At 42.3% G+C, this 230,686-nt stretch carries 194 protein-coding genes and 6 pseudogenes (2 of these 200 only partly in view); 109 read left to right on the forward strand and 91 right to left on the reverse strand.

Annotated elements, in window-relative coordinates; genetic code table 11:
* The 7 genes from B2746_RS00250 to B2746_RS00280 form a co-directional block, all read right to left on the reverse strand.
* Positions 1 to 187 carry the 5' end (the start) of a phytanoyl-CoA dioxygenase family protein gene (locus B2746_RS00250; RefSeq protein WP_290789531.1) on the reverse strand. It extends 629 nt beyond the left edge of the window, so the window shows 187 of its 816 coding nt (coding positions 1-187); the start codon lies at positions 185 to 187; the stop codon falls past the left edge of the window.
* Positions 188 to 230: 43 nt separating this feature from the next.
* Positions 231 to 1,901 carry a sodium/sugar symporter gene (locus B2746_RS00255; RefSeq protein ID WP_290789534.1) on the reverse strand — a complete coding sequence of 557 codons (1,671 nt, stop codon included), beginning with the start codon at positions 1,899 to 1,901 and terminating at the stop codon, positions 231 to 233.
* Positions 1,902 to 1,912: 11 nt separating this feature from the next.
* A complete protein-coding gene (locus B2746_RS00260; protein ID WP_290789537.1) occupies positions 1,913 to 3,049 on the reverse strand; it encodes an aldose epimerase family protein in 1,137 nt (378 codons plus the stop codon).
* A 10-nt stretch (positions 3,050 to 3,059) separates the two neighbouring features.
* Positions 3,060 to 4,121 carry a UDP-glucose--hexose-1-phosphate uridylyltransferase gene (locus tag B2746_RS00265; RefSeq protein ID WP_290789540.1) on the reverse strand — a complete coding sequence of 354 codons (1,062 nt, stop codon included), beginning with the start codon at positions 4,119 to 4,121 and terminating at the stop codon, positions 3,060 to 3,062.
* A gap of 12 nt (positions 4,122 to 4,133) precedes the next feature.
* On the reverse strand, positions 4,134 to 5,303 hold the full coding sequence (locus tag B2746_RS00270; RefSeq protein WP_290789542.1) for a galactokinase: 1,170 nt from the start codon (positions 5,301 to 5,303) through the stop codon (positions 4,134 to 4,136).
* Positions 5,304 to 5,378: 75 nt separating this feature from the next.
* Positions 5,379 to 6,482, reverse strand: a complete 1,104-nt coding sequence (locus B2746_RS00275) for a cellulase family glycosylhydrolase (protein WP_290789545.1) — start codon at positions 6,480 to 6,482, stop codon at positions 5,379 to 5,381.
* A gap of 23 nt (positions 6,483 to 6,505) precedes the next feature.
* Positions 6,506 to 6,709, reverse strand: coding sequence for a hypothetical protein (locus B2746_RS00280; protein ID WP_290789548.1), 204 nt, complete (start codon positions 6,707 to 6,709; stop codon positions 6,506 to 6,508).
* 40 nt (positions 6,710 to 6,749) lie between these two features.
* Here B2746_RS00280 and B2746_RS00285 point away from each other — a divergent pair, with 40 nt between their 5' ends.
* From B2746_RS00285 to B2746_RS00305, 5 genes are all read left to right on the forward strand, one after another.
* On the forward strand, positions 6,750 to 7,766 hold the full coding sequence (locus B2746_RS00285) for a cation diffusion facilitator family transporter (protein WP_290789551.1): 1,017 nt from the start codon (positions 6,750 to 6,752) through the stop codon (positions 7,764 to 7,766).
* Between the two features lie 23 nt (positions 7,767 to 7,789).
* Positions 7,790 to 9,157 (forward strand): dipeptidase, encoded by a 1,368-nt coding sequence (locus tag B2746_RS00290; RefSeq protein ID WP_290789554.1) that lies wholly within the window; start codon positions 7,790 to 7,792, stop codon positions 9,155 to 9,157.
* A 73-nt stretch (positions 9,158 to 9,230) separates the two neighbouring features.
* Positions 9,231 to 9,605 carry an RNA-binding S4 domain-containing protein gene (locus B2746_RS00295; protein WP_290789557.1) on the forward strand — a complete coding sequence of 125 codons (375 nt, stop codon included), beginning with the start codon at positions 9,231 to 9,233 and terminating at the stop codon, positions 9,603 to 9,605.
* A 101-nt stretch (positions 9,606 to 9,706) separates the two neighbouring features.
* A complete protein-coding gene (locus tag B2746_RS00300) occupies positions 9,707 to 10,129 on the forward strand; it encodes an Hsp20/alpha crystallin family protein (RefSeq protein WP_290789560.1) in 423 nt (140 codons plus the stop codon).
* A 19-nt stretch (positions 10,130 to 10,148) separates the two neighbouring features.
* Complete coding sequence (locus B2746_RS00305; RefSeq protein ID WP_290789563.1) at positions 10,149 to 10,571, forward strand: hypothetical protein; 423 nt, start codon at positions 10,149 to 10,151, stop codon at positions 10,569 to 10,571.
* Here B2746_RS00305 and B2746_RS00310 read toward each other — a convergent pair.
* Entirely contained in the window at positions 10,568 to 11,623 is a 1,056-nt protein-coding gene (locus tag B2746_RS00310; RefSeq protein WP_290789566.1) for a response regulator, read from the reverse strand. The two genes, B2746_RS00305 and B2746_RS00310, sit on opposite strands and share 4 nt — an antisense overlap.
* 127 nt (positions 11,624 to 11,750) lie before the next feature.
* Here B2746_RS00310 and B2746_RS00315 point away from each other — a divergent pair, with 127 nt between their 5' ends.
* The 8 genes from B2746_RS00315 (at position 11,751) to B2746_RS00350 (ending at position 20,761) form a co-directional block, all read left to right on the forward strand.
* Entirely contained in the window at positions 11,751 to 14,135 is a 2,385-nt protein-coding gene (locus B2746_RS00315) for a heavy metal translocating P-type ATPase (protein WP_290789569.1), read from the forward strand.
* Positions 14,136 to 14,214: 79 nt separating this feature from the next.
* Positions 14,215 to 14,379 carry a cbb3-type cytochrome oxidase assembly protein CcoS gene (gene ccoS / locus B2746_RS00320; protein WP_290789572.1) on the forward strand — a complete coding sequence of 55 codons (165 nt, stop codon included), beginning with the start codon at positions 14,215 to 14,217 and terminating at the stop codon, positions 14,377 to 14,379.
* A 20-nt stretch (positions 14,380 to 14,399) separates the two neighbouring features.
* Positions 14,400 to 16,505 carry a cytochrome-c oxidase, cbb3-type subunit I gene (gene ccoN / locus B2746_RS00325; protein WP_290789575.1) on the forward strand — a complete coding sequence of 702 codons (2,106 nt, stop codon included), beginning with the start codon at positions 14,400 to 14,402 and terminating at the stop codon, positions 16,503 to 16,505.
* A gap of 273 nt (positions 16,506 to 16,778) precedes the next feature.
* The gene (locus B2746_RS00330; RefSeq protein WP_290789578.1) at positions 16,779 to 16,946 is read left to right on the forward strand and encodes a CcoQ/FixQ family Cbb3-type cytochrome c oxidase assembly chaperone; all 168 of its coding nucleotides are present in this window, start codon (positions 16,779 to 16,781) and stop codon (positions 16,944 to 16,946) included.
* A 22-nt stretch (positions 16,947 to 16,968) separates the two neighbouring features.
* Positions 16,969 to 18,177, forward strand: a complete 1,209-nt coding sequence (locus B2746_RS00335) for a cbb3-type cytochrome c oxidase N-terminal domain-containing protein (protein WP_290789581.1) — start codon at positions 16,969 to 16,971, stop codon at positions 18,175 to 18,177.
* Between the two features lie 11 nt (positions 18,178 to 18,188).
* Positions 18,189 to 19,604 (forward strand): cytochrome c oxidase accessory protein CcoG, encoded by a 1,416-nt coding sequence (ccoG, locus tag B2746_RS00340; RefSeq protein ID WP_290789584.1) that lies wholly within the window; start codon positions 18,189 to 18,191, stop codon positions 19,602 to 19,604.
* Between the two features lie 3 nt (positions 19,605 to 19,607).
* Complete coding sequence (locus B2746_RS00345; RefSeq protein ID WP_290789587.1) at positions 19,608 to 20,054, forward strand: FixH family protein; 447 nt, start codon at positions 19,608 to 19,610, stop codon at positions 20,052 to 20,054.
* Positions 20,054 to 20,761 (forward strand): sulfite exporter TauE/SafE family protein, encoded by a 708-nt coding sequence (locus tag B2746_RS00350; RefSeq protein WP_290789590.1) that lies wholly within the window; start codon positions 20,054 to 20,056, stop codon positions 20,759 to 20,761. The genes B2746_RS00345 and B2746_RS00350 overlap by 1 nt, the downstream gene beginning before the upstream one ends.
* A gap of 36 nt (positions 20,762 to 20,797) precedes the next feature.
* Here B2746_RS00350 and B2746_RS00355 read toward each other — a convergent pair whose 3' ends face one another.
* Positions 20,798 to 22,348: a sensor histidine kinase gene (locus B2746_RS00355; RefSeq protein ID WP_290789593.1), complete on the reverse strand. Its 1,551-nt coding sequence runs from the start codon at positions 22,346 to 22,348 to the stop codon at positions 20,798 to 20,800.
* Between the two features lie 348 nt (positions 22,349 to 22,696).
* On the opposite strand from B2746_RS00355, the gene B2746_RS00360 reads away from it, so the two are divergent.
* Positions 22,697 to 23,956 (forward strand): hypothetical protein, encoded by a 1,260-nt coding sequence (locus tag B2746_RS00360; RefSeq protein WP_290789596.1) that lies wholly within the window; start codon positions 22,697 to 22,699, stop codon positions 23,954 to 23,956.
* Here the strand turns inward: B2746_RS00360 and B2746_RS00365 are convergent.
* On the reverse strand, positions 23,951 to 24,814 hold the full coding sequence (locus tag B2746_RS00365; RefSeq protein ID WP_290789599.1) for a TolB family protein: 864 nt from the start codon (positions 24,812 to 24,814) through the stop codon (positions 23,951 to 23,953). The two genes, B2746_RS00360 and B2746_RS00365, sit on opposite strands and share 6 nt — an antisense overlap.
* 47 nt (positions 24,815 to 24,861) lie before the next feature.
* Between B2746_RS00365 and B2746_RS00370 the strand changes: the two genes are divergently transcribed.
* The 5 genes from B2746_RS00370 (at position 24,862) to B2746_RS00390 (ending at position 29,349) form a co-directional block, all read left to right on the forward strand.
* The gene (locus tag B2746_RS00370) at positions 24,862 to 25,953 is read left to right on the forward strand and encodes an efflux RND transporter periplasmic adaptor subunit (RefSeq protein ID WP_290789602.1); all 1,092 of its coding nucleotides are present in this window, start codon (positions 24,862 to 24,864) and stop codon (positions 25,951 to 25,953) included.
* Positions 25,950 to 27,209, forward strand: a complete 1,260-nt coding sequence (locus B2746_RS00375) for an ABC transporter permease (protein ID WP_290789605.1) — start codon at positions 25,950 to 25,952, stop codon at positions 27,207 to 27,209. Before B2746_RS00370 ends, B2746_RS00375 begins: the two co-directional genes overlap by 4 nt.
* A gap of 1 nt (position 27,210) precedes the next feature.
* Positions 27,211 to 27,891: an ABC transporter ATP-binding protein gene (locus tag B2746_RS00380; RefSeq protein ID WP_290789608.1), complete on the forward strand. Its 681-nt coding sequence runs from the start codon at positions 27,211 to 27,213 to the stop codon at positions 27,889 to 27,891.
* Between the two features lie 80 nt (positions 27,892 to 27,971).
* A complete protein-coding gene (locus B2746_RS00385; protein WP_290789611.1) occupies positions 27,972 to 28,601 on the forward strand; it encodes an RNA polymerase sigma factor in 630 nt (209 codons plus the stop codon).
* Positions 28,591 to 29,349 (forward strand): hypothetical protein, encoded by a 759-nt coding sequence (locus B2746_RS00390; RefSeq protein ID WP_290789614.1) that lies wholly within the window; start codon positions 28,591 to 28,593, stop codon positions 29,347 to 29,349. The genes B2746_RS00385 and B2746_RS00390 overlap by 11 nt, the downstream gene beginning before the upstream one ends.
* Here the strand turns inward: B2746_RS00390 and B2746_RS00395 are convergent.
* The gene (locus tag B2746_RS00395; protein WP_290789618.1) at positions 29,313 to 32,072 is read right to left on the reverse strand and encodes a CHAT domain-containing tetratricopeptide repeat protein; all 2,760 of its coding nucleotides are present in this window, start codon (positions 32,070 to 32,072) and stop codon (positions 29,313 to 29,315) included. The two genes, B2746_RS00390 and B2746_RS00395, sit on opposite strands and share 37 nt — an antisense overlap.
* A gap of 34 nt (positions 32,073 to 32,106) precedes the next feature.
* Positions 32,107 to 33,033, reverse strand: a complete 927-nt coding sequence (locus B2746_RS00400) for a hypothetical protein (RefSeq protein WP_290789621.1) — start codon at positions 33,031 to 33,033, stop codon at positions 32,107 to 32,109.
* Between the two features lie 64 nt (positions 33,034 to 33,097).
* On the opposite strand from B2746_RS00400, the gene trmD reads away from it, so the two are divergent.
* The gene (trmD, locus tag B2746_RS00405) at positions 33,098 to 33,778 is read left to right on the forward strand and encodes a tRNA (guanosine(37)-N1)-methyltransferase TrmD (protein ID WP_290789624.1); all 681 of its coding nucleotides are present in this window, start codon (positions 33,098 to 33,100) and stop codon (positions 33,776 to 33,778) included.
* Here the strand turns inward: trmD and B2746_RS00410 are convergent, their stop codons facing one another.
* Genes B2746_RS00410 through B2746_RS00420 form a run of 3 tightly spaced genes read right to left on the reverse strand, consistent with a single transcriptional unit; the run spans position 33,779 to position 37,953 of the window.
* A complete protein-coding gene (locus tag B2746_RS00410; RefSeq protein WP_290789626.1) occupies positions 33,779 to 34,228 on the reverse strand; it encodes a GNAT family N-acetyltransferase in 450 nt (149 codons plus the stop codon).
* A gap of 5 nt (positions 34,229 to 34,233) precedes the next feature.
* Entirely contained in the window at positions 34,234 to 35,667 is a 1,434-nt protein-coding gene (locus B2746_RS00415; protein WP_290789629.1) for a glycoside hydrolase family 125 protein, read from the reverse strand.
* A 6-nt stretch (positions 35,668 to 35,673) separates the two neighbouring features.
* On the reverse strand, positions 35,674 to 37,953 hold the full coding sequence (locus B2746_RS00420; protein WP_290789632.1) for a GH92 family glycosyl hydrolase: 2,280 nt from the start codon (positions 37,951 to 37,953) through the stop codon (positions 35,674 to 35,676).
* Between the two features lie 90 nt (positions 37,954 to 38,043).
* On the opposite strand from B2746_RS00420, the gene ypfJ reads away from it, so the two are divergent.
* A complete protein-coding gene (gene ypfJ / locus B2746_RS00425; protein ID WP_290789635.1) occupies positions 38,044 to 38,886 on the forward strand; it encodes a KPN_02809 family neutral zinc metallopeptidase in 843 nt (280 codons plus the stop codon).
* Between the two features lie 22 nt (positions 38,887 to 38,908).
* Here the strand turns inward: ypfJ and B2746_RS00430 are convergent, their stop codons facing one another.
* The 7 genes from B2746_RS00430 to B2746_RS00460 form a co-directional block, all read right to left on the reverse strand.
* On the reverse strand, positions 38,909 to 39,328 hold the full coding sequence (locus tag B2746_RS00430) for a DsrE family protein (protein ID WP_290789638.1): 420 nt from the start codon (positions 39,326 to 39,328) through the stop codon (positions 38,909 to 38,911).
* 24 nt (positions 39,329 to 39,352) lie between these two features.
* Positions 39,353 to 39,559, reverse strand: coding sequence for a hypothetical protein (locus B2746_RS00435; RefSeq protein ID WP_290789641.1), 207 nt, complete (start codon positions 39,557 to 39,559; stop codon positions 39,353 to 39,355).
* Positions 39,560 to 39,616: 57 nt separating this feature from the next.
* Entirely contained in the window at positions 39,617 to 40,441 is an 825-nt protein-coding gene (locus B2746_RS00440; protein WP_290789644.1) for a ZIP family metal transporter, read from the reverse strand.
* A gap of 113 nt (positions 40,442 to 40,554) precedes the next feature.
* Positions 40,555 to 42,771 carry a penicillin acylase family protein gene (locus tag B2746_RS00445; protein WP_290789647.1) on the reverse strand — a complete coding sequence of 739 codons (2,217 nt, stop codon included), beginning with the start codon at positions 42,769 to 42,771 and terminating at the stop codon, positions 40,555 to 40,557.
* An 11-nt stretch (positions 42,772 to 42,782) separates the two neighbouring features.
* A complete protein-coding gene (locus B2746_RS00450; RefSeq protein ID WP_290789650.1) occupies positions 42,783 to 43,622 on the reverse strand; it encodes an ROK family protein in 840 nt (279 codons plus the stop codon).
* Positions 43,615 to 44,349 (reverse strand): glucosamine-6-phosphate deaminase, encoded by a 735-nt coding sequence (locus B2746_RS00455; RefSeq protein WP_290789653.1) that lies wholly within the window; start codon positions 44,347 to 44,349, stop codon positions 43,615 to 43,617. The genes B2746_RS00450 and B2746_RS00455 overlap by 8 nt, the downstream gene beginning before the upstream one ends.
* A gap of 367 nt (positions 44,350 to 44,716) precedes the next feature.
* Entirely contained in the window at positions 44,717 to 45,805 is a 1,089-nt protein-coding gene (locus tag B2746_RS00460; protein ID WP_290789657.1) for a Gfo/Idh/MocA family protein, read from the reverse strand.
* 105 nt (positions 45,806 to 45,910) lie between these two features.
* Between B2746_RS00460 and B2746_RS00465 the strand changes: the two genes are divergently transcribed.
* The 19 genes from B2746_RS00465 to leuB all read left to right on the forward strand — a co-directional run bounded on the left by B2746_RS00465 (position 45,911) and on the right by leuB (position 60,935).
* Complete coding sequence (locus B2746_RS00465) at positions 45,911 to 46,630, forward strand: hypothetical protein (RefSeq protein WP_290789660.1); 720 nt, start codon at positions 45,911 to 45,913, stop codon at positions 46,628 to 46,630.
* Positions 46,631 to 47,043: 413 nt separating this feature from the next.
* A complete protein-coding gene (locus B2746_RS00470) occupies positions 47,044 to 47,577 on the forward strand; it encodes a hypothetical protein (protein ID WP_290789663.1) in 534 nt (177 codons plus the stop codon).
* A 226-nt stretch (positions 47,578 to 47,803) separates the two neighbouring features.
* Positions 47,804 to 48,400: a hypothetical protein gene (locus tag B2746_RS00475; RefSeq protein ID WP_290789666.1), complete on the forward strand. Its 597-nt coding sequence runs from the start codon at positions 47,804 to 47,806 to the stop codon at positions 48,398 to 48,400.
* 38 nt (positions 48,401 to 48,438) lie between these two features.
* Entirely contained in the window at positions 48,439 to 48,861 is a 423-nt protein-coding gene (locus tag B2746_RS00480; protein ID WP_290789669.1) for a hypothetical protein, read from the forward strand.
* 157 nt (positions 48,862 to 49,018) lie between these two features.
* Entirely contained in the window at positions 49,019 to 49,864 is an 846-nt protein-coding gene (locus B2746_RS00485; RefSeq protein ID WP_290789672.1) for a helix-turn-helix domain-containing protein, read from the forward strand.
* A 69-nt stretch (positions 49,865 to 49,933) separates the two neighbouring features.
* Positions 49,934 to 50,434 (forward strand): DUF1772 domain-containing protein, encoded by a 501-nt coding sequence (locus B2746_RS00490; protein WP_290789675.1) that lies wholly within the window; start codon positions 49,934 to 49,936, stop codon positions 50,432 to 50,434.
* 112 nt (positions 50,435 to 50,546) lie between these two features.
* On the forward strand, positions 50,547 to 51,197 hold the full coding sequence (locus B2746_RS00495) for a DUF2306 domain-containing protein (RefSeq protein ID WP_290789679.1): 651 nt from the start codon (positions 50,547 to 50,549) through the stop codon (positions 51,195 to 51,197).
* Positions 51,198 to 51,329: 132 nt separating this feature from the next.
* Positions 51,330 to 51,884 carry a dihydrofolate reductase family protein gene (locus tag B2746_RS00500; protein ID WP_290789682.1) on the forward strand — a complete coding sequence of 185 codons (555 nt, stop codon included), beginning with the start codon at positions 51,330 to 51,332 and terminating at the stop codon, positions 51,882 to 51,884.
* A 32-nt stretch (positions 51,885 to 51,916) separates the two neighbouring features.
* Positions 51,917 to 52,453, forward strand: a complete 537-nt coding sequence (locus B2746_RS00505) for a hypothetical protein (protein WP_290789685.1) — start codon at positions 51,917 to 51,919, stop codon at positions 52,451 to 52,453.
* An 8-nt stretch (positions 52,454 to 52,461) separates the two neighbouring features.
* Positions 52,462 to 52,806 (forward strand): hypothetical protein, encoded by a 345-nt coding sequence (locus tag B2746_RS00510; RefSeq protein WP_290789688.1) that lies wholly within the window; start codon positions 52,462 to 52,464, stop codon positions 52,804 to 52,806.
* A 3-nt stretch (positions 52,807 to 52,809) separates the two neighbouring features.
* Positions 52,810 to 53,892 carry a DUF3500 domain-containing protein gene (locus tag B2746_RS00515; RefSeq protein WP_290789691.1) on the forward strand — a complete coding sequence of 361 codons (1,083 nt, stop codon included), beginning with the start codon at positions 52,810 to 52,812 and terminating at the stop codon, positions 53,890 to 53,892.
* 34 nt (positions 53,893 to 53,926) lie between these two features.
* Positions 53,927 to 54,373, forward strand: a complete 447-nt coding sequence (arr, locus tag B2746_RS00520; protein WP_290789694.1) for an NAD(+)--rifampin ADP-ribosyltransferase — start codon at positions 53,927 to 53,929, stop codon at positions 54,371 to 54,373.
* Positions 54,374 to 54,375: 2 nt separating this feature from the next.
* Positions 54,376 to 54,828 (forward strand): VOC family protein, encoded by a 453-nt coding sequence (locus tag B2746_RS00525; protein ID WP_290789697.1) that lies wholly within the window; start codon positions 54,376 to 54,378, stop codon positions 54,826 to 54,828.
* A 14-nt stretch (positions 54,829 to 54,842) separates the two neighbouring features.
* Positions 54,843 to 55,430 carry a hypothetical protein gene (locus tag B2746_RS00530; RefSeq protein ID WP_290789700.1) on the forward strand — a complete coding sequence of 196 codons (588 nt, stop codon included), beginning with the start codon at positions 54,843 to 54,845 and terminating at the stop codon, positions 55,428 to 55,430.
* 70 nt (positions 55,431 to 55,500) lie between these two features.
* Positions 55,501 to 56,034 (forward strand): dihydrofolate reductase family protein, encoded by a 534-nt coding sequence (locus B2746_RS00535; RefSeq protein WP_290789703.1) that lies wholly within the window; start codon positions 55,501 to 55,503, stop codon positions 56,032 to 56,034.
* Between the two features lie 170 nt (positions 56,035 to 56,204).
* The gene (gene leuC, locus B2746_RS00540) at positions 56,205 to 57,608 is read left to right on the forward strand and encodes a 3-isopropylmalate dehydratase large subunit (protein ID WP_290789706.1); all 1,404 of its coding nucleotides are present in this window, start codon (positions 56,205 to 56,207) and stop codon (positions 57,606 to 57,608) included.
* A 95-nt stretch (positions 57,609 to 57,703) separates the two neighbouring features.
* The gene (leuD, locus tag B2746_RS00545; protein WP_290789709.1) at positions 57,704 to 58,300 is read left to right on the forward strand and encodes a 3-isopropylmalate dehydratase small subunit; all 597 of its coding nucleotides are present in this window, start codon (positions 57,704 to 57,706) and stop codon (positions 58,298 to 58,300) included.
* Positions 58,301 to 58,321: 21 nt separating this feature from the next.
* Entirely contained in the window at positions 58,322 to 59,845 is a 1,524-nt protein-coding gene (locus B2746_RS00550; protein ID WP_290789712.1) for an alpha-isopropylmalate synthase regulatory domain-containing protein, read from the forward strand.
* 16 nt (positions 59,846 to 59,861) lie between these two features.
* Positions 59,862 to 60,935 (forward strand): 3-isopropylmalate dehydrogenase, encoded by a 1,074-nt coding sequence (gene leuB, locus B2746_RS00555; protein WP_290789715.1) that lies wholly within the window; start codon positions 59,862 to 59,864, stop codon positions 60,933 to 60,935.
* Positions 60,936 to 60,991: 56 nt separating this feature from the next.
* Here leuB and B2746_RS00560 read toward each other — a convergent pair whose 3' ends face one another.
* Both B2746_RS00560 and B2746_RS00565 read right to left on the reverse strand, forming a co-directional pair.
* The gene (locus B2746_RS00560) at positions 60,992 to 62,020 is read right to left on the reverse strand and encodes a 6-bladed beta-propeller (protein ID WP_290789718.1); all 1,029 of its coding nucleotides are present in this window, start codon (positions 62,018 to 62,020) and stop codon (positions 60,992 to 60,994) included.
* Positions 62,021 to 62,091: 71 nt separating this feature from the next.
* On the reverse strand, positions 62,092 to 62,631 hold the full coding sequence (locus tag B2746_RS00565; protein ID WP_290789721.1) for a dihydrofolate reductase family protein: 540 nt from the start codon (positions 62,629 to 62,631) through the stop codon (positions 62,092 to 62,094).
* Positions 62,632 to 62,730: 99 nt separating this feature from the next.
* On the opposite strand from B2746_RS00565, the gene B2746_RS00570 reads away from it, so the two are divergent.
* The 6 genes from B2746_RS00570 (at position 62,731) to B2746_RS00595 (ending at position 76,175) form a co-directional block, all read left to right on the forward strand.
* Positions 62,731 to 66,837 (forward strand): two-component regulator propeller domain-containing protein, encoded by a 4,107-nt coding sequence (locus B2746_RS00570; protein ID WP_290789725.1) that lies wholly within the window; start codon positions 62,731 to 62,733, stop codon positions 66,835 to 66,837.
* Positions 66,838 to 67,008: 171 nt separating this feature from the next.
* Positions 67,009 to 70,182, forward strand: a complete 3,174-nt coding sequence (locus B2746_RS00575) for a SusC/RagA family TonB-linked outer membrane protein (protein WP_290789728.1) — start codon at positions 67,009 to 67,011, stop codon at positions 70,180 to 70,182.
* A 10-nt stretch (positions 70,183 to 70,192) separates the two neighbouring features.
* On the forward strand, positions 70,193 to 71,860 hold the full coding sequence (locus B2746_RS00580; RefSeq protein WP_290789731.1) for a RagB/SusD family nutrient uptake outer membrane protein: 1,668 nt from the start codon (positions 70,193 to 70,195) through the stop codon (positions 71,858 to 71,860).
* 32 nt (positions 71,861 to 71,892) lie between these two features.
* The gene (locus B2746_RS00585) at positions 71,893 to 73,041 is read left to right on the forward strand and encodes a glycan-binding surface protein (protein ID WP_290789734.1); all 1,149 of its coding nucleotides are present in this window, start codon (positions 71,893 to 71,895) and stop codon (positions 73,039 to 73,041) included.
* Positions 73,042 to 73,052: 11 nt separating this feature from the next.
* Complete coding sequence (locus B2746_RS00590; RefSeq protein ID WP_290789737.1) at positions 73,053 to 74,336, forward strand: hypothetical protein; 1,284 nt, start codon at positions 73,053 to 73,055, stop codon at positions 74,334 to 74,336.
* Positions 74,337 to 74,426: 90 nt separating this feature from the next.
* Positions 74,427 to 76,175, forward strand: coding sequence for an alpha-L-arabinofuranosidase (locus B2746_RS00595; RefSeq protein ID WP_290789740.1), 1,749 nt, complete (start codon positions 74,427 to 74,429; stop codon positions 76,173 to 76,175).
* A 156-nt stretch (positions 76,176 to 76,331) separates the two neighbouring features.
* Here the strand turns inward: B2746_RS00595 and B2746_RS00600 are convergent, their stop codons facing one another.
* The 4 genes from B2746_RS00600 to B2746_RS00615 form a co-directional block, all read right to left on the reverse strand.
* Positions 76,332 to 78,989, reverse strand: a complete 2,658-nt coding sequence (locus B2746_RS00600) for a glycoside hydrolase family 3 N-terminal domain-containing protein (protein ID WP_290789743.1) — start codon at positions 78,987 to 78,989, stop codon at positions 76,332 to 76,334.
* Between the two features lie 63 nt (positions 78,990 to 79,052).
* Complete coding sequence (locus tag B2746_RS00605; RefSeq protein ID WP_290789746.1) at positions 79,053 to 81,230, reverse strand: TonB-dependent receptor family protein; 2,178 nt, start codon at positions 81,228 to 81,230, stop codon at positions 79,053 to 79,055.
* Between the two features lie 43 nt (positions 81,231 to 81,273).
* Positions 81,274 to 83,628, reverse strand: a complete 2,355-nt coding sequence (locus B2746_RS00610; RefSeq protein ID WP_290789749.1) for a glycoside hydrolase family 95 protein — start codon at positions 83,626 to 83,628, stop codon at positions 81,274 to 81,276.
* Positions 83,629 to 83,717: 89 nt separating this feature from the next.
* Positions 83,718 to 84,311 (reverse strand): porin family protein, encoded by a 594-nt coding sequence (locus B2746_RS00615; protein WP_290789752.1) that lies wholly within the window; start codon positions 84,309 to 84,311, stop codon positions 83,718 to 83,720.
* A gap of 131 nt (positions 84,312 to 84,442) precedes the next feature.
* Between B2746_RS00615 and B2746_RS00620 the strand changes: the two genes are divergently transcribed.
* Complete coding sequence (locus tag B2746_RS00620; RefSeq protein WP_290789755.1) at positions 84,443 to 85,213, forward strand: copper resistance protein NlpE N-terminal domain-containing protein; 771 nt, start codon at positions 84,443 to 84,445, stop codon at positions 85,211 to 85,213.
* Between the two features lies 1 nt (position 85,214).
* Here B2746_RS00620 and B2746_RS00625 read toward each other — a convergent pair whose 3' ends face one another.
* The 3 genes from B2746_RS00625 to B2746_RS00635 are packed head-to-tail and all read right to left on the reverse strand — an operon-like array spanning position 85,215 to position 89,271.
* Entirely contained in the window at positions 85,215 to 86,465 is a 1,251-nt protein-coding gene (locus B2746_RS00625; RefSeq protein WP_290789758.1) for a tetratricopeptide repeat protein, read from the reverse strand.
* A 1-nt stretch (position 86,466) separates the two neighbouring features.
* Positions 86,467 to 87,768 (reverse strand): AAA family ATPase, encoded by a 1,302-nt coding sequence (locus tag B2746_RS00630; protein WP_290789761.1) that lies wholly within the window; start codon positions 87,766 to 87,768, stop codon positions 86,467 to 86,469.
* Positions 87,769 to 87,819: 51 nt separating this feature from the next.
* Positions 87,820 to 89,271, reverse strand: coding sequence for an alpha-L-fucosidase (locus tag B2746_RS00635; protein ID WP_290789764.1), 1,452 nt, complete (start codon positions 89,269 to 89,271; stop codon positions 87,820 to 87,822).
* Between the two features lie 691 nt (positions 89,272 to 89,962).
* Between B2746_RS00635 and B2746_RS00640 the strand changes: the two genes are divergently transcribed.
* The 5 genes from B2746_RS00640 to B2746_RS00660 all read left to right on the forward strand — a co-directional run bounded on the left by B2746_RS00640 (position 89,963) and on the right by B2746_RS00660 (position 94,225).
* Positions 89,963 to 90,505 carry a hypothetical protein gene (locus B2746_RS00640; RefSeq protein WP_290789767.1) on the forward strand — a complete coding sequence of 181 codons (543 nt, stop codon included), beginning with the start codon at positions 89,963 to 89,965 and terminating at the stop codon, positions 90,503 to 90,505.
* 220 nt (positions 90,506 to 90,725) lie between these two features.
* Complete coding sequence (locus tag B2746_RS00645) at positions 90,726 to 91,889, forward strand: AAA family ATPase (RefSeq protein WP_290789770.1); 1,164 nt, start codon at positions 90,726 to 90,728, stop codon at positions 91,887 to 91,889.
* On the forward strand, positions 91,890 to 92,624 hold the full coding sequence (locus tag B2746_RS00650; RefSeq protein ID WP_290789773.1) for an HNH endonuclease: 735 nt from the start codon (positions 91,890 to 91,892) through the stop codon (positions 92,622 to 92,624).
* A 237-nt stretch (positions 92,625 to 92,861) separates the two neighbouring features.
* Positions 92,862 to 93,521, forward strand: coding sequence for a hypothetical protein (locus B2746_RS00655; RefSeq protein WP_290789776.1), 660 nt, complete (start codon positions 92,862 to 92,864; stop codon positions 93,519 to 93,521).
* A gap of 38 nt (positions 93,522 to 93,559) precedes the next feature.
* Positions 93,560 to 94,225, forward strand: a complete 666-nt coding sequence (locus B2746_RS00660; RefSeq protein WP_290789779.1) for a hypothetical protein — start codon at positions 93,560 to 93,562, stop codon at positions 94,223 to 94,225.
* A 287-nt stretch (positions 94,226 to 94,512) separates the two neighbouring features.
* Here B2746_RS00660 and B2746_RS00665 read toward each other — a convergent pair.
* The 3 genes and pseudogenes from B2746_RS00665 to B2746_RS00685 all read right to left on the reverse strand — a co-directional run.
* Positions 94,513 to 95,449 (reverse strand): annotated as a pseudogene (locus B2746_RS00665) (IS91 family transposase); the annotation flags it as partial.
* 175 nt (positions 95,450 to 95,624) lie between these two features.
* Positions 95,625 to 95,837, reverse strand: a pseudogene (locus B2746_RS22865) (tyrosine-type recombinase/integrase); the annotation flags it as partial.
* A 116-nt stretch (positions 95,838 to 95,953) separates the two neighbouring features.
* Positions 95,954 to 96,118, reverse strand: a complete 165-nt coding sequence (locus tag B2746_RS00685; protein ID WP_290789785.1) for a hypothetical protein — start codon at positions 96,116 to 96,118, stop codon at positions 95,954 to 95,956.
* 412 nt (positions 96,119 to 96,530) lie between these two features.
* Here B2746_RS00685 and B2746_RS00690 point away from each other — a divergent pair, with 412 nt between their 5' ends.
* A complete protein-coding gene (locus tag B2746_RS00690; protein ID WP_290789788.1) occupies positions 96,531 to 97,685 on the forward strand; it encodes a hypothetical protein in 1,155 nt (384 codons plus the stop codon).
* 8 nt (positions 97,686 to 97,693) lie between these two features.
* Here B2746_RS00690 and B2746_RS00695 read toward each other — a convergent pair.
* Positions 97,694 to 98,536 (reverse strand): annotated as a pseudogene (locus B2746_RS00695) (IS91 family transposase); the annotation flags it as partial.
* 139 nt (positions 98,537 to 98,675) lie between these two features.
* Here B2746_RS00695 and B2746_RS00705 point away from each other — a divergent pair.
* From B2746_RS00705 to B2746_RS00725, 5 genes are all read left to right on the forward strand, one after another.
* Complete coding sequence (locus B2746_RS00705; RefSeq protein ID WP_290789794.1) at positions 98,676 to 98,900, forward strand: immunity protein Imm33 domain-containing protein; 225 nt, start codon at positions 98,676 to 98,678, stop codon at positions 98,898 to 98,900.
* Positions 98,901 to 99,059: 159 nt separating this feature from the next.
* Entirely contained in the window at positions 99,060 to 100,019 is a 960-nt protein-coding gene (locus tag B2746_RS00710) for a hypothetical protein (RefSeq protein WP_290789796.1), read from the forward strand.
* 170 nt (positions 100,020 to 100,189) lie between these two features.
* Complete coding sequence (locus B2746_RS00715; protein WP_290789799.1) at positions 100,190 to 100,504, forward strand: hypothetical protein; 315 nt, start codon at positions 100,190 to 100,192, stop codon at positions 100,502 to 100,504.
* Positions 100,505 to 100,585: 81 nt separating this feature from the next.
* Positions 100,586 to 101,476 carry a sugar phosphate isomerase/epimerase family protein gene (locus B2746_RS00720; protein WP_290789802.1) on the forward strand — a complete coding sequence of 297 codons (891 nt, stop codon included), beginning with the start codon at positions 100,586 to 100,588 and terminating at the stop codon, positions 101,474 to 101,476.
* A 318-nt stretch (positions 101,477 to 101,794) separates the two neighbouring features.
* The gene (locus B2746_RS00725) at positions 101,795 to 102,886 is read left to right on the forward strand and encodes a ligand-binding sensor domain-containing protein (protein WP_290789805.1); all 1,092 of its coding nucleotides are present in this window, start codon (positions 101,795 to 101,797) and stop codon (positions 102,884 to 102,886) included.
* Positions 102,887 to 103,170: 284 nt separating this feature from the next.
* Here the strand turns inward: B2746_RS00725 and B2746_RS22870 are convergent.
* A pseudogene (locus B2746_RS22870) lies at positions 103,171 to 103,735 on the reverse strand (transposase); the annotation flags it as partial.
* A 176-nt stretch (positions 103,736 to 103,911) separates the two neighbouring features.
* On the opposite strand from B2746_RS22870, the gene B2746_RS00735 reads away from it, so the two are divergent.
* The 10 genes from B2746_RS00735 to B2746_RS00775 all read left to right on the forward strand — a co-directional run bounded on the left by B2746_RS00735 (position 103,912) and on the right by B2746_RS00775 (position 110,412).
* Positions 103,912 to 104,259, forward strand: a complete 348-nt coding sequence (locus B2746_RS00735) for a VOC family protein (protein WP_290789811.1) — start codon at positions 103,912 to 103,914, stop codon at positions 104,257 to 104,259.
* A gap of 264 nt (positions 104,260 to 104,523) precedes the next feature.
* Positions 104,524 to 104,991, forward strand: a complete 468-nt coding sequence (locus B2746_RS00740) for a hypothetical protein (protein ID WP_290789814.1) — start codon at positions 104,524 to 104,526, stop codon at positions 104,989 to 104,991.
* An 84-nt stretch (positions 104,992 to 105,075) separates the two neighbouring features.
* The gene (locus B2746_RS00745; RefSeq protein WP_290789817.1) at positions 105,076 to 105,828 is read left to right on the forward strand and encodes a metallophosphoesterase; all 753 of its coding nucleotides are present in this window, start codon (positions 105,076 to 105,078) and stop codon (positions 105,826 to 105,828) included.
* Between the two features lie 66 nt (positions 105,829 to 105,894).
* A complete protein-coding gene (locus B2746_RS00750) occupies positions 105,895 to 106,434 on the forward strand; it encodes a hypothetical protein (RefSeq protein WP_290789820.1) in 540 nt (179 codons plus the stop codon).
* Between the two features lie 53 nt (positions 106,435 to 106,487).
* Complete coding sequence (locus tag B2746_RS00755; protein ID WP_290789822.1) at positions 106,488 to 107,072, forward strand: hypothetical protein; 585 nt, start codon at positions 106,488 to 106,490, stop codon at positions 107,070 to 107,072.
* Positions 107,073 to 107,117: 45 nt separating this feature from the next.
* Entirely contained in the window at positions 107,118 to 107,573 is a 456-nt protein-coding gene (locus tag B2746_RS00760; RefSeq protein WP_290789824.1) for a hypothetical protein, read from the forward strand.
* A 104-nt stretch (positions 107,574 to 107,677) separates the two neighbouring features.
* Positions 107,678 to 108,718 (forward strand): sialidase family protein, encoded by a 1,041-nt coding sequence (locus B2746_RS00765; RefSeq protein WP_290789826.1) that lies wholly within the window; start codon positions 107,678 to 107,680, stop codon positions 108,716 to 108,718.
* 71 nt (positions 108,719 to 108,789) lie between these two features.
* Complete coding sequence (locus B2746_RS22785) at positions 108,790 to 108,888, forward strand: DUF6922 domain-containing protein (protein ID WP_414655273.1); 99 nt, start codon at positions 108,790 to 108,792, stop codon at positions 108,886 to 108,888.
* 186 nt (positions 108,889 to 109,074) lie between these two features.
* Positions 109,075 to 109,251, forward strand: a complete 177-nt coding sequence (locus tag B2746_RS00770; protein ID WP_290789827.1) for a hypothetical protein — start codon at positions 109,075 to 109,077, stop codon at positions 109,249 to 109,251.
* 144 nt (positions 109,252 to 109,395) lie between these two features.
* The gene (locus B2746_RS00775; RefSeq protein ID WP_290789829.1) at positions 109,396 to 110,412 is read left to right on the forward strand and encodes an SseB family protein; all 1,017 of its coding nucleotides are present in this window, start codon (positions 109,396 to 109,398) and stop codon (positions 110,410 to 110,412) included.
* A 30-nt stretch (positions 110,413 to 110,442) separates the two neighbouring features.
* Here B2746_RS00775 and B2746_RS00780 read toward each other — a convergent pair whose 3' ends face one another.
* The 3 genes from B2746_RS00780 to B2746_RS00790 are packed head-to-tail and all read right to left on the reverse strand — an operon-like array spanning position 110,443 to position 112,107.
* Positions 110,443 to 110,997, reverse strand: a complete 555-nt coding sequence (locus B2746_RS00780; RefSeq protein WP_290791040.1) for an NADP-dependent oxidoreductase — start codon at positions 110,995 to 110,997, stop codon at positions 110,443 to 110,445.
* A 45-nt stretch (positions 110,998 to 111,042) separates the two neighbouring features.
* Entirely contained in the window at positions 111,043 to 111,444 is a 402-nt protein-coding gene (locus B2746_RS00785; RefSeq protein ID WP_290789831.1) for an NADP-dependent oxidoreductase, read from the reverse strand.
* Between the two features lie 3 nt (positions 111,445 to 111,447).
* The gene (locus B2746_RS00790) at positions 111,448 to 112,107 is read right to left on the reverse strand and encodes an SDR family NAD(P)-dependent oxidoreductase (RefSeq protein WP_290789834.1); all 660 of its coding nucleotides are present in this window, start codon (positions 112,105 to 112,107) and stop codon (positions 111,448 to 111,450) included.
* Positions 112,108 to 112,121: 14 nt separating this feature from the next.
* Here B2746_RS00790 and B2746_RS00795 point away from each other — a divergent pair, with 14 nt between their 5' ends.
* Positions 112,122 to 112,439 (forward strand): winged helix-turn-helix transcriptional regulator, encoded by a 318-nt coding sequence (locus tag B2746_RS00795; RefSeq protein ID WP_290789836.1) that lies wholly within the window; start codon positions 112,122 to 112,124, stop codon positions 112,437 to 112,439.
* Positions 112,440 to 112,448: 9 nt separating this feature from the next.
* Here the strand turns inward: B2746_RS00795 and B2746_RS00800 are convergent, their stop codons facing one another.
* Positions 112,449 to 113,183 carry a hypothetical protein gene (locus B2746_RS00800; RefSeq protein WP_290789838.1) on the reverse strand — a complete coding sequence of 245 codons (735 nt, stop codon included), beginning with the start codon at positions 113,181 to 113,183 and terminating at the stop codon, positions 112,449 to 112,451.
* A gap of 80 nt (positions 113,184 to 113,263) precedes the next feature.
* Between B2746_RS00800 and B2746_RS00805 the strand changes: the two genes are divergently transcribed.
* The 5 genes from B2746_RS00805 (at position 113,264) to B2746_RS00825 (ending at position 116,275) form a co-directional block, all read left to right on the forward strand.
* Complete coding sequence (locus tag B2746_RS00805; protein WP_290789840.1) at positions 113,264 to 113,965, forward strand: 2'-5' RNA ligase family protein; 702 nt, start codon at positions 113,264 to 113,266, stop codon at positions 113,963 to 113,965.
* Positions 113,962 to 114,543: a TIGR00730 family Rossman fold protein gene (locus tag B2746_RS00810; protein WP_290789842.1), complete on the forward strand. Its 582-nt coding sequence runs from the start codon at positions 113,962 to 113,964 to the stop codon at positions 114,541 to 114,543. The genes B2746_RS00805 and B2746_RS00810 overlap by 4 nt, the downstream gene beginning before the upstream one ends.
* 3 nt (positions 114,544 to 114,546) lie before the next feature.
* A complete protein-coding gene (locus tag B2746_RS00815) occupies positions 114,547 to 115,191 on the forward strand; it encodes a carbonic anhydrase (RefSeq protein WP_290789844.1) in 645 nt (214 codons plus the stop codon).
* A gap of 142 nt (positions 115,192 to 115,333) precedes the next feature.
* The gene (locus tag B2746_RS00820; RefSeq protein WP_290789846.1) at positions 115,334 to 115,807 is read left to right on the forward strand and encodes a hypothetical protein; all 474 of its coding nucleotides are present in this window, start codon (positions 115,334 to 115,336) and stop codon (positions 115,805 to 115,807) included.
* Between the two features lie 81 nt (positions 115,808 to 115,888).
* Positions 115,889 to 116,275, forward strand: a complete 387-nt coding sequence (locus B2746_RS00825; RefSeq protein WP_290789848.1) for an iron chaperone — start codon at positions 115,889 to 115,891, stop codon at positions 116,273 to 116,275.
* A 146-nt stretch (positions 116,276 to 116,421) separates the two neighbouring features.
* Here B2746_RS00825 and B2746_RS00830 read toward each other — a convergent pair whose 3' ends face one another.
* Genes B2746_RS00830 through B2746_RS00840 form a run of 3 tightly spaced genes read right to left on the reverse strand, consistent with a single transcriptional unit; the run spans position 116,422 to position 118,373 of the window.
* Positions 116,422 to 116,802, reverse strand: a complete 381-nt coding sequence (locus tag B2746_RS00830) for a hypothetical protein (protein ID WP_290789850.1) — start codon at positions 116,800 to 116,802, stop codon at positions 116,422 to 116,424.
* A 28-nt stretch (positions 116,803 to 116,830) separates the two neighbouring features.
* Positions 116,831 to 117,982, reverse strand: a complete 1,152-nt coding sequence (locus B2746_RS00835; RefSeq protein WP_290789852.1) for a glycoside hydrolase family 130 protein — start codon at positions 117,980 to 117,982, stop codon at positions 116,831 to 116,833.
* Between the two features lie 25 nt (positions 117,983 to 118,007).
* The gene (locus tag B2746_RS00840) at positions 118,008 to 118,373 is read right to left on the reverse strand and encodes a helix-turn-helix domain-containing protein (RefSeq protein WP_290789854.1); all 366 of its coding nucleotides are present in this window, start codon (positions 118,371 to 118,373) and stop codon (positions 118,008 to 118,010) included.
* Between the two features lie 194 nt (positions 118,374 to 118,567).
* Between B2746_RS00840 and B2746_RS00845 the strand changes: the two genes are divergently transcribed.
* Positions 118,568 to 119,209, forward strand: coding sequence for a hypothetical protein (locus B2746_RS00845; protein WP_290789856.1), 642 nt, complete (start codon positions 118,568 to 118,570; stop codon positions 119,207 to 119,209).
* 59 nt (positions 119,210 to 119,268) lie between these two features.
* On the opposite strand, the gene B2746_RS00850 is transcribed toward B2746_RS00845, so the two are convergent.
* From B2746_RS00850 to B2746_RS00865, 4 genes are all read right to left on the reverse strand, one after another.
* Positions 119,269 to 122,394, reverse strand: a complete 3,126-nt coding sequence (locus tag B2746_RS00850; RefSeq protein ID WP_290789858.1) for a WD40/YVTN/BNR-like repeat-containing protein — start codon at positions 122,392 to 122,394, stop codon at positions 119,269 to 119,271.
* 71 nt (positions 122,395 to 122,465) lie between these two features.
* Positions 122,466 to 125,546: a VPS10 domain-containing protein gene (locus B2746_RS00855; protein WP_290789860.1), complete on the reverse strand. Its 3,081-nt coding sequence runs from the start codon at positions 125,544 to 125,546 to the stop codon at positions 122,466 to 122,468.
* 61 nt (positions 125,547 to 125,607) lie between these two features.
* Positions 125,608 to 126,330: a hypothetical protein gene (locus tag B2746_RS00860; RefSeq protein ID WP_290789862.1), complete on the reverse strand. Its 723-nt coding sequence runs from the start codon at positions 126,328 to 126,330 to the stop codon at positions 125,608 to 125,610.
* Between the two features lie 40 nt (positions 126,331 to 126,370).
* Complete coding sequence (locus tag B2746_RS00865; RefSeq protein ID WP_290789864.1) at positions 126,371 to 127,123, reverse strand: hypothetical protein; 753 nt, start codon at positions 127,121 to 127,123, stop codon at positions 126,371 to 126,373.
* A gap of 132 nt (positions 127,124 to 127,255) precedes the next feature.
* On the opposite strand from B2746_RS00865, the gene ade reads away from it, so the two are divergent.
* The 5 genes from ade (at position 127,256) to B2746_RS00890 (ending at position 131,925) form a co-directional block, all read left to right on the forward strand.
* The gene (ade, locus tag B2746_RS00870; protein ID WP_290789866.1) at positions 127,256 to 128,887 is read left to right on the forward strand and encodes an adenine deaminase; all 1,632 of its coding nucleotides are present in this window, start codon (positions 127,256 to 127,258) and stop codon (positions 128,885 to 128,887) included.
* A 159-nt stretch (positions 128,888 to 129,046) separates the two neighbouring features.
* Complete coding sequence (locus B2746_RS00875; RefSeq protein ID WP_290789869.1) at positions 129,047 to 129,796, forward strand: LiaF transmembrane domain-containing protein; 750 nt, start codon at positions 129,047 to 129,049, stop codon at positions 129,794 to 129,796.
* Positions 129,797 to 129,820: 24 nt separating this feature from the next.
* Complete coding sequence (locus B2746_RS00880; protein ID WP_290789871.1) at positions 129,821 to 130,177, forward strand: DUF4288 domain-containing protein; 357 nt, start codon at positions 129,821 to 129,823, stop codon at positions 130,175 to 130,177.
* Positions 130,158 to 131,216: a sensor histidine kinase gene (locus B2746_RS00885; RefSeq protein WP_290789873.1), complete on the forward strand. Its 1,059-nt coding sequence runs from the start codon at positions 130,158 to 130,160 to the stop codon at positions 131,214 to 131,216. The genes B2746_RS00880 and B2746_RS00885 overlap by 20 nt, the downstream gene beginning before the upstream one ends.
* On the forward strand, positions 131,194 to 131,925 hold the full coding sequence (locus B2746_RS00890; RefSeq protein WP_290789875.1) for a LytR/AlgR family response regulator transcription factor: 732 nt from the start codon (positions 131,194 to 131,196) through the stop codon (positions 131,923 to 131,925). Before B2746_RS00885 ends, B2746_RS00890 begins: the two co-directional genes overlap by 23 nt.
* Here the strand turns inward: B2746_RS00890 and B2746_RS00895 are convergent.
* On the reverse strand, positions 131,922 to 133,025 hold the full coding sequence (locus B2746_RS00895; protein WP_290789877.1) for an anhydro-N-acetylmuramic acid kinase: 1,104 nt from the start codon (positions 133,023 to 133,025) through the stop codon (positions 131,922 to 131,924). The genes B2746_RS00890 and B2746_RS00895 overlap by 4 nt on opposite strands.
* Positions 133,026 to 133,120: 95 nt before the next feature.
* On the opposite strand from B2746_RS00895, the gene upp reads away from it, so the two are divergent.
* Both upp and B2746_RS00905 read left to right on the forward strand, forming a co-directional pair.
* Positions 133,121 to 133,771 (forward strand): uracil phosphoribosyltransferase, encoded by a 651-nt coding sequence (gene upp, locus B2746_RS00900; protein ID WP_290789879.1) that lies wholly within the window; start codon positions 133,121 to 133,123, stop codon positions 133,769 to 133,771.
* 52 nt (positions 133,772 to 133,823) lie between these two features.
* Positions 133,824 to 134,834, forward strand: coding sequence for a PorP/SprF family type IX secretion system membrane protein (locus tag B2746_RS00905; RefSeq protein WP_290789881.1), 1,011 nt, complete (start codon positions 133,824 to 133,826; stop codon positions 134,832 to 134,834).
* A 6-nt stretch (positions 134,835 to 134,840) separates the two neighbouring features.
* On the opposite strand, the gene B2746_RS00910 is transcribed toward B2746_RS00905, so the two are convergent.
* On the reverse strand, positions 134,841 to 135,413 hold the full coding sequence (locus B2746_RS00910) for a DNA-3-methyladenine glycosylase (RefSeq protein WP_290789884.1): 573 nt from the start codon (positions 135,411 to 135,413) through the stop codon (positions 134,841 to 134,843).
* Positions 135,414 to 135,470: 57 nt separating this feature from the next.
* On the opposite strand from B2746_RS00910, the gene B2746_RS00915 reads away from it, so the two are divergent.
* Together B2746_RS00915 and B2746_RS00920 are read left to right on the forward strand one after the other, a co-directional pair.
* Positions 135,471 to 136,229 (forward strand): EI24 domain-containing protein, encoded by a 759-nt coding sequence (locus B2746_RS00915; protein WP_290789886.1) that lies wholly within the window; start codon positions 135,471 to 135,473, stop codon positions 136,227 to 136,229.
* Between the two features lie 2 nt (positions 136,230 to 136,231).
* The gene (locus tag B2746_RS00920) at positions 136,232 to 136,942 is read left to right on the forward strand and encodes an SAM-dependent methyltransferase (RefSeq protein WP_290789888.1); all 711 of its coding nucleotides are present in this window, start codon (positions 136,232 to 136,234) and stop codon (positions 136,940 to 136,942) included.
* A 1-nt stretch (position 136,943) separates the two neighbouring features.
* On the opposite strand, the gene B2746_RS00925 is transcribed toward B2746_RS00920, so the two are convergent.
* Both B2746_RS00925 and B2746_RS00930 read right to left on the reverse strand, forming a co-directional pair.
* On the reverse strand, positions 136,944 to 137,357 hold the full coding sequence (locus B2746_RS00925; protein ID WP_290789890.1) for a hypothetical protein: 414 nt from the start codon (positions 137,355 to 137,357) through the stop codon (positions 136,944 to 136,946).
* Positions 137,358 to 137,386: 29 nt separating this feature from the next.
* Positions 137,387 to 138,793, reverse strand: coding sequence for a M20/M25/M40 family metallo-hydrolase (locus B2746_RS00930; RefSeq protein WP_290789892.1), 1,407 nt, complete (start codon positions 138,791 to 138,793; stop codon positions 137,387 to 137,389).
* 66 nt (positions 138,794 to 138,859) lie between these two features.
* On the opposite strand from B2746_RS00930, the gene bshA reads away from it, so the two are divergent.
* A complete protein-coding gene (gene bshA / locus B2746_RS00935) occupies positions 138,860 to 139,996 on the forward strand; it encodes an N-acetyl-alpha-D-glucosaminyl L-malate synthase BshA (RefSeq protein ID WP_290789894.1) in 1,137 nt (378 codons plus the stop codon).
* A gap of 41 nt (positions 139,997 to 140,037) precedes the next feature.
* On the opposite strand, the gene B2746_RS00940 is transcribed toward bshA, so the two are convergent.
* From B2746_RS00940 to porU, 6 genes and pseudogenes are all read right to left on the reverse strand, one after another.
* On the reverse strand, positions 140,038 to 141,387 hold the full coding sequence (locus B2746_RS00940; protein WP_290789896.1) for a murein hydrolase activator EnvC family protein: 1,350 nt from the start codon (positions 141,385 to 141,387) through the stop codon (positions 140,038 to 140,040).
* A gap of 48 nt (positions 141,388 to 141,435) precedes the next feature.
* Positions 141,436 to 142,254: a DUF4292 domain-containing protein gene (locus B2746_RS00945; protein WP_290789898.1), complete on the reverse strand. Its 819-nt coding sequence runs from the start codon at positions 142,252 to 142,254 to the stop codon at positions 141,436 to 141,438.
* Positions 142,255 to 142,257: 3 nt separating this feature from the next.
* Positions 142,258 to 142,707: a dUTP diphosphatase gene (gene dut / locus B2746_RS22740; protein ID WP_414655274.1), complete on the reverse strand. Its 450-nt coding sequence runs from the start codon at positions 142,705 to 142,707 to the stop codon at positions 142,258 to 142,260.
* Positions 142,708 to 142,713: 6 nt separating this feature from the next.
* A pseudogene (gene ispF, locus B2746_RS22745) lies at positions 142,714 to 143,187 on the reverse strand (2-C-methyl-D-erythritol 2,4-cyclodiphosphate synthase); the annotation flags it as partial.
* A gap of 308 nt (positions 143,188 to 143,495) precedes the next feature.
* Positions 143,496 to 144,653, reverse strand: coding sequence for a type IX secretion system outer membrane channel protein PorV (gene porV, locus B2746_RS00955; RefSeq protein ID WP_290789903.1), 1,158 nt, complete (start codon positions 144,651 to 144,653; stop codon positions 143,496 to 143,498).
* A gap of 162 nt (positions 144,654 to 144,815) precedes the next feature.
* Positions 144,816 to 148,229, reverse strand: coding sequence for a type IX secretion system sortase PorU (gene porU, locus B2746_RS00960; protein WP_290789905.1), 3,414 nt, complete (start codon positions 148,227 to 148,229; stop codon positions 144,816 to 144,818).
* A gap of 148 nt (positions 148,230 to 148,377) precedes the next feature.
* Between porU and B2746_RS00965 the strand changes: the two genes are divergently transcribed.
* The 5 genes from B2746_RS00965 (at position 148,378) to B2746_RS00985 (ending at position 153,705) form a co-directional block, all read left to right on the forward strand.
* Positions 148,378 to 149,952, forward strand: coding sequence for an SUMF1/EgtB/PvdO family nonheme iron enzyme (locus B2746_RS00965; RefSeq protein ID WP_290789907.1), 1,575 nt, complete (start codon positions 148,378 to 148,380; stop codon positions 149,950 to 149,952).
* 58 nt (positions 149,953 to 150,010) lie between these two features.
* Positions 150,011 to 151,297, forward strand: a complete 1,287-nt coding sequence (locus B2746_RS00970) for a UDP-N-acetylmuramoyl-tripeptide--D-alanyl-D-alanine ligase (RefSeq protein ID WP_290789909.1) — start codon at positions 150,011 to 150,013, stop codon at positions 151,295 to 151,297.
* 70 nt (positions 151,298 to 151,367) lie between these two features.
* The gene (locus tag B2746_RS00975; protein ID WP_290789912.1) at positions 151,368 to 151,835 is read left to right on the forward strand and encodes a DUF983 domain-containing protein; all 468 of its coding nucleotides are present in this window, start codon (positions 151,368 to 151,370) and stop codon (positions 151,833 to 151,835) included.
* A 66-nt stretch (positions 151,836 to 151,901) separates the two neighbouring features.
* Positions 151,902 to 152,972 (forward strand): sensor histidine kinase, encoded by a 1,071-nt coding sequence (locus B2746_RS00980; RefSeq protein WP_290789914.1) that lies wholly within the window; start codon positions 151,902 to 151,904, stop codon positions 152,970 to 152,972.
* Entirely contained in the window at positions 152,953 to 153,705 is a 753-nt protein-coding gene (locus B2746_RS00985; protein WP_290789916.1) for a LytR/AlgR family response regulator transcription factor, read from the forward strand. Before B2746_RS00980 ends, B2746_RS00985 begins: the two co-directional genes overlap by 20 nt.
* Before the next feature lie 9 nt (positions 153,706 to 153,714).
* On the opposite strand, the gene B2746_RS00990 is transcribed toward B2746_RS00985, so the two are convergent.
* Together B2746_RS00990 and B2746_RS00995 are read right to left on the reverse strand one after the other, a co-directional pair.
* Entirely contained in the window at positions 153,715 to 154,431 is a 717-nt protein-coding gene (locus B2746_RS00990; protein WP_290789918.1) for a 3-ketoacyl-ACP reductase, read from the reverse strand.
* Between the two features lie 4 nt (positions 154,432 to 154,435).
* A complete protein-coding gene (locus B2746_RS00995) occupies positions 154,436 to 155,395 on the reverse strand; it encodes an ORF6N domain-containing protein (protein ID WP_290789920.1) in 960 nt (319 codons plus the stop codon).
* A 50-nt stretch (positions 155,396 to 155,445) separates the two neighbouring features.
* On the opposite strand from B2746_RS00995, the gene B2746_RS01000 reads away from it, so the two are divergent.
* Both B2746_RS01000 and B2746_RS01005 read left to right on the forward strand, forming a co-directional pair.
* Positions 155,446 to 156,495: an LLM class flavin-dependent oxidoreductase gene (locus B2746_RS01000; RefSeq protein ID WP_290789922.1), complete on the forward strand. Its 1,050-nt coding sequence runs from the start codon at positions 155,446 to 155,448 to the stop codon at positions 156,493 to 156,495.
* 70 nt (positions 156,496 to 156,565) lie between these two features.
* Complete coding sequence (locus B2746_RS01005; protein ID WP_290789925.1) at positions 156,566 to 157,438, forward strand: AraC family transcriptional regulator; 873 nt, start codon at positions 156,566 to 156,568, stop codon at positions 157,436 to 157,438.
* On the opposite strand, the gene B2746_RS01010 is transcribed toward B2746_RS01005, so the two are convergent.
* The 4 genes from B2746_RS01010 to B2746_RS01025 form a co-directional block, all read right to left on the reverse strand.
* Positions 157,407 to 158,507 (reverse strand): phytase, encoded by a 1,101-nt coding sequence (locus B2746_RS01010; protein ID WP_290789927.1) that lies wholly within the window; start codon positions 158,505 to 158,507, stop codon positions 157,407 to 157,409. The genes B2746_RS01005 and B2746_RS01010 overlap by 32 nt on opposite strands.
* 14 nt (positions 158,508 to 158,521) lie before the next feature.
* Positions 158,522 to 159,550: a hypothetical protein gene (locus B2746_RS01015; RefSeq protein ID WP_290789929.1), complete on the reverse strand. Its 1,029-nt coding sequence runs from the start codon at positions 159,548 to 159,550 to the stop codon at positions 158,522 to 158,524.
* Between the two features lie 18 nt (positions 159,551 to 159,568).
* Positions 159,569 to 162,298: a TonB-dependent receptor gene (locus B2746_RS01020; protein WP_290789930.1), complete on the reverse strand. Its 2,730-nt coding sequence runs from the start codon at positions 162,296 to 162,298 to the stop codon at positions 159,569 to 159,571.
* A 214-nt stretch (positions 162,299 to 162,512) separates the two neighbouring features.
* On the reverse strand, positions 162,513 to 164,102 hold the full coding sequence (locus tag B2746_RS01025; RefSeq protein WP_290789932.1) for a tetratricopeptide repeat protein: 1,590 nt from the start codon (positions 164,100 to 164,102) through the stop codon (positions 162,513 to 162,515).
* Between the two features lie 161 nt (positions 164,103 to 164,263).
* On the opposite strand from B2746_RS01025, the gene B2746_RS01030 reads away from it, so the two are divergent.
* Together B2746_RS01030 and B2746_RS01035 are read left to right on the forward strand one after the other, a co-directional pair.
* Positions 164,264 to 165,343 carry a sensor histidine kinase gene (locus tag B2746_RS01030; RefSeq protein WP_290789935.1) on the forward strand — a complete coding sequence of 360 codons (1,080 nt, stop codon included), beginning with the start codon at positions 164,264 to 164,266 and terminating at the stop codon, positions 165,341 to 165,343.
* Entirely contained in the window at positions 165,340 to 166,080 is a 741-nt protein-coding gene (locus B2746_RS01035; RefSeq protein ID WP_290789938.1) for a LytR/AlgR family response regulator transcription factor, read from the forward strand. The genes B2746_RS01030 and B2746_RS01035 overlap by 4 nt, the downstream gene beginning before the upstream one ends.
* Here the strand turns inward: B2746_RS01035 and B2746_RS01040 are convergent, their stop codons facing one another.
* On the reverse strand, positions 166,081 to 167,088 hold the full coding sequence (locus B2746_RS01040; RefSeq protein WP_290789941.1) for a Kelch repeat-containing protein: 1,008 nt from the start codon (positions 167,086 to 167,088) through the stop codon (positions 166,081 to 166,083). It abuts the gene before it with no gap.
* Between the two features lie 168 nt (positions 167,089 to 167,256).
* Between B2746_RS01040 and B2746_RS01045 the strand changes: the two genes are divergently transcribed.
* A complete protein-coding gene (locus tag B2746_RS01045) occupies positions 167,257 to 168,525 on the forward strand; it encodes a DUF4270 family protein (protein WP_290789944.1) in 1,269 nt (422 codons plus the stop codon).
* A 1-nt stretch (position 168,526) separates the two neighbouring features.
* On the forward strand, positions 168,527 to 169,756 hold the full coding sequence (locus B2746_RS01050; RefSeq protein ID WP_290789947.1) for a hypothetical protein: 1,230 nt from the start codon (positions 168,527 to 168,529) through the stop codon (positions 169,754 to 169,756).
* Here B2746_RS01050 and B2746_RS01055 read toward each other — a convergent pair.
* The 3 genes and pseudogenes from B2746_RS01055 to B2746_RS01065 form a co-directional block, all read right to left on the reverse strand.
* Entirely contained in the window at positions 169,753 to 170,778 is a 1,026-nt protein-coding gene (locus B2746_RS01055; protein WP_290789950.1) for a flavin reductase family protein, read from the reverse strand. The two genes, B2746_RS01050 and B2746_RS01055, sit on opposite strands and share 4 nt — an antisense overlap.
* Positions 170,779 to 170,838: 60 nt before the next feature.
* A pseudogene (locus B2746_RS01060) lies at positions 170,839 to 171,369 on the reverse strand (NmrA family NAD(P)-binding protein); the annotation flags it as partial.
* Between the two features lie 10 nt (positions 171,370 to 171,379).
* Positions 171,380 to 171,736 (reverse strand): NmrA family NAD(P)-binding protein, encoded by a 357-nt coding sequence (locus B2746_RS01065; protein ID WP_290789952.1) that lies wholly within the window; start codon positions 171,734 to 171,736, stop codon positions 171,380 to 171,382.
* Positions 171,737 to 172,015: 279 nt separating this feature from the next.
* On the opposite strand from B2746_RS01065, the gene B2746_RS01070 reads away from it, so the two are divergent.
* From B2746_RS01070 to B2746_RS01085, 4 genes are all read left to right on the forward strand, one after another.
* A complete protein-coding gene (locus B2746_RS01070; protein ID WP_290789954.1) occupies positions 172,016 to 172,477 on the forward strand; it encodes an SWIB/MDM2 domain-containing protein in 462 nt (153 codons plus the stop codon).
* A 74-nt stretch (positions 172,478 to 172,551) separates the two neighbouring features.
* Entirely contained in the window at positions 172,552 to 172,908 is a 357-nt protein-coding gene (locus tag B2746_RS01075; protein WP_290789956.1) for a hypothetical protein, read from the forward strand.
* Positions 172,909 to 172,977: 69 nt separating this feature from the next.
* Positions 172,978 to 173,478 carry a hypothetical protein gene (locus tag B2746_RS01080; RefSeq protein WP_290789958.1) on the forward strand — a complete coding sequence of 167 codons (501 nt, stop codon included), beginning with the start codon at positions 172,978 to 172,980 and terminating at the stop codon, positions 173,476 to 173,478.
* A gap of 12 nt (positions 173,479 to 173,490) precedes the next feature.
* A complete protein-coding gene (locus B2746_RS01085; protein ID WP_290789960.1) occupies positions 173,491 to 175,710 on the forward strand; it encodes a cation:proton antiporter in 2,220 nt (739 codons plus the stop codon).
* On the opposite strand, the gene B2746_RS01090 is transcribed toward B2746_RS01085, so the two are convergent.
* Positions 175,703 to 177,133 carry an arylsulfatase gene (locus tag B2746_RS01090; protein ID WP_290789962.1) on the reverse strand — a complete coding sequence of 477 codons (1,431 nt, stop codon included), beginning with the start codon at positions 177,131 to 177,133 and terminating at the stop codon, positions 175,703 to 175,705. The two genes, B2746_RS01085 and B2746_RS01090, sit on opposite strands and share 8 nt — an antisense overlap.
* Positions 177,134 to 177,236: 103 nt before the next feature.
* Here B2746_RS01090 and B2746_RS01095 point away from each other — a divergent pair, with 103 nt between their 5' ends.
* Positions 177,237 to 178,703, forward strand: a complete 1,467-nt coding sequence (locus tag B2746_RS01095; protein ID WP_290789963.1) for a sulfatase family protein — start codon at positions 177,237 to 177,239, stop codon at positions 178,701 to 178,703.
* 119 nt (positions 178,704 to 178,822) lie between these two features.
* On the opposite strand, the gene B2746_RS01100 is transcribed toward B2746_RS01095, so the two are convergent.
* From B2746_RS01100 to B2746_RS01115, 4 genes are all read right to left on the reverse strand, one after another.
* The gene (locus B2746_RS01100; protein WP_290789965.1) at positions 178,823 to 180,409 is read right to left on the reverse strand and encodes a RagB/SusD family nutrient uptake outer membrane protein; all 1,587 of its coding nucleotides are present in this window, start codon (positions 180,407 to 180,409) and stop codon (positions 178,823 to 178,825) included.
* A gap of 18 nt (positions 180,410 to 180,427) precedes the next feature.
* On the reverse strand, positions 180,428 to 183,700 hold the full coding sequence (locus B2746_RS01105) for a TonB-dependent receptor (RefSeq protein WP_290789968.1): 3,273 nt from the start codon (positions 183,698 to 183,700) through the stop codon (positions 180,428 to 180,430).
* A gap of 174 nt (positions 183,701 to 183,874) precedes the next feature.
* Complete coding sequence (locus B2746_RS01110) at positions 183,875 to 185,008, reverse strand: FecR family protein (protein ID WP_290789971.1); 1,134 nt, start codon at positions 185,006 to 185,008, stop codon at positions 183,875 to 183,877.
* Positions 185,009 to 185,072: 64 nt separating this feature from the next.
* Positions 185,073 to 185,663, reverse strand: coding sequence for an RNA polymerase sigma factor (locus B2746_RS01115; RefSeq protein WP_290789974.1), 591 nt, complete (start codon positions 185,661 to 185,663; stop codon positions 185,073 to 185,075).
* Positions 185,664 to 185,808: 145 nt separating this feature from the next.
* Between B2746_RS01115 and B2746_RS01120 the strand changes: the two genes are divergently transcribed.
* On the forward strand, positions 185,809 to 187,275 hold the full coding sequence (locus B2746_RS01120; protein WP_290789977.1) for an arylsulfatase: 1,467 nt from the start codon (positions 185,809 to 185,811) through the stop codon (positions 187,273 to 187,275).
* A 77-nt stretch (positions 187,276 to 187,352) separates the two neighbouring features.
* On the opposite strand, the gene B2746_RS01125 is transcribed toward B2746_RS01120, so the two are convergent.
* Positions 187,353 to 188,576, reverse strand: a complete 1,224-nt coding sequence (locus B2746_RS01125; RefSeq protein ID WP_290789980.1) for an NAD(P)/FAD-dependent oxidoreductase — start codon at positions 188,574 to 188,576, stop codon at positions 187,353 to 187,355.
* A 4-nt stretch (positions 188,577 to 188,580) separates the two neighbouring features.
* A complete protein-coding gene (locus B2746_RS01130; protein ID WP_290789983.1) occupies positions 188,581 to 189,666 on the reverse strand; it encodes an alkaline phosphatase family protein in 1,086 nt (361 codons plus the stop codon).
* A 226-nt stretch (positions 189,667 to 189,892) separates the two neighbouring features.
* On the opposite strand from B2746_RS01130, the gene B2746_RS01135 reads away from it, so the two are divergent.
* The 3 genes from B2746_RS01135 to B2746_RS01145 all read left to right on the forward strand — a co-directional run bounded on the left by B2746_RS01135 (position 189,893) and on the right by B2746_RS01145 (position 192,889).
* A complete protein-coding gene (locus tag B2746_RS01135) occupies positions 189,893 to 190,456 on the forward strand; it encodes a Crp/Fnr family transcriptional regulator (protein ID WP_290789985.1) in 564 nt (187 codons plus the stop codon).
* A 64-nt stretch (positions 190,457 to 190,520) separates the two neighbouring features.
* Positions 190,521 to 191,630: an MBL fold metallo-hydrolase gene (locus B2746_RS01140; RefSeq protein ID WP_290789988.1), complete on the forward strand. Its 1,110-nt coding sequence runs from the start codon at positions 190,521 to 190,523 to the stop codon at positions 191,628 to 191,630.
* 41 nt (positions 191,631 to 191,671) lie between these two features.
* On the forward strand, positions 191,672 to 192,889 hold the full coding sequence (locus tag B2746_RS01145; RefSeq protein WP_290789991.1) for an MFS transporter: 1,218 nt from the start codon (positions 191,672 to 191,674) through the stop codon (positions 192,887 to 192,889).
* A 38-nt stretch (positions 192,890 to 192,927) separates the two neighbouring features.
* On the opposite strand, the gene B2746_RS01150 is transcribed toward B2746_RS01145, so the two are convergent.
* From B2746_RS01150 to B2746_RS01175, 6 genes are all read right to left on the reverse strand, one after another.
* A complete protein-coding gene (locus B2746_RS01150) occupies positions 192,928 to 194,580 on the reverse strand; it encodes a glycoside hydrolase family 43 protein (RefSeq protein ID WP_290789993.1) in 1,653 nt (550 codons plus the stop codon).
* Between the two features lie 190 nt (positions 194,581 to 194,770).
* Positions 194,771 to 196,795 (reverse strand): thioredoxin domain-containing protein, encoded by a 2,025-nt coding sequence (locus B2746_RS01155; protein WP_290789996.1) that lies wholly within the window; start codon positions 196,793 to 196,795, stop codon positions 194,771 to 194,773.
* 91 nt (positions 196,796 to 196,886) lie between these two features.
* A complete protein-coding gene (locus B2746_RS01160; protein ID WP_290789998.1) occupies positions 196,887 to 200,216 on the reverse strand; it encodes a VCBS repeat-containing protein in 3,330 nt (1,109 codons plus the stop codon).
* A 21-nt stretch (positions 200,217 to 200,237) separates the two neighbouring features.
* The gene (locus B2746_RS01165; RefSeq protein WP_290790002.1) at positions 200,238 to 201,707 is read right to left on the reverse strand and encodes a vanadium-dependent haloperoxidase; all 1,470 of its coding nucleotides are present in this window, start codon (positions 201,705 to 201,707) and stop codon (positions 200,238 to 200,240) included.
* 95 nt (positions 201,708 to 201,802) lie between these two features.
* Positions 201,803 to 203,587 (reverse strand): RagB/SusD family nutrient uptake outer membrane protein, encoded by a 1,785-nt coding sequence (locus B2746_RS01170; protein WP_290790005.1) that lies wholly within the window; start codon positions 203,585 to 203,587, stop codon positions 201,803 to 201,805.
* A gap of 18 nt (positions 203,588 to 203,605) precedes the next feature.
* On the reverse strand, positions 203,606 to 206,713 hold the full coding sequence (locus B2746_RS01175) for a SusC/RagA family TonB-linked outer membrane protein (RefSeq protein WP_290790008.1): 3,108 nt from the start codon (positions 206,711 to 206,713) through the stop codon (positions 203,606 to 203,608).
* Between the two features lie 370 nt (positions 206,714 to 207,083).
* Here B2746_RS01175 and B2746_RS01180 point away from each other — a divergent pair, with 370 nt between their 5' ends.
* The gene (locus tag B2746_RS01180; protein ID WP_290790010.1) at positions 207,084 to 211,217 is read left to right on the forward strand and encodes a hybrid sensor histidine kinase/response regulator transcription factor; all 4,134 of its coding nucleotides are present in this window, start codon (positions 207,084 to 207,086) and stop codon (positions 211,215 to 211,217) included.
* Positions 211,218 to 211,223: 6 nt separating this feature from the next.
* Here B2746_RS01180 and B2746_RS01185 read toward each other — a convergent pair whose 3' ends face one another.
* Both B2746_RS01185 and B2746_RS01190 read right to left on the reverse strand, forming a co-directional pair.
* The gene (locus B2746_RS01185) at positions 211,224 to 212,060 is read right to left on the reverse strand and encodes an alpha/beta hydrolase (protein WP_290790012.1); all 837 of its coding nucleotides are present in this window, start codon (positions 212,058 to 212,060) and stop codon (positions 211,224 to 211,226) included.
* A gap of 14 nt (positions 212,061 to 212,074) precedes the next feature.
* A complete protein-coding gene (locus B2746_RS01190) occupies positions 212,075 to 214,540 on the reverse strand; it encodes a glycoside hydrolase family 95 protein (RefSeq protein WP_290790014.1) in 2,466 nt (821 codons plus the stop codon).
* Between the two features lie 130 nt (positions 214,541 to 214,670).
* Here B2746_RS01190 and B2746_RS01195 point away from each other — a divergent pair, with 130 nt between their 5' ends.
* Positions 214,671 to 216,251, forward strand: a complete 1,581-nt coding sequence (locus tag B2746_RS01195) for a glycoside hydrolase 43 family protein (protein WP_290790016.1) — start codon at positions 214,671 to 214,673, stop codon at positions 216,249 to 216,251.
* Positions 216,252 to 216,317: 66 nt separating this feature from the next.
* Here B2746_RS01195 and B2746_RS01200 read toward each other — a convergent pair whose 3' ends face one another.
* Both B2746_RS01200 and B2746_RS01205 read right to left on the reverse strand, forming a co-directional pair.
* Positions 216,318 to 216,566, reverse strand: a complete 249-nt coding sequence (locus B2746_RS01200) for a hypothetical protein (protein ID WP_290790019.1) — start codon at positions 216,564 to 216,566, stop codon at positions 216,318 to 216,320.
* A gap of 38 nt (positions 216,567 to 216,604) precedes the next feature.
* A complete protein-coding gene (locus B2746_RS01205; RefSeq protein WP_290790021.1) occupies positions 216,605 to 217,555 on the reverse strand; it encodes a sulfatase-like hydrolase/transferase in 951 nt (316 codons plus the stop codon).
* Between the two features lie 35 nt (positions 217,556 to 217,590).
* Here B2746_RS01205 and B2746_RS01210 point away from each other — a divergent pair, with 35 nt between their 5' ends.
* Entirely contained in the window at positions 217,591 to 218,127 is a 537-nt protein-coding gene (locus tag B2746_RS01210; protein ID WP_290790024.1) for a DinB family protein, read from the forward strand.
* Positions 218,128 to 218,141: 14 nt separating this feature from the next.
* On the opposite strand, the gene B2746_RS01215 is transcribed toward B2746_RS01210, so the two are convergent.
* Positions 218,142 to 220,487, reverse strand: coding sequence for a glycoside hydrolase family 3 N-terminal domain-containing protein (locus tag B2746_RS01215; RefSeq protein WP_290790027.1), 2,346 nt, complete (start codon positions 220,485 to 220,487; stop codon positions 218,142 to 218,144).
* 99 nt (positions 220,488 to 220,586) lie between these two features.
* On the opposite strand from B2746_RS01215, the gene B2746_RS01220 reads away from it, so the two are divergent.
* On the forward strand, positions 220,587 to 221,126 hold the full coding sequence (locus tag B2746_RS01220; RefSeq protein ID WP_290790030.1) for a DinB family protein: 540 nt from the start codon (positions 220,587 to 220,589) through the stop codon (positions 221,124 to 221,126).
* Between the two features lie 20 nt (positions 221,127 to 221,146).
* Here B2746_RS01220 and B2746_RS01225 read toward each other — a convergent pair whose 3' ends face one another.
* The 6 genes in view from B2746_RS01225 to B2746_RS01250 are tightly spaced (at most 27 nt apart) and all read right to left on the reverse strand, a layout consistent with a single transcriptional unit that may run on beyond the window.
* Positions 221,147 to 222,178, reverse strand: a complete 1,032-nt coding sequence (locus B2746_RS01225; protein WP_290790033.1) for a nucleoside hydrolase — start codon at positions 222,176 to 222,178, stop codon at positions 221,147 to 221,149.
* Positions 222,179 to 222,184: 6 nt separating this feature from the next.
* Positions 222,185 to 223,837 carry a DUF4832 domain-containing protein gene (locus B2746_RS01230; protein ID WP_290790036.1) on the reverse strand — a complete coding sequence of 551 codons (1,653 nt, stop codon included), beginning with the start codon at positions 223,835 to 223,837 and terminating at the stop codon, positions 222,185 to 222,187.
* A complete protein-coding gene (locus B2746_RS01235) occupies positions 223,834 to 225,465 on the reverse strand; it encodes a DUF4832 domain-containing protein (protein ID WP_290790039.1) in 1,632 nt (543 codons plus the stop codon). Before B2746_RS01235 ends, B2746_RS01230 begins: the two co-directional genes overlap by 4 nt.
* A 19-nt stretch (positions 225,466 to 225,484) precedes the next feature.
* On the reverse strand, positions 225,485 to 226,900 hold the full coding sequence (locus B2746_RS01240; RefSeq protein WP_290790043.1) for a RagB/SusD family nutrient uptake outer membrane protein: 1,416 nt from the start codon (positions 226,898 to 226,900) through the stop codon (positions 225,485 to 225,487).
* 10 nt (positions 226,901 to 226,910) lie between these two features.
* Entirely contained in the window at positions 226,911 to 229,856 is a 2,946-nt protein-coding gene (locus B2746_RS01245; protein WP_290790045.1) for a SusC/RagA family TonB-linked outer membrane protein, read from the reverse strand.
* 27 nt (positions 229,857 to 229,883) lie between these two features.
* Positions 229,884 to 230,686, reverse strand: the 3' portion of a protein-coding gene (locus tag B2746_RS01250; RefSeq protein WP_290790047.1) for an IPT/TIG domain-containing protein. It continues 355 nt past the right edge of the window; only the last 803 of its 1,158 coding nucleotides appear in the window; its start codon lies off the right edge, out of view; it ends in the stop codon at positions 229,884 to 229,886.

Here is a 230,686-nt window from a genome sequence, read left to right on the forward strand (position 1 = left end):
CCTTCATTTCTCTTGTTTCCGTATTGTACCGATAAGCCGCATCATTGATAACCTGTCTATAAACAGCGAGTTCTTCCGGAGATAAAACAGTGAGAAGATGAAGGTGTCCATTGGTACGGAATGAACGGATATCTTCCTCTGTTAACTGAATTTCTCTGTCAAGTGATGGAAGCTGATTGGTACTCATATGGCAACTATTGAGAATACAAATCAATCGAAAAACAACCGCTTTACCAAAATAAGGTATACAATGCCACCAATAAGCCGGTAACCAGCAAGGCGCCAACAGCAAATGCCGGATCGGGTTTGAATTCCCTGGCGTCTATGGAGAGGGCGTTCGGACGCACACCTCTGGCATGTTCGATGGTACTTATGATGTACATGGCTGCTATACAAATCACAAATACAATGGCCATCCTGTCTATAAATGGAATTTCAGCAACTCCATCAGCATTGGCAATTGCCCATCCTGATGGAATCAATGCGCTCAGGTCAACAAATCCAGGCAGAAATTTGAAAAACACGGAAAGTATAAAGCCCCCAATTGTTGCAAACAGTGCTGCATTGGAGGTTGCTTTCTTCCAGAAGAATCCCAGAATGAACATGGCGAAAATTCCGGGTGATACAAAACCGGTGTATTCCTGAATATATTGGAAGCCACCTTTTTTATCAATTCCCAAAAAAGGAGAAATAAAGATCGCCAGGATTATTGCGACCACTACAGTTATTCGTCCGATGCTAACGAGTTTCTTCTCATCCGCTTCAGGCGAGATTCTCTTTTTGTAAATATCCAGGGTAAAAATGGTGGAAATACTGTTTGCTTTACCGGCAAGAGAAGCAACTACGGCAGCTGTAAGTGCTGCAAAAGCAAGCCCCTTCAATCCGGGGGGTAATAAGTTCAGCAATACCGGATATGCCCGGTCCGGGTTCAATTCACCATCCTGTAACATAGCTTCCTGAAAATTACCTTCCTGATACAATACAAAAGCAGCAATACCGGGTAATACCACAATCACTGGCATCAGTAATTTCAGAAAAGCTGCAAAGAGAATTCCTGCCCGAGCAGTTTTTAGATCTGCACCTAAGGCTCGCTGGGTTATATATTGATTACATCCCCAATAGTTGAGGTTTACAATCCACATTCCTCCAATAAGGACGGATAGTCCGGGTAAATCTATATAATTGGGATTATCCTGCTTTAGGATCATATGGAAATGACCGGAAGCTTTTTCCTGCAATAAACTCAATCCGGCTAATGGTCCTTCTGATCCAAAATGATCACTCACCAAATTAAGTGCAAGATAGGTAGTAGCCAATCCCCCCAGAATCAGAAAAAATACCTGGATTACATCTGTATAACCGATCACCTTCATCCCGCCCAACGTGATTATTATGGCGAACAATCCAAGTGCCAGCATACAGACCGTAAAATTGATTCCGGAAATACTGCTTACGGCCAAAGCACCCAGATATAGAATGGAAGTAAGGTTAACAACCACATAGAGCAATAACCAGAATACGGCCATAATCATGGCAACGGTTCCATTATATCGTTGTTGCAGAAACTGTGGCATGGTATAAATTTTATTCCTCAGATAAACCGGAATAAAAAAGATCGCTACAATGATTAAGGTAGCCGCTGCCATCCATTCATAGGTAGCAATGGCCAATCCCATTTTAAACCCTGAACCACTCATTCCTATAAACTGTTCCGCTGATATATTGGAAGCAATAAGGGATGCACCAATTGCCCACCAGGTTAATGAACCTTCTGCCAAAAAGTAATCCTTGCTACTGGCAGTAGCTGATTTTTTTCTGTTGTAGACCCACCATCCATAAAAGGCTACGATCAAAAAATAAACGATAAAAACCAAATAGTCTTTTGAATGCAGGATATTCATGGCAGCTAATCTTAAGGTTGTGCAGTAAATTTATATACCGAACGGGTTTTGTAGGTTTGTCCGGGTTCTAAGATAGTACTTGGAAAGGAAGGTTGATTCACAGCATCTGGAAAATGCTGGGTTTCGAGACAGAAAGCAGTCCGGAAACTATCCGGGGTGCCTGATTTGAAGGTATTTTTTCCTTCCATAAAGTTTCCACCATAAAACTGTATACCGGGTTCAGTAGTCCAGATTTCCAGTTGAATTCCTGAAATATCTCCTTTTATACGAGCGGCTTTTTTCCAGGTTGTGCTATCATCCAACACAAAATTATGATCATACCCTTTGCCAAATCTCAATTGCTGATTGTCTGCATCCACCCGCTCTCCGATAATAGTTGAGTTTGTAAAATCAAATGGGGTACCAGCCACCGGAGCAATTTCACCAGTCGGAATAAGCGTTGAATCAACTGGAGTGTACCTACTTGCAAATAATTGTAAACTATGCTGATTGATGGTGCCGGATCCTTCGCCATTCAGGTTGAAGAATGCGTGATTGGTCAGATTTACAGGCGTTGGCTGATCAGTTACTGCTTCGTATTTAATATCGAGCGACTGCTCATTAGTTACCGTAAAACTTATTTTTGTGGTAAGCTGACCGGGAAAACCTTCTTCCATATCAGGAGAAACATAAGATAGTTTCAACGTTGAATCATTCGGTTGTTCAGCATCCCAAACCACCGACTGGAAACCAACTTTGCCGCCATGCAAAGTGTTTGGTCCATTATTAGTAAAGAGTTCGAACTTTTTATTGTTCAGGCTGAATGTTCCCTTTGCGATCCTGTTACCCACACGACCGATGGTTGCTCCAAAATAAGGTTCCGTTGAATTGATATAATCATCCAGAGAAGAGAACCCGACTACCACATCCTGGATTTTTCCATTTTTATCGGGCACCTGTAAACTCACAATCCGACCGCCATAATTCGTAATACCAACAGACATTTTACCATTTTTGATCCAGTACAGACCTGTCTTTTTCCCATTTACGGTTGAATCAAAACTATAGTTCATAATCGTACTGCTATTTTCATCTTTTTTTTGCTCTTCTGAAGTATTACAGGCAATTGAAAAGATCAATAAAAAAAAAGGAAGCATCGTTTTATTCATGATGACATTTTTAAATGGTGGAAGCAGGAAGTGTACGATAATAGTCAAGTGGCATTTTTCTGAGTTGTTCAGCTGCCCATTCAGGTGTAATATCACGTTGAGGATTCGCCAGCATTTCATAACCCACCATAAATTTTTTAACCGTTGCCGATCGAAGTAAAGGAGGATAAAAATGCATATGCCAGTGCCAGCCAGTTCTTCCACTTGTTTGAACCGGTGCCTGGTGAATTCCTGCAGAATATGGAAAAGAAACCTGAAACAGATTATCGTATCGGGTTGTCAGATTTTTAAGGATCCGGGCAAGGGCATTTTTTTCTTCTGCTGAAAATTCATGCGTAAAATTCACCTGTCTTTTTGAAACAATCATGGTTTCATACGGCCAGGTCGCCCAGAAAGGAACAAGTAAAACAAAATGTTCATTTTCTTCAAGTATACGTTCCTGGTGTTCCAGTTCCAGTTGGATATAATCGTTTAAGAGGCTGGTGCCATGCGCTGTAAAATAGCGCTCCTGCTGCGTCAGCTCTTTTTGAATTTCAACCGGTATGGACGAAGATGCCCAGATCTGTCCGTGTGGATGGGGATTACTGCATCCCATAATTGCTCCTTTATTCTCAAAAACCTGAATGTATTGAATGCCCGGCTTTATTGAAAGATCAATAAACTCTTTACACCATAGTTCAATTACCGCTTCAATTTCCGGAATAGACAGCATGGGCAGGGTCAGATCATGCCGTGGAGAAAAACCGATTACCCTGCAGATTCCATTTTCAGATTTTGCTTCCAGCAGGTTGCCTATTATAGTTGAACCTTCGGGTGAATCAGGCAGCAATGCGGCAAAATCATTGGTGAAGGCAAATGGACCATCAAATTGTTCATTGATAGCACCATCGGCACGTTTGTTACCCGGACATAAATAACAGGCAGGATCATAGGCTGGTGAATTGAGATCGGGAACCTGCTCCTGTTTTCCCTGCCAGGGCCGTTTGGTGCGATGTGGTGATACCAGAATCCATTCTCCGGTTAACAGGTTTTTTCTTGTATGAGGGTGTTCTTTGTATGTAAAGGATTGCATGTAATTAATAAATTAAAGCAGGGAAGTGCCATCCCCAATTTGAACAATATAGGCCTGCATGGTTGTGCCGGTATGTTGGTGGTAGGCATTACCAACTGTTTCAATCAACCCTGCCACAGCATCCGTTTTTACCAGGTTGATTGTACAGCCACCAAAACCACCACCCATCATGCGGGCACCATAAACATCACTCATTGGTTTTACCTGCTCCACAAGGAAATCAAGTTCAGGGCAACTCACCTCATAACGCTGCGAAAGTCCGGCATGCGAGCCAAACATTAATTCACCAAATGCACGCATATTATTCTGATGCAATTCATTACATGCTTTGAGCAGGCGATTATTTTCCTCCATAACATACCTGCATCGGTTATAGAACACTGATGATTTTGGAAGAAGTATTTGATCCAGTTGGTCCAGACTTACATCACGCAGATTGGTGATGGAAGGAAATGCCTGATTCAGCAGTTGCAAGCCCTCTTCACACTGACTTCTCCGAACATTGTATTCGCTGCTGCCAAGGGAATGTTTAACATTGGTATCCAGTAAGACGATTCGGAATTCATCCATTTCAAAAGGGACGGATTCATATTCAAGGCTACTGCAATCGAGTTTTAGCACCCGGTTCTTTTTTCCAAACATACTGGCGAACTGATCCATAATTCCACAGTTCACTCCAACAAATTCGTTTTCTGCTTTCTGAGCAAGTTTCACCATTTGCATGGTATCCAGGCTTAATTGAAATACTTCATTCAAAGCAAAAGCAACTGCACATTCCAATGCTGCAGAAGATGACATACCAGCACCCAGTGGTACATTTCCACCGAATACAAGATTAAATCCTTTCAAAGGTAATTTCTGTTGAATAAATTGCTGAACAACACCCAGTACATAATCGCTCCAGTCCTCAGCAGGTTTTAGTTCAGTAGTTAGACTCATTACAGCATTTGCATTCAGATCAAATGAGTATAAATGAATTTCCTCATCCATTCTTTCCTGAATAGCTACCACAGTTACCTTATCAATGGCTGCAGGCAAAACATATCCATTGTTATAATCGGTATGTTCTCCTATCAGGTTAATGCGTCCGGGTGAACTGACCAATAAGGGATCTGCATGGAACAGCTCTGTAAACTTTTGCTGAATGTTCTGAATTAGTGTTTCTTTTTCCTGAGTAACCATGTGATTCATTTAATCCATCCCGTCCCTCCCCTGGAAAGGGGAGGGTGATTGGATGGCACGACTGCTTGTCAAAAATTATTGTGTCAGTTTTTTAATCAGTTCAATTTCTTCTTTACTATATGGAGATCCGTCTTTACGGAAAATATCATGAAACCAAACTTTTGGTTCTGAGCCATCTGGAATCGGCGTATCCCACGCATAAATGGTATTTGATTTTCCCGCAACCAATCCCCAGTTAATTGCACCCACGTTCTTTTCTTTTAATAATGGCAGAACTGTAGAAAAGAAACTGTTTCTTGTACGCGCCATATATTCAGTACAGATCATTGGTCGACCATGCATTTTTAGCAATTGAATCACTCTTTTATGCATATCTGCATCTTCATAATTATGGTAGGTCAATATATCAGAATTAGCCACCTGAAATTCATTTAATTCTTCAAAGCTCCAGTCCCACACACCAGCACTGAGCGGTTGATCCGGATTTACCGAACGGGCCCAGGTGAAAACATTTTTCAACAGGGGAAGAGAACTTGTTTTTTTACCTGAGTTGCCGGGTTCATTGTAAAGGTCCCACAGGAGTACACGTTTATCCTTTGCAAAACGGCTGATCACTGCCTTTACATATTTTTCGAGCGATGGGAACAGGGTACTGTCTTTGTGGAATGGATCACCCGGATCCTGCACCCAGCCTGAGTTATGTGTTCCAGGTTTGGGGTCGGGTTGTTTACCAATTTTTGGTTCCTTGTTCCAAACGTCATCAAAAATCACAAAGATTGTTTTGATTTTATTGGCATCAGCGATTCCGAGATAGATATCCATTCTATTTAAAAAACCGCTTGAATCCTGCTCCCATGCCTTGCTATGGAGGTAGACCCGCATGGTATTCATGCCGATAGCCGAAGCCCAACCCAATTCGCGGTTGATGGTAGCGGTATCAAAACTTTCTGCCTGCCACATTTCGAGCTGGTTGATTGCAGTGCTTGGTAAAAAATTCGCACCTACCATCCAGGCCTGTTGGTTATACCAGTCTTTGGCTTTTTCAAGCGACCAAACAGTTCTTACTTCATTGCCGGCTGAAACGTTCTCCTTTGTCTCTGTTGCATTGTTGCAGGAAAGTAATCCCATCACCAGCATGGCTGTAGCTAAAAAGCTTATTTGTATTTTTTTTCTGATCATGATCAAAACGATTGGTTTTCAGTTTAAAAATTGTCTGATGTGGAGCCAGATAAATAAAAACTATCTTTATAAGGAAAGATGGCAGGAGCTGCCAGTGTACCTACCGGATTCGGGATGGGGCATAATAAGCTTAGGTGTATGACAGGCAATATCGTGGCAATCATCAGTAAAAGTTCTTTTGCAAAGATGCCGGATTGCCGGTAGCCAGTTGAATCGATTTGTATCATTAAATTGTCAAACTGTATCAATAAATTCCCATTTAGGGCCATGCGGGAACAAAAGGAAAACTATAAGGTTCAACGTTGGGTGGTACTGGTAGCAGTAGTATTATTTGGAATAAAGATTACCGCATATTACCTAACCAATTCAGTATCCATCTTAACGGATGCGCTGGAAAGCACGGTAAATGTGGTATCGGGATTTATCGGATTGTACAGTCTTTATGTGGCGGCGAAGCCCCGTGATATGGATCATCCGTATGGTCATGGGAAAGCTGAATTTGTTTCGGCAGCAGTAGAGGGAACGCTGATATTATTTGCCGGCCTTTTTATAATTTATGAATGTATCATCTATTTTATAAATCCACCTGCATTAAAAAAACTCGACTGGGGTGTGGCGCTGGTGGCAGTAGCCGGGTTGGTGAATTTTATTATGGGATCCATAGCGATCAGGAAAGGTAAAAAAAATAATTCACTGGCATTGATAGCAAGTGGGAGACATTTACATACTGATACTTATTCTACCATTGGAATTTTAATTGGAATATTGTTGATCTGGATAACCGGATGGCAGTTGCTGGATACACTGGTGGCATTGCTTTTCAGCGTTTTTATCTTATACACCGGATACAAGATTCTTCGTGAATCGCTGGCCGGCATTATGGATGAAGCTGATAAAGCCCTGCTGGTAAAAATGGTAACGCATCTGAATCAGCAACGGAAGCAGAATTGGGTGGATCTGCACAATCTTCGCGTCATCAAGTATGGTAGCATTCTTCATGTGGACTGTCATCTTACCGTTCCCTGGTATTTGAATGTGCATGAAGCGCATGTGGAGGTGGATGCACTAAGTGAACAAATCCGGCTGGAGTTTGGAAGCAGTATGGAACTTTTTGTGCATTCGGACGGATGTCTGGATTTTTCCTGTGCTATCTGTACGAAAACAGACTGTCCGGTCCGGAAACATGCATTTGAACAGAAGGTGGAGTGGACATTGGAGAATATCATTTCAAATAAAAAACACCAGTTGGGTACGGTCACGGACACTTTGCCTAAAACCGCCTAAATTCGTGGCGCAAAATGGTTTGTATGAAAGAATGGAAAGCCTATCAGGATCAACATAAGGATCGATTTTTGAATGAATTGCTGGAGTTGTTACGAATTCCCAGTATCAGTGCGAGATCGGAGAACAAAGCAGATATGGTAACCTGTGCGGAAGCCGTGAAAGCCAGTTTACTGGCAGCAGGTGCAAGCCGGGCGGAGATCTATCCCACGAACGGTCACCCGATTGTATACGGTGAATTGATTACGGATCCTTCCAAACCGACGGTTCTGGTCTATGGCCATTATGATGTGCAGCCGCCTGATCCATTGGAACTATGGCACAGCGGACCCTTTGAGCCGGTACTAAAAGATGGTAAAATTTATGCGCGGGGAGCCTGTGATGATAAGGGCCAGTTTTACATGCATGTGAAGGCGCTCGAAGTGATGGTTCAGTCGGGAACACTTCCAACGAATATTAAATTTCTGATTGAGGGGGAAGAGGAAGTGGGATCACCCAATCTGGCAGGATTTATAAAAGAAAATAAGGAACTCCTCAAAGCGGATGTGATTCTTATTTCAGATACAGCGATGATCAGCCTGGAGAATCCGTCGATAGATATCGGCGTACGCGGACTTTCATACATCGAGTTGGAGGTGACAGGTCCAAACCGTGATTTACATAGCGGGGTGTATGGCGGTGCGGTAGCCAATCCCATTACGATTTTGGCAAAAATGATTGCATCCCTGCATGATGAAAACAATCATATTACTATACCCGGGTTTTATGCAGATGTAGTGGAAGCCACGGCTGCTGAGCGGACACTGATGGCGGAAGCTCCTTTTGATGAAGCGGAATTTAAAGCAGATTTGGGAGTAAAGGAAGTTTGGGGAGAAAAAGGGTTTACCACAAATGAGCGCACGGGAATCCGGCCTACACTGGAATTGAATGGTATTTGGGGCGGGTATACGGGAGAGGGGGCCAAAACGGTGCTGCCATCCAAAGCATTTGCGAAAATCTCCTGCCGGCTGGTTCCGAATCAGGATTCACATACCATTACTGATATGTTGATCCGGCATTTGGAGTCCATAGCTCCTTCGGGCGTAACGGTGAAAGCAAGTTTACATCATGGGGGCGAGCCTTATATGACGCCGATTGATTCAACGGAATACCGGGCAGCGGCGAAAGCGATTGAGGCTACATTCGGGAAGGCACCGATTCCTGTTCGGGGCGGCGGCAGCATTCCGATTTGTTCGCTATTTGAGAAAGAGTTGGGTTTGAAAATCATCTTTTTGGGATTTGGGCTGGACAGCGATAACCTGCATTCACCCAATGAGAAATTCGATCTCGCCAATTTCTATAAGGGCATTGAAACGATTCCTTATTTTCATCTCTACGTGTCAGACAGGAGTTAGGACTGTGTTCTAACACTCATCTAACATCTATCTGATACGTATCTAACAACGTTCTAACACCTGTCTGACACTTATGAAGGTTCGAATTGATAAATACCTGTGGGCAATAAGGTTGTTCAAAACACGGGGACTGGCAGCGGAAGCGCTGGACAAAGGACGCGTGAAGTTGAATGGCGTATCCGTCAAAGCGTCCCGTATCGTCGCAATCGGTGATGAATATGAAGTACGATCAGATGCCCGTAAATGGATAATCAAAGTAACCGGCATCATCCAAAACAGAGTCGCTTACCCCGAAGCCATCCTTAATTACCAGGACCTCACCCCACCCGAAGAACTTGATCGTATCCAATTCCAGGCAGCCAGCTTCCATACCGGCAAAAGACTCAGCAAACTGGGCCGTCCAACTAAGAAAGATCGGCGCGATCTGGAGGACTTTACCAGCGATTGAGCAAAGTCATATTTCCGTCTACTTCAGGTCATAAAACCACCCTAACCATACCCCTAAATTTGTGGCATGATAATTTCCGATTTTATCTAAAACCACGGTTTATGACAGCAGCTACCACAAAAAGAAATCACCGCCTGCGCAGGCCACTGTTCGTGTATGAAGGTACATCTGAACAAAGAAAAAGAGCAACCAGTTGGGTACCCGCCGCCAATGTATCGGAATCAGCGGAGGAATACATCATCCGGCTGGCTGTGCCGGGAATGGACCGCCCTTGTTTTCAAATCCATGTAAGCGGAAAAGAACTGGTTATCAGCGGCAAAAAAGAAGAAAGCACCGAAAAAGACGCCGCCGGAAAATCCACCTATGAATACAATTACTCTGCCTGGGAGCGCAGTTTCGGCCTTCCCGAAGACGCTGACACAGCCCTGACCCAGGCAACTTATACAAACGGTGAACTCGTCCTGCACATCCCGCGAAATGTTGCCGCCATCGACAGCGGGGAAGTAGATGTGTTCATCTATTAATGCTTATTAATTTTCACCCATGACCATCCGGATCAGCAAAACCCGAACATTTAAAGAGCTGCAGCAGGATTTCAACACCCTGTTTCCTTTCCTTAAAATTGAATTCTTCAAACGCGGACATGCTATTGAGGAGGGCTCCAATGCCCAAAAGATGCTTCGCGCCAACCAGTTGCTGGAGTTCACCGGCCATGTGAAGGAAGAAGGACTACTGGAAATCCAGCCGTCTATGACGGTAGCAGATTTCGAACAAACCCTGTTGAACCGATTCGGATTAGCGACTCAGGTCTTCCGTAAATCAGGCAACCTCTGGCTGGAAACAACCATGACCGACCAATGGTCGCTCAAACAGCAAAATGAACATGGCAGAGAAATTTCCAGTCCGGCTGAAAACACCACCCAATCCGCAACCCCCGATTTCGAACTTAGCAGGGGCGAAGATTAATACAGCAAATTACCCAATTTAGCAAGGTCCGTAATCCGGATCTTGCCTTCTTTAATTTCGATCAGTTTCTCCGACTTGAAATCACTCAGGGTCCGGATCAGTGATTCTGTAGCCGTACCCACATATTGGGCAATATCTTCCCGTGGAATATCCAGCGGGCTGGGAACATCTTCCCCATTGAACTTATGATGGATATCCACGAGTGCCTTTGCCACCCTTTTCCGCAGGGAATCATATGCCAGGTGCAAAAGCCGGTCTTCTTTTTCTTTTACATTCTGGGAAATTAGTCGGATGAATTTACCGGCAATCGTCATATCATGATAAACCGCCTGCACAAAATCTTCTCTTGGAATCAGGGCAAGTTCCGCATCCTCCAACACTTCGGCATTGTCTTCATAAGAGCCATTTTCCAATAAAGCGATGTAACCAAAATAATCACCTGCGCTGTACAAATTCGTAATGTACTCCTTGCCATCTTCATGCAGCCGATAGGCTTTAACTTTGCCTGATTTCAGGTAATACAGGTATTTCGGTCTTTTTCCCTCAGCGTATACCAGTTGCCGTTTTGAAAATTGAACGGATTCATATTCTGCCGGATCCAGACGGATCATACCCGATTCCTGCAAATCCTGCATTAGCTCTTTCACACCTTCTTCCCCATTGGTATACTTCTGATGCAGGATATCCTGTTTTTTCAGCCGCACTTCAATCGCATTCAGCAATTCAATATCATCAAATGGTTTGGTAATAAAATCATCAGCCCCCATTTCCATGCCTTTTCGGAAATCACTGCGTTCCACTTTGGCGGTTAGGAATATAAAAGGGATATGTTCGGTTTCGGCATTTTTCCGTAGCAGGTGTAAGACACCATACCCATCCAATTCCGGCATCATGATATCACAAACTACCAGATCAGGTTTGTTTTGCAAAGCCAGCTCCACTCCTTTCTTGCCGTTTTCTGCCGTGCTTGTCTGATATCCTCCCAAAGTCAGAATTTCTGCAATATTTTCTCTGATTTCCGTATGATCGTCAATTATTAGGATATGTTTCATATCAGGCAGCTTATTCATTCCCCAAATAAACGAAAATGCCTTGATTGAGAAAAATCAGTTCCCCAATTGAGAGACCTCACCCTTTCCCGGCGGCACCAGGGTTAGTTTAGCGGCCAAAAGAATCGTATTGGCAACCACATCTAAAAAAGAAACCACCTGTTACCATTGCGGAGAATCCTGCCAGGAAGGCATTATTCTGCTGGAATCGAAAAATTTCTGTTGCGATGGTTGCAAAATGGTGTACCAACTCTTAAACAGGCATGAGCTCTGCGATTATTACGATCTCAATACAAATCCCGGACAAAGTCAGCGAATCACCGTACGGAAAGACAAGTTTTCTTTTCTGGAGGATACCGGAATTCAACAGGAGCTGATTCATTTTAAAGATGATTCCACTACACATATTACTTTTTATTTACCTCAAATCCATTGCAGTTCCTGCTTGTATTTGCTGGAAAACCTGCATAAAATAAATGCAGGAATCATAAAAGCAACCGTACAGTTTACCCGCAAAGAAGTGGATATCATTTTCCACCATAACATTCTCTCTTTACGGGGAGTAGCCGAATTACTAACCAGCATCGGATATGAACCCTACATCTCTTTACAGCAGTTGAAAAAAGCAAAACCCAGAATCCCCCGCACCCTGATATATCAATTAGGTGTGGCGGGATTCTGCTTTGCGAATATCATGCTGATGAGCTTTCCGGAATACCTGGGATTGGAAAAGGCAGAACAGGAATTACAATATGCATTCCGTTACCTCAACCTGCTGCTTGCATTACCGGTTTTACTATTTAGCGCAGAACCATTTTACACCAGTGCCTGGAAAAGTCTGAAACATCGATTTCTCAATATAGACGCACCTATAGTGCTGGCCATCTGGGTAACATTCTTACGAAGCGTAGTTGAAGTAATAACAGATACTGGTGGCGGCTATTTTGATTCTTTTTCCGGAATCGTATTTTTCATGCTGATTGGCCGGGTACTTCAGGACAAAACCTATCAGCAATTATCCTTTGAACGCGATTATACTTCTTATTTTCCTATAGCCGTAACCGTACTAAAAGACGATACTGAAATTCCAACCGCTCTCCCTTCCATCAAACCCGGAGACACACTCTCTATTCACCAGGATGAACTAATCCCCGCTGATGGAATCCTAACCAAAGGGCGGGCCTATATTGACTACAGTTTTGTTACCGGAGAATCTCTGCCGGTTCTCAAAGAAGTAGGTGAACTCATATATGCAGGTGGCAAACAAACGGCCGGAACGATTGAACTGCTGACCATAAAAGAAGTGGCGCAAAGTTACCTTACCCGTCTCTGGAACCAGGCTGACAAACCTGCGCAGAAAGAAAAAGGAATTTCCTTTGTTCATCTATTGAGCAGGTACTTTACGTATATCGTATTTGGTATTGCACTACTAACAGCAGCCTATTGGTGGGCAGTGGATACTACAAAAATCTGGCCGGCTGTAACCGCCATATTGATCATTGCATGCCCCTGTGCACTGCTACTCTCCAATACATTTACCAATGGAAATATCCTGCGTATTTTTTCACGAAACGGACTCTATCTCCGGAATGCACAGGCCATTGAAGAAATGGCCGGTATTAATGAGATTGTATTTGATAAAACCGGAACACTGACCACTACCACCAAACATGCTGTAGATTATACAGGAGACGCTTTAACCATAGTACAGCTGGAAGCGATTTCTGCTCTGGCCGGTAACAGCCGCCATCCGCTAAGCAAAGCACTGGTGCAACACCTGGGCCGAAAGCGGATACCGGTTGAACAGTTTCGTGAACGAATTGGAAAAGGTATTGAAGGCAGCATCAATGGATCCCGGTATGCGCTAGGTTCACAGCAGTTTATTTGTGGAACGAAAAACCCTACGGGCGGCACCCGCGTTTATGTTTCAATAGATGGCCAGCTGAAAGGATTTTTTCAGTTTCATAATTTTTACCGCGATGAAGTCTCCGCCCTGCTTACCCGAATTCAGCCGGATTATACGCTTGCCATCCTTTCGGGCGACAATGAAAACGAACGATATCAGTTGGAAAAAATGGTTGGCAAAAATACCACCCTTCTATTTCATCAGCAGCCCCAGGATAAACTCCGCTATATCGAAATAGAAAAAGAAAAGGGGAAAAAAATAATGATGATCGGAGATGGCCTGAATGATGCCATCGCCTTACAGGAAAGTGATATGGGAATAGCGATAGCTGAACATTCCAACACGTTTACACCTGCCAGTGATGGCATTCTGGATGCTTCCTCCCTCGGCAAACTGGATCGCTTCCTGCTATTGGCCAAAGGCAATAAACAGATCGTGATAGCCAGTTTTGTTATGAGCATTTTGTATAATATCATAGGCTTATATTTTGCGGTACAGGGCGAACTATCTCCCCTGGTCGCTGCCATACTCATGCCCTCCAGTTCCCTGAGTATAATTCTGCTCACCTATGGTGCATCCGGAATCTATGCGCGCAAACTTCAATTATAGTGATCAAAATCATAAAAACCGTTGAGAGCAGTCATAAAGCCCCCAGGCTTCACCGGGTACTTTTACAAAAATTTTACAAATGGGTGTTATAATCCTACTCCTTATAGCCAGTATCTCCGTCGCCGGAATTTTTCTTTTCGGCTTTATCTGGAGTGTAAAAAAAGGACAATATGAGGACGAATACTCACCTCCGGTCCGAATGTTATTTGACGATAAACCTTCCAAAAAAAGTTCCCAACAATAAACCGAAAAACAGCCAACTGTATGCAGCTTGAACAATTCAGTTATGACAACAAAATCGTTAAGTGGTTTGCCTTTGCTACCATATTATGGGCGATTGTAGGCATGCTGGCCGGATTATGGGCGGCCATCGCCCTGTATTACCCGGCTATCAACCTCGATTTTGCACCCACTACCTTCGGAAGAATGCGCCCGGTACACACCAATGCCGTGATTTTCGCATTTGTAGGCAATGGTATTTTTATGGGGGTTTATTATTCCCTACAACGCCTTTGTAAGGCCCGTATGTTCAGCGATTTGCTGAGCAAAATCCATTTCTGGGGATGGCAGGGTATTATTGTTGCTGGAGCACTGACACTTTGGGCAGGATATACTACCGGTAAAGAATATGCCGAACTGGAATGGCCAATCGATATTGCCATTACGCTGATTTGGGTAGTTTTTGGTATCAATATTTTTGGAACCATCCTTAAAAGAAGAGAAAGTCATCTTTATGTAGCCATCTGGTTTTATATCGCTACCTGGGTAACTGTAGCGATGCTGCATATTGTAAACAGTTTCGAATTACCAATCAGTCTTTTTAAAAGCTACAGCTGGTATGCTGGCGTGCAGGATGCACTCGTTCAATGGTGGTATGGTCATAATGCTGTGGCATTTTTTCTGACAACACCCTACCTCGGACTGATGTATTATTTTCTTCCTAAAGCGGCCAACCGTCCGGTATATTCCTACCGGCTTTCCATCATACATTTCTGGGCACTGATTTTTCTTTATATCTGGGCGGGGCCACACCACCTGCTCTATACAGCACTTCCTGACTGGGCACAATCACTTGGGGTAGTTTTCTCCGTTATGCTGATTGCTCCTTCCTGGGGCGGTATGCTGAATGGTTTGTTTACCTTACGCGGGGCCTGGGACAAAGTGCGGGAAGAACCTGTTTTGAAATTCCTGGTTGTGGCCATTACCTGTTATGGTATGGCTACTTTTGAAGGCCCCCTCCTGAGTCTGAAAAGTGTAAATGCCATTGCACACTTCAGCGACTGGATTGTAGCGCACGTGCACGTAGGCGCACTCGGTTGGAATGGCTTCCTGACATTCGGTGTCCTGTACTGGCTGATCCCTAAAATGTACAATACACCGTTGTACTCCAAAAAACTGGCAGGCTCTCATTTCTGGATCGGTACGATTGGTATCATACTCTATGCAATCCCCTTGTATTGGGCAGGTTTCGCTCAAAGTATGATGTGGAAACAGTTTACAGCAGAGGGACAATTGCAGTTCCAGTTTCTCGAAACTGTTACCCATATAATTCCGATGTATGTTACCCGTAGTATCGGAGGTACCTTATATCTGATAGGCGCTCTTATCATGGTGTACAACCTGTATAAAACAATGAAAGCAGGCAGCTTTGTTGCCAATGAAGAAGCAGAAGCAGCCCCACTTCCAAAAGAAATCAAAACACATGGCAAGGAACACTGGCATCGCTGGATTGAAAAACGTCCGATTCAAATGCTTGTCTTCAGTTTTGTTGCCGTTGCAATTGGAGGTGTTCTCGAATTTGTTCCAGCCTTCCTGGTGAAATCTAATGTTCCCACCATCAGCAGTGTAAAACCCTATACTCCGCTTGAACTTCATGGCCGGGATATTTATGTGCGCGAAGGCTGTTATACCTGTCACAGTCAGATGATCCGTCCATTCCGCGATGAAGTAGCCCGTTATGGCGAATACAGTAAAGCAGGTGAGTTCGTATACGACCACCCTTTCCAGTGGGGATCCAAAAGAACGGGGCCAGATCTGGCGCGTGAAGGTGGGAAATACCCCGACAGCTGGCACTATAACCATATGCTGGATCCAACTAGTATGAGTCCGGGTTCCATTATGCCGGCCTACCCCTGGCTCTTTGAAGATAAAATTGATACCGCTATGACACCCAAAATGATAAAAGCCATGCAAACACTTGGGGTGCCGTACGAAAAAGGGTATGCAGAAATAGCAAACAAAGAATTGAATACGCAGGCCAATGCCATTCGGATCAATTTAAAAATGGAAAAAATTGAAGTGGGCAAACACGATGAGATTGTAGCATTGATAGCGTATTTGCAGCGGATGGGGACAGATATTAAAAAGTAAAAAGGCAAAAGTAAAAAGTAAAAGTAAAAAGTAAGACACGCTGAAAGAAAAAACACCCGAAGGAAAGTGCAGAAAGATAAAATTCAGGAATAAATAAATGTGAAGTGGTAAGCCGGAATGATAAACACACGAAAGGTCAAAATTAAAAGTGGGGGAGCCGAAAGGTGAGACACCTGAAGTGCAACAAACCGTAGTACAAACAACTATAAACTAAAAACGAAACATTTAACTGCGAAAGGGAAACAACTGCAGGAAAATAAAATAAATAACAACATGAAATTTATAAATTATCTGGAATCAATTGCAGGAATCAGCATTTATGGATTGGGGTCTTTGTTGATTTTTAGTGTCTTTTTTCTGCTGGTGGTGATTTGGACATATAAGGCGGATAAGACAATGATTGATGAAATAAGTCGTATTCCGCTTGACAACAGAAACTAGACTAAACGCTAAAACTTTTACTATGTTTTTTTTCCAACAAGTACGCCACAATATAGGCGCTGCATGCAAGGTGATGGTCATGTTATTGGGATTACTGGCGGCAACCCTTCCAGTCTGGGCAAAAGGAGCATCTGGTCCCCCACCTGTGAGCAGCCTGGAAAATCCGCTTGCAGTAACCTTATTGATCATTATTGCAGTTTTGGCATTGATCATAATTTTATTAGCCTGGGTGGTTAATGGTGCTGCAGATGTATTCATTAGCCGATACAGAAAAGCAAAATCCGGAATTGTTTCTTCGCTTCTAATCGGATTTGCGCTGCTTTCCAATTCAGCCATGGCGCAGGATGCAGCAGGTGCACAAAATGTCGGATCAGCATCAGCGGCAGGTTCAAATCTGATCGGAGGAATGGATCCGATTGCTTTTTATTTCCTAACCGGCGTACTCGCAATTGAACTTATTGCCATTCTTTACCTGCTCTATAACCTGAAACTGCTGATCAAAGCAGAGCTTGCCAGCACCGCAGTTGTGAAACAGCCTACTGTTCCAGCAAAACCAAAAGAAAGCTGGTGGTCAAAGCTTAACCGCTTCAAGCCGGTTGAGCAGGAAGCAGATATTGACCTTGGGCATGATTATGATGGTATCCGGGAATTGGATAACCGCCTCCCACCCTGGTGGTTGTATGGGTTCTATATATGCATTATTTTTTCTGTAATCTATCTCTGGCGATTCCATGTTTCTCATACCGGGCCATCTTCCATTGAGGAATACAACAAACAAATGGCGATTGCAGAAAAACAAAAGGAAGAATATCTGAAAAAAGCTGCCAACAATATTGATGAAAACAGCGTAGTTATGTTGGATGCAGGAGGAATTGCAGCAGGACAGGCACTCTATATCACCAATTGCGCCGCCTGTCATGGTAAAGCAGGTGAAGGAACAGTTGGACCAAATCTGACAGATGATTATTGGTTACATGGAGGAAGTATCAATTCAATTTTCAAGACCATCAAATACGGCGTTCCTGAAAAAGGAATGCGTTCCTGGCAGGAAGATTTAAGTCCGGTTAAAATTGCACAGATCAGCAGTTTTATCAAATCGATCCATGGTACCAATCCGCCTAATGCAAAAGAAAAACAGGGAGAATTACATACCGATTCACCAGCCGCTGTTGATTCAACAAAAGCTACAGCAGTGGTAGATTCCGCTGCAATCACTAAACTCTCCAATTAATACCGTCCTCCATGAGTGTGGCTAAGGAAAATATTGAAAAAGAAGAAGAAAGTTTTCGCGACAGGATCGCCACGGTTGATAAATCCGGTAAACGTAAATGGATTTTTGCACAAAAACCAAAAGGACGTTTTACCAACTGGCGAAACTATGTAAGCTGGCTATTTTTCATCGTTTTCCTTGCCATACCTTTTATCCAGGTAAACGGAAGACCACTTTTACTATTCAATATTCCGGAAGCAAAATTCATCTTATTCGGGAAAGTTTTCTGGCCACAGGATTTTTTTATATTCGGACTTACCATGGTAAGTTTTGTAATATTCATTGTATTATTTACCGCAGCATTCGGACGACTTTTCTGTGGCTGGATTTGTCCGCAAACCATTTTTATGGAAATGGTTTTCCGCAAAATTGAATACCTGATTGAAGGCAGTGCATCAGAACAGCGATTACTGGCCAAAGCACCCTGGAATACAGAGAAAATAACAAAGAAAACAACCAAACACCTCGTTTTCTTTATTATGTCGTTCGTAATTGCCAATTTTTTTCTCGCTTATATTATTGGTGTGAAAGATCTCTGGAAAATTATCACCGAACCAGTTAGCGAACACTTTATTGGATTTTTATCCCTTTTAATCTTCTCCGGTATATTTTATGGGGTATATGCTTTTTTCAGAGAACAGGTTTGCACAGTAGTTTGTCCGTATGGTCGCTTACAGGGGGTATTACTGGATCGCAACTCCATGATAGTTGCATACGATTACAAAAGAGGAGAACCAAGAGGAAAGCTTAAAGATAAAGAAACATTATCGCTGGGCGATTGCATCGATTGCTTACAATGCGTGAATGTTTGTCCAACTGGTATTGATATCCGTAACGGAACCCAATTGGAATGTGTGAATTGCACTGCATGTATTGATGCCTGTGACAATATCATGGATAAAATCGGAAGACCAAGAGGTTTGATCCGATATGCTTCTGAAAATGGTATTGCAGGAAGAGAACCCCTGAGATATACCACAAGAATGAAATTATATACCGCATTACTGCTGGTATTAGTGGTAATTTTATCCAGCTTGCTGATCACCAGAAAAGATGTGGATGCCACCATTATGCGAACACCGGGAATGCTCTATCAGGAAAGAGGAACAGACAGCATCTCCAATCTTTATAATATAAAAGTGGCGAACAAAACAATGAATGAAATACCACTTACTGTAAAATTGGAAAGCAAGCCGGGTAAGGTTGAAATCATTGGAGGTGGTCCAATCATTGTGAAGCAGGAAGGACAGGGATCAGGTTCTTTTTTCCTGGTATTACCACGAGAATCAATTCGGGATCGAAAAAATATAATCCAATTAGGACTTTACCGTGGCACTGAAAGAATAGATCTTATTAAAACCACTTTTTTAGGTCCCGTAACACAATAAACTATGGCACTAAATTTTGGACATAAAATTATACTCGTATTTATCGTATTCGGTTTACTGATGGGTACACTTATTTATATGAGTGTAAAAACCGAATTCGAACTGGTATCCAAAGATTATTATAAAGAAGAACTTGCCTACCAGGAAGTGATTGATGCCAGAAAAAATGCAGAAACATTATCCTCTTCTATAAAGCTAAATTATGATGATAAACAATTGCAGATTCTAATGCCCATGGAAATGAAGCTACAGGTGGATTCTGGTGAAATCTATTTTTACTGCCCGGCTGATGCTAAAAAAGATACCATACTGCCCTTACAACCGGATACCAGCGGAATGCAGGTTATTCAAATAGGCGAAACTGTAGCACCCGCAGCCTATAAATTGCGGATAAAATGGAATGCAGCGGGAAAATCGTATTACCAGGAAAATTATATGAACCTTCAATAATGAATTGGGACCTTACCATAGCAGCATTAAGTCTGGGACTGATCAGTAGCTTTCACTGTGTGGGTATGTGTGGTCCAATTGCATTTGCATTACCTGTACAACAGTTTTCTACAATTTCCAAAATGCTTGTTACGCTCAGTTATCATATTGGGCGAATCTTCACTTATGCGGCCATGGGTGGCTTATTTGGTCTTTTGGGCAGACAGGTATACCTGGCCGGAATTCAGCGTTGGTTTTCAATAGTATTAGGCATCGCTGTATTGTTACTATTGATACAATATCTTTATCAGAAAAGCAGGATTCAACCCGGTTGGATGAATCGTTTTCAGATCCGACTCTTAAATAGTATGAGCCGCCTGCTTAACAAACCAAAAGCCGGCAATTTCTTTTTACTTGGTATGGCAAATGGTCTTCTCCCCTGTGGGATGGTATATCTGGCCATAGCAGGTGCACTCAGTACCAACCAGGTCAGTAATGGAATTTTCTTTATGGCCGCGTTTGGAGCCGGCACTTTACCAGCACTCCTTGCACTCAACTGGTTTGGACATATGGCCAGCATCAGCCTGCGAAACAGGATGCGACAACTTACTCCTTATGTAATAGCAGTTATGGGTATTCTCCTTATACTTCGTGGATTAAATTTAGGAATTCCGTATATAAGTCCTGTTTTGGAAACAGCCAGAGGAACTGGCATCCTATGTCATTAAGCAATGACCCCTGCCTCCTTAATACGATCCGGTCTGCTATTTTCGGGGGATCGTAACCGTTACCGTAGTTCCCTGATCCAATTCACTTTCAAACCGGATATCACCATCCAGTAAAGAAAGGTATCTTTTAACGATATGCAATCCCAGACCGGTACCCTGAATATTGAAGGCATTTTTGGCACGAAAAAAACTATCAAACAAGTACTCCTGGTCTTCCTTTGCAACACCAATTCCTTCATCTTTAACCGAGATCAGGATGCTATCTACCTGTTCTTCTACCCTGATCTGTATAGGCTTGCCGGCATCTGAAAATTTGATTGCATTGCTGAAAATATTAATAAGGGTATGTTTGATAATCCGCTTATCTGTGACACATTCAACAACTGATGGAATTGCCTGAATAAAATGCTGACCTTCCTTCATTGAAGGTTTTAATTCATCCTCCACTTCTTCAATTACAATCCTAAGATTAACCGTCTCCAATTTTGTTTCCACTTTTCCTTCTTCCAGTTTACCAAAGGATAGAAAATCTTCCAGCAGGTCGTTCAGGTGTTTCACCGCATCTTTCACTCTTTTCACATGTTTATCCCGCTGCGGCTGTTCTTCTGCCTGCTGGTATCTGCTAATCAGTGTTGCGGAGGAAAGTATGGTACTAAGCGGAGTTCTGAATTCATGAGATGCCATCGATACAAAACGCGATTTGATCTCACTCAATTCTTTTTCTTTGCTGAGCGCATCTTCCAACTCCAATTGCGATCGCTCCAGCTCATGCAGGGCTTCTTTTAAAATCAGGGTTCTTTCTTCCACCTTATTTTCCAAATCCGAGTTCAATTTCCGTACGTCGTTGGTAATGCTTTCCAATTGTTCCTTTTGCTGCAATAGCTTCTGTTCAGCTTCTTTCCGCTGCGTAATATCAATAATAAACGCGATTACATACTTCCCTCTTTTATCACTAAAATGGCTTAGACTGATTTCAACCGGGAATTCTGAGCCATCTCTTCTTTTGGCAAACAGATCACGCCCCTGCCCCATTCGCCGATTCCCGGGATTCTTATAAAAATTAGCCCTTGATTTCTCATGTCCATAATGAAACCGCTGAGGAATCAGCATTTCAATAGTTTGTCCCAATAACTGGTGTTTTTCATATCCAAACAGCCGCTCAGCTTCCGGATTAACCAGAATGATTTGCCCTTTACCATTGGTTAGAACGATCCCTTCTGTAGCATGTTCAAATAATGCATTTACCTGCCGCTCTTCCCTTTCCAAACTGCGGTACAATCGCTTCAGATAAATTACCAGCGTCATCGTCATAATAATTACGACTGCTGAAAAAATATGCTGCAGCCAGATCTGAACAGTAGTTTCTGATGCATTGGGATAATACATTGAAATAAAAGTGAAGATCAGGCCGGTGATACCAAAAATGCGGGTATACAAGTCATCCTTTAAAAAGATGGTAAGCAGTATAGCAATGATATAACCACCATCAAAGAAACTATAGTCGGGTTGCTGGTACTGCATAAATGCGGTTGCACCAATAACAGCGATACTAAATAATATAATGGGGAGTGGATTCTCTTTGAACATATATGAAAGTTAGAAAAAAACCATATCTAGGTGTTTTCAATTAAGCTGCGTAAAACCCCTTATAAGAGTTTCCACGGAAGACCATTGAACCCGTAATTTCAGGAAATCCCCCGAACATGCATCGTGTTTTTACGAATAAATCATCCAAAAACGCGTGTTTCGAGGACAAACACTTGCATTTTTGGCCCATTCATCGAAAAAACCCCATGCCTACTTGTATTTTCCGAAGCTCGTGATGATCTTTGTATTGTTGATCGCAAATCCAAGATGCCTACAAACAACCACCTAGAAAACAAAAATCAAAGTCCTAAGAAAACCAGCATCACGTTCCTTACCCAAAAGAGCTTTATGAAAACTTCGTACCTTTTAATGCTGGTGATTATCACAAACTTCTTCACCCTCGGAGCAACAGCTCAGGATATTCACTTCACCAATTATAAGCTGGAAAGCGGTGCAGCCGGACAAAGAGGCGCTATGTACCGTTTCTCATCCGTTACTACGAATGCTTTTGGAAAAGCAGAAGCAGATTGTATCGTAAAAATTGAAAATATCACTCCGGGTGTTGTATTGAAACAACTCCACCATAATACAACCAATAACTTATCTGTTTTTCAGCCTGAGGTTGAATATGCCGGAATCAACGGTCCTTCATGGGTTGAATTCAGCTTCACTTTTGTAAATAATAACCAGCCCCTGGATCAGCCGAATGGTTATTCACTTCCTGAAATTACTACTTCAGTTTCTGGTCTAAACAACTATGGTGCAGCACACGAATTTGCAGAATGTTACCTCGGATACGGAAGTAAAGTGGTATATGATAATGAAATCACTTCTTTGATGATTTCTGCCGCCAACAGCGGATACCGTGCAGAAAACAAATGGGGTAAAGCAAATACAAGCAGCGAGAAAATCAGTATAGTAAACAAAAACATCACTACCATCCGGGTTAAAATCGGCGTAAATCGTAATAACAATGAGTGGGCCGGACGTGCGCAATACAAAATTGAGTTGAAGAATTCAACTCCTGACATGACGACTGTTTATATGCCGCATATCGTAGGATTTCAGGCTCGCATGCAAACAGATATCATTGAACTGGCCTGGTCTTGTCCTTCTCAGGAAAAACTGCAGGATATCAGCATCGAGAAAAGTGTGGATGGTGAAATTTTCCGCGAAGTTGCCCGCTATAACAGAGCTTCTATGCCGAAAGCCGGATTGTATCAGTTCACAGATGATTCAAAAGCAGCTTCTACCATGGGTGCGGTTTTCTATCGCCTTCGTACCCGCGATATGCAGGGTAATTTTGAATACTCTTCCGTTAAAATGGTAGCGCTTGGTAAAAAAGATGATTTCATCCCTACAGAACTGACCATCGATCCTCAAACTGGTTCTACCGTTCTGTTGACTCCACTTGCCTGGCAGCAGAAGCAGATCTTTGTTGAGATCTTTAATGAAAAGGGTGATCTGGTAAAGAAAATGTCTGATACGCCAAAAGGAGTTCAGTATGATCTTACCACCAAAACACTTGCTTCCGGAGTTTATGTAGTTCGTTTTACTTGCGGAAAGCAATATTCTACCCAGTATTTAATTCAGTCAGAAAGTTTATAGTTGAAATTTCAGGGTCTCGAATGGCAACATGAAAATGTTGCCATTTTTTTTGCCCATTTTCTCGGAAGTAAAATACAGGGTTTTACCGTCCGGAGAAACAGTCGGACAATAATCCAGCTGATCCGAATTGGCAGCTTTCAGATTTATTGCTTTTTCCCAGGATCCGTCCGTCTTTCTCCTGCTCATATAAAGATCACCCCGGCCGGTATCATCCGGTCGGCCATATGAAGTGAAAATCAGATAGGATTCATCCGGGGCAATATAGGCATTGAACTCATAGGTCAGCCCATTCACACCAGTGTCCAGTACAAGCGCCGGTAACCAGTCTCCGTTTCTATATTCAGCACGATAAATATCCTCTTTACCAACACCTCCGGTCCGTTCAGATGTAAAATACAAATGGCCCGAGCGGGTAACCGAAGGATAGTATTCATCTTTTTCTGAATTAACAGAAGCGCCCAGAATTCTAGGCTCTCCCCATCCTCCCTGTTTTTTCTCCATCATCCAGATATCAACATCATCGCCTTCCCTATTCGGCTTTGGTCGGCCGGATGCAAAAAACAACCGGTTACCATCCGGTGAAAAAAAGGGTTCCAGATCCCGGTATTTTCCACTGAATGGCGCAACCATAGGATCACTCCATGAACCATCCGGTTTTTTGTGCAGTTGATAAATTGTCTGTTTTTTCCAGTCATCCCCCTGTCGGGTAAAAAAGGCTTCCTTGCCATCAGGAGAAATGGTCAGATCACGTTCATACCCATTTGTATTTATCTGTTTATCCAACACCTGTTGCGAAAGGATAGGTTCTGCCACCACCAAAACCAGTATCAACAGATTTGGTAAAAATTTGCTGTTCATAAAGAAAGGAAGGTTAATTTTAATACATTCAAATATTCCCGGATTGTATGAAACTACTTCCTTTTCCGGCATTCCTATTCTATAGTCTGCTGTATTTTTGCAGTTGTTCTGAAAAGAACAAAACCATTCAACCCACCGTACAGGGAATTACTGAATCGGTATATGCTTCCGGCACTATCAAAACCAGGAATCAATACCAATTGTATTCTACAGTAAATGGCATCATTGAAGAAGTGCTTGTAAAGGAGGGTGATCTTGTAAAAAAAGGCAGTCCCATTTACAAAATCAATAATGAGCTGGTTCGATTAAATACCGAAAACGCTGCACTTTCCGCCTCCTATGCAGCAGAAGAAAACAACCGCAACCGGCTGAATGAATTAAAGGCATCCCTCGATTTTTCCAAAAGCAAGTTTAAAACAGATTCCTCCCTTTTTAAACGGCAGCAGGAATTATGGTCGCAGGGAATCGGCACCCGAAATGAATTGGAACAACGGGAACTGGCGATGGAGAATGCAGCATCCAATCTGGAAATAGCCCACAGAAAATACGAAGAACTGGAACGACAGATACGCTTCAATTCACAACAGGCAAAAAAAAGCCTGGAGATTAGCCGAACCCAACAAAATGATTTCACCATCAAAAGCGAATCCGATGGGAAAATTTACAAACTTCTTAAAGAAAAAGGAGAAACAGTGAATCTGCAGCAACCCATCGCCACTATTGGTGATGCCGGAGAATTCATACTGGAGCTATTGGTGGATGAATACGATATCGCCCGCATAAAAGAGGGACAAAAAATAATTGTTCAGATGGACAGTTACAAAGGCAAGATTTATAAAGCAACCCTTACCAGGATTGATCCCATTATGGATGAACGAACCCGTAGTTTCCTTGTTGAAGCCAGTTTCATCAACGCACCGGATAAACTGTATCCAAATCTTTCAGCTGAAGCAAACATTGTAATACAAACCAAAGAAAAAACGATTACAATTCCCAGAAACTACCTGGTACAGGACTCTTTTGTTTTATTGGAAAATAAAGAAAAAAGAAAAGTAAAAACCGGACTGAAAGATTATCAGATAGTGGAAATTCTGGATGGCATATCCATGAGTGATAAACTACTTGATCCATTAAAATGAGCAGCAAACTGATCATACAGATCGCCTATTCTTTATTGATGGCGAGATGGAAACAAACCCTGGTAGCAGCTATAGGTGTAACCTTCAGTATCACCATGTTTATTACCCTGCTCAGTTTTATGACGGGATTGAATAAGCTGCTGGACGGCCTGATTCTCAACCGCACGGCACATGTGCGTTTGTATAATGAAGTTCGGCCGGATAGTATACAACCGGTGGAGATAGCTCCTGAATTTAAATCCAACTACCATATGATCCGGTCTGTAAAATCAGGCAATAGCCGGCAGGAAATTTATAATAGTGAAGCAATTATGGATCGCATCGTGCAGGATGAGCGGGTACTCGGAATTGCACCCAAAATTACATCGCAGGTTTTCTTCAATGAAGGAAGTCTGGATATTACCGGCGTTGTTTATGGAATTGATGTGGAAGCCGAAACAAGGTTGTTTTTCTTTACTGATTATATGGTGAAGGGAACAGCATCCGATTTAAAAAACGTTGCCAACAGTATTGTATTAGGTAAGGGTTTAGCAGATAAATTATTGGCAGATGTGGGAGAAATGGTACAGGTTACTACTGCCCAGGGAGAACAATTCCGATTAAAAGTAGTGGGCCATTTTCAATCAGGTTTGCAGGAATTGGATAAGACACAGAGTTTTGCTTCCATTACAACCGTTCAAAAATTATTGGGAAAATCGGCCAATTATGTAACAGATATCCAAATCAAACTTACGGATGTTTCCCTGGCCCCGAAACTAGCCAGGGAATTCGGTACTATCTTTTCCATTGATGCCGAAGATATTCAAACTGCCAATTCCCAGTTTGAAACGGGCACCACTATCCGAACCATTATCTCCTATGCTGTTGGCATAACCCTGCTGGTGGTTGCCGGATTCGGAATCTACAATATCCTCAACATGATGATCTATGAAAAAATGGATTCCATTGCTATTCTGAAAGCGACGGGATTTTCTGGTACTGATGTAAACCGGATCTTTATCCTTATTGCTTTGGGAATTGGTTTTTTTGGAGGTATAACCGGATTGCTGATGGGCTATCTGCTTTCTTCTCTAATTGACCAGATTCCTTTTAACACGGCGGCACTTCCAACTGTAACCACCTATCCTATCAACTACAATCCGATTTATTATTTAATTGGCGGAGCATTCTCCTTATTCACGACCTGGTTTGCCGGTTATTTTCCCGCACGAAAAGCCAGTAAAATAGATCCCGTTGTCATTATCAGAGGTAAATAATATGAGTACCACTATACTCGAAGCAAAACATATTTACAAGCAGTTTTACGATCCGGTAAAAATAGATGTGCTGAAAGATATCAACTTCCAGGTGCAGTCGGGTGAATTTGTATCTGTAATTGGGAAATCTGGCTGTGGAAAATCAACCCTTCTCTATATTTTATCAACCATGGATACAGATTATCAGGGAGAATTATATATAGATGGAAAAAAAATGACCGGATTAAAGGAAAAGGAACTGGCAGCCGTAAGGAATGAAAAAATAGGTTTTGTTTTTCAGTTTCATTACCTGTTGAATGAATTCAGTGTAATGGAAAACATTATATTACCTGCCCGAAAACTGGCCAGAAAGCCCATTGAAGAAGTAAAAGAACGCTCTCTTTTCCTATTGAAAACCCTGGATATTACGAAACTGGCAGATAAAAATCCACGGCAATTGTCAGGAGGGGAAAAGCAGCGGGTAGCCATCGCACGAGCCATGATAAATGAACCCAGGATCCTGATGGGTGATGAACCAACAGGAAACCTGGATAAGAAGAACAGCGAAATCGTTTTTCATACCTTCCAGCAACTGGCGCAGGAATTCCAGCAAAGCCTGCTGATCGTTACCCATGACCCTGAATTTGCCGAACGCACCAACCGCATCATTGAAATGGAAGATGGGCGTATTATCCGCCAATAATTTTTATTTCAGGCGGTTACATTCAATCTCCCGAAGGCAACCAATTGTACACTGATTTGTTAGAAGACAAAATAGCAACTATGGTCAACAGTGATCGCCAGATATCTGCAGAGAAAGCACCGATACCGGATGCTGAACTATTACTTGGTTTAAAATTGTCTGATATCAATCGCCCTGTGAAAGAATTGTATAATGCCTATTTTGATTTGCTGACCACCTTCATTCGAACAAAGGGGGCTACGAGTGAAGAAGCTGCAGATATATTTCAGGAAACCATCCTGGTTTTTATAGATGCCATCCGGCAAAACCGGTTCAAAGGAGAAAGCTCCATCAAATCATACCTGTTTGGGATAGCAAAAAACCTCTGGCTGGAAGAAATTAGAAGCAGTGAACGAAGAAACAAACGGCAACAGATTTTCCATCAGTCAGAACCAACCATCGAATCTGCAGAAGCCCGTTTATTCAATAAAGAAATGAGAAAAATCTGGCTGCAGGTATTTGATTCAATAGGAGCCGTTTGTAAATCCATCCTGCTTGGATTTTATTATGAAAAACTACCCATGCGCGAATTGCTGGAGAAAGTATCCTTTGCAAGTGAACAGGCAATCCGAAATAAAAAATCCAAATGCATGAAAAGTTTGAAAGAATTTCTGCTAAGCAACCCAACCTTAATTAACCAACTTAAAAGTACTGACATCCATGAATCCTAATTTACCTATTGATCATTTACTGGATGAATTTTTACAGGGAACTATTTCAAAAGAGGTGCTGAAAAACCAGACACCACAATACCAGGAAGAGCAACTGGAAAAAGAAATCCGTCTGCATCAGGCAGCCAGTCTTTTTCTGGAAAGGGCACCTGTAATTGCGCAGGTGAATCTATTGCATGAGCAGTTCCTGAAAGAAACAAGGATGGAAAAAAAGGGTTCCGGTGTCCGACTGACCAGTATAATGAGATGGATCAGTGTAGCTGCTGCAATCATTTTACTGGCAGGTGTTTTCTATTGGAAATCCGAACAACCTTCTGATGCAGGCAGCTTGTATGCAGTCATTTACCAGCCTTATCAGGTTCCTGTTTATCGTTCTGAAAATAAAGCTAATGCGATGGTTGAACTATATCGCAAAAAACAGTTTGGTGCATTAATACTCGATTACGAAAAAAAGACAGGTCTGGATAACCAGGATCATTTATTAGCCGGACTGAGTTATTCTGCGCTCGAACAGTGGAACCAGGCTGCACAGGCATTTCAAGTTATTCTTGATGTGAACCTGAACAGTATTGATCCGCATTTTCAGGATGAAGCACAATTTTATGGAGGTCTTGCCTATCTGAAAGCCGGATCACTTGAAAAAGCAATTGAATTATTCAGCATTATCCGAACAGATCCGCAACATCTTTATCATAATCAGATTAGTGCAGATCAATTAAATGAACTGGAGGATCTGTTGCGGAAATAAACAAAGCTCATTACCAGCATAAAGGCAAGAATAAGACTTCCGAATATGATCCAATCCAATCCGGCAGATTCATCTGCACAATTTCCAATATAAATCAGATGCGCCCAATAATTGGGTTGCTTAAATTGAACCGGAATGGCAGGATCACGAAGAAATTCTTGCTTTGCAGCCTGCAATGCAGCTTCAACCGAATTTCCCTTCTGAAGTTCAGTGCGGAAACTACGTATAATATAAGCCGTTACCTGATCTTCTGATTTCCATAAAGAGGCAATCACTCCATTTGATCCGGCATACAGAAAAGCCCTCGACAAACTTAGCAAACCTTCGCCTGATGCGGCTATACCATTCGCCGATTCACAAGCACTTAAAATGACCAGCTCGGTACTCTTTAACTGGAGGGGATAAATTTCCGGGAGAAACAAGGTATAGCCCAGAATTGAATCGGGATTAACCGGATAAAATTTGATCCAGGAATTTCCAGTTTCATCTTTGTTGGAAGAAGCATGCGAAGCGATATGTAAGATGGATTTATTTCCTGCATATCGAAGAAAATTTTCCTTTGTAGCAGCCGTTTTCACAAATGAACCCGGATCAGCGCCAAAACCTGCTTCTTCTTCAGAGTAAGGAAGCGCTGCTAATCCGGTTTGCCGGATATTACTATCTGCTTCCTGAAACGGAGCGAAACTAATCCAGGAAGAATCAGCAAGTCCCTGAACATTGGGTATCCTTTTGTTCCCGACCTGAGCAAAGGACATATGGTAACTGATCATTTTCCTATCCAGAAAATACGTAGTCAGGTCTGCATCCACAGGAAGTGCCTCAAAGGGAAGCAGGTGCAAAAAACCATCAGCCAATATGGTGCATTTTTCCTGCTTTTTAATCAGGTCCTCCACAGGTGCCAGGAGCAACTGGTAAAGAAGTGATCCGGAACGGCTTCCCTTAAACCGAACTCCTTCTTCCTGCGTATGTATCGCTTCTATATAAAGCTGAAGATTCTCTTTCAATTTTCCGTCAAAAGGAATGCGATCCAATCGGCTGTCCGTATCCGTTATAACAAGTCTAAACAATCCTGAATCTGTTTGTAGAAAACTAAGTACCGCCAGGTTATTTTGTAAGCTGGTTTGAAACTCTTCCAGTGAAAGCACCGAATCCGGAGATGCCTGTTTTTCAGAAGTTGATAGTAATCTATTCTGCAGGCGTGATAAAGCGACGCGGGTTGATACCATTTCTTTTTCAATGCGGCTGATTTCTTCCTCCTCCTTCAGTGTATTGAGTAGAGAAGAGTAATAAGCCATACTCTGCTTCAATTCATATTCCTCCTGCAGAAGGGGTTTAAAATCTCCTGCCATAGCGGCTCTTTGTCCCGATACCCGCAACTGGTCATTCAATACCGAACCTTTATACTGTTCTTCTACCTTAAAAAATGCCTCCATTGCCTCAGGTAAATTGGTAGTCAGATACCATTCATAAATCAGTTCAGCAGCTTTATGATAGATTCGATGCTGATTATTATTAAAAAATAATTTTGCCTCATCATTGTCATAGGTTTTTCGAATATTGGATGCGGTTTCAATTGCCTGCAAAACCGCCTTAACAGAAGTTTCCAGATAAACCGGCAGTTTGGTTGCTGCATACATGTCAGCATTGATATCCGCTTTCAGCTCCACTAATTCAAATAAAACAAGCGGCGCATTATTTTCATTGATACCGCGCAAACCGGTTTCAATAAATTCAAGAGCTTCTTTGAAATCAGCTTGGTTGAAAGCCAGGCGGCTTCTGAGAAGGAAGTTAGCAGATCGCTCTTTAGGACTTTCACCAAGGGATTGGTTCAGCCGGTTCGCTTCATCGAGATAGAATAGTACTTTTTCCGGTTTTTTCTTATCCAGATAAATCCTGGCCATTTCGTGATACATCCGAACAATTGAATTACTCTGAACGGCTTGCACCTGATTAAACCAATACAATGCGCTATCAGGGTTTCCTTTTGCAAAAAAAAGATGCCCTATATTTTGTAAGACCCTGTTTTTCAGATATGGATCCTTCAATAAGCTCTGATAGATGTTCAGCGATTCATCATATTGATCAAGTGCAGCATGGCAAATAGCAATATTATTGGAGAAACCATTATAGGTTTCTTTGTAATCAGGTGAGTTGGGATCAAGTAACAATCTGGCTTTTTTGAAATAATTCCCTGCCTGTAAATAATTGGAACTCTGAAAATACATCGCACCAAGTGAATTATACAGCACATCCAGATCAGGATAGAAGGGTTTATCAATAGCAAGGGCAGCTGCTTTTTCCAGATAATATCTCGCACTATCGATTTTAAACCCGTTATAAAAATTTGAACCAAGATGAAGACAGGCCTGAAAATAAAGTGCAGAATCTTTGCCAGATTGATCAAACCAGACTAAGGCATTTCTGTATTCTGTAGCTGCATTTGCTAACTTTCTTCGTCCCTGTAAAATATTCCCCCGTTTGATCATGGCATCACCCCGAATGGATAAATGAGGCGCCTGAACAGTTAGCAGTTCAATAACTTCCCGGTATAGAATCAAGGCAAGACTATCGGATCTGTCCGTTGGATAATCACTATTATAATAGGATTCTGCCTTTTCAAATACTTGTCGGGCTTTTTCAATTTCCGGACTGGATTGCGAAAATCCATTCCAGATCAGAAAGATCGGGACAAATAAACAATATGCAAGGGCAGCGTTGCGCATACATTCCAGCGCCACTAAACTACAATCTATTTGCTTATCGTCCGGTAAGGATTATAATTGGCGGACGTTTAGGCCGACTGGTAATTTCCCTGGCAATCCGCATGATTTCGGTGGAACCCGCTACACCCGGAGCAGTTACCAGTGGTTGTTGAATGATTTGATCCCGATTCCGCAGTACCACGTCTCTAGCCTGTGCATCCCGGTTTCCTAATTCTGCCAGCAAACTTGCAGGAATATCTGCGCGGGAATTGAAATAATAAAAGCGAACAGTTATGGCCTGTAAACTTCGGTTACTCACATCTGTTATCCGATAGAAAAATTCAAAATCACGGGTGGTACCATTCGCCGGGTTGGAACCCAGGAATCCATCGGCAAAACTACCGGCCAAATCAATAACTCCATTGTCGACATCTACTTTACAACCATCATTGTTTACACCCGGCAGCTCATCGTCGCCATCATCATCCGTATCTTTTTCATCAAATTCACAATCGTTGTCGTCATTCTCTTCCTCGTCGTCGTCGTCGTCGTCGTCGTCATCGGCACAAGGCAGTGGAAGCGCCGGATCCGCATTATAGATAGGGTTGGCAAAGATCAAACCGGCACTGCTTAAATTGTAGATACTGTCTCTGTAATCAATTCCGGAAATAACCATTTTTGCACTATCCAGTACGGTCTCCTGATCGGTGCTGATATAAAAAATTTTATAGCGCACTCCACCTTCGCTTTCATTTATATTGATACGCCCGGTTAAACTGTCGATGGACAAACCCAAAGGAATGGCTTTGAAATAGCCGGATTCAGCAGGTTTAGTAACGGGATCAATGGAATAAGGGGTACCTACCTGCTTAAAAAACAGGGAATCGGAATAAGTCAGGTCAATTTTTGGCAATTCCGGATCAGCCTGTTTACAGGCGATCATATATGCCAGCAGCAAAACAAGTACAAATAAATTACGCATACGCATGGGTTCCCGAATTCTTAGTTGCCGCAAAGTTGATAAATGTAACCAATATCTTTGCCAAATGCGAATTGATATCATATCCATTGTTCCGGAATTGTTGGACAGTCCATTGGGCCATTCCATAATGAAACGTGCGCAAACAAAAGGTATTTTGGAAGTGGTGGTGCATCATCTCCGGCAATGGGCGGTTAATGAATATGGACAAGTAGATGATTATCAATATGGTGGAGGCGCCGGCATGGTCATGATGTGTGAGCCGCTGGCAAAAGCAATTGAGCAATTAAAAGCAGAACGCCCCTATGAACAGGTCATTTATATGACACCGGATGGGGATCGATTTGATCAAAAAACAGCCAACCGCCTTTCTTTGATGGGCAATCTGATTATTATTTGCGGGCATTATAAAGGAATCGACCAGCGGATCCGCGACCATTTTGTAACGATGGAAATCTCTATTGGTGATTTCGTGCTTAGTGGCGGAGAACTGGCAGCCGCGGTAGTGGTGGATGCAGTGGGCAGACTCCTGCCCGGGGTATTAAACGATGAAACCTCTGCATTGACAGATTCCTTCCAGGATAATCTCCTGGCCCCTCCGGTTTATACCCGGCCGGCAGAGTTCCGAGGCTGGAAAGTACCTGATATTCTGCTGAGTGGTGATCTCAAAAAAGTAGAAGAATGGCGCTACGAGCAGGCGGTTCAGCGTACTGAACAAAGAAGGCCTGATTTACTGGAAGGAGAATAATCAGGTGCTCTTACATTTCATATGCAATAATGGATAGGGTTTACCCATTCCGTCTACCGGAGAACGGCCCGTTACCTCAAATCCCATTTTTTGATAAAAGCCTACTGCCTGCTCATTCTGTTCATTCACATCCAGTTCGGTAGCCTTCAATTCTTCCAGGGCAATCTGCAATAACCGTTTCCCGCAGCCCTGTCCCCTGCTTTCCGGATCTATAAATAACATTTCAATTTTGCCATTCAACACACCAAGGAACCCATGAAATTTTCCCTCAGGCTCCTTCAATGCCACTAATTCAACCAAACCCAGGTATTGATTTTGAACCAATGGTTTGAAAAACAGAATATCTGATTCCGGTAAAAAATGATGGGTTGCCCTCACAGAAGCTTCCCATAACTCCGTGAGGGCAGGAAAATCATCCGCAGTGGGACGAACCGATTCAAGCTTTGTCATCTTACTTATATTCTTCCAGCCAATAGCTGTGGGTATTTTTTATTGGTATGCAAAATTAGTTCTCCAAACAGCGTATTTGCCCAGGCAAACCATTTCCGCGAGAATTTTGTTGGATCATCTTTATGAAACGCCTCATGCATGAAGCCAGTCCCGGCATGCGTTGCTTTCAACATCTGCAAACATTTCTTAACCTCCGCTACATCATGGGAAGTAAGTCCGCGCATAATAATACTCATTGGCCAGATGGTATGATTTCCGCCATGCGGACCGCCAATCCCTTCGGCTGCTTTTCCTTTAAAGAAAAAGGGGTTTTCAGTTGACAGGATATAACGCCTTGTATTCGAATATACGGGATCGTTTGGTTTCACCGCACCCAGATAAGGGAGCGAAAGCAGACTGGGCACATTGGCATCATCCATCAAATGGTAACTACCAAATCCATTTACTTCAAAAGCATATACTTTTCCGAAAGAGGGGTGCGTAACCACCGCGTATTGTTGAAGGGCTTTTTCCACTTCTGTTGCAAGTGCTGTGCATTCTGCTGCTAATGCAGCATCCAGTTTTAATGCAGTCAGCATTTCAGCAGCCTGGCGCAGACTTATTACTGCAAAAAAATTGGAAGGAACGAGGAACTGAAACAAAGTGGAGTCATCGCTTGGCCGAAATACAGAACAGATTAGTCCAACCGGTTTCACCGGATATCCATAACCACTTAGTGGCACTCCATCCGTGGCCCAGGAAGTGGAACGTTGAAAAGTATAAGGTCCATCACCGGTTTTACGTTGCTGCTCTTTGAATGTTTTTACCGTTAGACGGATGGTATTCACCCATGCTGCATCCAGTACAGATGTATCGCCGGTTAATTTCCAGTAATGAAAGGCCAGCCGGATTGGATAACACAAACTATCAATTTCCCATTTGCGTTCATGAATGCCCGGCTTCATGGTTGTTATATCCGATTTCCACTCACTTTCTTTGGTCACATCCTTATAAAATGCATTGGCATAAGGATCTAGTTCAATACAATGTTTCTGCCGGTTAATTACACCAGCTATCAGGGTCTGCAACTTTTTATCCTCTTTGATTAAAGGAAGATATGGCCATACCTGAGCAGTGCTATCGCGCAGCCACATGGCGTCAATGTCACCGGTAATCACGTAGGTGTCTGGTTTGCCATCAATAGTTTCAAATTCAACGGTAGTATCCAGTGTATTGGGAAAACAATTTTCAAATAACCAGGCCAGTTCGGGATCGGCGATTTTTTTCTTTACCTGTTGAATGGTTGCTTCCACTGCATCGCTTGTAAAATTACGTTCGGCTAGGGGTGGCCGTTTGCTTTCAAACCCATTCAGACTTAACGACCATCCTTCCTTAGGCAGAAGGAACCAACCTGCGGCAGCAATTGACGTTTTCTGTATAAAATTTCTTCTGGATGACATGGTAATTTATTTAGCGGAGTAAGAATAGGGAAAGGCTTTTTTATCTGTTCCTCTTTTTGTATCCGGCATCGCCTGCATACTGAATTGCAATATTCCGCCTTTCATTAACTCGCCATGTTTCAAATAATTGTTTGCATTTGACACTCCATTCCATTTCAACTCCTTCACATATTTATTTGCTGCTGAATTGGCTGGTGCCTGTATGGAAACCTGTTTGCCATTTTCAAGTCGGAGTGTCATCTTCTTGAATAAGGGAGTACCCAAAACATATTCATCGGTACCCGGACAAACCGGATAAAATCCCATGGCAGAAAATACATACCAGGCGGAGGTTTGACCATTGTCTTCATCACCACAATACCCGTCGGGTGTGGGTTTGTACATGCGGTTCATCACCTCTCTTACCCAATATTGTGTTTTCCATGGTTGTCCGGCATAATTATAGAGATAAGGCATATGCTGAATGGGCTGATTCCCATGTGCATACTGTCCCATATTCATGATCTGCATTTCACGGATTTCATGAATTGGGAAACCATAATAGCTGTCGTCAAAAAGAGGCGGCATCACAAAAACCGAATCCAGCATTTTTATAAAGGTCGAAGATCCTCCCATCAGGTTGATGAGTCCCTGTATGTCATGGAAAACACTCCAGCTATAATGCCAGCTGTTTCCCTCTGTAAATGCATCGCCCCATTTCAACGGATTAAAGGGTGTCTGGAATTTTCCATCCTGGTTTTTACCGCGCATCAATTTGGTTTCAGGATCGAAGAGATTCCGGTAGTTCAGCATTCTTTTTTCATATAAAGCAATTTCATCTTTTGGACGATTCAGTTTTTTAGCCAGTTGCCAAATGGTAAAATCATCGTATGCATATTCCAATGTACGGGCAGCATTTTCATTGATTTTTACATCGTACGGAACATAACCCAGCTCATTGTAATACTTCACGCCTTTTCTTCCAACGGCATCCAGTGGACCTTCGTTATTGGCGCCATTCAGCAACGCTTCATAGAGCTTATTGATATCATAACCACGCAGGCCTTTCATATAGGCATCCGAAACAACCGAAGCAGAATTATTACCCACCATTACACTTCTGAAACCCGGGCTCGACCATTCGGGTAAAAATCCACCTTCTTTATAATCATTGATTAGTCCTTCCTGCATTTCTTTATTGATGGAGGGATAGAGCAGGTTCAGCAGTGGATATAATGCACGGAACGTATCCCAGAAACCGGTTCCTGCATACATATAACCGGGAAGTACTTCTCCGTTATACGGACTGTAATGCACAATATTATTGGACGCATCGTATTCGTAATGTTTTTGAGGAAAACATACGGTGCGATACAGGCAGGAATAGAAGGTTCTTAATTGTTCATCTGTTCCACCTGAAACCTGCACCCGACCCAGGATATCTTTCCAGATAGCCTGTGATGCTTTTCTGGTTTGATCAAAACTTTCCTTTCCAACTTCTCTTTGCAAATTCAGCAGTGCCTGTTCTTCGCTGATAAAAGAGGACGCTACTTTGAGTCCGATTTTTTGCCCCTTTACCGTTTTGAATCCAACGATGGCACCTGCATGGTCGGCTTTCATTTCCAGTTGATCTTTGACGAGAACGGAATCATGCCAGGTGGCTGATAAAGAAAAAGGCTGATCAAACTGAAGGACAAAATAGTTACGGAAATTGGCAGGAACACCGCCGCTGTTTTTGGTGGTATATCCAACAATTTTTCGTTCAGCCGGAATAATTTTCACATAGGATCCCTTATCAAATGCATCTATAACAATAAAGGAACTATCGGATTTCGGGAAGGTGAAGCGAAATTGTGCTGCTCTTTCTGAAGCGGTGATTTCAGTTGTTACATCGAAGTCAGCGAGATAAACACTGTAATAATCCGGTGCAACGGTTTCGGCTTTGTGCGAAAACCAGCTGGCTCTTTTATCCTGATCAAAAACAAGTGATCCCGTTACAGGCATGATAGAGAACTGGCCATAATCGTTCATCCAGGGAGATGGCTGGTGGGTCTGTTTGAAGCCCCGGATTTTTTCAGCAGTATAAACATAAGCCCAGCCATCGCCCATTTTACCGGTTTGGGGTGTCCAGAAATTCATTCCCCAGGGCCTGGCAATGGCAGGATAGGTATTTCCATTCGACAAACTAAAAAGAGATTGGGTTCCCATCAACGGATTTACATAATCAAGGGGATTCACTTGCTGCGCTGTCAGTCCATTTGTACAAAGGCTGATTGCCACTACCAGACACCATTTCAATCGATTCATGTTGCTTATTTCTAAAAAGTGCTAAAATTATTCAAATGTAACCAATCGAGGGTATGCATTTTCTGCTTAATTTGTTACTAAATAGAAACTATGCGCTGGCAAGGAAGACGCGAAAGCGGAAATGTGGAAGATCGTAGAGGAATGGCCGGACCGGTGGCCGTTGGTGGCGGAATAATAGGAATTATTGTTTTGCTATTCAATTTATTCACCGGTGGCAATGTGGATGTTTCTCAGTTACAACCTCCTGGTGGAAGCAGCGCTCCTATGAGCACGGAAGCAAAAGCCAGGGAAGATGAGATGGCAGCATTTGTGAAAGTGGTATTAGCCGAAACGGAGGATGTCTGGAATAAAGTGTTTGCTGAAAATGGCGCACAGTATCAGGAACCGACCCTGGTGCTATTTACCGGAGCAGTGCAGTCTGCCTGTGGAAATGCAAGTGCTGCAAGTGGTCCGTTTTATTGTCCGGGTGACCAGAAATTATACATCGATCTTTCTTTCTATGATGAATTATCTCAGCGTTTTGGTGCGCCTGGTGATTTTGCGATGGCCTATGTGGTATCGCATGAAGTGGGACATCATATCCAAACCTTGTTAGGCACTACTCAGAAGCTTTCCCAATTAAGACAGCAATTGAGTGCGGAGGAATACAACAAGTACTCTGTGATGCTTGAATTACAGGCAGATTTTTTAGCCGGTGTTTGGGCACATCATACAGCCAACAAAAACCTGTTGGACGCGAATGATATTGAGGAAGCCATGCGGGCTGCCAATGCCATTGGAGATGATCGGTTACAAAAACAATCCCAGGGCTATATTGTTCCCGAATCCTTTACCCATGGTACATCCGAACAACGCATGTATTGGTTTAAGAAAGGATATGAGTCTGGTGATATCCGGAATGGCGATACCTTCAATGATCCAAGGCTGAAATAAGAAGTCTTTCACCTTTCACCTTTCACATCTTCATATAGCTCCATCCTGCCTCCTGCTTCAATATAATTTCTCCTACGCCCATTTTTACAAAGCCGGCTTCGGGCAGGAGTTGTTCTTTGGATACATTTCGTTCACGCATGGTATTTTCGCAGACAACAAATTCGATTCCCATTTTTTTGAATGTGGCTATTCCTATTGCCTGTGTTGTTTTTTCTTTCATCATGAATTGGATACCCGGACCATGAACCACCACTTCCACCTGCACTGAATCACCCCATCCTGCTTTCAGGTTTTTTAGGTTTTTCATCATCCCGTTCCAGATGAGGGTATCACCGGTATTCAGTTGAATAACGAGCCGGTGTTTTATGGCTGCGGATTGTGCCCCCGCAGGATTGATTGTTCCAATGAAAACAACCAGAAATAGTAAAAGGATTTTCCGCATATAGTTCTTTTAATTTTTTATTTTTCACTTCTTGCTTCTCCCTTCCCACTTCCAACTTCCCAAAAGGCCTCCCATCACGGCAAAATAAACGGTGCTGTTAATGGGTTTGGACGTAATGGCGCAGGTACCTGAAACGCATCCGATAGTGCTATAATAAATATAACCGGCAATACCGCCAATCAGTACACCAAGCAGGATGAGTCCGTATTTCTGAAGAATTGTTTTGATCATTGGGATGGATATTTTGGTAAAAGTGGGATATCCTCCTGAATTGAAACGTGATAATTGTTACCCAAGGGCAACATCGAGTACCATCATCACTACGAAACCTCCAATAAAACCGAGTACGGCGACATCGGTGTATTTATCGCGCTGGGTTTCAGGGATTACTTCTTCCACCACTACATAAATCATGGCACCGGCTGCGAACGCAAGGGCAAAGGGCAGGACGGGTTGCATATAAATGACAGCTACAGCACCCAATACACCGGCTACCGGCTCAACGATGGCGGAAAGCTGACCGTACCAGAAGCTTTTTAAGCGGCTTACACCGTGCCGGCGTAAGGGCATTGCAACGGCCATTCCTTCTGGAAAATTCTGCAGGCCTATACCGAAAGCCAGGGCAATAGCGGCGGGGATCAACTGATCGCCCACTCCGATTGAAGCTGCGCCGAAAAGCACTCCTACTGCTAATCCTTCCGGAATATTATGCAGGGTAATAGCAAGCAGCAAGAGGGTTGTTTTATGCCATTTGGTTTTCATCCCCTCCGATTCATCATCGCCAAAATTGATATGCAGATGGGGCATGAATTTATCCAGCGCGAATATAAAAAGGGCACCCACTAAAAAGCCGACAGCAGCCGGCATCCAGGGGAAGTCAGGGTAAATTTTTTCCGAGTATTCTATACTCGGTGCCAGGAGCGACCAAAAACTGGCAGCTACCATTACGCCGCCGGTGAACCCGAGCATGGCATCAAAAATGCTTCGTTTGATCGTTTTAAAGAAAAATACCAGGGATGCTCCTGCTGCAGTAACCAGCCAGGTAAAAGTGGTGGCGATCAAAGCGGACTGAACCGGTCCGATTTCAGAAAAGAATTGTTCTAATTGCTTCATCACGCATAAAAATAACTGAAATCCTCCAAATAATTAGATGAGCCTAAAAATGTTTTTAGGGAGTTTTCTTCACCGGTCGGGTGGCACCGGTCGGGTGGCACCCGACCGGTGAATTAGTTACCGGGGTGGTAGGTGCGTTCGGCATTCTTCATCACATCCTCTTTGTAAAACAGAACATCACGGAAACGGCCGGTGCTATAGGCTTCGACCTGGTCGTTGAAATGTGGGGAACCAGGGTCTCCGCTTTGTCCGCCTGCCAGCAGGGCTTTGGCTTTTACTCTATCCCCAAATTCCACTGCACAGACAAAACTGTTACCATGGATTCCATATCGGTTTTTAGTTCCCTTAAAAATACGGCTGTTGTAGGAGGGCAACATGCCCCAGGTACCGGAAGCAAATCCAACCGGATAACTTGTTTTAGTATCATCAAATTCCAGTTCGATAGCTGGCGAAATTCGTTGAAATCGATTGATGGAACCCCAGGGCAATTGCCATTTACCGTATCGCGCCTGCAGGTCAGTAATGGTGGCATAGAGCACCTGAAGCTGTTCTCTGGCCGGTACCTGCCTGATGTAAATTCGAACCCTTTGAACCAGATCAGGTTGTTTTCCATCCGCAGCTTTTATGGCCATCAGGGTTGGAAGAATCCGCTGCCCCCATTCAACAGCAAGGGTGGTGGCGATGGAACTGGTATCTGTTTTAAAATCCCAGTTTCGCAGCACGGTAATGGGACCCGCCAGCCAGGCAAAAAGCGTATCGTTCGATTGCAGGCTGTTGTCGAAACTCTTTATTAAAGCAGGAATCAGCTCTTCGAATGCCGCCAGTCGCGGATCATAGCCAGCTTTGATTAACTGGTCGAGATCAAATTTGCCTTGTTCAGAAATTGTTCTGACAGCATTGATCCCCCTAAAATTATCCCCATCGGGAGCCATATAGACAGGAAAATCAGCCGGATTGGGACTGTTCTTTCCCGACATAAAAAAGGGACTGGAGTTGCAATGCTGCAACCATCCGTTAGGCGGATTGATCTGATGAACCGTTTCATTAATGGAATGGTAGCCCTGCCATTCGGTTGCTTTGGTGGTTCCATCCATTGGTTGGGTCCAGTCCAGAGCGGGATTTCTTTTCGGAATCCGGTTACCATGCCAATAGGCAATATTGCCTTCTTTGTCAGCATATACTGTACTGTTGGAAATATTTCCTTTAAGGTCGAGGGTCTTTTTAAAATCTGCCAATCCATGTACTTTGGTGCGATTCCAGCATTGTATCAAGCCCTCCATAAGCCGGTTATCCGCTTTCATGCTCAGGTACTGGTTATTGCGTTTGGCCATAATAGGACCATGATGTGTATAGTAGGCTACAATATTTTTTTGCTGCCATCCTTCGCTGTTTTTATAGCGGAGGGGAATGGATTTTGTTTTTACCCGGCGAAGCTTTCCTTCATACCGATAGGCCCATCCATAGGGGCGTTCTTCAACATCTTCAATATAGGTATCGGCCGCATCTACATAGCAGGATGTGTGCATCCAGCCAGCGTTTTCATTAAAGCCCTGGTAAATGAAAAATTGTCCCCATGTGACCGCACCATAGGCGTTTAAACCTTCTTCAGAAACCATATGCACTTCCGGACGGAAATAAAAACTGACATGCGGATTAATGTAAAGTAGTGCTTTCCCGCTGACCGATTGGGAAGGTGCAATAGCAAATCCGTTGGAGCCGGTTGGAACTGGTTCTTCGAATACAGTATGAGCTGAAGAAGAAAATGTTGTTGATTCAGATCTTACTAACGGAGATGCAGAATCGTACAATTGTTTTACTTCCTGCAAATTTATATCGGCGGTACTGATGGCACCAATACTGCCATCTGTCCACAACAATGGATACCAGGGTTGAAAACGGGTTAATAAGGCAGGTTTTACGGAAGGATTTTTATGCAGATAATAATTGATGCCATCTGCAAATGCCTGACATAATTTTTTCAACCAGACAGGAGCTTTTGCATAATCGCGCTTTGCTTCGGCAGAATCTATGATTAACCGGATCAGCAAATCATCATAGAGTTTGGATTCACCCTGCACCTCAGCGAGCCTCCCGAGCTTTTCGATATAATTCATTTCAACTCTTGCAAAATCGTCTTCACACTGGGCGTAGAGCAAACCAAAAACAGCGTCGGCATCTGATTTTCCGTAGATATGCGGGATTCCCATATCATCACGGATGATGGTACTATTTTTTGCCTGATTCTCCCATTCTGTAATTTCTTTAGAAGTAACCTGTTGTGCCGATAAAAAAGAAGGTAGGAGAAGAAGGAGGAAAAAAACTGCGCGCATAATTAAGGTTTTTACTGCATAATCAAAGCGGAAGCACCGATGATTCCGGCGTCTGCTGTATCTGAAATTTCAATAACCAGGTTTTCGACAGCCTGACTGTACGCAAAGCTGCTAAGTTGCTGCAGGGTTGCTTCTCTAAACATAGGCCAGGCTGCTGCAACTGAACCACCGATGATAAAATAATTTATATCAAGTGCATAGAGCATAGTTTTAAACGCGTTTCCAATATGCATGCCAAGTTCTGCGTACATTTTTAATGCGGCAGGATCGCCTGCCAGCGCAAGCTCGTACATTCTTTTGCCGTTTTCATTGTAGATGTTTTCAAAGAATCTTCCACTTGCATAATATTCCTGGTCATGATTTCGGTATTCGATCAGTCCAAATTCTCCTGCCCCGCCGTGTAATCCGGATACCAGTTTGCCATCCAGGATAATTCCGGTTCCTAATCCGGTTCCGATGGTAACACCCAGGAGGGAAGTTCGTTCTTTTATTTTACGTTGCTGGTAAACACCTAAGGCAAAACAGTTGGCATCGTTGTTTAAGGCAACAGGAATATGGAATTCGTTTTCCAAAATGGTTTTGAGATCCAATTTTTTCCAGGCGGGGATATTCATAACGTCATAAACGATTCCGGTACGTGGATTTACAAGTCCGGGTACCCCGATACCAATGCCTGAAACACCTTCAACACCAATGGAACGAATCAATTGGTTCACCTGATCAACCACTTCTTCTTTTGTGCCGCTTGCCAATACGGGCCATTCGAGTTTGTTAAGCACCTGCCCCTCTTCTACCTGTGCTGCTTTGATACCGGTACCACCAATATCAATGCCGATTCGTTTATTACGCATGGGTATTTTTTTTCCATTCGGAGGCTGCGGCTTCATCGAGGTAGAGGTAAACAGATGGATGGTTTTTCAACCAGGTAACCGGTAAAGCAGGAGTGGGTTCGGTTTCCATCAATTGTTTAATAATACCGGATTTGTGGGCACCCGATACGATCAGGAAAATATGTTTAGCTGCCAGGATGGACGCAATGCCCAGCGTGAGACCGCCGGTGATCTTTGTTTCCTGCTTAAAATATTTCTGCGCTGTTTTGATGGTAATGGGATCCAGTTCGGCTATATGTGCCGTTAGGGTGGGATCGCGTTGGGGTTCGTTCATCCCGATATGACCATTGGAACCCAGCCCGATAATGGCGATATCGATACCTCCTTGGTTAGCAATAAATTGATCCACCCGCTGGCATTCCATTTCCATTGAGGATGCTTTTCCATCAAAAAAGCAGATTTTTTCTGCGTCCACATTCAGCGGTTTAAACAATTGCTGATGGAGATGCCATTGACAGGAGCCTTCATCGCCTGCATTCATACCCTGCCATTCGTCGAGCCCAACGAAATTCCAGGAGTTGGTTTCAGCTGCCGTCTTTTGGGCGATTATTTCCTTGTAAAGTCCGGCCGGACTGTCACCGGATGCCACACAAATCAGAGGTTGTTTTTTGTCTCGGGTCAGTTGCAGTAAATGCCCTGCAGCTTTAGCAGAGAGCGTTTGGTAATCTTTTTCAAGGAATAGGGTCATATTTATAGTTTTAAATGAATCTGTTTACTAAGGTAGTTGAAGTAGAAGTTCTATAGTTCTACAATTATAACTGACACAAATACTGTGCAGCAGATGCGGGATTTTTGAACAAAAGTACGGGCCTCCGTTTTAGGCAGGTACGAAGCATCGGAGAAGGGTTGACAGAAACCTGTTTTCATTGTACGCGCCATTTTGGCCGAGGTGAATAATCCATTACTAAACCATCACTCAACCATCAGTGATTTATCAGTGGTGGTGCGGGATAGATGGTGTTTGAGTGATGGTTTAGTGATGGATTAGTCAGAGATACAATTCAATAACCAAACTATGGAATATTTCAGGAGTGGGTTGGTTATAATTTAGCTCACTACTTCCTTCCGTTCAACCACAAATCAATTGGCCGGTCGACCTTTGGATGGAAGGGCAGATATATCTTCTTTCCCTCAGCTGCAGATGCATAAGCTGCATAAATAATTTCCAACACAGCACGGCCATCTTCTCCGGTAACCAAAGGTGTTGTATCGTTTTGCACACAGTGAATGAAATGTTTCAATTCATGCGGATATCCCTGATTAAATACTTCTTCAAAAATGGTAAAACTCCAGCCGATGGAAGTGTCTGCTTTTTCCATAGCATATCCATACCCGTGTTTGCTATACGATAGGGCAGCATTCCCCATAAACAGATCGGCGTAGACCACACCGCCGGTTCCATACACTTCAGCCCGATCATCCATACCGCCATGTTTAGCCCAGGAGTTTTCAGCAACACCTACAACCCCATTTTCAAACTCTACAATTACTACAGAATTGTCTTCACAAACAGTTCGGCCTTTATGGTATACAGTAGCCATGGTGGCATAGACACTTACTGCCTTACAATTATTCAGCATCCAGCGAAACCAGGCAATGGCATGGCAGCCCATATCCATCAGCACACCGCCGCCGGAAAGGTTTTTATCGTAAAACCAGTCGCTATGCGGACCAGAATGTTTTTCACCCTGCTTCAGCATATAGATATCTCCCACTCCGCCTTCCTTCACCATTTGGCGCACCCGTTCGTATTTAGGGGCAAAACAAAGTTCTTCTGCGTACATCAATTTGACCCTGGCTTTTTTGCAGGCATCAATCATGGTATCGGCTTCTTCGAGTGTAACAGCCAGTGGTTTTTCAATAATGATATGTTTACCGGCTGCAGCGGCTTTAAGGGTGGCAGTACAGTGTAAAAAATTCGGCAGACAGATATCAATCACCTCTGCGCCTGATTTTTCCAATAATTCATCGATATCCGAATAAAACTGTGAAATCTTATGTTTATCTGCAAATGCTCTTGCTTTGGAGAGGTCCCGGGAATAAACGGCAACCACTTCTGCCTCAGGTATAAAACGATGATAACTTTCGATATGGATATCTGCAATAAATCCGGATCCCAGGATGGCAAGCTTGGTTCGACGCATTTTTTGCTTAAATATCTGCAAAAATTGTGTTAACCCGTGCTTCATTTTGCGAAAAATAAGAACCTTAATGAGTGATGGCTGTTAAGGGATACCAAACTATATAGTATGAAAGCATGGATACTGGCTGCTGCCCTATTGGTTGGCGGAACTACAATGGCACAAAAGAAAAAGAACTGGAACAACTATCTGCCAATGAGCAGTATTGGAATTGGCGTGGGATTTCAGGAATTTGACGGATTGAATAACCGACTGGCGAACTTTCCACAGTATCGCTCCCTGCGGGATTATACAGGGGTATTACAATTAGGCTGGATGAAGGAACGTAACCGTTTTATTTCCATGTCGAATATTACCCTGGGAAGCAGCATGAGCGGGGATCGTAACAGACAAAGCAGTACGACCCGATTTGCCGGACTTGGCGCTGATTTCGGCTATGATTTATTGAAACAGGAACGGGTAATGCTGTATCCGATTGCCGGTATTGGGTATGAGTGGTACCAGGCGAAGTTCTATCGCGATAATTCCAATGTTGATTTTGATGATGTATTACAATCCCCGGTGGTACAGAATGGAATCTCTTCCATCGCATTTAATAATTCTTTTTTCAATTATAAACTCGGACTGGGACTAAACCTGTTTTCTCCCAAGGAGAAAGGTGCCTCAATAGGTCTTCAGGCAGCTTATATAGGAAGCTTCCAGGATCGCGAATGGCGGAGTAAGGAAGGGCAGGACCTGGCCAATGCACCATCTGATCGATTGGGCCGGGTGCAGGTGAGTTTGATTCTTACGCATTCTCCCATGATGATGGGCAAGAAAGGAAGATAATACGTTGGGGTAACTAAGATCATTTTTGAAAGGTCTCCACCTGTGCATTGCAGCCGGGTTGAGACCTTATTTTTTTTGACCTGCTTGCAGGAAATCTTCAGAATGGCTATATTGTCAATACTAATTCTTTGATTCCCATTAGATGGGACTCATGTGGCGAAGCATTCCATAAAACTCGTACGAAAAAACAAGTAAATTTCTGCTGGTACATGTAATTAAAAAATAAGAGACTTTCATACTGTTTCCCAGTACAATTAAACAGCAACCACCTAATCGCACAAAAAATCGGATTTACGCAATGACAACCCACCGCAACGCAAATAACCCTGTTCATTTTCAATTATTATAATTCACCAAAACAGCCTCTAATTGCGTAAATAATTTACGTTGTACGCCATTCAGACAGCCCCCCTATGAACTTTGACCAGTCACTATATCCACTAACTGAATTTCTTACTGGCAATAATTTTTCAGTGACAAAAAAAGAACAGCACTATATTGAGTATTCCTCAAAATCAGCAATTATAACTATTGCATACGCCAACCTTGAATACTTATTCTATACTCACGTTGGACAAAAATCTAAATCTTTAGTTGAGTTGACACCCATTTTAGTAAAAGATGTTTTTAAAGACGACAGATTTCAATTTCAATCGACGCTGACAATTGACAATCTGATTTCATTTTTTAAAACTTCAGGAAAGCTTATTTTATTGGGCGACAAAGAGTCATTTAAGAATCTTAATGAATTTTCGGAACGTCAATCAAGAGAATATACAAGAAGAATCAGTCACTTACAAAATATTCAAGGGGCTGACAATGCCTGGCATCAGAAAGACTATGTAAAATTTATAAAGTGTATTGACAGAGCAGAAAAGGATCTGCTTCCCGAATCTTATATAAAAAAATATAAAATCGCTTTAGACAAACTGCAACGACAGACATGATAACGGCGTACAACAGTCGGTTTGGCAATAATGGCAGCGGGACGCTCATAAATTCACCATTTTATTTGTTATGGAGCATCAGTTCAGGCCAATGAAAAAGGACGGGCAATAGAATGTAAAAAAGCTTTTAATTATAAATTAAGCAGCGGTAACGGCTGTATAATTTCAACTACCGCCTTGTCGCCAAGCCGTGTCCGTCGTAAGCGGCAATAATCAAACACCCTTTATGACAGACATAAAATTTATTCAAGACACTTACGAAAAAATCAAAAAGGCAATATTTCAAATTGACAATGAAATAGTTCCAGAAATTTATATCTTGTCATTTTATGTGCACAATGATGATGATGACCCAAGGCAACCTATGCTGACTGTAGGTTATAACACAATTGAGCGTTGGCATTCTTGCTCCCCCACTCCGGGACAAGAACCTAAATGGCCAATTGCTTCGGACGGAGACGAAGCAAAATGGAACTTTGCATTTTGGCTTCAAAATGAGGCGCTAATAATTGGAGGGTATGACTTTGACCCAGTTTCTGAATGGGTAAAAAACACTCCTTATTATTATTCGGACGAGCAAGTAGAAGACGATTTTGATACAACAGACTTAATGGGGCAAAAAATCAAAGATAAGTTTATTGAAATTGTTATATCTCATGCACGAAAACTTCATAGCGACGGAGTTATTACGGTAAAGTTTGGAAAGGATATTCCAATTATCGTTCATGAACTTGAGTATTATGACAAACCTGTTTTATGGACTAATCAAGCAAACCCGGACGGATTGGCAAAAGAGTTTGAAAATTGGGTAGCATCATTCTAAATCATTACTGCCGCTTACATTGTATGCCATTACGTAACATGACCTACGAACAGTTTGATAATAAAATAAAGCGCCTAATAGCTGAACTTTCATACTCTAATCAGATCAATTTTTCTTTGTCAATTTGCAAGAAACTATTTTTTGATTATGAGGTATATTCAAAAGCAAATAACTACAATATAGAAGAGATTAACGACTTACTAATGGCAGTAGAAATTATCACACCTGACACAGAGGACTTTGACGAATGTAGATATTCATTAAATGTATCGTGTGCTGTAATCGAATTGCTGAACTTTGTTAGAGACAAAAAATCAGAACGGGTTTATAGTGTTAGTACTATGCTGATGGACACTGTTGAGTTCAAGATTCAGGAGATTAGTGATTTTGCGCCGGATCAAGTAGGCCAACATCCATTAATGATTGAGACTAGAAATTGGTTACTTAACTTAACGCAGTAACGGCGTGCAAAAGATGCTTGATATTCTAATATCAGCTATTTGCAAATCGCAACCTGCATAAAGCTCTACTCGTTAGCGACAATCTTGGAATCCCCGCTAAAACAAATATCAAACAAAAAAAGAATAAAATTGTAATCATTGCTCCTGTCACTAAATGATGAATAACCCGATACCAAATATCCGCACAGAACATTGCAAGATTCATCCTGCATTACATTCATTGATACGGCATATCGTTATTATTGAAGCTGATTTCGGTAATATTCCTGTTAGCCTAGAAGGTAATTATATGCCCTCGCCCGACCAGGCAATGTTCATAAATCTTTATACACGGCTTAAATCCAAAAAATCTGGCGAGAACAATTTCAATACAGTTACCTCTTGTACATTGATGGGAGCACAAATTACCCCCTTCAAACTATTGGTGCAAGAAAGCCATAAAACCGTATCAATTATTTTTCAGCCCGGAGGGCTAAACCGGTTTTTGAATATTCCGATCACGGAGCTATTTGACAATGGTTACAGTGCCAGAGAAGTTGTAGGTAGGGAGATAGAAGAACTTTTAGATAAATCGCACGACACTATTTCTTTAAACGAATTAGATAGTATTGTACAATCCTATTTTCTCAGAAAACTTTCGCAGGTAAAAGAACCGTTACCTATTGATTTTGCCCTTCAACACCTGTTGGTAAACTACAATACAAGTATGGACAAGATTGCTAGAATGGCTTGTATGAGTATTCGTAATTTTGAGCGAAAATGCAAAGAACGATTAGGCATGCCTGCCAAAATGTATGCACGAATAACCAGATTTCATAAAGCATATAAAATGCTCGAAAGCAGATCAGTCATCTCCTGGCCAGACTTGACATATGAAGTTGGTTATTACGATCAAACACACTTTATAAAAGACTTTAAGGAATTTGCCAAGCTCATACCTACAATCTTACACAAAGAATTATCGGAAGAACATATACAGTTTCAGAACTGGGACAAAATTTGATTTTGTCGTTTTTATACTATCACAGCTTTTTTCTCATAAATAGCTTTGCAAAAATAAAAAGGTCGAAATATGAGAAAAATAGTTCTATACGCAGCCGTTGCATTTTCAAGCGGATTGTTTTTTACCCTCGTCTATAATTCCATCGTTAATGCAGCTAACTGGGAAAGTAATATACCTCAATCCATAACTGCAACCAGAGATTTTTTTGTAGTTGCCAATCCAGGGACTTTCTTTCAGCTGGTAGACCCAACAAATATGCTTTTGGTTGTGTTGGCATTGAGTTTATTCTGGAAAAGATCAACTTCCATTCGGATGTTTTTGGGTATTGCATTACTTTGCTATATATCCTCAATGATTTTAACGTTTACCTATTTTTATCCCAGAAATGACTTGATGTTTCTTTCAAAACAACTTCCCGATAAAGAAACGCTCAAAAAGGCGGCATCTGAATGGGGAAGAATGGGCTGGATAAGGTGTTTACTATCCCTGGCAGGTCTTGTCTGTTCTTTCTTAGCTTTGGACAAAGCCACTTCAAGCACACAAAAAATATCTAGTACAACGCCTGGGTAGGATCATTTCTTTTAGCCTCCCAGGTGCATTCGATCAGACACTCCGCAATTGCCGGTGTTTTCGTTAGTGGCAAGCGTTGAAGACGATCTAAACAATAAAGCATGCGAACTACATGAAACATCTTGAACAACTTCTTGTTATAGCATCCTGGACAATTATAATTGGACTTTCAACATATTTTTTCGCTGAAAACGTGGTAGTTTATCTGACTGGATTTAGAAGCAAAAGTTTTAATGCTAACCCATTTTGGGTAGGAATACATTTAATTGGGGGGACATTAGCTTTATTTTCCGGACCCATTCAATTCTCCAAAGGGATAAGAAATAGATTTTTAAATTTTCACCGACTTCTTGGTAAGATTTACATAGTCGGCGCATTTGTTGCAGGATTATCCGCAATCCGGCTATCGCTAATCAGTTCGTGTGTCCCATGTAGAGTTTCTCTATTTATCCTGGCCATTTTAGTCATCCTTACAACATTTTGCGCTTGGTGGTCAGTAAAAAACAAAAACCTGAAAATGCACCGGCAATTTATGGTTAGAAGTTATATCTGTGTTTTTTCATTTGTTGCTGTTCGACTAAGCAGTCTTATACCGTTAGACTTTTTATTTGGACGAATAAGTGACCCGACATTTGAACGTACTGTAAATGAATATTTCTTTTCATTTGTTCCTATAATTCTTGGTGAAATTATTCTGACCTGGTTGCCAGCCTTGAAGAGTATTAAAAATAAAATCAGATTGGGACATATAGCCAGCCGCTAAGGAAAGCGTTGGTTAAGGACGGAGCGTATACTGCCGCAGAATACCTTCTTTTTGTCGCCATTACACTTGCCCTAAACGATCCCATAAACTTAGGTTTGAATCCCGAATTCCTGAGAAAATAAACGAGCATCAATGAATAAAGTTATTGCCGCTTTTAACATGACGCTGGATGGCGTTTGCGACCATACAACCGGTATCGCTGACGACGACTTACACCAACATTATGCTGAACTGATAGATAACGCCGGCATACTGCTATATGGACGAATAACCTTCCAACTCATGCAATATTGGCAGAACCTGGTCCAAAATCCTTCTGGTGAAAAATCATTAGACGAGTTTGCTGCCTCAATTGACCAGGTTCCGAAACTCGTTTTTTCTACCACCCTGAATGATACAGGCTGGAATACGGCCAAACTAGCCGGCAAATCACTTGTTGATGAGGTAACCGAACTTAAACAGCACGCGAAAAAGGACATACTTATTGGAAGCCGGAGCCTGATCATTCAGTTGCTTAACAGCGAGCTAGTCGACGAATTCCAACTCTGTATCCACCCTGTCATAGAAGGTCGCGGACTACAACTTTTTGATCAAATCAAGGACAGAATTGCATTACAATTTGTTCGCACAAAATTGCTGAAATCAGGCGCTATAGTATTATATTATGCTCCAATTTTATCCATGTAATCCTTACTTTCCGGCTATTAGCACTCCAAACAATGCGATACTTACTATTCTTACTGAGTTTTTCAATAGCTGTATTCTTCTACTCATCCAGCATCGCACAATCGAAGCTGGATAGTATTACTATCTTAAAAGGAAGAGTGAAAATGCTGGCACCGGTAACCCTCACTACCATGTCAGATGAAATGTGGGCATTCAAATACCAGAATAAAGCCAGGCCCATACTTGTACTGACCGATAAGGATGCAGAAATCAACCTGATCGCCCATCTCACCAATCAACCCGCACAGGAAAGTCAGATAAATGAATTTAAAGAGGCGCAGATCAAACAATTGAAAAAACAAAGGCCAGACCTCACCTTTATTGACTCAGGAGTTAGATTAATAAACGGAAAACATATCGGTTACTTCAAATTTATTTCACAGGCAATTGACCAAAAAGTATTCAATTATTATTTCTTTGCCACATTGGACGAAAAAATACTCCTATTCACCTTCAACTGCATTGAAAAATTACAAAACACCTGGGAAAATACAGCAGATAAAATAGTGGCTTCTCTACAAATAAACTAAATCCCACTATGAATCCTTCGCATAAAATAGTTACAGAACTTCCCTTGTCCTCCATTTGGAATTCAACAGAAGAATTGGATGCAACACGAATCAGTTATTTAACCAAAGAGGAAATTATTGAGATATTGAGAGAAAAGCCAGTAAAATTGGTGATCGCCTCCATTGGCGAAAAGCCGGAATGGATTGATTCCGCCGATCAATTCAAAATATGGAATAAAACTCTTTCTCCCCGACTAGTTTCGAATCAGCACACATTCAGCCTCGACGACTTTCCCGGCAACTATGGTTTCTTGGCAAGTTTATGGGAGTATCAAAAATATTCTGCTATAATTTTATTTGAGAAATACCACTAATTCATGAGAATAACAATACCAACGGCTTTCGTTTCCATACTGCTATTGTTACTTGCATTAACAGTTAAAGGTCAGTCCGCGTATAAGGAAGAAATCAAACAAACAGCCATCCGGCTTTACGATTCATTTAACAAAATGCAAAACATATCAGGAAGACATGCATTTAATGACAGCGCAAGAACAGCCTGGAACAACCTCCCAATAGGACTCAGAGCAAGAGCTGGTGCAAGTATCGGCAACATGAACGAAGAACAGCGTAAGCTGCTTCATCGAATTCTATCTGTTTCATTAAGTTCACAAGGCTACCTGAAAGCGACCAGTATTATGCATCTGGATGATTTATTGAATCAGTATGCCGACAGTATTTTTTATAAAAAAGAAATCAACGGTGATACTTACAATTTTCTGAAATCCCTGCAATGGTCGCACAAGAATTTTTATTTCGCTTTTTTTGGCAATCCGAATGACAGCATCTGGGGGTATAAAATAGAAGGGCATCATTTATCTATCAATTTCACCTTTGTCAGGGATAATATATCTGCAACTCCTTATTTTATGGGTTCAGATCCGGCCGAATATCCCATCTCGGAATACGCAGGCTGGCGTGTGTTGGGCCAGGAAGAAGATCTAGGACTTAAACTAATCCAGCTGTTAACACCCGAACAACAAAAGCAGGCGACTCATTCCGGTGCAGTTCCGCAAGATATCATTACAGCTGCGGAAAGCGGTAAGCGCCTGGTTGATTATTGGGGAATTCAGGGTGCAGGTATGAACGCAAAACAAAAAGCTGTTTTACAATACATCATTCGGGAATTTGTTTTCAATCTCGAATATGAAAAAGCTGTTTTGGAGTATGATAATATCGTAAAAGCCGGAATTGATAAAATTTACTTTGGATGGATCGGTGCATACGATGAAAAAAAGCCCCACTACTATATTTTAAACGGACCAACATTTTTGATTGAATTTGACAACAATGGTGGTCCGGGAAACTCAGCCAATCATATCCATGCCATCTGGCGGGAAAAAGGAAATGAATATGGAGAAGATGTTCTGAAAGCCCATTACAAAGCTGAAAAGCACTAATAAGATAATCAATCATACCCTAACCAATAAGAATATGCCGCTTACCAATACTGAAATCAATCAAAACACAGCTCCCACACCATTTGCTCCAACTTATTTCCAAGGAACGAAAGCAGACCTTGTCCTGGGCGATCTGATTCAGCCGGGCTTTAATTCCAATTTCGGTCAGCAAAAAAATGCAGCCTATATTTTTCTCACCGCCACCCTCGATGCTGCAATCTGGGGAGCCGAGTTAGCCGTCGGAGAGGGAAAAGAACGAATTTATCTGGTTGAACCAATCGGAGAAATTGAAGATGATCCGGACCTGACGGATAAAAAATTTCCAGGTAATCCAACCAAATCCTATCGATCCAAAGCCCCCTTCCGGGTGGTGGGAGAAGTTACTACATGGCAGGGCCATCCGGAGGATCAGGTAAGAACCATGAAAGCCCATCTTGATAATCTTAAGGAGCAGGGAATTAATTCACTAAACGATGAATAAGGATGAAAAAGAGTCAGCTTATTGAAATGAATAATATGGGCATAGTTGTGGAAAATCTCGACAATGCCATCACTTTCTTTCAGGAAATAGGTCTGCATCTAGAAGGCAGAGGTATGATTGAAGGTGAGTGGGCCGGACGGGTAACCGGTCTGGGAAATCAATCTGTGGAAGTAGCCATGATGGTAACGCCAGACGGACACAGCCGACTGGAGATTTCCAGATTTATTCGTCCCGAAATTAAGTCAGATCACCGGAGAGCTGCCGTTAATGGATTAGGCTATTTGCGCATCATGTTCAGAGTCGACAATATCGATGAACTGGTATCACGCCTCACTAAACAGGGAGCCGAACTGGTAGGCGAAATAGTACAGTATGAAAACATCTATAGGTTATGTTATATCCGCGGAACAGAAGGACTGCTAATCGGTCTGGCTGAGCAGTTAACGAATGAATAAAATTGAATCACTGAATGCTATTCAAACAACAACATTTAATAGGAATTAAAGCAGGAGAGATTACGCTTGCTTTCCGAAAATGGAAGAAAGCTTCCGTAAAACCAGGCAGTCTGATACATACATCGGTTGGTTTGATTGAAATCCAAAACATAGTCGAGATCAAAAAAGAAAAGATTACAGATAAAGAGGCCAAACTTGCCGACTTTATTGATAGATCTAATTTATTAAAATCATTTCCATCAGAAACTGAGGGAATTATTTTTAAAATTTCACTTCGTTATCATTCGGAAGATCCGAGAATTGCACTTAGAGAACAAACAGACATATCAGATGAAAAATTTATTGAACTAAAGAACAAACTGGAAAAGCTGGACAAACACAGCCGGAAGGGTCCCTGGACAAACAAAATTCTATTGGCGATTAAAGAACATCCCAACTTACATGCAGTAGGCATTTCAACCCTTACAGGTTTCGAAAAAGAATGGTTGAAACTGAATATTCGTAAGTTAAAAAACGCAGGTCTGACTATTAGCCATACAGTTGGGTACGAACTATCTCCATTAGGGAAACAATTTATCAGGTACTTTGAAAATAAATCATAAAACGCTAAACTCATTTCATTTTTACTGTACGCGAATCTGTTCAAAAACTAATTTTGACTAAAACCATTCCATGCGTAAACTCTCCCTCTTTATAGCAACGAGTTTAGACGGATATATTGCCAAACCAAATGATGACCTGAGTTTTCTTTCAATCGTTGAAAAAGAAGGAGAAGATTATGGTTATGCGAAATTTACAAATACCATCGACACCATTATTATTGGAAGAAAAACCTATGATTATGTGGTGAACGCAATTGGCGCAACCCATTACGACAATGGTCAGCGGGATATTTATGTAATTACCAGAACAGAACGACCACCAACCGGAAGAACCATTTTCTACAACGGTCCGGTTGCCGAATTAGTAAACCGCCTCAAAAAAGAACCCGGTAAAAATATCTATTGTGATGGCGGCGCTGAACTTATTCATGAACTCTTAAAGGAAGATCTGATCGATGAAATGATCATTTCCATCATCCCAATTTTACTGGGCAGCGGAACCAGACTTTTCAAAGACGGCAGACCTGAACAATCCATCGAACTTCTCTCTACCCAATCCTTTGACACCGGCCTTACCCAACTTCATTACAAACGCAAACCCTAACCCCCCTCTCCTCTCTCCCCTCCCCCTTCCTCCCATTAACAAATGCTCGTTAGCTACTTTTTCAGACAAATTCCAAGCTTTCCTGCCCATTTCTAAATATTAACCATCCATATTCATCGGAAATTGCTCAAATTTTAAGAAATTAGCGGTTCTATTATAATTTATTGAAAATGAGTACAAGCCCGAAGACCTTGTTTGCTAAAGTGTGGGATGCCCATGTGGTGAGAAGTATTCCCGACGGACCCGATGTTTTACTGATCGACCGTCATTTTATTCACGAAGTTACCAGTCCGGTTGCCTTCCTCGGACTCGAATCACGCGGATTGAGTGTATTATTTCCGGAAAAAACCTTCGCAACAGCCGACCATAATACCCCTACTATCAACCAGCACCTTCCGGTGGAAGACCCCCTGTCTGCCATCCAGCTCAAGGCCCTGGAAACCAATAGTGCTAAATATGGCATTTCCCATTGGGGATTGGGAAATCCCAAGAATGGAATTGTTCACGTAGTTGGACCGGAAAACGGCATCACCCTACCCGGCATGACCATCGTATGCGGTGATAGCCATACCTCTACTCATGGCGCTTTTGGTGCCATTGCTTTTGGTATTGGAACTTCCGAAGTGGAAATGGTACTGAGTTCACAATGCATTATGCAGCCAAGAGCCAAAAGCATGCGCATTGTGGTTAACGGTCAATTAAATAAAGGCGTTCTGCCCAAAGACGTAATCCTCTATATTATTGCCCAGCTCTCCGCAGCCGGTGCAACCGGATATTTTGTTGAATATGCCGGAGAAGTTTTTGAGCAAATGAGTATGGAAGGAAGAATGACCGTTTGTAATATGAGTATTGAGATGGGTGCTCGTGGCGGGATGATTGCCCCCGATGCAACCACCATTAACTATATCAAGGGAAGAGAAAAAGCCCCGAAAGGTGAAGCCTGGGATAAAGCAGTTGAGTATTGGTCCACACTGCATACCGATGAGGGCGCCAGCTTTGATAAAGAATACACTTTTAATGCGGCCGATATCGAACCCATGATCACTTTCGGAACCAATCCGGGTATGGGAATTGGCATCAGTCAGCAGATTCCTGTATCGCATGAAATTGGTTCAGGTAAATCGAGCTACGAAAAATCCCTGACTTATATGGGCTTTCAGGAAGCGGAACCAATGTTGGGTAAAAAAGTAGATTTCGTTTTTGTAGGTTCCTGCACCAATGGCCGGATTGAAGATTTCCGCGCCTTTGCATCCATTGTAAAAGGTCGTAAAAAAGCAGATAATATTACGGCCTGGATCGTGCCGGGTTCTCATATAGTAGAACAGCAGATTAAAGAAGAAGGAATTCTTGACATTCTAACCGAAGCCGGATTCCAATTACGTCAACCAGGCTGCTCTGCTTGTCTGGCTATGAATGATGATAAAATCCCGGCTGGTAAATATGCTGTGAGTACCAGCAACCGCAACTTCGAAGGACGCCAGGGCCCAGGTGCCCGCACCCTGCTCGCCAGTCCGCTGGTAGCCGCCGCTGCCGCCGTAACCGGTGTGGTAACCGACCCGAGGCAGCTGATGTAAGATCTTAGATGTAAGATTTTAGATTTTTAGATGTATGCTTTGAATTTCGGGTTGCCCACTTTTAATTTTTTACTTTTTACTTTTAACTTTCTAACATGGCCTACGATAAATTTACTGTCCTCCGCTCCTCCGCCGTTCCAATGCCAATTGAAAATGTGGATACGGATCAGATTATTCCGGCTCGTTTTTTAAAAGCGACCGAGCGGAAAGGATTTGGAGATAACCTGTTTCGCGACTGGCGATATAATAACGATAATTCTCCCAAACAGGATTTTGTGCTGAATAATCCTATTTATTCCGGCAAGATTCTGGTAAGCGGCAAAAACTTCGGAAGCGGAAGCAGCCGCGAACATGCTGCCTGGGCGATTTATGATTATGGATTCCGCTGTGTGGTATCCAGCTTTTTTGCAGATATCTTCAAAGGAAATTCCCTGAATGTGGGCATCCTGCCCGTTCAGGTGTCAGCTGCATTTCTTGACAAAATTTTTACTGCCATTGAAGCTGATCCAAAAGCTGAACTGGAAGTCAATCTGCCAGAACAAACCATCACGATTCTGGCAACCGGAGAAAAAGAATCCTTCGATATCAATGGGTATAAAAAACATAACCTGATGAATGGTTTTGATGACATCGATTACCTGCAGTCAATGAAGGAAGAGATCAAAGAATTTACGTCCAAGAGTCTCTATTAATAGCAAGCCCCCAATACCCCCATGTCACCTGCGAAGCGATCAGTAGAGATAATGGACACCACTCTTCGGGATGGTGAACAAACCAGCGGTGTTTCTTTTTCCTCTTCGGAAAAGTTGACCATTGCCCAGTTATTGTTGACCGAAGTTAAAGTCGACCGGATTGAAATTGCTTCGGCAAGAGTTTCCGAAGGAGAATTTGAAGCGGTAAAAAAAATCACCAAATGGGCAAAAGCCAATGGCTTTCTGAACAAGGTGGAAGTATTGACATTTGTAGATGGTGATGTCAGCATTCAATGGATGCAGGAAGCCGGTGCAAAAGTGATGAATCTTTTAACCAAAGGCTCGCTCAATCATCTAACCCATCAGCTTAAGAAAAAACCCGAACAACATTTCGCGGATATCAAAGAAGTGCTGGCACTGGCAAAGAAAAAAGGAATTGAGGCAAATATTTACTTGGAAGACTGGAGCAATGGCATGCGTCATTCTCCCGAATATGTTTATCAATATCTTGACTTCCTTATAACGCAGCCGGTTAAACGAATTATGCTTCCTGATACATTGGGCATATTAACGCCTGATGAAGTAAAAGATTATATAACGGCTATTGTTCACCGTTATCCGGGTATTCATTTTGATTTTCATGCGCATAATGATTACGACCTTGGTACGGCGAACGTGCTGGAGGGAGTGAAAGCCGGCGCACATGGTTTACATCTTACCATAAATGGTATGGGTGAACGCGCAGGGAATGCGCCACTGGCGAGTGCCATCGCGGTACTGAACGATTTCATGCCGGGAATAAAAACGAATGTGGTAGAGAAATCGCTCTATAGTGTAAGTAAACTGGTGGAGACTTTTTCGGGCTTCCGCATTCCGGTGAATAAACCGGTTGTAGGAGAAAATGTTTTCACACAAACAGCCGGTATTCATGCCGACGGCGATAAGAAGAACAAACTATATTTCAGTGATCTGATGCCCGAACGCTTTGGCCGGCAGCGAAAATATGCGCTTGGAAAAACAAGTGGCAAAGCTAATATTGAAAACAACCTGGCTCAGCTCGGGATTCAGTTATCTGATCAGGATTTAAAAAAAGTAACACAACGTATTATTGAACTGGGAGATCGGAAAGAAGTAGTGACGCAGGCAGATCTTCCGTATATTATTTCGGATGTACTGGACAGTAATGCCATCGAGGATAAGGTACGGATTGATAATTATGCACTCGTACATGCCAAAAATCTGAACCCCTCCGTCACCATTAAAATATGTATTGCCGGAGAGGAATTTGAAGAACAGGCGCAGGGTGATGGTCAGTACGATGCGTTCATGAACGCTCTAAAGAAAATTTACAAACAGAAAAAAATCGAATTACCATTACTCACTGATTATGCTGTACGAATTCCACCGGGTGGAAAAAGTGATGCCCTTTGTGAAACTGTCATCACCTGGAAAAATCAAACCCGGGAATTTAAAACACGCGGACTTGACAGTGATCAAACGGTATCGGCCATTAAGGCAACTGTGAAAATGCTTAATATAATCTGAACAATCAATTCAATCAATGGCGAATAAAAAAATCTTAGTTGTGCCTGGAGATGGCATCGGACAGGAAGTGACGGCAGTTGGTAAAAAAGTGCTGGAAACCATCGCTGCCAAATTTGGACATGCATTTAGCTACGATGAAGCACTGATTGGCCATGTTGCCATTGAAGCAACCGGCCAGGCATTGCCCGATGAAACCCTGGTTAAAATGAAGGCTTCTGATGCCGTATTGTTTGGCGCAGTGGGGCATCCCAAATACGATAATGATCCTTCTGCGAAAGTGCGTCCGGAACAGGGATTGCTCAAAATGCGCAAGGAACTTGGATTGTATGCCAACCTTCGCCCCATCAAATTATTTGATGAATTACTGGATGCTTCCAGCATTAAACCGGAGATCCTGCGTGGAGCGGATATTCTGTTCTTCCGTGAATTAACCGGTGATATTTACTTTGGTGAAAAAGGCCGCAAGAACGGTGGCGATACTGCTTTTGATATCGCAGAATACAGTCGCTATGAAGTGGAGCGGATTGCCCGCAAAGCATTTGAAGCTGCCCGCACCCGCCGTAAAAAATTATGCTCGGTTGATAAAGCCAATGTGCTGGAAACTTCCCGTCTCTGGAGAGAAGTGATTCAGAAAATTGCACCGGAATATCCCGATGTGGAAGTGGAACATCAGTTTGTGGATGCCACCGCTATGCTGCTGATTAAAGATCCCCGCCGTTTTGATGTGGTGGTAACGGCAAACCTCTTTGGTGATATTCTTACGGATGAAGCTTCTCAGATAGCCGGATCCATGGGTATGCTGGCCAGTGCTTCTATCGGTGATGGCACCGGTGTGTATGAGCCCATTCATGGTTCTGCACATGATATTACCGGTAAGGGTGTTGCCAATCCGTTGGCCTCTATCCTGTCGGCCGCATTATTATTGGATATTTCTTTCGGTATGAAAGCTGAATCGGATGCCGTTATCAATGCTGTTGACAAAGTACTGAAAGCGGGTTACCGCACCGGAGACATAGCCGATGCCGCTACCTCAAAAGATATGATCCTCGGCACCGCCGCCATGGGCGATAAAGTCATCGCCGAAATCTGATCCTGTTTTTTCACCCGGCGGGTGGCACCCGACCGGTGCCACCGGTCGGGTGAATATTAAACGATGGGTTTGAGTTTGTAAGGATAGACTTTGCGGGAATTCCACTGGGCTACATAGATGTTTTCTTCATCATCCACACAAACATCGTGGGGATAGGCAAACAGCGGGTTGGTTTGCGTCAGGTTCTGCAACACCCCGTTTTTATACACCGGCGCATTGCCACCCGGATTCGAAATCACTTTATTGTTTTTATCCAGAATGGTCAGGAATCCGGAAGACTGCCAGGGCCGGTCGCTCGACTGCAATACCGCTGCATACAGATAGTCCCCTTTAATAACCGGACGGCAAACCCAGGCGCCGGGCAAAGGAATCGTGCTCAGGTAATTTCCCTTCAAATCATACCGTTTAAACGCATTTTCCTCGCGGGAGGTCACTACCAGGCAGGGGTTCTTTTTATCGCGGTTATCGAAACAAACACCATGTGCATTTTTCAGGTGTTTCGCTTCTGTTCCCCGTCCGCCGAAATAGCCGAGAAACTGCCCTTTTGCATTATAATGCAGGATATAATCCTTGCCATATCCATCTGCCACATAGATATCACCATTGGGTGCGATGGTTGTTTCCGTCGGCACATATTCCTCTGCCTTTGAGTAGATTCCAGCCTCAGCCGGATAATCCAGCACCAGCAGCTCTCTTCCATCCAGCGTGGTTTTAATCACCTGGTGACGGTTATTATCGCAGATAAACAGCACATCTGTACCATTCTCATTAAAAAGCGTCAACCCATGAGCTCCGGGATAACTTGTACCCCAAAAACTCAGCAGCTTCCCTGCCTTATCATAAATCAGCACATTGTTTTTGGTTTCATTCGTAAGCAGGATAATCCTGCCCTGTGCATCCTGCACCATTTCATGGCAATCATTTACCGGATTTTTGGATACATCGGCCTGGCTCCAGCGGGTATCGATTTTATACCGTTTGGGACCGTGTCCGAATTGAGGTTCCTGATTAATCCCATCGAGTGGGTTGAGCATGAGTCCAGCCATGGCAATAGAGCTGTTTTTGACAAATTTTCTGCGATTCATGAGCTAAATATACAGAATCCCGCAGGGAAATGTTCACCGGAAAACAATGCTATAATGCCCTTTTCTATTACTCAATTAACATCGTATCGTAATTGGACCAATCCGGATGCATAAGGTGTGCTTGAATGCAGGACAAGTTGCTGTTCCGGGCGGCCATCCCGAAAAAGACGAATACCATCGCCCAACAAATGCGGTATAACGGATACGATTAACCGATCTATAAGTTTGGCATCCAGCAGGGCTTTCACAACCCCTCCCCCACCATCGCAATAAATATGCCTGCCCGGCTCCGTTTTTAACCGCTGCACCAGGGCCACCGGATCAGCAGCAAACTCAACATTTTCATCTGATCCGGTTTTTGTAGCAGAAATAACATAACATTTTTTATCTGCATGTGGAAAATCGATTCCAAAGGTCAGCATTTTATCATAGGTCCGCCGGCCCCAGATCAGGGTATCAACTTCCTGTTGAAAAGCTGCATACCCATAATCCTCTCCCGCCACTTCAACTTTGGACAAAAAATCAAGGTTATCGTCTTTGCCGGCAATATAGCCGTCCAGGCTCATGGCAATATAAAGAATACACAGTCTTTTGTTTTTTTCTACGCTCATGGAATGTATTATTTTAATAAAATAAGGTGGTTTTTTGATACTGTTATACGCTTCCTGAAAATTACGCTATATTAACAGACCAGAATATTAACTGCTGCTATGAGTCGCCTGCTTGCCTTTTTCGTTGCTCTAGTTTTTCCGTTTGTGATGAACGGTCAGGCGCCCGAATACAGTTTTTCCCAACTAGATATCTCGAACGGTCTTTCCAATAATCAGGTTAATTGCATTTACAAAGATACGAGGGGGTTTATGTGGTTTGGTACCATGTCCGGACTCAACCGGTATGATGGATACTCCTTTAAAACCTATAAACACAGTGATCAGGACAGTACTACCATCATGGACGACCATGTATCGCTGATTTTTGAAGGTCCGGATAGAAAAATCTGGATCCGCACGCAAAGCACCTGGAATATTTATGATCCGCTGACAGAAAAAGTGAGTCGACGTTCAGACCTCTACCTGCTATCGAAAGGCTTGCCGATAGACGGACTTGTATCCATTTTAAAACAGGAAAAAGATTTTTATTTCGTTTATGCCGATGCAGGAATTTATCATTATTCCGGTGAAGGTAAACTCAGGCAACTTAAGCAAACGCGAATTGAAAAAGGGGCCCCCAATCCCATCACCAGTGCTGCACTGGATTCCAAAAAATACCTCTGGCTGGTGCGGTACAATGGCTTGCTGGAAAAATACGATACAGAACAGGATAAAAAATTGATCCAAACCCAGATATTACAAAACCAATCGGTTCGATTCTATCAGGGATTATCACTCTTTATTGATAAGCAGGATGAAATCTGGATTTATCAGCGGAGTTCAACATTGGGTGTTTATCATTATACCCCTTCACGAAACAGCATTCAATTATTGAATGAGAAATCTGCTCCGCTTACACTAAGCAGCAGCACCATTACCGGAATTGCGCAGGATCAGGAAGGAAAAATCTGGATCATTACCGATCATGGGGGTATAAACATCATCAATGCCGAACGCAACAAGGTACAGGTACTTAAAACCAAAGAGGGCGATCCCAGCTCGATTGCTGAAAATGCATTGTATGCTGTTTATCCTGATAACCTGGGAATCATGTGGCTGGGAACCTATAAAAAAGGGATTTCCTATTATGATCGGAATAGTCTGCAGTTCCCCTTGATCAAACATCGGGCAGCAGATAAAAACAGCCTGCCTTTTGAGGATATAAACTCCTTCGTGGAAGATAAAGCAGGTAATTTATGGATTGGTTCCAATGGAGGTGGACTCATCTATTTTGATCGTAAGAAGAATAGTTTCCGGCAATACCGGCATCAGCCAAATAATGAAAATTCACTTGGCAATGATGTAATTGTTTCCCTCTTTCTGGATCATCAGGATAAGTTATGGATTGGCACTTATCAGGGCGGACTGGACTGTTTCGATGGCACTACGTTCAGACATTACCGTCATAATGAACAGGATCCGCATTCCATTGCAAATGATAATGTTTTCGCTATTTATGAAGATAGAAACCTGAATTTATGGATCGGCATGTTGAATTCAGGTCTGGATCGATTGGATCGTACAACCAATAAATTTTACCATCATAATCTGGCTGTACCCAATACCCTGCATCATGATAATGTTACCAGTTTGACGGAAGATTCCAGAGGCAATTTATGGATTGGTACTTCCTGGGGTATTGATGTACTGGACAAAGCAAGTGGCCGGTTTATAAATTACACGGCAGAAAACAGTAAGTTGAGTTATAATAGTATAAATGGTATTCTGGAAGATAATAGTGGACATATCTGGATAGCTACCCATCGCGGACTAAATGTACTACCCCGTGGATTGAATGATTTCATCAGTTTCAATACTAAAGACGGATTACCCGACAATACAATTCTTGATATTTTACAAGACAATCAGAAAAAATTATGGATAAGTACCAAATCAGGTCTCTCTAAAATTGAGATTTTGCAAGAGCAGGGCAAACCCATTCAGATACATTGTGTCAATTACAATGAACACGATGGATTACAGGGAAGAGAATTCAATCGATACGCAGCATATAAAACCAGAGCAGGTGAATTAATTTTCGGAGGCGCGTATGGTTTCAATCTTTTTAATCCGGAGCAACTCAAAACAAATGTATCAGAGCCACCAGTAGTCTTAACGGACTTTCAACTGTTCAACCGATCGGTAGCAGTTGGCGAAAAAGTCAATAATCGCAGTGTCTTACAGCAATCCATATCCGAAACAAAACAATTAAAACTTGCTCATCACCAGAATGATTTTTCCATTCAGTTTGCTGCATTGGGTTATTCCAATTCGGGCAAAACAAGATATGCCTATATGCTGGAAGGATTCAATAAGGATTGGATCATTTCGAATGGCAGCACACGTACCGCTACGTATACCAATATGGATCCGGGAAATTATACCTTCCGGATTAAAGTATCCAATGATGACGGAAGTTGGAATGAACATGCCCTTGAATTAGCCCTGACCATAGCTCCTCCCATCTGGAAAACACCCTGGGCCTATACTTTTTATGTGATTTTAGTGGTGACGCTGTTTTATTTTCTGCGAAAAGAAATTATCCGGAGAGAACAGGTACGCATGCAATTGCAGGTTGAACGACAGGAAGCACATCGTGTTAAGGAACTGGATGAAATGAAAACACGCTTCTTCACGAATGTCAGTCATGAATTTCGCACGCCTATTTCTTTGATATTGATTCCTATTCAGCGACTAATAAAGGAAACTGCGGCGGGTGAAATGAAAAATCAGTTTGAACTGATCAACCGGAATGCCCGTCGTTTATTAAATATGGTGAATGAATTATTGGATTTTCGCCGTTTACAGGAAAATGAATTACACCTGCATGCAACAGAGTCCGATATAATACACTATATCCAGGAAGTAGCTGCATCCTTTAATGATATGGCCAATAATAAACATATTGAATATCGTTATCAGGGTATTACCAATCCTGTTTTAATGTTATTTGATAAGGATAAATTGGAACGGATTCTGTTTAATCTCTTATCCAACGCGTTCAAGTTCACGCCGGAACGCGGGCAGGTAAAAGTAGTGGTGGGAATCAGGCAAACGGAGGCACAATCGCAACTGGAAATTCAGGTAATTGATAATGGAATAGGCATCGCTCCCGACCAGCAGGAGAAGATTTTTGATCGCTTTTACCAGACAAGTTCATCTGAACACATATTAAATCAGGGAAGCGGAATTGGACTTTCGATTACACGCGAGTTTGTTGAAATGCATGGAGGCACCATAACAGTGAAAGATGCACATCCGAAAGGATGTTGTTTTACTGTATTGCTTCCTGTAAAAACAAGTACAGCAGCTGTTACAGATCCAACACATGTATTGTCCGGAGCAGAAATGGCTCATCATCTGTTCAAAAAACCCACCATATTACTGGTGGAGGATAACGACGATTTTCGTACCTATCTAAAAAGCAGTTTGGAAGAACATTTTACCATTCTGGAAGCTGTTCAGGGAATGGAAGGCTGGAAAAAAGTATTGAGTTCACATCCTGATCTGGTGGTAAGTGATATCAGCATGCCTTTATTATCCGGCATTGAACTTTGCCGGAAAATTAAAAGCGATACGCGTACCAGGCATATACCGGTTATTTTATTAACCGCACTGGAAGGAGAAGAAACCCAATTAAAAGCTTTGGAAACAGGTCCGAATGATTATATCACCAAACCATTTAATTACGATATTCTCTTTTCACGGATCAAAAACCTGTTGAATTATCAGTCTGTTGTGAAAGAAACCTACCAGAAACAGGTGGAGGTTAATCCGTCTGAACCGGCTGTTGAAGCGGAACCGGAAGATCAGTTTATTCGAAAAGCATTGGCGATTATTGAAAAACACATGTCCAATTCAGAGTTTAATGTAGATAATCTGCGGCAGGAATTATTATTAAGCCGGACCAGTCTGTATAAAAAGGTATTGTCCTTAACCGGACAAACACCCATTGAGTTCATTCGTCAGATCCGTTTAAAAAGAGCGGCTCAATTACTGGAAAAATCCAATCATAATGTGACAGAAGTAGCCTATATGGTTGGATTCAATAACCCAAAATACTTTGCACGATACTTTAAAGAGCAATTTGGACAGCTTCCCTCCCTCTATCAACAGGAGCGGAAAGCTAAAAATGTACCAAGTCCTGGTACTTTTCCAACCGACTAAACAAAACCACCCCATTAAAAGTCGAAAAAACACAGGCAGGCTAACATTTTGATACCCTTAAAGAACAGTTTAGCGTACCTGATTTTTTGGATACCGTAATAAATTAGTTCTCAGGTAATCGCGACGACTCGCTGATTCCGGATCATTTATAACGTTTCAATTTGCTTGCTTATGCAAAAAACCAAAACTACACGCAAGTGGGTTTCACACTTCTGCGTATTTCTGTTTGGCTTGTTATTGAGCCATTCCCTTTCCGCCCAAACCGAGGGCAAAAAAATTACCGGACGGATTCTCGATGTAAACAGGAAACCAGTTTCCGGGGCTACCATCATGGTAAAAAATACACAACGTGGTTACAATTCCGATCAGAATGGAGATTTTAGTCTGACGGCCAACCCGGGTGATATTCTTGTCATTTCCTACATTGGGATGGAAACGCGGGAAATTGGTGTGAGTTCGTCCACCACTACAATTGCAGTTACACTCCGGCAGGCGAATGCCAATATGAGTGAAGTGGTGGTAATCGGCTATGGTACTGCCAAGCGGGCCAACCTTACCAGTGCACAAACCACAGTTACTGCCAAAGAGATGGATCGCACCATCAATACCACCCTGGAGCAGGCCATTCAGGGTCGTGCAGCCGGTGTGTATATTACCCAGAACTCGGGACAGCCAGGGGGTGGCATTTCGGTTAATATACGAGGGGTAAGTTCCATCACCGGTAATACGGAACCTTTGTATGTGATCGACGGTGTTCAAATTCAGAATAGCAATGTTGAATTTGGTAATGCCAGTTCAGCCAACCCAATAGCCGGATTGAACCCTTCTGATATTGAAGACATCCAGATATTACAGGGCCCCTCCGCATCTGCCATTTACGGATCAAGGGCAACCAATGGCGTTGTACTGATTACAACCAAAAGAGGAAAAGCCGGTACCACCAAATTCAATTATGGTTTTCAGCACAGTATTCAAACTCCGCCAAAGAGAATGGAAGTGATGAATCTGCGCCAATACGCCACCATGGTAAATCAGTTTCACGAAATTGCGGGGGGTGAAACACCTACTGAGTTTCTTGATCCCAGTTTATTGGGAAAAGGTACCGATTGGCAGGGAGAGTTGTTTAAGAATGCACCCATGCAAAAACACCAATTGAGCGCAAGTGGCGGTAATGAAAAAACAACCTTCTTCATGTCGGGTGAATACCTGAAACAGGATGGAGTTGCTGCGGGTTCGGGATTCGATCGCGTTTCCGCCAGATTAAATGTGGACAATAAACCAACCAACTGGGCACAGATCGGCATCAATTTAAGTGTCAATCGCACCAACGAAAACCTGACTACCAGCCAGGAGAATATTATTGCCAATGCCATCCGGTTAACTCCGCAGATCCCGGTTAAAAATTTTGATGGCAGCTGGGCGGGAGGTGATGAAAATAACGGAGCTAATCAGTTTGCGCCGGTAAACCCACTGGCAATTGCAGAGCTTACTACCAATAAATTTATGCGGCACCAGATACTGGGAAATATTTATGCGAATATCAAACTGCACAAAGACCTTCAGTTCAAAACGAGTTTCAATACCAATGTAGGATTTGCAAATGGAGATTATTTCCTTCCGGCTTATAAAATTGGCTGGGCTATAAATGATCGCCCAACTTACTCCAGTCAATCCAATACCAATACCTATTGGGGCTGGAACCAATTATTGGAGTACAATAAACAAATTGGCAACCACAATATTGCTGTAATGGCCGGACATGAAGCACAGGAATCCGGCTGGAAAAACAATGGCGCGTCCAGAGCCGGTTATCTGACCAATGATATTCTTGATATCAATGCGGGCGATCCGCTTACTGCCACCAACTCAGGTGGATCAGGCGATTGGGCGATGGAATCCTATTTTGGAAGAGTCAATTACAGTTACGACAACCGGTATATCCTCAATGGAACCATTCGTTGGGATGGATCCAGTGTAGTGGGAGAAAATAAACGATGGGATCGTTTTCCCTCTCTCTCCGCAGCCTGGAGAGTTTCACAGGAGAAATTCTTTAATATCCCTTTTATAAGTGAACTGAAACTTCGCTATGAAACAGGTATTACCGGAAACCCCGGAGGAGGTGGCATATTTTCTCCCCTGCAAACTGCTCCTACACCATGGGGAACAGGATTTCTTCCTGCTACCTATGCAAACCCTGATCTGAAATGGGAAGAAACAAAAACAAATAATTTCGGTTTGAATATTGGGATGGCCAATAACCGTATCAACCTTGAATTTGATTATTACTTAAGAAAGACGGATAACCTATTACTGATCAATCCACTGCCCTGGTATATGGGAACCAATGGTACCGGAGCAGTAGGATCTCCTACCGTTAATATTGGTTCCCTTCAAAATAATGGATGGAGTGTTACCCTGAATACGGTAAATATCAACACCAATAAATTCAGGTGGGAATCTAATTTCAATATCTCCAGTTTTACTACCAAAATCACCAAATTTTATTCTGAATCTGCATTCGTTGACAGAACCTCCTGGTGGTTGGAAGACTGGACCCAAAGAGCCAGTGTAGGAAGTGCTCCCTGGTTATTCAGAGGATATGTTCAGGAAGGAGTATTTCAAAGTATTGAAGAAATTGAAAACAGTGCAGTGCCTGTCGATAATAATGGAAACAGACTGCCGATTGATGAAGCCACCGGCTTATGGGTGGGTGATGTAAAATTCAAGGACATCAATGGCGATGGCATCATCAATGAGCAGGATCAGACAAATATCGGAAACCCCTGGCCGAAGTTATTTGCAGGTTTTACCAATAATTTTTCTTACAAAGGATTTGATTTGAGTATCCTGATTACGGCCACTTATGGAAATGATATTTATAATTATATTTCCAAAGTAAGTACCAATCCGAATAATATCAACCTCAGCAGAAACCTGCTGACAGATGTTATGGATTTTGCGAAACCAACATTAGATGGAAGCGGAAAAGTGGTACTTCAGAATCCTAACACAGATATCCCGCGAATTTCTTATGGCCCAAATAACAACCATGCCAGACCTACCAGTCGTTGGGTAGAAGACGGTTCGTTTATCCGGATCAAAAACATAACACTTGGGTATAATCTTCCTTCCACCTTGCTGAGCAAACAGAAATTTATAAAAGGAGCAAGATTATCGATCAGCGGACAAAACATTTTCACTTTTACCAAATACAGTGGACTGGATCCGGAAGTGGGTGCCTATGTAGGAAGAGATGCAAGCCGGGTTAATCAGGCAATTGGTCTTGATTTTGGGCGATATCCACTAACGCCGGTGTATTCATTTTCACTTGGTCTGGACTTTTAAATGATTTACCATGAAAAGAACAACATCTTTATTATATAGTATCGTGCTGCTGATAGCAGTAGCACTCTCAGCATGTTCAAAAGATTTTTTAGACCGTCCACCGTTGGATTCCATTACAGATGGAAATTTTTATAAAACGGATGAACAGGTATTGGCAGCCACTTCCTTACTGTACAGTAAGGTATGGTTTGATTACAATGATAAAGCCTCCTATAATCTGGGTGATTTCCGTGCCGGCACGGCCTACTCTGCCTGGAATGATCGCGGTAATGTGTTGTTTAATACAACCGGCGTTACACCAGAAAACGGCACCGCCTGGAGATCCTTTTTTATAGTAGTGGGACAATCCAACCTGGCTATTGAAAACATTAATAAATATGCCGGTGATGGTGTTTCCGAAGCCGTAAAAAAATCAGCCATTGCCGAAGCAAGATTTATGCGGGCATTGGCGTATCGCTTTTTGGTGATGAACTGGGGTGCGGTACCCATCATTGAAAACAACCTCACACTTTTATCAGACACCACCATTACCAGAAATACGGTTTCGAGTGTATGGCGATTTATCACTAATGAAATGCGTGCGGTAGTAGAAGATCTTCCTGCAACTTCCCTTCGTCCGGGCCGGTTGAATAAATGGGCTGCCGAAGCCATGCTGGCAAGATTTTATCTAACACGGGCGGGAGTAAGCGCAGAAGGAAGTGGTCAGCGGAATCAGCAATTCCTCGACAGTGCCAAATACTATGCAGAGCGGGTGATAACGCAGAGTCCGTATAAACTGGTAGAAAATTATGCCAGCTTGTTCACCTATCCGTATGATAACAATACAGAATCTGTATTCTCCTTACAGTGGGCATTTTCGCCCGGTGCATGGGGCTCACAGAATTCTACTCCCGCATATCTGGCCTACAGTGCTGATATCGCCAATGGTGATGGCTGGGGTGGTGATAAAGGTGCCACCTGGTGGATGATATCGCAATACGAAGGGATTACGGTAACTCCTACCGGACTACAGGGAAGAACCCTTGATCAGCGATTGAAAGCTACCTTTATGTTACCCGGATTTCATTATCCGGAAATTACGCAGAGTATTCCCGGTGGTGAACAGGAATTGGTATTTCCTTTTACAGGATCAGATAATAATTTTCTTTCCGTTAAAAAATATGTTTGCGGTAAGGCGAAAGATATGGATGGGAAAGCGGCATCACAGTATTATGAGTATGATACTTATATGATGCGGTTGGCAGAAGTTTACCTGATTTATGCAGAAGCTGTATTAGGTAATCAGGCTACTACTGCAGATGCCAAAGCGATGGAATATTTCAATGCGGTGCATACGAGATCCGGATTGGCAGCGCGGGAATTGCCATTGGATATGGATGTACTTCTTAAAGAACGTTTCATTGAATTTGCGATGGAAGGAATGGCCTGGTATGACCTGGTGAGTTTACATTACTGGAATCCGGCGCTGGCCTATCAGATTCTTAATTCGCAGGATCGCGGATTGTTTTTTACAGAACCGGATAAATTCCCCGATCCGACCAACTGGACATTTACCAAAACATCCTGGGCAACACAGGATCGCACGATTAATGCAAACAGTGGAAATTTTCTTCTGCCTATTCCGGCAGCTGAATTAAGTCAGGCGCCAAATCTGAATAAAACACCGGTTGATTATTAAACCTTATTCTACGAGCGATTAAATCAACGCATATGAAATTTCTAAAACTTCTATATTGTTCTATGCTCGTTCTGGCGATGGCTGCGGTTTTTGCGGCCTGTTCCAAGGACGATGATGCACCCAATAATGGGGTGCCAAGAATCCGGTATGTTCGGATTACCGATCCTGCATCAGCCGATTCTCTTTTAACCGGTGCATTTCAGGGGAATGTAATTGCCATTGTAGGAGAAAATCTGCAAAACACCCGTGAAATCTGGTTCAATGATCAGCGGGCATATGTATCGCCAACCTATATCACCAGCACATCTATCATTGTTCCGGTTCCCAATGCCATTCCATTGGAGATTACGAATAAACTCAGGTTGATATTTGCCAATGGATCTGAACTGATGCATGATTTCGAAGTTCAGATAAGTGAACCAACTGTAAGTAGTATGGATTGCGAATATGTAGCTACAGGCGGCATCGCAACCATACGGGGTGATTTCTTTTATCCGCCAATGACCGTAACCTTTACCGGTGGCGTTAATGGAGAATTGGTTGATGTGGAGGATAAAATCCTACAGGTAAAAATTCCGGAGGGAGCAACACCCGGACCAATAACTGTTACCACCAATTTCGGGGAAACATCTTCTGATTTCTGGTTTCGGGATAACCGGAATATTTATATCAGCAGTGATCCGTTTACCGGGTGGTGGAATGCTGCTTTTGTGGTAACGAATCCGGGTCCGGCTGATCCCGCATCTATCAATGGAAATTATATCCGGGTAACCCGTGCAATCGGCGGCTGGAATTGGCTGGAAGCAGCTGGCGGTCCGCCTGATGCAATGGGAGATATCAGTAAGAATATTCCGGATGAAGCGATTTTGAAACCGGAAACCTATAACCTGAAATTTGAAGTAAATACATTGAAGCCGTATAATAATAATATGATCAAGTTCAATGTGGGTTTGGGAGATTTTTACAATGACCAATACCAATGGAAACCACCGATTGATACAAAGGGGCAATGGCAAACAATTACCATTCCATTTGAAGAAATTGTGGAGAGTTATGGTCAGTCATTATCTGTTCGTCCGAATGGTTATTATACACGTGTGCTGTTTCATGGTCCGGGTGACCTGGATTGTGATATCGCTTTTGACAATTTCCGTGTGGTACCTAAAGTATTGGAAAAATAAACCAGCAAATCATGAAAGCATATATAAAAATAAATACCCTGCTAATTTGGCTGGCCTGCTTTGGAATAATTGGCCTTACGGCATGCGACAAGGACGATGATGGCAATTCAGGTCTGGTTGAATTACTGAGTTTTGGTCCTTCTGGTAGTCAGCATGGTGAAGAAATTCAGTTTATAGGGAATAATCTGCAAAAAGTAAATTCGATTGAATTTGTAGGGGCAACGGTGGAGAAAGCCGGGTTTAAAACACAAAGTAATGAGCTCATAGTTTTGGTATTGCCTGAAACGGTAGAAGCGGGATTGGTAAAATTAATAACAACGGATGGTGAAATCGTTTCGAAATCGCCGTTGAATCTGGAAATTCCTTTACAGATTACCGGATTTACACCGGTTGTTAAACCAGGAGAAAATCTGACGATTCAGGGGAAATTTTTGAACTGGGTAACAGAGATCCGATTTAATAAGGATATCCTTGTAACTGAATTTGTAAGTAAGTCGGTAAATGAATTGGTTGTTACTGTTCCGATGGAAGCGCAGACAGGTGAGATTGTATTATCTGCCGGTGGAACTGAACCCATTTCTGTAGAAACTGAAGAACCGTTGGAAATTGTGTTACCTGCAGTGGTATCTTTTGCGCCATTGCCGGCTGAAAGAGAAAAGGAATTTACGATTGCGGGTACGGATCTTGATTTGGTGAAAGGGGTATTGTTTAAAGGATTAACATCTCCTATTACGAGCTTTATCAGTCAGTCTGAAACAGAAATTAAACTGACCATTCCGGCTGAAGCGAATCGGGGCGTGATCAGTCTGGTTGCATTTTCAGATGTAGTGGTGGAATCAGAAGAGGCGGTTAAGTTTGTTGGTGATCTTGATCCCTTACCAGCGCTGGCTTATGCTTTTTATATTGATGCGCTTATGAATAACTGGCAGAATTGGGGATGGAATACAACCATTGATTATGCCAATAAGGATAATATCCGTGACGGAGAAGCTGCTATGAAAATCAATTATACCGGACACTGGGGGGCATTGAAATTTGCCAACAATTCAGTTTCACTGGCTAATTATACGGAAATCACGTTTAGCATTTTTGCTACGGCCGGCACTAACGGGAAGCGAATCAATATAAGTGCAAATGGAGCGCCTTCCTATACCATCACCCTGGAAGAAGGCAAATGGGTGGAATATAAACTGACAAAAGCAGATTTGGGAAATCCTGCGACGATCAATGATCTGGTCTTCCAGAATTTCGACTGGACGGGCACGATCTATTTTGATCATGCCGGTTTAAGATGATCCTTGGTAAGTAGCATCATAAGCAAGCACAAGGACCCGCTGACAATTAAGCCTAATTGTTTGTTCGGGTCCTTTTTTAAATCTATGAAAATGAGGAAAATTAGTTTCGGTTATACCTTCATGATAGCAGCCCTGGTTTTATCCGGCTGCAGCAAAAAAGATTCACCTGATCCGGAACCTGAGCCGGGACCAGGCGGACCGGGGGGCCCGGTTATAACTCCGGTGGTACCGGTTCCTGATCCGGCATTAGCGAATACGATTGGGTTTTTTGATCAACAATGGAAAGCGCGAACATTTACTGCGCCTTCTTATGTGGATGTTACTCCGGTTCAGACTACTGCTACGGTTTCAGTTACTATTGACGCATCCAAAGTAATTACGAAAATTCCGCCGACAGTATGGGGACATAATGCCAATACCTGGATGACTAATATGGTGGGCGAACCCATTTTTATGCAGCATATGAAAGCGTTGAATCCGGGCTTTATCCGCTTTCCTGCGGGAAGCGGGAGTGATATTTACTTCTGGAATGCATCGAGAGATGGATTACCGGCAGATGTACCTGCACAGATTATGAATAGCAATGGGGTATTGATAGATGGCGGTTATTGGTTTGGTCGTATCAATGAAGGCTGGACAGCCTCACTCGATAATTATTATTCCGTGCTTCAGGAAACAAAGAGTATTGGTGTATTGACAGTAAATTATGGGTATGCGAGATACGGAACAAGTGTGGATCCGGTAGCTACTGCAGCACATTTGGCAGCGGACTGGGTTCGGTATGATAAGGGCAGAACTAAATATTGGGAAATCGGTAATGAAACCTATGGCGATTGGGAAGCGGGTTTTCGGATTGATCAGTCGAAAAATAAAGATGGACAACCTGAATATGTAACCGGTGAATTGTATGCCAAACATGTGCAGGTATTTGTGGATTCGATGCAAAAGGCGGCTTCTGAAACCGGTCATGAGATTTTTATTGGGGCTACTTTGTACGATGCACCAACGGAAGCATGGATGACCAATACAACGAAAACATGGAATGAAGGGGTGTTGAAGAATTTGAATGGTGCGGCAGATTTTTATATTGTCCATAATTATTTCACGCCGTACAATGAAAATTCAACAGCTGCGGTGGTTATGAATGCCGGACTAACGGTGCCGGCGAAAATGATGCAGTTTATTAAAAAAGAAATGCAGACTTATGGAGCGCCGGTTTTGCCGGTTGCGCTAACGGAGTGGAATATGTGGGCAAGAGATTCGAAGCAACAGGTTTCCAATGTGAGCGGATTGTTTGCGTTGGCGGTGATGGGGGAGAGTCTGGTGAATCAATATGGGATGGCATTACGTTGGGATCTCCTGAATGGCTGGGAGAATGGCAATGATCATGGTTTGTTCAGCGATGGCAATGAACCGGGAATTGCCAAGTGGACACCGCGTCCATCTTTTTATTATATGTATTATTTTTCGCGGTTGGTGGGTGATCGGCTGGTTCCGGTGAATATAACGGGAAGTACGCAGGTGAAAGGGTATGCATCCACTTATAGTTCAGGGGAAGCGAATCTAACCTTGATGAATTTATCGGATAAACCAGTTACGGTGGAAGTGGATGCTAAAAATTTCAATTTCGGGAAGCGTTGTTATTGGTATCAGTTGGAGGGCAGCAATGATAATGGGGAGTTTTCCCGAAAGGTTTTGATCAATGGCGAGGGTCCCTGGTTGGCTGCCGGCGGTCCGGTTAATTATACTGCTCTCAAAGCCCGCTCACACTCTGTCATGGGCAAGCTCAAGGTGAATGTGCCTGCGTTGGGAGCAGTGCTTATGGTAATCGAGGATTAGGTGTCAGACACCAGTTAGACAGGTATCAGACACATGTAAAAACACTATTAGAGAGGTGTCAGATAGGTGTTAGGACAGTGTTCTAACATGTATCTGACACCTCTCTAACAACGTTCTAACACCTGTCTGACGTATGTTCTAACACCTGTCTGACACCTATTCCAGATCCAAATCCCCTTTGAGGCGGATATCACGGGAGGAGGCACCGATCATGATGCGGAAGCGGCCAGGTTCCAACACTGATTCCAACTGCTGGTTCAGGAAAGCCAATTCCGAAGCTGGTAGTAAAAAACGAACCGTCCGGCTCTCCCCTTTCTGCAACGAAATCCGCTCAAAGCCCTTCAATTGCATTACCGGTCGAGCCAGCGAAGCCAGCTCATCGCGCACATACAATTGCACCACTTCATCACCCGCAAACGCACCAGTATTCGTCACCACACATTGAATCACAGCAGTATCACGCGCTCCAATCACAGGCTTAAGTAACCGAAGATTGCTGTATTTGAATTCCGTATAACTCAACCCAAATCCAAAGGGGAACAAAGGCTGTCCGCTCAGGTTATGATAATCATCCCCGCGGCCGGTTGGTTTATGATAATAAGACAAAGGCAACTGCGCCTCATGCACCGGAAACGTAATTGGTAATCGTCCACCCGGATTAATCCGTCCACTTAATAAATCAGCCACTGCCAATCCACCCTGCTCTCCCGGATACCAGAGTTGTACAATTGCGCCTGCCTGCTCCATCCACCCACTCATAGTGATCGCACTGCCGCCTACCAATAAAACAATCAGTGGCTTCCCCGTACCTGCAACAGCTTTTATCAATTCTTCCTGATGTCCCGGTAATCCCAAATAACCCCGATCCTGGAACTCGCCCTCATGGATACCCGCTACCACCACCGCAATATCGGCTTCCTGCGCAACCTTCACTGCAGCTGCAATTTTTGCCGACCAATTGGAAGCCGCACCATAATTCCATACCAACCTCAAATGCGCATTACCAACAGGCTCACGAAACTCCACCCTCAAAGCATAACGTTTCCCTTTTTCCATCTGAACCGGTGCAGTACGCAAGGAAAAACTCTGCTTACTCCACTGATCAACCACCAGTTTACCGTCTATATATAACCGAAAACCATCATTCCCTTCCAATCCTAGTTTAACCTCACCTGAAACCGGTGCAAGCAATTCGCCCGTCCACCGAACCGAATAAAAATCATTCCGCAAAACAGGATCCGGCGCATACAGGGTCCATTTAAATTGAACAGTTTTATCAATCCGGCTCAATTTCGGTTGTCCGGAAAGGTTCGTATTATCAAAATACTCTCCAAATAATCCAGCCACCGCCTGCCCCTGTTTCCGATGAACTAAATTCGCCTCGGGAACCGTAACAAAATCCTGTCCCATCCGGTCGTACCCTTCAGCATACAACAGTTTCAGTCCGGGAAATTTTTGGGCAAGGCCATCTTTGATACTGATCACCCCGTTACCCGGACCACTATACCCACCCAACCTGCCTTCCACCGCATCCGTACCAATCAATGCCAGTGAACCAGGCTGTTTGCGAATAGGAAGCACGCCATTATTCTTCAATAACACAAAACTTTTTGCAGCCGCTTCTTCCGCCAGTTTTTTATGCGCAGTCACATCAATTAATGCTGTAATTGCAGCCTCATCTACATAAGGCTGTTCAAACAATCCCAATTCAAATTTGATACGTAAAATCCGTCGCACCGCATCATCAATTCTTGCTGCAGGAATCCGGCCATCCAAAAACGGCGGATTAAACAAGGGATAATGCGCGTAATCCGTTTGAAAAATCACATCCAGTCCATTTGTTATCGCCTGTTGCGATGACTCCGGATAATCCTTTGCCGTATTATGCAAAACCAGGGAACCACCAACTGCACCCGCATCCGAAATCACAAACCCTTTAAAACCCCATTGTTTTTTCAGCAGTTCATTCAATAACCAGTTATTTGCCGTAGCCGGCTGGCCATTAATCGAATTATAGGAGGTCATAACGGATCGCGCGCCCGCTTTCTCAAACACCGCTTTGAAAGGGATCAATTCTGTCTCCAATAAATACTGTTGACTAAAATCGATGGGATAACTGTCACGCCCACCCGCACCTACATTAAATGCAAAATGTTTGGGCGAGGTCACCACTCCAAGACGCTCAAATGCCCCAATAAAACTTACTCCCATAGCAGCACTCAGAAATGGATCTTCGCCGTAGGTTTCCTCCGTACGTCCCCATCTTACATCGTGCGCCAGGTTCACAACAGGCGACAAAATCTGACGAATGCCGCGCAATTTTGTTTCCATCGCGATAGCATGTGTCACCTTAGACATCAAACTGGTATCCCAGGTAGCAGCCAGAGCAATCGCCTGCGGAAAAGCCGTTGCTCCGGATCGCACCAATCCATGTAATGCTTCATCAAATGCTATAATTGGAATTCCCAAGCGGGATTGTTCTATAAAATATCGTTGGATTCCATTGATTTTGCGAGCCAGACTAACCGCATCTTCCTTTGCATTGTATTGCAATAATTGTTGTGCAGCTTCTCCCCCCTTACTTTCTGCACTCACCTGAAACCCAAAGATGCCTGCTTTATACCGACCTTCCTCTCCTGGTTTAATTTCCCCCGGAATCATAAAACATTGCCAGAACTTCTCTTCCGGTGTCATTCTTTTCAATAGATCATCCACTCTTTGTTCAACAGGAAGGGAGGCATTTTTATAAGCAGGCTGTTGAGCCACACCGGCCACACAAAGTATCAGCCCAATCAAAAAGGAAACTAGTTTCATATCACACTATTTGCTGCCACGAAGTTGCGGCAAATCAGCAACATGCAACCGGATAAAGACTTCCTAAATTTTAACCCCAATTGTCAAATACACATTTCTGCCATCGGCAGGCCAGATCCCCGGACCCGGATAAAAGGCTGGCCGCTTGGTGAAATAAGAGCGATTCGTAAGATTATTAATACCCGCCCGAATGGAAAATACAGAAGATGCCCGAACAGATATATTTATATCCCAGGTGGAATAAGCCGGCGTGTAACCCCTCGCTCCATTCGCTGGTGGCTCCACTGTATTCAGCGCATCTGAATAAGTGCCGGATGTATAATTGTACAAAATCGTAGCATTGACACCCCGATACATCAACTCCAGTCCATTTCGGGAAATCCACTCGGGCACCGATTCAATGTTTTTTCCTTTAATGGACGTATTAACAATACCTGTTGCCAGCTCCCCTTTTGTATACACACCATTCATATACGAACTTGAACTAAATATGCCTGCATAAAAAAACGGCGCTATCTGAAATCTATATTGAACAAAAGCTTCCACACCATTCGTTCGGCTATTCCCAATATTCGTTTTGAAAGTATATGCCTGGCCCGAATTATCCTCTGCCACAATCGTACCCAACCGGTTTTCATAAACCATTCTAAACAGACTCAGGTCATAAGAAAAATTATTTCCCAATTTGCCACGAACCCCTGCCTCCGCATTATAACCGGTCGCATTTTTCAGGTTTTTATCAATTTGTTCATAGGTAGATGCCGGAACAATATCTTTAAAAATTACGGGACGATAGGCGCGATTAATGCCGGCATAAAACTGATTATCCTCATCCAGCGATAGCTGTGTCGTCAACCCAAACAAATGAAAATTATGTTTGATTGTTGTTGGTAATGGATGTTCGGTATAATAACTGATTTTTCCTGACAGATCCGATTGCCCGGTTTCCATCCGCCAACCCGGCGTGATTGTCCAGCCTGGCACCACCTCGATCGCATTCTCCAAAAACAGGGCCAGATTTTTTGTTTTGAAATGCATATCCCTGCCAAATCCGGGTTCAACAAGAGAAAGATCATACTCACTGCCGCTGGTTCCTTTTCCCAATTGCCGGCGATTCAAATCATTGATCATTACCACCGCTCCGCTTGCCAATACCTGTTTAACTGAGCCGGTTCTATACTGATGAAGAAAACGCAATTCGGTAGTCTTACTATTGAACCGATCAATATCCACCTGTCGGTTTTTATATTCACCGGTTAATTGATTGATGGTATCCGGAATGTTGGCAAAGGCATCAAACATCACACTGTTTCTGGTACCCAGCACCGCAGAACTAACCAATTGCAATGAACTTCGCTTATTGATTGTCCAATTCACCGTTATGGAAGGCACATAAATATCCGGACTAAAATAATTGCGATCACGGGTCGCCATTTGAGGATCTGCATGAAACATGCTGTCAGTTAATGGTCCGGGTATCTTATACAAATAGGTTGATCTACCCAACTCTGCTTTGATTCGGATGCGTTTGGATGGCGCATAATTCAACTGAACATATTGCGCTTCTGCATCAGATTCACTTTGCTTTCTGTACCCTTTATAATGCCGCCTGTAATAGTAAGCATAGTAGGAGAATTTTTTATAGGTTCCACTCACCGCATTATAACTGCTCAGCAAATCATAGGAGCCAACCATATTGATCGATTCAAAGGAAAGCAGTTTGGAGGAATCCGGAGTTTTGGTAAGATAGTTTACCATACCTCCAAACTGCGCACCATATTGCAGGGAGCCGGTTCCCCGAACCAATTCAATCTGTTCATAGGCCTCCATAGGCGGACTATAATGACTAGCCGGATAACCATACATATCAGAATTAATCAGTACGCCATTTTGCCGGATATTAAATTCCCAGCTTCTGTGAGGATCCAGTCCTCGGGTAGAAATATTGATCTGATTTCCACTACCATCCATATCATACACAAAAACACCAGGTACCTTGGCAAAAATCTGTCGCCCTGTTTTCAATGCCATATTGGTATTGGCTGAACCAAGATGAATGACTTCATTTTTCCGTCCTGAAAAAAGAAAACCATTGTGCGTTTCAGGCAAACGTGCGATATCCTTTTTCAACCAGGCTTTCAGGATAAATTCATCCAAAACTTTGGTCGAACTGTCTTCCTGCGCATACAGTGATAAGCCTGAAAACAGCAGAAAAAACGCACTGATAATAGTACTCTTCATGCATTAAAAGTACAAAATGCGATAAACTCACCTCTCCCCAAAACTAGGGATGCCACTGAATCTGCTCACCTTTTTTCAATTTTACTTTCCTTATTTTTCCCTGCAAGGAAACATTCCCGGAATAAAATGAACCAGCTCTGAGCCGTACCAACCGCAACTCTCCGCCAGACCATTCCAGATCCACCAACAAATTTCCTCTTGCCTTAATCCCTTTCACTGAACCCTCCGGCCAGGTAGCAGGCAATGCCGGCAACAAGAGCAGGGTATCGGTATGTGATTGCAGCAACATTTCAATCATGCCTGCGGTTAATCCGAAATTTCCATCAATCTGAAAAGGCGGATGATCATCAAACAAATTAGGAAGCGTAAGATAACGCTGCATATCCTGCAGGTTTTTCCAGGCGAGATCACCATCAAACAGGCGGGCATAAAAATTAATAATCCAGGATTTACTCCAGCCGGTGTAGGAGCCTGTTCCCCCCTGTGCATATTTCAAACGACGTTCAATGGTGCGTTTTGCTGCATCAAATAGTTCGGGCGTTTTCCGGTTAATCTGTGTTCCCGGATACAACCCAAAAAGCTGACTCATATGCCGGTGCCCAGGTTCCACTTCTTCATAATCATGGATCCATTCCTGAATAATTCCATAGCGTTTACTCACGCGGGTTGGGGGCAGTTCTTTTTCGATGGCTGCTAATGCCGAAATAAATTCCCGGTCTGTTTTCAACAACGCCCCTGCTTTTTTGCAGGCATCAAATAATTCGCGAATGATCTGCATATCCATGGTTGCGCCATAGGTGAGTCCATATACTTCGCCATTGGGTAATTTAAATGCGTTTTCAGGTGAAGTGGAGGGTGCTGTAACCCAATAGCCCTGTTTGTCTTTCACGAGAAAACCCTGAATAAATTCAGCGGCTTCTTTCATCACGGGCCATGCCTGCGACCGCAAATAAGCAGTATCTCTGGTGAATAAAAAATGCTCCCATAAATGCAGCGATAACCAGGAGCCTGCAATGGGATATGTACCCCAGCTGACTCCATCTGAAATGGCCGTTCTTCCAAATGGATTCGTTAAGTGATTGACTGTCCAGCCAGTAGATCCAAATGTTTTCGAAACAGTTACTCTTCCGGGTTTACGCAACAAATCCACAAAATCAGAAAAAGGCAAAAACGCCTCAGATAAATTCGCAGATTCCACCGGCCAGTAATTCATTTGCAAATTGATATTGGTATGCAGATCGGAGTTCCAGGGTGCATTCATATCCTTACACCAGATGCCCTGCAAGTTGGCAGGAAGCACACCCGGCGCGCGGGAAGATCCCATTAATAAATAGCGTCCATATTGAAACTGCAATACAGCCAAATCAATATCTTCTGCTCCTGCTTTAACCGCCTTAATTCGTTCATCCGTTGGCGTTAGGCGCTTTAACTTTGAACCAATTGCTAAATCCACCCGATTGAAAAAGCCCGCATGTTCCTTAACATGATCGGTCTTTACAGAAGCAAAATTTTTCTTCTTTATTTTCTCCAGTATTTCATCGCATTTTTTAACCGGATCAATGGAAGGATCCATATCCAATAAGGCCATATTATAGTCCGTAGCTGCAGTCAGGTAAACAATCAACTCACTCACTCCTTTTACATACAGGCTATTATTCACCGCCTGCACAGAACCTCCTGTATGCATGGTCGTTAGTTTGGCAGCAAATCGCATATGCAGGCCATCCGGACCAGCATCCTCATCCGGCAGATCAAGTACCTGCCCTTTCAGTAAGAGGCCGGAATTACCATCCGGTATCACCATGGCATCCTGCTCGCGATCTATCGACAAGCGGCAATGAATGGCATTGGGTTGATCCGACCAGATGCGAAGCACGATACTGTTATCCGGTGCAGAAACAAATACCTCCCGGTTGAATTGCACGCCATTAATTGAATAGGAAGTACTGGTAATACCGGTTTCAAGATCCAGCTTACGGATATAATTTTTAATATCCGGACTTGCGGCCCTGTCTGCAAAAAAATCAATCCGCAAATCACCCAGCGACTGATAGGAACGAATTCGCATGGGATTGCTGCGCAGGTGCTGTTCTGCCAGGGACATGGCTGTTTTGATGGAATCCTTCAATAAATTTTCCCGGATCAGTGGCAAAAAAGCAGCCGCATCAGCATTGGCTTCGGTTGGACTGCCGGCCCATAAACTTTCTTCATTTAGCTGGATCCTTTCGCGAACAGCATCACCAAAAACCATGGCACCTAATCGGCCATTACCAACTGGCAGTGCTTCATTCCAGTTGGCTGCGGGTTTTTTATACCATAGTTCCAGACGGCTTGAATCCTGCGCCTGAGCGCAAAAAGCAGAAAGACAAAATACCAGGCAAATAGCAGACAATCTCATAAACATTTTTTAAACTGGCGGGATAGCAGCCAACTAAAATAGGCAATCAAACCATTGTTCGATTGCCTATTTTGAATCAATGCCGGTTCTTATTTACCACCAATCGGAATGCGTACTCCTGCATGTACAAAAAGCGAACGGGATTTACCAATATCAACATCTTCTATATCCTTTTGCAAATTCGTAAGCGACCATTCATAGGAAGCTTCTACAAAAACGATGGTAAAATCAACCCCCAATCCCAGATAAGTTCCCCAACTGGCAGTATTGAAATCATCTTTATCCAGGTCCTTAATATCAGCAAGAAAAAACGCAGATACACCTCCAAATCCACGTAAGCCAACCACCGAAGATTGATTGCCCAATAAATTAAACCCAACAGTCAGGGGCACCCGAATTCCGCTGATATTAAAATCCTGATCTTCCAGTCCGGTAGTGTTTTCATTTACATATTCCGTTGTTTTCTTCACATAAAATATACCTGGTTCAAAATATACTTTTTTACCAATCGCAACCGTACCACCAATCTGGTAACCAATTCTGCCTTTGAATTCCCCGCTACTCGGGTCCTTGGAAAAATCGGTCGCATTTACCCCAATTGCAGGTTTAATCGCGATTTGGGCAGAACCAACCGCTGCCATACAGGTACTGGCCAAAGAAGCCAGGATGATTTTTTTAAGCATAGTTTTAGATTTAATGTTAATCATTGATTATAATACAAAAATAGGTTATAAGAATTTAAATATATTGGCGCAGGTTAAACGCTTCCACGAATTAAACTTTAATTATATCTAACTTTCTAAAAAGATTTACTATGCGACTACTTACTGCCATCCTCTTAGCCGGCTGCTTTATAAGTATGAACAGTTCCTGTAAAACGCCGGCTGCAAGTACGGTGACTCCAACCGGAGATAACAGTATGACATCAGTGGACTGGAATGGCGTTTATACCGGCACCCTGCCCTGCGCAGATTGTGAAGGCATAGAAACCACGCTTCAACTAATGCTGGACAAAACCTATACCCTTACCCGGATGTACGCGGGAAAATCCAACGAACTCAAAACGAGTTCCGGAACCTTTAGCTGGGATGCCAGTGGTTCCATCATCCAGTTATCGGGAGAGGATCCCGGCAAATACAAAGTGGGCGAAAACCAGCTTTTTCAGTTGGATCTGGAGGGCAATCGCATAAGCGGCAATCTCGCTGATAAGTATATCCTCCAAAAGGATCAAAGCGGATTAACAGAAAAATACTGGAAGCTAGTTGAACTGAATGGCCAGCCGGTAACCACCACCGAAAACATGCGGAAAGAACCGCATATGATTCTACGGGCTGCAGGCAAACGAATCAATGGAAATGGGGGATGCAACAGCTTCATGGGAAGCTATGAAATTCTGGAGGGCAATCGCATCCGGTTCAGTAAGATGGCCGGCACACTGATGGCCTGTCCGGATATGGACCTGGAATCCCGCTTTACCAAGGTGCTGGAAATGGCCGACAATTATAACCTGGACGGTGATAAACTCGTTCTAAATAAGGCAAGAATGGCTCCCCTGGCCCGTTTCGAAGCGGTCTATTTAAAGTAACTCAATTATTTTCCCGAATCACCAATGCATTGGCGATCCACTGGTAGGCAAATAATCCAATTAAATAGGCCGTGCTATAGCCATTAAACAATTCTTCGGTACGAAAGGTTTCCATAACGGCAAGGGCACCAACAATTGCCATGCCTGCGGGATACCATAAAAGCACCTGCTTGTTTTTGGAACTGGCATACATGGTACCCAATGGAACCGTTAAGGTGAACCCTAAAAATCCGAGTACCAGCCAGCCTGCGCTGCCTGCTATCAGATAGGTAATAAAACCAATTGCACTTACAGCCAGACTTAATCCGACCAGGTTGGCTGATTTAATTTCCTGTTTATCCAGCATGTATTTACCATAGGGATGCAGACGAAAGAGAAGGTTGCTCACGGGTGTTATAATCCAGGTAGAAAATGCTACGATGGTAAGTAAAATAATCAGCGGAATCAGAAAAGGCCGGAGGGCTTCATTGCTTTCTGCGAGTCCGCGTAAGAGGCGTACCCCCACATAAAAGCCAATGATCACCCCCCATTGGTAACGACCCGTCAGGTTGGTCATGAAAAAACTGTATTTCAAAAAGATCCGGTAGAGGGGATTGCCGGCTTTGATAGCCTGCACCATTCCCTGTTGTGCATATTCATTATTCGGATCGTTCTGCAAGGCGAGTTTAAAATGTTCCTGAGCTTTTTTGTGGTCACCTGCTTCCAATAGATTCCATCCATAATTCGAATGTGTGTAGGAGTTATTGGGATCTTCTTTTAAAGCGCCTTCGATGGTAAGAAATGCATCTTCTTTTCGATCGAGCTTTTGTAAGGCAGTGGTACGCATATTCAGTGCCAGCAGATTTTCCGCATCCAGATCCAATGCTTCGTCGGCTGCATCCAATGCTGCCTGAAAGTTTTTTTGCTGCAACAGAATAGCGGCTTTCATCGCATAAAAATCAGCGTCTTCCGGATCCAGTTGAATGGCTTCATCAATATAGGTGATGGCTTCTTTCAATTTATGTTCCTGATAATTCACTCTTGCTTTCAGGTAATGCAAGCGGGGATTATTGGGTTCAATTCCCATACTCTGATCAGCATAATGATGAGCAGCGGCATAATCGCCGGATTGCAATTTCACTTCACCTAAAAGCGAAAGTACCAGGGCATCTGTAGGGTCATTTCTAAACAGTCCCTGCAGAATTTCTTCTGCCTCTGCATATCGTTCCTGTTGTAATAAAACTTCCACGCGCTGAAGGGATATATCCAACATATTATTTTTTGATTTTCATGTAAGAAAGGATATCATCATAGAGTCCGCCTTCATTGGCGAATAAGGCAAAATTTTTGGCTTTGGAAAACCATTCCTGTGTGCTTGCCTTGTGTTTTTTGGCAGCCTGAAGTAAATCTTTTGTGCTAAGGGGCTCCGGAATTCCGCTGGTAAAGGCGGCATCCAGTTTTTCTTCAATGGCCAGATCAATCACTGCTTCAATATCGGCTCCGGAATAATGTTCCAGTTTCTTAGCGATGGCTTCATAATCGATGGAAGCCACCGGCTTATTGGCGAGCTTTAAACGAAGGATGGAAGCGCGGGCGGATTCATCAGGAGGCGGAATAAAGATGATCCGATCAAAGCGGCCCGGGCGACGAAAAGCCGTATCCAGGTGCCAGGGTGTATTGGTTGCTCCGATTATCAGAATGCCTTCATTGTTGTAATCCACTCCATCCAGTTCCAGTAAAAACTGGTTGATGAGGTGACGGCCGGCGGATTGTTTCATATCAGAGCGACTGGCACCCAGGGCATCTATCTCATCAATGAACAAGACACAGGGCGTATTCTGTCGGGCAATTTCAAAAATCTGGTGCAGATTTTTTTCACTGTTCCCGATCCACATATCGAGGATATCATTTAGCCCCACACTGATAAACTGGGCATTTACCTGTCCGGCTGTTGCCCGGGCAATAAAGGTTTTACCACAGCCAGGCGGACCGTATAACAAAATCCCCCCTCCTATTTTTTTGCCGTATGCTTTATAGAGATCCGGATGCAGGAGAGGTTTGATAATTTTCAGTTCGATTTCTTTTTTTACGGCATCCATTCCGCCTACATCCTGGAAGGTAACCAGGGGACGCTGAATGGAATGTCCGGCAAAATCGGCCTCGTCATCCGCAAGTATAGTTCCCGCCACCCGCAGGGCTTTATCCAGTTCCTCATCCTGAAAATGGGGCTGGATTTCCAACACCTGTTCATACACTTCAATGGCATCGGCAATTCTTTTCTCTCTTAGCAGGGCCCTGCTGTGCAGCAGTAAAAGATCGAGGTCGCTGGAATTATCCAGCAATTGTTCGAGAATAACATTACACTTGGAATAAGCGCCCTGTGCAAAAAACACCCGGGCCAGTCCAATTTTGGGTTTATCGTCGTTGGTAAGCCGCAATAATTCGGTGTATTCCTTTTCTGCTTCTTCGAGCCGGTTAGCCTGGTGTAAAACCTGGGCCAGGTGCAGTTTAAGGGGCACATTATCGGGCGAAATTTCCAAAGCCTGACGCAGGCTTGTTATCATTTGATCATCCATACGGGTTCGTATTCAACGCACCAAGATAAGTCCGAAACCCGAGAATCACAATCAACCCGCATTTTTGATTTTGAGTACGATATGTTTGGCAGGCAGTTGATCGGGGCGGAATTTGCTCAGATCAAATACGATGTTTTTGCCGGATTTTTTCATGGGTACCGCGCTGCCGTTGGCAACACAGCTGGCGCTGGCGCCGGAGGCAATGGTTTTATCGCGAAGGGTGAATTGTTTCACATAGGCGGGCAGGATGATATAGAGATCCTTTCCTTTTTGGGTGAAGAAGGCTTCCACATAGGCCTGGTCTTTTCTGGGTTCCGTCATTTTGGCGATGCTGTAACCGGCCATATAGGAGGCTCCTTTTTTCTCGGGCATTTTTCCCTGGGTCCATTGGTAGGGCGATTTCAGTGCCGTGGTACCGTAGATGGCTTCACCGTTTTGTTTTAACCAGGCCCCCATATCGAGCAATCGTTGTTGTTGGATTACGGGGATTCTTCCATCCGCTGTTGGACCCACGTTCAGCAGTAGGTTCCCTCCTCTTGAAACGATATCGATCAGCATGAGGATCAGTTCATCGCTGGATTTATAATCGTTCAGGTTTTCGTTGCGATTGTATCCATAGGAATGTCCGATGCCCTGGTTTTCTTCCCAAACCACGCTGGCATCCATGCCACTGCCGTATTCGGACGTGGTATAGGTGGCGCCGGTATTTTTTTCGCGGTTGTGCTTACCCCAGCGATCGTTGATAACGACCTCTTTGGCAACGGGCGATTCATTGAATAACCAGGCCATTAATTCCGGGCTTTTCCAGGCGGTGTCGGTGATATCCCATTCGCCGTCAGAAAAGATTACCGAGGGCTTGTATTTGGTAACCAGGTCTTTGAATTGGGGGAACATATGTTCGTCTACGTATTTCTTTTTGTCGTGCAGCCAGATGGGGTTGTACCATTCGTAGAGGGAATAATAGTAGCCCATTTTGAGGCCTTTATTTCGAACGGCGTTGGTAAGATCACCGAGCAGATCACGTTGGGGGGTACCCGAAACGGCGTTCCAGGGGCGGCCCCAGGCTTTATCGGCTTCTGCGCTTGGCCAGAGGGTATAACCTTCGTGGTGTTTGGAGGTGAGGACAACATAGCGGGCGCCGGCATTTTTGAAGAGATCGGCCCATTGATCGGGGTTGAACATTTCTGCTTTAAACAGGGGTTCAAACTGCTGGTAGGCGAAGGAGGAGCCAAAATTCTTTACATGAAAATCGTAGAAATTGGGTTGTTTGTTATGGATGCGATACCAGTACCACTCTGCGTAGCTGTCGCCGCTGTTAGGAACGATTGGAGCGTAGGCCGGCACGGCGAAAACGCCCCAGTGGATGAAGATGCCAAATTTTTCCTGGTTGAACCAGGCGGGGATACCGCGTTTGTTGAGGGATTCCCAATTGGCTTCATATTGTTGTGCCTGGGAGCAAAGGGAGCAAAGCAGGGCGAAGGCAAAAAGCAGGAGACGGGGCATGTTGAATCGTTTGGTTGAAACTAACACAAAAGGGTGGAAAGCAGGTAATGGAAAAAGGAGAAAACTGGTAAATAATTAACCAGGGGGCGGCAGATGCTGTTTTGTTTCTATACTGTTTATTAAGTGTTTGTTCGCTGTTTGTTCGCTGTTTGTTCGTATTTTCTTAAGTGTTTCTTCGCTCTTGGTTCGCTCAGTGTTCGCTCTGGCTTCGCTCTGACTATTCGGTCGACTAAGTGCTTTTGTGTGCTGATGGCGTACTCATGGCGGCCTCTTGGCGGCCTTATGGTGTACTCATGGTGGCAATTCAACTTATCATGACTTGAAGGGGTTGATTCTCAACAATTAATGCCGATTCCCAACAATGGAGGGTATTTTTCCCGTATTTGTCAATAAATACGGTTTCCCGTTCTTGCAAATTTTTCAAAATAGTTATATTGTTAATCCTAAACCCTTGAGCCAAATTGGATGGGACTCAAGGGGCGAAGCAATGGGGGCAGGTGAGGGGAAATTATTCATGCTTGTTGTAGCAATTCGATCAAACGCAACATCAAATTGCCTGATCATTTAAACCTGGAAAAACAGATTGGCGCAACTACAATATGACGCAACGCTAAGAATTCAATCTAAAAGAGGGTAAACAATTTATTAACGATACTAGCTAATTGCGTACAGAAAAGCGTTGGCTGCAATTATGAAACCCGAACAAGAAATATTCTCGCCCGAGTATTGGCAACAAAATGCCGAGAGGTTATTATATAGCGCATCCGCACTAATTGAAAAGCTTAGAATTATACAAGATGATAAAGAGCTCGAGGCTGATTTATTTAAATGGAGCAGTAATATTCGATCCTTGCTTGAAACTAATTATATGTTATTAGGCTATGCTACTGAAAATTCAATAAAGGGATATTCTATTTTCAAATACGCTCTTTCTAATGAATTGTCAGAGCGAGGTGATTTTAAATACTTATTGAATTGTGTCTGGAGAGTCAAAAATGGACATGATACTATTGGAATTGCAGGAAATGCTGGACTAGCACTAACCGAAAAAGAAAAGGAATTACTTGTAAAGCTTCAAGAGCATAGTCTTTGGAAAGGGAGGTATCATATTCCAAATAGTCACCAAGACATTTTGGACACAATCAAACCTGGCGAGAAAGATAGTTATAAAGTGGAAGAGCGATTAATGGTTTCAGAATTGGTAGGCCGGATAGGACTAAAAATAAGAAAGTAAACTGCAGCCATAGATTCTTGACGCTAGTGGGGCGGACGAATAAACAATCAGCGGTATGATATAACCAAGCATCAGCTTAAGCGGATGAATAAAATGCAACTTTGGTAATTTAATTTCAACAGAATAACAATAAGCAGCGGTAGTAATTGGCGGGCGGATTAATACCCCAACATCGCCAAGCTGCCGCCGTTAGCTGCAAAAATATCATGACAATCAAAAAATGAAAATAAACAAACTTAAAATAGAGGGTGTTGGCGGAATAAAGTTCCTTGATCTGTCGTTCAATGAAAGGATGAACCTCCTCTGTGGACCAAATGGAATTGGGAAAACGACAATTTTAGAATCAATTGCACATATTTTTTCCAACGGAAATACTAATATTCTTAAAAGAAATGTCGCTTCAGAAATAAGCAGCATCTCCGCCGAAATTGACATAAATGGAGCTATCGAAAACAAACAAATTCAATTTGACACATTTATTCCTGAATCTACAACCAGAGTTACAGGTTTCCATTTACGTGCAAGTGGGCTAATCTCGTTAAAAACTACCCGTACATTTCAATATCAATCATTGCAAGCCGTTTCAAAAGATAGCAATAAAGAAAACCATATTCTTTGGAACGATGCAATAAATGGTATTAACCTCACAGACATAAAAAATTGGTTCGTAAATCGGTATTTATATTCACCGCATTCTGGGGCATTGACAGCTGAACAACTTAAGAACTTTGAACTTGCTAAAAAATGCTTTTCATTGCTTAATGAAGCTTTTGCGTTTAGCAAAGTAAATGCCTCATCTAATGAGATAATGATTAATACACCAAGTGGTGAAATTTATTATGAATATTTATCGTCAGGATTCAAGTCCATTATTTCCATTTTATTTGGGATTATCAAGGAAATAGAATTTCGATTTAAAGACCCCAAAATAAACGCAGAAGATTTCCAAGGGATTATTTTAATTGACGAAATAGAGCTTCACCTTCATCCTGAATGGCAGGAAAAAATTGTCGATATTCTATTAGAGGTTTTCCCTAAGGCACAGTTCTTTGCATCCACACATAGCCCACATGTAATTCAGACGGCGAAGCCAAAACAGATTATTGCATTAGGATTTGATAACAACAATGTTATTCAAAGAGAATTACCTAGTACAGAATTTGGATTTCAGGGTTGGACTATCGAAGAAGTATTAATAGATGTTATGGGGATGAAAAATTTACGAACAGAGATTTTTGAAAAATTAATATCTCAATTCGATAAAGCTATCGAAGAAGAAAACATAGGGACAGCAGAAGAAATATACAGCCAATTAGATAAGTTACTTCACTCTGAAAACACTTTAAGGAAACTTTTAAAATTTCAATTAGCTGGATTAAGATAGATGATAAAAATTGAACGAAATACAACCCCGATTAAACTCACTCCTGTATTTGTTGCTGCTCAGACCGCAGAATTTATTACAAATGGAACAAATGTTTGGAATATCGATTGGTTGAAAGATAGCTTACTTGATTTAAGCAATGGAAAATGTGCATATTGTGAGTGTGATTTGAAAGAAGAATCAAAATACATGGAGGTCGAACATTTTGAAGATAAAGCGAATAATCCCAATAAGGTTATGGAATGGGACAACTTGTTACCTTCTTGTAAAAGGTGTAATGGCTCTAAGAGTACGCATAATGTAATAACTGAACCGATTATAAATCCCTTTGCTGATACACCATCTACACATCTAACTCTTAGATTGTTCAGATTTAAGCACAAAGACCTAAAAGGTAAAACAACTATTGATGTAGTAGACCTGAATAATACAGAAAGAGCAGTAAAGAAACGGTTTGAAGTTGGCGAACAACTTGAAAAAACTATCGAAAAAGCACAAGAAAGACTTGAGCTATTTGAAGAAAATAAAACAATACAGAGGAAGAATAAATTGATAAATATTATGGAAGACATTTTGCTTGAATGTCAAAAGAAAAGTATTTATTCCGCGACTTGCTCCACTATTCTTCATTCAAGTGACACTTATCTAGAAATTAAAAGGAGAATGATAGTTCATGGGATTTGGAACAGTGATCTTGATGAACTTCATTATAATTCAGGCTTATTGATTTTATAATTTGCCAAATTACTGCAGCTAACATAAATATTGGCTAAAGCAGGGTGGGACGAGGGAACTTCATCGGTGGATCAATGATGATCATCAGCTCAAACTTGCCACGTTTTCAATTGCACATTTGAATATAATCATGAACTTTTTAATTAAATATATCGACCGAGCCGGGCTGGTCGTTAGTAATGCCCCTGCCTTAGCCAATACTTGAACGTTGGCGGTAATTTATTACAACACTCAACTATGGACAATCCAGAATTAAAACCAACCACTAAAGACTACGTAATCAAATTGACAAAGGGAGCTTTAGGTGCAGTACCTTTTGTGGGGGGACTTTTAGGTGAACTACTTGACATTGCAGTAGTACCTCAACAGCAAAAAAAGCTCAATGAGTGGTTTGACTATGTTGAGAAAACTCTAAATGAACTCGTTGAAATAGGTGGAAAGACGAAAGAAGAGATATTTAATGATGAACAGTTTCTATCAATTTTTCAAAAAACATCAAGAATTTATTCTAGCAATGTTGAAGAACATAAGAAACCGATTCTGAAAGCTTACTTAAAAGCTTCAGCGACCAAGCAGATTCCTTTGGATAAGAAATATATTTTCTTAAACATAATAGACCAGTTAACAGAGACACAGCTCTTAATTCTAAGAGACGTTTATGATAATGAAAAGTCAGCGGACTATTTATATAAAAATCAACTTGAACAAATACTTGTTGGCAAATATGCTAATGGAGACAAACAATATTTAGATTTATTAATAAAAGGTTTGCAGGATTTTCACCTTTTAGGGTATGGAAGTGCAGATGTTGTAATTGATGGAGTTAATCAATGGCATATGCAATCTAGTAAAATTGCCAAAGATTTGTTATCATACTTACTGGATGATGAAAACTGACCATCTCAAAATCTCAGGTAATTTTTAACTGATATCGAATGCAAATAAAAGATTTATTAATAAGAATAGATTTTGTTATCTCTAAGGGAACAACAGCTCTGGCACATAAAAAATATTCCGACATGGGTTCTGACTATGTTGAAACAGGGCAGTATGCTGGTTTTCGGTCTTCTTCCATGTCAGTAATATCTTCTATTTTTGGAGAAAGCCATACTTACTTTAAAGAATTTGATAGACAAGTTAACAACAGTTATGTTTACAATATCGAAGCTGGCATTAATATCCTGCAATCATTACGTCATGAAGTAGAACAAGGCTGGTTAACAACATTTAAAAAACTTGTAACCGCTGAAGTGTTTTCCGACTTTCTGGAAATGAGCAAATATTTTCTTGACGAAAGCTATAAAGACCCTGCCGCAGTAATGATTGGCTCTGTATTGGAAGAAAATTTAAGACAACTTTGTAACAATCATTCAGTAGACACATTTATAATTAAAGGTTCTGACACAGTTAACAAAAAGGCTGACCAATTGAATGTAGACTTAGCAAAGGCAGGTGTATATGGAGTATTAGAACAAAAAAGTGTAACCGCTTGGTTGGACCTTAGAAATAGGGCTGCTCATGGAAAATATAATGATTATACAATAGAACAAGTGAAATTAATGTATCAAGGTGTGTTCGATTTTATTACAAGAATACAATAAAACTACCGCTAACAACAAAGCTTCGTCGGGTGCGAAGCACCAACGATGAAGCCAATGTTGCACGGAAGCTTCGATAGCCGGGCAATTACTTATGGGGATTGAATAGTAGAAGTTATTGGTGTAATAAATGAAGCGGGAGGATGTGACTGATCTGTTGCTGTAACATTGATCTGCTTTCTTTCTTAGGAGAGCTAATTTTCCAGGGTCTGGATTTATTTACTGACAATTTTACGTGTTTTTCTTTGGTAATGGATATAGGTTTCCCTGGCCGGTTGGGCAAATTGTTTTCAAAGAGTCGACTTTGCAATAGATGTTACTTACTCATTAATTCAATAGGTGGCCCCCGATGATCAAAATCCATCACAAGTTGCATGCGGCCTTTTTTGCAACAGGGACAGATCGAATCAAGGGGTACGGATAGTTCTGAAGCAGGCTCCTCTTTTTGAACGCGGTTCTGCTCTGGTGTTAATTGTTCCCGGATCGTTGTAAGTGTTGCTTGCTTTACCGCATTACTCAACATCCCATAATGCCGGATCCGCACAAAACCTTTAGGCAGGATGTGCAGCGCAAAGCGACGAATAAATTCTACTGCAGATAAACTGATTTCTTTTTTTACACCCGCATGTCGGTAATCTTTGTAAGTAAACTGAACAGTCTGCTCATCAACTCCTGTAATGCGATGATTGCTGATTGCAATCTTATGGGTATAGCGTCCCAGGTATTCAATCACCTGGTCAGGACAACCGAAAGGACGTTTTGCATATACTACCCAGGGGGTAGCAAAAAGCTGGTTGAAAAATTCCGGTGCCTGCTCCGGAAATACTTTTCGCAAACCAGCCACGTACCTTGCCCGGAATACGGCACTCAGGGCTTTTACCGGATACAGAAACTTGCCTTTGCAGCGGGTGCTTTTCCAATGGCCGGTGGAAGTAATGCCACCACCCGGAAAGATACAATGCAAGTGCGGATGCAGCGTAAGTGTTTGCCCCCAGGTATGCAGGATGCTGATCATGCCGGTTTATACAATGCCAATTGATTGATGGCTTCCGGCAAAGTAAACACCACATGGTAGTACGGAACAGGCAATAGTTCTTCCTGCCGGGCCGCCATCCAGGCTTCCCGTTGCTGCCCCTGGCACTTGGGACAATGGCGATTGCGGCAACTGTTATAACTAATACGCAGATGTCCACAGCTGTCGCATTGATCAATATGCCCACCGAGCGCTAAGACAGGTTGTGCAACATGTAAATAAATCATGGTGGTATCGATGCTCTCATGACCCAGCAGTTTTTGAATGGTCATAATATCGATGCCTGCTTCCAATAAATGCGTGGCATAAGTATGGCGAAGTGTATGAGCCGAAACTTACTTCAATAGCAGGATCGCCTTTGCCATTGAAGAGCCACTTTACGGGACGTTCGTCATCGATGTATTTTTGAAGACCAGCAGTTAAAACAGCCCCAATGGGAACATAGCGATCTTTTTTGCCCTTGCTTTGCCGGATATGCAACATACGGCGGTTCAGATCAATGTCAACAAGTTGCAGGCTGCGAACTTCCATGCAGCGAAGACCACAGTCGTACAGTAAAGCGATAAGAATCAGGGGTATTATCTGCTAAGTACCACCGGAAGTTTATCTTCCCGTTGAATAGCGGGAAGAGCAATACGTTTGTGATCCAGCCCTTCCAGCCGGAAAACAAAGCGAAGGCCGAAAACAGTGTGTTTGAACTAGGATTCAGAGGGCGTATTGTGTTGCTGTTGCAGTAGATACAGATAAACTTCAATCTGATCTTCATCAAGTTCGGTTGGCAGCATGTTGAAATGCAAGGCCATCTGTGCAACGTGTCGGGCATAATTGTTAAGGGTGCTTTCACTTCTGCCGGATGTTTTCATACGAAGCTTAAGGCACTTGAATAAATCATGAAAACCAGCTACTTTTGCACGGCTTGTGCAACCAGTGTGGAAGGACGCAGAGAACGGTTTGCAGTAGACATAATTTTGATTTTTGGTGAAATCAAAAGCTACAAACCGTTCCCCAAATTTGAGCACGAAAGGCTACCGAAGGTTTAGTACAACAAAGGGCTTGGCGTCAGTGGAGCGCGGCGAACAAATAATCAGCTTTTACTATAAATCAACATTTAATCAGGCTGCTGAATAAAATTCAAATTAAGTATCGAAATTCAACATTAATAAATTTATGGGCAATGGTTCAGGCGGGACATTAATAATTTCCCCACCGAACGCCAAGCCCCGAACCTTGGTTGCAATTAAACGACTGCCTATTACTATTAATATCTTTTAATTTATGAACCGTGCATTGATATATTTTGCGACATCTTCTTTCCTGCTAATGTTCGCTGTTTTATCTTCCTGCCAAAACACAAACAACAAAATATTTGACAATCAGGTTGTGCCCTTAAACATTTTTTACAAAAAAAATTTATATGAAGTCGAGCGACAATGGGTAACGCTAAAAGAGGATAAATTAAAAATACAATTATCCGTGTTTATACATATGCCTGTTCTTACTGATAGTACAGTCAAAAGAGAAATATTACCTATAAAAGATTGGCAGGTAAAACATTTTGATGCCACCTCTACTAAAGTAGGATCGCAAATAGCAAACAAGGCTTCCAAAGGTATATATGATGGTGCTGTAAATGGAAAATCTATCAATAAGAAATTTCCAATTCTGATTTTTGGGCCAGGACTAGGCTGGTTGTCAACAGATTATTATAATATACTACTCCCATTGGTTAGGCAAGGAATTATAGTCGCATGCATATCAGCTACTCCTATTTCAAAAACAGTTTACTTTCCTGAAGGTCAATATAATATTGTAAATAAAACAGAAGTGGACTACACTAGAAATGCTGAATATCTGAGTTTTGCAACAAATGAGTTACTAAAATTAGCTCAGGAAAATAATAGTATTCTGTTCTCTAAAATAGACACTGAAAAAGTAATTGCAGGCGGTCATTCAATTTCTGGTGCGTCGGCGTTGCTGGCTGCTAATACAAACAAGAATATCAAAGCAATAATAAACCTTGATGGAGATGTAAATGAAGAATTTACGAACATAAGGCCTCTTCAGTCCATCTTATATATTACTTCCCAGCCTCCGGGTGTTTCTGATACTACAGTAGATGCATGGCTGGATGATAGAAGCGAAAAAAGAAGGGATAATAGTTACATCAATAATTCTTCCCTTGCTCACAATTCATTTAGAATTAAGGTTCCAAATATGTATCACTTGGATTTCTTGGATATTTCAATGTTAAAGGATAGTATAGAACAAAAATTCAGACGAAATAGATTTGGACTCATAAGACCAGAATTAGCAAATGCAATTGTGGTAAATGCAATAAACCTTTTTGTTGAAACTAATTTCGAGAATAAAAATGATTGGGATAATTTTAAATTAAACTACAAAAATATTTATCTTAACATTAAGAAGTAACTGCCAATTCAATAGGCGGCCCCCCGATGATCAAAATCCATCATCAATTGCATCCGGCCCTTTTTGCAACAGGGACAGATCGCTTCAATGGGTGCGAAAAGTTCTGAAGCAGGCTCCTCTTTTTGAACGCGGTTCTGCTCTGGTGTTAATTGTTCCCGAATGGTTGTAAGTGTTGTTTGCTTTATCGCATTACTCAACATCCCATAATGCCGGATTCGCACAAAACCTTTAGGCAGGATCTGCAGCGCAAAGCGACGAATAAATTCTACCGCAGATAAACTGATTTCTTTTTTTACACCCGCATGTCGGTAATCTTTCTAAGTAAACTGAACAGTCTGCTCATCAACTCCTGTGATGCGATGATTGCTAATCGCAATCTTATGTGTATATCGTCCCAGGTATTCAATCACCTGGTCAGGACCACTGAAAGGTCGTTTGGCATACACTACAAAGGGGGTAGCAAACAGCTGGTTGAAAAATTCCGGTGGCTGCTCCGGAAATACTTTCCGCAAACCAGCTGCATACCTGGCCCGGAATACCGCTCTTACTGCTTTTACCTGATAGAGAAACTTGCCCTTGCAGCGGGTGCTTTGCCATTGGACGGTGGAAGTAATGCCACCAGCCGGAATTACACGATGCAAGTGCGCATGAAGTGTGAGTGTTTACCCACAAGTATGCAGGATGCCAATCATGCCGGTTTGAGCACCAAGGTGTTTTGGATCCGATGCAAAGGATTGAACGGTGCTCCAGGCGGTAGAAAATAATAAGGTTTCCGGAAATGTAAACATGAAATGGTAGTACGGAACAGGCAATAGTTCATCCTGCCTCGCCGCCATCCAGGCTTGACGTTTAAGACGCTTAAATAAATCAGAAAAACCAGCTACATTAGCACATGCTTGTGCAACCAGTGTGGAAGGACGCAGAGAACGAAAGGCTTCCGAAAGTTTAGTGCAACATCGTATTGGGTGCAATATAAAATCATCCTTAAAATTGGCAAAAATTAAACCATATAAACTTTCAGCGGAACAAATTATTCAGCTAATTGAACCAATGGGTGAATGTATTGCCACTGATAAGATTACCGTAAATGGTGAATTAATTGATTATATGGTTCGAGAAAAACCGACTTATGATTTTGATAGTGGTTGGCAATTTTATTCCGGGACAGAAGATCAAGACTATATATACAATACGCTAGTCTTGGATATGCAATAAGATTGTTAGAGAACTTGATAACACTTAGAAGTCCAGTAACACGAAACAGAATTATGGCAATCAGGGTTTTGGACAAATGGAAACAAAAAAATTGGTCGTTAGACATTGAGAATGAAATTAACCATTTAAGTTAGGTTGAACCAAATTCACTTTTTAACAATGAGAAAGATATTTACTGCTATAATTTTGACACTCAGCTTTACCTGTCTAGGACAGAAAGTGGAGAGAGTTGTTGTAGCAAATGAAGATCCCTATGATTTATATGCAAACTTTGACAAAGACAGCACAACACTTTTCTATGAGAAAATTGTTCCAGAGAATAAACCAATTGGCGTTATCGTTATTTTACCTGGTTCAGGAGAGCGAATTGAAGATGTTAAAAAACAAATTAATCTTCACAGGTTTGCAGTACAAAAGAACTTTTTAGTGATATTTCCTTCCATTAATTGGGGAACAAATAAACATATACCTGAACACCAGTTTCTTGACACAATATTCAAGCAACTAGTAAATAAATACAAGGTACCTAAAGACAAATTTGTTCTTGGCGGATTTTCAGGTGGTGGGATGGTGGCATTGACATATACCGAAAAGGCGAATAAATATACTGACAGTACATTCATAAAACCGAAAGCTGTATTTGGTGTTGATCCTCCTCTAGACTATGCTCATTTATGGAAACATTGTGAAAATGACATTGAAAGAAATGTATCAGAGGCGGCTGTAATGGAAAGTAAATGGATAATTGATATGTACACTAAAGAATTTGGAGGGTCGCCTTATGAATTCAAAGAAAATTATATAAAATACTCCATCTTCTCATACGGTGAGCAAGATGGAGGAAATGCAAAGTATCTGAAAACAACCCCTATACTTTTATATACAGAGCCGGATATCATTTGGCAAATGCAGAACAGGCAAAGAGATTACTACGATTTAAATTGCGTTGACATAGCTGCCATGATTAATTTTTTACAGATTCAGGGTAATAAAAATGCCAAACTGGTTGTGACAGAAAATAAAGGAAGACGTTTAAACGGGTTGAAACATCCACATTCCTGGAGTATTATGGACTCAGAACAATGTTTAAACTGGATAATGCAACAGCTCTATAAATAAACTTTAAAAATCCACGAATGAAACTATTCATGAACAAATAGTATTATAATAAATACAAGTTAACGCTAACTAAATGAACGCTACCTGCTAACGAAACATATTTGGATATTTACGAAAAGTTCTTCCCACGAATTTTTTATAGAAAAACATGTGAAAATCAGAATACTTATATGGCGACAAGTTTTATTCATTCAATTGCCATATATAAGAACAAACGAAGTGAAAAAATACTAAATTTTATCTTAAACAGAAAGCCGTTTATGTCGTGCCCTATTGATACCAATTATCTGAAACGAGAATTGGTGTTTGTTATCTGGAATAACCCTTGTGAGGCATATATAAACATTAGGAAACAAGTAGAAATGTCCGTAAACAAATATGAAGAAGATGATAAAATAAATCAAATCGAAATACCACATTTAGAATTGGATAGTACGCTTTTTCCAAAGGGTAGTTCAAAAGAACCAGTAACGTGGTGGAACTAAACCGGGTAAGCACCACCAAAAACAGTACAGAATATTTGCCGACAAAATGTTTAGAGCTCTATAAATTTTGAAATCAAGAAAATGACATCAAGACGAGAATTTATTAAAAAAAGTACGGTATTAAGCATGGGGACGATTTTGACCCCAGAATTCTTTTCAAAAAGAAACTATAAATTGGGCTTACAACTTTATACCCTAAATAAAGAAATGAATACCGATTTAGTGGGAACATTGAAAAAAGTAGCTTCCATAGGTTATAAGGAAGTAGAAACATTTGGTTTTAACTGGGGAAATAGTACAGGTTATTGGAATTTCGAACCCAAAAACGTAAAACAGGTTTTAGATGATAATGGACTGAAAACCATAAGTGGGCATTATAACTTAAACAACTTTATACTTCCAGACAAAAACGACGATGATTTGAAACGCTATGTAGACGAATGTATCAAAGGAGCTTTAACATTGAAGCAGGATTATATTGTATGGCCTTGGTTGAACCCCGAATCTAGAACTATTGAGAAATTTAAACTCCTGGCAGAAAAACTCAACATGATTGGTGAACAAATAAAAAAAGCCAGTTTGCAATTGGCATACCACAATCATGGGTTTGAATTTGAAGAACAGCATGGAGAAATTGGCTATGATATTATTCTAAATAATACCGACAGCGATTTAGTGAAAATGGAAATAGATTTATATTGGTTTTCACATACTTCAAAGTTGCCAGCACATCATTATTTTGAGAAATACCCAAAAAGATTTCCATTGGTACATTTCAAAGACATGGATAAAACTGATAGAGAACTTCATACAGTTCTCGGAACGGGCAGTATAAATTTTACACCTTATGTAGCTGACTATAAACTTGCTGGCGTAAAACACATTATGGTTGAACAGGGCAATAATTATGTACCTAATGCATTTGATTGTATTGAGAGAAGTGCTAAGTATATGAAACAAAATTTAGTTTAATAAAACGGGTGGCAGACAAATTATTAAATCGATATTTACCATTCTTCTCAAATTTTTTATCCCAAAAAAAGAGACCGATCAACAATAGTTAGAGAAGTCCGAAGATTCCCGGCTCTACGAACAGGGTCATTCAGTTCCCAGATCCGATTTACTGTTTATTTACAAAATTTACATTTTTAATTACCATCCAAATCACCCAATCCGGAAAATATCAACCTAGATTCGATGTATCAATTTGAATGAATATGAAACATGTAAAAACACCACCTATTAGCTAATCTTACGGCAACTTAAATATTTGTACTCTAAAAAGTAGAAATGACAAATAACTCAATAAAGATATTCTTACTAATTATTGTATCAGGTAATTTCCTTTATTGTAATGGGCAAGAGAAATCTGAACAAATACAAACTGGAACAGATAATTTAGCAATTGGAAAAGTGGTTACTGAACTTGATACTCAAATTTGGAAAATATTTCAAGATTCGAAAGGGAACTATTGGTTTGGCAGTAATGGAAACGGTATCTATTATTTAGCCGAAACCGGATTGAAACTATTTACAACAATAGACAGATTGGTAAACAATACTATACGCGGTATTCAAGAAGATAGAACCGGAAACATATACATTGAAACACCTGAAGGAATAAGTAAATTTGACGGAAAGCAATTCACTACATTAAAGGTAACAAAATCGTCTTTTAACCAATGGAAATTGAATCCTGCTGACTTGTGGTTTGGTTACAATGCAAACGATGTATACCGCTATGACGGAGATTCTCTTTTTGAATTAAAATTACCACGAAAAGACTTAAAAACAGCCTTTGGAATAGAACCAGGAGGAGTTCCCTTTAAAGGACTCAACAATACCCCTTATGCAGTTTTCGGAGTCAACAAAGACAAAGATGGTAATATTTGGTTTGGTACTGCTACCGCTGGTTCTTTTCGGTACGATGGCAATTCATTCATATGGTTTGGAGAAAAGGAACTTTCAACTCTTCCAGACGGACGAGTTCCTGGTGTTCGCTCAATGATTCAAGATAAGAACGGTTATTTTTGGTTAAGTAATTTTTATAGTAAATATAAAATTAACCCAGCCTTGCCAAATGGATATGAAAAGCTAAAAGCAGTTGACTTACCTATAGAAATCACAAAAGATAAAATACTTTATTTCAACGCTGGAATAGCAGATGAAGCTGGTAATTTATGGATGACTACATATGGTGGCGGCGTTTGGAAATATGACGGAAAAAAGCTCACCAACCTTGAAGTAAAAAAAGGTGCAGAAAATGTCTTGCTGGTCTCGATCTACCAGGACAATAATGGAACAATTTGGCTTGGAACTGATAATGACGGAGTTTACAAACAAAATGGAGCAATTTTTGAAAAGTATATACCAGAAAGATAATAAGGGGATTCACGGCTGTACGAACAGGTTTATTCAGTTTTCATATACGTTATCTGCCATTCTTTGGCGGCAGTGCTGACATCAACCGACCGCCAGTGCAAGAAATCAACTGTGACAATGACGAACAAAAGTAAAATACTTCTAAAAATGTTTTCAAACTTCCAGACGGAAGAACTATTACAGGTTGAGGAAAAGAAAATGGGGACATTCCAGAATACCTCGAAAATGTTGAAAACACCTCATATCCGGTTATTGTTGAATATTAATCCGACAATCCTATAGTCAATCGTGTTAAGGGATTGGAAATAATGCCGAATCAGCACAAAACCTTTAGGAAGGATGTGCAGCGCAAAACGCCGGATAAATTCTATTGCAGATAAACCATTTCTTTTTAATACCCACCTGTCGGTAATCCTTGCAGGTAAATTGAACAGTCTGATCATTAACACCTATGATGCGATGATTGCTAATGGCAATCTTATGTGTCTATCGTCCCAGGTATTCAATCACCTGGTCAGGACCACTGAAAGAACGTTTGGCATGCACTACCCAGGGGGTAACAAAAGGCTGGTTGAAAAAATCCGGTGCCTGCTCCGGTAACATTCTTCGAAAACCAGCCACCTACCTTGCCCGGAATACCGAACTCATGGCTTTTACCGGATACAGCTGATGCAGCGTGGGTGTTTGCCACCAGGTATGCAGAATGCTTATCATACCGGTTTGAGCACTCAGATGTTTTGGATCCGAAACAAAGGATTGAATGGTGCTCCAGGCGTTAGAAAATAATAAGCCATATACAGCCGCCAGTTGATACAATGCCAATTGATTTATCGTATCCGGTAGAGACCATCTGTGCAATGTATCGGGCATAATTGTTAAGGGTGCTTTTACTACTCCCGGATGTCTTCATGCGACTATTCAGGTGCTTGAATAAATCATGAAAACCAGCTACATTAGCACAAGCTTTGGCAACAAGGGTAGAAAGCGCAACAGACACACTGAATCTATAAACTGAATTTTTTAGAATGGATATTAGATTATTAGTTATACGGACAGACAAAACAGACCGACTTGCAGAATTTTATAGTTTACTCGGGCTAACTTTCGAATATCACAAACATGGCAACTCGCCAATGCATTATTCAGCGACAATTGGACAAACTGTACTGGAAATTTATCCTCTAACAAAAAGCCAGACAGAGCCAGATAAAAATATCCGTTTGGGTTTTGGTATTGACAACTTTGAACTAACAATCCAGAAATTAAAAGAATTAGGTGTTGCATTTTCCTTAGAACCTACTCAAACTGACTTTGGCTTTATGACTATTGTTACTGACCCAGATGGAAGGAAAGTTGAACTATACAAAAAATAAATATTTGGGATTAATTAGAATATCAATTTACAAATTTATCAGCATTCATAAACGATATAAATATTATATTCAAATTTTTTACAAATGAATTTGTCATAATAGACAAGCAAGAAAGGTTCTGTTTATTTTTATAGAAATAAAATAATTCTCTATCATTGGAATGAAAACAACAGCATTTATTGAATAATGAAAAATAAATTTCATCTATTATTAATTATACTCCTGCTATTCGGTTGTCGATCAAACAAAAAGAATTTTCAACCAATGGTAAATAAAATAAAGGAGAAGATTGTTTCAGAAAATCCTGAAATTAAGAGCATTGATACGATTTACTTGCTAGTTAGAACACTAACTCCTCAAGACATTATGGTACTTCAGGCAATTGAATATACATGGGCTGCTACAGAAGCTAAAAGAAATAGGATTCCAGACAGCACTAATTTTGATGAAAAAAGCTATGAAATTCTGGACAAATCTGAATCATTGGATAATACAACCCCAGTATATTACGATGCTGCACCATATATAATATTCACTACAAAAGAGGCAGAAAAGAGAATCGGCAATACAAGAATTATATTCGACAAACAATTTAATATCATTCCAAAATATTCAATAATTAAGAAGATCGCAAACTCCGACAATACAGAATTCAGTTCACAGAAGTATGCACCATTTAACCATGAAGAGTATCAAACTTTAGAAAAAAATAAAATTCTAAAATACTATTAAGAACTACTGAGATAATACTGTTACAGATAATGAAATGCCTGGTGAAAATGACAGACACTTGACAGGAAACTGGTATCAATAACAATGAAAGTACAAATACTTAGCGATTTACATTTGGAATTTGGTAGTTCAAATTTTGAATTTAAAAATATTGATCTGCTAATACTGGCGGGTGATGTTCATATAGGAGAAAAAGGATATGACTGGTTAAAAGATAAAATAAAAAATATACCGGTATTATATGTTTTGGGCAATCACGAATACTATAAAACAAGTTATCCAAAACTTCTAAACAAATTACTTGAAAAGTCGGCTGGTTCAAATATCCATATTCTTGAGAACAAGTCCATCACATTAGAAGGTATAAATTTTCATGGAACAACTTTGTGGACTGATTTTGAATTATTTGGTGATCCAAAGATTGCCGGATACGCTTGCCAACAAATTATGAATGACTTCAGGCTAATTAGAATTGATCCAGGTTATTCAAAACTTAGGTCGATTGATGTTCATCGGATTCACTATCGATCATTGAATTGGTTAAGGAAAAGTCTTAAGGAGTCGGAAGCCAAAACAAATGTCGTGATAACTCATCATGCACCAAGTCCAAAATCGATTCCTATGCAGTTTAAAAACGAACTTGTTTCAGCCGGATATGCGTCAGATTTGGGAGATTTTATATTAGAAACAAATCCAGATATTTGGATACACGGCCATGTCCATGAGCCATTTGACTATTACATTGGACAAACAAGAATTATCTGTAATCCTCATGGCTATATCCATGAACCATATAATGGGTACAATGCTAATCTTGTCATGGATATTTTCGCATAACAATATTAGAACCTACTGCATTTGCAGCAGATTCTTTTCCAAGGTTGATAAAACACATAGGATCAAATGAAACCAATCAGCCAATACCTGAGACCAAATATTAAAATCAAAAAGGGTGACACCATTGTAACCCTACTGTTCTTAACCTCAATTTTTTTGACAATTTGGTCAATTAGTATTTACAGGTTGACTATTATCGACAAAAAGCATCTTTTTGCTCCAGCTGCTTTAGGGACACTAATCGCATTTGTTATTATTCTTTTTCGACTCAAAACTAACTATTCATTATTCTGGAAATTTATAAATAGTGTCACAATTGGTAGTGGGTTATTTATTTTTGGATTACTTTATTTAAACCAAGAATTTGCTAACAAAGAAACGTATACAGACGACTTTCCGATAATTAAGACTGGCAATTTAGCAAGAGGCAGAAAAGGCAGATGCTCCCAGCCTTACGCAATCATTGATTTTTACGGGACACAGAAACAATTAGTCTTTTACTGTGAATATGAAAAGACAATCAAAAATTATACAAAAGTAACGGTGACATTTTCAAAAGGATTATTCACCTTTGACGTTATCAAATCAATTAAATTATTACAATAATTTCTTCAGGAAAAAGGTCTTGGGCTGTAAACTCTAAAAATTACTCAACAAGTATGAAAATTATATTGATGCTTCTTTTTCCACTTATTTTTTCAACTGATTCATATGGACAGGTAATTAGCTACAATGATTTTAAATCTGTGATTCCTATTTTGCAAAAAGAAGATTTCAAAGGTGCTTTTGACAGGACAAGCAAATTACAAAGTACAACACAAAATGACAGTTCTGATCTACATGGAATTATTACTTATATGAATTTATTTTCATCAGCAGGTATGGTAACACATGATCAAATGACGCATGCTGATTATTTTAAAAATGCGAAAAAATATATCGGACACAGACTTGTCATGTCCTCGCATCCCTGTATTTACAGTTCAGCTACTGGTTACAACTCACTGCAATTTGTTACAATTGATGGCGAGTTGATAGGCAAGACTATTGCTACCAATAATGCTAAAACAACAATTATATGCTTTGAATATTTTACATATACAGACCAAATAAATCCATCTGAATTCATAGGCAAAAACGTTAGGTGTGGTGGAACCTTGAATTCCGTAGAGGTTAATCCTACTAATTCTAAAGTATGGATCTCAAGACTTTATATTGGTAACGCATTTGTCAGAGCACTTTGATATAACAACTTAGTTCCTTAGTCTTGAAAAACTTATTTATAAACTATGATAGAAAATAAATCAGACTATTTCCAGATTATATTTTCCTGCATAACATGCCTGCTTATTTTTGGTTGCAACACGACAAAAAGCATTTATAAAAGCTCAACATCAAAAAAAGACTATTTGGTTATTAACGCAGCAACACTGACCCATTGCGGATGCACAAACTTATATGCAACCAATTATAAAAACGGCCAACTGAGTGTTCAAATTTTCTATAACAATAATTTAGCCCGGAAAACAATATTTACTTACACCCAAGGAAACAAAATACCAAAGACATATTCGCTACTTGCAACAACAAGTGAGAATTTCACGACCCCGTTTGATTCGCTCGACCTGAAAATATTTAATGTAATTGATTCAGTTATTATCAATAAGCAAGGCATTACCTATCCAATTCGCTGGACAAAATATAAAGGATATGTGGCAGATACCATTGAAAACCAGTCGTTTTAAAATGATTTTACATTCCATTTACCATATTTTTACAACTGAAAAATTTCATGCCAGTAAACATCTCATAGCTTCACCTGATTGTTTAACCACCTCATTTTGTAGTCATGAAGTTTTATATCCTTGCATTTTTGCTCATTGCCACGGTGCTCTCCTACTCCCTTCTCGCGGATAACCACCCGGATATCAAAACACAGCATGCCGGAACGGCCAAAATCGTTTTCAAATCTACTGATGGTGGACAAACCTGGCAGGATATCAGCATAGGCCTGCCAGAAAGGTTGCAGGCAGATGGTATTCGTGGAGATAGCATCTTTGCAACTAATAAAGGGTTGTTACTGAAGGTTGGAAGCGAACGCTATCACAGTACAGCAACTGCCACAGCTCCTTTCTGGACTAAAGAACCTTCTCCTGACGATAACAGAAGCATTGCTCCGTATAAGTCCGGGATATTAGCCTACACTTACTGGGGGGTAAATTTCAAAACGAAAAATGGCACAAGTGTATGGTCGCCGATGTTCGAAAACATTCAGGCACCCCGAATACGCAGTGCCTTTGAAACTGTCGGAGGCGCCATTTTCTTAGGCACTGACAGCGGCATTTTTAAAACTGAAAACAGCGGAAAAACCTGGAAACTTGTCTATACCGGAGGCCTGGTTGGACATTTGGCAGAGTCAAATGGCGTTCTCCTGGCCACCAGTATGAGAAAGATTATCAGATCAACCGATAATGGCGAAAGTTGGGAGCCGACAATCAGTGAGGACAATGTGGCTTTCGATATAAAACCGATCGAAAATGGATTCGTTGCCATTACTGCTAGTTCAGAAGCAGCAACCCGGAACCTTAGCACATCCTTTGATGGCGGCAAGACCTGGCAGTCCATTCATTCCGGACTTCAGGACAAAGTTACCATTGATTCCATCTGGCGGACCTGGAATGAGCGCCCTCTTTTGAAAGCTTTTCAGACTTCAATTACCCGGGTTGGTGAACACTTATTGTCAATTCACCCCCAGGGCCTATTCAAATCATTTGACAAGGGTAAAACATGGAAATTAATACTTCCCTCTACAAATGGTAAGAGGTTCAATTTGCTAGGCTCAGGCAATGTGCTTTATGCTATATCAAGCAAGGTAGGAGGTGGATGTTAATTTATTTACCGTTAGTGCCGGATCTTCACAAATGCTTGCATATGAAACAAAAACCCGTTTTCAATTAACGTATTTTTTGGGATGTCGAATTTGACAATATCGATTATGATGCCAAATCAAATTTTATAAATGAACGGGTCTTGATTCCATGGTTACCGAGGTCTTATTAAACGTCAAATTTTTGCCTGAAACGAGAATGTACCTGGCCAGTGCTGTGATCAATAAACCACTAAAGGATTTCAGATGCTACACCTTGAGACAGTTGAACCCGGGACTTTTTACTTATTAGAAAGAAATACTTAGGAAATAAATCGCCAGCTTCATACAATATTATAAATCACCTAAAAAGCCTGTATTTGATAGTATCAAATGATGCTATCATGACACTGCCTTATGACATCACCGATGAATTTATAAGACTGGTTGCCGCAACTGCAAGCCGCGATCTTAAGAAAGGGATTGATCAGGGATTGTTTGGTAAGTTTGGAGCCATGAATACAACGAAATACAGAAAAAATCAACCCGCACCATAAGAACGCGACGATGTAGAAGATATTCGCAATTGCCGCCGCTACCATTGACTCCGGATTTTTTTCTATTTTAGTAAAATTAAATTGATTCCATTGAAATAATCTCCAGAGCAGAAATCATTGCTCTGCAAGTAAAAACAACACAGAATGGGAATTTTTGACATATTTAAAAAGAAAGTCAAATCAACGTTTCCGGAAAATGAACTGGAGCAATGTCTAACCGATGCAGAATCTGATGTAACTGCCAGGAAAGATTTCTATCAGAAATTATTATGGAATCAACTGTATGTATTAACCGGTGATTCTGCCAATGCTGAAGGAAACAATACCGATGAAATGTACACAAACATTCAGTTTGTTGTATTACAAGATGGCAAAATTCCTGTTTTCACATCAACAAACAGAATTTTTGATAATACTGTAATAAAAGAAAAGGTTCCTTTCGTTAGCTTAAAAGGTCAGGATTTATTTGAAGCAGCAAAAGGTGCCACTTTTATCATAAACCCGTTTTCTAATTATGCAAAAGAATTAATTCCGGAGGAAATTGAAAGCCTTATGAATGGAACTATTTATGACCAAATAGAAAAAAACGAAAATCAAAATTTAAAACATAAAGAATTCAATGAGATCTTTGAAAGAGCCGGTAAAAAGCAGAAAGGATTAATATTCTTAGATGGTTATAAAAGAAGAAGTATTTCTTCATCCGAAAAACTGAAACTTGAAGAATCAATCGAGGACTATAAAAAATGCCTGGAATTATTTCCTCACCATTGGCAAAGTATGGTATTGATAGCAAAGGCTTACCAACGATTAGAAAGACATGCTGAAGCTCTTGAACTATTAGAAGCAGCATTTACCATTGAATTGGAAAATCATACTATTCCCATGGAGGCTGCATTAGAGGCTATGCATCTAAAGAACCTGGATAAAGCAATATTTTATTCAACTGAATCATTAAAAAGAAAACCGAATGATTTTGTACTAATGGGTAATCATGCCATGAATTTGCTTATTGCCCAAAAGGATACGGACGCATTAAACACAATTGCAGCTGCCATTAGAATTCAGCCAAACGATTCAGTCAATCGAAATATAGAATCAATCGTGCGGGATGTAATAGCCAGAAGACGAAAAAGACCCAGTTTTGAAGAAACCATACAATAAATACCTGAAAAATTGCACCATCCTGCTGACCTATTTCACCCTCACAACTACCTTCCCCCTCGCCCTGCCTGCCTTAACATATTCCATGGCCTCATTGGTTTGCTGAAATGGAAATACCCGGTCTATAACCGGACGAATAAAACCGGCTTCAATTAAGGTGGTAATTTCAGCTAATTGTTTACCATTTGCCTGCATAAACAAAAAAGAATACTCAATACCCCGTTTCTCCGCCTGCTGTTTCACCTTCCTGCTCAAAAAATAAATGGCCAGCTTCATAAACCAGGATAAGCCAATTTGCTTAGCAAATGCTGCATCCGGCGGACCGGAAATGGATACAACCTTTCCGCCAGATTTCAAGATCCGTATCGATTTTTCCAGCGTTTTAGTATCCTGACTGTTCAATACCAAATCGTAGTCCCTCAGCATCCTTTCAAAATCCTGGGTTTTGTAGTTAATTACCAGATCAGCTCCCAGGCTTTTTACCAGATCACTATTTTCAGCACTGGTGGTGGTTGCAACTGTTGCGCCCAAATACCTGGCCAACTGAATCGCAACCGTCCCTACTCCTCCTGAACCTGCCTGAATAAAAACTTTTTGCCCTTTTTTAAGCTTCGCTCTTTCAACAAAAGCCTACCAAACCGTTAATGCCACCAATGGAAAGGAAGCTGCTTCCTCCATGGTAAGATTGCGCGGCTTTATAGCCAGGTCATTTTCACTGACAGCAATCAATTCCGCAAATGTCCCGATGCTAAAATCGGCTACCCGGCCATATACCTCATCCCCCACTTTAAACCGGCTGACTTTTGAACCAACCTTCTTAACAACGCCCGCAAGATCATGCCCCAATATCAACGGAAATTGATACGGAAGTAATAATTTAAATTCACCTGTTTTTAGTTTGGCATCCAACTGATTCACACTGGCAGCATGCACTTCCACCAACAGATCCGTTTCCTTTAAAACCGGCTCCGGCAAATCAGCCAATTGCAACGCATCTGCTTTACTGTATCTGTTTATTATCCAGGCTTTCATGCGCTATTTTTTAAACTTATGAATATCTTTTATAACCGAATTTTCAAAGGTCTTATAGGAGAAATATTGTATCGCCGGAAATAAAGTTGACCCCTTACCTACCGGATTATTAAACGCGGGATTTTCGTTCTCAACCAACTTCAACAAGGTACCAACAACTGCAGTCGGTTCCTCCGATTTGGAGAACATATTTTTTGTAAACTTCTGCAGGGTAGTGCGATACACATCGTAATCACTGATACTATTCTCCGCAACAATCGAATTGGCCACAATATTGGTTTTGAATCCCACCGGCTCCACCATGCTTACTTTAATATTGAATTCATTCAATTCAAACCGCAGCGCTTTAAAATATCCCTCCAACGCATGTTTGGATGCCGCATAATAGGATCCCCCCGGCAGACTAATCAAACCCAATATCGAACCTACGGTTATTATCTTTCCAAACCGCTGCTTCCTGAAAGAAGGTAATAACTCATTGGTCAGCATGACAGTGCCCCAAAAATTGGTATCAAACTGCTGCTTCCCCTGCTCCACACTGGTTTCTTCGGCTAAACCCGACAAATAAAATCCCGCATTATTAATCAGGACATCCAATTGATCAATTTCAGTAAAAAGCTGCTTACGGAAGCTGGAAATAGAATCCTGATTCGTAATATCCAATGCCAGTATCTTAAATGAAACAATGCACTTACGGCGACTTCTTAAAATCTGACGAAAAAATAGCCACCAACATTCTGGCATCCAGACTGCAAACACTGGAGGAAAATGAAATAATCACAAAATCCGAGCACCCGGATAGTAAAGCGAAAGTTTTGTACAAACTCACGCAAAAGGGGATCGATTTACTTCCAGTACTGATTGAAATAAATTTATGGGCTGAAAAATATTATACCATTCCAGCCGAACGAAAAGCCATGCTGAAAGAAGTGAAAAAAGATAAGGAGGCTTTTATAAAGGCTGCGACCAAAGACCTGAAAAAAAGCAGCTTATAAACCCATCTCCTATAACCGCATCGATGCCCCTATATACAAATTCACCGATGAAAATACCTGCCGGTGATCTCTGGTTTGCGTGGACTGAAAAGCGCTGACCCCATCTGTATAAAATTGGGCTGTACTGACATCACTGAATTTTACCTTTGATGATCCAAAATAAGCCAGACTGCTGAAAAGATCCCATTTCTCATTCAATTGATGTCTTGCGCTCAGTCCAAGCGTATAGGCCAGTCCCAGTCCGTGTTTTCCTTTACGGGTAAGAGCTGCCATCTTATTTTGCTCATTGGCCGTTCCAAGAAAATCGGGCAATTTGGCATAGATCAATCCCAGTCCCAGTTCCGGCAAGAATAAAGACCGCTTCCCGGCGGGAATGATCCTATAAATACCACCCATCGCGGTAGCCGTCATCCAGTTTTTCTTTTTGAATGACCAGTTGTTTACTTGTGTTCCCCACAATGATTGTTTCGAATAATAATCCTCCAGTTTCTCCGCATTCAGCTGATTTCGCTGTCCCTTTATCAGTAGCTGCCATCCCCAGTTTTTACTAAAATCGTTGGAATACCGGAGTGTAAAGGATTGTCCGGATGAAGCGTATCCCGAATGATCAATGGATTCATTTTTAGAAGCCCAATCACCCAATGGAAATGCAGGCGCCACAGCCAGGGTAAGCCGTTTGGATCCCTCCTGTGCGTACAGACCAATGGATAGGAAAAGAGTAAAGAGAACAGACAAAATTTTCATGGAAAAGCGCTATTGTCTTAAATCTAGCAAACTAAGTTCGAAATAGAAAATAACGATTAATTTTCCATTCGAATTTCAGTATGGAGCTGCAACAACAATACGATCGGTTTTTTAAAGAAGGGATCAGGGCTATAGAAACGAATACCTATACCATTAATGAACTCCTGCAGGCCGATCTAGACCAACGGTATGGAATAACCCTGCTGATGCGTCCGGATGCCGCCACCAGAGCTTCCATTCAGCAGTTCCTGTCAGCATTACGCAGCATTGATCCCCATCAGTATTATTATCCGGAATCGGATATGCATGTTACCATTCTCTCCATCATTTCCTGTTATGAAGGATTTCAACTCCAACAGATCAATGCGGCTGCATATGCCGATATTATCAGGGAAGTGCTGGCCAACCAACCAGCCATCAGGATGGAATTCAAAGGCATCACCTTATCGCCTGCTGCAGTTATGATCAGGGGCTTTGTATCGGATGATGCGCTCAATCATATAAGGGATCAGTTACGGGTTGCCTTCAAATTTTCGGGACTCCAGCATTCCATAGACGAACGCTATTCCATTTTCACCGCTCATTCCACTGTTGTGCGATACCAGCAAAAACTGGCTGACCCTGCTGCCTGGATTCAGAAAATCCGTGAATTTGAATGCCATGCATTTGGAAAACAACAGGTAAAGGTTATGGAATTGGTGTATAACGACTGGTACCAGCGTAAGGAAAAGGTGCAGCAATTGGCGTATTTTAGCTTACCCGAAAACGAAGATCAACTATGAAGAGTATCACTGTATTTTGTGGTTCCAGTTCAGGATCAAATCCTGTTTACCTGCAACAGGCCAGACTATTGGGTGAAAAACTAGCGGAGGCCCATATAGAACTCATTTATGGAGGTGCAAAAGTTGGACTGATGGGCGCTGTTGCTGATGGCGCTCTTAGCAAAAGAGGAAAAGTTACTGGAATACTACCCCGTTTTTTACAGTCAAAAGAAATCGCGCATGAAAACCTTTCTGAACTGATCCTCGTTGAAAGCATGCATGAACGAAAAACCATCATGCACCATCGTAGTGAAGGAGTAATTGCTTTACCCGGCGGTTTCGGAACACTGGAAGAGTTTTTCGAAATGCTGACATGGGCTCAATTGGGTTTGCATTCCAAACCCATTGGCATATTAAATACAGACGGATTTTACAATTCCCTTCTGGTGCTGGTGCAGGAAATGGTTGATAAAGGATTTCTAAAAAAAATAAATCAGCAGATGATTCTGCAAAGTGAAGACATTGAACTCCTGCTGGAAAAAATGAACCATTACAAAGCGCCGGCTGTAACTAAATGGATCACCACCGAAAATGTATAACCGATGATCAAGTACAAAGAAATCTTCGAGAAAAACAAACAATGGATCGAAGAAAAAACCAAAAACAACAAAGCCTATTTTACTGAATTGGCAGCGGGACAAAAACCGGAGTTCCTGTTCATTGGTTGCAGCGACAGCAGGGTAACGGCCGAGGACCTGATGGGCGCTCAGCCCGGTGAGGTTTTTATCCATCGGAATATTGCCAACCTGGTGCCCAATAATGATAATAATTCAGGGGCAGTGGTTGAATATGCTGTTCGCCATCTCGACGTAAAACATATCATTGTATGCGGTCATTATAACTGCGGCGGAATAAAAGCTGCCATGCAACCCAAAGACCTTGGCCTGATGAATCCCTGGTTAAGAACTATCCGGGATGTGTATCGCCTGCATAAAGAAGAATTACAGGTGATCACGGACGAAGAAGCGCGTTATAAAAGACTGGTTGAACTGAATGTACAGGAACAATGTATCAATATCATCAAGATGGCTGCCTGGCAGAAAAGTTACCTCACCAAAGGATACCCGGTGGTACATGCACTGGTATTTGATATCCATTCCGGAAACCTGATTGACCTGAATATTGATTTTGATAAGGCGCTTGATTCTATTAGAGAGATATATGATTTGGGTACGGAAAATTTATAAGTGTCCAAAATCAGCTTTTTTTGTCGATTTTGGACACTTATAAAAATTTATATCTGGCCATTTTAAGGGAAAAAATTGCATTTTGGACAGTTATAATTTAAATTATAATTATTACTATTGGATTATCAACCTTATTCACACTATGAGAAAATTCTACACCTTTTTGGCTGGAATGGGTGCCTGCATTTCAGTTCAGGCGCAAACTTCCTTTACCCGCAATGCCGTTTATCTGGAAGCCGGTGGCAACGGCCTATTCGGCTCCATCAATTATGAACATCAATTCAGTGAAAAACCCGGATTTGGTTTAAGAGCCGGACTTGGATTTTATGCTGAATACGGCTTTCATCCTTCCATACCTGTAGCAGTGAATTACCTGATCCCATTAAGAAATGAACAACAGTTTCTGGAAGCCGGATTGGGTTTAACACCTACCCTGGAATTCAATAAAAAATCAAAAGATGTTATTGATGTAAATATCGTTTCCTATGTTATCCCATCTTTTGGTTTCCGGAAACACACCAGAAACAATTACATGTGGAGGATAAATCTATCACCGGTTTTTAATGCGGACCCATTTCTACCCTGGGTTGGTTTTTCCTACGGAAAGCGGTTTTGACACAATTCCCCTCTTTATTGGCAGAATTACCCCCTATTCTTTTTCACTGCAGGCAGTACTTTTAATCATTAAAAACCGCGTATGAATACTGATATTACAAGTATCGATGAATACATAGCTTCATTTCCCCAGGATATTCAGGTATTGCTGGTGAAAATGAGATCAACCATTCAGAAAGCTGCCCCAAAAGCAGAAGAAGCCATCAAATACGGCATGCCCACTTTTGTACAATATGGCAATCTGGTGCATTTTGCGGCCAATAAAGCCCATATCGGCTTCTATCCTTCACCAAGTGGCATAAGCAATTTTGAAAAAGAATTAAAGCGATTTAAAACATCCAAGGGAGCCATTCAGTTTCCACTCGATCAACCCCTGCCGTTGGACCTGATTAAACAGATTACAGCATTCAGAGTGGCAGAAAACAAAGAAAAACACGAAGCAAAAACGAAATCAACGACTAAAAAATAAGGCTCACTTCACCATCAGACTATCCTGCTTTTTACTTTTTTCCATTGATGACCGAATATCATGTATGTCCGTAATCATGGAATCCAGTTTATTCATGGTTTTTTTTGACTCTCCGCTCATTTTAGGCCAGAAGGTAAAGGCCATATTCAATACCAGCAAAGCGGTTGAAACGGCGAGTGCAGAAACTGTAAAAGAAAGTTGTCGTTTAAATCGCTGCTCATCGCGGGAAATAAAACCATGACTGCAAAACCGACGAAACTCATCCGTCGGAATGATATCTTTCCTACTGTATTTGCATAGCAGTGTAAGAGTTCGATCATCAATAATCGGATAAACGATTGCCTCATTAAGATCAAAATCTTTACGGCCAAATCGATACTGTTCTTCTGTTCTGGACGATATTCTGAACCCGTTACTCCAACATCGGTCAGTTTTTCATCCACCAGATCTCCGAAATAAAAATGAGCTGAACCAAAATTAACCAGCTGTTTACAAAATGCACGTTCACCGGAATTAAGTAATCGCATACGAATCAGGTATAACTAAATGTAGGTATTATTCAAGGTTCTGCGAACTCACTGCCACTCCAATTTTTGAATCGGCTGTTCCATAATACAGAAACCATTTGTTGTTAAACGGAACAAGTCCTTCTGCAAATACTACATGATTTACCTGACCACTGATTTCAAAAGGCTGATCAGGTCGGATAAACCAGGAATCTGATCGCTGTACAACTTCCATTGGGTTGTCAGCGTTCAGCAAAATCTGTCCCGCTGCGTAGGTACCACCCGGCAAACTGCTATCACCTTTTGCAGGATCATTCCGGCTATTGTAAATAAATAGAATGCCTTTGTTGGTCAATACCGCCGGCGGACCTGGTTCTACCAGATAGCTATCGAATTTGCCAGGCCTCGGCCCAAAGACCACTTTGAAGGTTTCATGCTTACGCAGCGTATCGTAGCTTCGTTTGGAAGGATCCGGCTCGGGAACTGGTTCCCAATCAATCAAATTATCGGATGTAGCCGCATAAATATTGGATTCGCCCCAATACATCCAATACTTTCCATTGATCCGAACAGCTATCAGTTTATCACCAGAACGTTTCGCAATTACAGAACCCGACTTCGACCAGATCTGAACATACTTACCACCTTCTGCTTTATTGAATACCGATCCGTGTTTGGTCCAGTTAATCAAATCCCTTGAACTGGCTACCATCAATCGGGCTGTTTGTCCATCATACGCAGTATAGGTCAATATATACCTTCCGGATGAATCTTCCACAATCCGCGGATCCTCACAACCTCCCTCCCATTCATATTGTTTGAACGCATCTTCCTGCGGAAACAAAACAGGTTCTTTCCTTTTGGTAAAATGCAGGCCATCCTCACTCTCCGCCAACCCAATCCGGGATGTTCCATTAAACTTTCCGATGGTATCTTCTGCTCTGTACAAGAGATAAACTTTACCATCTTTTACAACAGCAGCCGGATTGAATACATCCTTTCTTTCCCATTGGATTTGCTGCTTTCGGATCGGATCCGGAAAACTATCCAATCCGGGTACAAGGCAGGGATTTACGGAATCCGTTTTTACAAACCCCGTGAGCATCCAGGTAGTTATTTCCGATTGCTTTTCAGCTTCCCCGCATCCTAGCATAAAAACAATAAGTCCGGGCAAAAAAATGTTTCGAATCCTGATTCGCATAATGATGGAGATTATCCCCCTGAATTTACGGAATTGCAGGAGCTTTGTATTGTTTTGATGTGAGTCCGGTTACTTTTTTGAATTGATTACAAAGATGAGCTACGCTACTATAGTGAAGCAAATAGGCGATTTCTGTAAGATTCAAATCTCCATTGTTGAGTAATTGCTTTACCCGGTCAATCTTCTGGGTAATGATAAACTGTTCTATGGTGCTACCTTCGGAAGCAGAGAAAATTGTAGACAGATAGGTATAATTATAAGCAAGGGCTTTACTCAGATGAGCAGAATGTTTCAAACTAAGCGGTTCGCTGGAATCATCCACAAATGCTGTTATTAATAGCTTCACCTGGTCAACTAACAAAGCCTGTTTATTCAGTTGATCTAACGTCAAAATAAAAAAATTAAATCCCGCATTTTGCAGGTTCTTATAAGATACGAAATTTTTCTGACAACTACTGTTATATGTTTACGAATTGTGAAATCGAATGCATTAACCAGGTATTTAATACGGAATACTTGCAATCATGTAAGAAATAATCCACTGCTTGTGGTCACCTTTGTAATTCATCAGAACAGTATTTAGTCATGAAACAAATTATCTTAACTGCAAGCCTATTGGTTTTTACGCTCGTTTCCTTTGGGCAGGCGCAGGAAGGAAGTGTAGAATACAAAAGAAAATTGTATCCGGCGGCCGTAATTGAACTTCCTTATTCAGAATCAGTCATCAATGCAGCCATGAGCGATTTCCTTTCCAAAAAAGGAAAATCCAAAATATCCGATTTACGTGGTTTCACTACCTATAGAAATACCGATGAAATAGCAAAGGACAGCTCCAATGCAGATCTGTATTTTAAAGTAGAACGCAAAAGCAGACGGGAGAAAGACGTTGCAAGCATTTCTTTATTACTCATTTCACCTAACGACGACAGCTCCAAAGAAAATGTACATTACCTGAATATGGATCAGGCCAAAACCTATCTTAACGAACTATCCTTTACCATTGAATCTTACAGCCTGGAAAATTTGATTAAAGAACAGAATGATGAAATCATTAAGGCCGAAGCTAAACTTGTTGATATGGCAAGTGAAATAGCTGATCTGGAACAGAAAAAAATGTCGCTGGAACAAAAAATCATGGATTCTAAAAAAGACCAGGATAACCAGCAAAAAGAGCTGAAAAAGCTAAAGAAAACATTGGCCGAATCGGTAGCAAAGAGAACGTCCTAATCCTAGGATAAACAAAAAAAGCCCGGGGTAAAACCCGGGCTTTTTTATTGTTAGTATGATTATTCAGGCTTCACTCCAATAACCGGCAATGTTTTCTCCCGTATCAGCTGATTAAAGGCTGCAATCTGGACCGCTTTAATCTGTTCCAGTTTTTTGAATTCCACATCGCACTGGTTGGCCAGGTCAGCATAAACATCTTTTGCCTGTTTGCTTGGCGCCATATTTCCACTATTGGCCGCATCAAACACACCAGCTAACTTATCATTCAGGCGTATCGGAAAATTCAACACATCCTGAAAACTTTTCGCCTTGGTCTGATACAAATTCTCTTCTACTGCAGTCAGTTGTTTATTAATGGTATCGGCCTGCTGTTTTACATCCGCCGGAATTCCCTTACCCTGCCGACCTACAAAATCATTGAGCTGCGTTCTCAAACTCCTGATCTCCTGAATGGATTTCTGCACTTTATTGAAACTCCCCTGTACTTCCCGCAGAAAATTAAACTGCGCTTCATAATCAGCGGTTGAAATTTTATAATTGGGATCCGCTTTTACTATAAAAGGAACTTCAACAGAATCATTGCCCACTTTAACAGTTGCAGAATAATTTCCCGGCGCAGCCAGTATACTACCAGGTACCCCATTCCACAATATCATGCCATCAATCTTTTCTCCTTCCGGATATTGCAGATTCCAGGTCCATTGATTCATACCCTGATTCAATTCCAGTTTATCTGTTTTAGAATCAGTGGAAAATGTTTTAACCACGGCTTTGTTCTTATCCCGAATAGTAATCGAAGCCTTGGTTGAATCTACGGGAGCTGTTCCAACAAAATATTGAATCACCACGCCGGCAGGTGGATTTTTTCCTGCATTTACCGGCGTTGCACCGCGAAACCCGCCACCAGATCTTAGTCTCCAGGATTCATTCACCGGAAACACGTGCAGTGGTTTAGAAATGATGGAAGCATCATAGGACTGCACTACGGTCAAATCATCCAATACCCAGAAGGCCCTGCCCTGTGTAGCTACTATCAGATCATTGTCCTTGATTGTCAAATCTGTTATCGGCACTTCCGGCAAATTCAACTGAAATTTTTTCCAGTTCAATCCATCATCGTAACTGATATACATGCCATATTCCGTACCCGCATATAATAATCCATCCCGCTTTTTATCTGCGCGCATCACCCGCGTAAAATGAAGCGATTCAATTCCTTTGGTAATCAGTGTCCAGGTTTTTCCATAGTCGGATGTTTTATAAATATAGGGAGCAAAATCATCCAGCTTGTAGCGTGTTCCGGTAATGTATGCCACTCCTTTTTTTGTCGGATGTGTTTCAATTGCATTCCACATCATCCATTTAGGCGCAGCAGCCGGAGTTACATTCGCCCAATTCTTTCCGCCATCTTTACTTACATGTACCAGCCCATCATCAGAGCCTGCCCAAAGCAGATCCTTTTCCAAACCACTTTCAGCCGCCGTAAAAATGGTACAGTAATATTCAACGCTTGTATTGTCTTTGGTAATGGGACCGCCACTGGGTCCCTGTTTTGATTTATCATTTGTTGTTAAATCGGGTGATATCTGTTCCCAGCTGGCTCCTTCATTCTCGGTAACGAAAAGTGCATTCCCTGCACAATACAATCGCTTCGGATTATGGGGTGAAAAGAAAATCGGGAAATTCCATTGGAAGCGAAATTTCAACACATCTGCTCCAGCACCCATTGGGTTATCCGGCCAAACTGTAATGGCTCTGTTCTCTCCGGTTTTATGATCCAGCCGCGATAAATACCCGCCATAATTACCACCATACACAATATCGGGATTCAGGGGATCTGCCACTACATAACCACTTTCTGCACCGGCTGTTTCTTCCCAGTCACGGTCAGAAATAACCGAACCATAACTGCGGTGTTTGATCCGAATGGTTGAATTATCCTGTTGCGCACCTAAGATCCGATAAGGAAAACTATTATCGGTACTTACCCGATAAATTTGTGCAGTTGGCTGATTCATATAACTGCTCCAACTGTTTCCTCCATCATAACTTACCTGTCCGCCGCCATCATCTGCCACAATCATCCGGTTGGGATCATTGGGATCTATCCATAAATCGTGGTGATCACTGTGGGGTGTGCGAATTCCCTGAAATGTTTTACCTCCATCTCTGCTGCGCATAAAGCCGACATTGGGCGCATACACAACATTTTCATTTTTTGGATCGATAAACACTTTGGTATAATACCAGGCTCTCTGACGAATATTGTTATCACTGCTGGTCAGGGTCCAGCTTTTCCCTGCATCCGAACTGGTGTAGAGTCCGCCTTTTTCATTTTCAATCAATGCCACTACTTTATCCGGGTTGGAGGGTGCAATGGCAACGCCCACAATACCCCATACGCCCTTAGGTAATCCTTTGGAAGCAGTGATATTGGTCCAGCTTTCGCCACCATCTACCGACTTCCATAATCCACTGCCCTCGCCTCCACTTTCCAAACTATAGGGTGTGCGAAGTATACGCCAGGTGCCTGCAAATAAGATGGATGGATTGGTGGGATCCATTACCAGATCACTGACGCCTGTTTGCGTATTGACAAATAAGGTACGTTTCCATGTTTTACCACCATCCGTTGATTTATACACCCCGCGTTCTTCATTGGGTCCGAATAAATGTCCAATTACTCCCGCCCATACGATATCCGGATTTTTCGGATGTACGAGAAGGCGGATAATATGCCGGCCATCTTTCAACCCGAGATTCTTCCAGGTACGTCCTCCATCATCTGTACGCCAGATGCCGCCCAATCCTTCGGCCACATTTCCTCTTAATGTATTCTCCCCCTCTCCTACATACATAATCTGTTCATCACTTGGTGCAATAGCAATTGCTCCAATATTCGCGATGTTGTATTTATCAGAAATATTCGTCCAGTTATTTCCACCATCTGTTGTTTTCCATAAACCTCCTCCGGTAGCTCCCATAAAAAAGACCTGCCGATTGCTGAATGAACCAGCTACAGCAGCCGATCTTCCTCCCCGCCAGGGTCCAACCAACCGGTATTGTGTAGTCGAAAATAGCAGTGAATCCGTATTGGGGATTTTCGTCGCTACGGTTGTTTTTTTTCGTTGGGCCTGTACCAATAGAGCAGGCAATAAACAGGCTACTAACAGAAATTTTCTCATACTACAAAATACGTAAAAAAATGGCCGGTCAGCTTTCGCTAACCAGCCATTTATACCTGAAAACAAAAAAACTATTTGCCTGTTGGATCCGTTAATACAGGAGGTTTAATACCCTCTTTGGCCATTGCCTGTTTTACTTTTTCTGCATATTGCCTATTAATTGCCAGATGTTTTGCTTTGGCAGTTGCAATTTCACCCTGCAATACCTTGATCCGCTCCAATTGTAAATTACTTGGTCTGGCTTCATTGGTACTGATGGTTATATAGAGTTCCGTTAAGCGCTCTCTCAATTGCTCTTCATCTGCAAAAATGCTGGTTTGTTTGGTTGCAAGTAGTCCGCCTCTCAATTCTTCCAGTGAATTATTGTAAGTCTTCAGCAATTTCTTCACTTTTTCATTCTTTATTTTATCACCGTTTTCCTTCAGCAATTTCTGTTCTCCATTCACTTCTTCAATCAGTGCATTCAGCTCCTTCTGCATCCCAAACAGTTCCATGGAAGAGGCATGTTGTGCCAGACGATCCTCTTTACTATACGTAGTATTGGATTCATCATGCACCATCACCAGTGGTTGTGTATATTCTTCTTTACCAACCTTTAATTTGAGCGTATATGTACCAGGTAAAACCTGAGGCGCAACCATTCCACCCCGATCCATTTTTGTTCCGCCTGCCACAGACTTATTGGGCGTCATGCGCTGATTCCAATACACTTTGTTTACTCCTTTCCGTTTGGAACCGGGAACAGATTGAACAAGCTGTCCTTTCTCATCATAGATTTCCAGTTTTACATCACCCGTCATGATTCGGTCTTTCAGGTAATACTGAATAGGTGGGATCCCCGCCGGATTTCCGGCAGACCAGCCACCGGTTGGAGGAAATCCTCCGTTTCCAAACTGTCCGTCCCTGATGGGTTGAGGATCCTGCGCAAAAATATGGACCGCTTTATTGGCAATTTCTCCTGCCAGATCACGCATTGGACGAATATCATCCACCACAATAATGCCTCTGCCATGGGTTCCCAATAAAAGATCATGGGTTTTTGGATGTATGGCAATATCCCGCACCAGTGCATATTCAGGAATCCGGTTTTTCATCCGGAACCACTCTCGTCCACCAGTAACCGAAGCGAACATGCCCATTTCGGTTCCGGCGAAAAGCAGGTCTTTATTAACCAGATCCTCCTTGATTTTATGTGCGAATCCGGTGAATTCATCGCTCTTGAACAGGGTCCAGGTTTTTCCCATATCAGCTGATTTTGCCAGATAGGTTTTATGATCGCCATACATATGATTATCAAAGCTGGCATACACTACCTGTTTATCAAAGCGCGATGGCTCCACACTGCTCACCCATGTCTGCGCAGGAATTCCGGCAGCTGCAATATTGGCGGACACATTGGTCCAGTTTTTTCCAGCATCTGTTGTGTATTGCAGGTTTCCGTCATCCGTTCCAACCCAGATCATATTTTCATCTAACGGAGATTCCGTAATTGTAAAAATCGTGGTATGGTTTTCAGCTGATGTATTATCTGCACTTAATCCACCACTGTTTTCCTGCTCCTGTTTTTTTCGGTCATTGGTGGTGAGATCCGGAGAAATGCGGGTCCAGTTTGTGCCTTTATCGGTACTCTTAAACAGGTATTGCGCGCCGGTATAAAGGTTACGCGGATTTTTCAATCCAACATGAATGGGCGTATTCCAGTTCCAGCGAAGTTTTCCGTCTGCTGCACCTGCCTGTGGTTTAATGGAAACGGATTTCAGGGTACGAAGATCCACCCGCGACATATTCCCGCCCTGGTATTCTGCATATACCAGATTAGGATCTGTGAGATCAGGAACAGTCCAGAAACCATCACCCCCATAAAGTGCTGTCCAGTCCCCATTGTTTACACCATTCGGTTTGGCCGATGGCGCATACCAGGATCCATTGTCCTGCAAACCACCATAAATATTGTACGGTTCTTTGTTATCTACTGCTACATGATAGAATTGTCCCACTGGCAAATTCGACACAAAAATCCAGGTAACACCTCTATCCAGACTAATATATACGCCGCCATCTGTACCTAAATACAGCTGGTTGGTATTATTGGGATTGATCCATAAGGCATGATGATCAGAATGTACCCATCCGCCTTCATTGGACGCTTCTGCAAAGGAATAACCGCCATCATCGGAATATGAAAAAGAAAATGCCGGACGATAAACCCGCTTCGGATCTTTCGGATCAATTACCAGGGTGCTGAAATAAAATGGACGCGAAACCACATTAAGGGTAGCACTTTGTTCTTTCCAGTTCTCACCACCATCTTTGGAGATATACATTTTGGTATCCTTGGCTTCCACAATGGCGATTAAATTTTCCGGCGCGCTTGGAGCCAGTGCCAATGCAGTACGTCCGAATGGTTTGGGTGGCAATCCGTTCGTCAGTTCTTTCCAGGTCTTTCCACCATCGATCGATTTGTATATACCGGACCCCTTTCCCCCTGAATTAAAAAGATAAGGTAGTCTGCGGAATTCCCAGGTGGTGGCATACACAATATTTGGATTGGATGGATCCAGACTAACATCTGCACATCCTGCTTTATCAGAAATATAAAGGGCTTTTTCCCAGGTCTTGCCACCGTCTGTTGATTTATACAACCCTCGGTGTTCACTGTCATTCCACAATGGTCCGGGTGCGGCAACAAATACCGTATTGGAATTGGTTGGATCAATCACAATCTTGGAAATATGTTCCGTACTATCCAATCCGATTTTAGTCCAGTTATCGCCGGCATCGGTTGATTTATACAGGCCATTACCTATGGATACGGAGTTCCGCATATTGCTTTCTCCGGTACCGGCATATAGTACAGAGGGCTTTGACTGATCAATTGCCATCGCACCAATGCTTTGACAGTAGCGGTCAAAGATTGGCTTGAAGGATGCACCTGCATTGGTGGTTTTCCAGATACCGCCACCAGCCGTTCCTATATAGATTGTTTTACCATCTTTATTAACTCCTTCAATGGACGTGATACGTCCGCTCATGGTACCCGGACCAAGCCATCTGGCTTCCAGCATACCGAAGGTGGAGGAATTGACACCTGACTGAGAGAAGGATACTAACGAGGATACACATCCGAAAACCAGGATGGAAATTTTTTTCATTTGCGTTTGTTTTGGTCAGGAAAGAAAAAGCCCGGCAGAACCGGGCTTTTAATGTGTTGTTTTATTTAGCCGGCTGAAACAGGTCGTTCGAAACCTCTTTATTGATGGTAACTTTTGTCAGTACCATGTCTGCATTCATGCCTGGTCCGAGTGGAACACTGATGGTCATCGGTACAGAAATTCCTTCAGGTAATTTCTGGTAATTGCTGTATCCGGTTGTCATTTCCAGTTCCTGTCCGTTTACATCCTGTTTGGCAGTTGATTTAATCAGCAGGTAGCTTGCCGGATCAATGAAATAAGTAGTTACTTTTCCGCCTTTCAAACTCAGTTTCAGTTTGTGGCATTCCGTACCTTCCACATCTTCCTTACCAAGGTATTCAATGGTGTGACCTTTTTCTTTGTAATCAACCAGTGCGCCCTGGGTATCAAGTTCATCGGCACCTTTTTTCACCATTTCTTCGGTCATTGGTTCAACATTCTGTTGACCCTGTACCGGCATGAACATCCAACCGGCAGTTGGCGTCATGATGATATAATTCTGTTGCCCCATGATGGTAAGATCCTGGCGACTTCCGGTATTATGAACCGCAGTAGTGGTAACAGCAATATCAATTCCCTGGAAAGCCATGCTACCTTCCATGATCACTGATTTTACTTTCTTCCAGTTCTCTTTTCCGCCAATTGCTTCAATATGTTTATTGGCCACTTCATCCGCTGTTTGAGAAAAGCCCGTGATGGTACCTAATAAAGAAGCCCCTAAAAATGCAAGTTTCAATGCTTTCATGTGTAACTGTTTAATGTGTAGTTGGTATTTAATTGAGTGGTTATTCTGGTTTATATAACTTGGGATCGACCGCTTTGTTCACTTCGATCTTTTCATAGATGGTTTCGCCACCCATTCCGTTGCGTTTGATGGAAAAAGGAAAAATAAATCCTTCAGGAGTTGTTTTATAGTCTCCAAAATCGCTGATTACTTCCTGTGGCTGACCACCCTGGTTAGCTCCCTGGCGCCTTTGTCCGCCGCCAAACAAACCGCCGCCTTTTCTTACCTCCCGTACCGGAAGATAGGTGGCCGCATCCAGATAATAGGTTATTTCAGTGCCGTTTTTCTGGGTCAGTTTTAGTTTATATGTTTCTTTATCATTGATTGTTTCCTTTCCTTCCAATACTACCTGATGTCCTTTGGCTGCATAATTATACAGCGGACCAATCAGGTCCAGTTCACCCTGGGCTGCTTTGTACCGGTCCTCCTGCATAGCTTCAAACTTGCCCCCATTTCTCGGATTGGAGATCCAGCCTCCCTGATCGGTTACCAATACTGCAAAGGAGCCCATTCCAAAATTGATTTCCGACCGCATCAGTTTCTGATCCACTTTCGTCATTTTGGAGGTGATTTCATTTCCATTTCCGGCAATGGATACTCCTTCCATGTAAACGGATTGAAGTGTTTGCAGTTTTTCTTTCCCACCCAATGCCTTTTCATAACCTGCAAGTACGTCATCGGCTGTTTGGGCCTGAACTGTGATCAGCCCAAAAACAAGACAGGTAAGCAGTGTAAAAGCAGTTCCTTTCAACATGGTGCTAATTTGAGTCAAATTTAACCGGTATTTCTTCTATTAGTATCCCGATCATCCAATTCATTACAGGTAAACCCGGGTTTTTTATCTTTTTTGTGGTTCTTGGGTATATTGCGATCCTAAGCCAGCAATATGGAAAAGATCCTTCAGGGGAATCTGGTGGATATTCCCAACCGAACCATTTATTTTGCCGAATTACATCTTGATGGCCCGCGTATTCGCGAAATCCGCTCCCTTTCCGAAAACCCCAATACTGCAGCCCCTTATATATGTCCGGGTTTTGTGGATGCCCATGTTCATATTGAAAGCTCTCTGCTGGTGCCTTCCGAGTTTGCCCGATTGGCCGTTGCGCATGGAACTGTTGCAACGATTTCTGATCCGCATGAAATTGCCAATGTATGTGGTGCGGAGGGCGTGAATTTCATGATCAATAATGGCAGCCAGGTTCCGTTTAAGTTTCATTTTGGTGCGCCGAGCTGTGTACCTGCTACCGGTTTTGAAACGGCGGGAGCTGTGCTGGATGCCATCGCGGTACGCAACTTATTGGAACGGGATGATATTTATTACCTGAGCGAAATGATGAATTTCCCCGGCGTGCTAAAGGGGGATCCGGAAGTAATGGCAAAAATTGTTGCGGCGCAGGAATTGGGTAAACCCATCGATGGACATGCACCTGGGTTAAGGGCAGAACAGGCCGCTCATTATATCGCAGCGGGCATCAGCACAGATCATGAGTGTGTCAGTTATGAAGAGGGCCTCGATAAATTGCAGCAGGGAATGAAAATTCTTATTCGCGAAGGAAGTGCTGCTAAAAACTTTGACGCGCTGATCGAACTGCTGAGAAGCCATCCCGATAAAATAATGTTCTGCAGTGATGATAAACATCCGGACAGCCTGCTGGTGGGACATATCAACCAGCTTTGTGCACGTGCCCTTGATTATGAACTCGACTTGTTTGATGTACTGAAAGCCGCTTGTATCAATCCGGTTGAACATTATAAAATGGAGGTGGGACAGTTGCGTGCCGGCGACTGGGCTGATTTTATCCTGCTGCGCGATCTCAATCAGTTTGACGTGGTATCTACCTGGATCAATGGGGAATGTGTTTACTCGGATGGTCTGAGTCATATTCAGTCTGTTCCTATTAAGCCGATTAATCAGTTCAATTGTTCGGAGATCAGTTTGAATGATCTGCGGATGGATGCCAATAGACCGCTGCTTCCCGCAATAATTGCCTATGATGGCCAATTGATTACCGGAACCAAAGAGATTGCAGCAATTGATTTAATTCGAAGAGATGGTGCTTTTCACAGTAATCCTGCTGGCGATTGTCTGAAAATTGCTGTAGTGAACAGGTATCATAAAGCACCGGTTGCAACCGCTTTTATTTGTGGGATGGGTTTGAAAACCGGGGCGATAGCATCTTCTGTGGCACATGATTCACATAATATTATCGCCGTTGGTGCGGATGATGAATCCCTGCTGGAAGCGATTAACCTCGTGATCCGTGAGCAGGGCGGATTGAGTTGTGTTACGCCTGCAGCATCTGCCGTTTTGCCTTTACCGGTAGCCGGACTCATGAGTGCTGACGATGGCTACGAAATTGCTGCCTCCTATACCCAGTTGGATACGCTTGCTAAATCCCTCGGCAGTTCTCTGAGTGCACCCTTTATGACCCTATCTTTCATGGCCTTGCTGGTCATCCCCGCCCTCAAACTCTCTGACCGCGGCCTCTTTGACGGCACCCGCTTCCGCTTCCTCTGATTTTTTCCACCGGTCGGGTGCCACCCGACCGGTGGCACCCGGCGGGTGAAATTGTTCACCGATCAAAAGGCGGGCTTTACCGAGAAGCAGGGGGAAGTGACGGAAATCTGCTTGCCTGCCGAACCCGTCCGATGTAGTTTTATTTTAAATCTGAAAGCAATGAACGCATATAGAAGAAACCGGGGACGCGGACCCTGTGGAGGAAATAAGGAAAGCCGTTACATTTTCGGTATCATGCTGGTGGTGGTTGGTGGTTTGTTATTTGCAAGCAAGGCAGGTGTACTAATTCCGCATTGGATCTTTTCCTGGCCGATGATTCTGATAGCAGTGGGTGTAGCCATTGGTGTGAGTCATAAATTCAAAGGAACCGGCTGGCTCTGGCCCATTGCCATCGGCGGATTCTTTCTTGCCGATAAAGCCTTCCCACAATTTTTTCCAAAGGAATTTTTCTGGCCGGCCTTTATGGTACTGGCGGGTCTCATCCTGATTTTCCGTCCGCGAAACATGGATGCGAACTGGAGAATGGGTAGTAGTAACACTACTATATCCGGAACAGAAACAAGTGCCGGCACAGGAGAAGAGCGCCTGAATGAATCCAGCGTTTTTGGTAACATCCGAAAAATACTTATATCCAAAAATTTCAGAGGAGGCGAAGTTTCCACCGTATTCGGAAGTGCTGAAATCAATCTGCTGCAGGCTGATTTTGACAACCCGCCCAAACTGGAACTGAATGCAGTGTTCGGAAGTATTCGACTAATTGTACCATCGCACTGGCAATTGAAAATGGAAAATAATGCTGTATTGGGCGGTGTGGAAGACAAACGCCCGCAGCACAGTATTTATTCCGATAAAATTATGTACCTGGAAGCCAATGCAGTTTTCGGAGGAATCCAGATCACTACTGTTTAAGACAACCAACCAAAACCTATTCTTATGTCTTATTATCTGGCTAAACTATGTTACGAAATAATCTGTGGCGATGGCAGTCATACGCCGCAGTTCGAAGAACAGATTCGGTTACTAGAATCCGTTAGCAGGCAGGAAGCATTAAATGCAGCAAAGGAAATCGGGTATCAGGAATTACTGGTATGGCAGTACGGAAATAATACCCGCGTGGAATGGAAATTCCTGGGCATTACCGAACTCATCCGATTACCTGCGCTGGCACATGGAGCGGAACTGTACCAATCCCATCGTGAAATTGAATACGCCGATGGCTATCGGAATTTTGTGAAAGACAAAACCAATCAACTTCAACAGCACCCGGAACATGCCATCGATTCCATTTAACAACCGATCCTTACTGGTACTAAGCAGTATCTTTATTTACCTGATCTGGCAGATTAATTTTTTTGCCCTGCTCAGCAATGGATACTCGTTTTATATAAGTATAACCGAATCGCTGCTGAGTTCAATCTTATTGGCATTTGTAACAGTAACCCTTAAACGCATTTTTAAGTACTACACACCGAATGCAACCGGATTTTGGGTGGCAATTACCCTAACGGCAGGTTTTTCAACGCTTCTACCTGTTGCTGCCAAATTAATGCTGGAATCGATGATTCAGGATAATCCGGAATATCTCAGCATGCTGAATACCACCATGCAGATCCGGATTGGATTTTCCATGATAACGGTCACCAGTATCCTTGTATTGATTTTACTCTTCAATATGTTGCAAAAATCAGAGGCGGAAAAAAAACACCGCAATGAAATCCAGCAATTGGCAACCGAAGCAGAGCTTTTCAAATTACGGCAACAATTACAACCTCATTTTTTATTCAATAGTCTGAATTCCATCAACGCACTGATCGGAATACGGCCACAGGAAGCGCGTAACATGACGGAGCAACTGGCTTCCTTCCTGCGGGGAACCATTCATCAGAAAGAAAATAAACTGGTTGCATTAAAAGAGGAATTGGATCAGATCAACCGTTATCTGCAAATTGAAAAACTCCGCTTTGGGCATCGTTTGCAGGTAAAAATTCAGGCCAGTGAAGAAGATTACCAGGCGCTGATTCCGCCATTGCTCTTACAACCACTTGTTGAAAATGCCATCAAATTCGGTCTCTATGAAACTACAGAAGAAGTTGATATTGAATTAACAACCCTTCTAAAAGACAAACATTTATATATCACAGTCAGCAACCCTTTTGACCCCGAAACGCCCGCCAGAAAAACCGGCACGGGATTCGGATTAAGCTCCGTACAACGCAGGCTCTACCTGCTTTTCGGACGGTCCGATCTGCTTCAGGTAAAACAGGATAAAAACATTTTTATAACCACTGTAACCATTCCACAATTGTATGCTGAAAGTTCTGATAATTGATGATGAACCACTGGCCTGTATGCTGGTGCAGGAATATCTTGCCGACTTCCCGCAGATGCAGGTAGTGGGTGTATGCCATGATGGTTTCAGCGGTTTGAAAGCCATCCAGCAATTGGAACCGGATCTGCTCTTCCTTGATATCCAGATGCCCAAAATTAATGGTTTTGAATTGCTTGAATTATTGGATCATCAACCCGCCGTAATTTTCACCACCGCTTTTGATGAATATGCGATGAAAGCCTTTGATCAGCATGCAGTAGATTATTTGCTTAAACCTTATAGCCAGGAGCGATTTCAAAAAGCGGTTAAAAAATACCTGCTCCAGCAAACTGCTGTCAATACCGAAGAGCTGCTGACAAGTGCCAGCCAGTCGCCACAACAACAGGACCGGATTGTAATCAAGGAGCATTCCACTATCCGCATCATTCCGGTAAACCAGGTTCATTATATTGAAGCAGCCGATGATTATATAAAAATTGTAACCGCAGACGGTCACTGGCTTAAGAATAAAACGATGGCAGCCATGGAGAAACAATTACCAGATCAACAATTTATTCGGATTCACCGCTCCTATCTGGTTAATGTGCAGGAAATTTCCAAACTTCATCCGATGGAAAAAGAAAGTTATGTAGCTGTTTTAAAAAATAACAAACAGTTACCGGTGAGCAAAAGCGGCTACCAGAAATTAAAGGAAAAACTGGGTATTTAAGCTTCATTTCCCAGCCACAAAGCACCGCCAATACTATTGCGACTGGCTCCGGTAACAGAGGAAAGTACTGTATATTCTTCCCTCCAGCGCAATACACCTAGCAGGGCCATGATAACTGCTTCCTTGTATTCTATCAACAGCCGGTCAGGAACTGCTACGTTAATGCCCAATGGCGCCAATTGCTGACGGAGGCATTCAATAAGAAATCCGTTCAATGCTCCGCCACCGGTTACCAGTAATTCTTTACCGGCAGGATCAATGCTTTCTTTTTCTGCCACCCCGGCAAGATCCACTGCTATCTGAGCAGCAATATGCTGAACATAGGTATGCAATGCATCTGCTGTGGACAATCCCGCCGCTTTAATCAGCGGATACACTTCATCTGTTCCAAATGAATTTGCCAGTGATTTTGGATAGGCCTGTTTATAATAATCGAATTGACGGAGTTTTTCCAAAAGGGTGGTATTGATGGAACCTGATGCCGCCATCGCGCCATTTTCATCATAAACCAATCCTGCATCCGCTGCCAGCATATTCAATACACGGTTAGCAGCGCAGGAATCAAAAGCAATAAACCGGTCCTCCACCCGTACCGATAAATTGGCAATTCCACCCAGGTTCAGCAGCAACGCATACTCACCCAGCAATAATTTTTCACCGATGGGAACAATGGGGGCTCCCTGCCCGCCGAATGCAATATCCATTGCCCGCAAATCACTGATAACCGGTAGTCGGGTTTCCGCTGCAATAGCGGCCCCATCTCCCAGTTGGGCAGTCATACCGGAAGCGGGCATATGAAAGCTGGTATGTCCGTGTGAAGCAATCATATGCACTTTGTGTTCCAGGCCATATTCTGTCACAAACCGGTTCACCAATTGACCGGTCAAATGTCCATACGAGGCGTGTAACAACAGGTAATCAGCAGCAGAAAGGCTGGTGCAATTCCGCAATTTTTCTTCCCATTCAGCCGAATAGGGGTAGGTAACGGCCTGTTGCACTTCCATCGACCATTTTCCTCCGGTAGCATGAAACTGTACAAAAGCGATATCCAGTCCGTCCAGTGAACTTCCACTCATCAATCCGATAACATTATAGACCATTCTCAAAAAAGTTTTTGATTTACCCCCCAGCCCTTTAGATTTGTTGGGCGGGTGCAAATTACAACGATTGGCACCGGCAGAAAAATTGGAAAATCATGGTGGTTAATTTAAGCAAGCACTACTCCCTCCTCTGCGATTTCGTCAGCGAACTCCGCAATGTACAAATCCAGACAGACCGGATGCGGTTTCGCCGTAATTTGGAGCGCATAGGGGAAATAGCCGCTTATGAAATCAGCAAACACCTGGCACATGTACAGGTAGAAACGCCTACCCCCCTGGGAAGTTCCAATTGTAAATTACTGCAGGATCAACCTGTACTGGCCACTATTCTCCGGGCCGGACTCCCCCTCCACCAGGGACTGCTCAATTATTTTGATAAAGCTGACAATGCGTTTGTTTCCGCCTATCGGAAACACCATCCCGATGGCAGTTTCGAAATCAGTATGGAATATGTTTCAAGCCCGGAGCTGCAGGATCGTATTCTAATAATTTCTGATCCCATGATTGCTACCGGAGCCTCCCTGGTCAAAACCATCCAGGCATTGCGGGAAGAAGGTATCCCAAAAGAGGTACATATTGTATGTGCTATTGCATGTACCGTAGGAATTGAGTATGTTCACCGCAACGAACCCAATGTCAGGATCTGGTGTGGTGCCATCGACGAGGAATTAACTGCCAAAAGTTATATAGTTCCGGGCTTAGGCGATGCCGGTGATCTGGCTTATGGTACCAAACAACAGGTTTAATTCAAAATTATTACCTGCCATTGGTCATTTTTTGTATTTTACCTCTCCTATTATGAGAATTTTTGTTGGAATACTGCTGTTGGTGGGATTGAATGCGTCGCCTCTGTTTGCCCAGGATCCGCACTTTTCGCAATTTTTTGCGTCGCCTCTTACTTTAAACCCGGCTTATACAGGTAAATTTAATGGGGTAATCCGAGCTGCAGGAAATTATCGCGATCAGTGGCCTGCTATCAGTAAAGCCTTTGTTACCTCCACGCTTTCCCTGGATGCACCAATTATGAAAGGCCGACTCAACAATGATACCTGGGGCATTGGCGGTATGGCAATGACTGACCGCACTGCGAACGGCATCCTGACTTCCAACTATGTGGCATTTTCGACAGCCTACCATAAATCGCTGGATGAAGACGGATTTCATCAATTAGGACTTGGATTTCAGGGCGTTTATACCAGCAAACGGTTGGATGGCTCCCAATTAAATTTTGAAAATGAACTGGCACTGGACGGAACCTGGACCAACCCCAGCGGAGAAGCAGTTGACGGAACCCGAATTAATGTCAGTTATGTAGGTGTGAATGCCGGTTTATTATACAGTGGCTCCACCAATGGAGAAGATAATTTTTATTTCGGTGCTTCTGTCTACCATATCAATCGGCCAAAAGAAAATTTCACCAACGGATTTTATACACTGCAACCCAGGATTTCGGTTCATGGGGGTGGCTACCTGCCGGTTGGACAAACCACCACCCTGCATATGTCGGCACTGCACAGTCGTCAGGCCGGTGCATTTGAAACCCTCCTGGGAGGGGCGGTTGCCTTCAATCTGAACGAAGATTTTGAACGACCCACCGCATTTTATGCCGGCTCCTGGTATCGCTTCGGCGATGCGCTAATACCTTATATGGGTTTTGAATGGGCAGATTTTCGCCTGGGTATGACCTATGATGTGAATACTTCACAATTAAAAACAGCTTCCCAGAGGCGCGGAGGAATCGAGATCTCCCTGATTTATATCAAACGTCCATCGGATGGAGAGAAAGAGATTCCCTGTCCCAAATTTTAATGCACTTTACACCAGCAAAAACCTATACGGCAGGTCCTTATCTTCTTTCGCATAATCAATACCGATACGTGGGGTAATTTCAATTCTTTCGGGATGAAAACCATCCTCCCAGATTGTTATAGTATTCTCCAGCAAGATTCCGGTATGTAAAGTTGATATCCCCAATGCTTTTGACACCAAACCCGGTCCGGTAGCCAATTTGCCAGATGGAATAGGGTTTGGTTTATTCAATCTTTGCCGGATTTGCTCCTCGCCTTCCAAAGGTAAAATTCCTCTTATCAGCACGGCATGCGGAACATCCTTCACATTGGTGACAATATTAAATAAATGATGAATTCCATAACATAGATAGACATACGCAGTTCCGCCGTTTGCATACATGGTCTCTGTTCTGGCTGTTCGCCGGCCACCGAAGGCATGGGAAGCTTTATCGCTTACTCCCGCATAAGCTTCGGTTTCGCTAATCCGTCCACTGGTTAGCTTACCATCAAAGTCCGTTCGTATAATTTTTCCAATTAATAAACGCGCAATTTCCACCACATTGGTGCCTTCAAACCAGGAAAGCGGGAGTTTTGTCATCTTTTTGCGAATGGTCTAGGCTCAAAGTAATAAATTTAGGCGCTTAAACAACCCATATTGCTGAAAGAACTCATCATAGCTTTTGAATCCTTCTACAAAGCACACCACTTTATTGTACAGCATAAACTCTGGAGATGGATCATTATTCCGGGAGTCATTTATATGCTGCTCTTTATTACAGGCATGTATTTTTTTATCAGTTCTGCCAATGATGCGGTGAATTATCTCACCAATCTGATCGGAATTGACAGATGGTTACAGGAACAAAAAAGTGGAATCCTAAGTTTTCTATTCATGATGGGTGGCATTATGGTACAGGTGCTGCTGGTATTTTTCTATTTTTCCTTTTTCAAATTTTTCTTTCTGATAGTTGGTTCACCTGTATTTGCCTATCTAAGTGAAAAAACAGAATCCATATTGGAAGGCCGTGAATTTCCTTTCAGCTTTCAACAGTTGATGAAGGATATCGTTCGGGGCATAAAATTGGCGCTTCGCAACCTGCTCTGGCAAACGGTTTATACCATCTCTATTTTATTACTTTCCTTTATTCCGATAATAGGCTGGATAAGTCCGCTGATCTCACTTTTTGTCGAATGTTATTATTATGGTTTCTCCATGGTGGATTATAGCTGTGAACGAAGAAAATTATCTCCAACGGAAAGCATCCGTTTTATCAGCGATCATAAAGGATTAGCAATCGGAAACGGGTTGCTGTTTTACCTGATGCATACCATCCCTTTTGTTGGCTGGATGCTGGCGCCTTCCTATGCTGTAATCGCCGCAACACTTAGTATTCGCGAAATGGATAAAAAATAACTATGGCCAGTTCAGCTCTTGGTTCTGTTTACCTGATTCCCTGTTACCTGGATGAAGATCACCTGGAAGTGATACCGGCTTATGTGTTGGAAGCAGCTCAGCAATGTCAGGTTTTTTTTGTGGAGAATGAACGTACTTCCCGTCGTTTTCTGAAAAAACTATGGAAGGAAATGATCATCGATAATTATGACTGGTACACGATCCATAAAGCAGAACAGGATGTGAAGGACCAGTTCCGCCAACAATTACAGCGGGGAAAAAATATAGGAATTCTGAGCGAAGCCGGATGCCCGGGAGTGGCGGATCCCGGACAAATTTTGATTGCCGTTGCGCAACAGATGGGTGCTCCGGTGAAACCGCTGGTTGGACCGAATTCCATTTTACTCGGGCTCATGGCAAGTGGTCTAAACGGACAGCAGTTTCAATTTCATGGATACCTGCCCATTGATGCAGCACAACGAAATAAATTATTAAAAGAACTGGAACAGGAAACGATCAAATCCGGTTCCACGCAGATATTTATTGAAACCCCCTACCGCAATACTGCTTTGCTGGACGCCATTTTGCAGCATTGCCGACCTGAGACCCGGTTATGTATTGCCGTAGATATCACCGGCACCAATGAAAGCATTCAGACCCGAACCCTTCGCGACTGGCAAAAAAATAAGCCGGAGCTGCATAAGCGTCCGGCTGTATTTCTGTTAGGGTCTTAACTTATTGGGTATTGTGCACCTTGGGTTTAATTGATTTTTCTTCCGGCTGACCATTCATTGATAAAATACTATCCACTATATATTTGGTATTGCCTCTCCAGGGCAAGGCACCGAGGTACTCTTTGTAGTGCAGATCAAATTGTTTTCCGCTGTTTTCCATCAAGGTGGTGGCAATCTGTGCATTCTCCACTGAAAATTCAAACTCATAGGACTGGATACTACCAGCGATGCCTCCACGAAAGCCGCTTTGAATCAGTTTTCCTTCATAGGTTTTGAAGATGTATCCCTTTTTTACTACGAAATTTAATTCGCCTGATTTTACGCCTTCACCAAAGACCCAGTAAAAGCGCCAGTAAAATAATCCCGCCCCAATTACGACCAAAGCAATAATGACAATTGTGAAAAACCTGCCCATAGTGTTGTTTTAATTATATATGAAAATAATCATAATCCATATTTGTCGATCATATAAATCAACAAAGCCATATTTAAAGCACCCAGGTCCATTTCTCTTTTGTTGACTGCTTCAAAAACATCGTTGCGGGCATGGTGCAGATCGAAGTAGCGGGAGCCATCCGGACTTAACCCGGCCAATGGAGTTCCCAATGCACGGTTAAGCGGACCAATATCAGCGCCCCCGCCTCCATTCGCAAACTGGTAGACGCCATAGGGAACAAACAGGGGTACCCATTCCCGGATTTTTTCCAGTCTTGCTTTTTCAAGGGTAAACCCGAAAGAACGTGGTGTAAATCCGCCTGCATCACTTTCCAGGGCAAAAACATGTTTTTCAGCCCTGGTTTTTGCTTCCTGCGCATATTGATTACCACCTCTGAGCCCATTTTCTTCGTTGGCAAACAGCACAACCCGGATGGTATGCCGGGGTTTGTACCCCATTGCCTTCATAGCCCGGATCACTTCAATGGACTGAACGCAACCCGTTCCGTCATCGTGTGCCCCTTCGGCTGGGTCCCAGCTATCGAGGTGGCCACCAACTGTAATAAATTGGTCTGGAAATTCAGAACCGGTTAATTCGCCGATTATATTATGGCCGGTTGCATCGGGCTTGAAATGAGCCATGCTCTTGTAATAAACCTGTATAGACTGGCCAGCCTTCAATGCCGCAATCAACTTATCCGCATCCTTCAGGCCCATGGCAGCAGCCGGAATTTTCGGATAGGCGCTGTCGTAAGAAGTTGTTCCGGTATGCGGATGATTATCATTGGCCGTGGCTGTAACGGATCGGATCAGGATAGCAGCTGCTCCGTATTTGGCTGCCCTGCTCGGTCCGGCCCTGCGATAGGAACCTGATTCTCCATAGGATTGTCCCACTGACAGGTTTTTCGGATCGAACACATTATTAAATACAACGATGGCACCCTTCACTTCATCCTTCCGCTTTTCGAGCTCATCAAAATTTTCAATCAGGACCGCTTTTTTCAATAAGCCATTCTTACCAGTACCCATGGAGTTTCCCAGGGCAAGGATATCAAGTGGGACCTTCACTTTTTTACCGGCAGCATCCGTATACTGATACCAGGCTTCGTCCTTTCCTCCTCTGTCCCAATGTGGAACCTGTACCGCCTGCTTCCAAACCTTATCGGCGCCGGCCGCCTGCAGGGCTTTTTCGGCCCAGGCTTCCGATTTGTACATGCCAGGTGATCCGGCAAGGCGGGGTCCCACGGATTTACAAAGTACCCGGAGACTTTCATATGCTGCGGAAGAGCTTAAAACATCATCTGCCATCCTGCGAAAAAAAAGGGAATCGGTCTGAAATTCAGCTGATTGTGCTTCCGCTTTGGGCATTAATCCAACCAGAAAAACTAAGAGAACAAAACAAACAAATCTATTCATGTAGGTGTTTTTTTAAAATTACCTAAACATTTTAAACCAGTACCTTCACATCGAAGTATTTAAATTATGCGTATAGGAATCGTATGTTACCCAACCTTTGGCGGAAGTGGAGTATTGGCAACAGAACTTGGAAAAGCCCTTGCAGATAAGGGACATCAGGTACATTTTATCACCTACCAGCAGCCAGTTAGATTAAATGAATTCAATGCGAATATATTTTATCATGAGGTAAGGGTACCAACCTATCCTCTGTTCGATTATCCGCCCTACGAAACAGCGCTGGCCAGCACCATGGTGGATGTGATTACAAATAATAAACTGGATTTGCTGCATGTTCATTATGCCATCCCACATGCCTCGGCTGCCTATATGGCGAAACAAATCCTAATAAAATCGGGCATAAATATTCCAGTGGTAACAACACTTCACGGAACGGATATCACCCTGGTGGGCCGTGATAAAACCTATGCACCGGTGGTTACTTTTTCCATCAATGAGAGCGATGCCATCACCGCCGTTTCGGATAATCTCCGTACGGAAACCTTTAAATGGTTCAAGATTGAAAAGGAGATTGAAGTCATTCACAACTTTGTGGATGTTGGGCGTTTCCGTCGCAAGGGGATTGATGCATTCCGGCGTGTCATCGCGCCCAATGGCGAGCGGATCCTGATGCATGCATCCAATTTCCGCAAGATCAAACGGATTGATGATGTGGTTCGGATTTTTGCCAATGTGGTGAAGAAAGTACCGAGTAAATTGTTGTTTGTGGGGGATGGTCCTGAGCGCCCCGGTGCTGAAAGTCTGGCTCGGGAGCTCGGTATCTGTGATCATATCCGTTTTGTAGGCAAACAGGAGCAGATGGAAGAAATCATGGCCATTGCAGACCTGTTTTTATTGACCTCAGATTACGAAAGTTTTGGACTGGTTGCATTGGAAGCGATGGCTGCCGGTGTTCCGGTTATTTCCACCAATGCAGGCGGTTTGCCGGAAATTAATATTCATGGCGAAACCGGTTACCTGAGTAATATCGGCGATGTGGAAGATATGAGCCGTCATGCCATTGATCTGCTGAGTAACCAACCCTTGCTTGATCAGTTCAAGGAAAACGCCAAAGCGCAGAGTGATCGCTTCGACATCCACTTCATTGTTCCTCAATACGAAGCCCTTTACGAAAAATGCCTTGAACCCTCACCCGTCGGGTAACATATCTCACCCGCCGGGTGGCACCCGGCGGGTGAGATATGTTATTTATGGAGCCAGAGTTCGGGGTTGAGGTTGACACGGTCATCGTTGGTGATGATGAACTCCAGTTCACCGCGACCTGAGTCTTTTTCCTCGAGACGTCCAATCAATTGGCCGGTCTTTACTTTTTCTCCTTTGCTGACTGTTACTTTAGAAAGATTACTATAGGTTGTGAAATACTTACCATGTTTGATAATCACGGCCTGGATGGTACCAATTGAAAAAATCGCGGACACTTCACCATCAAAAACCGCTTTAATGGAACTGTTGGCCTCCGCTTCAATTGTGATACCTTCATTATCGTAAACAACACTTAACCCTTCATATTTATTGGGACCAAATTTCATCGCCACCCGGCCGGAACTCACCGGCCATGGAAGTCCGCCTTTGTTTTTCTCAAAATTATCGGAAGCCAGTTTAACCTCGGCGCGTGTATCGAGCACATCATAGGACCGGGCTGGTGCAGCTGGTTTTTCTTCCACCGGTTTTGCTGCGGGCTTCGCAGCGGCCGTACTACTGCTGCCTTCCTCTTTTTTAGCAGCTGCAGCTGCTGTAGCTGCCGCTTTCTTTGCAGCATCTTCTTTCGCTTTCCGCTCTTTTTCAATTGCAGCAAGACGTTTTTTCTCCGCTTCAATTTCCCTTTTAATGGCAGCAGAAATAGCTGCTTTCAATTTATTATCCTGCTTTCGCTTAGCAGTCATATCCTTTAATAATTCCTTCTCCTGTCCTTTGATCTTACTTACCACTGCATTTTTCTCCGCACGCTCTTCCGCCAGCACTTTAAATTGTTTATTCTGTTCGTCCAATACCGAACTTTTTTCCTTTTTGCTCAGATTGAGGTTGCTGATCTTTTGTTCCAACTGGGTTTGTGTATTGGCAATATTGGCAGCCTGCTGTTCGCGATAAGCCCGATAGGATTTCAAATAGGCCATCCGCTTCAGGGCATCATTAAAGGAACCCGCGCTGAATATGAAATTTACAAAATCGTAATTGCTGCGATTCTTATAGGCATACACTACACTTTTTTCGTATTGAATTTTCAGGGTATCCAGCTCTGCGCGTAATTTTACAATATCCCTCCAGCTTTGGTTGATATCCCCCTGGATCAGGTTGATCTGCTGGTTGATATTTTTAATCTGAGACTCCCTAAGCCGCAGTTTTTTCTGCACCAGGTTCAGCTCAGCCAGACTTTTTCGTTTGTACTTGTTGGTTTCGGCCAGCTGTTTTTTGAGGTCATCTATTTCCCGTTGAATTTCGGCCTGCTGTTTTTTCAGATCGGAGCTGCTGCTTTGTGCGTAACTGCCCATGCTGCAGGCCACAATCAACAGAAGTATCCAGATTTTTTTTATCATGCTGTTCAATTGGAAGTTGGAATGTTTCAAATATATAAACTCCAACGTTTATTGAACGGTATAATTCTTTGGAATTGTAAAAGGATAGCTTAAACTTTCGTTAAAGGCATATTGTTTGAACTCCATCTGTACGTCTATTTTAGCTTTCTCCGTAAAACTCATTTTACGATAGGTCGCAAATGGAATTCCACCCTGACCGCTATAATTGGAAAAACTGAGATCGGCCGTGCGATTACGGCGCAGGTTCTGATCATCCAGCTTGATATGTTGCAATAAATAATTCTCCACCCCAATAGTAATCAGATTTTTAAACAGATCGCCCATACTCAGTAAACTAATTGTTTCAGGCCCTTTCCGATACGAAACAATATTGGAATCCAGGAACAGCGGATTCCCGATTATCAATTCCTGAACCGATTTGAAATCAAATGGAATCTGGGCCACTTCTTCCAGGTATTTCACGGAGCGCAGCTGCACCACTTTATCCTGTTTGTTGATGAGTTTCAAACTATCGGGTGTAATCAAAATGCGAAATGCTTCATAACTGAAAACCGTTGCATTTACTGATAACCAGATGATGCTATCCTTTTGCATTCGCACAAACACCGTAAGATCGGGCCCTTTACCATCCTTATCCCAATATTCCACCTTCATTTTTGCACTGAAGGTTTTATAATCGATTGTATTGGATGCCAACTTGCTATATACTTCCCTGATATATCGTAAGGAATCTTCATGCGCGCCCGCCAGAATGGTTGTTTGAGCTGTATCTTTTTTGGCGATTACCGTATTAATTTTTTTTGTAGCCCGACAACCAATTGCGGTTATTCCAATCAAAACTGCTGCTATATAAACGAGTTGCTTCATGCCTTATGCTTTACCGGTATGCCCGAACCCACCGGCATTCCGTTCTGTTGAAGATAATATTTCTACAGGAACCCAGCTCACCTGTTGAACAGACTGTATAACCATCTGGGCTATACGATCACCTGGAGCTATTAGCTGAATTTCATTGGAGAGATTAATCAGAATCACTTTAATCTCCCCCCGGTAGTCTGCATCAATCGTGCCGGGGGTATTTAAACAGGTAATTCCCTGTTTGATGGCCAATCCGCTGCGGGGCCGGATCTGTGCTTCAAAACCATTGGGTAATTCCATATACAATCCGGTAGGCACCAGGGTTCTTTCCAATGGTTGAAGGGAAATCGGATCCGTAATATTCGCCCTTAAATCCATTCCTGCTGATCCGGTGGTTGCATAGGCTGGTAAATCAAAAGCCGATTCATTTTTAATTTTAACCGGCAATTTTGCTTTTGTGATTTCATCCAACAATACTGTTGCGTAGGCCACCAGTCCCTCTTCCCGCCCTACAAATCCCATCGTTTCCGTAGTGGTGGCTTTTATTGAAACTGCACCTGTCCCAATTCCCAAGATTCCGGCAATGGTTTCCTGCATAGCCGTTACATAGGGTTTGATTTTCGGTTTCTCCAGGGTCAGTGAACTATCCACATTTATAACGCGATAGCCTTTCTCACCAATCAGCTCCACACATTTGGCCAGCAATTTTTTACTATCTATATCTTTATAAGCCGGATCCGTATTGGGGAAATGAATGCCAATATCGCCCAATGCCAATGCACCCAGCATTGCATCACAGATCGCATGTAACAAAACATCCGCATCACTATGTCCAAGCGCCCCTTTTGTATGCGGGATGGCCACTCCGCCCAAAAAAAGTTCCCGTCCTTCTACCAACTGATGAAAATCAATGCCGAAACCAAGTTTATATGTACTGTTCATTGGATCAAAATTAAAATTTATAGTGAAGGAGGCGAAGAAGGTGAAGGAGGTGAAGGAGGTGAAGAAGGTGAAAAGTGAAAGGTGAATGGTGAATGGTGAATGGTGAATTAGGTGAATGGGCAATGGTGAAAGTTGAATTGGCTTATTTCCCCCTTTTCTCCTTTGTCTCCCTTTGTCTCCTTTTTCTCCCTTTGTCTCCTTTTTCTCCCTTTTCTCCCTTAAAAAAAATCGTCCCGCAAAGATGCAGGACGATTCTTATAATTCGATCTAAAAATTTATTGAAGCCTGGCTTATCGCCAGTACGCAATTTATTCGCTGCTGGTTTGAGCCAGATCAAATACCAGGCTGAAACGCAGGGTATTCGACAAAGGATTCTGGTTTACACCGGAACCGGAAGGAACTATATAACTGAAGTTCAGGCCGAAAACATTGTAACGGATGCCTGCACCCAGTGTGAAATATTTACGATTCCCCTTGGTTTTATCTTCATAGAAATAACCGGCACGTAAAGCAAACTGATCCTGGTACCAGTATTCAGCACCTGTAGAAACGGTAAACTCACGCAATTCCTCGCTAAATCCACCCGGCGCATCACCAAAAGAGCTGATCCAGCTTCCAACAACTGCTTTGTTCCGATAATTCGCCAATCCGGCTGAATCACCCACATTCGGCGGAGTAGGAACCAGTAATTTATTAAGATCCATTCCTACAGTAATCTTATTGTCTTCGTCAAATACTTTGGTATAGGCTACACCCAATCCAAGATTGGCGGGAATAAAATCTTTTTGAGTTGCATCCGATGTGTATCCGATTTTGGTACCCAGGTTGGTTAAGGTTGCACCGGCACTGAATCCATTACCCGCCTCATTTTTACCATTGTAATAGAAGCTTAGATCACCCGCTACTGCATTACCAGCTTTGTAGGTATTTCCATCAATGGTTTGTCCGGCAGCCAGATTGGAATAGATGTATCGCAATGCTATACCCAAACCAACTTTCTCTGATAATTTACGTGAATAGCCAACATCAAAGCCCCACTCTCTGGGACGGCCTTCACTGAATACGTTTCCTAAATTATCAGTGAACTGAATGCTACCCAGATTAAAATAGCGCAGTGTTGTTGAAATTGCCTGATCATCATCCAATTTATAATAACCACTGAGTGAACCCAGGAATACATCATTCAACCCAAGGCGCTTTAACCAGGGAGTATAGGTCATTCCAACCTGAAATTTGCTCTCATTAAAAGGCGTTTTGGCCAGGTTCCAGAAAGGTGAATTCACATCCGGTGAGGTGGCAATACCAACTTCACCCATACCACCGGCGCGGGCATCCGGAGAAATTCTAAGAAAAGGAACAGCTGTTGTTACCACGTTAATCGGCTGCACATCCTGAGCTACCGCTTCATTCACCGCAATGGTACCCAGCAAAAACGACAGGACCAGTTTTAGGGACTTTTGTCTCATTGTATTGAATCTTTCATGTTTAAATCGGGAAACGGCCGGGAACAGGCCCACAGAATAAATAATTTACCCATGAGAGGCATGGAATGCCAGGACGTTTCAGTAATTAGTTCGGGTAAATTTTCTCTATAAGCGGCGAAAATAGTTAATAATAAATATAAATGTTTATAATCTGATCAATTGCCTGGAATGAACAGCTGTTTGTCCGTCGCGCAAACGGAGTATCAGCCGGTAAACATAGACTCCCGGGGGCACCGGAAATCCTTTTTCATTCTTTCCATTCCAATCCATGTAGGAACGGTTTCCATTGGCAATTATTGTACCGTTTATTATTTTCAGTAACTGTCCCTGTAGTGAAAAAAGCTCAATGGATGCCTCCATCGGCACTTCTTTCTGATTATGTGAAAACACAAAGCGAACGGCCCCTGTGGAGGGATTTGGCCAAACGCCGAGCTGCTCTACTACCAGTGAGGTTGCCGCCCGAACCCGAAACTCAAGGGAAGTTTCCGAGCTGTTATTCAGCAAATCCCAGGCTTTAACCCGAAGCCGATGCCTTCCTTCCGGTAATGCAGGCAATTGAAACCGCAGCCTGCCCGACTGGTAGGTATCCGCATCCGCCTCAAAAAAAGCATTCAGGTTCAGCGGCTCATTCGTATTATCATCCAGCACAAGCGTGATATCATGCCCAAATCCACTACCCAACACATTGATTCCGGAACTATCCGCCAATTGCAAGAATAAAACCGGCCGGTCCCGAACCAGGTCACCCGATCGGAACAGGGTATCATTCAAATGAGCCAGGATGGATGGCCCTTCGGTATCAACCGGTGGTGGTGCCGAGCCGGCAATACTCAACTCGCTGAATCCTCCCTGCGCATCCGTTACACTATCCATTGCATAATACTGGATCCGGAATTTGCCTTCCTGATAATTAATATCACGGGGGATGAAAAACGAAAATTCGAATATCCCATCGGTTACCCTTGCCTGTCCCCGAAACAGGGCCCGATCCTGAACCGGAAAACGGATAACCGGACTGGAGGGATCATTTCCCAAGGTCTGCTTTTCATAGGGCTGATCCAGTACCACCGGAAAGACCCAGCCATTAAAACCGGTCAGCAGCTGTCCGTTTCGGTCAGCTATTTGCCCCTTTACCCTTACCTCCTCCAGCGCTTTCAGCGTATCAACTCCTTCCGTTACCAACCGATCATTAATATGGGTTGTTAACACCTGGTGTTCGGGGAACGACAGGGTTAAAGCAGGATCGCCCAACAGTGTAAATTTCAAATTATTAAAGATATCCCCTGAGTTGGCATAGGTGCGATTTTTTGCTTCTCTGGCAGCTTCCCCCAGCGTCCGGTACCGTCCATTCGGAAGCCGCTCCAATGCCGCCTGCATATAATTTGAATTCAGGATCCGGTTACTATAGGCAAAAACCAGGCGGGTGGTTGTCATCAGTGCAATAGCGCCAGCCTTGGGTTTGGTAAGCAGGTATTCTCCAAGTGATTCAATAGTGGGATTATCATAGGGTGCAAAATCACAGGTAGCAGTCACAAAGAGTGGGAGCCGGCCATTTTGCTGCCATCCGTCTACAATGGATTGCTCCAAAATAACCTCATCTGCCAGGCGCCGAAAGCCACCGTGACCGGTATAATTCCAGATCAGGGTTCCTTTTTGCATCTGGTCGCTGATGGCCTGGTTTACCTGCGGATACCGGCTTCCGGAAGCATTGCTTTCCTGTGGAAAAGCATCCAGGTAGATTTTCTGTTGCAGAAACCGGTCATTGGTACTGGCCGCGAGTTGGGTAATTCCCTCCATATCCTGCAGGTGCAGGTTGCCGTCTTCATCATCTGCGATAAAAGTCAGTTCATTCCGCCAGGTTCCACGGCCGGAGGGTTCCTTATAAGCCATCAGTTTATCAATATAAGCATTGGCTGCGGCTACTGTAGCTACCGGAATTCTGCCAATTGAAATATCCAGCAGATTCGTTTGCAATCCGCCGTTGATATCTTCCACATCATCCAGAAATCCAAAAAAATCATCACTTACATAGGTGCTTAGTGGATCCAGCGAAAAACTGCTTTGATAGGAAGGGATGCCCGGCAGACTGCCTTCGATTCTGTTTTTAGGATCAAAGGAGGCATCACCGAAAAGCAGGAGGTAGGCCGGCCGTTGGCTGCTATCGCCTTCGGAACGGTCAAAAAACATTTTAACGAAATCACGAATAGCAGCAGGGTCAGGAATACCAGCAGAAAATTCATGGTAAACCTGTTCAACTGGTACCACCAGGCTATTCATCCCATCCTGCAACTGATGCCAGCTGGCGAGACGCTGAGCGGGCTGCTCAAGTCCGGCTGCCGAAATAATCAGCAATTGGGGAGCTTCAACCCCATGCAGGTTTTGATTGGGGATTGGCTGGATTCGAATTGGTGCGGGCAGGCTCGCTTCCGGATTGAATATCAGGTATTCTTCCGGGTTTTCATGCAAGTCGGTAAACACAAGCGTATTGCCGATTAGCTGGGTGCGCATCCTTTCCGGCGAAAGGGCCTCAGAAATTTTCCAAACTTCCAGGGAAGCCGCCGCATTCGAAATTTCATATCGGGCTATTCTATCAGGTCCCATCCCCTCCCAGGTTCTGAAATCAACTGCCTGTGGGATCCATTCCAGTCTGCAATCAGCCAGTACTTCAAATCGATTCACCCAGCCAATGGCCGAACTGTTGGTTGACCCAAAACGAATGCTCAGGTTGAGGTTGGTTGTTGGCTGAAATTCCGTCACCAGGCTGCTTTCCCGGGCAAAAAGATCAAAACTGGAGGAACTGACGGGTGCTATGGTATGGGTTTCGATAACGGCACCATTTGCTGAAAAATCAAAACCGGCCGTTGCTCCAACCGACCGGGCGGCAACAGTTGATGCAAATCTTGCACGGCGATTGGGAACAAGAGCAGGAAGGGGAATGCTCAGGTTCAGTGACTGTGGCGATTCAGCCAGAAATCGCTCCCCATACCATTCCTGTCCGCCTGAGAGAAGATTAAACTGATCGGTTTCATGCCAGTAACGATATTGGTAGGAGGTAATGGTATGTGTTGGAGAGCCTGCATCCGGCCCGGTTTGAATTCGTTTTCCGGTACCGCCTGTAGTTATATAATGATAGGCTGTGTCAGAGTAGATATTTATACGGTGCCTGAACCCTTTTACTGCAGGATCTGTTACCCAGTTATGGGGACCGGAAGAATAAAACAGCAGGTAATCGCCGGATTGAAACTGGCCATCGCCACCGTCCTGGACCCAAATGGAGAGTTCGGTGAGGTCATCCGTGTAGGAACCACCAGCAGATTCGGTAAGTTTTCCACCGGGGCGCCCAAAAATTCGTACCTGATCAGCCGGAATAGGAAGGGAAAATCCCATAGACTGAAGGGCTGCACCATCAATTTTGTAGATGCCTGGTTCGGTGGTACCTACCTGAAACCAGTTACCGCCGGCCAACACAGATTGATTGGTATAGGTTCGCTGGGCAGGAAGTGGCAGAGCCCCTGTTACCAGGTAAAAAAAGAGTACTAAACGAAGGAAAGCCGGCATGGTAGGTCAAAAATAATATAAAGCCGTACGGATTTAAGATTTTGGCAAGAGTATTGATTGGTTTATCTGATTATATTCGCATTTGGTCGAAGGAAATAACACAATAATAGATAAACTGTCTCGTTATTACTATCTAAAACCAGCTTAAATGGCTATCAATATGAACTGGAAAAACCTCACAATCCTTGTATCCTGTGCCGCTATGGTGGCTTCCTGTAAAAATGGGAAGTTATTTGGCAAAAAAGCCGAAAAATCGGACGTAACCGGTTGGAATTATAACGACAAAAACCAGGGAGGCTATCAGGTCTCCAAAGAAAAAGAACAGAGAACCGGTCCGGGACTCGTTTTCGTTCAGGGTGGTACCTTTACCATGGGTGCTACTGAAGAGGATGTGATGGGCGATTGGAATAATATTCCCCGCCGTGTAACGGTGAATTCCTTTTATATCGACCAGTCTGAGGTAGCCAACGTACATTATCGCGAATATCTTTATTGGATCAATACCGTTTTTGATGGTGACGAGCATGCTCCGATCCGCAACGGTGCACTGCCCGACACGCTGGTTTGGCGCAGTGAGCTGGCTTATAACGAGCCAATGGTGGAATACTATTTCCGCCACCCTTCCTACAATTATTATCCTGTGGTGGGTGTTACCTGGAAGCAGGCAAATGATTTTTGTTTGTGGAGAACGGACCGTGTGAATGAGCTGGAGTTGATTAAAAGAGGTTTTATCAACGACAAGTCGCTGAAAAATATCACTGGTATTGCGGAAGAAAATTTCAACACCAAATCTTACCTGACAGGTGAATTCCAGGCAACTCCTGGTAAAGCAGCCAAGTCTAAAAAGAATACACTTAAGAATCCGAATGGTACACCACGTACCCAGGTTACTTTCGAAGATGGTATCCTGTTGCCGAACTACCGTCTTCCAACAGAAGCAGAGTGGGAATATGCAGCACTGGGATATGTTAACCAGAATCCACAGCCTTCCAAGAAAGAAGGAAAGCGTGGTGAGGAACTCGTAGCCAATAAGCAGGTTTATAGCTGGAACAATAACGTAAATGGTTTGCGTGATACCCGTAAAGGCAGCTGGCAGGGTACTTTCATGGCGAACTTCAAACGTGGTTCAGGTGATAACATGGGTGTTGCAGGTGGTCTGAATGACCGTGCTGTTTACACTGCTCCTGTTGAATCTTTCTTCCCGAATGGTTTTGGCATCTATAATATGAGCGGAAACGTGAATGAGTGGACGGGTGATGTGTATCGTCCATTATCACTGACCGACTTTGATGATGTTTCTCCTTATCGTGGTAACAAATATTCTACGGTTGATATCGATGCTTCTGAGAACAAACCTACAAGAGACAGTCTGGGTCGTATCAAATATCGGTTGATGACAGATGATGAAAGTAAAGATCGTCGTAACTATCAGCGTGCTGATGTAATCAACTACCTGGATGGTGATTCTCTGATACAGGGAGTAAACTATGGTTACGGAAAAACAACCCTGATTGGCGACAAGAGCCGTGTAATTAAAGGTGGCAGCTGGAATGATCGTGCGTATTGGCTGAGTCCGGGTACACGTCGCTTCCTGGAAGAAGATCAGGCAAGTTCAACTGTAGGTTTCCGTTGTGCAATGGATCGTGTTGGTAGTCCGGAAGGAAACGGTCGCAAAACCGGTATCAACTACAAAAAGAGAAAACAGAATTCCCGTAAGAGATAATCTTCTGAATACTATTCATAAAGAGTCGCTGTTTGGCGGCTCTTTTTTATTTTCGTGTATGACCATCCCTGAAATTTATCAACTGTTTTTACAATACCCTTCTGTTCAGACTGATACCAGAAAACTGAAAGAAGGTGATTTGTTCTTCGCGCTGAAAGGTGACCAGTTTAATGGCAATACGTTTGCACAAAAAGCGCTCGAAGCCGGGGCTGCATATGCAATCATTGATGAGCCTGCATATAAAACCGATCATTGCACCATACTGGTAGATAATGTGTTGGTTTGCCTGCAACAACTGGCCTTGCATCATCGCAGGCAATTCAGCATTCCGGTCATTGCAATAACCGGCAGTAACGGAAAAACAACCACCAAGGAATTGATTCATGAAGTATTGTCGACTAGGTATCGTACATACACAACTGCAGGTAATCTGAATAACCATATCGGTATTCCGTTAACCCTGCTTCGAATCAAACCCGATGCAGAAATGGCGGTAATTGAAATGGGTGCCAATCACCAGAAAGAAATCAGTTCCTATTGTACTTATACCGAGCCTACGCATGGGCTGATCACGAACCTGGGGAAAGCGCATCTTGAAGGATTTGGAGGAGTGGAAGGGGTGCGCAAAGGCAAGGGAGAATTATTTGATTACCTGCGTGCGCGCGAAGCTACCGCTTTTGTCTGGTGGGATGATGAACATTTACGCCGTATGTCACTCGGCATTGAAACCATCATCCGTTATGGAACCAAAGAAGGTGATTTGGTTGGAAATGCAGTGAATGATCCATCAGGGCAACGTGAATTTCTTCAGGTCCAACTCACCAAAGGAATTGATATCGGATATATTTCCACCCAACTGGTAGGTGCTTATAATGCACCTAATGTACTGGCAGCAGTTGCTGTTGGGAAATGTTTTGGGGTGGATGGTGAAGCGATTAAAAAAGCGATAGAATCTTATCTGCCTGAAAATAGCCGCAGTCAACTGATTAAACGGAATGGACAACACATTATTCTGGACGCCTATAATGCCAATCCATCCAGCATGCGGGCTGCTATCGCAAATTTCCAACAATTAAAGGTCACTAATAAAGTGTTGCTATTGGGCGCCATGGCAGAACTGGGAGAAGAAAGTTTGCAGGAACACCAGGCCATTATAGATCTAATTGCAGAAACGGATTGGAAAGCGGTTGTATTGGTAGGTGGCGACTTCGGTAAACTGAAGCATCCCTTTATTCAATTACAGAATAGTTTGGAAGCGCATGACTGGCTGCTGAAGCAGGAATTACCCGATGCATATCTTCTTATCAAAGGATCAAGAAGTATGCAGATGGAAAAAGTGCTGTAAGCCGTTGAGGTGATATTAATCACCTTTTTATCCGATTACAAGGAGTAAATTTGCAGAAAATCGGAAGGTTATGGCAAAAACTTCGAATCGACCAGGCTATTTATCGACTGTATTAACCAATAGTTGTCCCCGTTGCCGGGAAGGAAAAATATTCGAATCCTCCAATCCATACCAATATGGAAAGATCCTGAAAATGAATGACCGTTGTCCTGTTTGCGGACAACCAACTGAAATAGAAGTCGGGTTTTATTATGGTACCGCTTATGTTAGTTATGCATTAACTGTTGGTTTTTCAATATTCACATTTTTGGCCTGGTGGTTATTAATTGGATTCTCGCTTGAAGATGGTGATTACCGGGTGTTATACTGGGGAATTACCAATGCAGTGCTGATGATTGTATTGCAACCGGTATTCATGCGCTTATCAAGATCAGTCTGGCTGAGTTGGTTTGTTAAATACGATCCCAACTGGAAATCGAAGGAAATAGACAAACAATCACTCGAAAGAGTAGTTTCAGAACACATGGGCGACTGGTAAGTTGCATCCATAAGCGGTAGCATTTCCCCCTGCATATACAATAATTTTACAGTTTGTGTAATTCACATGAACGACAGTAAAATCAGAATCTTTGGTGCAATGATAATGGGTGTTATCCATTATTGTTTCTTCATGATTGAGTTATTGGTATCTGTTCCGGATACCAGCTGGTTAATTCCAAAAACAATCGGCACAACTGTTTTATTTGTAGTTACTCAATGGGAACCAACCCGATGGGTAGTAATGAATACCTATCGCAAATGGGGACATGAATTCAATTCCAGAAGAAAATGGACCAATGCATTGGTCCTGATTCCTTTTGCTTTTCTGGTAGAGGCAGGCAGAATTCAGGTGGAAGACATCACCAATTACTGGACCAGTGAATCCCTGCACAAGTGGTCAATTTACCTCATAAACTTCAGAGTCAGCCTTATTTTTGTTTTTCTGCAGGTGGTATTTTATGAAAGTTTTTTTGCTTTTTATGAGAAGAACAAAACACAGCGGCAGGCAGAGCAGTTAAAGCGACTGAACCTGCAAATGCAGTACGATTCATTAAAGGTTCAGATCCAACCCCATTTCCTTTTTAATACCTTAAATACGCTGGTTGGATTAATTCAGCTGGACTCCAAAAGAGCAACCCGTTTTACAGAGGAACTTGCATTTGTATATCGCTATTTTCTTGCAGCCAATGAAAAACATACAGTACCACTTACGGAAGAAATTGATTTCACCTATGCCTATTATTATCTTTTTAAAACACGCTATCCGGAGGGATTAACAGTCGAATTTCCGGAGCAACTGAAAGAAGTGGAACAGTTCAGCATTCCTACTTTAAGTCTTCAGTTATTGGTTGAAAATGCAATCAAACATAATATTGTTTCCAATCAGCGGCCACTATGTATAAAAATTGAATTGTCGATCGACAAAAGGCAATTGATAGTATCCAACAATCTTCAACGAAAAAAGAATTCAGCAGGATCGGGAAAAGGGCTGGCGCATTTAAAAAAGAAATTCGCCTTGCTGGGTTTGCCTGATTTGTCAATTCAGGAAACCGCAACTGTTTTCTATGCAAAAATCCCCCTGCTTCCTTCCATTCATATTTATAAAATGAATACACATGAATATAGCCATCATTGAAGATGAAAAAATTGCAAGAACCCACCTGCAGCAATTAATTGAAGAACTTGACGGACAAATAACTGTTGTCAAAACGCTGGACAGTGTAACATCTGCGGTAGAGTACCTGGGATCAGACAAATCGATAGACCTGCTGTTTATGGATATTGAATTGGGCGATGGGCAGAGTTTTGAAATAGTGGAACAGCTCAATCTGGAAATTCCGATAATTTTTACTACTGCCTATGAAAGCTATGCCTTAAAAGCATTCAAAAACCTGAGCGTTGATTACCTGCTGAAGCCAATTAAAAAAGAAGAGCTTTGGGAAGCATTGAACAAGTATAAAAAACATTACAAGGAAAACAACAAGTATATTCATCCACTTACTCAATTGCAGGTTCAGTTAACCGGCAAATACAAAGCAAGGTTTCTGGCAAAATTAGGTTCCCGTATGGTTTCAGTTCCTGTTGAAACCATTGCTTATTTTTTTACAAAGGAACGACTTCAATATATAAAAACGCTGAATGGCAAAGAGCTACTGATTGACAAGCCACTGGATGAAATTGAAAGCGTGCTGGATCCCTCTAAATTTTTTCGGGCAAACAGACAATTTATCCTTTCTTATGCAGCCATTAAAAAAACCCAGGCCTGGTTAAATGGTAAACTTAAAGTAGGTATTGAACCGGTTCCCTACGAAGAAATTATAATCAGCCGCTTACGGGCAGCTGATTTTAAAAAATGGCTGGGTGAATAGTTTAAAAACTCAGGGATTCGTTGAAAAAATACTGGCTTCTTTTAATAATAACCGGGGATGCAATTTTAGTTGGGCAATAATGAGTTCTGCAAAATCTTCTGGATGCATGACTCTTTCAGGATCTCCCTTGATTAAATTGGCACTGTTGGCAAGGTCTGTTACAATAGTACTTGGTGCCAGTGCAGTAACCCTGATATTAAATTTTCTTACTTCCTGCATCAAACTTTCTGAAAGTCCGAATACGCCGAATTTGGAAGCGCTGTAGGCACTTGTTACAGCACTCCCCGACTTGCCTGCTGTGGAAGAAATATTGATAATATCTCCCGACTTCGCCGCAATCATTTCCGGCAGAACTGCGCGTGTAACATAATACACACCAAAGAGATTAACCTTAACCTGTTGTTCCCACACTTCCGGATCCAGTTCAAGAAATCCGCCAAAAGTTCCGGTACCTGCATTGTTGATAAGAATATCAAATTTCCCAAGGGCAAGCCTTAAGGAGCTGACTGCCTTTTCTACAGCCAGGCGATCACTGACGTCAGCCGTTGCATACGCTGCTTTGCCACCATTCTTAATTATTTCATCTGCCAGTTGCTGCACATCCTTTTCAGTTCTTGCCAATAACCCAACGGTTACGCCTTCTGCAGCTAATGCCTGCGCAATGGCTTTTCCAATTCCCTTACCAGCGCCTGTTATCAGGGCTATTTTATTTTTTAAACTTTGCATATGCTTATTTTGTTTCTGTTTGCAAATTTAGTAAACCAAGAAGCTTCCCAAGCTCACTATTCATTTTTGAAAATGCAAACCATTTTTTACCCAGATCTTTTAATGATGCGCCAACATGGTAAAGTTCCGTTTCATCGATAATTAAAAAACGATCGTGTGCATTTTTTAAAAGTTCAATTCGTATTTCGGGATACTGACTGTTATATTTTTGCAAATCCAAATTAAGTTGGTTATTAATCGTTTTAGTGAAAATAGTAGCTGTTACATTCCCTTGCCTTTTACCTAATAAAGATAGCACTGTATCATCCACATAGTTATCAATGAGGATAATCGACTTTAATGAACTTCGAATAATATCTGAAACAAAAGAGTACGCATCAAATATCTGGCCATCAAAAAAAACACCCCGCTCATTTTGTAGTTTTCCTCCTTCCAGAGCTTTGAAAACCTTTTCAAATTTATCATCCTGTTCAACTTGTTTGAGTTCTATCATTCCAATTCTGGAAAAAAGAGCAGCATTACTAAATAGCATTTTCCGCATTTCCACAAAAGTATTTATTATCTCGATGCTTACTTTAATTGCAATTTTACTCCTTAATACGCCTGATAACATCGCTACTCCTTGTTCAGTGAATACATATGGCAGATATCTTCGACCACCGTGGCTTTTTCTTGAGGTTCCAAATTGGAACCTCAAATCTGCATCTTCTAACTCAGTCAATTGGAACCAGAAAGAGTCCGGAAATCGTTCAAGGTTTCTCTTAACCGCTTTGTTAAGAACCTTAGTTTCGACCTGATATAATTCAGCAAGATCACTATCCACTATTACCTGAATTCCACGAATTGTTTGGATCAATGGTCTTATTTCCCTTTGTGTAATACTTTGATTATTATCCACAACTTTTTTATAATATGTTAAATTAAAAACAGGCGGTACCTTTACCCGTAAAACTACTTTCGCCATAGGCTGATGTCAAGCGTTAAATAACGGTATTTCACTATTTAAAGAACAGTATGGAAATTGGAATTTGTTCATTTGCTGATTTGGGAACACATCCTGTTACCGGTGAATCAGTTTCTCCCCGGCAAAGACTGGAAAATTTACTAGAGGAAATAGTTTTAGCAGACCAGTTGGGCATTGATGTATTTGCTGTTGGTGAACATCATCGACCAGATTATGCCGTCTCCTCACCTGCAACAATTTTAGCTGCAGCAGCAGTTAAAACCAATCGCATAAAGTTGTCATCCGGTGTTACGGTGCTTAGCTCAGATGATCCGGTGCGGGTTTTTCAGCAATTTGCAACCGTTGACCTGCTTTCCAAAGGCCGGGCTGAAATATTAGCGGGACGTGGATCATTCATTGAATCCTTTCCCTTATTCGGCTATAATCTGAGAGAGTACGATGCGCTTTATGCTGAAAAACTGGATATGCTGGTAAAACTAAACCAGTCGGAAAAAATAACCTGGGAAGGGAAACTGACCCAAACCATTCCAGGAAGAGGCGTTTATCCCCGCCCCTATCAGGATCAGTTACCTATTTGGGTAGCAGTTGGTGGCACTCCTGAATCAGTGGTACGTGCAGCAGAATATGGGTTGCCCATGACCCTGGCAATTATAGGCGGACAACCAGCGCAATTTGGTCCATATGCAAATCTTTACAGAGATCGTTATTTACAGGCAGGACATCCGGCAGACAGGTTTCAACTGGCGGTCAATTCACATACATACATAGCCGAAAATTCACAACAGGCCCTGGATGAATTTTATCCACCCTATGCCGATGTAATGACCCGTATTGGTAAAGAAAGAGGCTGGTCAGGCTTAAGTCGCGAACAATATGAGGCAGGCGCCGGGCCCAATGGGGCTCTTCTGGTTGGAAGTCCGCAGCAGGTAGTTGATAAAATCCTGTATGAACACGAATTATTTGGCAATACCCGCTTCCTCGCACAAATGAGTATCGGTGCCCTGCCACATAAACTAGCCATGCGCTCGATTGAATTATTGGGCACCAAAGTTCTTCCACAAGTGAAAAAACAACTCAATTCCAGTCCTTTTCCGCAATAGCATCATCGACTTGCGTATGTGGCACAGAATTCCTAATTTCAGGAACGACTGTTACACAAAACTGCCTGCCATGCTACCTGATCAAGAAACTGGTTCCTGTAAAAAAATTCTCAACTTTAAACAGTTGGGATTTACTGATTTACAGTTGCTGGGCAAATATAATTACAACAAAGCCGAAGAAAAAATGCCCAATCATGTGCATAATGGCATGATTGAAATCTGTTATTACGACAAGGGAAGCCAGTATTTTGAAGTAAACGGAAAGCAATACCTGGTAAAAGGAGGCGATGTATTTATCCATTTTCCCGGGGAAGTGCATGGTTCCGGCGGTCATCCGGAAGAAAAAGGCTGCCTTTACTGGATGCTGATTAAACTTGACAAGTCGGTCCCCAATAACCTGGTTATGTTATGCAACCTGATTATTGAACGAAAACGAAGGCATTTCAAAGGAACCAAAGATATCAAACGGGTATTGGAAGAAATTTTCACGATTGCCCGAAAAAATGAAAATGAATCTATAAAACAAATCCGAATCCATCTGATTCTTCAACAACTACTGCTCTGCCTGCTAGACAGAATCGATTACCAGGAAAAAGAAGCGGAAAATGAACGACTGGCAAAAGTATTGCAGTACATCAATAGTAAACTAACAGAGAACCCTTCCATTGCAGACCTTGCACGCGAGATGAACCTCTCTGAATCCCGTTTCAAAAATCTGTTTAAAGAGCTTACCGGATTTACACCGGGTGATTATATTCAACGGAAAAAAATCGAAATCGCTCATAGAAAAATTGCTGCAGATCCTGCCTGTTGTTTAACGGATCTCGCCTATGAGCTTAATTTCTCCTCTCCTCAATATTTCTGTACTGTATTTAAAAAATACACCGGAGAATCCCCCGGTGCATTGAAAATTAAAAACTCCGGTTTTGCCCTGCTCGCATAAGGCTGTCACCGATTATTTTTTCAGCCCGATAGTAGTGAAATGTTTTATCATCACTCATGGCTACAAATAATCCAAAGGGGAAATCCGGCAGCAGCGGTACGGATATAATTTCACTTCCATCGCTTTCCCTGGCGGCTACATATTGTTTTCGTATAAAGGGATGAGCATGCTTATTTTCGTTTGTACCTTCCCGTGGGTAGATATGAAAACTATGATCCTGCTGATCAGATACAAGAATAAATCCGGTACTGTCTGTCAGGTTATAAATGGAAATTCCTTCATTGTCCTCTTTGAATTTTCCGGTTCCAAATAAGGCCAATTCCTGATTTCCTTTTTCCGGATCTGCATAATATTTACGAATTCCGAATCCTTCATCAGAATAATAAATATAACCCAGTTGATCATCTACTGCAATCGACTCAATTTCATTTAAACCACTGTAGGCGCCAAACTTACGCACCAGTTTAGCCTGCACCCTGCCTTCCTTTGTTCCCGATAGCTGGTATTGCCAGAGATAACTGCTGTCTGTAGGGCCATTTTTACGACCAACAATGGCGTATATAACACCCGCTTTATTTTTATATAGGGAAATACCCATGAGATCCCGAAATTCAGGCCCGGTTTCTCCTTCAAAAACAGGGATACCACCGCCATCCAGTGGTACCACATCCGGCATCCGAAAAACCCTTAACTGATGCGTCAACCGTTCTGTAACCACTGCGATATCAATCAGGGTGTCGCCGATTTGCAGCTCATATTCAATATCAACATTATTGGGTCTTTTCAATCCCCTTACCGAACGATTCGAATCCAGCTTACCTTTCAGATCAAACACAAATAACCCTCCGTTTTCATCTTTATCCGTTCCTACAATGAGCGATTTGGAAGGATCCGACGGGTGGATCCAGATAGCAGGATCATCGGTATCGTGTTCCAATGTATCAGTAATATAAAAAGGTTTCAATTCAGTATTTATCTCTTCCAAAACCTGCGAATTGCTATTATTAACGCAGCTGCCAAAAAAAACAGCAATCACCAGAGCAGGTATAAACGTTCTATTTAATTTCATAAATCTTTCCTGGTTTAACGGGTTAATAGTAATTCAGCAGTTACGGATTCTTCCTCCAATTCATTGGTCAGTTCCAGCTTCAATTCATTATCAAGAATCGAAAACTCACCTGCCAATACATATTCAAGCAAAGAGCCATCTTCCAGTTCCAATTCTCCCGTTGCTTCCAGCTCACCAGATGAAGTAAGGGTACTGAGTTCTTCCAATTCAAGTTCCAGTTCGATCACTTTATTAACTTCCTCTGTTTCACCACATTCATCTAACAGCTCTGTTTCTTTTAATTCTACCAAAACTTTTACCTCCTCCAGTTCAAACGTTATTTCAATTTTTTCCACATCAGCTAGATTCAACGCAGCAATATCTTCATTTACCAATCCGAATAATTCCTTGAAAGCAGCAAATTGAGCAGTATTTTCCAAATCCAATTCCCATGCTCCATGTACACCTTCGTCATCCAGAACTTCATAAGTGAAAGATAGAGCTGTATTAACCACTACATTTTCTGTTGCTGCATCTACAGAAACCAATTTAAACTCTATTGCTCTTTCCTCTTCATTTAAAACTGCATCATTCAGGTAATCTTCATCTACTTCAAAGACCAGCTCCATTTCTTCAACCCCTTTTGGAAATACAACCGATCCGTTTCCGGTAGCCGGATCAAACTGAAAATCCAGGTCAATTCCTTCATCTTCCGAACTTGTACAAGCATCAATCTCATAGAGTGCAGTACCTGCCTTTATATAGGATGCTAAATCATCTATACCCATATTATCACTAACAGTAAAAAACACCCGCACATCCTGTTGTAATGGTACCACTTTACCACCCAGCTCTTCTCCTTCAGGATCTACCCGGTCTACCAGCGTCAGATCAATACTGAACTCATCACTGTCTTCCAATTCACCACCAATTTCATCCGCAAAACGGATGACCTGTGGAAATTTTTCCGGCTTAACGGGTAGTACCAGGTCTTTATTTTTTTTATCACAGCCAATGCAAAAAAGCATAAACAGGCTGCTTAGTAAAAGCAAATTATTTTTCATTTCCAATTATTTTATTGATTATTTACCAAATCCGAGATCAAATTTCAACCCGAATCTTGCCCATGAACGATAGAACTCGCGTTGAGCAACAACCGATTTTGAACCAAAATAGGATTCAAATGGCTGATTGGTGAGGTTTAGCGCTTCCGCAAACAAACGGAAACGCTGACTAACCGCATAACTTCCGCTGAAATCCAATTGCATTCTGCTCTTTATATAAAGATCTTCACTGGAATTACCACCTACTTCACTCAGGTATTCGCCATTAAAATTGGCAGCAATTCGCACTACCAGTTTTTTATTTTCATAAGCAAGGGCAAGATTACCTACATGGGTTGCCTGTCCGGGTAAACGGAATTTTTCTGTTGCATCCGGTTTTGTTTCATCTGCATCCCTACTTTGAATCGTAGCTTTTGAATGTGTATAGGTGTAGTTGGTATAGAGGCTAAGTTTACTCAAATATCCCGGCAGAAAATCCAGTTTCCGCTGAAAAGCAAATTCAAGTCCAACCAGATTGGCCGTATTGCCATTCTGTGCCTGAATGATATCAATCCGCGGAATAATCGGCGTTCCGGTTAATGGATAACTGCCATTAAAGATGACTCTCCTGTAAATAAAATCATCCAGCTTTTTATAAAAAACACCTGCTGATGCAATTCCGACATTTCCAAAATAATGCTCCAGCATCAGATCAAGATTCAGGGCACTGGTAGGTTTCAATGAAGGATTGCCCAAATTTGCCACTCGGTCTTCCCGGTTAATTTCCTGCGCCGGAATGATTTCACCAAAATTTGGTCTTGCATACGAACTGGCAACAGAAGCCCGGAGATTGGTGTATTTGGAGAGCTCGTATTTTGCCTGTACCTGCGGCAGTAAAAAACTATAGGAAGATGTTCCCGAAACCGGACGAATTGCTTCGAGATCACCGGCAGCATCTATCAGTACATCTTTTGAATTATAGGATACATCGGTATGTTCAAAACGGAATCCGCCTGTTAGTACCAGTTTGCTGAACTGATGACGTGTCATTAAAAAACCAGCAACCACATTTTCTTTCGCATCAAAGGATTCGAGTGCTTCATCAATAGACTTGGATTCCACATCCAGTTCAAACAAACCAGGGTTCGCATTAAAAAAACGATTAAACCTGCCCATATTGATGGGTCTGCCCATATCAAACCTGCCTTTCAGAAATTCCGATTTAATCGGTGCTTCATCAAATGCATCTGCAGTTGGAACACCTGCATCTGCTCCATATACATCATTGGAAATAGTATAGGATTTTTGTTTGAATCTGGCTTTTGCACCAAATTTGAGAGTGCCTGTTGAAGCGCCTGTTCTGTAAGGAATTCCTATTTCAAATTTTACTGTTGCATTCTGATCTTTCGCATAACTGCCACCATAGGCAACTTCATCAAATTCATACTTACTGCTGTTGGTATAACCATCCGCAATTAATTGCGGGAACTTACCACCAGTTACAGAATACGAAGAGGGCAAATCAGCAATAAATGCCACTTCATGATCATAGGGTGTATTTTGAATACCGCTGGAATACTGCCCTTCATAATTCAGGTAAAAACCGTTGAAGCGATGTTTCCCCCCAAGGTTCACAGCTGTGATGCTTTGCGATTCAAAACGATCCTTGGTCAGTTTTTCCACTTCCTCATCTTCTGTAATAAAAACATACCGCCGACGCCATTCCCGGTCTGTAAACCGACTGTAAATACCTCTGAAATATATTTCATGCCGGTTATTAAAACGATAATCAATCGTTCCACTCAACCCTGAGCGCGTTCTGGTTAATTCATAATCGCGCAATTCCAACTCCTTATCATTGGGTGCCTGCTCCCAATTATCCGATCCCAATTGATTCAGATAATAATTCCCGTTCAATAATATTCCCAGCTTTTCTTTTTTTCCTAATCGCTGATCAAACTGCAACTGTCCCTGCCAGTTAGGCTGTTTCATTATTGCATTATAGCCTCCCGCAATAGAACCATTGATATGGGGCAATTTTGACTGCGCCATTCTTGTAATCAGGTTTACGGAACCACCAACAGCGTCTCCATCCATATCCGGACTCAGGGTTTTACTTACTTCTATTGATGCCAGCTGATCACTGGGAATGGCATCAAGCGCAACAAATCGGACATCGGCTTCCGGACTGGGTATCTGTTCTCCATTAATATTGATATTGGTAAACTGTGGTGCCAGTCCGCGAACCAGGACATACCTTCCTTCTCCCTGGTCCCGTTCAATATTCACTCCCGGCACCCGTTGCAAAGCCTCTGCAGCATTGGGATCGGGAAAGCGCCCAATCTGATCGGATGAAATAATATTCCGGATATTATCCGCATTCTTTTGTTGATTCAGGGCTTTTGCCTGTCCCTGTAAATAACCGGCAATTACCACGCTATTCAGTTCCGGTGTACTGCTGGATAAATGAATTTGCAGGTTGCGCACCGCTCCGGCTTCCAGTTGGAGTTCCAAAACCGTATCGCGATAGCCCAGATAGGAAATCTCCAATTGAATGGTACCCGGTTTGGTGTAAAGGCTAAAGGCTCCGTTCAGATCAGCAATGGTTCCGTTATTGGCTCCCTTTATCTGAATAGATGCACCTCCCAGTTTTGATTTGTTTTTCGCATCATCCACCACTCCTTTAAGCAGCACATACTCATTGAATGGCTGTGCCCATCCGATACTGCTCAGGAGCAATAAAAAAGAAAGAATTACGACTTGTTTCATACAAAATAGTTTCTGATCCAAAACTTGCAAAAACAAGGAGCAAATCCATTTTTTAAGCGTGAACAATAAAGCAACGCAGCGTTAACAGGCGTTATCAGGAAAGCAACAGAGCCTGTTTTTATTTTGCCAGTGGATTGATTTTCAATCATCCACAAATTTCAAAAAGCGGCATTAAGGAATTATTACCGGAATATTACCGTAACATCAACTGTAATCAGGCCAGGGTTTGAACAAAGGAGCTAAGAGATTCATCCGGACCCAGTTGCAACTTTTTTTTGACCCTGTAACGAACCACCCGCAAACTATCCGGTGTTATTCCCAGCAGTTTGGATGTATCTGCAGAAGACATATTCATCTTAACCAATGCCAGCAAACGCATCTCACTTTGAGTAAGTGATGGAAACTGCTGTTGAAGGCTGGCCAGCAGGGTGGGATGTACTTTATCAAAAATGAGTCGGAATTCGTCCCAATAACTATCCTGGGAAAAGCTGATGGTGATTTTCTGTAACAGGTGCCGAAGCGCCTTCTTTTGGTCGCGTTTATCATCTTTTAATAAATCCTGCAAGCCATTGCGGATTTCTTCCAACACCTCATTTTTCTGAATCAGATGCAGAATATGAGAGGACAGTTCCTGACTTTTTATATCCAGCTGCTGTTTGAGGGAGGTTTCTTCCAGTTGCTGCCGTTTCAATTCTGATTCCATCAGGCCTTTCTCTGTCTGGTAAAGCTGGTGATGCTGTTCATGTAATAATTGTTCATTCCGGATTTTGAGTTTCTGCCTGTTAAGGGTTAGAAAAGCGACAACAGCTATTAATACCAAAACAATGAGAGAGGTAATTAATAATAAGGTATTTACTTTCCGATCGGCATTAAGTCGCTCAATCTGCGCATTCTTTCGGTCTGTTTCATGAATCGTTTGCAGGAGACTTAACTGACGCGCATTTTCTCTTGTATAAATTGTTTGAATCAGCTGGCGGCTTTTTTCCAGGTAATGATAGGCGCTGTCGTATTGGTGAAGGGCTGCAAAATTCTGGGCAATATCCCGATAAGCACTCTGCAACTGGTATTTTTCCTCAGATTGTTCCGCAAGTATTGCTGCCTCACGGGCATAGATCATGCCTTTAGCCGGGTTTCCATTTTTACTGAACACATCGCCCAGGTTATTGATGACTTCTATCTGCTCCAGCAATTTCCCACTGGCCCGATAGCCCTCCAGGGATAAAGAGAAATAAAAAAAGGCGGAATCGTACGCCTGCCTGTCTTCCAGAATGGAGCCCAGGTGCTCATAAATTTTAGCCAGTGTTACCTGTTCACCGGATAAGCGGGCTTCTTTTAAAGCCAGTTGTTGAAAATAATAGGCAGAATCATAGTTCAGCTGTTTTTCATAGAGATGGCCCACCTGTCCATAGGTTTCTGCCAGTCCGGCTGCATTTTTGGTTTGTTTATACAACTCAAGTGCTTCCCGGAATTGTTGCCAGGCAAGGTCGGACTGCTGATTATAATAATAGAGCGTACCCAATCGATTCAGATTGGCAGCAAGCGGGTCAATCGCATTTATCTTTCTATAGATCTTATCCGCCTCCAGTAAATGCTGCAAGGCTTCTGAATAGTTACCGAGGTGATAGTACAACTGTCCCATTTCCTGCAAACAGTTGGCCTGCCCCAATGGATCCTGCTTTTTCTGGTATTGCTCAAGCCGGTTACGAAGGGTAATAAAACCGGTATCCGGATTGGATTGTGCTTCCAGTGATACAGGAAGAATCCAGCCCAGCACGACCAGGAAAACGGATAATAAACGGATCATGATAAAGTGGTTCGGCATTTCTGCAAAACTCAACGCCTATTTTGAATAATATTCCGGGTTTCCTATTGGAAACAATAAATTAATATTGTTTTAGGTATACGAAAATCCGGGACTGGTCGCATTTAACAAAAAACATGGATTGCTACCGCCAGTTTTGTCCTATGAAAACTTCCCCTTGGTACAATAGCCGATTGGCGCTGGTATTTTTTCATGGAACAGCCTGGTTATTCACCCTGTTCCTTCCTTTATTATTGCGCCATTTTTCAGATGATGGCCAGCGTCTTATACGAACAGTCAGAAGAACTATGCTGGAAACCCGCAGGATGCCACCAATAAATTTTGCGGCCTTTGAAATCAGCATAAATATCTTATGGATCTTACTTTTCTATATTAATGTATTTTTCCTTTTACCTGCCTGGTTTAAAAAAAAGAAATATGGGCGGTATGTACTGTTTCAGGTGGCTGTATTTCTGGTAACCTTTATCTCCCTTGTCTATTATTTCAATAGCATTCGTTCCTTTAGGGGTTTGCATTTTCCCCTGCCTGCCCTGACGATGTCCTTATTTCCGTTTCTTTTTGTACAGGCAGCAGGAATCACCTATACAACCATTCGGGAAAAAATAAAACTGGAGCAATTACAGCAGGAAAAAGAAAATGAGCAGTTAAAATCAGAACTCTCCTTTCTACGTTCCCAGATAAGTCCGCATTTCATATTCAACGTGCTCAACAATATGGTTTCACTCGCCAGAAAAAAATCAGACCGGCTGGAGCCTGCATTAATTGAATTATCCGGTTTAATGCGCTATATGTTATATGAATCGGATGAATCGAAAGTGCCACTTGCCAAAGAAATCAATTACCTGAAAAATTACATCGAGTTACAACTAATGCGTTTTGGAAATGAAGTGGAAATCAGGAGCAGTTTTCCTGAATACCCACCACTTGCTTTTATTGAACCAATGATGCTGATCCCCTTTGTAGAAAACGCATTTAAACACGTTGCGCAACCCTATGGAAAATCTTTTATAGATATCCGCATCCAATATGAAAATGGAGAATTAAAAATGCTCGTTAAAAATTCCTATACACCAAAGGATACAGGTACAAAAGATGCTCATTCGGGAATTGGACTTCAAAATGTGAAAAGAAGACTAAATCTCTTGTACAAAGATCAACATTACCTTACCATATCGGAAGAAGATCGAACTTACATTGTAGAACTCCATATCAAGATCACATGAAAATTTCCTGTCTGGCTGTAGATGATGAATCCCTTGCATTGGAATTGCTGATTGATAATATCAACAATATTCCATTTTTAACCTGTATCGGATCCTGTAAAAATGCCATGGAAGTGTTGGAGTTTTTACGAACCAGCCAGGCAGATCTTATTTTCCTTGATATTCAGATGCCCGGTTTATCAGGCATGCAACTAGCCTCTCATCTTAAATCAAAAACGAAAATAATTTTTTTAACCGCTTATGAACAATATGCATTAGAAGCTTATGGTGTAAATGCATTGGATTACCTCGTAAAACCTGTTTCATTTGATCGATTTCTGGAAGCCTCCATGAAAGCGCTGGATTGGTTTTCGAACCGAAACGTTTTACCTGTTGAAACAGGCAAACCTATAGAACCTGTTTCACATCATATGCCCTATTTGTTTGTTCATGTGGAATACAACCTGGTGAAATTGTTGATTTCGGATATTCAATATATTGAAGGCTGTAAAGATTACGTAAAAATTCATCTGTTTAATGCCGCCAGACCGGTAATTACGCGTCTGAATATGAAATACCTGGAAGAAAAACTTGCCCATGCCGGGATGGTCCGAATACACAAATCCTATCTTGTTTCAGTGACGCATATACAGAGTATTCAAAGGAATCTGGTAAAAACAGAAAAAGCTGAATTGCCCATCAGTGATTTTTATAAAGAAGCACTGATGGAACAAATCAGCAAAATCAATTTACTCTGATCAATCATTTTCATCATATTCCATCTCGGATACAAATTCACGAAGATCATCCAGGCGCAATCCAGAGCTCCTGCCTGTTGCAACATAACCCCGGTTATTGATGGAGAACCCGATTGCCCCTTCACGGGCAGATCCTTCAAAGGCCGTTTTCTCCACCCATAGATCGGTACCGGGATTGTATTCCCAGCAGGTACTGGTGTAAGCGCCGGTTGTACCAGTAGTAATATAACCCAGCCCATTCATGGAAAAAGCAACAGCATTACCTCGTACGATACTGGTGTAATCATCGTCATAATCTTCATCGCTTACACTGGTCATTTTTCTTTTTTCAGTCCATGTTTCCGTTGCCGGATCATACATCCACATTTCATTCACCATGGCCCCATTATTGGTTCCTGTACAGACATAGGCTTTATTGTCAATTACGAAAACTGCTGCATCAGATCGTTTGGTGCCACCCGGACTAACCAGCTGTTCCCATGAATCGGTGGCTGGAGTATAGCGATAAAAATCCTTCAGAAAATTTCCATCGTAACCACTGCATATATACCCATTTTCACCAATACCAAATGCAATGGCATCATATCTGCCGGATCCTATAAAATCTGACACCTGTTTCCAGGTGTCTGCTGATGGATCATACTCCCACATATCTCGAAGGTAATTAATACCATCATATCCTAAGCCAATATACAACTTGCCATTAGCTGCAAAACCAATAGCAGAACTCCGTGGCGTGCCTGGAAAGCTAGTCCGTTTCCGCCAGAAATCATTTTGTCCGTCGTATTCCCAAAAATCAGTTAACCGGTTAACTCCGTCATAACCCAAACCAACATAGGCTTTATCACCCTGGGTTATTGCAATTGCTTCGCTTCTGCCCACTCCTTCAAAGTCGGATCGCTTGATCCAATTGCCCACCAGATCATCATCAGTAGTAGTATCAGGCGTACATCCGGAACAAAAAACAAATAGAACTGCTGCTAGTCTTATCGCTTTAATCAATCTCATTCTTTTTTGTTCAAAAAAAGCAAAGCCGGCGGGTGTTAAAAAGCAACATGCTGCAACTGCCTGTTTTAATGCGACGAAACCATTTTTTTGTTTTGTCTATATAACCGACGGGCTGGTCTACAGTACTGTCTGCATTAACCGAAATCAGTTTTTCTTGCAGCCAAAAAAATGTTGCGCTTAGTATATTTTAGCATGCTGTTCTTCCTGCTTATGGCCTGTAATAAAGAAGCTCAGTTTATTGAAACGGTTCGTTCCGGAGAAACCCCCTACCTGTTACAGGTGGATACACTGACAGCTGAGTATAGTATATTCAGGGATGATTCCGTATTAACTTCATCAGATGAGTATGCGCTAATCGGAATTTTTCAGGACACGGCTACCGGATTTGTAACTGCATCACATTTCATGCAATACAATAAACCGGAACAGCTTCCTGATATGGATCGTACGGCCCGGTTTGATTCGCTCGTCCTGCTGATCTATTCAGATAGCCTGTATTATGGAGATACCAGCTCCATACTGCAACTCACTGCACATCGATTAACAGAAAATATCCGGTCTGAAAACAGCCGGTTTTATAACACATCGAATTTTTCCTATGACTCCTCTCCTATCGGAAATTATTCAGGTGGATTCCGTCCGACTTCAGGAGATAGTATAAGAATTTTATTAGATCAGGAATTTGGAGAGGAATTATTTACCCTGATACAGACGAAGTCTGACATTGTATCGAATCAGGATCGGTTTGAAAATTGGTTGAAGGGTATAACCATCAGAGCAACCGGAAGCACCAATATTGTATATAAATTTAAAAACAATTTGCAGATAAGGCTTTATTATTCCGAAGACCATTCAATAAGAAAGGCGAAAACAATTGATCTGAATCCAACCGGAGCACCGTACCAGTTTAACCAGTTTACGCAGGATTTCAGCGGAACAGCATTTGAAGGACTTGAATCTGCAAATGAGATTGCGCTCCCTGCTACGCAGCATTATTTTTTTCTGCAATCATTTTCAAACATCCGTTGTTATGCAAAATTCAACGGGCTCAGGGATATAAAAAAAATAGCGGGATATGTTCAATTATTGAATGCGGAATTGGAAGTAAAACCGGTGATCGGCTCCTATTTGCCAGGAACACTGCCAACTCAAATTCACCTGTATGTTCGGGACGTTAATAATGCAATAACAGGTCCACTTGCCGGCATAGACAATTCAACTCAAACGGGGTCTCTTTTTATTGATACGGATTTTGGAAGAAACACAAGATACTTATATGATATAACAAGTTATATCGAATATGAACTCCAATCAACCAATAGTAACAGCCAGCGGCTGGTAATTCAGATAGGAGGCGATGAAAATCTTTTGAAAACCGTGTTGATTAATCGCACCCGACTTATTTTATCCATGCTTGTTTATCAGCAAACCAATTAACATGAAAAAGATTCTGATAGTATTTGTAACCGGAATTATTCATCAATCTGTGTTCAGTCAGGGTGGACTCAATTCCATCTATTCTGCCTATGGCATTGGGGATGTGGAACTGCGGGATAAAAATGGGTATGCAGGAATGTCGGGGGCAGGTATCGCCCTTCCTTCCACCACTACATTAAACGAGTTGAATCCGGCATCCTATGGCCATTTTCCCTATAGCAGATTTATGTTTGAGTTGAATTTCGGTGGCAAATCCTCCAACTATAAATCAGGCGATACCAGAACCAGCGGCGCAGATTTTACGGTTCAACGAGCTGCCATGGGGTTTAGTCTGTTTAAAGGCCTGGGTACTGCTTTTGGCTTAAAACGGTACAGTACCATTGACTATAGGACAACCAGTAACCGCTATATTATAGGAACAGAAAGTAAACTGCAAACGCAGATCAATGGATCAGGTGGCTTGTATCAATTTTTTGTAAGCAATGGTTATTCCATTTCTAAAAACCTGCAATTGGGTGTTTCGCTGGGTTATCTTTTTGGCAGCGTAAACAAGAAAGAAATAGTGGAAACCAATATTCAAACCCTGCATATTACACAAAATCAGAATTATACCAGGATGCTTTATAATACGGGAATTCAATATACTATCCCCTTAAAAAATGGAAAATGGACAATTGGATTAACCTATCAACCAGGAAGATTATTACAAAAAATGGAAGACAATTATGTAACGGATGGAGATGGAAATGAGCTGGTTTCGGAAGAGGCTGCTGTAGCAGATTTTAATTATCCGGCTAAAATTGGTGCTGGACTTGCCTATTCAAGAAAAGAATGGAAATGGACGGTGGATATGGTTCAGCAGAGATGGGGCTCCGTCAATTATAAGGGAGCTGGATTTACGACAGACAATGGTACGAATCTGGTAGCTGGATTCAGTAAATCAAGTACGCGAAAAACCCCTTTTGGTAGTATTCCCGGGAAAACATTTATGGCGGCACTGGAATACGATCAGTCCTATCTGGTGCTGGCAGGAAATCCGATCCAAACGATAGCAGGCTCCATGGGTATGACATTTCCAAGTAAAAACGGTGCTTATTATTATCATTTCGGCTTGAAAGCAGGCCAGCGCGGGCAGTCTGCTTACCCCTTGGTCAGAGAACAATTTTTCGAAACCCAATTTGCTATATCGCTGGGCTCCCTGATGTACAAAGGCGGCAGAAAATACGATTAAGAAAGTTCAACTTCAATATCGCCATCAACGGGATAAGCCTGACAACATAAAAAGCGGCCGGCAGCAACCTCCTCATCCATTAATACTTCATTGTATGCCATCCATACTGTGCCCTTTGTACAGGTAGCAACACAACTTCCGCACCTGCCAGCTTCGCAGCTATAGGGTATTTGAATACCGGATTTCTTTGCAGCCGCAAGAATGGTCTCAGGATACTGCACCATTAATTCGTGTATTCCCGTGTTAGCATAAATACGTACCTGATGTGCCTCGAGATCTGGAGGCCGGGGCTTATTGATTCGGGGAAGGGTATTGAAATTCTCTTTGTGAATGGCATGCAAAGGTATATGTTCACTTAATAAAGTCAGTTGGACCATCTGCATAAAATCCCAGGGACCACATATATAAAAAAGCAAATCAGCTTTGTCTTTTTTCCGGTATTGTTCTACTAATTGAGGTAATAGCCATTTACCTAAACGGCTGTTGTAAATATCAAAAAGATCGCTGAATAAAAAACGAATTTCAAACCGTTGCTTAAATGATTCTTTCAATTCAAGCAACTGGTTATAAAAAATTGTTTGTTCCTTTGAACGATTGCTATAAATGAGTACAACCTGATTGTTTGTTGTATATAATAGCGTTTTAATCATTGAATAGCAGGGTGTAATCCCACTACCCGCTGCAAAGAAAAAATACTGTTGCTCTTTGCTGTGAATAGCAGGAAGTAAAAACATCCCACTTACAGAACTGCTCCGTAGCAGATCACCTGGTTTTGCGTGTTCCACCAGCTTCCTTGAAAATTCACCATTGGGGATTTTTTTGATAGTAATGGCGGTCGCTTCATGTAAATCAGGTGAAGATGAAAATGAATAACTCCTTCTCTTTTCTCCAAATTGGGTATCGAATAGAAGGGTTATAAATTGTCCTGATTTGTAAATAATCGGATTACCATCCGTAGTTGTCAGAATAAAACTGGCGGCTTCATTTGTTTCCTTAATAATTTGCTGAATAACAAGTTCCATTAATAAATCGAACGATTTTTATATCGGGTTACAAGAATACTAAATATTCGTGTTATCCCATTAACTTGAAAGCAGCCTTTCTTTGTTTTGATGCACCCAGCTTTCAAAAGACTGCACTGCTGGGTGCAATTTTTTTGTTAACTCCAGATCCGCCTTTCTTTCGGGAATATAGAGTCGCTGTACTTCAAACATATTGGCCAACTCTATGGCACCTGGAAAACCAAGTGCAGCAAATTGATGATGTGGAACAGAATGGTAGTGAACTGGCACGCCAAATACACTGGACATAATACTCGCATACTTAGAACATGGCTCATCTTCTGCTACTACACCAACTGTTTTTCCAATGAATTGGTCTGAATTTTTAAACAATTCTACCACTACAGGACCAAGATCCTCCACACTTACCATAGCCAAATTGGTATCTCCCTGAGGAAATCCGAAAAATCGGGATCCATCCGACTGTTTTTGTAAGGGGAAATAGCTTAGGAAATTTTCATAATAAAAAGCTATTTGAACAAAGGTTGCAGGCAGGTTCAGAGAAACTGCATATCGCTGAAGCGCTGCTTTCCCATCGCAATGGGGAACAGGAAATTGACCCTTAACCCTTACTTAATAAGGAATAATCTGCCAGTGTATGAAAAACAAGGTGCTCTATAGCAGCATTTTTAGCCGCATCCAACAGATTTGTTCCAATAATTGTTTCTCTATCAAAATGTTCCCAAAAATTGGTAACGCCAAATACGCCATAACAGTTATGCATAGCCGACAAAAGATCTTCTTTATTAAACATATCTCCCTGGAATAATTCAGCTCCTTTCATTTCCAACTCTCTGGCTCTTGGTGAATCGGCATTTCTGGTAAAAATCCGAACTGAAAATTGTCCATTGGCTAGGATTGCCCTGGCAACGCTGGCACCCTGAGCTCCTGTGGCCCCTGTAACAAGTATCTTTTTCATAACTGCTTAAATTATATACTCCAAAGCTAAATCCCCCTTACTATCAGGAGTCAGGAGGTTGTATCACATGGGAATTTGGCTGAATGAACTGGCTTTTCTAAGCCGGTATTTTGAAAATTTGCCAATTAAAAGGGGTTTCCCCGGGAAAAGAGGGGTAAAATGGCCCATTTTGGAAAAAGTTAGCCGGAACTTATTAACACCTGTGCAAGAACAGACTACAGTCTGTTTATAATTCCTATATTGGACCAATAAACAAAAAATCTTATAAAATAGACCATCATGGCCAAAGCAACCAAAAAAGCAGCCGCTAAAAAGGCTGCACCAAAGAAAGCAGCCGCTAAAAAAGCCGCTCCTGCTAAAAAAGCTGCTCCTAAAAAAGCTGCTCCCGCTAAAAAGGCTGCCGCTAAAAAAGCCGCACCTGCTAAGAAAGCTGCCCCTAAAAAAGCTGCTCCCGCTAAGAAAGCTGCTCCAAAAAAAGCTGCTAAAAAGCGTACCCCCAATGCCGCTTTCATGGCTCCCTTAACTCCCAGTGCAGCACTGGCTGATGTAATTGGTAATAAACCAGCATCACGTCCTGATATCACTAAAAAGATTTGGGATTATATCAAGAAAAATAAATTACAGGATAGTACCAATAAGCGCATGATCAATGCCGATGCAAAATTGAAAGTACTTTTTGCCGGTAAAAATCAGATTTCCATGTTTGACCTTGCTAAAATTGTAAGTGCCAACGTAAAATAAAGCGTAGTATATCTTTTTAACAACCATAACCGGTTTTTTACTGGTTATGGTTTTTTTTATTTGTACTTTCGTGCGTGCGTTTTTTGATCTTTATATGGTTATTCTGTAGTATCGGGGCAAGCATACTGGCGAATCCCGGAGCTAGTTATAGTACTGGAAAATCCCGAACAATTGGGATTTCGGGAAAGCAGGATATTGAAAAAAAACTCCCCGGCTCCAAAGATCATTTCAATAAAGTTGCCCTGCTAAAGATACGGTCTGTAAGAACAGAAGAAGAATCCGAATCAGTTGTTGCAAAAAATACACCTGAGAATAATGGATTTACAACCAGCTTGGAATTACTACTAGCTGTTCAATTTAGAAAAAAAGAACATTCCTGGATTCAAGATGCTATTCTTGGATTGCTCTATCCCAAGCATCATTTCTGGTAGACATCAATTTTTTCTGCTACTTCACCAATACTGAAGTAACTAAAATTATTATGTCATTAATTTATTACCATGAATGAATTGATTATCGTGGCAGTACTTTTTGTGCCCGTATTAATACTTATTCTTCTTCTTCGCTATTCTCAAAATAAGTCACGAAAAAAAAGAGAAGAATTAATGCTTCTGTTCTTAGAACATAATTATCCTAACCTGAAGCAAAAAGAGAAAACATTGTTCTGGCAAACAGAACAATTATTGGCTGTTTATCCGGATGCAGAACAACTAATACTAATTCGCTCTACAGGTCCACATCCGGATGCAGCAGTAATTGATATTAAACAAATTTCTAAAATCAATTCGTTTCGGGAGACCGAAGAACTCAGGCAGGAAGGAAAACAGATGAGATTGGATACTGTAGTTGTACGGATGGGGCTTACTATTACCTATCAGAACAAGGAGGAAGAGTTTGTTTTTTTTGATTACAACAATGACAACACAAGTATTCTGCCGGAAAAGGAAGCAGAGGCTCTGCAAATAAAGAATTACCTCCTTAAATTAATACAAGGTGCATAAAACCATTTTCAAATGAATCATCTGCCTCATTTAATACTGGATCTTGCTCTTATACTTGGAGTGGCTGCCATAACCACGCTGCTTTTTAAATGGCTAAAACAACCGCTGGTATTAGGTTATATACTTGCCGGCTTTGTTGTTAGTCCCTATTTCAGATGGTTTCCAACAGTATATGAAGTTGACAATATAAAAGTGTGGGCAGAGATTGGGGTTATCTTCCTATTGTTTAGCCTGGGATTGGAATTCAGTTTCAGGAAGCTCTTAAAAGTTGGCGGATCAGCCTCCATTACAGCTGTAGTGGAGGTGGTCGCCATGAGCGTTATTGGTTATTGCACCGGAATAGCAATGGGCTGGTCACATATCGACAGCTTGTTTTTGGGTGGCATATTATCCATCTCCTCCACAACCATCATTATACGTGCATTCGATGAACTGGGCTACAAATCAAGGCAGTTTGCATCACTTGTTTTCGGTGTGCTGATTGTTGAGGATCTGGTTGCTATTATATTGATGGTATTATTGGCAACCCTTTCCGTAAGTCAACAGTTCTCCGGTTCTGAAATGATCTATTCTATTTTGAAGCTTGCTTTCTTCCTGGTCATCTGGTTTGTAATGGGGATATTTTTCATTCCAACACTTCTACGAAAAGCTAAAAATATACTGACCAATGAATTATTACTTGTTTTATCCGTAACACTGTGCTTTGGAATGGTGGTATTGGCAAATCAGGTTGGCTTCTCTCCTGCGTTAGGAGCCTTTGTGATGGGATCAATACTGGCAGAAACCACGAAAGCAGAACGCATTGAGCATCTGGTAATGCCTTTGAAAGATTTGTTTGGTGCTATATTCTTTGTATCAGTTGGTATGTTGATAAATCCGGTTGTTCTACAGGAATATGCTGTACCCATTCTGCTATTATGCGGCGTAACAATAATTGGAAAAATCCTCAGCTCAGGCTTAGGTGCACTATTATCCGGACAAAGTTTTCAAACATCCATACAGGCAGGCTTCAGTCTTGCTCAAATAGGAGAATTCTCTTTCATTATTGCCACACTGGGAACAACCTTAAATGTGACAAGTGAATTTTTATATCCTATTGCAGTTTCCATTTCCGCTGTTACGACCCTAACAACCCCCTATCTGATAAAAATTTCAGGGGGAGCTGCAAAAATATTGGAAAATAGCTTACCATCAGCAATGCTGGAGCGGATGCGTTTATATAATCTTTCTGTAAATAAAGCAAGAACATCCAGCTCATGGAAAAGATTCCTCCAGCAACAGCTTCTTATTGGCGGATTGCAGGTTACTATCATTGTTAGTATAATTTTAGCGAGTGCCCGCTTATTACAACCAGCACTGATTAGCTGGCGAAGTGAATTCTGGATCAATTACGCACTGGCAGGCTTAACCTTCCTTAGTATTGCACCTTTTTTGTGGGCATTTGCAATAAAAGTTCCTGTCTATAAAGAGTATAATAGCGAAACAGTAAATCCGCGTTTGATTAAAATGATTCATTCTATCAAACTGATCATCGCCTGCCTGCTAATCGGATTGCTGGTTTTTACATTCTTTCATTATTATGGAGGTTTGTTGGTCGTACTGACCGGACTGATACTTCTTTTTATCTTCTCACAAAAAATTCAATTACTCTACAATAGGATTGAAAAAAGATTTATAAATAATCTTAACCAGCGGGAAACAACCTCTTATCATGGAGGACAAAAGGAACTGGCTCCCTGGAATGCACGTATATATCCAATTAAAATTGAAAAATATTACAAGTTCCTTGGACAACCTCTGCATCTATTGGCCTGGAGAGAAAAAATTGGTATTAATCTGGTTCTCATAAAAAGAGAAACCTATACAATTGTTACACCAAACAAGAATGATTGTATTTTTCCAGGTGATGAAATATTTGTTATCGGAACTGAAATTCAGGTGCAAAAATTACAGGTTGTTTTTAGAAACAATGAAATCGAAACAAGTGAAATAAGAACGGAAATTGAACCGTTCAGACTTCAATTAACGAATGGACATCCATTCATTGGAAAATCAATTCGTGCAACCGGGTTAATGGAAAACACCAACACACTTGTTGTAGGTCTTGAAAGAACAGAGGAAAGATTATTAAACCCTTCCTCTGATTTCATATTGATGGAAAATGACTTATTACTACTTGTAGGAAACAGGAAAAAGGTTGATATATGGACGAAGGAAGAAAAACCTATTTAATCTGGAAAGCCGCATTATCAGAAGGTTTTCGCTGCTCATTCATAATTTTTTCAAGCTCTTTAACCACAGCTGGCTGAGTTGAGGACAGGTCATTGGTTTCCCCTCTGTCATGGCTTAGATTGTATAATTCAGTTCGAACAGGTTGGCTTTCCTTATAATATCGAATTGCTTTCCAGTTGCCTTTTCGTACTGCCTGTTTGTAACCCTGCTCATAAAATTCCCAATAAAAGGAGCGGTTGGAATATTTCCTTATGGCAGATTTAGAAAGTTGATTTTTCCAAATCGGAACAAGCGATATACCATCAAAGGAAGGAGTAGCTATTTGAGCAATTTCTGCAAAACTGGCCATCATATCCCAATTAGCAGCAGGTAGATCTGTGATACTTCCATTTTGAATTTGTTTATCCCACCGGATAATAAACGGCACCCTTATACCGCCTTCATACATATCCCTCTTGATGCCTTTGAATGGACCACTGCTTTGAAAATAATCTATTGCATCAGTTAACTTTCTCCCACCTTCAATATGCGTACCATTATCACTTGTAAAAATTATAATGGTTTCATCATCCAATCCAAGCTCATTTATCCTCTTTACAACTCTTCCAACATAATCGTCCATTTGAGTCACCATTGCTGCGTAAGCCGCTTTGGGATTCGGCTGTGGGCCGTAATGCTGTCCGGGCAGATGCGCATGCTCAGGAACAAAAACACTTTCTCCCTTTTCATTTAGATATTGTTTCAGATATTGATCAGGAACCACCAGCTCAGCATGTGGAAGTGTAAAGGACAGGTAAAGAAAAAATGGGTTTTCTTTTTCTTTATTAATAAAATTGATTGCTTCATTGGTAAACCATTCATTCACGTAAAGATTATCGGGAACTTTAATTTTAATGAGTTGATTATGTAGAATCTTCCATGCAGAATCGGGATGTTGATAATGTCCCTCAACATGGTGCGCATGTCCTGAAAAATAATCCCATCCCCGGGTTTCTGGCGAACCACTGGTACCAGCAAGACCCAACCCCCATTTTCCCATCATGCCATTTACATATCCTTTCTGTTTTAAAACTTCGGAAATTGTTTTTTCTTCCTTAGGTAAGGGGAATTCACCATTACCACGAATTGATACATGACCTGTGTGTTTTCCTGTCATCAGAGCTGCGCGGGATGGTGCACAAACAGTACTGCCTGCATAAAAATTCGTAAATCGCTTGCCCCTATTTGCCAATTGATCGATATGTGGTGTTTTTATTTTTTCCTGTCCATAGCACCCCAGATCACCATATCCTAAATCATCTGCAAGTATGTAAATAATATTAGGCAAGCGATCTCTTTTTTGAGCTTCCAAATCCAAAAAAACAAAACTTAAAAAAATAATAAATAATAGTTCGGTTATACATTTACGTGATATATTTTTCATGGCTTCAATCTTAGTATTCAAATCTACATAAAATATCTTGTAAAAACGTCTGAAATGCTTATCCAGACTGATTTTTATGTATCTTCAGAAAAATAATTACGATATGCGAAAAATATATTTTGCATTGCTTTTCGGTTGTGCGGTACTGGTATCGTTTAAACCTGAAGCAGCACCCGAAAAACTGGAATATCCGCCTTCCAAACCGAATGTCATTTTAATCTTTATGGACGATATGGGCTATGGTGATCCGGTATGTTATGGTGGAGGTCCATATCAAACGCCAAACATTGACAAACTGGCATATTCCGGAATCCGATTCACCAATTTTTATGCCGCTCAGGCAGTCTGCACAGCATCGCGTAGCGCGTTGCTTACGGGTTGTTATCCCACCCGGATAGGCATTTCAGGCGCCATCGATCACAATGCTAAATTTGGACTGAATACCAGTGAAGAAACCATTCCTGAATTATTGAAAAAAAGCGGATATAAAACCGGCATGGTTGGAAAATGGCATCTTGGTCACAAAGAGCCATATCTTCCATTACAGCATGGATTCGACGAATATTTAGGAATCCCTTATTCCAATGATATGTGGCCGGTTTATTATGATGGAACTCCCTGGACAGACACCACCAGTTACCGGTCAACTTATCCGGTTCTTCCATTGATCGAAGGAAATAAACCAGTTGAATATATTAGGACACTGGATGATCAGGCTCAATTAACCAAACGATTCACTGACCGGGCCATTCATTTTATTCAAAAGAATAAAAAATCACCCTTCTTTTTGTATCTCGCGCATCCGATGGTACATACTCCTATTGCTGCAAGTGAAAAATTTAAGGGTAAAAGTAAAGGCGGTTTGTTTGGTGATGTTATGGAAGAAGTGGATTGGTCTATTGGGGCAATTATGAAAACATTGGAAGAAAATCGTTTGCTGGAAAATACACTAGTGATTTTCACAAGTGATAATGGACCCTGGTTAACGTTCGGAAACCATGCGGGCAACACGACCGGCTTACGGGAAGGAAAAGGTACTGCCTGGGAAGGTGGTGTAAAAGTTCCCTGTATCATGAGTTGGAAAGGAACTTTACCTGCCGGAATAGTAAATAATCAGCTTGCAACAACAATGGAAATTTTACCAACGCTTATTAGTTTGTGTGGTGCACCATCACCTGAAAAGAAAATTGATGGAATCAATATGGCGAATGTACTAGTTGGAAAATCAGCTGAAATCGGAAGAAAAGAATTTGTCTACTATTATGACAAAAATAATCTCAAGGCGATTCGGAATGAGCGATTCAAATTAGTATTTCCGGCACAATCACAAACTTATGGCCCACCTGCTCAATTGGGAAAAGATGGGTTTCCCGGAAAATACGGAATCGATTCAGTGAAGCTGGCGCTATATGATCTTTGGACAGATCCCGGAGAAGACCGTGATGTTCAAAACCTGTATCCCCAGGTAATCAAAGAACTGAATGAATTGGCTGATCAATACCGAAAAACACTTGGCGATGGCCTGAACAAAATGACCGGATCCGAAGTTCGTCCCGCGGGTGTGTTGTAACAAACGTCAGACAGGTGTTAGAACGTTGTTAGAGAAGTGTCAGACAGGTGTTAGAATGTTGTTAGAACATGTATCTGACGTCTCTCCAACAACGTTCTAACACCTGTCTGACACCTAAATTACCAGCCGGGGTTCTGACCTAATGCCGGATTCAACGCATTTTCCTTTTGAGGAATTGGCCAGAGATAATGTTTGGAAGGATCAAAAACACGATCCACACTCGGCACTTCAACAGTAACCGGATTTCCATTCTCGTAATAAGTTATTCCATAAACCGGACCAGTCATCACATCCGGACCAATTTTCCATCGGCGGATATCAAATAAACGCCAACCCTCAAACGCCAGTTCAATCGTTCGCTCCCGTCGAACTGCTTCCAGTAAATCCTCCTGACTCATACCGGTTTCAAGCGCAGGCAAATCCACATCCGGACGGGTTCTAACAGCATTGATCGCATCATATACCGATTGATCGATCTGATTCAATTCAATCTTCGCTTCCGCATACGTCAATAACACTTCCGCATAGCGCAACAGAATGAAATTCAATCCACTTGCACCTGGTGTTTGTAAATCATCCGCCAATACATATTTCTTCACGGAGTAACCCGTTGAGGTATTGTATTGGGTTTTACCGACTTCATCAGCCCCGCCACTTCCCGGAACAGGTTGAAAAAGTATGCCGCTTGGCAAAGGATCACCATCCAGAAACATGGTAAATCGCATTCTTGGATCACGGTTTACATAAGGCTGCATCGGATCAAAACCGGATGCAGGATCCGAAATATCCATACCATTCTGCATCGGATACATATCCGCCAGGGCTTTGGTCGGAACAAAATTGCTCGAACTGTTCCGCTGACTATAAGGCCCCATATAGGCAAAGGAATTATGCGTTAATGTTCCGGCCAGGAATTGCTTATCCAGCACCACTTCCCTACTTCCTTCAGAAGCATAGGTAAACAACTTACCATACTCATCAATCAAACCATATACATTCAGATCCATTACGGCTTTTGCTGCAGTAGCTGCTTCTGAATAATTTCCAGCCCATAAATTAGCCCTTGCTTTTAATGCCAATGCAGCCCCCTTAGTAATTCTTCCCTTATCCGCATTGGGATAAGTTGCCGGCAATGCATTTGCCGACTCTGTCAATTCGGTATTGATAAAATTCCAGATTTCGGTTTGGGAAGTACGCGCAATCGCTAAACCTTCTGCTGCTGTTATCGGAGTTGTAATCAAGGGCACTTCGCCGTACAATCCGGTTAATTTCATGTAATAGTAAGCACGCAGCACTCTGGTTTCCGATTTTAACCGATCCAGTAAAGCCGTATTGGTGGTGCTAACCCGATCAATATTGGCCAACACATCATTGGCAAGAAATACACCCCGATATCCATTCTGCCATTCGGTCTGTATCCTTGAATGCGAAGCATCATAGGTTCCATTTTCAATATTAAACTCAACGGTGAACGTAGTATTGGTATGACCGATATCCGATACTCCATCCAGCACAAAAAGATTAACTGCATCGAGGGAGGAATAAACGGAATTGACCGCATAAATCGCATCCGATTCCGTACGCCAGTAAATGGCAGAAGAAACCCGATCATTGGGAATGGTTTCCAGTATATCTTTTTTACAGGAACTGAAAACTGCAGACAGTATTGCTGAATATAAAATTATATAGCTAAACGATTTTTTCATTTTGATTGGGTTGACGACTTAAAAATTAAGATTCAGTCCAAGCGTATAAAGGCTGGTTTGCGGGTAATAAATACCCCGACCAGATTCTGCTTCCGGATCCAGATTCCATTCATTCAATTTGGAAAAGGTCAGCAGATTGGTACCTGACACATAAAACCTTGCACCATTAATACCTGCTTTCTGCAATAAATTGGCAGGAACCGTATAGGTCAGCTGCAGATTTTTAAGCCGCAGGTACGAGCCATCTATAATCAACTGATCAGAAGTATTTACATTCCGCTGATCGCTTTTGCGGGGAAGTGGAAATCTTGCATTCGGGCGCTCCGGTGTCCAGTAATTATCTGTTACAATTTCATGTGTAAATCCTTCAAATATCCCATACTCCGACAAGGCACCGGATAAACGGGTATCCACATCCGCCGCACCCTGGAAAAGCAGATTCAGAGAGAAATTCCGGTAGGATAGTTCTGCAACAGCCCCAAATGTATATTTTGGAAATGGATTACCAATCACGGTCCAGTCATCCGCATTGATCCGGCCATCTTTATTAAGATCAACATATTTCACATCACCCGGCTTTGTATTGGGAGCGATTGTTGGATAATTATCAATCTCTTCCTGACTCTGGAAAAATCCATCTGTTTTGTAACCCCAATGTGAATTAAAAGGTAAGCCTTCTTTCACTATGTACCGGGGATCCAGGTCATAGGAACTGTTGATAAAGGGTCCGCCGCCTTTGAGGTCAATCACTTTATTATTATTCAATGCCAGATTAGCTCCAAAACTGTATTTGAGCTTATGCTCATTGTTCCGATAACCAAGTGAAAATTCAAATCCTTTATTATCAATTACACCGGCATTCTGATTGGAGGAGGCAAATCCGGTAACCACCGGCAAGGGCAGGGCAAGCAGGATGCCACTTGTTCTTTTCCTGTAATAATCAATTCCGAAGGATAATTTATAACCAAGCAAACTTCCTTCCAATCCAATATCGGTTTGCGTGTTGGTTTCCCAGGATATACTGGGATCTGCCAAAACCGTTTGTGAAAAAGTTGGTGCCGCGATACCACCAAACGTATAAGAACCCTGAGAAAGCGATGCGAAATAACTATACAGCGGAACTGTCTGGTTGCCTGTTTGCCCCCATGATCCGCGAATCTTTAATTCACTGAACGGCGTATTCAGGTTATCAAAGAAATCTTCCTCCGTAATTCTCCAGGCGCCGGAGAAAGAGGGGAAAAAACTATATTGATTATCTCCGGTAAACCGGGAAGAACCATCATAACGACCATTCACTTCCAGGAGGTATTTCTGATCAAAGGCATAATTCAATCGGGCGAAATAGGAACGAAGACCGAATTTAGTTTCCAAACCCGTATTGTCTTTAGTAGGATCATTTGCTCCCTGCCCTATTGACTGAATCTCATTATTATAAAAGCGTTCCCTATAAGCTGTAAGATTATAACCATTATTGTACAATTCAGAAAATCCAGCCAGTGCCTTGATCTCATGGCGACCAATACTGGTGGAATAATTCGCCAGATAATTGGTGGTAATCTCCCTATATCGGTTACGGGTTTCCGTTAGTGCATTATTGGCAACCTGGTACCGTCTGCCGGTTAGTGAATCAAAATTATTGATTGCATTCCGGTAGGCTTTCTGCTCTGTAAAATCAATTACAGCTGAAACCTGCGCACTGAGGGTTAGTCCCTTCAGTAACTGATATTCCATTTTACCGGATGTATAAAAATAATTACTGGCTATATTATTTTTGCCTGATTGCTCCGCAATCAATAAGGGGTTAAAGCCCTGTTGGCTCAAGCCGTACGTTCCATCCGGATATTTTGGCGCAGCGAAAAGTGTTCCATGAAAGAATCGATTGAACACATCAGATGCAAACGGGCTTCTGGACATATTGTACCGATAGTTGAAATCGGCACTCATTTTTAAGCGTTTGTGCAATTGCATGTCATTATTGATTCGTACTTCACGAACCGACGCACTGTAATTCGGGGCTATGCCACCCTGATCCATATACCGCAAACTCACTCTGGTGCGGGAAAATTCATTACCTCCGCTAAAGGAAATGTTATGACTATGCTGAGGTGCTGGTTTCAAAACTGTTTTGAACCAGGTATTCACATCCGGATACCTGTAACGATCCGTTGAATTTACCCAGGTATCGATGCTTTCATCAGTGTAGCGGGCAGGAATTGCCAATCCCTGGTTGGTATAGGCCAGCTGCTGATACCGCATATATTTTTCCAACTCCATATTCTCCGGCTGGTTCACAGATTTTTGAATGGCATAATATCCATTGTACGCGATCTGCACCTTACCGGATTTAGCTCTTTTCGTGGTAATCAGCACTACTCCGTTAGCTGCCCTTGACCCATAAATAGCCGTTGAAGAAGCATCTTTCAATACAGAAATACTTTCTACATCCTCCGGATTGAGGTTAAACATGGTCTGCTCAACACCATCTACGATAATGAGTGGTGAACTGTTTCCTGAACTATTTCCGGAAAATGTAGTAGTACCCCTGACCCGCATGGTTGCCGATGATCGTCCGGGTTCTCCGCCCCTGTCCAATACCGTTAGTCCGGGTGCCTGTCCCTGCAAAGCCTGTTGCAAATTGGAAACCGGACGACGTACCAGATCCTCTCCTTTAACCTGCGTAACAGCACTGGTCATACTCACTTTTTTCTGGGTGCCATAACCAACTACAACAACTTCATTCATCGACTGATCAACTGCCTTCAATTGAATATTGATGGTTGAATTGGTGCCTACTTTAAATTCGGCGGGCTGCATATCCACATAGGAAATAATCAACACAGCATCATTATCTGGAACGGAAATGGAAAAGACACCGGCCTCATTGGTAGTGGTCATAAGAGAACTTCCTTTTACCTGAACGGTAGCGCCTGATAAGGTTTCGCCATTTGGACCCCGAACGGTACCGGTTACGGTTTTGTTCTGATCCTCGTTTCCAATGTTGGTAATCACCACAATCCGATTTGCCAATACTTTATAGCGCAATTCGGTTGCCGATAAAATACTACTTAACACATCTACCACCTGAACATTTTGTCCCTGATAGGTAACGGTTGCATTACCCGGAATCCGGTCACTGCTATAAACAAAGCGATAAGATGATTGCTGTTCGATTTCCTTGAGGGCTTTTTTTAGCCGGGTTTCTGAAAATCGAACCGAGATTCGCTCCTGAGAATAGGTTTTGGCTGTTACCTGCAAACAGGTAACCAGCACCAAAGCGATCGTTAGTTTCATAAGCAGCAGTGTTTTTAGCACCTGCCTGGGAATGGGAGGGCACGTGCAGTCCTTCGATTTTTTCATACTTTTGTTTTGGTTTGTTACAGGGCAGTAGCCAACACCACTTGAACACTGCCACTGTAGGTTAAACTAATCGGAAAGGGAGGAGTCAACTCCCTTTTCATTTATACCTCATTTTGATCTGAGTCGTAGGGTTTGTCCGTCTAATTCATAATAAAATGTATTGGATAATTGCATTGCTTCCAGTGCCTGTTGCATCGGAATATTTTCGAAACTGGCTGTAAAGCGGAATTGTTTGATGGCCTCATCTTCGAATTCAATGGTAACACGGAACCATCGTTCAAATTTTTCCTTTAGCTGATCAAAGCGTTCATCATTGATTTCAAGTGCGTTTCTTGTCCAGACTGTTTCCACAATTGAATTGCCATCGCCACTGATTGTAATGGGTTCGATGGAAATTTCAGGTTTGGGAATGTTTTGGGGATGGACGCCTCCCAACACGGAAGTTGGTTCCATTACTGAAGTGTACAGTAATTTTTGATTTGGTTTCAGAAAAATGGACTTCCCTGAATCTGCGGGCATTATTTCAACGGATCCTCGCAAAAGAGAGGTTTCCATAACCGGCGCATCTCTGTACGCTCTTACATTAAATGCCGTACCATGAACTTTTACCGTGAACTGATGAGTCTGAACCAGGAAAGCGGAGCGGTCATCATGCACCACATCAAAAAAAGCCTCCCCTGAAAGTCGGACGATTCGGCTGTCTGTTCCGAAACCTTCTGCAACAACCAGGCTGGAATGGCCATTTAGAACCACTTTAGAGCCGTCTGGTAATAAAACTGCCCGTTTCTCTGTTCTCCTGGTTTGAAGCGTACTATTGGCCGTTAAAACGCTGTTTTCGGTGGCTTTAATTTCTGCAGTAGTCAGTTTATACTGCGTGAGTGTATTTTTATCTGAACGAAACAGGAGGTAGGTAGCCACCACGGGTAGTAATACAGCTGCAGCATACCAGGCAATCTTTTTCCATGCTATTACCTTTTTCGGCAGGTTTGATTCAGTTGGTTCAGATGTTGCCAGTTGAATAGCCAGTTTTAAGCGGTCCAGTTCCTTTCCTCTTTCTTCGGCCTGTAGCATGCCAAACATAGCCAGCAGGATGGTTTTGGCTTCTTCCAGTTTATGCTGATCATCCGGATAGGCGGTGAGATAAGCAGCCCAATAGGCCTTATCCGCCTCCGATGGCCGGGTGCTGTAGCGGATAAAATCCGTATCCTCCAGTAATTCCTCCAGGGCCCTTTTCTCGATCATACGATTGACTTATATCGTATAGACGGATGGACCGGAAAAATCTACCTGCTTTTTTTAAATTATTTTAAAATTGTTGCAGAAGAAGGAACAGAACCAGCAGGGAAACTCCTCCTTTTGCCAATTGCGGATGCAGTTCCAGTGACGCTTTCAGCTGTTTTAAGCCGATCGACAAATAATTATAGGTACTTTGAGCCGACCAGCCGGTTTCCTGTTGGATGGCAGCAGCCGTCAGCCCTTTGTAGTATTTAAGATAAATGGCTTTTTTGCAACGGTCCGGCAGCTGATCGTAAGATTTTCGCAATAATCCGGAGAGTTCAAGAATCCGCTCCTTTTCAATCAGGGTAGATTCGGGAGAGGGCATGAGGGTCAGCGAGTGATTCATCCAGCTGTCATCAACCGAAAAACGGGCTGATTCCCGGTAAAAATCGATAATTTTTCTTTTGTAGGCTGTTACGATATAAGAAGTGGGATTAGTGACTAGTTCCAGGTCAATTTTCTTTTCGTAAAAGGAAAGAAAGAGTTCATGAATAAGATCTTTTTGAATGGCCTCCTCAAGCCTTCGCATCCTTCCTATGCCAAGTAACTGGTCATAAACCTCCTCGAAAATCCGGTAGAGTTTTTCGCAATCATATGCCGGTTTGCAATCTTCGTGCATGGCAGATTTGTTTTGGTGTCCCTGTGGTTATTAGCAGTAACCGATAAATGAATATATCAAGAAGCTATCAAATGGCCTAATGCAATCGTTTGTGCGAAAATGTATTGGAATAATCCCTCACTTTTAAAAACCATAATTTCAACGAATGAAAAAGTTTGCACTTTTTGTTAACCTGCTTTTCGTTTTAGCAATTCAGCTTGCCTGCAATACTTCCGTCCGCCCAACTTCGGATCAACCTAAGAAATCAGCACTGCCAAATATCATTTATATCTATGCAGATGACCTGGGTTATGGCGAATTAGGCTGCTATGGACAAACCAAAATAAAGACGCCTCATCTCGATCGCATGGCTTCAGAAGGCATGAGATTTACACAACATTATACCTCCACACCAGTTTGTGCGCCTGCAAGAGCGATGTTGTTAACGGGATTACATGGCGGACATTCAACTATTCGCGGGAATGTTGAGCTCGGTGGATTTCCGGACTCAGCGGAACGCGGACAGGCACCCTTGCATGCAAAGGCAATTACCATAGCGGATTTGTTGAAGAAAAAAGGGTATGGTACCGGGATTATTGGCAAGTGGGGCCTTGGTATGGCCAATACAGAAGGTAATCCTCAATTACATGGATTTGATTACAGCTATGGTTATCTCGATCAGAAACAGGCACACAATTATTATCCAACCCATTTGTGGGAGAATGGAAAATGGGATTCACTACATCAGCCATTCATTGATGTACACAGACGACTGGATCCGGCAACTGCTGTAGCAGCTGATTTCGATTATTTTAAAGGCGCTGTGTATGCACCGGATAAAATGACAGAGAAAGCTGAACAGTTTATCCGTAATAGGAAAGATCAGCCTTTCTTTTTATACCTCCCCTATACCATTCCGCATGCATCTTTGCAGGTTCCGGATGCCTGGGTAGAAATGTATAAAGGTCAGTTTGATGAAAAACCATATTATGGGCAACAGGGATATGCATCAACCTTAAATCCTTTATCATCCTATGCCGGCATGATCAGCTACCTGGATGCGCAGGTGGGAAAAATTTTATCACTGGTTAATGAACTCGGATTAGATGATAATACCCTGATCTTTTTCAGCAGCGATAATGGGGCAACATTTAACGGCGGTGTGGATGCCGGCTTTTTTAACAGTGTTGCCGGATTACGCGGATTGAAAATGGATTTGTATGAAGGTGGTATCCGGATGCCCTTTCTCGCACGCTGGCCAGGGAAAATTAAAGCGGGCGAGGTAAGCGATTTAGTTTCTGCCCAATATGATGTGCTGGCAACGCTTGCAGAATTAACCGGAGTGGAGGCACCACCCAATGATGGGGTTTCTTTTCTGCCGACTTTGTTGGGAAAAAACAGCGCACAGGCAACGCGGGAATTCCTATATTTTGAATATCCTGAAAAAGGCGGTCAACGGGCTATTCGGATGGGCAACTGGAAGGCCGTAAAAACCGGATTGAAAGCAAACCCTGCTGCACCCTGGCAGCTCTATGACTTGTCTGTTGATATAAATGAAACAACGGATATAGCTTCCCGGCACCCCAACCTGCTCCTTCAATTCGATGCCATTGTTGCCCGTGAACTCCATTAAGTGTCAGACAGGTGTTAGAACAGTGTTAGAGAGGTGTCAGATACATGTTAGAACGCTCTTAGACATGTGTCTGACATCTAACCACTCTTCTTGCGGGAACGGGCGGCAGCGCATTGTTCTAACCAGCTGTTTGATCCTGGATTGAAACGACCAAATCTGTTTGGGTCAAAAGCAGCTGTATCAACACCAGGATCTTCCCCTGCCAATAGCGAAGTCATTAATTTCCCAACACCACCGGACAAAGCAATACCGGCACCACAATCACCTCCGGCAACGAACAAATTTTCTATTCCAGCACAACCGCCAACGGAAATCATGGAATCAGGCGAATAGCCGGAAAATCCAGCCATATAAGATTTAATCCCAACATCATATATACCCGGAAAAAAGGGCTCCAGCATATGTATAACTTCAGCCAATTCTGAAAATCCCTTATCCGCACTGTAAACAAAATCATTCATCTGCACGGGCAAGCTTTCCGGCGTAATAGCCAAAGATTCCTGCTCACGTATCCCAAACAATAAACAGTTTCCTTCAGGTCGCAAATAAGCATTGGCAGCCGGCAATAAAATGATTGGTGCATCTTCCCTTAAATCCGGAATAGGCTCGGTAATCCAGAACTGACTTCGCACAGGTGAATAGGGAATAGAGGCACCAATTTTTTCCAGCAAAACATTACTCCAAACGCCTGCTGCTACCACAATTTTTTTAGCTTTAATTTCGCCCTGATCTGTCAATATGCCAACAATTTTGTTCCTTTCAAGAATCAATTCATTTACTCTACAATATTGATTGAATTCAACTCCGTTTAATCGTGCAGCTCTTGCAAAAAAACTTCCTAAACGATAGGGATCACAATATGCTTCACCAGGAAAATAGCCGATATCAACTGCTGCATCCAGCTTTAACCAGGGTGCCATTCTATGAAGAGTCTCTGTTTCCCACTGCATAAATGGTTCACCTATTTCAGCAGCAATACTATATAGCTGATTCAGCCCTCCAACGGAAGCTTCATCCGTTGCTACCTGGGCCAATCCAACGCGTTTCACATCTAGCGAATCATCCAGCCTTAATTCCAATTCAGGAATAATGCGAGCCGTCTCTTTTGCCAATGGAATCAACGACCTGTTGGAACGAACTTTTGTAAGTAATGCAGCAGCCCGACTTGTTGCTCCATTATTCAACTCCTGTTGCTCAACTACCAACACATTAGATTTTGGAAAAGCGCTGGAATAATAATATGCTATCGCACTGCCCCATATTCCACCACCAATAATCAATAAGTCAACTTTGTTCTGCATTTGATTATTTTTTACCCACGGTTGGAATTGCATCACCAACCGGATGATTAGCCGTGAAAAACATCCCTATTAATTTGGCAGCTGTCTGCGCAATTTGATCCTGGTAAATCTGCATTGGCTTGCCTACTTCTCCGAGTGGTTCAATACCCGGCCCAATTAACGCCAGCCAGGTTTCATTGGAGCCAGGTGCCGACCGGCCATGACTGGTCCATTTATCCCCCAACCCACGGCCATGGTCAGGGTAAATTAGTATTGTTGTATTGTTTTTATAGAATGAATCCTGCTGAACCATATTCCATAAACTTCCGACCATTGCATCAATATAATGTGCTGCATCAAGATAAGCATCGTATTGACCGGCATGCCCAAATTCATCCGGATCAGCAAAATCAATATGCACTACTTTCGGGTGTTTTGCCTTCATATACGATTTGGCAAGCGCAAAAGTGTGTACATCAAATCTTACTGTTGGACCAAAATAGGAAGGCAGATAAGATTGAATTTCATTCGCCAGCTCTTCGGCCTCAGATAATTTCTCCCCATTTATTTTTTCACCGGGATTTATCAATGGAATCCCGTTCCGATCCCGATTTACTATTCGGGCCACTGCATCCCAGGATGCAAAAACAGCAATTTTATTTTTATACGCTGCTTGATTGGATAAAAAATCCAATATTGTTTCATTAGGATTATTCGGATACTCATTGGAGTTAATCAGACTATCATAATATCCTGAAAGTGATTCACTTCTTCCGGGGTACGAAAACCAGTATTTATTTCGAACATTTACCAAATTTCCAAGCTCCCGATTTCCATAGAGCTGCCCCTGCTTACGGATCGTTGACCAAAAAAAAGGCATCAGTTTGGATCGTCGTGCTTCAATAGATTCAGCCCAATAATTTTTCACTAGCCTTGCTGAATCCTGATGTCTGTATTTCTTCGAAAAAAGAAGTGCTGAATCCGCTCCTTTGAACAACTCCTGCCATCTATATCCGTCAACACTAATAAGTATTAAATTTCCCTGTTTATTAGTCTGTGCATTTGAAAAAAATGCGAATGCCAAAGCAATAGCAAGCAATGTATATCTCATATTATGTATTATTAAGCTTGGAAATGTTTAGTATTACAATACTTTTAGTTTAGTATAAATATACATCACCAAATTCCGAAAACCAAGTTTCCAATGCATTTAGCGCAATCGTATGCACCAGCCAGGTGTTAGAGAGGTGTCAGACAGGTATTAGAACACTCTTAGACATGTATCTGACACCTGTCTAACTGGTATCTGACGTGTATTCCCGTAACTTTATCGTTGTATGCAGGAACTATTTACTTACTTCAGCAAGTTTGCGCCATTGCCGATGGAAGGAAAAAATGCAATCGCGGCTATTTCACAACAAGTTTCGATTCCGAAAAACAAAAATCTCCAGCAAATAGGACAAACCTGTCAAACCATCTATTTCCTTGTCCAGGGACTCGCCCGCATTTATTATCTGAAAAATGAAATCGATATAACAGAGGACTTTTACTTTGAAAACAGCATCATTGTAAGAGCAGAAAGTTTATTCACCGGCAGGCCCAGCCGTAAAGCAATTCAGGTTTTAGAAAACGCTGAACTAATCGCCATTGATTCCCAAAAATTCTTTGCTCTGTTTAACAGATATCCTGAAATTGAACGGATTTTTAGAAAAATTATCGAAACAGCCTATGTAGAAACTATCAACCGAATCGAAGGGATCCAATTCAACTCCGCAGAAGAACGATATCAGGCCCTAATCAAAACTGCACCTGATACCATTAAAAGAGTTCCGCTTAAATATATTGCTTCCTTTCTTGGAATCACCCAGGTAAGCCTTAGTCGGATCAGAGCAAATCAGTAATTATTTATCATAAGATAAATAAACCGGTCATAAGGATCGTCAATTTTGTATGGAAATCTTCCCCATGCAAGAAATTAGTACCGAAACTTTACAATCCTGGCTTGAGAATGGTAAACAACTAAATCTCCTGGATATCCGTCCGGCTGATGAACGCGCAGAATGGTTCATACCAGGCAGTATCCATATAGATGCGTATGCCGGCATCAAATCAAACAGCGAGAATCCTTTTGGCAAGCTAACTCTGGCACAACATATTCCTATTATTACGATCTGTGCATCGGGGAAAACCAGTTTAAAAGCAGCAGAAATATTAAACTCGCAAGGATATGAAGCCTATTCGTTAACTGGGGGCATGAATAGCTGGAGTCTCGCCTGGAACACAGCAACAATCCAATTCCAACATTTCTCCATCAATCAGGTTCGCAGAACAGGTAAGGGTTGTCTTTCTTATATTATTGAATCCAATAAGAAAGCAATTATTGTTGACCCATCTTTGCCAGCTCACATCTATCTGGAAATCCTGGAAAAAAATCAGTTAGAACTTACACAGGTAATTGAAACACATATCCATGCCGACCATGTCTCAAGAGCCAGACAACTCGCAGAACATTGTGCTATTCCTTTGAAACTTCCCATCCCCAATTCAGTAAAATTCAAGTTTGAAGCTATCCCGCTAATAACGCCTATTAAGTTGGGTAGTATCCAGATTCAGCCAATTTCTACACCCGGACATACATTTGAAAGTGTAAGTCTCTTACTGGATAATAAAGCACTGCTGACGGGAGATACAATTTTCGTTAACGGAATTGGTCGACCGGATTTAAACGCCAACAAAGCAGGCATGATTCTAAAAGCCAGGCAATTATACCATTCATTGAAACTTCTGCTTCAAATGGATGACAAGCTGATCGTTTTACCATCCCATACCAATCAACCTGTGCCATTTGACAAAAAATTAGTACACACTACAATCAGGGAATTGAATGAACAACTTCAGCCATCCCTCGCGCATGAAGAAAGATTCGTTGATGCGCTGATCAAAAGCATCCCGTCTCCTCCTTCCAACCACGAGAAAATAATTGAACTAAATAAGAATGGGATTTATTATGAAGAATTACTCGCAACGCTGGAATCAGGACCTAATCGTTGCGCTATAAACGTCAGACAGGTGTAAGAACCTTGTTCTAACGTAATTCTAACACCTATCTGACACCTATGGTACAACTTGGAATAAAACAAAACTGGAAGCAATTCACTTTACTCGTACTTGTGAATGCTTTCGTAGGCGGAATGGTCGGACTGGAACGATCCATTCTTCCACTGCTGGCAGAAAAAGAATTTTTGCTGGCCGCAAAAACCGCTATACTCTCCTTCATTGTTGTATTTGGGCTAACTAAAGCGATCACCAATTACTATACGGGCGCACTCGCCAATAGATTCGGGCGGCGGCGACTACTCATCACCGGCTGGATAGTCGGCATCCCCATTCCATTCCTGCTTATGTACGCCCCTACCTGGAATTGGATCATTTTTGCCAACATTTTACTCGGTATTAATCAGGGACTAACCTGGAGTAGTACCGTTGTGATGAAAATAGATTTAGTAGGAGAAAAAAAACGCGGACTTGCCATGGGATTGAATGAATTCGCCGGCTATCTCGCAGTTGCATTGGTCGCCTTCTTAACCGGATGGATCGCCAGCCACTATGGCATTCGCCCCTATCCTTTTTATACAGGTGTTGTATTGGTATTCGCCGGATTATTAACCAGTATTTTTTTCATTAAAGACACCATTCATCATGTCAACCAGGAATCAGCAACAAACAATATCCCAAAACGAAAACAGCTCTTTCTTGAAACCACCTGGAAAGATCCCAATCTGGGGGCTGTAACACAAGCCGGTCTCATCAACAACCTAAACGACGGAATGGCATGGGGATTATTTCCCTTACTGCTCGCAACCAAAGGATTTTCAATTGCCAACATCGGAATCGTAACGGCAATTTATCCGGCTGTTTGGGGAATCGGACAAGTATTCACCGGACCAATGGCCGATCATTTCAGCAAGAAAAAAATGCTTTATACAGGTATGCTTCTGCAGGCTTTTACACTGTTTGGCTTCCCCTGGGCAGATACCCTGGCACATTATATCATTTTATCTTCTCTGTTGGGATGGGGTACAGCAATGGTATACCCAACCTTTCTTGCAACTATCGCTGATTTCACACACCCGATGGACCGGGCAAAAAGCATTGGAATTTTCCGTCTCTGGCGCGATCTGGGATACGCTATCGGAGCAATATTAACCGGCTGGTTGGCCGACCTCTTTAATCTTAACGTTTCCATTTATGCGATCGCATTCCTAACCTTATTATCTGCCCTTATTATTTACTTTAGAATGCAAAACGTCAGGGAGGTGTCAGACAGGTGTTAGATTCATGTTAGAACAGTATCCTAACACCTGTCTGACACCTATTCTTCGTACTCAAACCAATCGAAAGCAGCAGTAGACGTACTCTCCTTCCAGAGAGAAGTTGCATACATTCCTATCACCACTCCCACAAACCCACCAGCTGTTGCCGTGCTCAGAAAACGAGCATCCAACGCCTTCAGCGGATTCCAATTTTTCCCATCCACCGAATAGGAAAATCGATACACCGCGTTATCCGGATCAACTCTCAAATACAGGTCATCTCCTTTGCCTTTCAACTTTACAGACTCCACCAGCATCATCGAATCCTTATCAGACTGATACAATTGCACCACCGGGCTGCTTCCATCCATCCCTTTACACAAATAATAATAATGGCTTTCATTCTGAAAAATTACCAATCCGGCTTTTTCATTTTCTGCACCCGCCTTAAAACTCAACTTCGTTCTCACTGTCGCCTTGTGATTGTGCTGACGAAATCCGATAAAAGATGGATTCTCCCGACCACTTACCGTTTGCGGACGTAATTGCAGCGTTAACCAACCTTTTCTGGCACTTGTATTATACCAGGTTTCAGTTACTGTACGTAGAAAAATAAAACGCGGATCCAACCCGGTCTCAGTAAACTCAGCACGATACCTTATTTTCCCGCTGAATGCGTTTTCAGGAACGCCGGCAACCCCCTTTGGCAACGGATATTTATCCTGAACCTCTTCCAAACCTTTTGTAATAACAGGCCAGCCATCTGCCGTCCAATTCACGGGCATTAAAAAAGTTTCCCGGCCAATATTGTAATGATCCCCCTCATAAGGACGACAGGCAAGAAAAACCGCATACCATTCTCCATTTTTCGTGTCAACCAAATCTGCATGTCCCGCAGTCGTAACCGGATTTTTTCTGCCCCGATCCAAATGCCGCTGCGTCAATATCGGGTTCTGCTCCCAGGGAGCATAAGGCCCCAAAACCGATTTACTCCGGAAAATTACCTCCGAATGATTATACCCTGTGCCCCCTTCCGCACACATCAGATAATACCAGTCATTGATCCTGTAAATATGGGGAGCCTCAATCCAAACAGGATGGCTGGACGTATCAACCCCGCCGTTCACCAATAACAATTCTTCTCCAACAATTTTATTGTTCCGATAATCAAACTCATACATCCGAATAGTCCGATGTCCATTCCACAAGGACTTTCGATTCGGTGGTTCACTATTATAAACCATATACGCCTTATCCGTTTGTTCATCAAAAAATATCGACGGATCTATTCCATTTGCTTCTTTTATATAAACCGGATTCGACCAGGGCCCCGCAGGATTCGTAGCCGTTATCACAAAATTGCCACCCTTATCTATCAAGGTACAAACAATGTAAAAAAACCCCTTGTAATAACTGATTGCCGGCGCAAACAAGCCTCTTGAAACACCCGCCCCAATCAAAGGCAATTGCTCCGGACGATCAAGTGCATGTCCTATCTGTTTCCAGTTGACCAAATCTTTACTATGAAAAATCGGCAGACCCGGATAATAGGCAAATGACGAATTTACAATGTAATAATCATCACCGGCCCTGCAGATACTCGGATCAGGATAAAAGCCAGACAGTATCGGATTTGTATATGTACCACCCGACTGTGCGTTGGTCTGGTACATCAAAATAAATTGCAGGACTACAAAAAAGATTCTTTTCATATTATTTCAGATTAAGCGTTGCCTGTTTGGTTGTTTTAGAACGTCTTGGATCGCTGAGGCGTCCAGGCAGGTCCAATAAATAATAGCAGAAAGTCCACGGATTTCCATCCGGACCTACCATTCAAGAGCAAATGAAGTAAGAAAACAGCATATCGAAGTTGGCACTTATTCATTCGACAGTTATTTAAAATTAAAATGAGGACAGTTGCCGAAATGCATCCGGCACAGTCAATACAGGACGTTTACAAACTCCTTGCGTGCAAACGTATATATAGGTATTTTCTCCTTTCAATTTGTACTCAAGCAAAGGCAAATAAGCCTCTTCTTTTGTTCCCATATAAATTGCCAATGGATACAATTCTTTTTGCATTGACAGGTTAACTGCAAGCATATCCGGCCCAACCACAGCAATTTCCTTTGTGCCATAACTCAACCAGGCTATCTGCCCAAACCAACTTCCGTAGTACCGTGTGTCGCCCGTACTTATTTCCTTCCTTAATCGCTGTAACATAGTATTGGCTATCAGCTTATAAGAGTCCTCTTGATAATACACGCCGATCTGAAAGAAAAGCGATGCCGTCAATGCATTGGAAGACGGCAAGGCTTCATCAGCAATCCCAATACTGCGAATTTGATTATAGGAAGAATCAGCCGCTGCATAAAAAAACATTCCGCTGCCTGAATCATAAAACTGTACCATAATCTGATCAGCCAGTGTTCTGGCTTTAAACAGCCACTCCTTTTCCAAACTTCGCTGATACAATTTCAAATAAGCAGATGCCAGAAAAGCATAATCTTCCAAAAAAACATCTGCTGTTTTGGAGCCCCCATTTATAAAATGTTGGAGCTGGCCATTTTCGGCCTTCGCCCTTGCATCAAGATATGCCGCCAGTTTTTTAGCCTGTTGCAAATAAGCCGCATCACCCAATGCAGCATAGGCATCCGTATAGGCAGTAAGCAGCAATGCGTTCCAGGAACATAGAATTTTTGTATCCGCTTCCGGAGCTGTTCGCAGGTTGCGATTTTTCAACATGGCTTGCCGGGCAGCAGACAAACTGCCCATTATCAGTTTCGGATCCTCTTTGTATTCCACAGCAAATTCTTCCGGAAGTTTATCTGCATACAGAATCGATCTGCCCCCTTTCCAATTTCCTTTCTCGGTAAGTTTATAATAATTCGAGATCAATGGAAATGCATCTCCTGTAATAGATTTTAACTCTTTCCAGGTCCAGGTATAATAATACCCTTCCCCCTCCGGACTAACTGCATTTAAAGAACTGTAATACCCTCCTGCCTTATCACTTAATTCTCTTTCTGCAAATGCGATGGTATTTCGAACTATCCTTTCATACAACGGCTCTTTGGTTACCTGAAAAGCCAATGAATACAAACTTATCAGTTGCGCATTATCCGATAACATTTTTTCAAAATGAGGAATTCTCCAACTGCTGTCAACGGTATATCTTGCAAATCCGCCTCCCAACTGGTCGTAAATGCCACCTAATGCCATTTTCTTTAGCGATAATAACACCCAGTTTTGTGCAGCTATATTGTTGGCAACAACACTGTAATTAAGTACTGCACTTAAAAAAGGAACAGCTGGAAATTTTGGCGCGCCTTTTAATCCGCCATGTACGGTATCTATTTCTTGTCTTATGCTCTCAAATAATCCATTATATTCTTGTTTAGAAAATGCAGCACTATCCTCTTTAACTAGAATGGACAATTCCAGTTGTGCAATTCCCTGCGATAAAGACTGTGCCTGTAGCTTCACCTTTCCGGGTTGATTATGATAAGCTGAACTCACCTGCTGCAATAATTGAATCCAGGATTTCTTTTCATAATAGGTACCCGCATAAAATGGACTTCCATCCGGCAAGCCAAAGGCATTTAATGGCCACCCTGCATTCCCCGATAATAATTCACAGGCATTGATAAATATTTTGTCAAGATCCGGCCTTTCTTCCCGATCAACTTTAATATTGACAAAATTTTCATTCATTATTCGCGCAACCCCGGTATCCATAAAGGATTCATTTTCCATTTGATGACACCAGTGGCAGGAAGCATACCCAATACTTATTAATAAAGGCTTCTTCTCCCTTTTTGCTTTTTCCAATGCTTCTGCTCCCCACTCATACCAGTCGACCGGATTATCGGCATGCTGGCGTAAATACGGACTTGATGAAGCAGCTAATCTATTCTCTCTCTTCATTTCACAAGCTGAAATAAAACAGCCTGTCACCATACAAAAAAGTATGCGGCAAATTGTTTGTATACTAAATTGTTGGAGACGCAGCATAGATTTAATTAAGGGAGGAAAACACTCTGAGTGCATCATTATTGGAACTTACCAATACGGATGTCCCTTTTTTCCGATGCAATAATTGAATATCCTTCACATTATACGGGACAAAAAATCCGGATTCTTCGATACTCATCACCTGGTAAGCACCCTTCCCTTTTCCTTTTAGAAATAATCCCGGTGATGCATCAGCCGGAGTTGTTTCCACTTCCACATCAAACTTATTCCCTGCCAATAAAATGTCCTGTATTCCATCAGCATCAAAATCGTTCACAATAATTCCGTTGATCGTGGAGAGCTGCGCTTCTACCGGAAGCCTCTGCTCTTTGAAATTTCCCTTTTCATTTATCCATATCATACTGGAAAACTGAACTGCTTTATAATGCAGCGCAGATTCGATCTGATCGCCCAGAATTGTTTTCAAATCAGTTTCTGCAAAAGAAAGAAAGGAAGGAAATTTTTCTGCAATAAACGGACATTGCTGAGAGGTACATTCACGACCTCTGATCGGAACCTGTATCCCGCCATTGTATTTCGCCAAAAAAATATCATTTGTTCCATTCCTGTCAAAATCTTTTGCATATACTTCAAATGGTTTTTTAGCAGAGGCACTGAACTTATAATTTTCTCCCAGATTTCCTGCCACCAGATCCAGATCACCATCTCCATCGATATCAGCAGTTACCAACTTATTCCACCAGCCTTCCGTACCAGTCAATCCGTATCGTTCCGTCTGATCAACCAGTTTACCTGCCAGATTACCAAATATTTTTATCGGCATCCATTCTCCACTTAAAATCAGCTCCGCTTTTTTATCTCCATCCAAATCTGCCCAAACAGCAGTTTGCACCATACCTGCCTTTGCCAATTCAGGTGCCCATTCCATTGTTCTATCGGTAAACTTTCCCTTATCATTTATCAGAATATAACTTCTGGGTGAATAAGGATATTGGTGCGGTACAACCAGCCCCCCTCGAAATATATCCAGATCACCATCAGCATCTATATCATAAAAAGTCACACAGGAACCACTACTCGTGGTTACCGGTAATTCAGCAGCTGAAAATCCGCCTTTCCCATTGTTGTGGTAGAGCCTGTCCTGGTACATTTTTGAGCCCTCTTCAAATTCACTCCCGCCACTCACTACATACAAATCAAGGTCTCCATCCTGATCCGAATCAAAAAATACGGTGCCGATATCCTCAAAAGCAGCGTCTTTTTCAAATGCGTAAACTTTTTGCAATTCCAGTTTATCATCTTGCTGGATATACAATCTCCCCGCCTGTCCGGCTGCTCCTCCAACATAAAAATCTTCAATCCCGTCTCCATTCACATCTCCCACAGCAATAAACGGCCCGGTTCGGGAAAACATATGAGGTAATAATACCTGATCCTTATATTCGTCGTACACATTTTCCTTATGAACAAAGGGAGTGCTTAACACTTCGTTATCTGCAACAAAAACCGGCTGAAATTTCACTCTTCTGTCAATTGCCGGAACGGCGTCCTTGTATGATATTGCTACCTGTTGATTTGTCTTTACCTCTTTCAAAATATTTTCCTTGCCATCCAGCCAGCTTACCACAATACTATCTACCTGAGCTATATCTCCCAATCCAAAATGAATTTTCGGATCATTGGAAGACATATACCCCCGTACCGTCTTCTGTTCAAAATATTGCTGCATTTTCCCATCGTAGTAAATGGCAATCTTAGCTCCGATTCCATCGGAATTACCAACCGGACCTTCCAATTTTAACTGCAGGTATTGATTCTTTTTTTCAGAAATATTTTCATATAAAAATGCTTCCTGATCAAGATTATTGATCACCAAATCAATATCGCCATCATTATCAAAATCAGCAATGGCTGCACCATTGGAAAAACTGCTGTCTTCAAAACCCCAGGCAGCAGATACATTTTCAAACTTAAGATTGCCCTTGTTTTTATAGAGGTAGTTGGTAACTTTTATGGGATCATAAATCTCAATATATTCTTTGAACCCCCGACGAAACATATCATCGGCTGAACTGTATTTATTCAGGTTCGCCTGAACATAGGCCTGCTGTTTATCCAGAATATCTCCATCAAACAAATCTCTTCTATACCCATTCGCAACGAAAATATCCCGTTGCCCATCGTTGTCAAAATCAGAAAGCAGGGTAGACCAACTCCATTCTGTTTTAGACACTCCGGCCAATTGGGATATATCACTAAAAAAAAGATTTCCCTGGTTCAGGTGAAGTGCATTGTGCATATATTGCCGATGAAACCCGCTATCCACAATTGCCCAGAAACCCTCCACATCCATTCTGGGCATCGACACTTTGGATCGTTTATAATTTTCAGGCAACATTTCCATTACAATAATGTCTTCCAATCCATCATTATTAATATCAGCAATATCTGCCCCCATCGAAAAAAGAGAATTATGATTGGTTGCTTTTTTTATTTCATCTTTAAAAGTTCCATCACCCTGATTGATAAACATATAATCATTGTCTGCATAATCATTGGAAATAAAAATATCCTCAAAACCATCCATATTTAAATCCGCATTGGTAACAGATAATGCATATCCGTAGGTTTGTCCTATTCGGGCCTCTTTGCCAATTTCAATGTACTTCCCCTTTTCATTCCTATACAATTTATTGCGGGCGTAATCAGGTGGATTTCTTTTCCCTTTAACCATCTGTGATAAACCCAAATAAAAAGAATCCGGCCTGGCTGCTATATATACATCGAGATCATTGTCATTATCCATATCAAAAAACAGGGCCTGTTGAGAATAGCCACTATCTGCCAGTCCATATTCTGCTGCCATTTCCTTAAACCGGCCATCTCCCTGATTGATATACAATACATTTTTTCTTGTGGCATCACTATCCCTGAAACCACCCTTACAAATATAAATGTCCATATAACCATCCTGATTGATATCCACCATGGTTACCCCATTATCCCATCCCGCTCCTCCATCCACTCCTGCTTCCTGGGTTATATCTTTGAATTTCATTCCGCCCATGTTAAGATAAAGGCGGTTGGGCACTTCATTCCCATTGAAATAAATATCCTGTAATCCATCGTTATTAATATCACCAACTGCTACCCCTGCGCCATTATAGACATAAGCAAAACTGTCAAAATAATTGTGCTGATAATTTTCATCCACCAGATTGGCGAAGCTGATTCCACTTTCTGAAGCAGGAATCTTTTTAAACAGTTTTGATTCGGAACTGCCAGACTTCCCACTACCGGCATCAGAACAGGCAATCAGATAAAACAGGCTTGCAAAAGCAAAGCAATAAACAATCGTTCTTTTTACTGGCATATCGTAACGTATTTGAAAGACTTAATAACTTCTACCTGAAAGTTTCTGGTATTTTTTCCATACAGCACCTGAAATATTTTTTCCAAGTTGTAAACCTTCGGTATTCTCCGATTGAATATGATAGCCACCCATTACTCTGGAAATTCCGGCCATCTCGGCAGCCTTCGTGAACGTAGGGAAATTCAATTGTACCGGTTTGCCAACTCTGTCTGGTTCTGTTAATGCACCCGGCACTACCATCATAGTTTCACCAAAATCATCGCTCCCGGTAAACAATCGTAAAATTTCTGCACATGCTGCACTGACCGTGCTATGTCCGGATACATAGGAAGGAAATGGCGGACACAAAAAAGTTTCCGGAGAATACGGGCGCCATTCATTACCCGCAGCCCAGATCATTCCCCTTTCCGGTCCGCCCCATAAGGTAATTAGAGAATCTTTAAAATATGCATGAATAAATGAATAGGGTCTGGCATAATCATAGAACATTTTAGCATCCCAGCAGGCAATAAAAGCATCCATTGCTGCTGCTTCCACCAGAAAAAACATATTCACATCCTGATCCAGCGTATGTTGATCACGGATAGAAACCTTTTGTGCAAACATGAACCAATGTCCGGCCTGTTGAACAGACTTTGGACCATCGCGCATTATTTCAACCAGCGCCTTTTGTTCATCTGTCAGGTTTGCCTGCAATTCAATTACCTCTTTTAATTCATTATTCAATTCAATAGATCCAATAGTAGGAGGCGGCCCTGGACGAAATTGACTGGACGAGTCCACCAGCAAAGGCTTTACCAATCCCCAGTGTGGTGTTAAGCAACCCGGTGCAAAACGCCCACCTTTTCCATCAGAAAAATATTTAGGTTGCCATCTTGCCAAATCAATTAATTCATCCGCTGAATTTTTTGGTTTATAACCAGTATAATCAGCGTACATACTACCATCTGAACCTGCCATAGTACCGAGCTGATTCGATCCATCTTCATACCTTTTTTGAATTACCGTTTTGGCTGCCAGATTACCAATTCCAATGGGCGTTGACGGATCCTCGGATTGATTTTCCGGATCCAGTCCCATTTCCAGCATCGCATTTTTTAACAGGAGAGAGTCGGAATAAAAATAAGTTTGCATGGTTCGATAGGCTGCATAACTGATTGCAATCTCTTTGTTTTCCAGGGTCCTCTCCGTTACAGGTCTTCTTCTGAGCTGGCTGGCATAAACGGGATCTGCCTTATCATCATACCTCGTCCATGCATCGTATACCGCTGTCCAGATCAATGCCAGAAATCTTGAAGTAACAGTGGGTCGTGGACGAAATCTGTCGGTATCCCTGGCTGTACATTCCATAGCCAGATTACCCCATTGATGCGCACGATTCAACTTTCCTCTTGGTTCAGGTGAAACTGCTTGTTGTGCCTGCAACAATTGAAAAAAAACAACCATGCAGAGCGATGCAATAATCCACCAATTCCATCTTTTGTAAAACATAGGCCATCCATTTAGAAACATATAAGGAACAGGAAGATATTATCCTCCTGTTCCTGTGCATGTTGATTATAGTTTAGTAAACACTACATCAAATTTTATTGATAACCCGGATTTTGTGGGAAAGCTGGACCTTCCGTAACCAAATCAATCTGTTCCTGAGGAATCGGTCTTAACCTGTGGTGATCCTGAACGCCGTCTGCTCCCTCTGAGTTGTAAGCCTGCACACGTTGTACCAGTTTTTTGGTACGTGCCAAATCCCACCAGCGCGTGGCTTCCCCAAACAATTCACGGCTGCGTTCATCCAGAAGAAAATCAATATTCATCTGGGCAGCAGTTACCTGTTGTGCTGCAACAGCATCTGCATATTGAGTGGGTGTTTGATTGGGTTTCAGTGCTGCCCTGGTTCTTAACACATTAATCATATCAGCCGCCTGTTGTGCAGAAGCGCCACCCTGAATAGCAGCTTCTGCTGCAATCAGATATACTTCGGCAAAACGGAAGAGAATATATGGACGATCTGAATAATCATTCATATCTGCTCTGGTGGAATCATCCCATTTACGCAGATTCGGATAATAACTGGCGGTATAAGGAACAGTTGCACCTGGTAAATGCTCCGGCTCGAAAATCACCCCTTTGAAATTGGCTCTTTCCTGCGCCGTAACAACCCGGTCTGCCATCCAAATAGAAGTATCTACCCCATTGATTAATTGTCCGCGTGGCGTAACCGCACCCAGTGATCCTGCTGCAGCCATTGGTGTGCTGGCTGATTTCCAAACAGTCTGGAAGGTTCCTTCGTATCTGGAATCAGTTTCCCGATTGGCAAAAGCAACATCAATTACATACCGTGTATTAGGTCTGATCCGCTGGAAAGGGCGACCATTATTTACATCCCGAACAGTAAGGTTTGCACCTCCACCCGAAGGATAGTTTGCATTGATAGCCGGATAATTCGGACGGAAAAAGAAATTCGATTTATTTTCCTGGAAATTGGTAGCGCCGGTTCCGGGGTTAGAATTCTGTCCATATTTGAGATCTTTTGTATGGTCAATTACCATTAAAATCTCAGAGCTGTATTCATTGCCCTCTTTGAAAACAGCAGGATAATAGGGAAGCAAATCCAATCCATATTGTGCTTTGTTATCAATCAAATCTTTTGAAATGGTGTAGGCTGCTGTAAAATCACCAGATTCAGCAGCATCCGACCAGCCTCTCCAAAGATGTGTTTTTGCCAGCAGGTATAAGGCGGTGGCTTTTGATGCAGGTTTACCTGTTCCACTAGCCGGAATATTCGGAAGATCCGCAGCCGCTTCGGTCAGATCCTGAATTATCTGTGCATACACTTCACCCTGCGGATTGCGTGAATCTGCAGTAGATTCATCCGTGTTGAATTCAGTATGTAATGGCACATCACCAAATGTGGTTACCAGATAAAAATAACAGAATGCACGTAGAAATTTCGCCTGTGCCAATACCTGGATTTTAGTTGCTTCCGGCATATTTGCTGCAGCTCCATATTCCAGCACACCATTCGCAGTATTGATATTGATATACATGGCATTCCAAAAACCTGCATAGTTATTGGCTTCTGTTCTGATTTGTGCGTTATTGAAATTATACCAATGCTGAACATCCGCAGCAGCGCCTCTTTTAAATTCATCGTTACCTGCATTGAATAACTGGGTAAATATCTGAGTACCCCAATGTCCGCGAAAGGAAGAATAAATACCTGCAATTCCCCCCTGAATACCTTCCGGCGTTCTGAAATAAGAGGGATCTATTCCTGCCCTGGGTTGTTCTTCCAGGATTTTGCTACATCCTGCTACCATTACGGAAAGCAGGCCGATAATGAAACTGTATCTAATTATTTTCGTACGCATTGTTTACAATTTTTTCGGTTAAAAATTAAGGTTTACGCCAAAAATGAATAACCGACTTGGCGGAACTCCCATACCTACTGTAATTGCTCTGGTTTGCACTGGAGAACCACCTCCTGCATTGGAATTAACCGCATTACCGGTACCATTCCCTTCCGGATCAATTCCCAATCCGTCTCTTACCAAAGGCGACCAAAGTATAAAGGGATTCTGAGCAGAAACATAGAACCTTAGTGATTGTAATTTTAATTTTTCAATCAGGGCTTTTTTGAAGGTATATCCCAGATCAATGGTTCTTATTTTAATAAAGGATCCATCCCGATAAGTAAGTGTGGACGTGTACAATTGCGCATCCCGGCTGGCATCCGGCTGAGGGAAAGCATTCGTTGGATTATCGGGTGTCCAGTAATCAATTTTATGTTGATTTACCCGGCTATTAAGGAAGAAGGGATACCCGGCAGCACCACCATCAGCTGATAAATAGGTAGCTGCAATGGTTTGCCCAAAACGGCCAAATAAAACGATGTTCAAATCAAATCCCTTATAGGCAAAACTATTGGTCATACCAGCCACCAGGTTGGGCTGAAAATCTCCGATGATCTGGCGATCTTCCGGACCAATTGCATTGTTTTTATTTACATCTTCCAATTTGATATCACCAGGTGCCTGCCCATATTGTGCAGCTTCTGTTTCCTCACCCAATTGCCAGATTCCTATTTTCTTTACATCATAAATCACTGTCATCGGCTGACCAACAAACCATCCATTTGCAATATCCTGTTGCAGGCCCTGCTGTAATGCCACAATTTTTTCTCTGTTGAAGAATGCATTAAAATCTGTCCTCCAACTGAAACCACCCGGATTTTTCGACTGAATAGTATAACTGCTCAAACTTAATTCCATTCCATTGGTGGCTGTTTCACCCACATTGGTAAGAATAGAGTTGGCACCCTGGCTTCTCGGTAAACTTTTGCTTAACAGAATATCTGTTGTACTTGTATTGTAGTATTCAATTGAACCGGTAATTCTGTTATTGATCAAACCGAAATCCAACCCGATATTGATACCCCTTGTTTTCTCCCAGGTAAGATTGGGATTCGGAATGGTATTGATGGTGTAACCATTTACAAAATTCACCAACGGTGTGGTACCCTGTCCATAATTATAAAACCCTGTGTTCAAACTTCCCAATGTGGTATAAGGATTAATACCCGCGTTGGAACTGATACCCCAGCCTGCTCTCAGTTTTAAACTGGAGAAGATATCCTGACTTTGCATAAATCCTTCCCGGTCAATATTCCAACCAAGCGACAATGCCGGATAAGTTACCCACTGATTTCCCGGAGCAAGTACAGATGCACCATCTGCCCGGAAAGTGGCAGTAAGCAGGTACTTATCATCAAATGCATAGTTCACCCGCGCCATATATCCCAGTATTCCTGATTCGTTATAAACGCCAGCCTGCGGATTAATGGAATTAACTAACTGAAAATTGTAATCTTCAATATAGTTGGCGGGAACACCCTGACCAGTCCAGCCCTGTGTCTGGTACTGATTCTTCTGAACTTCCTGCAATACCAATGCCTGCACCTTATGTTTCCCTGCAAATAACTTGTTGAACTCAAGAGAATTATTAATAGTATACTGCCAGCCTTCTGCATTCGACTGACTAAGATTGGAACCTGCAGTGTTCAAATTGGTATTAAAGATGGTACCCGGACCGTTATAATTGCTGTTAAAGGTCTGAGACCAGCTAAAACCAAAAGTGGAACGGAATTTCAATTCTTTTAATATCTGCCATTCTCCATATACATTGTGCTGAAATTGATAACGGCGGCTTTTTGCCTTTATCAGATCATTGTTACCAATTGATGTAAGCGGATTGAATGTATTGTTATCGACGCCCTGCTGCACGGTTGGCTGCAGATTTAACGTACCATCTTCATTATATGGTTTGTAAATAGGTCCAATCCGCGTAGCAGTTCCAAAGGCATTGGTTCCTACCCTGTTCGTATAAAACATGGTATTAAAACTTGTAAATCCAATCTTCAGCTTATTGCTCATCTTATGATCAATATTTACACTGAAACTTGGACGATCCAGCGACTGATCATGCACAATTCCTGTTTCGCGATAATACCCCAATCCAAAAAAATACTGGGTGCGCTCATTCCCTCCACGGATACTGATATCATGGCCGGTACGCATCCCTGTAGTCAGCAGCAAATCCTGCCAATCGGTATTTACACCTTCAGCCAGATTGGAGGTTTCTATCGGGGTTAAGCCATACGGACTAATCACATTCGGATTGGTAAGATAGGCAGGTTGACCCTGACGTGCATCTTCTTTGAACTGTGCATATTCCTCTGCGTTGAATACCCTCCAGGTATCCAATGCTTTGGACATACCTGCATATCCATTATAAGTTGTGGTTGCCTTCCCGGATCTTCCCCTTTTGGTAGAAATGATGATAACGCCGTTTGACCCGCGTGAACCATAAATAGCAGTAGCCGATGCATCTTTCAGGATATCTACATTGGCAATATTATCCGGATTGATATCATTCACACTACCACCATACACCATTCCATCCACAACAATCAACGGATTGTTATTACCGGTAATGGACCGATTTCCACGAATCCTGATCTCACCGCCAGCCCCGATTTGTGTACTGTTGCTGACAATATCAACACCGGCTGCCCGGCCTTGCAACTGATTGTAAATATTAGGTGCTTTTATTTCATTTAATGTCTCTCCTTTTACCGATACCGTAGACCCGGTAACATCCCGTTTTCGCTGGGTACCATAACCCACAACAATCACCTGATCAAGGTCTGATGCGTTGGCCTGGAGACTAATGGCTAATTGAATTTGTCCATTGATAATCACTTCTTTAGAAGGAAATCCAACAGATGAGATAACAAGGGTTCCATTTCCGGGAGCTGTAATGGTGAACTCACCATTATCATCCGTGCTCACTCCTGTTTGAGCACCTTTTACTACCACTGATGCCCGGGGAACAGGTTTTCCCTGCCCGTCAGTGACGCGTCCCTTAACGGGACTTTGAGCAAACACCGGTACTGTCAATAGGCAGACAGCGGCCAGCAGAATCGTTAGTACTTTCATAATCGTTAGTTTTTCGGCTTTGCAACCGATTGCATTTTTTTTACAATAATCGGGGTTTTATTCTAATTTTCATAATAATTAGTTAACTCTTTTTTTGAAAGGAACGACCCTGCACTTTTGAAAGAGTCTTGCTTCTGAGCTCTGTTATGTCAGATAGAAATTGATCGTCCGTAAGTGGATGTGTGAGGAATTGTTTTTTTCTGGCAGCATAGATTCGTTGTTTTGTAATTATCAAACTGAAGGTATCAGTTAGCCTTTTTTAACCATAGCACATTTGTTGAAAGTGATGGAACAAATGTTTAGTGCCGGGCTTAATCCCTATATTATTTAGTAATTTGAACTGTTCTACTATTTTGAATGATCTATACGAATGAAACAACTGCTGCCAATCCTGCTATTCATAGGTTCACTTTTATCCCATATATACGCTCAGGAGAGGAATATCAATCTGATTGCATTGTCCACCAAAGATGGACTGTCTTCCAATACGGTAAATACGATAGTAAAAGATAAATATGGATGGGTCTGGGTAGGAACTGATGACGGCCTTGCACGTTTTGATGGAACAAATTTTACCATTTACCGACATCACCCAAATAGTAAGGGAAGTATCAAAGCAAACGAAATACTTTCCCTGCATGAAGATAAACTGGGAACCCTTTGGGTTGGCACCAGCGGCGGATCAATTGGCAGATACGATCGGAAAAGAGATCAGTTTCAGCATTTTCCCACCGCACCGGGTGAGCATAATATCAACAACAATGTAATCAGGAGTATTGTCAGTGACTACACAGGTAAAATCTGGGTAGGCCATTTCAATGGTGTTACCCTCTTAGATCCGGAAACCGATAAAACTTCTGCCCTCCCTATTGCCCGGAATTCTCCGGTAACCTCAATAAAATCGCCCCCACTCTGCCTCTTTGAAGACAGCCAAAAAAAAATGTGGCTTGGTACCACCAACGGTGTGTATAGATATAACCCTAAAGACAAATCGCTGCATTTTGTAAACCTGCCGGTCAGGCAGAATGGAAATCAATATCGGGAAAGTATAAATGTTATTGTTGAAGATGCTTATGGCTCCATTTGGATCGGAACCAATAAAGGTCTGTATAGATCTAAAAAAGAAGAAGCTGGATTTAAAATTTACCCGCTAAATGGAAACCCAGATAAGGGCCAAAGCAATCTGGCTGTAAACGCCATTGGACTAGACAGTACCAAACTTTGGATCGGGACTTCAGAGGGACTAGAAATAATTGATTTATCTACCGGAGCAGCAACCAGTTACAGAAAAGATAACAGAAATATTCACAGTCTTACCGCGAAACAAATCAAGTGTATTACCATCGATAAACAGGGAATATACTGGATTGGAACTGTTGGCGGGGGCTTAAATAAATATGACCGAAACCTCAATCTGTTTAATTATGTAAAAAGTAACCCGTTTGATGAAAAAGGATTGCAGGATCCAATAGTAAAATGCTTTGTTGAAAATGCGAATGGCAACATTTTCGTCGGTACTGAAGGAGGTGGGCTCGGCCTTTTTAATCCAACTACAAAATTATTCACCCGGATTCCAATCCCTTCCCGCCGTGGTAGTCCAAATGCAGAAATTGATGTACTTGAATTGAAAAAAAACCGGACAGGGAAGATACTTATTGGTACGTATGGTGATGGACTGATTAGTTTAGATCCCAAAACAAACTCATTTAAAAAAATACTTGCCGGAACCAACCCCACCAGCCTGAATGCCAACGAAATTTTTAGCATAACCTGTTTAAAAAACGGTGAAATCTGGACCGGAACCAACGGATATGGAATCAATATACTCAATGCACAACTTCAGGTAATAAAACGTTATACCCCAAACCCGATTCTCCCAAATGACAGTCTGCTTCCATTAAACGGATATATACGGGAAATGCTGGAGGACAAAGAGGGTGATATTTGGGTTGGAACGCATGGTGGCGGTATTGCCCGTTATAATCCCAAAAGCCAACGCTTTACTATTTATAACAATACCAACAGTGGATTACCCAACAATAAAATCCAAACACTATGGGAAGATCCTGAAGGAAATATCTGGATGGGTACTTTTGGCAGTGGTGTTGTTCGCTATTCAAAGAAAAATGATTCATTTCAATCATACAGTGAGAAAGAAGGTCTGCAAAACAGTATGGCCTATGAATTAATCGGAGATGATAAAGGAATGATCTGGGTTAGTACCAATACCGGAATCAGTAGTATAGATCCCATAACCAATAAAATAACTAACTATAATCACTATAACGGAATTCAGCAGAATAATTTTGTCCGGGGATCCGGTTTGAAATTATCAACTGGTGAAATTTACTTCGGTGGAAAAGAAGGATTCAATTATTTTAATCCGGCTGATCTGATAATCAATACTAATATACCTGCAGTTGTATTAACGGAATTAAGAATCTCCAATCTTTCCGTTGATCCATCGGAAGATGGTCCTATTACCGACCATATTTCAGTTGCTGAAGAAATAAATCTGGCTTATAAACAAAATTTTGCATTGGATTTTGTTGCCCTGAACTACACTTCGCCGCAACAAAACAGGTATGCTTATCAACTCGCCGGATTTGACAAAACATGGAATGAAGTGGGTAACAATACAACCGCATCATATACCAACCTCGATCCCGGTACGTATACATTCCGGGTAAAGGCAAGTAATAATGATGGAATCTGGAATGAAACAGGACGGACAATCAAAGTGATTGTTCACCCGCCTTTCTGGAGATCTGCCTATGCCTATATCATTTATTTTCTATTAATAACAGGAAGTCTTTTTTACAGCAGATATTCTTCCATACAAAAATGGAAACGAAAATTTGCACTGGAGCAGGAAAGAGTAAATGCGGAACAGGAGAAAAGGGAAGTGGAGCGAATGCTTGAACTGGATCGGCTGAAAATAAAATTCCTGACTAATCTTAGTCATGAATTCAGAACCCCTATTTCTTTGATTCTCGGTCCCGTTGAAACGCTTCTTCAGAAAGAGAGCAACTCAGGTTTGTTCAAACAATTGCAATTGGTTAAACACAATGCCCGCCGATTACTAAACCTGGTCAACCAATTGCTGGATTTCAGAAAAATGGAAGAACAGGAGCTGAAACTTAATCCAACAGAAGGTAACCTGGTTCCATTCGTTGATGAAATCAGTCAGGCATTTAAAGATTTGGCAGAAAGAAAAAAAATAGGTTTCAGTTATACCGGTCTGATTGATAAACTGTATACCCGATTTGATCATGACAAACTTGAACGTATCCTGTTTAATATCCTTTCCAATGCATTTAAGTTTACCAATAAGGGAGGATCTGTTCACATGTCGCTTGACTGGTCAAAAAAAACAACTGCCGACCAGCCGTGGGTGGAAATTTCCATCACAGATACAGGTATCGGAATACCAGCTGAACAAAAGGAGAAAATTTTCGACCTGTTTTTCCAACATCCAACTTCAGCAGCAATTCTAAATCAGGGAACCGGCATTGGTTTATCCATCACAAAGGAATTTGTAAAAATGCATGGTGGATTAATTGAGGTCGACAGTCTGCAGGGAAAAGGAACCTGCTTTTCCATTCACTTACCTTTGCTTCCGCTGGAATCTCCTTTGGATGAATCGGAGCAAATGGAATCAGCGCATCCTGAGGTTCAACAACCACTTATGGAGTCAGCCATGCCGGCACAAAATCAAAAAACAGGTTTATTGGAACTGCCCAGCCTTTTATTGGTGGAGGACAATGATGATTTTCGATTTTATTTAAAAGATAATCTCCGCCTTCACTATAAAGTATTCGAAGCGGCCAATGGAAAAGAAGGCTGGCAAAAAGCATTGACGCATCACCCCCAGCTAATAGTGAGCGATATCAGTATGCCAGAAATGGATGGCATTCAACTCTGCCAGAAATTAAAAGCTGATAAAAGAACACAGCATATACCAATCATTCTTTTAACTGCCCTGACCGGAGAAGACGATCAGCTAACCGGATTAAAAACAGGAGCCAATGATTATATTACCAAGCCTTTTAATTTTGAATTATTAAATGCCAAGATTAAAAATCTGCTGGTTCTAAATGACACCCTAAAACACACCTATTCAAAACAAATAAAAGCGCTGACTCCCGATATAGAAATCCAATCTGCTGATGAAAAATTACTACAGACCATCCTGAAATACCTGGACGAAAACCTGAATAATCCCCAATTATCCGTAGAGGAATTAAGTAAACAGATCGGTATGAGCAGAAGCTCTCTTTATAACAAATTGCTTGAATTAACCGGACAAACGCCGGTGGAATTCATCCGATCCATTAAATTGGAAAAAGCAGCTGTTCTCCTGGAAAAGTCAGATATGAACGTTGCAGAAATCGCTTATTCAGTAGGATTTTCCACGCCCAATTATTTTGCCAAATCGTTCAAAACAAAATACAATATGCTGCCATCTGAATACATCCTGCAGGCGCGAAAAGAAAATTCCTGATCCGGTTTACTTTTTAAACAATAATTGTGCAAACATATACAATCCGTTTTTCCAATGCACAAAGTTGTGATCTCCCGGTTCAATAAAATAATAGTGAGGTATTTTATTGGTCAAAAGAAAATCATGGGTTCTTTTGCTGAAAGCAAGCAAGCGGTCTTGTGTTCCACAGGAAATAAATAATAAGCGGATACTTGTTTTAGCCAGGGCCGTATCCGGCACCAATTGTTCCGGCAATTTGGTATTGGGCGCTGCAGAGAATGCACCGATCCATGAAAACTTATCCAAATTTCCCAATCCAAAATTGAGGGATTGTCCGCCTCCCATCGACAAACCTGCAATAGCACGATCATCCTTCTTGCCGGAAACCGAATAGTTTTTTTCAATAAATGGAATCAGATCCTGGAGCAAATCCAGCTCAAATCGTGCAAATGCTTCCACTTTTTCCGGTGCCATACTATTTCCAATTGCCCGGTCATCTTTCATTGCCCTGCCATTAGGCATTACTACCAGCATTGGCTCCACCAAATTTTCTGCGGCCAGATTATCCAGCATAATGTCAGGCCTGCCTCCTTTATACCATTCCATCTCATCACCACCAATTCCATGTAACAAATACAGAACGGGGTAGGTTTTGCTTTTCGAATAACCCGGTGGTGTATAAACAAGTGCTTTCCGATCTGTACCCACCGTTTTTGAAGCATACAGAATGGTATCAATTTTACCATGCGGAATTTCATTCCGAAACCTGTCAAATACAACATTTACCGGCTGAATTGGCTGCTGTGCATTCATACTAAAACTAAAAAATACAGACAGGAAGCATATTGCAAGAATTGGTTTCATTGATTATACTAATTTTAATCAGCAAAAAATATATAGCTCTTTCCCTTGTTCGTAACCAGATCATATTCAAAAACAGCTCGTCTGGATTGTTTTTTTACAACGGCTTTTTCAGAAATAACCGGATCGGGTATTTTCTCCGTTTGGAAAAATGGATTGGGATTTGGCAGTTCAGCAGTTATCAGATGCAGACCTGTACCGGAAGTTTTCAGTTTCTGATAGGAGCGAATCCGCAAATTTCCCCCTAACCCGGATTTAATAACAAGCTTGTAAAGGCGACCCTCTTTCCATTCCAGCTCCTCCACTTCAAACCCACCTCTTGCTTTCAGTCCGCCTACCCTACCTTCCTTCCAATCATCCGGTAATGCCGGCAACAGATGAATCGCGCCATCAGCCGATTGCATCAGCATTTCGGTAATACCTGATGTACAACCGAAGTTTCCATCAATCTGAAAAGGGGGATGTGCATCAAACAAATTAGTATAGGTACCTCCCCCTCCTCCATTTGAACCAACAGGCGACAATTGTTCTTTGATCAGTTGAAAAGCACGGTTTCCGTCCTGTAATCTTGCCCACCAGTTTATTTTCCAACCCATGCTCCATCCGGTTGAAACATCCCCTCTATGCTCTAAACTTATTCGGGCGGCATCAAATAGAGCAGGTGTCCGATAGGGAGATACCTGATTCGAAGGAAATAATCCGTATAAATGAGAAATATGCCGGTGATGATCATTCGGATCATCCAGATCATCGAGCCATTCCTGCAGTTGGCCGTATTGTCCAATATGCATCGGAGCAAGGCGATCCCTGAATTGCTGAAGCGTATCAACAAATTCTGCATCGAGTTTGAGCCATTCCGCCGCTCTTATGGTGGAACTGAACAAATCAAAAGCGATCTGATTATCCATGGTAGTACCAGCATCAAGACTTGATCCACCATGTGCAGCAGGAGCATTTTCCGGTGAGGTACCAGGATTGACAACCCAATAGTTAGTACCAGGATAATGTACCAAAAAATCAAGATAAAATTTTGACGCTTCTTTCAAAACGGGATAAGATCCTGCCAGAAATTTGGTATCGCCGGAATACAGGAAATGTTCCCATAAATGCAAACTGGCCCAGGCCCCACCTGCTATCCACATACCCCAAAATGCACCATCAACCGGCCCTGTAATTCTCCAGATATCTGTATTATGATGTGCTACCCAACCTCTTGCTCCATACATTATCCGCGCCGTTTCCCTGCCCGTTTCCGACAATTCTGTTACCATTTTCAGAAAGGGTTCATGCAGCTCAGATAAATTGGTTTTTTCAGCGGGCCAGTAATTCATTTCTGCATTGATATTGATCGTGTACTTACTATCCCATGGAGGATACAAGTTGTTATTCCAGATGCCCTGCAAATTGGCCGGCTGTCCGCCTGGCTGTGAAGAAGAAATCAGCAGGTACCTTCCAAACTGATAATACAGGGTAATAAGGTGTGGATCATGCCGGTTCCGAAATTTTTTAATCCGCTCATCAATGGGCTCCTCTATTGCTGAACTGGTACCCAGCTCCAGTTTAACACGATCAAAATAGGAACGATACCTTTCAAGATGTTTCTCCTTGAGTCTTTTATAAGTTTGCCGGGATGCCTTATTTAAATGACTCAAAGCCCGTTCTCTTTCATTTCCCCCAAGGTTATTATAGGAAATGAAATTCGAAGCAATTGAAATGAATAAAAGCGCTTCATCCGCTTTATCAACAACTATTGATGTGTCGGTGGCTGTTCTTGTTCCTCCCTTAGTTTCAATACGTGCCATCGCCTGAAATCGCAGCTTACCCGGAACACCTTCATGATCAATGGTTGTACCTGAAAGCATTAAATTCTTCAACCCGTCTGATTCCTTCTTATTTCGAGGCTGAACAGTACTAAAATTTGCTGAAAAACTGATATTACCCGGCTTATCGGCAGTTAATCGAATAACAATTACCCGCTCGATAAAGGATGCAAAGATTTCTCTTCTATATTGAATTCCATTAACAGTGTAACTTGTTGCCTGAATGGCATTTTCAATGTCCAGTTCTCTGTAATAGTTGGTATAAGCTGAATGAGCTGCCATTTTAAGATGCAGAGTTCCAACCGGTGAAAATGCCTGTCCATGTGATTTTTTGGTGATGACACTCCGATTCACCAATTCCTCTGCCTCTTTTTGTTTACCCGCGAAAATTAATCGCCTGATCTCAGGTAAGGCAGCCAGTGCATCCGGATTATCATTTCTATTCGGGCTACCCGTCCAGACACTGTGTTCATTTAGTTGTATTTCTTCATCCGGTACATTTCCATAAACCATAGCTCCAAGAAATCCATTGCCGATCGGAAGCGCATTTTCCCAGGTATTGCCGGCAGAACTGCGGTACCAGAGTTTTAAACCCTGGTTCGTTTGAGCAATACCGTGGAGAATGCTCAATAAGCAGGTCAATACAAGCAATCCGTTTTTCATTTATAATATAGCAGTAGGAAATATTCTATTTTAAATTTATGTATAAAATTTCAATCGGTTGCAATTTTAAATGACTTTTTTACACTTATTTTGAATCAGCCATTTATTCAATCAAAAATTGCCATACACCATGTTTTGTAACCTTGCTTTCAAAATACATGCATTCCTGCTGGCATTTTGGTTTGTCAGTTCCGTTGCTGCTGCGCAAACAATTAAAGCAAAAACCAGCGCAACCAATCCCATTATTTTTGCTGATGTACCCGATCCTTCCATGATCCGTGTTGGAAAGAATTATTACATGAGCAGCACAACCATGCATATGAGTCCGGGAATTCCAATAATGAAATCAACCGATCTGGTGAACTGGAAAATAATCAACTATGCGTATGATACACTTGCCGATACGGATGAGTTGACATTGCGAAATGACAAAAGCACCTATGGGCGCGGATCCTGGGCCAGCAGCCTTCAATTCCACAAGGGAGTTTATTATGTTACCACCTTCTCGCAGACAACCGGAAAAACACATATTTTTTCCACCACTGATATAGAAAAAGGCAAGTGGAAATCGATTTCCTTCCAACCTTCCCTGCACGATCATTCTCTTTATTTTGACGAGGATAGCAAAACATATATGCTCTATGGAAATGGGAAATTGGTGCTGGTTGAATTGGAAACTGATCTGAGCGGAATAAAAAAAGACGGTATCCATCAGGTGGTGATTGAAAATGCCAGTGCGCCCGCCGGAAATGCTATCGGGCTTGGTGCTGAAGGTTCTCAACTCTATAAAATCAATGGAACCTATTATCTGTTTAATATCACCTGGCCAAAAGGGGGAATGCGAACCGTGGTAATTCATCGCGCAAAAAAACTTAGTGGCCCCTGGGAAGGCAGGATTGGTTTACAAGATTTAGGTGTTGCACAGGGTGGATTGATTGATTTGCCTGATGGAAGATGGTTTGCTTATCTTTTTCGCGATTATGGTGCTGTTGGCAGAATCCCTTATTGGGTTCCGGTTGAATGGAAAGACGGGTGGCCGGTATTGGGAAAGGAAGGCAAAGTTCCAATGGAACTGGCTCTTCCGGCCAACCAATCTATTCAACCCGGCATTGTGGCTTCTGATGAATTCGCCCGAAAGAAAAAGGATCGGGACCTGCCACTTATCTGGCAATGGAATCATAATCCGGATAATAGTTTATGGTCAGTGCGGCAACGACCTGGCTACCTCCGCCTGAGGACTGGCAGGATTGATACCAGTTATCTATTGGCTGGAAATACACTCACCCAACGAACATTCGGACCTGTTTCATCAGCCAGTACTCTGCTGGATGTTTCCTCAATGAAAGAAGGAGATTTTGCCGGATTATCCCTCTTACAGAAAAACTATGGATTGGTTGGCGTACAAGTTAATGCCAGATCAAAATCAATTGTGATGATCAATGCCAGCACAGGTAATCCAATGGAAGAAGCCACCATTCCGCTCAACCAAAACCTGGTATATTTAAAAACAGACTGTGATTTCAGAGAGCAAACAGATACCGCTCATTTCTATTTTAGTCTGGATGGAAAAAACTGGCAGCCGATTGGCGGGACTCTTAAAATGAGTTATACCATCCCACATTTTATGGGCTATCGCTTTGGTCTGTTTAACTATACCACCAAAGAAACCGGAGGTTATGCAGATTTTGATTATTTCCGGGTTAAACAGTAAGCAGTCGGAAGCGTTTAAATAGCTACATTATCACTTAAAGTTTTAATGAATGGCTAATAGATCATTCTACTGTTGACTAGCGGTTTGAATCCATTGTTCGTACTGGGACTTTAGTGCAGCTGCGATTTCCGGAAATTTGCCCGATAAATTAATTTTCTCTGCAGAATCGGTTTTTAAATTAATGAGCATAAAGCCATCAGCATCCAAATCCTTCGGTCCGCCACTCTGCCAGTAAAATTGTTCAAGAGGTGAGTTTGCTTTAGCAGAATTAATAAGCAGAATTAAATCTTTTCCATCTATTATTCTGTCAGGCATTTGTTGTCCGCATAATTTGGCCAGTGTGGGATACCAGTCTACCAGCTGATAATTGCAGGCACTTTAATTCCGCCTTCAAATAAACAGAATTTTGATCCGCGTAATCCAATGGCAGTACCACCACCACCAAAGGTTCTGATCTCCTGCGAATACCCATGATCGGATTGAAAAATAACAATGGTATTTTCAGTTTGTCCATTCGCTTTTAAGCTGTCCAGCAACCGTCCCACCCGCTCATCCATTGCCGAAACAAATGCTGCATATTCTTTGCGCGGAGATGGCAATGCTGCATAATAATCCAGCCATTTTTTATCTCCCTGCAACGGATAATGAGGCGTATTCAATGCGAAATAAATAAAGAAGGGATTTGCTTTATTCTCTTTCATAAATCCGGCTGCTTCTTCCACCATTAAATCAGGAAAGTACCTGCCAGCTTCACAAATCTCCTTTCCATTTCTCCAGAGATCATGCCGGTTCGGTCCATCCCAGTAGAAAAAATGAGAATAATTATCAATACATCCACCCATAAAACCGAAGGAATGATCAAAGCCCTGTTTATTCGGCATGGTTTCCGGACTATACACCACATGCCATTTTCCGATATGCGCTGTTTTATATCCACCGGCTTTGAATAACTCGGCCATGGTAAACTGATTACCCGACATACCCGCCACGCCTTCTTTGGAAGAGGCATTATCTGACAATCCGGCTCGTTGAGGGACCCTTCCCGTAAGCAATGCGGCTCTTGATGGAGAGCATACAGGTGCTGCAGCATAAAATTGGGTAAACCGGATACCGCTTGCTGGCAATCCGTCTAAGTTTGGCGTAAACAGATCTTTAGAGCCATAACAATTCAGATCAGTAGCACCCTGGTCATCGGAATAGATAAGGATAACACTGGGCCGGACAGATTGAGCCAGAACTGTACAGTTGATAAAATGCAAGGAGATAGCAATAGTTGGAAGCAGCAGGAATCGTGATATTTGCATGGCAGCCTTATTTAAACCGTTCTGCTACCAAACATATGCAAAGATTCATTACCTATCTCCTGCTGATAAGTATATCCGTTTTTCTGCGTTTTACTGCTGCTGCCCAGCAAACGGATTCACTTTTTCTAAAAGCTGCTATTGAACGATTGGAACACTCAAAAAACTATACCCTGGCGGTTGCTCAATCAATGCCGGATAAAAAATATTCCTATCGTCCATCTCCTGAAGAAATGAGTTTTGCCGAACAACTGATCCATATATCAGGAAACCTTGCCTGGTTAAGTACTTCTTATTTGTCCGGTGCAGTAAATCCAATTTCGGAAATGGACAAAAAAGCAATTTCCAAAAAAGAAGTAATGGATGTGGTGACCAAAACATACGACTATGCCCTGCAGGTGTTACGACAATTTAAAAGCACCCAACTCGCTGATACGGTTTCCTTCTTTGCCGGACCATTAAATAAATTACAGATCATAAACCTGTTGAATGATCATCAATCGCATCATCGGGGACAACTACTGGTTTATTTACGACTCAACGGAATAAAACCACCTGCGTATACCGGATGGTAGCAGGGTTATCCAATTTACTGAACAGTTATTTTACCGTTTAAACGAATATCACCCGAAGATGCACCAATCTGTATTGTAAAAACGCCCGGCTCCACAACTGGCTTCAGGTCTCTTCCAATTATTTCCAGATCAGTTGCACTAACAGTAAACAATATCCGCTTTTCTTCTCCGGCAGTTAGATGCACGCGTTGAAACTGTTTCAATTGTTTGATGGGTTGCACCACTGAAGCCAGGTCATCGCGCAAATAAAGCTGCACTACTTCTTCGCCTGTTTTATTGCTGGTATTTTTTAGTGAGAAACTGATTTCAAACTTCTGTTTATCATTCTGCTTTAGAGTTAAATTGCTGTATTGAAAACTGCTGTAACTCAAACCATATCCGAAGGTGTACAGCGGAGCAGCCGGCAGTTCCACATAATCATGACCTCGGGGATTCTTCTTGTTATAATACACGGGAATTTGCCCAACGGAACGCGGAACTGATATGGGCAGTTTTCCAGATGGATTAACATCGCCATTTAAAATTGCGGCCAATGCATTCCCTCCTTCCTGTCCGGGATACCAGGCACAAAGCAGGGCATCAGCGTTTTCTGCAGCCCAATTCATATTGAGCGGCCTGCCCTGAATATACACTACAATCAGCGGTGTACCGGTTGCTTTGATGGCTTTCAATAATGCTTCCTGTTTGCCCAGCAATTGAAGTGTTGCACGGTCAAACCCTTCACCACTTTCCATATCCTGTACCGATTTCATATCCGTTACCGCTGCACCTGTTTCTTTATAGGTTGTTTTGAAATCCCGCGCACTTGAACCACCTACTACTACAATTGCTACTTCTGCATTTTTAGCTGCGTTAACAGCAGCTTCGATATCGATATCATTTGTATCACGGATCGCTACCCCTTTTACATAGTCAACTTTCGCCTGAGGGAATGTATTTTTTATTCCTGTGAATGGTGTTATAATATTCGTTGAATCCTGAGGTGCGGTATAATCGCCGAGTTGATTATAGGGCGTATGTGCATTTGGGCCAATTACTGCAATGCGTTTGATTGTGTTGGAGAGGGGAAGAATATTGTTTTTATTCTCTAATAACACGATGGATTGCTGTGCCAGTTCTCTGGCTATTTTTATATGCGCTGTAGTTCTTACCTGTTCTTTTGCGATTGCCGGATTAACATAGGGATTTTCAAACAGGCCCATTTCAAATTTTAGTTGCAGGATTCTTGTAACCGCTGCATCCAATTGCTGACGGGTGATTTTTCCTTCCTGCAGGGATTGTTTCAAAGCAGCAAATCCACTTGCGCCCAAATCCATATCCACACCGGCTTTCAGCGCCAGCTCACCGGATTCTTTGCGATCTTTTGCTACACGATGGCTGCCACTGAGTCCGTCAATACTGAATAAATCAGACACCACGAAACCGCGAAATTTCCATTGCGATTTCAGGAGATCATTGTAGAGGTATTCGTTACTCGTGCAGGGAATACCATCGATTGAGTTGTAGGCCGTCATAATGGAAAGCGCGCCTGCTTCCACTGCTTTTTTGAAAGGAGGCAGGAAGTTTTCCTGTAATTCGCGTTCTCCGATTATGCTGGTATTTCCATTATGTCCGCCTTCCGGAATGCCGTAGGCGATAAAATGCTTGAGGGTGGTGATGACGCTGGTGGGTTGGGATAAATTTCCCGCCCCACCTCCTTTTACAGCTGCCACACCAATGCCGGCAGTTAAGACCGGGTCTTCACCAAAACTTTCTTCCACCCTCGACCATCTGGGATCGCGTGATAAATCCATAACGGGACCATAACTGATATGTCCGCCTTGCAACCGGATTTCTTTTGCCATTATTGCTGCAGCTTTTTCCACGAGTTCGGGGTTCCAGGTGGAAGCCATTCCGATTCCTGTGGGGAAAACGGTTGTTCCGATGGCCATATGTCCGTGGGGTGATTCCTCCGCCAGAAAAATTGGAATTCCGAGTCGGGTGTTTTCCATCACATATTTTTGCAATGCATTGCCTGCTTTGGCTGCGAGTTCGGGATTAAGTCCGGTTTCAAGTGTTTTTTTGGTCCAGGGATCAGCGCGATAAACGCCCCAGAAAGCGCCCACATACTGACTGTCGATCAATTTTTTAAACGCCTGTGAATAGTTGATAGTGGTGCCGTTTTTTACCCACATTTCCCAGCCCATGGGACAAAGCAGTTGACCAACTTTCTCCTCCACAGTCATGCGTTTCAGGAGATCGGCGGTTCGTTGTTTTATGGGAAGTGTAGGGTTCTTATAAGGAAGTACTTGTTGGGCAATCAGGCTGCTTTCGGCAGCGAAAACCAATATCAGCAGGGAGAAAATTACAGATCGATTCATAGTTCAGCTATTGGCTCAAAAATAGCCAATTGGTAGGGGCGTATGGTTCCTCTCAATTATCTTATTTATATTTAAAATGAAGTAAACCTTCCTTTTACTATGACAGCAGCTGTTTTTCTAGGTGATTTTGCGAAATTCAATCATTGGGCAAATACCAGTATGGTAAACTGGTTGCAGGAACTGGATCCAGTTCTTGCAGAACAACCATTTAATGCAGGCTTTGGCAGTATTGCCGTCACGTTGGAGCATATTGCCGACGCACAGCTCAACTGGTTACAAACCCTTTCTGGTAATATCCCGAATGTGGAAAGGGAAATTTCAACAGACAGCTCACTTCAGCGGAACTGCATCCGTCTGCTGCGCGGGAGTCAATTGCTGGTAGAATATGTAGCAGGAATTACGGAGCAGGAATTGTACACAACAATTGGTTCGGATGATCATCTGGATACCCGCTTTAATTTTCTGGTGCATGTGATCAATCACAGTACGTACCACCGGGGGCAAATCGTTTTACTCACCCGTTTACTTGGACAAACCCTGGAGATCTCCCCCACTGATTTCGATGCGTATAACTGGGTTGTCAGGGAGGCGTCAGACAGGTGTTGGAGAGGTGTCAGACAGGTGTTAGAACGCTCTTAGACATGTGTCTGATACCTGTCTCACTGGTGTCTGACGTCTTTCCACCTTCTGGTTGTTTTTTGAATCATGGAATCCAGCACGAGCTGCTGGTTGTTTTTTAGCTTCAGATACCGGTGCAAGCCTCCCGGTTTTTCTTCAAATCTGGTATTACCAACAGAATCAACTGTTATTTTTCCGGCAGGTGATACATCAAAATAGCCCAACTCCGGCTCCACTCCCTGTAATACCGAAGTCAGGTCCCAGGTTGGCCGGTCATACGGCATTGGCTGATACACTTTGTATGATATCACCAACGGATTTGAATCACCCTCCCTGAAATCAGATAGAATGCTGGCAGCCGGATAGAGCAGTTTTGTTCCAACCTCAAACCCACTCGCAATTATGGGTACCGGACAATCAGCAAAGACCCTTTGCGCTGCTGTCAGATCCTGCACAATATTCCATTCAGGAAAATCATAGTCCTTGTTATACAGTCCGCCCATGATCGAAACCAGTTTCACTTTTTGCTTAACCAGTTCAACACCACTTAAAGTACTGAACTCATCCGGCTTCGATGAGATTAACCTACTCAGATTTGTTTCAGGTCCCACTACTATCAACACTACCGAACTATCCGCCTGACCCGCCAACAACTTCCGCATAAGAAGATAGCCCTCAGGAATGGAGTCATCCAATTTACGTTTCGGCTCCAATACCGGCTTTCCATTTATCAATGTATCCAACGTAACCGGAACATATTTATGTGGTTCCGGATTTACCCCATTGTAAGCAAAACCCAATGGAATATCCCCTCTCGAATTCAACGATGCATATCCATCCACATAATCCACCACCCGAGGAAAAGATTTGCTGATCGCTATGCCCAGTAAATCAATCTTTTTCTCCACCTCATACTGAAATAAAATCTGCAAGGCAAGCACATCATCTATATCATTCCCGATATCCGTATCAAAAATGACCGGAATCGGTTTGGTTTCAGGAGCTGTAGAACTGGCACAATGGAATCCACTTACAGAAACTGCCAACAGCAAAATAAAACTGGTAAAACGCATGGTAATCTATTTTTGAACATTCAAATACCTCAAGCTGGTATCTGCCTGGATATCATTATAAGTTTCCCACGGCACTGCAAACTGCTCCAACTCTTTTTCCACTCCAATATAACCCAGTACCGTATATCCGCCTGTATAATAGGATAAATTTGCAAATCGCAGCGAAGGCTCCAAACCGGAAGGATCCACAATACTGAGTGCCAGAATATATTTACCTGTTGGAACTTTATCAACCATCCAATCAGTTTTCACTTCAATAACCGGCGCCGGTTTACGGTAAACGCCCGAAGTAGAATCCCAATCCTCTCCCGGCATCCAGCTTCGTATGTCGATATCCTTCAGTTCCCTGCTCCATACCGGCTTCCTGGTCTGCGGATCAAGCAGCGATACCTGTACCGGCCAATTATAATAAAATGGAGAGGATCCCTTGTTGATTAGTTGAAAAGAAAGTTCCGCATTGTTACCATTTTTAATTTGGGTTGGAAAACTGGCTTTCATAAGCACGAACCGGTATCCCATTGCCTGCTGCAATGAATCTGCTACCCGCAGAAATGCCGTATCCTTAAAATTCGCCCAGGTAATTCCCCCCAAATGATTGGCGTGCAGATTCCGAATCTGATGCATGGTAAGCGTAAAATATTCCCGATCTTTTACCACCTGTTCAAATGATTTAAATTTCTGCAGGCTTCCCCAATTCCATGTTATTTCACCACCAATGGGTTGCGTTTTCCAACGATCTTTCAGTTTCATCATTTCCTGATATCCTCTTACTTCTTCTTCCCGCTGCGACCAGGAATCCCAATAAATTCCAAATTCATAGTCGTTGAATTCGTAGGCATACCGAACCATTACTTTTTTATTTTTAAACGCTGCCTTAAATGCATCGCCCAATACTTTTTCCAATCCGGGTGCCCAGGTTCTGTTAACCACATGCTCCGGTTCATCGTGAGGTGGCCAGTAGGTTGATAAATCCGGATCATGATGTTCACCCCATTCCCCCACAATCCCCATTTCAACATAGGCCACTCTAGGATCATTATCCCAGGCCTCCCCCAATTTCTTAACCAATTGCTGAACCCTTGCCGGAAAATCAGGGTGAAAATACCCACCAGTAATAGGTGTGTTTTTATCTGCCGGATCCACCATTGCACCAACCGAACCGGGAATTTGTTTGTATGGTCCCGTTTGTTCAGGAATCCCTTTCGGCCAGTGGGATCCTGTCAAATCATCCGGGTTATCCGGATTCTTTTTCCTGCCACCATGCCAGGGCTCCACCCAAACCAGAAATACCCGCGGAATCACTTTCATGTTCATCTCCTCTACACCTTTCCAACGATGATTACTATAGGCAATAATTTTTTCAACCCCATCTGATGGATCATCCTCCAGCATATTCCACTGCATGTACTCCTTAATCATGGAACCATACGGATAGGGATATTCTTCCCGGATTTTATCAACCCCCGGCTGAAAAAACTCCCGAAAGCCTTTCATCGGATTTCGAAACGCTGCGGGATATTCCTGCAATTGTACAGTAACCAACCCTTTCTCCACCAATACATCCTTTCCTGAAGTATCCACTGTTTTGCAGGATGACAAACTGAAAACAACAGCCAGCAGTAAGCAATAGCCGAAATATTGATTTCGTACAGCTATCATTGTTTACTGTATTTTAAGGTTCGGTCAGTGAGCATATCCTTGAAATCTGTTTCCGGGATTTCATAATTGGAAAGTTCTTTACCTATTCCAATATATCCCATCGGATGACGCCCACCAGTGAAATAATTCAGCATGGCAAACCGAAGGGAGGGCTGCATACCTGCAGGATCCAAAACGGCAATTGACAGTACATATTCATCTTCTGTTAAATCAATATCCAGGGTTAATGATTCTTCAATACTGTATTCCGGAGGCGGAACCTGATAAGCATTGGCCGACTTGTCCCAATTTTCTCCCGGCATCCATTGAGATATTTTAACACTGTTGAGCGTCTTACCCCACACTTTCTTTTTGGTTCGCTTGTTCAATAAAGCAATCTCAACCGGCCAGTCATAATAAAATGGAGAAGAGCCATTATTGGTTACTTTAAAGGAAACAGAAAATGGCTGTCCCTTTTGAATGCTGGAAGGATAATTAAATTCAGAAATAACATAATTGTACCCCATCGATTTTTGCAATAATTCAGCATGTGGACGGAATTCACGGCTGTTAAAATCAGCCCAGGTAATACCACCCAAATGATTGTTGTGCAGGTTTCTGATTTGCTCAATTACTTCAGCACGTGTTGCATCATCCTGAACCACTTCTTCAAAAGAATCAAATTTTGATAAGCCACCCCAGTTCCAGGTTATTTCACCGCCAATCGGTTGTGTTTTCCAACGATCACCCAATTTTTTCATTTCATTGTATCCTCTATCCTGTTCTTCCGGCTGCGACCAGGAATCCCAATAAATACCAAACTCATACTCCTTGAAATCATAGGCATATCGGACCATCACTTTTTTATTCTTAAATGCACTGGTAAACGCATCGCCCAATGTTTTTTCCAAACCAGGGATCCAGGTACGATTCGCTACATGTTCCGGCTCATCATGCGGCGTCCAATAGGTAGAAATATTTGGATCATGGTGTTCACCCCACTCACCTATTATACCCATCTCAACATAGGCCACCCTTGGATCATTATCCCATGCTTCTCCAGCTTTTGCCACCAATGCTTTTACACGATCCTGAAAACTGGGATCAAAGTATCCACCCGTAATGGGCTGGGAGTGATCAGCCGGACGAACCTGTCCGGGTATATCAGATGGCCAGTGCCAGCCATTCAGGTCATCCGGATGAGACGTATAGGTATTCTTTGCAACACCACCATGCCAGGGCTCCATCCAAACAATATAAATACGTGGAATCACTTTCATATTAATATCCTCCACCCCTTCCCATCTATGATTCGAATAGGCAATGATTTTTTCCACACCATCCCCCGCATTATCTTCCAACATATTCCACTGCATATATTCCTTAATCATGGATCCATACGGATAGGGATATTCGCTTCGTTTTGGATCTACTCCTGCGCCAATAAACTCACGGAATCCCTTCATCGGATTACGAATGGCGCCGGTGAATTCAACCGGCCTTACTTTAACCATTCCATTTTCCACCGTCAAATTAGGCTCAATTGTACCTGGTGGAAATTTTTCCGGTCCCAATTTACTGCAGGCAAACAGAACAACTGAAAGTCCCAATGCAGCAAACCCTGTTTTCATTCGGAAAGACATATTCATACTACAATTATTTATTCGGTTAATAACCTGGATTATTTTCTGAAATAGCGTCGTTGGCATCCATTGCACTCTGTGGAATTGGATAGAGGTTATGGTAATCCTGAATTGTTATTCCTACCCGATCAGCCAGGTGTGATTTCAATTTTCCAAATCGGATCAGATCAAACCGACGAAGATGCTCAAAACAAAGTTCATGCAGGCGCTCTTGTAAGACCCTGTCTGCAAAAGCCTGCTGTGATAGATTTTCGCTGGCCAGAATATCATTCACACCTGCCCTTCTTCTCACCTGATTGATTGCTTCATATTTAGCATTTCCCTGATCACCCGTTGCATTCAGTGCTTCGGCTTTCATCAACAATACATCTGCATATCGCATCAGAATAAAATTCAGGTTGTCATCTTCAATTACATTTCCATGTTCAGAATCCCAGAATTTATTATTCGTTGCGGGCGATTGCGTAACACCCATATATTCAGGAAGAAAAAATGCCTGTTTTCTTTTATCACCTGCCTCATAGCTGTTATATACATAATTGGTTGGACCAAAGCCACCCCAGCCTCCAAAATTTGTGGGACCACCAACTCCACGCGGTCCCCAGTAACTATGCTGAATACTTCCTTCCAATCCCCATGAACCAGAATGACGGAATTGAACTTCGAAGATGTTCTCAAATTCAGCATTCTTATTTTTCGGATGGAAGATGTCTTTCAGATTCGCGTACAGTTGAAATTTGCCATCCAGTTTATTCAGGTATTCCAATGCCTGGTCTGGTTTATTCCATTGCAGATAGATCCGACCTAAAAATGCCTGTGCGGCATACTTTGTAGCACGACCTTTATCTGCTGCATTTGGCCAGGTGGTCGGCAAAACCTCTTCCGCATCTTTCATATCCTGAGTAATCACTTCATACACCTGATCAGCAGTTGCCCGAGGTTTCATGATTTCATCATCAATAGATGATTTTATCCACAGAGGAACACCACCATACATTTTCACCAAATCAAAATAATAGAGTCCGCGAAGAAATTTAGCCTGCGCAATCATTAGTTCACGGGTGGCTGCATTCACTACACCTTCCGGCATATCAATAACAGCATTGCTTCGCTTTACACCTTCATAACATACCCGGTAATGATCCTGAAAAAAAGGATGCTGGGCATTAAATGTATACATCTTCAATTCGGAATAAGCAGCCCAACCCAAATCATAGGGTTCTACTTCATCTGTTCCGAATTCACTCAGTGTAATGGTATTTTTTCCTACAAATACCCGCTGCATGGCAGCATAGGCTGCGTTGAGGGTCTTTTGCCATTCTTCCGGTGTAGTATAGGCGTTCTCGGGAGTTTGAATGCTTCGTGGATTTTCAGTTAGAAATTTCTGACAACCTGTCAACACTAAAATTGACAAACAAAGAAGAAGATTTATTTTTTTCATGGCTCAGCAATTAAAAGTTAATAGATAAACCGGCAATAAAACTGCGGGCATTCGGATAAGGATTGGTGTTATCACTTGATTCAACATCAAATCCTGTAAAACGGGTCCAGGTTACTGCATTCTGTACAGATGCATAAACACGCATACCAGTAGAACTTATTTTTCGAACAAAACTATTTGCCGGAAACTGATAAGCCAGTTCAATATTTCTTAAGCGCAGGTAATCACCTTTTTGCAGATTTGCATTGGTACCATCGCCATTGCTATATGGACTTCCCACACGTGGTGCAGGATATCGGTTACTTGGTCGACTCGGGGTCCAATAACCATTGAAATATTCCTGACTCATATTACCCCAGGTGTTGAAAGAATTTAAATAACGATTCAGTGAATTGTTGATCATGTGTCCACCTGCGTAGGTGAAAAAAGTAATTAACTCAATTCCTTTGTACCGGAATGTATTGGTGAAACTTCCATAATATTTAGGCACACTGATTCCGGAGAAGGCCCTGTCATCGCCATTAATAACCCCATCATTGTTCAGGTCTTTTACTTTTCTGTCGCCCGGTTGGGCATTGTAGCCGGCAGCTTTTGAAGTTTCATCTGTCTGCCAAATTCCATCTGCCTGTAAGGTATAATAGGTATTGATATGTTTACCTACGAAAAGGGACTTATTCACATCTGTTTTACCATTATACAGTTCAGCAATTTTATTATCATTAAAGGAAATATTACCGGATGTTCTCCAGGAGAAATTTTTGGTATTAATATTTATGGTAGTTAAACTGAATTCAATTCCCTTATTATTAATTTGTCCAATATTGGTAAGAGAGTTATCAAAACCAGATTCGGTTGGAAGTGGTACCAGCCAAAGCAGATCCGTTGTTTTCTTATAGTAAACATCCACCGTACCGGCTATCCTGTTTTTCAGTATTCCAAAATCAAGACCCAGATCAATCTGGTTGGCTTTCTCCCAGGTTAAATTGGGATTACTGATAGTGTTTTGTACTGAACCTGTTGCCAGATTTCCCCCAAATACATAATCAGACCATTCACCACCCTGACTAATAGTTGCAGCATAGGCATAATCTCCAATATTCTGATTCCCCAAACGACCAATACTGGCGCGTAATTTCAATTCACTGAAGATCTCCTGCTTCTCCATAAAAGCTTCGTTGGTAACTCTCCAGGCGAATGCAGCTGATGGAAAAAAGCCCCATTGTTTTCCCGGAGCAAATCGGGATGATCCATCCTGTCGCATCGTTACCGTAAACAGATACTTATCATCAAAATTATAATTCACCCGGCCATAAAAAGAAGTCAGCGTAGATGCAGAAGCATAGGAGCCATTTGGACCATGGTTCTGCGCACCACCCAGGTTATCATATCCTAAAACCGGAGATAAATTCTTGGAATCTGCGGTTGTGCTTTCATAGGTGTATTTGGATGCGGAGAAACCACCTAATACAGTAAAGCGATGACTATCATTCAGATCAAACTGATAAGTAGCCGTATTCTCCGATTGCATATACCTTTTTTTACCATTGAATTTAACAGCATGCCCGCCATCCGGATAATGTTGTCCCATACGGCCATCCTCATAGGAGTTTACATTAAAAAATTCCAGTTCACCGCCGTTATCTGATCGGATCTTCAGTCCTTTGATTGGTTCAATTTCAAAATAAACAGATCCCACTGCCCTGCTTTTTTTTGTCACTTTATCCAGCAGATCAACAATGGCTACCGGGTTTGCCTTTGTATTCAGAAATCCATCAAAATAGTCTCCATTATCCAGGTAAACAGGAGCTGTTGGTTGTGAACTGATGGCACTGAACATGGTACCATATCCCGAATCATCTTCTTCATTGATATTTTTAAGGGATGATTCAATAATATTAAAACGCAAGCCCGTTTTCAACCATTTATTCGTTTGCGCATCCATGTTGTATCGGAGAGTAACTTTGCGGAAAGAGGAGTTTTTGATGGTTCCCTGCTGGTCATAGAAATCTGCACCTAAAAAATGTTTAACCGTTTCATTTCCACCTGATATACCAAGATTGTAATTGGAATATTTTCCATCCTGCGTGATGGCATCCTGCCAGTCGGTAGATTCACCGCGACTTAAATACCTGAGCTCTTCGGTAGTCCAGCTATAATCAGGAATTGCTCTTGTTGCCAACTGATAATATTCCTGGGCATTCATGAGTTTTTGTTTGTTCATCATTTTCTGGAAACCTCCATTGAGATTGAGTGTGATGCGGGCCTGCCCTTTGGTTCCCTGCCTGGTGGTAACAAGTATCACTCCATTGGAGCCACGGGATCCATAGATGGCAGCGGAAGATGCGTCTTTCAGCACTTCAATGGATTGAATATCGCCCGGTGATAAATCCTGGAGACCTCCTTCCACAGGAATACCATCCACCACATAAAGCGGACTGTTTCCTGCACGGAGAGAACCCGATCCACGGATTACCACAGAGGCATCTCCTCCGGGTTTCACTGAACCGGTAGTTACAAAAACACCGGCAGCAAGTCCTTGCAATGCACTGGTAGCTGTGCCCACTTTTGCATTCTTTAATTCATCTGCTTTGATGGTGGCAACAGATCCGGTGAGATCAGATTTTTTGGTGGACCCATATCCAACCACTACCACATCATCCAGGTTTACGGCAGCGTTCTGAAGAGAAATATTTAGTGATGTTTCATCCGTAATAGTGATGGTGCGTGCCACCATACCCGTAAAACTGATTTGAATAAGCTGTCCACGATTCAATGTGACAGAAAATTTACCGGTTGAATCGGTGGTGGTCAGCGATGGACCATTTTTGAGTGAAATGGTTGCACCTGCCAATGGTTGCTGATTACCATCTGTAACCAGTCCGCTGATCCTGTTTTGTGCCCATGCAGTGGCAGTTAAGATCAATGCCAGCACAAGTATCGTTAGTTGTTTGTACATTTTTTGAAATTGATGGATTGAAAAATCTTAGAAATATCGAACAGGACGAATACCAATCTTCCAGCCTTCTTTATCAACAAAGCCAGACACAACATTTACCGGTTCATAAAAATTGACATAAAACGCAGCCCAGCCGGCAGCATCACCATCCGCTTCGCTGGATGACCAGTAATTATTGGCAGGCATTCCGGCACCTTTTGTCCAAAGCATATCTTTAACTTTGAACAACTCAATCAATTCTTCCTGGGAGGGAAGAAACCAGTCTGCATATACTTCATTATTACTTGTAACAGTTAGTTCATCACACAATTCAAAGGCCGCTTTTTTTGAATTCCAGCTATTATTATTCTGCCTGAATGCCGCCATCCTGGTTTGTAGTTTAGCGGTATTTGATTTGCCGGATCCAATTGCTTTACCTGTTCCTGCCGCACCTGAAAGTGCCAATCCGGGACCAAATGATTCCGTAGCGGTACCAAGATTTTCTTTATGAACAATAAAGCCATGTATCTTATTCGATTCAACGTAATAAACAATACCACCACCGATTTCATCACCAACCTGCACTTCAATTCCAATAGTACCCAGGGTGGATCTGCGTTGACCCCGAACGATTGTAACCGTATTTTGTCCATACGCTTCAGAAGGAATTTCGAATTGAATGCCTTCTCCCGAAACAGTAACAGGAATCGAAATAATTTTACCCTCCGGATAAAAAGCTGCGGTAAGCTGAATTTCGTCGCCATTCTGAAAACCTTCCCCACCAATTGAAATGACAGAACCGGAAGCCGAAGTACCGGTTGGCATGGAAAGATTGTCAATAACCACAACAA

It is taken from the genome of Flavihumibacter sp. UBA7668 (assembly GCF_002483205.1).
GTDB lineage: Bacteria > Bacteroidota > Bacteroidia > Chitinophagales > Chitinophagaceae > Flavihumibacter.

What these genes read in the sequence shown, in the direction of transcription:
- B2746_RS00255 (WP_290789534.1), bottom strand. Translation starts at nt 1,901, where the DNA reads ATGAATATCCTGCATTCAAAAGACTATTTGGTTTTTATCGTTTATTTT.
- B2746_RS00260 (WP_290789537.1), bottom strand. Translation starts at nt 3,049, where the DNA reads ATGAATAAAACGATGCTTCCTTTTTTTTTATTGATCTTTTCAATTGCC.
- B2746_RS00265 (WP_290789540.1), bottom strand. Translation starts at nt 4,121, where the DNA reads ATGCAATCCTTTACATACAAAGAACACCCTCATACAAGAAAAAACCTG.
- B2746_RS00270 (WP_290789542.1), bottom strand. Translation starts at nt 5,303, where the DNA reads ATGGTTACTCAGGAAAAAGAAACACTAATTCAGAACATTCAGCAAAAG.
- B2746_RS00275 (WP_290789545.1), bottom strand. Translation starts at nt 6,482, where the DNA reads ATGATCAGAAAAAAAATACAAATAAGCTTTTTAGCTACAGCCATGCTG.
- B2746_RS00280 (WP_290789548.1), bottom strand. Translation starts at nt 6,709, where the DNA reads ATGATACAAATCGATTCAACTGGCTACCGGCAATCCGGCATCTTTGCA.
- B2746_RS00285 (WP_290789551.1), top strand. Translation starts at nt 6,750, where the DNA reads ATGCGGGAACAAAAGGAAAACTATAAGGTTCAACGTTGGGTGGTACTG.
- B2746_RS00290 (WP_290789554.1), top strand. Translation starts at nt 7,790, where the DNA reads ATGAAAGAATGGAAAGCCTATCAGGATCAACATAAGGATCGATTTTTG.
- B2746_RS00295 (WP_290789557.1), top strand. Translation starts at nt 9,231, where the DNA reads ATGAAGGTTCGAATTGATAAATACCTGTGGGCAATAAGGTTGTTCAAA.
- B2746_RS00300 (WP_290789560.1), top strand. Translation starts at nt 9,707, where the DNA reads ATGACAGCAGCTACCACAAAAAGAAATCACCGCCTGCGCAGGCCACTG.
- B2746_RS00305 (WP_290789563.1), top strand. Translation starts at nt 10,149, where the DNA reads ATGACCATCCGGATCAGCAAAACCCGAACATTTAAAGAGCTGCAGCAG.
- B2746_RS00310 (WP_290789566.1), bottom strand. Translation starts at nt 11,623, where the DNA reads ATGAAACATATCCTAATAATTGACGATCATACGGAAATCAGAGAAAAT.
- ccoS (WP_290789572.1), top strand. Translation starts at nt 14,215, where the DNA reads ATGGGTGTTATAATCCTACTCCTTATAGCCAGTATCTCCGTCGCCGGA.
- ccoN (WP_290789575.1), top strand. Translation starts at nt 14,400, where the DNA reads ATGCAGCTTGAACAATTCAGTTATGACAACAAAATCGTTAAGTGGTTT.
- B2746_RS00330 (WP_290789578.1), top strand. Translation starts at nt 16,779, where the DNA reads ATGAAATTTATAAATTATCTGGAATCAATTGCAGGAATCAGCATTTAT.
- B2746_RS00335 (WP_290789581.1), top strand. Translation starts at nt 16,969, where the DNA reads ATGTTTTTTTTCCAACAAGTACGCCACAATATAGGCGCTGCATGCAAG.
- ccoG (WP_290789584.1), top strand. Translation starts at nt 18,189, where the DNA reads ATGAGTGTGGCTAAGGAAAATATTGAAAAAGAAGAAGAAAGTTTTCGC.
- B2746_RS00345 (WP_290789587.1), top strand. Translation starts at nt 19,608, where the DNA reads ATGGCACTAAATTTTGGACATAAAATTATACTCGTATTTATCGTATTC.
- B2746_RS00350 (WP_290789590.1), top strand. Translation starts at nt 20,054, where the DNA reads ATGAATTGGGACCTTACCATAGCAGCATTAAGTCTGGGACTGATCAGT.
- B2746_RS00355 (WP_290789593.1), bottom strand. Translation starts at nt 22,348, where the DNA reads ATGTTCAAAGAGAATCCACTCCCCATTATATTATTTAGTATCGCTGTT.
- B2746_RS00360 (WP_290789596.1), top strand. Translation starts at nt 22,697, where the DNA reads ATGAAAACTTCGTACCTTTTAATGCTGGTGATTATCACAAACTTCTTC.
- B2746_RS00365 (WP_290789599.1), bottom strand. Translation starts at nt 24,814, where the DNA reads ATGAACAGCAAATTTTTACCAAATCTGTTGATACTGGTTTTGGTGGTG.
- B2746_RS00370 (WP_290789602.1), top strand. Translation starts at nt 24,862, where the DNA reads ATGAAACTACTTCCTTTTCCGGCATTCCTATTCTATAGTCTGCTGTAT.
- B2746_RS00375 (WP_290789605.1), top strand. Translation starts at nt 25,950, where the DNA reads ATGAGCAGCAAACTGATCATACAGATCGCCTATTCTTTATTGATGGCG.
- B2746_RS00380 (WP_290789608.1), top strand. Translation starts at nt 27,211, where the DNA reads ATGAGTACCACTATACTCGAAGCAAAACATATTTACAAGCAGTTTTAC.
- B2746_RS00385 (WP_290789611.1), top strand. Translation starts at nt 27,972, where the DNA reads ATGGTCAACAGTGATCGCCAGATATCTGCAGAGAAAGCACCGATACCG.
- B2746_RS00390 (WP_290789614.1), top strand. Translation starts at nt 28,591, where the DNA reads ATGAATCCTAATTTACCTATTGATCATTTACTGGATGAATTTTTACAG.
- B2746_RS00395 (WP_290789618.1), bottom strand. Translation starts at nt 32,072, where the DNA reads ATGCGCAACGCTGCCCTTGCATATTGTTTATTTGTCCCGATCTTTCTG.
- B2746_RS00400 (WP_290789621.1), bottom strand. Translation starts at nt 33,033, where the DNA reads ATGCGTAATTTATTTGTACTTGTTTTGCTGCTGGCATATATGATCGCC.
- trmD (WP_290789624.1), top strand. Translation starts at nt 33,098, where the DNA reads ATGCGAATTGATATCATATCCATTGTTCCGGAATTGTTGGACAGTCCA.
- B2746_RS00410 (WP_290789626.1), bottom strand. Translation starts at nt 34,228, where the DNA reads ATGACAAAGCTTGAATCGGTTCGTCCCACTGCGGATGATTTTCCTGCC.
- B2746_RS00415 (WP_290789629.1), bottom strand. Translation starts at nt 35,667, where the DNA reads ATGTCATCCAGAAGAAATTTTATACAGAAAACGTCAATTGCTGCCGCA.
- B2746_RS00420 (WP_290789632.1), bottom strand. Translation starts at nt 37,953, where the DNA reads ATGAATCGATTGAAATGGTGTCTGGTAGTGGCAATCAGCCTTTGTACA.
- ypfJ (WP_290789635.1), top strand. Translation starts at nt 38,044, where the DNA reads ATGCGCTGGCAAGGAAGACGCGAAAGCGGAAATGTGGAAGATCGTAGA.
- B2746_RS00430 (WP_290789638.1), bottom strand. Translation starts at nt 39,328, where the DNA reads ATGCGGAAAATCCTTTTACTATTTCTGGTTGTTTTCATTGGAACAATC.
- B2746_RS00435 (WP_290789641.1), bottom strand. Translation starts at nt 39,559, where the DNA reads ATGATCAAAACAATTCTTCAGAAATACGGACTCATCCTGCTTGGTGTA.
- B2746_RS00440 (WP_290789644.1), bottom strand. Translation starts at nt 40,441, where the DNA reads ATGAAGCAATTAGAACAATTCTTTTCTGAAATCGGACCGGTTCAGTCC.
- B2746_RS00445 (WP_290789647.1), bottom strand. Translation starts at nt 42,771, where the DNA reads ATGCGCGCAGTTTTTTTCCTCCTTCTTCTCCTACCTTCTTTTTTATCG.
- B2746_RS00450 (WP_290789650.1), bottom strand. Translation starts at nt 43,622, where the DNA reads ATGCGTAATAAACGAATCGGCATTGATATTGGTGGTACCGGTATCAAA.
- B2746_RS00455 (WP_290789653.1), bottom strand. Translation starts at nt 44,349, where the DNA reads ATGACCCTATTCCTTGAAAAAGATTACCAAACGCTCTCTGCTAAAGCT.
- B2746_RS00460 (WP_290789657.1), bottom strand. Translation starts at nt 45,805, where the DNA reads ATGCGTCGAACCAAGCTTGCCATCCTGGGATCCGGATTTATTGCAGAT.
- B2746_RS00465 (WP_290789660.1), top strand. Translation starts at nt 45,911, where the DNA reads ATGAAAGCATGGATACTGGCTGCTGCCCTATTGGTTGGCGGAACTACA.
- B2746_RS00470 (WP_290789663.1), top strand. Translation starts at nt 47,044, where the DNA reads ATGAACTTTGACCAGTCACTATATCCACTAACTGAATTTCTTACTGGC.
- B2746_RS00475 (WP_290789666.1), top strand. Translation starts at nt 47,804, where the DNA reads ATGACAGACATAAAATTTATTCAAGACACTTACGAAAAAATCAAAAAG.
- B2746_RS00480 (WP_290789669.1), top strand. Translation starts at nt 48,439, where the DNA reads ATGACCTACGAACAGTTTGATAATAAAATAAAGCGCCTAATAGCTGAA.
- B2746_RS00485 (WP_290789672.1), top strand. Translation starts at nt 49,019, where the DNA reads ATGAATAACCCGATACCAAATATCCGCACAGAACATTGCAAGATTCAT.
- B2746_RS00490 (WP_290789675.1), top strand. Translation starts at nt 49,934, where the DNA reads ATGAGAAAAATAGTTCTATACGCAGCCGTTGCATTTTCAAGCGGATTG.
- B2746_RS00495 (WP_290789679.1), top strand. Translation starts at nt 50,547, where the DNA reads ATGAAACATCTTGAACAACTTCTTGTTATAGCATCCTGGACAATTATA.
- B2746_RS00500 (WP_290789682.1), top strand. Translation starts at nt 51,330, where the DNA reads ATGAATAAAGTTATTGCCGCTTTTAACATGACGCTGGATGGCGTTTGC.
- B2746_RS00505 (WP_290789685.1), top strand. Translation starts at nt 51,917, where the DNA reads ATGCGATACTTACTATTCTTACTGAGTTTTTCAATAGCTGTATTCTTC.
- B2746_RS00510 (WP_290789688.1), top strand. Translation starts at nt 52,462, where the DNA reads ATGAATCCTTCGCATAAAATAGTTACAGAACTTCCCTTGTCCTCCATT.
- B2746_RS00515 (WP_290789691.1), top strand. Translation starts at nt 52,810, where the DNA reads ATGAGAATAACAATACCAACGGCTTTCGTTTCCATACTGCTATTGTTA.
- arr (WP_290789694.1), top strand. Translation starts at nt 53,927, where the DNA reads ATGCCGCTTACCAATACTGAAATCAATCAAAACACAGCTCCCACACCA.
- B2746_RS00525 (WP_290789697.1), top strand. Translation starts at nt 54,376, where the DNA reads ATGAAAAAGAGTCAGCTTATTGAAATGAATAATATGGGCATAGTTGTG.
- B2746_RS00530 (WP_290789700.1), top strand. Translation starts at nt 54,843, where the DNA reads ATGCTATTCAAACAACAACATTTAATAGGAATTAAAGCAGGAGAGATT.
- B2746_RS00535 (WP_290789703.1), top strand. Translation starts at nt 55,501, where the DNA reads ATGCGTAAACTCTCCCTCTTTATAGCAACGAGTTTAGACGGATATATT.
- leuC (WP_290789706.1), top strand. Translation starts at nt 56,205, where the DNA reads ATGAGTACAAGCCCGAAGACCTTGTTTGCTAAAGTGTGGGATGCCCAT.
- leuD (WP_290789709.1), top strand. Translation starts at nt 57,704, where the DNA reads ATGGCCTACGATAAATTTACTGTCCTCCGCTCCTCCGCCGTTCCAATG.
- B2746_RS00550 (WP_290789712.1), top strand. Translation starts at nt 58,322, where the DNA reads ATGTCACCTGCGAAGCGATCAGTAGAGATAATGGACACCACTCTTCGG.
- leuB (WP_290789715.1), top strand. Translation starts at nt 59,862, where the DNA reads ATGGCGAATAAAAAAATCTTAGTTGTGCCTGGAGATGGCATCGGACAG.
- B2746_RS00560 (WP_290789718.1), bottom strand. Translation starts at nt 62,020, where the DNA reads ATGAATCGCAGAAAATTTGTCAAAAACAGCTCTATTGCCATGGCTGGA.
- B2746_RS00565 (WP_290789721.1), bottom strand. Translation starts at nt 62,631, where the DNA reads ATGAGCGTAGAAAAAAACAAAAGACTGTGTATTCTTTATATTGCCATG.
- B2746_RS00570 (WP_290789725.1), top strand. Translation starts at nt 62,731, where the DNA reads ATGAGTCGCCTGCTTGCCTTTTTCGTTGCTCTAGTTTTTCCGTTTGTG.
- B2746_RS00575 (WP_290789728.1), top strand. Translation starts at nt 67,009, where the DNA reads ATGCAAAAAACCAAAACTACACGCAAGTGGGTTTCACACTTCTGCGTA.
- B2746_RS00580 (WP_290789731.1), top strand. Translation starts at nt 70,193, where the DNA reads ATGAAAAGAACAACATCTTTATTATATAGTATCGTGCTGCTGATAGCA.
- B2746_RS00585 (WP_290789734.1), top strand. Translation starts at nt 71,893, where the DNA reads ATGAAATTTCTAAAACTTCTATATTGTTCTATGCTCGTTCTGGCGATG.
- B2746_RS00590 (WP_290789737.1), top strand. Translation starts at nt 73,053, where the DNA reads ATGAAAGCATATATAAAAATAAATACCCTGCTAATTTGGCTGGCCTGC.
- B2746_RS00595 (WP_290789740.1), top strand. Translation starts at nt 74,427, where the DNA reads ATGAGGAAAATTAGTTTCGGTTATACCTTCATGATAGCAGCCCTGGTT.
- B2746_RS00600 (WP_290789743.1), bottom strand. Translation starts at nt 78,989, where the DNA reads ATGAAACTAGTTTCCTTTTTGATTGGGCTGATACTTTGTGTGGCCGGT.
- B2746_RS00605 (WP_290789746.1), bottom strand. Translation starts at nt 81,230, where the DNA reads ATGAAGAGTACTATTATCAGTGCGTTTTTTCTGCTGTTTTCAGGCTTA.
- B2746_RS00610 (WP_290789749.1), bottom strand. Translation starts at nt 83,628, where the DNA reads ATGAGATTGTCTGCTATTTGCCTGGTATTTTGTCTTTCTGCTTTTTGC.
- B2746_RS00615 (WP_290789752.1), bottom strand. Translation starts at nt 84,311, where the DNA reads ATGCTTAAAAAAATCATCCTGGCTTCTTTGGCCAGTACCTGTATGGCA.
- B2746_RS00620 (WP_290789755.1), top strand. Translation starts at nt 84,443, where the DNA reads ATGCGACTACTTACTGCCATCCTCTTAGCCGGCTGCTTTATAAGTATG.
- B2746_RS00625 (WP_290789758.1), bottom strand. Translation starts at nt 86,465, where the DNA reads ATGTTGGATATATCCCTTCAGCGCGTGGAAGTTTTATTACAACAGGAA.
- B2746_RS00630 (WP_290789761.1), bottom strand. Translation starts at nt 87,768, where the DNA reads ATGGATGATCAAATGATAACAAGCCTGCGTCAGGCTTTGGAAATTTCG.
- B2746_RS00635 (WP_290789764.1), bottom strand. Translation starts at nt 89,271, where the DNA reads ATGCCCCGTCTCCTGCTTTTTGCCTTCGCCCTGCTTTGCTCCCTTTGC.
- B2746_RS00640 (WP_290789767.1), top strand. Translation starts at nt 89,963, where the DNA reads ATGAAACCCGAACAAGAAATATTCTCGCCCGAGTATTGGCAACAAAAT.
- B2746_RS00645 (WP_290789770.1), top strand. Translation starts at nt 90,726, where the DNA reads ATGAAAATAAACAAACTTAAAATAGAGGGTGTTGGCGGAATAAAGTTC.
- B2746_RS00650 (WP_290789773.1), top strand. Translation starts at nt 91,890, where the DNA reads ATGATAAAAATTGAACGAAATACAACCCCGATTAAACTCACTCCTGTA.
- B2746_RS00655 (WP_290789776.1), top strand. Translation starts at nt 92,862, where the DNA reads ATGGACAATCCAGAATTAAAACCAACCACTAAAGACTACGTAATCAAA.
- B2746_RS00660 (WP_290789779.1), top strand. Translation starts at nt 93,560, where the DNA reads ATGCAAATAAAAGATTTATTAATAAGAATAGATTTTGTTATCTCTAAG.
- B2746_RS00685 (WP_290789785.1), bottom strand. Translation starts at nt 96,118, where the DNA reads ATGAAAACATCCGGCAGAAGTGAAAGCACCCTTAACAATTATGCCCGA.
- B2746_RS00690 (WP_290789788.1), top strand. Translation starts at nt 96,531, where the DNA reads ATGAACCGTGCATTGATATATTTTGCGACATCTTCTTTCCTGCTAATG.
- B2746_RS00710 (WP_290789796.1), top strand. Translation starts at nt 99,060, where the DNA reads ATGAGAAAGATATTTACTGCTATAATTTTGACACTCAGCTTTACCTGT.
- B2746_RS00715 (WP_290789799.1), top strand. Translation starts at nt 100,190, where the DNA reads ATGGCGACAAGTTTTATTCATTCAATTGCCATATATAAGAACAAACGA.
- B2746_RS00720 (WP_290789802.1), top strand. Translation starts at nt 100,586, where the DNA reads ATGACATCAAGACGAGAATTTATTAAAAAAAGTACGGTATTAAGCATG.
- B2746_RS00725 (WP_290789805.1), top strand. Translation starts at nt 101,795, where the DNA reads ATGACAAATAACTCAATAAAGATATTCTTACTAATTATTGTATCAGGT.
- B2746_RS00735 (WP_290789811.1), top strand. Translation starts at nt 103,912, where the DNA reads ATGGATATTAGATTATTAGTTATACGGACAGACAAAACAGACCGACTT.
- B2746_RS00740 (WP_290789814.1), top strand. Translation starts at nt 104,524, where the DNA reads ATGGTAAATAAAATAAAGGAGAAGATTGTTTCAGAAAATCCTGAAATT.
- B2746_RS00745 (WP_290789817.1), top strand. Translation starts at nt 105,076, where the DNA reads ATGAAAGTACAAATACTTAGCGATTTACATTTGGAATTTGGTAGTTCA.
- B2746_RS00750 (WP_290789820.1), top strand. Translation starts at nt 105,895, where the DNA reads ATGAAACCAATCAGCCAATACCTGAGACCAAATATTAAAATCAAAAAG.
- B2746_RS00755 (WP_290789822.1), top strand. Translation starts at nt 106,488, where the DNA reads ATGAAAATTATATTGATGCTTCTTTTTCCACTTATTTTTTCAACTGAT.
- B2746_RS00760 (WP_290789824.1), top strand. Translation starts at nt 107,118, where the DNA reads ATGATAGAAAATAAATCAGACTATTTCCAGATTATATTTTCCTGCATA.
- B2746_RS00765 (WP_290789826.1), top strand. Translation starts at nt 107,678, where the DNA reads ATGAAGTTTTATATCCTTGCATTTTTGCTCATTGCCACGGTGCTCTCC.
- B2746_RS00775 (WP_290789829.1), top strand. Translation starts at nt 109,396, where the DNA reads ATGGGAATTTTTGACATATTTAAAAAGAAAGTCAAATCAACGTTTCCG.
- B2746_RS00785 (WP_290789831.1), bottom strand. Translation starts at nt 111,444, where the DNA reads ATGAAAGCCTGGATAATAAACAGATACAGTAAAGCAGATGCGTTGCAA.
- B2746_RS00795 (WP_290789836.1), top strand. Translation starts at nt 112,122, where the DNA reads ATGAAACAATGCACTTACGGCGACTTCTTAAAATCTGACGAAAAAATA.
- B2746_RS00800 (WP_290789838.1), bottom strand. Translation starts at nt 113,183, where the DNA reads ATGAAAATTTTGTCTGTTCTCTTTACTCTTTTCCTATCCATTGGTCTG.
- B2746_RS00805 (WP_290789840.1), top strand. Translation starts at nt 113,264, where the DNA reads ATGGAGCTGCAACAACAATACGATCGGTTTTTTAAAGAAGGGATCAGG.
- B2746_RS00810 (WP_290789842.1), top strand. Translation starts at nt 113,962, where the DNA reads ATGAAGAGTATCACTGTATTTTGTGGTTCCAGTTCAGGATCAAATCCT.
- B2746_RS00815 (WP_290789844.1), top strand. Translation starts at nt 114,547, where the DNA reads ATGATCAAGTACAAAGAAATCTTCGAGAAAAACAAACAATGGATCGAA.
- B2746_RS00820 (WP_290789846.1), top strand. Translation starts at nt 115,334, where the DNA reads ATGAGAAAATTCTACACCTTTTTGGCTGGAATGGGTGCCTGCATTTCA.
- B2746_RS00825 (WP_290789848.1), top strand. Translation starts at nt 115,889, where the DNA reads ATGAATACTGATATTACAAGTATCGATGAATACATAGCTTCATTTCCC.
- B2746_RS00830 (WP_290789850.1), bottom strand. Translation starts at nt 116,802, where the DNA reads ATGCGATTACTTAATTCCGGTGAACGTGCATTTTGTAAACAGCTGGTT.
- B2746_RS00835 (WP_290789852.1), bottom strand. Translation starts at nt 117,982, where the DNA reads ATGCGAATCAGGATTCGAAACATTTTTTTGCCCGGACTTATTGTTTTT.
- B2746_RS00845 (WP_290789856.1), top strand. Translation starts at nt 118,568, where the DNA reads ATGAAACAAATTATCTTAACTGCAAGCCTATTGGTTTTTACGCTCGTT.
- B2746_RS00850 (WP_290789858.1), bottom strand. Translation starts at nt 122,394, where the DNA reads ATGAGAAAATTTCTGTTAGTAGCCTGTTTATTGCCTGCTCTATTGGTA.
- B2746_RS00855 (WP_290789860.1), bottom strand. Translation starts at nt 125,546, where the DNA reads ATGAAAAAAATTTCCATCCTGGTTTTCGGATGTGTATCCTCGTTAGTA.
- B2746_RS00860 (WP_290789862.1), bottom strand. Translation starts at nt 126,330, where the DNA reads ATGAAAGCATTGAAACTTGCATTTTTAGGGGCTTCTTTATTAGGTACC.
- B2746_RS00865 (WP_290789864.1), bottom strand. Translation starts at nt 127,123, where the DNA reads ATGTTGAAAGGAACTGCTTTTACACTGCTTACCTGTCTTGTTTTTGGG.
- ade (WP_290789866.1), top strand. Translation starts at nt 127,256, where the DNA reads ATGGAAAAGATCCTTCAGGGGAATCTGGTGGATATTCCCAACCGAACC.
- B2746_RS00875 (WP_290789869.1), top strand. Translation starts at nt 129,047, where the DNA reads ATGAACGCATATAGAAGAAACCGGGGACGCGGACCCTGTGGAGGAAAT.
- B2746_RS00880 (WP_290789871.1), top strand. Translation starts at nt 129,821, where the DNA reads ATGTCTTATTATCTGGCTAAACTATGTTACGAAATAATCTGTGGCGAT.
- B2746_RS00885 (WP_290789873.1), top strand. Translation starts at nt 130,158, where the DNA reads ATGCCATCGATTCCATTTAACAACCGATCCTTACTGGTACTAAGCAGT.
- B2746_RS00890 (WP_290789875.1), top strand. Translation starts at nt 131,194, where the DNA reads ATGCTGAAAGTTCTGATAATTGATGATGAACCACTGGCCTGTATGCTG.
- B2746_RS00895 (WP_290789877.1), bottom strand. Translation starts at nt 133,025, where the DNA reads ATGGTCTATAATGTTATCGGATTGATGAGTGGAAGTTCACTGGACGGA.
- upp (WP_290789879.1), top strand. Translation starts at nt 133,121, where the DNA reads ATGGTGGTTAATTTAAGCAAGCACTACTCCCTCCTCTGCGATTTCGTC.
- B2746_RS00905 (WP_290789881.1), top strand. Translation starts at nt 133,824, where the DNA reads ATGAGAATTTTTGTTGGAATACTGCTGTTGGTGGGATTGAATGCGTCG.
- B2746_RS00910 (WP_290789884.1), bottom strand. Translation starts at nt 135,413, where the DNA reads ATGACAAAACTCCCGCTTTCCTGGTTTGAAGGCACCAATGTGGTGGAA.
- B2746_RS00920 (WP_290789888.1), top strand. Translation starts at nt 136,232, where the DNA reads ATGGCCAGTTCAGCTCTTGGTTCTGTTTACCTGATTCCCTGTTACCTG.
- B2746_RS00925 (WP_290789890.1), bottom strand. Translation starts at nt 137,357, where the DNA reads ATGGGCAGGTTTTTCACAATTGTCATTATTGCTTTGGTCGTAATTGGG.
- B2746_RS00930 (WP_290789892.1), bottom strand. Translation starts at nt 138,793, where the DNA reads ATGAATAGATTTGTTTGTTTTGTTCTCTTAGTTTTTCTGGTTGGATTA.
- bshA (WP_290789894.1), top strand. Translation starts at nt 138,860, where the DNA reads ATGCGTATAGGAATCGTATGTTACCCAACCTTTGGCGGAAGTGGAGTA.
- B2746_RS00940 (WP_290789896.1), bottom strand. Translation starts at nt 141,387, where the DNA reads ATGATAAAAAAAATCTGGATACTTCTGTTGATTGTGGCCTGCAGCATG.
- B2746_RS00945 (WP_290789898.1), bottom strand. Translation starts at nt 142,254, where the DNA reads ATGAAGCAACTCGTTTATATAGCAGCAGTTTTGATTGGAATAACCGCA.
- porV (WP_290789903.1), bottom strand. Translation starts at nt 144,653, where the DNA reads ATGAGACAAAAGTCCCTAAAACTGGTCCTGTCGTTTTTGCTGGGTACC.
- porU (WP_290789905.1), bottom strand. Translation starts at nt 148,229, where the DNA reads ATGCCGGCTTTCCTTCGTTTAGTACTCTTTTTTTACCTGGTAACAGGG.
- B2746_RS00965 (WP_290789907.1), top strand. Translation starts at nt 148,378, where the DNA reads ATGGCTATCAATATGAACTGGAAAAACCTCACAATCCTTGTATCCTGT.
- B2746_RS00970 (WP_290789909.1), top strand. Translation starts at nt 150,011, where the DNA reads ATGACCATCCCTGAAATTTATCAACTGTTTTTACAATACCCTTCTGTT.
- B2746_RS00975 (WP_290789912.1), top strand. Translation starts at nt 151,368, where the DNA reads ATGGCAAAAACTTCGAATCGACCAGGCTATTTATCGACTGTATTAACC.
- B2746_RS00980 (WP_290789914.1), top strand. Translation starts at nt 151,902, where the DNA reads ATGAACGACAGTAAAATCAGAATCTTTGGTGCAATGATAATGGGTGTT.
- B2746_RS00985 (WP_290789916.1), top strand. Translation starts at nt 152,953, where the DNA reads ATGAATATAGCCATCATTGAAGATGAAAAAATTGCAAGAACCCACCTG.
- B2746_RS00990 (WP_290789918.1), bottom strand. Translation starts at nt 154,431, where the DNA reads ATGCAAAGTTTAAAAAATAAAATAGCCCTGATAACAGGCGCTGGTAAG.
- B2746_RS00995 (WP_290789920.1), bottom strand. Translation starts at nt 155,395, where the DNA reads ATGGCGAAAGTAGTTTTACGGGTAAAGGTACCGCCTGTTTTTAATTTA.
- B2746_RS01000 (WP_290789922.1), top strand. Translation starts at nt 155,446, where the DNA reads ATGGAAATTGGAATTTGTTCATTTGCTGATTTGGGAACACATCCTGTT.
- B2746_RS01005 (WP_290789925.1), top strand. Translation starts at nt 156,566, where the DNA reads ATGCTACCTGATCAAGAAACTGGTTCCTGTAAAAAAATTCTCAACTTT.
- B2746_RS01010 (WP_290789927.1), bottom strand. Translation starts at nt 158,507, where the DNA reads ATGAAATTAAATAGAACGTTTATACCTGCTCTGGTGATTGCTGTTTTT.
- B2746_RS01015 (WP_290789929.1), bottom strand. Translation starts at nt 159,550, where the DNA reads ATGAAAAATAATTTGCTTTTACTAAGCAGCCTGTTTATGCTTTTTTGC.
- B2746_RS01020 (WP_290789930.1), bottom strand. Translation starts at nt 162,298, where the DNA reads ATGAAACAAGTCGTAATTCTTTCTTTTTTATTGCTCCTGAGCAGTATC.
- B2746_RS01025 (WP_290789932.1), bottom strand. Translation starts at nt 164,102, where the DNA reads ATGATCCGTTTATTATCCGTTTTCCTGGTCGTGCTGGGCTGGATTCTT.
- B2746_RS01030 (WP_290789935.1), top strand. Translation starts at nt 164,264, where the DNA reads ATGAAAACTTCCCCTTGGTACAATAGCCGATTGGCGCTGGTATTTTTT.
- B2746_RS01035 (WP_290789938.1), top strand. Translation starts at nt 165,340, where the DNA reads ATGAAAATTTCCTGTCTGGCTGTAGATGATGAATCCCTTGCATTGGAA.
- B2746_RS01040 (WP_290789941.1), bottom strand. Translation starts at nt 167,088, where the DNA reads ATGAGATTGATTAAAGCGATAAGACTAGCAGCAGTTCTATTTGTTTTT.
- B2746_RS01045 (WP_290789944.1), top strand. Translation starts at nt 167,257, where the DNA reads ATGTTGCGCTTAGTATATTTTAGCATGCTGTTCTTCCTGCTTATGGCC.
- B2746_RS01050 (WP_290789947.1), top strand. Translation starts at nt 168,527, where the DNA reads ATGAAAAAGATTCTGATAGTATTTGTAACCGGAATTATTCATCAATCT.
- B2746_RS01055 (WP_290789950.1), bottom strand. Translation starts at nt 170,778, where the DNA reads ATGGAACTTGTTATTCAGCAAATTATTAAGGAAACAAATGAAGCCGCC.
- B2746_RS01065 (WP_290789952.1), bottom strand. Translation starts at nt 171,736, where the DNA reads ATGAAAAAGATACTTGTTACAGGGGCCACAGGAGCTCAGGGTGCCAGC.
- B2746_RS01070 (WP_290789954.1), top strand. Translation starts at nt 172,016, where the DNA reads ATGGCCAAAGCAACCAAAAAAGCAGCCGCTAAAAAGGCTGCACCAAAG.
- B2746_RS01080 (WP_290789958.1), top strand. Translation starts at nt 172,978, where the DNA reads ATGAATGAATTGATTATCGTGGCAGTACTTTTTGTGCCCGTATTAATA.
- B2746_RS01085 (WP_290789960.1), top strand. Translation starts at nt 173,491, where the DNA reads ATGAATCATCTGCCTCATTTAATACTGGATCTTGCTCTTATACTTGGA.
- B2746_RS01090 (WP_290789962.1), bottom strand. Translation starts at nt 177,133, where the DNA reads ATGAAAAATATATCACGTAAATGTATAACCGAACTATTATTTATTATT.
- B2746_RS01095 (WP_290789963.1), top strand. Translation starts at nt 177,237, where the DNA reads ATGCGAAAAATATATTTTGCATTGCTTTTCGGTTGTGCGGTACTGGTA.
- B2746_RS01100 (WP_290789965.1), bottom strand. Translation starts at nt 180,409, where the DNA reads ATGAAAAAATCGTTTAGCTATATAATTTTATATTCAGCAATACTGTCT.
- B2746_RS01105 (WP_290789968.1), bottom strand. Translation starts at nt 183,700, where the DNA reads ATGAAACTAACGATCGCTTTGGTGCTGGTTACCTGTTTGCAGGTAACA.
- B2746_RS01110 (WP_290789971.1), bottom strand. Translation starts at nt 185,008, where the DNA reads ATGATCGAGAAAAGGGCCCTGGAGGAATTACTGGAGGATACGGATTTT.
- B2746_RS01115 (WP_290789974.1), bottom strand. Translation starts at nt 185,663, where the DNA reads ATGCACGAAGATTGCAAACCGGCATATGATTGCGAAAAACTCTACCGG.
- B2746_RS01120 (WP_290789977.1), top strand. Translation starts at nt 185,809, where the DNA reads ATGAAAAAGTTTGCACTTTTTGTTAACCTGCTTTTCGTTTTAGCAATT.
- B2746_RS01125 (WP_290789980.1), bottom strand. Translation starts at nt 188,576, where the DNA reads ATGCAGAACAAAGTTGACTTATTGATTATTGGTGGTGGAATATGGGGC.
- B2746_RS01130 (WP_290789983.1), bottom strand. Translation starts at nt 189,666, where the DNA reads ATGAGATATACATTGCTTGCTATTGCTTTGGCATTCGCATTTTTTTCA.
- B2746_RS01135 (WP_290789985.1), top strand. Translation starts at nt 189,893, where the DNA reads ATGCAGGAACTATTTACTTACTTCAGCAAGTTTGCGCCATTGCCGATG.
- B2746_RS01140 (WP_290789988.1), top strand. Translation starts at nt 190,521, where the DNA reads ATGCAAGAAATTAGTACCGAAACTTTACAATCCTGGCTTGAGAATGGT.
- B2746_RS01145 (WP_290789991.1), top strand. Translation starts at nt 191,672, where the DNA reads ATGGTACAACTTGGAATAAAACAAAACTGGAAGCAATTCACTTTACTC.
- B2746_RS01150 (WP_290789993.1), bottom strand. Translation starts at nt 194,580, where the DNA reads ATGAAAAGAATCTTTTTTGTAGTCCTGCAATTTATTTTGATGTACCAG.
- B2746_RS01155 (WP_290789996.1), bottom strand. Translation starts at nt 196,795, where the DNA reads ATGAAGAGAGAGAATAGATTAGCTGCTTCATCAAGTCCGTATTTACGC.
- B2746_RS01160 (WP_290789998.1), bottom strand. Translation starts at nt 200,216, where the DNA reads ATGCCAGTAAAAAGAACGATTGTTTATTGCTTTGCTTTTGCAAGCCTG.
- B2746_RS01165 (WP_290790002.1), bottom strand. Translation starts at nt 201,707, where the DNA reads ATGTTTTACAAAAGATGGAATTGGTGGATTATTGCATCGCTCTGCATG.
- B2746_RS01170 (WP_290790005.1), bottom strand. Translation starts at nt 203,587, where the DNA reads ATGCGTACGAAAATAATTAGATACAGTTTCATTATCGGCCTGCTTTCC.
- B2746_RS01175 (WP_290790008.1), bottom strand. Translation starts at nt 206,713, where the DNA reads ATGAAAGTACTAACGATTCTGCTGGCCGCTGTCTGCCTATTGACAGTA.
- B2746_RS01180 (WP_290790010.1), top strand. Translation starts at nt 207,084, where the DNA reads ATGAAACAACTGCTGCCAATCCTGCTATTCATAGGTTCACTTTTATCC.
- B2746_RS01185 (WP_290790012.1), bottom strand. Translation starts at nt 212,060, where the DNA reads ATGAAACCAATTCTTGCAATATGCTTCCTGTCTGTATTTTTTAGTTTT.
- B2746_RS01190 (WP_290790014.1), bottom strand. Translation starts at nt 214,540, where the DNA reads ATGAAAAACGGATTGCTTGTATTGACCTGCTTATTGAGCATTCTCCAC.
- B2746_RS01195 (WP_290790016.1), top strand. Translation starts at nt 214,671, where the DNA reads ATGTTTTGTAACCTTGCTTTCAAAATACATGCATTCCTGCTGGCATTT.
- B2746_RS01200 (WP_290790019.1), bottom strand. Translation starts at nt 216,566, where the DNA reads ATGCCTGACAGAATAATAGATGGAAAAGATTTAATTCTGCTTATTAAT.
- B2746_RS01205 (WP_290790021.1), bottom strand. Translation starts at nt 217,555, where the DNA reads ATGCAAATATCACGATTCCTGCTGCTTCCAACTATTGCTATCTCCTTG.
- B2746_RS01210 (WP_290790024.1), top strand. Translation starts at nt 217,591, where the DNA reads ATGCAAAGATTCATTACCTATCTCCTGCTGATAAGTATATCCGTTTTT.
- B2746_RS01215 (WP_290790027.1), bottom strand. Translation starts at nt 220,487, where the DNA reads ATGAATCGATCTGTAATTTTCTCCCTGCTGATATTGGTTTTCGCTGCC.
- B2746_RS01220 (WP_290790030.1), top strand. Translation starts at nt 220,587, where the DNA reads ATGACAGCAGCTGTTTTTCTAGGTGATTTTGCGAAATTCAATCATTGG.
- B2746_RS01225 (WP_290790033.1), bottom strand. Translation starts at nt 222,178, where the DNA reads ATGCGTTTTACCAGTTTTATTTTGCTGTTGGCAGTTTCTGTAAGTGGA.
- B2746_RS01230 (WP_290790036.1), bottom strand. Translation starts at nt 223,837, where the DNA reads ATGATAGCTGTACGAAATCAATATTTCGGCTATTGCTTACTGCTGGCT.
- B2746_RS01235 (WP_290790039.1), bottom strand. Translation starts at nt 225,465, where the DNA reads ATGAATATGTCTTTCCGAATGAAAACAGGGTTTGCTGCATTGGGACTT.
- B2746_RS01240 (WP_290790043.1), bottom strand. Translation starts at nt 226,900, where the DNA reads ATGAAAAAAATAAATCTTCTTCTTTGTTTGTCAATTTTAGTGTTGACA.
- B2746_RS01245 (WP_290790045.1), bottom strand. Translation starts at nt 229,856, where the DNA reads ATGTACAAACAACTAACGATACTTGTGCTGGCATTGATCTTAACTGCC.